Annotated in this window: 225 protein-coding genes and 1 tRNA gene (1 of these 226 running past the window's edge); 116 read left to right on the forward strand and 110 right to left on the reverse strand. The window is 58.6% G+C overall.

What is annotated here, in order from left to right; translation table 11 throughout:
• A protein-coding gene (locus tag ACZ25R_RS21230) for a Gfo/Idh/MocA family protein (protein ID WP_472462123.1) crosses the window boundary here: on the reverse strand, window positions 1-430 show its 5' portion. It extends 560 nt beyond the left edge of the window; 430 of the gene's 990 nt are visible here — the first part of the coding sequence; the start codon lies at window positions 428-430; its stop codon lies off the left edge, out of view.
• A 68-nt stretch (window positions 431-498) separates the two neighbouring features.
• Window positions 499-1,383 carry a LysR family transcriptional regulator gene (locus ACZ25R_RS21235; protein WP_472462124.1) on the reverse strand — a complete coding sequence of 295 codons (885 nt, stop codon included), beginning with the start codon at window positions 1,381-1,383 and terminating at the stop codon, window positions 499-501.
• A gap of 98 nt (window positions 1,384-1,481) precedes the next feature.
• Between ACZ25R_RS21235 and ACZ25R_RS21240 the strand changes: the two genes are divergently transcribed.
• Complete coding sequence (locus tag ACZ25R_RS21240) at window positions 1,482-2,474, forward strand: aldo/keto reductase (RefSeq protein ID WP_472462125.1); 993 nt, start codon at window positions 1,482-1,484, stop codon at window positions 2,472-2,474.
• A 24-nt stretch (window positions 2,475-2,498) separates the two neighbouring features.
• On the opposite strand, the gene ACZ25R_RS21245 is transcribed toward ACZ25R_RS21240, so the two are convergent.
• Window positions 2,499-3,284 (reverse strand): helix-turn-helix domain-containing protein, encoded by a 786-nt coding sequence (locus tag ACZ25R_RS21245; protein WP_472462126.1) that lies wholly within the window; start codon window positions 3,282-3,284, stop codon window positions 2,499-2,501.
• A 123-nt stretch (window positions 3,285-3,407) separates the two neighbouring features.
• Here ACZ25R_RS21245 and ACZ25R_RS21250 point away from each other — a divergent pair, with 123 nt between their 5' ends.
• The gene (locus tag ACZ25R_RS21250) at window positions 3,408-3,806 is read left to right on the forward strand and encodes a hypothetical protein (protein ID WP_472462127.1); all 399 of its coding nucleotides are present in this window, start codon (window positions 3,408-3,410) and stop codon (window positions 3,804-3,806) included.
• A gap of 203 nt (window positions 3,807-4,009) precedes the next feature.
• Complete coding sequence (locus ACZ25R_RS21255) at window positions 4,010-4,822, forward strand: aspartyl/asparaginyl beta-hydroxylase domain-containing protein (protein ID WP_472462128.1); 813 nt, start codon at window positions 4,010-4,012, stop codon at window positions 4,820-4,822.
• 93 nt (window positions 4,823-4,915) lie between these two features.
• Here ACZ25R_RS21255 and pheT read toward each other — a convergent pair whose 3' ends face one another.
• The 6 genes from pheT to infC form a co-directional block, all read right to left on the reverse strand.
• Window positions 4,916-7,330, reverse strand: coding sequence for a phenylalanine--tRNA ligase subunit beta (pheT, locus tag ACZ25R_RS21260; RefSeq protein WP_472462129.1), 2,415 nt, complete (start codon window positions 7,328-7,330; stop codon window positions 4,916-4,918).
• Window positions 7,331-7,425: 95 nt separating this feature from the next.
• The gene (pheS, locus tag ACZ25R_RS21265) at window positions 7,426-8,508 is read right to left on the reverse strand and encodes a phenylalanine--tRNA ligase subunit alpha (RefSeq protein WP_105734098.1); all 1,083 of its coding nucleotides are present in this window, start codon (window positions 8,506-8,508) and stop codon (window positions 7,426-7,428) included.
• A 135-nt stretch (window positions 8,509-8,643) separates the two neighbouring features.
• Window positions 8,644-9,045: a 50S ribosomal protein L20 gene (gene rplT, locus ACZ25R_RS21270; RefSeq protein WP_091879294.1), complete on the reverse strand. Its 402-nt coding sequence runs from the start codon at window positions 9,043-9,045 to the stop codon at window positions 8,644-8,646.
• A 31-nt stretch (window positions 9,046-9,076) separates the two neighbouring features.
• A complete protein-coding gene (rpmI, locus tag ACZ25R_RS21275; RefSeq protein ID WP_008127399.1) occupies window positions 9,077-9,277 on the reverse strand; it encodes a 50S ribosomal protein L35 in 201 nt (66 codons plus the stop codon).
• Between the two features lie 193 nt (window positions 9,278-9,470).
• Window positions 9,471-10,094 carry a methyltransferase family protein gene (locus tag ACZ25R_RS21280; RefSeq protein WP_464661991.1) on the reverse strand — a complete coding sequence of 208 codons (624 nt, stop codon included), beginning with the start codon at window positions 10,092-10,094 and terminating at the stop codon, window positions 9,471-9,473.
• A 75-nt stretch (window positions 10,095-10,169) separates the two neighbouring features.
• The gene (gene infC, locus ACZ25R_RS21285; RefSeq protein ID WP_105734100.1) at window positions 10,170-10,706 is read right to left on the reverse strand and encodes a translation initiation factor IF-3; all 537 of its coding nucleotides are present in this window, start codon (window positions 10,704-10,706) and stop codon (window positions 10,170-10,172) included.
• A gap of 225 nt (window positions 10,707-10,931) precedes the next feature.
• Here infC and ACZ25R_RS21290 point away from each other — a divergent pair, with 225 nt between their 5' ends.
• The 10 genes from ACZ25R_RS21290 (at window position 10,932) to ACZ25R_RS21335 (ending at window position 20,239) form a co-directional block, all read left to right on the forward strand.
• On the forward strand, window positions 10,932-11,723 hold the full coding sequence (locus ACZ25R_RS21290) for an alpha/beta hydrolase (protein ID WP_472462130.1): 792 nt from the start codon (window positions 10,932-10,934) through the stop codon (window positions 11,721-11,723).
• A 23-nt stretch (window positions 11,724-11,746) separates the two neighbouring features.
• A complete protein-coding gene (locus ACZ25R_RS21295; protein WP_472462131.1) occupies window positions 11,747-12,892 on the forward strand; it encodes a benzoate/H(+) symporter BenE family transporter in 1,146 nt (381 codons plus the stop codon).
• Between the two features lie 216 nt (window positions 12,893-13,108).
• On the forward strand, window positions 13,109-13,549 hold the full coding sequence (locus ACZ25R_RS21300) for a DUF2852 domain-containing protein (RefSeq protein WP_472462132.1): 441 nt from the start codon (window positions 13,109-13,111) through the stop codon (window positions 13,547-13,549).
• 126 nt (window positions 13,550-13,675) lie between these two features.
• Window positions 13,676-14,434, forward strand: a complete 759-nt coding sequence (locus ACZ25R_RS21305; protein WP_472462133.1) for a M48 family metallopeptidase — start codon at window positions 13,676-13,678, stop codon at window positions 14,432-14,434.
• Entirely contained in the window at window positions 14,434-15,075 is a 642-nt protein-coding gene (locus tag ACZ25R_RS21310) for a YdcF family protein (protein ID WP_472462134.1), read from the forward strand. Before ACZ25R_RS21305 ends, ACZ25R_RS21310 begins: the two co-directional genes overlap by 1 nt.
• Window positions 15,076-15,139: 64 nt before the next feature.
• The gene (locus ACZ25R_RS21315; RefSeq protein WP_472462135.1) at window positions 15,140-15,799 is read left to right on the forward strand and encodes a phosphoribosylanthranilate isomerase; all 660 of its coding nucleotides are present in this window, start codon (window positions 15,140-15,142) and stop codon (window positions 15,797-15,799) included.
• A 17-nt stretch (window positions 15,800-15,816) separates the two neighbouring features.
• Entirely contained in the window at window positions 15,817-17,067 is a 1,251-nt protein-coding gene (gene trpB / locus ACZ25R_RS21320; protein ID WP_472462136.1) for a tryptophan synthase subunit beta, read from the forward strand.
• Between the two features lie 2 nt (window positions 17,068-17,069).
• Window positions 17,070-17,909: a tryptophan synthase subunit alpha gene (gene trpA, locus ACZ25R_RS21325; protein ID WP_472462137.1), complete on the forward strand. Its 840-nt coding sequence runs from the start codon at window positions 17,070-17,072 to the stop codon at window positions 17,907-17,909.
• Window positions 17,910-17,950: 41 nt separating this feature from the next.
• The gene (gene accD / locus ACZ25R_RS21330) at window positions 17,951-18,868 is read left to right on the forward strand and encodes an acetyl-CoA carboxylase, carboxyltransferase subunit beta (protein ID WP_223613979.1); all 918 of its coding nucleotides are present in this window, start codon (window positions 17,951-17,953) and stop codon (window positions 18,866-18,868) included.
• Between the two features lie 42 nt (window positions 18,869-18,910).
• The gene (locus ACZ25R_RS21335) at window positions 18,911-20,239 is read left to right on the forward strand and encodes a bifunctional folylpolyglutamate synthase/dihydrofolate synthase (protein ID WP_472462536.1); all 1,329 of its coding nucleotides are present in this window, start codon (window positions 18,911-18,913) and stop codon (window positions 20,237-20,239) included.
• A 47-nt stretch (window positions 20,240-20,286) separates the two neighbouring features.
• Here ACZ25R_RS21335 and trxA (ACZ25R_RS21340) read toward each other — a convergent pair whose 3' ends face one another.
• The 13 genes from trxA (ACZ25R_RS21340) to ACZ25R_RS21400 all read right to left on the reverse strand — a co-directional run bounded on the left by trxA (ACZ25R_RS21340) (window position 20,287) and on the right by ACZ25R_RS21400 (window position 38,680).
• Entirely contained in the window at window positions 20,287-20,610 is a 324-nt protein-coding gene (trxA, locus tag ACZ25R_RS21340; RefSeq protein ID WP_105734109.1) for a thioredoxin, read from the reverse strand.
• Window positions 20,611-20,685: 75 nt separating this feature from the next.
• Entirely contained in the window at window positions 20,686-24,189 is a 3,504-nt protein-coding gene (gene addA, locus ACZ25R_RS21345) for a double-strand break repair helicase AddA (protein ID WP_472462138.1), read from the reverse strand.
• Entirely contained in the window at window positions 24,186-27,329 is a 3,144-nt protein-coding gene (gene addB / locus ACZ25R_RS21350) for a double-strand break repair protein AddB (protein WP_472462139.1), read from the reverse strand. The genes addA and addB overlap by 4 nt, the downstream gene beginning before the upstream one ends.
• Window positions 27,322-28,053, reverse strand: coding sequence for a nucleotidyltransferase family protein (locus ACZ25R_RS21355; RefSeq protein ID WP_472462140.1), 732 nt, complete (start codon window positions 28,051-28,053; stop codon window positions 27,322-27,324). Before ACZ25R_RS21355 ends, addB begins: the two co-directional genes overlap by 8 nt.
• Window positions 28,054-29,565: a tRNA (adenosine(37)-N6)-threonylcarbamoyltransferase complex ATPase subunit type 1 TsaE gene (gene tsaE, locus ACZ25R_RS21360; protein WP_472462141.1), complete on the reverse strand. Its 1,512-nt coding sequence runs from the start codon at window positions 29,563-29,565 to the stop codon at window positions 28,054-28,056.
• Between the two features lie 7 nt (window positions 29,566-29,572).
• On the reverse strand, window positions 29,573-32,104 hold the full coding sequence (locus ACZ25R_RS21365) for a sensor histidine kinase (protein WP_404928137.1): 2,532 nt from the start codon (window positions 32,102-32,104) through the stop codon (window positions 29,573-29,575).
• A gap of 207 nt (window positions 32,105-32,311) precedes the next feature.
• Window positions 32,312-33,712, reverse strand: a complete 1,401-nt coding sequence (gene ahcY / locus ACZ25R_RS21370; RefSeq protein ID WP_223613974.1) for an adenosylhomocysteinase — start codon at window positions 33,710-33,712, stop codon at window positions 32,312-32,314.
• 142 nt (window positions 33,713-33,854) lie between these two features.
• Window positions 33,855-34,652, reverse strand: coding sequence for a glutamate racemase (locus ACZ25R_RS21375; RefSeq protein WP_472462142.1), 798 nt, complete (start codon window positions 34,650-34,652; stop codon window positions 33,855-33,857).
• A 1-nt stretch (window position 34,653) separates the two neighbouring features.
• The gene (locus ACZ25R_RS21380) at window positions 34,654-34,968 is read right to left on the reverse strand and encodes an HPr family phosphocarrier protein (protein ID WP_105734117.1); all 315 of its coding nucleotides are present in this window, start codon (window positions 34,966-34,968) and stop codon (window positions 34,654-34,656) included.
• 13 nt (window positions 34,969-34,981) lie between these two features.
• Window positions 34,982-35,383, reverse strand: coding sequence for a PTS sugar transporter subunit IIA (locus ACZ25R_RS21385; RefSeq protein ID WP_091879322.1), 402 nt, complete (start codon window positions 35,381-35,383; stop codon window positions 34,982-34,984).
• Window positions 35,384-35,567: 184 nt separating this feature from the next.
• On the reverse strand, window positions 35,568-36,026 hold the full coding sequence (locus tag ACZ25R_RS21390; protein WP_472462143.1) for an HPr kinase/phosphorylase: 459 nt from the start codon (window positions 36,024-36,026) through the stop codon (window positions 35,568-35,570).
• Window positions 36,026-37,813: a stimulus-sensing domain-containing protein gene (locus ACZ25R_RS21395; RefSeq protein WP_472462144.1), complete on the reverse strand. Its 1,788-nt coding sequence runs from the start codon at window positions 37,811-37,813 to the stop codon at window positions 36,026-36,028. The genes ACZ25R_RS21390 and ACZ25R_RS21395 overlap by 1 nt, the downstream gene beginning before the upstream one ends.
• Window positions 37,814-37,960: 147 nt before the next feature.
• The gene (locus tag ACZ25R_RS21400) at window positions 37,961-38,680 is read right to left on the reverse strand and encodes a response regulator transcription factor (RefSeq protein WP_288191879.1); all 720 of its coding nucleotides are present in this window, start codon (window positions 38,678-38,680) and stop codon (window positions 37,961-37,963) included.
• A gap of 330 nt (window positions 38,681-39,010) precedes the next feature.
• Between ACZ25R_RS21400 and ACZ25R_RS21405 the strand changes: the two genes are divergently transcribed.
• The 5 genes from ACZ25R_RS21405 to ACZ25R_RS21425 all read left to right on the forward strand — a co-directional run bounded on the left by ACZ25R_RS21405 (window position 39,011) and on the right by ACZ25R_RS21425 (window position 43,046).
• Window positions 39,011-39,403: a GFA family protein gene (locus ACZ25R_RS21405; protein WP_223613969.1), complete on the forward strand. Its 393-nt coding sequence runs from the start codon at window positions 39,011-39,013 to the stop codon at window positions 39,401-39,403.
• Window positions 39,404-39,626: 223 nt separating this feature from the next.
• Window positions 39,627-41,240: a phosphoenolpyruvate carboxykinase gene (locus tag ACZ25R_RS21410; protein WP_472462145.1), complete on the forward strand. Its 1,614-nt coding sequence runs from the start codon at window positions 39,627-39,629 to the stop codon at window positions 41,238-41,240.
• A gap of 111 nt (window positions 41,241-41,351) precedes the next feature.
• Window positions 41,352-41,789 carry an alternative ribosome rescue aminoacyl-tRNA hydrolase ArfB gene (arfB, locus tag ACZ25R_RS21415; protein ID WP_392082891.1) on the forward strand — a complete coding sequence of 146 codons (438 nt, stop codon included), beginning with the start codon at window positions 41,352-41,354 and terminating at the stop codon, window positions 41,787-41,789.
• Window positions 41,790-41,898: 109 nt separating this feature from the next.
• The gene (gene lysM / locus ACZ25R_RS21420) at window positions 41,899-42,357 is read left to right on the forward strand and encodes a peptidoglycan-binding protein LysM (RefSeq protein WP_472462146.1); all 459 of its coding nucleotides are present in this window, start codon (window positions 41,899-41,901) and stop codon (window positions 42,355-42,357) included.
• Between the two features lie 74 nt (window positions 42,358-42,431).
• A complete protein-coding gene (locus ACZ25R_RS21425; protein WP_472462147.1) occupies window positions 42,432-43,046 on the forward strand; it encodes an alpha-ketoglutarate-dependent dioxygenase AlkB family protein in 615 nt (204 codons plus the stop codon).
• On the opposite strand, the gene coaA is transcribed toward ACZ25R_RS21425, so the two are convergent.
• From coaA to hisB, 7 genes are read right to left on the reverse strand one after another with little or no spacing between them, the layout of a single operon-like run.
• On the reverse strand, window positions 43,033-43,989 hold the full coding sequence (coaA, locus tag ACZ25R_RS21430; protein ID WP_105734125.1) for a type I pantothenate kinase: 957 nt from the start codon (window positions 43,987-43,989) through the stop codon (window positions 43,033-43,035). The two genes, ACZ25R_RS21425 and coaA, sit on opposite strands and share 14 nt — an antisense overlap.
• 53 nt (window positions 43,990-44,042) lie before the next feature.
• Window positions 44,043-44,366 (reverse strand): phosphoribosyl-ATP diphosphatase, encoded by a 324-nt coding sequence (locus ACZ25R_RS21435; RefSeq protein WP_223613964.1) that lies wholly within the window; start codon window positions 44,364-44,366, stop codon window positions 44,043-44,045.
• Window positions 44,366-45,169, reverse strand: a complete 804-nt coding sequence (hisF, locus tag ACZ25R_RS21440) for an imidazole glycerol phosphate synthase subunit HisF (RefSeq protein ID WP_346305555.1) — start codon at window positions 45,167-45,169, stop codon at window positions 44,366-44,368. The genes ACZ25R_RS21435 and hisF overlap by 1 nt, the downstream gene beginning before the upstream one ends.
• On the reverse strand, window positions 45,166-45,909 hold the full coding sequence (gene hisA, locus ACZ25R_RS21445; protein ID WP_472462148.1) for a 1-(5-phosphoribosyl)-5-[(5-phosphoribosylamino)methylideneamino]imidazole-4-carboxamide isomerase: 744 nt from the start codon (window positions 45,907-45,909) through the stop codon (window positions 45,166-45,168). Before hisA ends, hisF begins: the two co-directional genes overlap by 4 nt.
• Entirely contained in the window at window positions 45,906-46,556 is a 651-nt protein-coding gene (hisH, locus tag ACZ25R_RS21450) for an imidazole glycerol phosphate synthase subunit HisH (protein WP_223613961.1), read from the reverse strand. Before hisH ends, hisA begins: the two co-directional genes overlap by 4 nt.
• 2 nt (window positions 46,557-46,558) lie before the next feature.
• Entirely contained in the window at window positions 46,559-47,053 is a 495-nt protein-coding gene (locus ACZ25R_RS21455) for a DUF2628 domain-containing protein (RefSeq protein ID WP_472462149.1), read from the reverse strand.
• A gap of 16 nt (window positions 47,054-47,069) precedes the next feature.
• Entirely contained in the window at window positions 47,070-47,678 is a 609-nt protein-coding gene (gene hisB / locus ACZ25R_RS21460; protein WP_472462150.1) for an imidazoleglycerol-phosphate dehydratase HisB, read from the reverse strand.
• Between the two features lie 204 nt (window positions 47,679-47,882).
• Here hisB and hslV point away from each other — a divergent pair, with 204 nt between their 5' ends.
• From hslV to ACZ25R_RS21480, 4 genes are all read left to right on the forward strand, one after another.
• Entirely contained in the window at window positions 47,883-48,437 is a 555-nt protein-coding gene (gene hslV / locus ACZ25R_RS21465; RefSeq protein ID WP_105734132.1) for an ATP-dependent protease subunit HslV, read from the forward strand.
• Window positions 48,427-48,942: a GNAT family N-acetyltransferase gene (locus tag ACZ25R_RS21470; protein ID WP_472462151.1), complete on the forward strand. Its 516-nt coding sequence runs from the start codon at window positions 48,427-48,429 to the stop codon at window positions 48,940-48,942. The genes hslV and ACZ25R_RS21470 overlap by 11 nt, the downstream gene beginning before the upstream one ends.
• On the forward strand, window positions 48,942-50,249 hold the full coding sequence (gene hslU, locus ACZ25R_RS21475) for an ATP-dependent protease ATPase subunit HslU (RefSeq protein ID WP_464663146.1): 1,308 nt from the start codon (window positions 48,942-48,944) through the stop codon (window positions 50,247-50,249). Before ACZ25R_RS21470 ends, hslU begins: the two co-directional genes overlap by 1 nt.
• 175 nt (window positions 50,250-50,424) lie before the next feature.
• A complete protein-coding gene (locus tag ACZ25R_RS21480; RefSeq protein ID WP_472462152.1) occupies window positions 50,425-51,393 on the forward strand; it encodes a DUF1402 family protein in 969 nt (322 codons plus the stop codon).
• A gap of 3 nt (window positions 51,394-51,396) precedes the next feature.
• Here the strand turns inward: ACZ25R_RS21480 and ACZ25R_RS21485 are convergent, their stop codons facing one another.
• From ACZ25R_RS21485 to ACZ25R_RS21500, 4 genes are read right to left on the reverse strand one after another with little or no spacing between them, the layout of a single operon-like run.
• On the reverse strand, window positions 51,397-51,768 hold the full coding sequence (locus tag ACZ25R_RS21485) for a helix-turn-helix domain-containing protein (RefSeq protein ID WP_346305563.1): 372 nt from the start codon (window positions 51,766-51,768) through the stop codon (window positions 51,397-51,399).
• Window positions 51,765-52,322, reverse strand: coding sequence for a Smr/MutS family protein (locus ACZ25R_RS21490; RefSeq protein ID WP_472462153.1), 558 nt, complete (start codon window positions 52,320-52,322; stop codon window positions 51,765-51,767). The genes ACZ25R_RS21485 and ACZ25R_RS21490 overlap by 4 nt, the downstream gene beginning before the upstream one ends.
• Window positions 52,319-53,419: a murein transglycosylase A gene (gene mltA, locus ACZ25R_RS21495; RefSeq protein WP_472462154.1), complete on the reverse strand. Its 1,101-nt coding sequence runs from the start codon at window positions 53,417-53,419 to the stop codon at window positions 52,319-52,321. The genes ACZ25R_RS21490 and mltA overlap by 4 nt, the downstream gene beginning before the upstream one ends.
• A gap of 24 nt (window positions 53,420-53,443) precedes the next feature.
• On the reverse strand, window positions 53,444-54,145 hold the full coding sequence (locus ACZ25R_RS21500) for a Tim44/TimA family putative adaptor protein (RefSeq protein ID WP_288191894.1): 702 nt from the start codon (window positions 54,143-54,145) through the stop codon (window positions 53,444-53,446).
• Between the two features lie 188 nt (window positions 54,146-54,333).
• Between ACZ25R_RS21500 and ACZ25R_RS21505 the strand changes: the two genes are divergently transcribed.
• Window positions 54,334-54,813 carry an FxsA family protein gene (locus ACZ25R_RS21505; RefSeq protein WP_472462155.1) on the forward strand — a complete coding sequence of 160 codons (480 nt, stop codon included), beginning with the start codon at window positions 54,334-54,336 and terminating at the stop codon, window positions 54,811-54,813.
• 116 nt (window positions 54,814-54,929) lie between these two features.
• Window positions 54,930-55,436, forward strand: a complete 507-nt coding sequence (gene secB / locus ACZ25R_RS21510; protein ID WP_223613951.1) for a protein-export chaperone SecB — start codon at window positions 54,930-54,932, stop codon at window positions 55,434-55,436.
• Window positions 55,437-55,498: 62 nt separating this feature from the next.
• On the opposite strand, the gene dnaQ is transcribed toward secB, so the two are convergent.
• The 5 genes from dnaQ to ACZ25R_RS21535 form a co-directional block, all read right to left on the reverse strand.
• Window positions 55,499-56,206 carry a DNA polymerase III subunit epsilon gene (gene dnaQ, locus ACZ25R_RS21515; protein WP_472462156.1) on the reverse strand — a complete coding sequence of 236 codons (708 nt, stop codon included), beginning with the start codon at window positions 56,204-56,206 and terminating at the stop codon, window positions 55,499-55,501.
• Between the two features lie 80 nt (window positions 56,207-56,286).
• Entirely contained in the window at window positions 56,287-56,871 is a 585-nt protein-coding gene (gene coaE, locus ACZ25R_RS21520) for a dephospho-CoA kinase (RefSeq protein ID WP_472462157.1), read from the reverse strand.
• On the reverse strand, window positions 56,868-57,713 hold the full coding sequence (locus ACZ25R_RS21525) for a shikimate dehydrogenase (protein WP_472462158.1): 846 nt from the start codon (window positions 57,711-57,713) through the stop codon (window positions 56,868-56,870). Before ACZ25R_RS21525 ends, coaE begins: the two co-directional genes overlap by 4 nt.
• Window positions 57,706-58,299 (reverse strand): Maf-like protein, encoded by a 594-nt coding sequence (locus tag ACZ25R_RS21530; RefSeq protein ID WP_472462159.1) that lies wholly within the window; start codon window positions 58,297-58,299, stop codon window positions 57,706-57,708. The genes ACZ25R_RS21525 and ACZ25R_RS21530 overlap by 8 nt, the downstream gene beginning before the upstream one ends.
• A 28-nt stretch (window positions 58,300-58,327) precedes the next feature.
• Window positions 58,328-59,149, reverse strand: a complete 822-nt coding sequence (locus ACZ25R_RS21535; protein WP_223613946.1) for a pyruvate, water dikinase regulatory protein — start codon at window positions 59,147-59,149, stop codon at window positions 58,328-58,330.
• A 413-nt stretch (window positions 59,150-59,562) separates the two neighbouring features.
• On the opposite strand from ACZ25R_RS21535, the gene hemE reads away from it, so the two are divergent.
• The 3 genes from hemE (at window position 59,563) to rho (ending at window position 62,621) form a co-directional block, all read left to right on the forward strand.
• Window positions 59,563-60,594: a uroporphyrinogen decarboxylase gene (gene hemE / locus ACZ25R_RS21540; RefSeq protein WP_472462160.1), complete on the forward strand. Its 1,032-nt coding sequence runs from the start codon at window positions 59,563-59,565 to the stop codon at window positions 60,592-60,594.
• A 72-nt stretch (window positions 60,595-60,666) separates the two neighbouring features.
• Window positions 60,667-61,158 (forward strand): protoporphyrinogen oxidase HemJ, encoded by a 492-nt coding sequence (hemJ, locus tag ACZ25R_RS21545; RefSeq protein ID WP_472462161.1) that lies wholly within the window; start codon window positions 60,667-60,669, stop codon window positions 61,156-61,158.
• Between the two features lie 197 nt (window positions 61,159-61,355).
• Window positions 61,356-62,621: a transcription termination factor Rho gene (gene rho / locus ACZ25R_RS21550; RefSeq protein WP_091879370.1), complete on the forward strand. Its 1,266-nt coding sequence runs from the start codon at window positions 61,356-61,358 to the stop codon at window positions 62,619-62,621.
• 11 nt (window positions 62,622-62,632) lie between these two features.
• Here the strand turns inward: rho and ACZ25R_RS21555 are convergent, their stop codons facing one another.
• Window positions 62,633-64,636 (reverse strand): thioredoxin domain-containing protein, encoded by a 2,004-nt coding sequence (locus ACZ25R_RS21555; protein WP_472462162.1) that lies wholly within the window; start codon window positions 64,634-64,636, stop codon window positions 62,633-62,635.
• Window positions 64,637-64,710: 74 nt separating this feature from the next.
• On the opposite strand from ACZ25R_RS21555, the gene mnmE reads away from it, so the two are divergent.
• The 5 genes from mnmE to ACZ25R_RS21580 all read left to right on the forward strand — a co-directional run bounded on the left by mnmE (window position 64,711) and on the right by ACZ25R_RS21580 (window position 70,465).
• Entirely contained in the window at window positions 64,711-66,045 is a 1,335-nt protein-coding gene (gene mnmE, locus ACZ25R_RS21560) for a tRNA uridine-5-carboxymethylaminomethyl(34) synthesis GTPase MnmE (protein ID WP_472462163.1), read from the forward strand.
• Between the two features lie 142 nt (window positions 66,046-66,187).
• Complete coding sequence (gene mnmG / locus ACZ25R_RS21565) at window positions 66,188-68,056, forward strand: tRNA uridine-5-carboxymethylaminomethyl(34) synthesis enzyme MnmG (protein ID WP_472462164.1); 1,869 nt, start codon at window positions 66,188-66,190, stop codon at window positions 68,054-68,056.
• The gene (rsmG, locus tag ACZ25R_RS21570) at window positions 68,053-68,697 is read left to right on the forward strand and encodes a 16S rRNA (guanine(527)-N(7))-methyltransferase RsmG (protein WP_472462165.1); all 645 of its coding nucleotides are present in this window, start codon (window positions 68,053-68,055) and stop codon (window positions 68,695-68,697) included. The genes mnmG and rsmG overlap by 4 nt, the downstream gene beginning before the upstream one ends.
• A 50-nt stretch (window positions 68,698-68,747) precedes the next feature.
• Entirely contained in the window at window positions 68,748-69,542 is a 795-nt protein-coding gene (locus ACZ25R_RS21575; protein ID WP_472462166.1) for a ParA family protein, read from the forward strand.
• 38 nt (window positions 69,543-69,580) lie between these two features.
• Entirely contained in the window at window positions 69,581-70,465 is an 885-nt protein-coding gene (locus tag ACZ25R_RS21580; protein ID WP_472462537.1) for a ParB/RepB/Spo0J family partition protein, read from the forward strand.
• A 78-nt stretch (window positions 70,466-70,543) separates the two neighbouring features.
• Here ACZ25R_RS21580 and holA read toward each other — a convergent pair whose 3' ends face one another.
• Entirely contained in the window at window positions 70,544-71,593 is a 1,050-nt protein-coding gene (gene holA, locus ACZ25R_RS21585) for a DNA polymerase III subunit delta (protein WP_472462167.1), read from the reverse strand.
• A 198-nt stretch (window positions 71,594-71,791) separates the two neighbouring features.
• Window positions 71,792-71,866, reverse strand: a tRNA-Gly gene (locus ACZ25R_RS21590).
• A gap of 235 nt (window positions 71,867-72,101) precedes the next feature.
• On the opposite strand from ACZ25R_RS21590, the gene ACZ25R_RS21595 reads away from it, so the two are divergent.
• From ACZ25R_RS21595 to ACZ25R_RS21620, 6 genes are all read left to right on the forward strand, one after another.
• Entirely contained in the window at window positions 72,102-72,611 is a 510-nt protein-coding gene (locus tag ACZ25R_RS21595; protein WP_223613938.1) for a prolyl-tRNA synthetase associated domain-containing protein, read from the forward strand.
• A gap of 67 nt (window positions 72,612-72,678) precedes the next feature.
• Window positions 72,679-73,659 carry a thioredoxin gene (trxA, locus tag ACZ25R_RS21600; RefSeq protein WP_472462168.1) on the forward strand — a complete coding sequence of 327 codons (981 nt, stop codon included), beginning with the start codon at window positions 72,679-72,681 and terminating at the stop codon, window positions 73,657-73,659.
• Window positions 73,660-73,720: 61 nt separating this feature from the next.
• Entirely contained in the window at window positions 73,721-74,383 is a 663-nt protein-coding gene (locus ACZ25R_RS21605) for an LON peptidase substrate-binding domain-containing protein (RefSeq protein ID WP_223613936.1), read from the forward strand.
• An 18-nt stretch (window positions 74,384-74,401) separates the two neighbouring features.
• On the forward strand, window positions 74,402-74,596 hold the full coding sequence (locus ACZ25R_RS21610; protein WP_472462169.1) for a Trm112 family protein: 195 nt from the start codon (window positions 74,402-74,404) through the stop codon (window positions 74,594-74,596).
• 76 nt (window positions 74,597-74,672) lie between these two features.
• Window positions 74,673-75,245, forward strand: a complete 573-nt coding sequence (locus tag ACZ25R_RS21615; RefSeq protein ID WP_472462170.1) for a TetR/AcrR family transcriptional regulator — start codon at window positions 74,673-74,675, stop codon at window positions 75,243-75,245.
• A gap of 68 nt (window positions 75,246-75,313) precedes the next feature.
• Entirely contained in the window at window positions 75,314-75,736 is a 423-nt protein-coding gene (locus tag ACZ25R_RS21620; RefSeq protein ID WP_223614138.1) for a metallopeptidase family protein, read from the forward strand.
• Window positions 75,737-75,884: 148 nt separating this feature from the next.
• On the opposite strand, the gene ACZ25R_RS21625 is transcribed toward ACZ25R_RS21620, so the two are convergent.
• Together ACZ25R_RS21625 and ACZ25R_RS21630 are read right to left on the reverse strand one after the other, a co-directional pair.
• Complete coding sequence (locus ACZ25R_RS21625) at window positions 75,885-76,091, reverse strand: DUF1737 domain-containing protein (RefSeq protein ID WP_105734156.1); 207 nt, start codon at window positions 76,089-76,091, stop codon at window positions 75,885-75,887.
• Window positions 76,088-76,972 (reverse strand): HpcH/HpaI aldolase/citrate lyase family protein, encoded by an 885-nt coding sequence (locus ACZ25R_RS21630; RefSeq protein WP_472462171.1) that lies wholly within the window; start codon window positions 76,970-76,972, stop codon window positions 76,088-76,090. The genes ACZ25R_RS21625 and ACZ25R_RS21630 overlap by 4 nt, the downstream gene beginning before the upstream one ends.
• A 151-nt stretch (window positions 76,973-77,123) precedes the next feature.
• Between ACZ25R_RS21630 and leuD the strand changes: the two genes are divergently transcribed.
• On the forward strand, window positions 77,124-77,729 hold the full coding sequence (gene leuD / locus ACZ25R_RS21635) for a 3-isopropylmalate dehydratase small subunit (protein ID WP_105734158.1): 606 nt from the start codon (window positions 77,124-77,126) through the stop codon (window positions 77,727-77,729).
• A 77-nt stretch (window positions 77,730-77,806) separates the two neighbouring features.
• On the opposite strand, the gene ACZ25R_RS21640 is transcribed toward leuD, so the two are convergent.
• On the reverse strand, window positions 77,807-78,841 hold the full coding sequence (locus ACZ25R_RS21640) for an aspartate-semialdehyde dehydrogenase (protein WP_223613932.1): 1,035 nt from the start codon (window positions 78,839-78,841) through the stop codon (window positions 77,807-77,809).
• Between the two features lie 562 nt (window positions 78,842-79,403).
• Here ACZ25R_RS21640 and ACZ25R_RS21645 point away from each other — a divergent pair.
• Window positions 79,404-81,287: an MFS transporter gene (locus ACZ25R_RS21645; protein WP_472462172.1), complete on the forward strand. Its 1,884-nt coding sequence runs from the start codon at window positions 79,404-79,406 to the stop codon at window positions 81,285-81,287.
• Window positions 81,288-81,355: 68 nt separating this feature from the next.
• On the opposite strand, the gene leuB is transcribed toward ACZ25R_RS21645, so the two are convergent.
• Complete coding sequence (gene leuB / locus ACZ25R_RS21650) at window positions 81,356-82,468, reverse strand: 3-isopropylmalate dehydrogenase (protein ID WP_472462173.1); 1,113 nt, start codon at window positions 82,466-82,468, stop codon at window positions 81,356-81,358.
• Window positions 82,469-82,695: 227 nt separating this feature from the next.
• Between leuB and ACZ25R_RS21655 the strand changes: the two genes are divergently transcribed.
• The 3 genes from ACZ25R_RS21655 (at window position 82,696) to ACZ25R_RS21665 (ending at window position 85,214) form a co-directional block, all read left to right on the forward strand.
• The gene (locus ACZ25R_RS21655; RefSeq protein WP_472462174.1) at window positions 82,696-82,989 is read left to right on the forward strand and encodes a hypothetical protein; all 294 of its coding nucleotides are present in this window, start codon (window positions 82,696-82,698) and stop codon (window positions 82,987-82,989) included.
• A 117-nt stretch (window positions 82,990-83,106) separates the two neighbouring features.
• The gene (locus tag ACZ25R_RS21660; RefSeq protein ID WP_346306696.1) at window positions 83,107-83,781 is read left to right on the forward strand and encodes a response regulator transcription factor; all 675 of its coding nucleotides are present in this window, start codon (window positions 83,107-83,109) and stop codon (window positions 83,779-83,781) included.
• Window positions 83,778-85,214 (forward strand): sensor histidine kinase, encoded by a 1,437-nt coding sequence (locus ACZ25R_RS21665; RefSeq protein WP_472462175.1) that lies wholly within the window; start codon window positions 83,778-83,780, stop codon window positions 85,212-85,214. Before ACZ25R_RS21660 ends, ACZ25R_RS21665 begins: the two co-directional genes overlap by 4 nt.
• Window positions 85,215-85,230: 16 nt before the next feature.
• Here ACZ25R_RS21665 and ACZ25R_RS21670 read toward each other — a convergent pair whose 3' ends face one another.
• Window positions 85,231-85,701, reverse strand: coding sequence for a MarR family winged helix-turn-helix transcriptional regulator (locus ACZ25R_RS21670; RefSeq protein WP_472462176.1), 471 nt, complete (start codon window positions 85,699-85,701; stop codon window positions 85,231-85,233).
• Between the two features lie 160 nt (window positions 85,702-85,861).
• Between ACZ25R_RS21670 and ACZ25R_RS21675 the strand changes: the two genes are divergently transcribed.
• Window positions 85,862-86,284: an organic hydroperoxide resistance protein gene (locus ACZ25R_RS21675; RefSeq protein WP_346306693.1), complete on the forward strand. Its 423-nt coding sequence runs from the start codon at window positions 85,862-85,864 to the stop codon at window positions 86,282-86,284.
• Between the two features lie 24 nt (window positions 86,285-86,308).
• Window positions 86,309-87,289: an alpha/beta fold hydrolase gene (locus tag ACZ25R_RS21680; RefSeq protein WP_472462177.1), complete on the forward strand. Its 981-nt coding sequence runs from the start codon at window positions 86,309-86,311 to the stop codon at window positions 87,287-87,289.
• Between the two features lie 54 nt (window positions 87,290-87,343).
• Here ACZ25R_RS21680 and ACZ25R_RS21685 read toward each other — a convergent pair whose 3' ends face one another.
• From ACZ25R_RS21685 to tam, 5 genes are all read right to left on the reverse strand, one after another.
• On the reverse strand, window positions 87,344-89,395 hold the full coding sequence (locus tag ACZ25R_RS21685) for a M3 family metallopeptidase (protein WP_472462178.1): 2,052 nt from the start codon (window positions 89,393-89,395) through the stop codon (window positions 87,344-87,346).
• Window positions 89,396-89,558: 163 nt separating this feature from the next.
• Window positions 89,559-90,782 (reverse strand): argininosuccinate synthase, encoded by a 1,224-nt coding sequence (locus ACZ25R_RS21690; protein WP_288191916.1) that lies wholly within the window; start codon window positions 90,780-90,782, stop codon window positions 89,559-89,561.
• Window positions 90,783-90,900: 118 nt separating this feature from the next.
• Window positions 90,901-92,601, reverse strand: a complete 1,701-nt coding sequence (locus ACZ25R_RS21695; RefSeq protein WP_472462179.1) for an ArnT family glycosyltransferase — start codon at window positions 92,599-92,601, stop codon at window positions 90,901-90,903.
• A 111-nt stretch (window positions 92,602-92,712) separates the two neighbouring features.
• On the reverse strand, window positions 92,713-93,504 hold the full coding sequence (locus ACZ25R_RS21700) for a phosphatase PAP2 family protein (protein WP_472462180.1): 792 nt from the start codon (window positions 93,502-93,504) through the stop codon (window positions 92,713-92,715).
• Between the two features lie 206 nt (window positions 93,505-93,710).
• A complete protein-coding gene (tam, locus tag ACZ25R_RS21705) occupies window positions 93,711-94,544 on the reverse strand; it encodes a trans-aconitate 2-methyltransferase (RefSeq protein ID WP_472462181.1) in 834 nt (277 codons plus the stop codon).
• 97 nt (window positions 94,545-94,641) lie between these two features.
• Here tam and ACZ25R_RS21710 point away from each other — a divergent pair, with 97 nt between their 5' ends.
• Complete coding sequence (locus ACZ25R_RS21710) at window positions 94,642-95,592, forward strand: LysR family transcriptional regulator (RefSeq protein ID WP_472462182.1); 951 nt, start codon at window positions 94,642-94,644, stop codon at window positions 95,590-95,592.
• Window positions 95,593-95,663: 71 nt separating this feature from the next.
• Window positions 95,664-96,305: a LysE family translocator gene (locus ACZ25R_RS21715; RefSeq protein ID WP_346306687.1), complete on the forward strand. Its 642-nt coding sequence runs from the start codon at window positions 95,664-95,666 to the stop codon at window positions 96,303-96,305.
• 6 nt (window positions 96,306-96,311) lie between these two features.
• Here the strand turns inward: ACZ25R_RS21715 and ACZ25R_RS21720 are convergent, their stop codons facing one another.
• From ACZ25R_RS21720 to ACZ25R_RS21740, 5 genes are all read right to left on the reverse strand, one after another.
• Complete coding sequence (locus ACZ25R_RS21720) at window positions 96,312-96,752, reverse strand: hypothetical protein (RefSeq protein WP_472462183.1); 441 nt, start codon at window positions 96,750-96,752, stop codon at window positions 96,312-96,314.
• On the reverse strand, window positions 96,749-97,930 hold the full coding sequence (gene rlmN, locus ACZ25R_RS21725) for a dual-specificity RNA methyltransferase RlmN (RefSeq protein WP_223614135.1): 1,182 nt from the start codon (window positions 97,928-97,930) through the stop codon (window positions 96,749-96,751). Before rlmN ends, ACZ25R_RS21720 begins: the two co-directional genes overlap by 4 nt.
• Window positions 97,931-98,109: 179 nt before the next feature.
• Entirely contained in the window at window positions 98,110-98,613 is a 504-nt protein-coding gene (locus tag ACZ25R_RS21730; protein WP_472462184.1) for an invasion associated locus B family protein, read from the reverse strand.
• 296 nt (window positions 98,614-98,909) lie between these two features.
• Window positions 98,910-99,290, reverse strand: a complete 381-nt coding sequence (locus ACZ25R_RS21735) for a YkvA family protein (RefSeq protein ID WP_472462185.1) — start codon at window positions 99,288-99,290, stop codon at window positions 98,910-98,912.
• A 78-nt stretch (window positions 99,291-99,368) separates the two neighbouring features.
• On the reverse strand, window positions 99,369-99,665 hold the full coding sequence (locus tag ACZ25R_RS21740; protein WP_472462186.1) for a 4a-hydroxytetrahydrobiopterin dehydratase: 297 nt from the start codon (window positions 99,663-99,665) through the stop codon (window positions 99,369-99,371).
• 56 nt (window positions 99,666-99,721) lie between these two features.
• On the opposite strand from ACZ25R_RS21740, the gene ACZ25R_RS21745 reads away from it, so the two are divergent.
• Window positions 99,722-100,192: a low molecular weight protein-tyrosine-phosphatase gene (locus tag ACZ25R_RS21745; RefSeq protein ID WP_472462187.1), complete on the forward strand. Its 471-nt coding sequence runs from the start codon at window positions 99,722-99,724 to the stop codon at window positions 100,190-100,192.
• Here ACZ25R_RS21745 and thpR read toward each other — a convergent pair.
• Window positions 100,144-100,737, reverse strand: a complete 594-nt coding sequence (gene thpR / locus ACZ25R_RS21750; protein WP_105734179.1) for an RNA 2',3'-cyclic phosphodiesterase — start codon at window positions 100,735-100,737, stop codon at window positions 100,144-100,146. The two genes, ACZ25R_RS21745 and thpR, sit on opposite strands and share 49 nt — an antisense overlap.
• Before the next feature lie 220 nt (window positions 100,738-100,957).
• Window positions 100,958-101,638, reverse strand: coding sequence for an arylesterase (locus tag ACZ25R_RS21755; protein ID WP_472462188.1), 681 nt, complete (start codon window positions 101,636-101,638; stop codon window positions 100,958-100,960).
• A gap of 70 nt (window positions 101,639-101,708) precedes the next feature.
• On the opposite strand from ACZ25R_RS21755, the gene ACZ25R_RS21760 reads away from it, so the two are divergent.
• The 4 genes from ACZ25R_RS21760 to ACZ25R_RS21775 all read left to right on the forward strand — a co-directional run bounded on the left by ACZ25R_RS21760 (window position 101,709) and on the right by ACZ25R_RS21775 (window position 106,590).
• On the forward strand, window positions 101,709-102,413 hold the full coding sequence (locus tag ACZ25R_RS21760; RefSeq protein ID WP_223613912.1) for an ABC transporter ATP-binding protein: 705 nt from the start codon (window positions 101,709-101,711) through the stop codon (window positions 102,411-102,413).
• Entirely contained in the window at window positions 102,410-104,974 is a 2,565-nt protein-coding gene (locus ACZ25R_RS21765) for an ABC transporter permease (protein WP_472462189.1), read from the forward strand. The genes ACZ25R_RS21760 and ACZ25R_RS21765 overlap by 4 nt, the downstream gene beginning before the upstream one ends.
• 191 nt (window positions 104,975-105,165) lie before the next feature.
• Entirely contained in the window at window positions 105,166-105,942 is a 777-nt protein-coding gene (locus ACZ25R_RS21770; RefSeq protein ID WP_472462190.1) for a Bax inhibitor-1/YccA family protein, read from the forward strand.
• Between the two features lie 99 nt (window positions 105,943-106,041).
• Entirely contained in the window at window positions 106,042-106,590 is a 549-nt protein-coding gene (locus ACZ25R_RS21775) for a GNAT family N-acetyltransferase (RefSeq protein ID WP_472462191.1), read from the forward strand.
• A 6-nt stretch (window positions 106,591-106,596) separates the two neighbouring features.
• Here ACZ25R_RS21775 and ACZ25R_RS21780 read toward each other — a convergent pair whose 3' ends face one another.
• The 3 genes from ACZ25R_RS21780 to acnA all read right to left on the reverse strand — a co-directional run bounded on the left by ACZ25R_RS21780 (window position 106,597) and on the right by acnA (window position 111,028).
• The gene (locus ACZ25R_RS21780) at window positions 106,597-106,968 is read right to left on the reverse strand and encodes a DUF2794 domain-containing protein (RefSeq protein ID WP_346307062.1); all 372 of its coding nucleotides are present in this window, start codon (window positions 106,966-106,968) and stop codon (window positions 106,597-106,599) included.
• Window positions 106,969-107,363: 395 nt separating this feature from the next.
• Window positions 107,364-108,134 (reverse strand): DUF1223 domain-containing protein, encoded by a 771-nt coding sequence (locus ACZ25R_RS21785; protein ID WP_464661889.1) that lies wholly within the window; start codon window positions 108,132-108,134, stop codon window positions 107,364-107,366.
• A gap of 206 nt (window positions 108,135-108,340) precedes the next feature.
• Window positions 108,341-111,028: an aconitate hydratase AcnA gene (acnA, locus tag ACZ25R_RS21790; protein WP_472462192.1), complete on the reverse strand. Its 2,688-nt coding sequence runs from the start codon at window positions 111,026-111,028 to the stop codon at window positions 108,341-108,343.
• A gap of 300 nt (window positions 111,029-111,328) precedes the next feature.
• On the opposite strand from acnA, the gene ccmA reads away from it, so the two are divergent.
• The 5 genes from ccmA (at window position 111,329) to ACZ25R_RS21815 (ending at window position 114,227) form a co-directional block, all read left to right on the forward strand.
• Window positions 111,329-111,940, forward strand: coding sequence for a heme ABC exporter ATP-binding protein CcmA (ccmA, locus tag ACZ25R_RS21795; protein ID WP_472462193.1), 612 nt, complete (start codon window positions 111,329-111,331; stop codon window positions 111,938-111,940).
• Window positions 111,940-112,605 carry a heme exporter protein CcmB gene (gene ccmB, locus ACZ25R_RS21800; RefSeq protein ID WP_346307066.1) on the forward strand — a complete coding sequence of 222 codons (666 nt, stop codon included), beginning with the start codon at window positions 111,940-111,942 and terminating at the stop codon, window positions 112,603-112,605. Before ccmA ends, ccmB begins: the two co-directional genes overlap by 1 nt.
• Before the next feature lie 91 nt (window positions 112,606-112,696).
• Window positions 112,697-113,461: a heme ABC transporter permease gene (locus ACZ25R_RS21805; protein ID WP_472462194.1), complete on the forward strand. Its 765-nt coding sequence runs from the start codon at window positions 112,697-112,699 to the stop codon at window positions 113,459-113,461.
• Between the two features lie 2 nt (window positions 113,462-113,463).
• Window positions 113,464-113,634, forward strand: coding sequence for a heme exporter protein CcmD (gene ccmD, locus ACZ25R_RS21810; RefSeq protein WP_472462195.1), 171 nt, complete (start codon window positions 113,464-113,466; stop codon window positions 113,632-113,634).
• Window positions 113,631-114,227, forward strand: coding sequence for a DsbE family thiol:disulfide interchange protein (locus tag ACZ25R_RS21815; RefSeq protein ID WP_472462196.1), 597 nt, complete (start codon window positions 113,631-113,633; stop codon window positions 114,225-114,227). Before ccmD ends, ACZ25R_RS21815 begins: the two co-directional genes overlap by 4 nt.
• Before the next feature lie 5 nt (window positions 114,228-114,232).
• Here ACZ25R_RS21815 and ACZ25R_RS21820 read toward each other — a convergent pair whose 3' ends face one another.
• The 6 genes from ACZ25R_RS21820 to ACZ25R_RS21845 all read right to left on the reverse strand — a co-directional run bounded on the left by ACZ25R_RS21820 (window position 114,233) and on the right by ACZ25R_RS21845 (window position 120,568).
• The gene (locus ACZ25R_RS21820) at window positions 114,233-114,901 is read right to left on the reverse strand and encodes a septation protein A (protein WP_472462197.1); all 669 of its coding nucleotides are present in this window, start codon (window positions 114,899-114,901) and stop codon (window positions 114,233-114,235) included.
• The gene (gene ftsY, locus ACZ25R_RS21825) at window positions 114,901-116,352 is read right to left on the reverse strand and encodes a signal recognition particle-docking protein FtsY (protein WP_472462198.1); all 1,452 of its coding nucleotides are present in this window, start codon (window positions 116,350-116,352) and stop codon (window positions 114,901-114,903) included. The genes ACZ25R_RS21820 and ftsY overlap by 1 nt, the downstream gene beginning before the upstream one ends.
• Window positions 116,353-116,375: 23 nt before the next feature.
• Window positions 116,376-117,659, reverse strand: a complete 1,284-nt coding sequence (gene mtaB, locus ACZ25R_RS21830) for a tRNA (N(6)-L-threonylcarbamoyladenosine(37)-C(2))-methylthiotransferase MtaB (protein ID WP_472462199.1) — start codon at window positions 117,657-117,659, stop codon at window positions 116,376-116,378.
• Window positions 117,659-118,552: a diaminopimelate epimerase gene (gene dapF / locus ACZ25R_RS21835; protein ID WP_472462538.1), complete on the reverse strand. Its 894-nt coding sequence runs from the start codon at window positions 118,550-118,552 to the stop codon at window positions 117,659-117,661. The genes mtaB and dapF overlap by 1 nt, the downstream gene beginning before the upstream one ends.
• 122 nt (window positions 118,553-118,674) lie before the next feature.
• On the reverse strand, window positions 118,675-119,691 hold the full coding sequence (locus tag ACZ25R_RS21840) for an NADP-dependent oxidoreductase (protein WP_472462200.1): 1,017 nt from the start codon (window positions 119,689-119,691) through the stop codon (window positions 118,675-118,677).
• Window positions 119,692-119,761: 70 nt separating this feature from the next.
• Window positions 119,762-120,568: a siderophore-interacting protein gene (locus tag ACZ25R_RS21845; protein ID WP_472462201.1), complete on the reverse strand. Its 807-nt coding sequence runs from the start codon at window positions 120,566-120,568 to the stop codon at window positions 119,762-119,764.
• Between the two features lie 336 nt (window positions 120,569-120,904).
• Between ACZ25R_RS21845 and ACZ25R_RS21850 the strand changes: the two genes are divergently transcribed.
• The 12 genes from ACZ25R_RS21850 to lpdA all read left to right on the forward strand — a co-directional run bounded on the left by ACZ25R_RS21850 (window position 120,905) and on the right by lpdA (window position 134,353).
• A complete protein-coding gene (locus tag ACZ25R_RS21850) occupies window positions 120,905-121,456 on the forward strand; it encodes a protease inhibitor Inh/omp19 family protein (RefSeq protein ID WP_464663138.1) in 552 nt (183 codons plus the stop codon).
• 63 nt (window positions 121,457-121,519) lie between these two features.
• On the forward strand, window positions 121,520-122,701 hold the full coding sequence (gene zapE / locus ACZ25R_RS21855) for a cell division protein ZapE (protein ID WP_472462202.1): 1,182 nt from the start codon (window positions 121,520-121,522) through the stop codon (window positions 122,699-122,701).
• A 292-nt stretch (window positions 122,702-122,993) separates the two neighbouring features.
• Window positions 122,994-123,956 carry a malate dehydrogenase gene (mdh, locus tag ACZ25R_RS21860; protein WP_130271272.1) on the forward strand — a complete coding sequence of 321 codons (963 nt, stop codon included), beginning with the start codon at window positions 122,994-122,996 and terminating at the stop codon, window positions 123,954-123,956.
• A gap of 65 nt (window positions 123,957-124,021) precedes the next feature.
• Window positions 124,022-125,215, forward strand: coding sequence for an ADP-forming succinate--CoA ligase subunit beta (sucC, locus tag ACZ25R_RS21865; RefSeq protein WP_223613895.1), 1,194 nt, complete (start codon window positions 124,022-124,024; stop codon window positions 125,213-125,215).
• Window positions 125,216-125,226: 11 nt separating this feature from the next.
• Window positions 125,227-125,712, forward strand: coding sequence for a DUF1579 family protein (locus ACZ25R_RS21870; protein ID WP_472462203.1), 486 nt, complete (start codon window positions 125,227-125,229; stop codon window positions 125,710-125,712).
• A 12-nt stretch (window positions 125,713-125,724) separates the two neighbouring features.
• Window positions 125,725-126,639 carry a succinate--CoA ligase subunit alpha gene (gene sucD, locus ACZ25R_RS21875; RefSeq protein ID WP_472462204.1) on the forward strand — a complete coding sequence of 305 codons (915 nt, stop codon included), beginning with the start codon at window positions 125,725-125,727 and terminating at the stop codon, window positions 126,637-126,639.
• Between the two features lie 182 nt (window positions 126,640-126,821).
• Window positions 126,822-129,824 carry a 2-oxoglutarate dehydrogenase E1 component gene (locus tag ACZ25R_RS21880; RefSeq protein WP_472462205.1) on the forward strand — a complete coding sequence of 1,001 codons (3,003 nt, stop codon included), beginning with the start codon at window positions 126,822-126,824 and terminating at the stop codon, window positions 129,822-129,824.
• Between the two features lie 47 nt (window positions 129,825-129,871).
• Complete coding sequence (gene odhB, locus ACZ25R_RS21885) at window positions 129,872-131,152, forward strand: 2-oxoglutarate dehydrogenase complex dihydrolipoyllysine-residue succinyltransferase (protein WP_346306098.1); 1,281 nt, start codon at window positions 129,872-129,874, stop codon at window positions 131,150-131,152.
• Window positions 131,153-131,271: 119 nt separating this feature from the next.
• The gene (locus tag ACZ25R_RS21890; RefSeq protein ID WP_464661865.1) at window positions 131,272-131,721 is read left to right on the forward strand and encodes a VOC family protein; all 450 of its coding nucleotides are present in this window, start codon (window positions 131,272-131,274) and stop codon (window positions 131,719-131,721) included.
• A gap of 2 nt (window positions 131,722-131,723) precedes the next feature.
• The gene (locus tag ACZ25R_RS21895) at window positions 131,724-132,374 is read left to right on the forward strand and encodes a LysE family translocator (RefSeq protein ID WP_472462206.1); all 651 of its coding nucleotides are present in this window, start codon (window positions 131,724-131,726) and stop codon (window positions 132,372-132,374) included.
• Between the two features lie 8 nt (window positions 132,375-132,382).
• Entirely contained in the window at window positions 132,383-132,913 is a 531-nt protein-coding gene (locus ACZ25R_RS21900; protein WP_472462207.1) for a hypothetical protein, read from the forward strand.
• Window positions 132,914-132,946: 33 nt separating this feature from the next.
• Entirely contained in the window at window positions 132,947-134,353 is a 1,407-nt protein-coding gene (lpdA, locus tag ACZ25R_RS21905; protein WP_223613888.1) for a dihydrolipoyl dehydrogenase, read from the forward strand.
• A gap of 68 nt (window positions 134,354-134,421) precedes the next feature.
• Here lpdA and ACZ25R_RS21910 read toward each other — a convergent pair whose 3' ends face one another.
• From ACZ25R_RS21910 to ACZ25R_RS21920, 3 genes are all read right to left on the reverse strand, one after another.
• Window positions 134,422-134,667: a hypothetical protein gene (locus tag ACZ25R_RS21910; protein ID WP_472462208.1), complete on the reverse strand. Its 246-nt coding sequence runs from the start codon at window positions 134,665-134,667 to the stop codon at window positions 134,422-134,424.
• A 139-nt stretch (window positions 134,668-134,806) separates the two neighbouring features.
• Window positions 134,807-135,874: a TraB/GumN family protein gene (locus tag ACZ25R_RS21915; RefSeq protein WP_472462209.1), complete on the reverse strand. Its 1,068-nt coding sequence runs from the start codon at window positions 135,872-135,874 to the stop codon at window positions 134,807-134,809.
• A gap of 134 nt (window positions 135,875-136,008) precedes the next feature.
• The gene (locus tag ACZ25R_RS21920) at window positions 136,009-136,965 is read right to left on the reverse strand and encodes a tyrosine recombinase XerC (RefSeq protein WP_472462210.1); all 957 of its coding nucleotides are present in this window, start codon (window positions 136,963-136,965) and stop codon (window positions 136,009-136,011) included.
• Between the two features lie 154 nt (window positions 136,966-137,119).
• On the opposite strand from ACZ25R_RS21920, the gene rimM reads away from it, so the two are divergent.
• From rimM to leuC, 7 genes are all read left to right on the forward strand, one after another.
• Entirely contained in the window at window positions 137,120-137,698 is a 579-nt protein-coding gene (rimM, locus tag ACZ25R_RS21925; protein WP_472462211.1) for a ribosome maturation factor RimM, read from the forward strand.
• Window positions 137,695-138,411: a tRNA (guanosine(37)-N1)-methyltransferase TrmD gene (trmD, locus tag ACZ25R_RS21930; RefSeq protein ID WP_472462212.1), complete on the forward strand. Its 717-nt coding sequence runs from the start codon at window positions 137,695-137,697 to the stop codon at window positions 138,409-138,411. Before rimM ends, trmD begins: the two co-directional genes overlap by 4 nt.
• Window positions 138,412-138,424: 13 nt before the next feature.
• Window positions 138,425-138,952, forward strand: a complete 528-nt coding sequence (locus tag ACZ25R_RS21935) for a GNAT family N-acetyltransferase (protein ID WP_472462213.1) — start codon at window positions 138,425-138,427, stop codon at window positions 138,950-138,952.
• A gap of 193 nt (window positions 138,953-139,145) precedes the next feature.
• Window positions 139,146-139,598, forward strand: coding sequence for a 50S ribosomal protein L19 (rplS, locus tag ACZ25R_RS21940; protein WP_105734617.1), 453 nt, complete (start codon window positions 139,146-139,148; stop codon window positions 139,596-139,598).
• A 206-nt stretch (window positions 139,599-139,804) separates the two neighbouring features.
• Entirely contained in the window at window positions 139,805-140,599 is a 795-nt protein-coding gene (locus ACZ25R_RS21945; protein WP_472462214.1) for a transporter substrate-binding domain-containing protein, read from the forward strand.
• A gap of 8 nt (window positions 140,600-140,607) precedes the next feature.
• Window positions 140,608-141,426, forward strand: a complete 819-nt coding sequence (locus ACZ25R_RS21950; protein WP_288192792.1) for an amino acid ABC transporter permease — start codon at window positions 140,608-140,610, stop codon at window positions 141,424-141,426.
• 182 nt (window positions 141,427-141,608) lie between these two features.
• Window positions 141,609-143,018, forward strand: a complete 1,410-nt coding sequence (gene leuC / locus ACZ25R_RS21955) for a 3-isopropylmalate dehydratase large subunit (protein WP_464661852.1) — start codon at window positions 141,609-141,611, stop codon at window positions 143,016-143,018.
• Between the two features lie 96 nt (window positions 143,019-143,114).
• Here the strand turns inward: leuC and ACZ25R_RS21960 are convergent, their stop codons facing one another.
• The 6 genes from ACZ25R_RS21960 to ACZ25R_RS21985 form a co-directional block, all read right to left on the reverse strand.
• On the reverse strand, window positions 143,115-143,540 hold the full coding sequence (locus ACZ25R_RS21960; protein ID WP_472462215.1) for an OsmC family protein: 426 nt from the start codon (window positions 143,538-143,540) through the stop codon (window positions 143,115-143,117).
• A 25-nt stretch (window positions 143,541-143,565) separates the two neighbouring features.
• The gene (gene queF, locus ACZ25R_RS21965) at window positions 143,566-144,000 is read right to left on the reverse strand and encodes a preQ(1) synthase (protein WP_374042705.1); all 435 of its coding nucleotides are present in this window, start codon (window positions 143,998-144,000) and stop codon (window positions 143,566-143,568) included.
• Between the two features lie 23 nt (window positions 144,001-144,023).
• Window positions 144,024-144,410, reverse strand: a complete 387-nt coding sequence (locus tag ACZ25R_RS21970; protein WP_464661848.1) for a 6-pyruvoyl trahydropterin synthase family protein — start codon at window positions 144,408-144,410, stop codon at window positions 144,024-144,026.
• Window positions 144,411-144,464: 54 nt separating this feature from the next.
• Window positions 144,465-145,124: a 7-carboxy-7-deazaguanine synthase gene (gene queE / locus ACZ25R_RS21975; protein WP_472462216.1), complete on the reverse strand. Its 660-nt coding sequence runs from the start codon at window positions 145,122-145,124 to the stop codon at window positions 144,465-144,467.
• A complete protein-coding gene (gene queC, locus ACZ25R_RS21980; RefSeq protein WP_472462217.1) occupies window positions 145,121-145,831 on the reverse strand; it encodes a 7-cyano-7-deazaguanine synthase QueC in 711 nt (236 codons plus the stop codon). Before queC ends, queE begins: the two co-directional genes overlap by 4 nt.
• Before the next feature lie 67 nt (window positions 145,832-145,898).
• Window positions 145,899-146,303: a hypothetical protein gene (locus ACZ25R_RS21985; RefSeq protein ID WP_472462218.1), complete on the reverse strand. Its 405-nt coding sequence runs from the start codon at window positions 146,301-146,303 to the stop codon at window positions 145,899-145,901.
• A gap of 192 nt (window positions 146,304-146,495) precedes the next feature.
• Here ACZ25R_RS21985 and ACZ25R_RS21990 point away from each other — a divergent pair, with 192 nt between their 5' ends.
• The 5 genes from ACZ25R_RS21990 (at window position 146,496) to ACZ25R_RS22010 (ending at window position 150,790) form a co-directional block, all read left to right on the forward strand.
• Window positions 146,496-146,969, forward strand: coding sequence for a GNAT family N-acetyltransferase (locus ACZ25R_RS21990; RefSeq protein ID WP_472462219.1), 474 nt, complete (start codon window positions 146,496-146,498; stop codon window positions 146,967-146,969).
• A gap of 381 nt (window positions 146,970-147,350) precedes the next feature.
• Window positions 147,351-147,749 carry a succinate dehydrogenase, cytochrome b556 subunit gene (sdhC, locus tag ACZ25R_RS21995; protein ID WP_403180065.1) on the forward strand — a complete coding sequence of 133 codons (399 nt, stop codon included), beginning with the start codon at window positions 147,351-147,353 and terminating at the stop codon, window positions 147,747-147,749.
• A 13-nt stretch (window positions 147,750-147,762) separates the two neighbouring features.
• Window positions 147,763-148,146: a succinate dehydrogenase, hydrophobic membrane anchor protein gene (gene sdhD / locus ACZ25R_RS22000; RefSeq protein WP_223613870.1), complete on the forward strand. Its 384-nt coding sequence runs from the start codon at window positions 147,763-147,765 to the stop codon at window positions 148,144-148,146.
• A 2-nt stretch (window positions 148,147-148,148) separates the two neighbouring features.
• Entirely contained in the window at window positions 148,149-149,996 is a 1,848-nt protein-coding gene (gene sdhA, locus ACZ25R_RS22005) for a succinate dehydrogenase flavoprotein subunit (protein ID WP_403180070.1), read from the forward strand.
• A gap of 14 nt (window positions 149,997-150,010) precedes the next feature.
• Complete coding sequence (locus ACZ25R_RS22010; protein WP_105734229.1) at window positions 150,011-150,790, forward strand: succinate dehydrogenase iron-sulfur subunit; 780 nt, start codon at window positions 150,011-150,013, stop codon at window positions 150,788-150,790.
• Between the two features lie 78 nt (window positions 150,791-150,868).
• On the opposite strand, the gene ACZ25R_RS22015 is transcribed toward ACZ25R_RS22010, so the two are convergent.
• Window positions 150,869-151,306, reverse strand: coding sequence for an OsmC family protein (locus tag ACZ25R_RS22015; RefSeq protein WP_472462220.1), 438 nt, complete (start codon window positions 151,304-151,306; stop codon window positions 150,869-150,871).
• A 292-nt stretch (window positions 151,307-151,598) separates the two neighbouring features.
• On the opposite strand from ACZ25R_RS22015, the gene ACZ25R_RS22020 reads away from it, so the two are divergent.
• Entirely contained in the window at window positions 151,599-152,636 is a 1,038-nt protein-coding gene (locus ACZ25R_RS22020; protein WP_472462221.1) for an aldo/keto reductase, read from the forward strand.
• Between the two features lie 15 nt (window positions 152,637-152,651).
• Here ACZ25R_RS22020 and ACZ25R_RS22025 read toward each other — a convergent pair whose 3' ends face one another.
• Window positions 152,652-153,905, reverse strand: coding sequence for a ubiquinone biosynthesis hydroxylase (locus ACZ25R_RS22025; protein ID WP_472462222.1), 1,254 nt, complete (start codon window positions 153,903-153,905; stop codon window positions 152,652-152,654).
• Between the two features lie 121 nt (window positions 153,906-154,026).
• Here ACZ25R_RS22025 and tesB point away from each other — a divergent pair, with 121 nt between their 5' ends.
• The 6 genes from tesB to ACZ25R_RS22055 all read left to right on the forward strand — a co-directional run bounded on the left by tesB (window position 154,027) and on the right by ACZ25R_RS22055 (window position 161,551).
• Window positions 154,027-154,896 (forward strand): acyl-CoA thioesterase II, encoded by an 870-nt coding sequence (tesB, locus tag ACZ25R_RS22030; RefSeq protein WP_472462223.1) that lies wholly within the window; start codon window positions 154,027-154,029, stop codon window positions 154,894-154,896.
• 253 nt (window positions 154,897-155,149) lie between these two features.
• Complete coding sequence (locus ACZ25R_RS22035; protein WP_105734234.1) at window positions 155,150-155,488, forward strand: P-II family nitrogen regulator; 339 nt, start codon at window positions 155,150-155,152, stop codon at window positions 155,486-155,488.
• Between the two features lie 26 nt (window positions 155,489-155,514).
• Complete coding sequence (locus ACZ25R_RS22040; protein WP_472462224.1) at window positions 155,515-156,891, forward strand: ammonium transporter; 1,377 nt, start codon at window positions 155,515-155,517, stop codon at window positions 156,889-156,891.
• A gap of 218 nt (window positions 156,892-157,109) precedes the next feature.
• Window positions 157,110-159,737, forward strand: a complete 2,628-nt coding sequence (locus ACZ25R_RS22045) for a DNA translocase FtsK (protein ID WP_472462225.1) — start codon at window positions 157,110-157,112, stop codon at window positions 159,735-159,737.
• 210 nt (window positions 159,738-159,947) lie between these two features.
• Window positions 159,948-160,616, forward strand: a complete 669-nt coding sequence (locus ACZ25R_RS22050; protein WP_464661831.1) for an outer membrane lipoprotein carrier protein LolA — start codon at window positions 159,948-159,950, stop codon at window positions 160,614-160,616.
• A 128-nt stretch (window positions 160,617-160,744) separates the two neighbouring features.
• Entirely contained in the window at window positions 160,745-161,551 is an 807-nt protein-coding gene (locus tag ACZ25R_RS22055; RefSeq protein WP_403180097.1) for an exodeoxyribonuclease III, read from the forward strand.
• Window positions 161,552-161,566: 15 nt separating this feature from the next.
• Here ACZ25R_RS22055 and ACZ25R_RS22060 read toward each other — a convergent pair whose 3' ends face one another.
• Window positions 161,567-162,025: a cyclic nucleotide-binding domain-containing protein gene (locus ACZ25R_RS22060; protein ID WP_464661827.1), complete on the reverse strand. Its 459-nt coding sequence runs from the start codon at window positions 162,023-162,025 to the stop codon at window positions 161,567-161,569.
• 38 nt (window positions 162,026-162,063) lie between these two features.
• Window positions 162,064-162,747, reverse strand: coding sequence for a response regulator transcription factor (locus tag ACZ25R_RS22065; RefSeq protein ID WP_091879514.1), 684 nt, complete (start codon window positions 162,745-162,747; stop codon window positions 162,064-162,066).
• 129 nt (window positions 162,748-162,876) lie between these two features.
• Between ACZ25R_RS22065 and ACZ25R_RS22070 the strand changes: the two genes are divergently transcribed.
• Window positions 162,877-163,410: a L,D-transpeptidase family protein gene (locus tag ACZ25R_RS22070; protein WP_472462226.1), complete on the forward strand. Its 534-nt coding sequence runs from the start codon at window positions 162,877-162,879 to the stop codon at window positions 163,408-163,410.
• Between the two features lie 7 nt (window positions 163,411-163,417).
• Here ACZ25R_RS22070 and ACZ25R_RS22075 read toward each other — a convergent pair whose 3' ends face one another.
• The 5 genes from ACZ25R_RS22075 to tsaD are packed head-to-tail and all read right to left on the reverse strand — an operon-like array spanning window position 163,418 to window position 166,919.
• Window positions 163,418-164,089, reverse strand: coding sequence for a class I SAM-dependent methyltransferase (locus tag ACZ25R_RS22075; RefSeq protein WP_472462227.1), 672 nt, complete (start codon window positions 164,087-164,089; stop codon window positions 163,418-163,420).
• 9 nt (window positions 164,090-164,098) lie between these two features.
• Window positions 164,099-164,527, reverse strand: coding sequence for an EVE domain-containing protein (locus ACZ25R_RS22080; protein WP_105734242.1), 429 nt, complete (start codon window positions 164,525-164,527; stop codon window positions 164,099-164,101).
• Window positions 164,528-164,535: 8 nt separating this feature from the next.
• Window positions 164,536-164,826 carry a YciI-like protein gene (locus ACZ25R_RS22085; protein ID WP_346305192.1) on the reverse strand — a complete coding sequence of 97 codons (291 nt, stop codon included), beginning with the start codon at window positions 164,824-164,826 and terminating at the stop codon, window positions 164,536-164,538.
• A gap of 30 nt (window positions 164,827-164,856) precedes the next feature.
• On the reverse strand, window positions 164,857-165,843 hold the full coding sequence (locus ACZ25R_RS22090) for an NAD(P)H-dependent glycerol-3-phosphate dehydrogenase (protein ID WP_472462228.1): 987 nt from the start codon (window positions 165,841-165,843) through the stop codon (window positions 164,857-164,859).
• Window positions 165,840-166,919 carry a tRNA (adenosine(37)-N6)-threonylcarbamoyltransferase complex transferase subunit TsaD gene (tsaD, locus tag ACZ25R_RS22095; protein ID WP_472462229.1) on the reverse strand — a complete coding sequence of 360 codons (1,080 nt, stop codon included), beginning with the start codon at window positions 166,917-166,919 and terminating at the stop codon, window positions 165,840-165,842. Before tsaD ends, ACZ25R_RS22090 begins: the two co-directional genes overlap by 4 nt.
• Window positions 166,920-167,015: 96 nt before the next feature.
• Between tsaD and hemC the strand changes: the two genes are divergently transcribed.
• The 6 genes from hemC (at window position 167,016) to ACZ25R_RS22125 (ending at window position 173,178) form a co-directional block, all read left to right on the forward strand.
• Window positions 167,016-167,945 carry a hydroxymethylbilane synthase gene (gene hemC / locus ACZ25R_RS22100; RefSeq protein ID WP_472462230.1) on the forward strand — a complete coding sequence of 310 codons (930 nt, stop codon included), beginning with the start codon at window positions 167,016-167,018 and terminating at the stop codon, window positions 167,943-167,945.
• Entirely contained in the window at window positions 167,945-168,670 is a 726-nt protein-coding gene (locus ACZ25R_RS22105; RefSeq protein ID WP_472462231.1) for a uroporphyrinogen-III synthase, read from the forward strand. The genes hemC and ACZ25R_RS22105 overlap by 1 nt, the downstream gene beginning before the upstream one ends.
• 91 nt (window positions 168,671-168,761) lie before the next feature.
• Complete coding sequence (locus ACZ25R_RS22110; RefSeq protein WP_472462232.1) at window positions 168,762-170,096, forward strand: COG4223 family protein; 1,335 nt, start codon at window positions 168,762-168,764, stop codon at window positions 170,094-170,096.
• 6 nt (window positions 170,097-170,102) lie between these two features.
• On the forward strand, window positions 170,103-171,794 hold the full coding sequence (locus ACZ25R_RS22115) for a heme biosynthesis HemY N-terminal domain-containing protein (protein WP_472462233.1): 1,692 nt from the start codon (window positions 170,103-170,105) through the stop codon (window positions 171,792-171,794).
• A 162-nt stretch (window positions 171,795-171,956) separates the two neighbouring features.
• On the forward strand, window positions 171,957-172,433 hold the full coding sequence (locus ACZ25R_RS22120; protein ID WP_105734250.1) for a tellurite resistance TerB family protein: 477 nt from the start codon (window positions 171,957-171,959) through the stop codon (window positions 172,431-172,433).
• Window positions 172,434-172,443: 10 nt separating this feature from the next.
• A complete protein-coding gene (locus ACZ25R_RS22125; RefSeq protein WP_472462234.1) occupies window positions 172,444-173,178 on the forward strand; it encodes a glutamine amidotransferase in 735 nt (244 codons plus the stop codon).
• A 5-nt stretch (window positions 173,179-173,183) separates the two neighbouring features.
• On the opposite strand, the gene ACZ25R_RS22130 is transcribed toward ACZ25R_RS22125, so the two are convergent.
• Window positions 173,184-174,425, reverse strand: a complete 1,242-nt coding sequence (locus ACZ25R_RS22130) for an MFS transporter (RefSeq protein WP_472462235.1) — start codon at window positions 174,423-174,425, stop codon at window positions 173,184-173,186.
• 313 nt (window positions 174,426-174,738) lie between these two features.
• On the opposite strand from ACZ25R_RS22130, the gene ACZ25R_RS22135 reads away from it, so the two are divergent.
• Window positions 174,739-175,029, forward strand: a complete 291-nt coding sequence (locus ACZ25R_RS22135; RefSeq protein ID WP_223613847.1) for a YggT family protein — start codon at window positions 174,739-174,741, stop codon at window positions 175,027-175,029.
• A 15-nt stretch (window positions 175,030-175,044) separates the two neighbouring features.
• Window positions 175,045-175,368 (forward strand): DUF167 family protein, encoded by a 324-nt coding sequence (locus ACZ25R_RS22140; RefSeq protein ID WP_472462539.1) that lies wholly within the window; start codon window positions 175,045-175,047, stop codon window positions 175,366-175,368.
• Here ACZ25R_RS22140 and ppa read toward each other — a convergent pair whose 3' ends face one another.
• From ppa to ACZ25R_RS22170, 6 genes are all read right to left on the reverse strand, one after another.
• Entirely contained in the window at window positions 175,369-175,905 is a 537-nt protein-coding gene (ppa, locus tag ACZ25R_RS22145; RefSeq protein ID WP_105734254.1) for an inorganic diphosphatase, read from the reverse strand.
• Window positions 175,906-176,125: 220 nt separating this feature from the next.
• The gene (locus tag ACZ25R_RS22150) at window positions 176,126-176,632 is read right to left on the reverse strand and encodes a GNAT family N-acetyltransferase (protein ID WP_223613846.1); all 507 of its coding nucleotides are present in this window, start codon (window positions 176,630-176,632) and stop codon (window positions 176,126-176,128) included.
• 134 nt (window positions 176,633-176,766) lie between these two features.
• A complete protein-coding gene (gene typA / locus ACZ25R_RS22155) occupies window positions 176,767-178,596 on the reverse strand; it encodes a translational GTPase TypA (RefSeq protein WP_105734256.1) in 1,830 nt (609 codons plus the stop codon).
• Window positions 178,597-178,794: 198 nt separating this feature from the next.
• A complete protein-coding gene (gene mgtE, locus ACZ25R_RS22160; protein ID WP_472462236.1) occupies window positions 178,795-180,180 on the reverse strand; it encodes a magnesium transporter in 1,386 nt (461 codons plus the stop codon).
• Window positions 180,181-180,463: 283 nt separating this feature from the next.
• Complete coding sequence (locus ACZ25R_RS22165; RefSeq protein WP_472462237.1) at window positions 180,464-182,905, reverse strand: GcvT family protein; 2,442 nt, start codon at window positions 182,903-182,905, stop codon at window positions 180,464-180,466.
• Complete coding sequence (locus ACZ25R_RS22170; protein ID WP_472462238.1) at window positions 182,902-183,798, reverse strand: phosphotransferase; 897 nt, start codon at window positions 183,796-183,798, stop codon at window positions 182,902-182,904. The genes ACZ25R_RS22165 and ACZ25R_RS22170 overlap by 4 nt, the downstream gene beginning before the upstream one ends.
• Before the next feature lie 175 nt (window positions 183,799-183,973).
• On the opposite strand from ACZ25R_RS22170, the gene ACZ25R_RS22175 reads away from it, so the two are divergent.
• Together ACZ25R_RS22175 and ACZ25R_RS22180 are read left to right on the forward strand one after the other, a co-directional pair.
• Window positions 183,974-184,780, forward strand: coding sequence for a DeoR/GlpR family DNA-binding transcription regulator (locus ACZ25R_RS22175; protein WP_472462239.1), 807 nt, complete (start codon window positions 183,974-183,976; stop codon window positions 184,778-184,780).
• A gap of 28 nt (window positions 184,781-184,808) precedes the next feature.
• Window positions 184,809-185,378 carry a methylated-DNA--[protein]-cysteine S-methyltransferase gene (locus ACZ25R_RS22180; RefSeq protein ID WP_472462240.1) on the forward strand — a complete coding sequence of 190 codons (570 nt, stop codon included), beginning with the start codon at window positions 184,809-184,811 and terminating at the stop codon, window positions 185,376-185,378.
• Here the strand turns inward: ACZ25R_RS22180 and ACZ25R_RS22185 are convergent.
• A complete protein-coding gene (locus ACZ25R_RS22185) occupies window positions 185,375-186,760 on the reverse strand; it encodes an aminotransferase-like domain-containing protein (RefSeq protein WP_472462241.1) in 1,386 nt (461 codons plus the stop codon). The two genes, ACZ25R_RS22180 and ACZ25R_RS22185, sit on opposite strands and share 4 nt — an antisense overlap.
• A gap of 198 nt (window positions 186,761-186,958) precedes the next feature.
• Between ACZ25R_RS22185 and ACZ25R_RS22190 the strand changes: the two genes are divergently transcribed.
• Window positions 186,959-187,351: a DUF983 domain-containing protein gene (locus ACZ25R_RS22190; protein WP_472462242.1), complete on the forward strand. Its 393-nt coding sequence runs from the start codon at window positions 186,959-186,961 to the stop codon at window positions 187,349-187,351.
• A gap of 39 nt (window positions 187,352-187,390) precedes the next feature.
• On the opposite strand, the gene ACZ25R_RS22195 is transcribed toward ACZ25R_RS22190, so the two are convergent.
• Window positions 187,391-188,131 (reverse strand): SDR family oxidoreductase, encoded by a 741-nt coding sequence (locus tag ACZ25R_RS22195; RefSeq protein WP_464661798.1) that lies wholly within the window; start codon window positions 188,129-188,131, stop codon window positions 187,391-187,393.
• 99 nt (window positions 188,132-188,230) lie between these two features.
• Here ACZ25R_RS22195 and ACZ25R_RS22200 point away from each other — a divergent pair, with 99 nt between their 5' ends.
• Window positions 188,231-188,842 carry a TetR/AcrR family transcriptional regulator gene (locus ACZ25R_RS22200; RefSeq protein WP_472462243.1) on the forward strand — a complete coding sequence of 204 codons (612 nt, stop codon included), beginning with the start codon at window positions 188,231-188,233 and terminating at the stop codon, window positions 188,840-188,842.
• A 29-nt stretch (window positions 188,843-188,871) separates the two neighbouring features.
• On the opposite strand, the gene ACZ25R_RS22205 is transcribed toward ACZ25R_RS22200, so the two are convergent.
• The 5 genes from ACZ25R_RS22205 to ACZ25R_RS22225 form a co-directional block, all read right to left on the reverse strand.
• Entirely contained in the window at window positions 188,872-190,047 is a 1,176-nt protein-coding gene (locus ACZ25R_RS22205; protein WP_464661795.1) for an acyltransferase family protein, read from the reverse strand.
• Between the two features lie 210 nt (window positions 190,048-190,257).
• A complete protein-coding gene (gene rpsP / locus ACZ25R_RS22210) occupies window positions 190,258-190,698 on the reverse strand; it encodes a 30S ribosomal protein S16 (RefSeq protein WP_464661793.1) in 441 nt (146 codons plus the stop codon).
• An 18-nt stretch (window positions 190,699-190,716) separates the two neighbouring features.
• On the reverse strand, window positions 190,717-191,025 hold the full coding sequence (locus tag ACZ25R_RS22215) for a chorismate mutase (protein WP_223613835.1): 309 nt from the start codon (window positions 191,023-191,025) through the stop codon (window positions 190,717-190,719).
• Between the two features lie 2 nt (window positions 191,026-191,027).
• A complete protein-coding gene (gene ffh, locus ACZ25R_RS22220; RefSeq protein ID WP_346305174.1) occupies window positions 191,028-192,599 on the reverse strand; it encodes a signal recognition particle protein in 1,572 nt (523 codons plus the stop codon).
• Window positions 192,600-192,843: 244 nt separating this feature from the next.
• The gene (locus ACZ25R_RS22225) at window positions 192,844-193,119 is read right to left on the reverse strand and encodes a BrnA antitoxin family protein (protein WP_472462244.1); all 276 of its coding nucleotides are present in this window, start codon (window positions 193,117-193,119) and stop codon (window positions 192,844-192,846) included.
• 390 nt (window positions 193,120-193,509) lie between these two features.
• On the opposite strand from ACZ25R_RS22225, the gene ACZ25R_RS22230 reads away from it, so the two are divergent.
• A complete protein-coding gene (locus tag ACZ25R_RS22230; RefSeq protein WP_472462245.1) occupies window positions 193,510-194,004 on the forward strand; it encodes a hypothetical protein in 495 nt (164 codons plus the stop codon).
• A gap of 766 nt (window positions 194,005-194,770) precedes the next feature.
• Window positions 194,771-195,592 carry a lytic murein transglycosylase gene (locus tag ACZ25R_RS22235; protein WP_346305172.1) on the forward strand — a complete coding sequence of 274 codons (822 nt, stop codon included), beginning with the start codon at window positions 194,771-194,773 and terminating at the stop codon, window positions 195,590-195,592.
• A 60-nt stretch (window positions 195,593-195,652) separates the two neighbouring features.
• On the opposite strand, the gene ACZ25R_RS22240 is transcribed toward ACZ25R_RS22235, so the two are convergent.
• The 4 genes from ACZ25R_RS22240 to ACZ25R_RS22255 form a co-directional block, all read right to left on the reverse strand.
• Window positions 195,653-196,063 carry a Cif family virulence factor gene (locus ACZ25R_RS22240; protein ID WP_472462246.1) on the reverse strand — a complete coding sequence of 137 codons (411 nt, stop codon included), beginning with the start codon at window positions 196,061-196,063 and terminating at the stop codon, window positions 195,653-195,655.
• A gap of 3 nt (window positions 196,064-196,066) precedes the next feature.
• On the reverse strand, window positions 196,067-196,735 hold the full coding sequence (locus tag ACZ25R_RS22245; protein ID WP_223613829.1) for a carbonic anhydrase: 669 nt from the start codon (window positions 196,733-196,735) through the stop codon (window positions 196,067-196,069).
• A gap of 146 nt (window positions 196,736-196,881) precedes the next feature.
• Window positions 196,882-197,766, reverse strand: coding sequence for a pyridoxal kinase PdxY (gene pdxY, locus ACZ25R_RS22250; protein WP_472462247.1), 885 nt, complete (start codon window positions 197,764-197,766; stop codon window positions 196,882-196,884).
• Window positions 197,767-197,813: 47 nt separating this feature from the next.
• Window positions 197,814-198,074 carry a hypothetical protein gene (locus ACZ25R_RS22255; protein WP_472462248.1) on the reverse strand — a complete coding sequence of 87 codons (261 nt, stop codon included), beginning with the start codon at window positions 198,072-198,074 and terminating at the stop codon, window positions 197,814-197,816.
• A gap of 139 nt (window positions 198,075-198,213) precedes the next feature.
• On the opposite strand from ACZ25R_RS22255, the gene ACZ25R_RS22260 reads away from it, so the two are divergent.
• The 5 genes from ACZ25R_RS22260 to ACZ25R_RS22280 all read left to right on the forward strand — a co-directional run bounded on the left by ACZ25R_RS22260 (window position 198,214) and on the right by ACZ25R_RS22280 (window position 206,629).
• Window positions 198,214-198,834: a LemA family protein gene (locus ACZ25R_RS22260; RefSeq protein ID WP_464661781.1), complete on the forward strand. Its 621-nt coding sequence runs from the start codon at window positions 198,214-198,216 to the stop codon at window positions 198,832-198,834.
• A gap of 60 nt (window positions 198,835-198,894) precedes the next feature.
• Window positions 198,895-199,683 carry a TPM domain-containing protein gene (locus tag ACZ25R_RS22265; RefSeq protein WP_472462540.1) on the forward strand — a complete coding sequence of 263 codons (789 nt, stop codon included), beginning with the start codon at window positions 198,895-198,897 and terminating at the stop codon, window positions 199,681-199,683.
• A gap of 8 nt (window positions 199,684-199,691) precedes the next feature.
• Window positions 199,692-200,324, forward strand: coding sequence for a TPM domain-containing protein (locus tag ACZ25R_RS22270; protein ID WP_223613826.1), 633 nt, complete (start codon window positions 199,692-199,694; stop codon window positions 200,322-200,324).
• Between the two features lie 106 nt (window positions 200,325-200,430).
• Entirely contained in the window at window positions 200,431-205,224 is a 4,794-nt protein-coding gene (locus tag ACZ25R_RS22275; RefSeq protein WP_472462249.1) for an NAD-glutamate dehydrogenase, read from the forward strand.
• A 37-nt stretch (window positions 205,225-205,261) separates the two neighbouring features.
• Window positions 205,262-206,629: an MFS transporter gene (locus ACZ25R_RS22280; RefSeq protein WP_472462250.1), complete on the forward strand. Its 1,368-nt coding sequence runs from the start codon at window positions 205,262-205,264 to the stop codon at window positions 206,627-206,629.
• Here the strand turns inward: ACZ25R_RS22280 and purH are convergent.
• From purH to htpX, 4 genes are all read right to left on the reverse strand, one after another.
• Window positions 206,619-208,235, reverse strand: a complete 1,617-nt coding sequence (gene purH / locus ACZ25R_RS22285; protein WP_223613823.1) for a bifunctional phosphoribosylaminoimidazolecarboxamide formyltransferase/IMP cyclohydrolase — start codon at window positions 208,233-208,235, stop codon at window positions 206,619-206,621. The genes ACZ25R_RS22280 and purH overlap by 11 nt on opposite strands.
• 126 nt (window positions 208,236-208,361) lie before the next feature.
• A complete protein-coding gene (locus ACZ25R_RS22290) occupies window positions 208,362-210,071 on the reverse strand; it encodes a heparinase II/III family protein (RefSeq protein WP_223613822.1) in 1,710 nt (569 codons plus the stop codon).
• A gap of 185 nt (window positions 210,072-210,256) precedes the next feature.
• Complete coding sequence (locus ACZ25R_RS22295; RefSeq protein WP_472462251.1) at window positions 210,257-211,636, reverse strand: RsmB/NOP family class I SAM-dependent RNA methyltransferase; 1,380 nt, start codon at window positions 211,634-211,636, stop codon at window positions 210,257-210,259.
• A complete protein-coding gene (htpX, locus tag ACZ25R_RS22300) occupies window positions 211,633-212,604 on the reverse strand; it encodes a zinc metalloprotease HtpX (protein ID WP_472462252.1) in 972 nt (323 codons plus the stop codon). The genes ACZ25R_RS22295 and htpX overlap by 4 nt, the downstream gene beginning before the upstream one ends.
• 115 nt (window positions 212,605-212,719) lie before the next feature.
• Here htpX and ACZ25R_RS22305 point away from each other — a divergent pair, with 115 nt between their 5' ends.
• Complete coding sequence (locus ACZ25R_RS22305; RefSeq protein ID WP_464661771.1) at window positions 212,720-212,953, forward strand: DUF1674 domain-containing protein; 234 nt, start codon at window positions 212,720-212,722, stop codon at window positions 212,951-212,953.
• A 10-nt stretch (window positions 212,954-212,963) separates the two neighbouring features.
• Here the strand turns inward: ACZ25R_RS22305 and ACZ25R_RS22310 are convergent, their stop codons facing one another.
• Window positions 212,964-214,364 carry an MATE family efflux transporter gene (locus tag ACZ25R_RS22310; RefSeq protein ID WP_464661769.1) on the reverse strand — a complete coding sequence of 467 codons (1,401 nt, stop codon included), beginning with the start codon at window positions 214,362-214,364 and terminating at the stop codon, window positions 212,964-212,966.
• 192 nt (window positions 214,365-214,556) lie between these two features.
• Here ACZ25R_RS22310 and ACZ25R_RS22315 point away from each other — a divergent pair, with 192 nt between their 5' ends.
• The 3 genes from ACZ25R_RS22315 (at window position 214,557) to ACZ25R_RS22325 (ending at window position 216,759) form a co-directional block, all read left to right on the forward strand.
• Window positions 214,557-214,871: a type II toxin-antitoxin system RelE/ParE family toxin gene (locus ACZ25R_RS22315; RefSeq protein ID WP_472462253.1), complete on the forward strand. Its 315-nt coding sequence runs from the start codon at window positions 214,557-214,559 to the stop codon at window positions 214,869-214,871.
• Complete coding sequence (locus tag ACZ25R_RS22320) at window positions 214,852-215,139, forward strand: addiction module antidote protein (RefSeq protein WP_472462254.1); 288 nt, start codon at window positions 214,852-214,854, stop codon at window positions 215,137-215,139. Before ACZ25R_RS22315 ends, ACZ25R_RS22320 begins: the two co-directional genes overlap by 20 nt.
• 354 nt (window positions 215,140-215,493) lie before the next feature.
• Complete coding sequence (locus ACZ25R_RS22325; RefSeq protein ID WP_472462255.1) at window positions 215,494-216,759, forward strand: class I SAM-dependent methyltransferase; 1,266 nt, start codon at window positions 215,494-215,496, stop codon at window positions 216,757-216,759.
• A gap of 39 nt (window positions 216,760-216,798) precedes the next feature.
• Here the strand turns inward: ACZ25R_RS22325 and acs are convergent, their stop codons facing one another.
• Window positions 216,799-218,751, reverse strand: coding sequence for an acetate--CoA ligase (gene acs, locus ACZ25R_RS22330; RefSeq protein WP_223613814.1), 1,953 nt, complete (start codon window positions 218,749-218,751; stop codon window positions 216,799-216,801).
• A 296-nt stretch (window positions 218,752-219,047) separates the two neighbouring features.
• On the opposite strand from acs, the gene ACZ25R_RS22335 reads away from it, so the two are divergent.
• Window positions 219,048-219,590: a YcbK family protein gene (locus ACZ25R_RS22335; RefSeq protein WP_472462256.1), complete on the forward strand. Its 543-nt coding sequence runs from the start codon at window positions 219,048-219,050 to the stop codon at window positions 219,588-219,590.
• 10 nt (window positions 219,591-219,600) lie between these two features.
• Here the strand turns inward: ACZ25R_RS22335 and ACZ25R_RS22340 are convergent, their stop codons facing one another.
• On the reverse strand, window positions 219,601-220,266 hold the full coding sequence (locus ACZ25R_RS22340; protein WP_472462257.1) for a YggS family pyridoxal phosphate-dependent enzyme: 666 nt from the start codon (window positions 220,264-220,266) through the stop codon (window positions 219,601-219,603).
• Between the two features lie 119 nt (window positions 220,267-220,385).
• Between ACZ25R_RS22340 and leuS the strand changes: the two genes are divergently transcribed.
• Genes leuS through ACZ25R_RS22355 form a run of 3 tightly spaced genes read left to right on the forward strand, consistent with a single transcriptional unit; the run spans window position 220,386 to window position 224,766 of the window.
• A complete protein-coding gene (gene leuS / locus ACZ25R_RS22345) occupies window positions 220,386-223,016 on the forward strand; it encodes a leucine--tRNA ligase (protein ID WP_472462258.1) in 2,631 nt (876 codons plus the stop codon).
• Window positions 223,003-223,584, forward strand: coding sequence for an LPS assembly lipoprotein LptE (locus ACZ25R_RS22350; RefSeq protein ID WP_472462259.1), 582 nt, complete (start codon window positions 223,003-223,005; stop codon window positions 223,582-223,584). Before leuS ends, ACZ25R_RS22350 begins: the two co-directional genes overlap by 14 nt.
• Window positions 223,585-223,605: 21 nt before the next feature.
• Entirely contained in the window at window positions 223,606-224,766 is a 1,161-nt protein-coding gene (locus tag ACZ25R_RS22355) for an AAA family ATPase (protein ID WP_472462260.1), read from the forward strand.
• The last annotated feature ends 114 nt before the right edge of the window (window positions 224,767-224,880 follow it).

Below are 224,880 nucleotides of genomic sequence, written 5' to 3' on the forward strand. Positions count from 1 at the left end.
GTCCAATGGCGCCTTCAGCGATCAGTTCACGCACTTTCAGCCATTGCGGATGATAGGTCACCATGAACGCCTCGGCGATGAGAACGCCATGGGTGTCGCGGGCACGCTGCAGGGCTGCGATTTCGCTGGCATGCAGCGAAATCGGCTTTTCACACAGCACGTGCTTGCCCGCTTCGGCGGCTTTCAACGACCACTCCACATGCTGCGAGGTGGGAAGCGGTATGTAGATGCCGTCAATATCGGCTGATGCCAGCATGGCCTCATAGGAGCCGAAAGCATGCGGCGCGCCGAATCGCCCGGCGACGGCCCGCGCTTTCAAGAGGTCGCGGCTGGCGATACCCGACAGGACGGAGTTCTCCGCATCGCATATGGCGGGGATGACCGCCGTGACCCCGATTTTCGCTGTCGACAGAACACCCCAACGGAACATGATGACCTCTCCTCTTTGTCGTGGTGCAACCTAGACAAGACGGCGCTGAATGGGAAGAAGCCGCGGGTTCAGACTTTGAAAAAATCGATGAAGGCACGCAGGGCCGGGCGCATCTGGCGGCGGCTGGGATAATAGAGATAGACACCCGGAAATGGTGCGCACCAATCATCGAGCACGCGCAGCAAACGTCCATCGGCTATGGCTTCCGGCGCCATGTGCTCCAAGAGGAAGGCCACGCCGGCGCCGTCCAGCGCGGCCTGGATGACCAGCCGGTCGTCACCGAGAATCAGCGGGCCGTTCACGTCCATGACGATTTCCTCGCCGTCCTTCTCGAACTCCCAGCGATAGACCTGCCCGCTGGCAAAACGGCGGCGGATACAGAGATGACCGGCAAGATCATGCGGGTGCAGCGGCATCGGGTGCCTGTCAAAATAGCCCGGCGCCGCAACGATGTTCGCCCGGATCGGATCGCTCATGCGCACCGCAATCATGTCCGGTTCCAGACTCTCACCCAGCCGCATGCCCGCATCAACGCCAGCCGCAACAATGTCATTGAACGGCTCTTCGACGCGCAGCTCCAGCGTGACGCCGGGATAGGCCGCAGCGAATGCAGCAATGCGCGGGGCCAGCAGCCTGTGGGCGGCAAAGGGCGGAACACTCAGCCGCAGGGTTCCCGCGATGCGGTTGTTGGCTTCCTTGGCCGCATCGAGCGCCAGGTCGATTTCCGCCAGGGCCGGACGCAGCCGCTTGAGCAGCAGCGCACCTTCTTCCGTCACCGCGACGCTGCGCGTGGTGCGGGCGAGAAGACGGACGCCAAGATTCTGTTCCAGGGTTGAAATGGCGTGGCTGACGGCCGACGGCGCGATGCCCAGCTCCCTGGCGGCATCCCGGAAGCCGCCACAGGCCGCAACGGCGGCAAAAACGGAGAGTTGAGGCAGGTATGATCGGTCCATTGATCTATTATATAGAACAACCTGTGAAATAATAAGGGAATTATCGAACACTGATCGGCACTCTACCTTTCCGCCATCACAGCAAAAGGAGATCGGTGATGGAAAAGCGCAAACTCGGTGAACTCGATGTATCGGCCGTGGGTCTCGGCTGCATGGGCATGACCTTTGCCTATGGCGGACAGGACGAGGCCGACGCGATCCGCACGCTGCATCGCGCGGTGGATATCGGCGTGACCTTTTTCGACACGGCGGAAGTCTATGGCCCGTTCGACAATGAGATTCTCGTCGGCAAGGCCCTCAAAGACCGGCGCGACAAGGTGGTGATCGCCACGAAGTTCGGCTTCAAGATTTCCGACGAGGGCGTAGGCCCCTCGCGCATGGTCGGCGTCAACAGCCACCCGGAACATGTGAAAGCCGTTGCGGAAGCGTCTCTCGGACGACTCGGCATCGAGCAGATCGACCTGTTCTACCAGCACCGGGTTGACCCGACTGTTCCCATCGAGGACACGGTTGGCGCCATGGCCGAGCTGGTCCAGCAGGGCAAGGTAAAGGCGCTCGGCCTGTCCGAGGCCAGTGCCACCACGATCCGCCGCGCCCACAAGGTGCATCCGATTGCCGCCGTGCAGAGCGAATATTCGCTGTGGAGCCGCGAGCCGGAAGACGAGGTCTTTGCCGTCTGCCGCGAGCTTGGCATCGGCTTTGTCCCGTACAGCCCACTCGGCCGCGGTCTCCTGACCGGCACGATCAGCAAGCCGGATGAATTGGGTGCCGATGACTGGCGCAAGACCCTGCCACGGTTCCAGGCTGACAATATGGACGCCAATGCAGCGCTGATCGCCACATTGAAGGGCCTGGCCTCGGACAAGGGCATCACACCGGCACAACTGGCGCTCGCCTGGGTGCTGCACCAGGGTGATTTCATCGTGCCGATTCCGGGTGCCCGCAAGATCAGGCATCTGGAGGAAAATGCGGCTGCTGCCGACGTCTCTCTCTCGCCGGCAGACCTGAAAAAGATCGGCGATGCACTCTCACCCACGCGGGTTGCGGGCAACCGCTACTCGGATGCAGCGCTGGCTCTCGTCAACGGCTGATACCGGCAACGGGGCGCTGCGCAATCAGCGCCCCGCACTTTCCGCAATGGCCCGCGTTGCGTCATCCGCCGGAAAATACTGCTCGATGAATATGCCCTCGGTCAGCACCTCCTGCGCCGAGCCGAATGCCGTCAGCGTGGTGATCCAGCTGGTAACGGCATCGCCAAGATGCAGCTGCACGGTTATAACAGGTGGCGGGTTGCGCTCGCCCTGATCATTGCGCAACAGCGCTGATATTTCCGGATCGGTTTCATATTGTGCGATGCGCCGCGCCAGCGCGCTGCGTGGACCGTAAAGCCTGGCTTCGTTGCGGGCACGCTTCAGGAACAGCAGCGCGACATCCGGCCAGTTGGCGATGGACCGGCGCACGGGTCCCGGCTCAAGCACCAGCGCCAGAATATTGACACCCGGCGCAATCGGAATGCCCAGCGCTTCGGCCAAGCCCATGAAGCCAACATTGGCAACGAGAATGTCGTGATCCGCATTGAAGGCCACCGCCGGCCACGGCGCATGCCGCTCGAGGATCATGTGGAGCGTGTCGCGGATCAGTGGCGGCAGGCCGGCCATGCCTTCGCGTTCCGCCGAGAGGTAGCGCGGCGCAAAACCGGCCGCACCGAACAGCTCATTCTGAATCTTGAACGGCAGCTCCAGCGCTTCGCAGATGCGGATGATCATGCCCTCCGACGGCCTTGCCCGTCCGGTTTCGAGAAACGACAGATGTCGCGACGAGATACCAGCCTCCAGCGCCAGATCCATCTGGCTCATATGCCGGTGCGAACGCCATTGTTTCAGATGATCGCCGAATTCCATCACCGCTCCTGATTCCCGCCAGACTGGCGCGAATGCTTCGCAATATCCATTACTCCAGAGGTAATTGTTTCGATTACCTTATGCCGACACTCTCCGTTCATCAACACAACGAAGGAGAATGACATGACCAAAATCACCTTGAAAGACGGATTGACGATCAACGCAGTCCTCACCGGCATCACCGGGCTCGGCCTTGCACTGTTTGCCGAACTGGCGGCAGAATATCTCATCCCCGGCGCGCCGGTCTGGCTGATCGCAGCACTGGGTATCGCGCTCGTGCTGTTTGCCGCCGATGTCGCCCTGATCGCCCGATGGAAAGCCCAATCGAAACCATTGGTCGGTTTCGTTTTCATCGCCGACCTCGCATGGGTCATCGGCGTTCCGGCGATTCTTGTGGGGATGCCATCCGCCTTCACCGCCCTCGGCATCGCCGCCAGTCTGGCCATCACGGCCGTGGTTGCCTGCTTTGCCCTGATCGAATGGCGGGGGCTCAAAACGATGGGAGCGGCAAAAGCGATCTAGCGCCCGGCTTTTGTTGACACCAGAATTCAGATTATAGAGCCTCGCGCTTGACAGACGGTACGGTGTGAGGCCTATTTCACGCCGTTGCCGGGGCCGAACACCGCCGGGGCAACGCTGCAATGTGCAGGCAATTTATTTGTTCTAACACGCCAAACCACCCCTGTTCGCTCATCGATGGTCAGGCCTTCTGAAGCTGGAATACAATGGAAAAAGCAACAAAAAAGTCGATCAGACGCTGGGCTGTCGGTTTGGTTCTCCTGGCAATTCTTGCCTATTTCGTTCCCTATCTCGTGATCTTCTACCTGATCTGCGGCATCTATGACCTGTCGCGCAACAAGAATATCGACCTGCAGATGGTCGAACAGTATTTCTGGGGCAACGGCCTGTTCACCTGGATCCTGTCACCGCTAAACATCGTTCTCGACATCCTGTCGCTGCCCTATATCAACAAGGGCGTCTACAAGCTGGAAGACCTGCCATCCGACTATCAGGCGGAGGTCAAGCGCCTGATCACCGCGACGCAGAAGGAAGACCTGGTCGGCAAGCTGCAGTCCCGCGCGGAACAGCAGGCCCGCAGCATGTTCTTCTTCAAATGGTATGGCAAAGACCAGCCCAGCTTCGTCAACGTGCCGTCCTTCTACGAAAAATATAATTTCGTGAAGACCATCGGCGTGTCGGTGTTCAACAAGAAGAACTCGACGTCAAAACATTTTGGCCCGATCCGCGCCACCATCCGTGTCCTCTACAACATCAACGACATGAATGACCGCACGGCCTATATCTGGTGCGGCGACACGACGAGCTACTGGAAGGACGACAAGCTGTTCATTTTCGACGACACGCTGATGCACCAGTCCGTCAACCAGACCGACCAGACGCGTTATTGCCTGTTCGTCGACATTCTCCGCCCGTCCCATCTGCCCGGCCTCTATGCCGCCATCGTCTCGTTCATGGGCCTGATCCTCAAGGGCAGCAATTCGATCTTCTACAAGAACTGGAAAGTCATCCAGAAATAGGATTGTGATTTATATCAAATAAAAAGGGGCGCCGTGCGCCCCTTTTTTGTATCCGGATTTTTGCCGGCAAAGCCATGCTGCGTGGTTCGGTCTTTACCCCCGCAGTACCGCGCCGGTCTGCTTGCCAACACTCTCAACAATGCGTTTTGTCAACGCATCGAGATCCTCGTCATTGAGCGTGCGCTCCTGCGGCTGGATCGCAACTTCGATGGCAACGGATTTCTTGTCGGCGCCCAGCGAAGGGCCTTCGAACAGATCGAACACCTGAACGCCCGTGATCAGCTTCTTGTCGCCGGCCAGCGCCGCACGAACGATCGAAGCCGCATCCACCGCCTTGTCGACGACGAATGCAAAATCACGCCGTACGGTCTGGAAATCCGACAGTGTCAGCGGCGGCTTGGTGCGTGTTGCCTTCTGCTTCGGCTCGGGGATCGCATCGATGTAGATTTCGAACCCGCACAGCGCCCCCGATACATCGAGCGTTTCCAGCGTCTTCGGGTGGAACTCGCCGAATGTGCCCAGAATGACCTTCGGGCCGAGCTTGATCGTGCCGGAACGGCCGGGATGATACCAGGCCGGACCGCCGGTCTCGATCTGCAGCTTGTCGACGGGCGCACCGCAGGCTTCAAGCGCGGCAAGGGCATCAGCCTTGGCATCGAACACGCCGACCGGCGCGGCATTTCCGGCCCAGTGGCGGCCGGAACCGTCCAGCTTGGCCGTACCGCGGCGCACGCCGGCAGCAACGCGGCGCTGGGTTTCCGGCGTATTGCCTTCATAGGTGCCCGACACCTCGAACAGGGCAAGATCATTGAAGCCACGATCCGCATTGCGCTGTGCCGCAGCCAGCAGGCTTGGCAAGAGCGAAGGGCGCATATCCGACATATCGGCGGCAATCGGATTGGCGAGCTTCAGCGACGGCTGGCCGCCGCCGAACAGTTTTGCCTGTTCTTCCGAAATGAACGACCAGGTGACGGCTTCCATCATCCCGCGCGAGGCCAGCGCCCGCTTGGCGTTGCGGGTGCGGATCTGCAGGGTGGTCAGGATCTTGCCGTTGACCGCAGCATGGCTTTGCAGCGGCTGCGGATCGATACGGTTGACGCCATGGATGCGCATGACTTCTTCCACCAGATCGGCCTTGCCGTCGACATCCGGGCGCCAGGACGGAACCAGCACATCCACCACGTCGCCCGTGCCTTGCGGCTGGAAGCCGAGACGGCTGAGAATGTCGAGGCTTGTCTCGACCGGCACATCGATACCGGTGAGGCGCTTGACCTCCGCTGCCGGGAATGTCACCGACTTCGGCGTGTGGCCCTTATAGCCGACAAGCTGGGTTTCGGAAGGCGTGCCGCCGCACAGATCGAGGATCATATGGGTGGCAAGCTCGAGGCCCGGCACCATGAATTCCGGATCGACACCGCGCTCGAACCGGTAACGCGCATCGGTGATAATACCGAGATTGCGGCCGGTGCGCGCAATGGTCATGGCATCCCAAAGGGCGGACTCAACCACGACATTCGTCGTGTTATCATCGCAGCCGGAATGTTCACCGCCAAGGACGCCGGCAAGCGACTCGACACCGTCCGCATCGGCAATCACACCGATTTCAGGGTTCAGCGTGTATTCCTTGCCGTTGAGACCAAGGATCGTCTCGCCTTCCCGCGCCCAGCGCACGGTGAGGTTGCCCTTGACCTTGTCGGCATCGAACACATGCAGCGGACGGCCGCGATCGAACGTCATGTAGTTGGTGATATCGACCAGCGCATTGATCGGACGCAGGCCGATGGCCATCAGGCGCTGCTGCAGCCATTTCGGGCTCGGTCCGTTCTTCACGCCTTTGACCGTGCGCAGGGCGAAACCTTCACACATCGGCGCGCGGTCGCCGAAATCCAGCGACACGCTGACGGACGGGCTGCCCGCGCCTTTCACCGGCTCGACGGCATTGCTTTTCAGCGTGCCGAGCCCGGCCGCGGCCAGATCCCGGGCAACGCCGTAAATGCTGGTGCAGTCGGGACGGTTCGGTGTCAGGTTGATCTCGATGACCGGGTCATCCAGCCCGGCATAGGCCGCAAAACTGGTACCGACAGGGGCGTCAGCCGGCAGATCGATAATGCCGTTGTGCTCGTCCGACATCTGCAGCTCGCGCTCCGAGCACATCATGCCGTGGCTTTCGACGCCGCGAATCTTGCCGACCGAAAGGGTAACATCAATACCGGGGACGTAGGCACCCGGCGCTGCAAACGCGCCGATCAGACCGGCACGGGCATTGGGGGCGCCGCAGACGACCTGCAACGGCTTGCCGTCGCCGGTATCGACGGTGAGCACCTGCAGCTTGTCCGCATCCGGATGGCGGGCAGCGGTGAGCACCCTGGCGATGACAAAGGGCTTCAGTGCCGCCTTGTCATCCAGCGATTCCACTTCAAGACCGATCATGGTCAAGGTATCGACGATCTCGCCGAGCGAAGCCTCGGTCTCGAGATGATCTTTGAGCCAGGAGAGGGTGAATTTCATGATTTCACTCGTTTCTCGATTTCAGCGTTTGAGGGTTTCGACAAGGCAAAACCGCTCGCATAAAAGTTCCATGTCAGGCGAAAGGCCGTACCCGATCACGCGCTCAGGCCGCCGAACAGGGTCGGCATGTCGAGCGGGCGGAAGCCGTAATGCTGCAACCAGCGCACATCGGCATCGAAGAAGTCGCGCAGGTCCGGCATGCCATATTTGAGCATGGCGATGCGATCGATGCCCATGCCCCAGGCAAAGCCCTGATACTCGTCCGGATCAAGCCCGCCATGGCGCAGGACATTCGGATGAACCATGCCGCAGCCGAGGATTTCCATCCAGTCCGTGCCCTGGCCGAACTTGACCTCGTTGCCTGACCGGTCGCACTGGATATCGACTTCCAGCGACGGCTCGGTGAACGGGAAGAAGGACGGACGGAAGCGCATCTGCAGGGATGGTACCTCGAAGAAAGCCTTGCAGAATTCTTCCAGCACCCACTTCATATTGGCGACATTTGCCGTCTTGTCGATGACCAGCCCTTCCACCTGATGGAACATCGGCGAGTGGGTGGCATCGGAATCCATGCGGTAGGTCTTGCCGGGAATGACGATGCGGATCGGAGGCTTCTGCTTCTCCATCGTGCGGATCTGCACCGGGCTCGTATGGGTGCGCAGGAGCTTGCGCTCGCCATTCTCATCCGGATTGAAGAAAAACGTGTCGTGCATCTCCCGCGCCGGGTGGCCTTCGGGAAAATTCAGCGCCGTGAAATTGTAATAGTCGGTCTCGACATCCGGGCCTTCGGCAATTGAAAAACCCATATCGGCGAAAATCGCCGTGATTTCGTCTACCACCTGGCTGATCGGATGGATGCGCCCGCGCTCGGCCGGTGCGGTGCGCACGGGCAAAGTGACATCCAGCTTTTCCTTTTCGAGGCGCTCGGCAATCGCCGCATCCTTAAGCGTGCTCTTGCGGCTGGCCAGCGCGTCGGTGACGCGGTTCTTCAGACCGTTGATGGCCGGTCCCTGCGTCTGGCGCTCTTCCGGCGACATGGACCCCAGCGATTTCAGCTTTTCCGAAATCGAGCCCTTTTTGCCAAGCGCAGCAACACGGACAGCCTCGATGGCCGCTTCGTCATTCGCTGCCTCAATCTGCGCGACCAGCGCGCTTTCCAGTTGTACCAGATCGTCCATGCTTCTCACCTGTTTCGCGTCTTGAGCGATTATGCGATCAATTCAATGCAGAAAATTGAAAAACCCGCGCCAGCCGAGCCAGCGCGGGTTTCCCAAGTCTATAATTCCGAATGTGCTTTGGGAGCGGCGGCTGGCTTAGTGGACAGCGCCTTCAAAAGCATTCGGTGTGGTGTTCTTCAGGTATTCCAGTGCCTTCTTGGCGGAAGCCACGAGCGCACCGAATGCTGCTGGCTCGTGGATCGCGAGATCCGACAGAACCTTGCGGTCAACCTCGATACCGGACTTGCTCAGACCGTCGATGAAACGGCTGTAGGTCAGGCCATGCTCACGCACGGCAGCATTGATACGCTGGGTCCAGAGCGCGCGGAACGTGCGCTTCTTGTTCTTGCGGTCGCGGTAGGCGTACTGCTTCGAACGATCGACAGCAGCCTTTGCAGTCTTGATGGTATTCTTGCGGCGGCCGCGGAAACCCTCAGCCTGCTTCAGAACTTTTTTATGCTTGGCGTGGGACGTAACGCCCCGTTTGACACGTGCCATGATATGATCTCCTTAAAACGTCGCTGTCGGCTTAAAGGCCGTTGGGCAAGAACTTCTTCACGATTTTCGCATCGGCATCGGCGAGAACCATTGTGCCACGTGCGTCACGAATGAATTTGTTCGAACGTTTGATCATGCCATGGCGTTTGCCAGCGGCGGCGGCTTTAATCTTGCCAGTCCCAGTGATTTTGAACCGTTTCTTGGCGGCCGATTTGGTCTTCATTTTGGGCATTTTGCTACTCCTATTTCTAGGGTTCCCGTCACTCCGATGGAGCCTGAACCCTTCTGATTTCACTTCAGACCGACCAAAGTCTGAAAGCATGCAAAACCGCCACGGCATGCCCTGCCGGGCGGTTTGAACGCGGCCTTATACCCAGAAGCCGGAAAAAGCGCAACTGCTGAATCGTCTTCGATTCCGCAAAAAATCAGTAAAACCGAAAGAAGACGGGCAGAATATTGACCGATTGCAGATATTCGGCGAACTCAAGCAGGGGGTAGGAAATGAAAAAGACCAGTCCGTCTGCCAGCGTCTTGTACAGCATCGAAGACTTGACGCTCAGAACATCCGATTCCCGGTACAGCCTGAGATTGGGGAAGAACCGCGGTACTTCGCGCTTATAGGCAAGGTATGTCTCGCCGAAAACGGTCTCCAGATAACCTTCCTCGGCGATGATGACAAAATGGAAGGCGATATAGCACAGCACCGCCAGGATCAGGGCGACGGTCAGGCTGCCCGTCATCATGCCAATGCCGAAAGCCCCCACGGTGCTGAACACGTAAAGCGGGTTGCGGCTCATCGAATAAGGCCCCAGGCGGACGATTTCGGAACTCTTGCGCCCGCCGATGTAGAGCGTGCACCACATGCGGCCAAGGATTGCCAGAACAATCACACCGATGCCGAAATCCTCGATATATTCGTGGGTCCAGTTATCGGCCCAGGCAGATCGAACAGTCAACAAAGCGCCGAGAATCAGAAAAATGACGACTGCCAGCACAATTCGGCGGCGCCGCTGAAACCGGGCCATGTCCTTTGGAGATGTGAGCGCCATGTCAGCCCTTAAATCCGGATCGTTCAAGACAAAAGCCGCCCGAAGGCGGCCTTGGTCTCAAACTGTCGTTCAGCTTTAGCGTGGCGCCAGCACCATCATCATCTGGCGGCCTTCCAATCTTGGCTCGGCCTCAACTTTGGAAATATCGACCGTATCTTCCTTGACCCGGTCGAGCAGCCGCATTCCGAGTTCCTGGTGCGCCATTTCGCGACCACGGAAACGCAATGTCACCTTGACCTTGTCACCTTCGTCGAAGAATCGCTTGATAGCCTTCATCTTCACATCATAATCATGCGTGTCGATGTTCGGTCGCATCTTGATTTCTTTGATTTCGACTGTTTTCTGCTTCTTGCGCGCCTCGGCAGCCTTCTTCTGTCCCTGGTACTTCAGTTTCCCGAGGTCAACAATCTTGCACACCGGCGGCTCGGCATTCGGCACGATCTCGACGAGATCGAGTCCGGCCTCATCGGCCATGGCCAGCGCGGCCTGAATCGTGACGATACCGTGGTTTTCACCTTCGGCATCGATGAGCTGTACCTGGGGTACCCGGATATCGCGGTTGGAACGCGGTCCATCTTTCTGGACCACCTGTGCTCTAAAGGGTCGGCGAATGGCAGTAGTCTCCTTGAATTATTTCGGTCCCGCAAATAGCACCGTCGGGGCCCGCCTGCAATGCTTTGTCTGCAGCGGTTAGCTCAATAACATCTTTTCACGGATAAATCATCTGGTTCAGATATAGGAATATTCGCATTCTATACAACGTGGTTTCCAGTTGAATGGGTTTCATCATCGAATTTTGCATGGCAAAAGCAAGCGGCACATCCTGGAGACTGACACATGACGGCTCACCCGCCGGTATTCCTCACCCTCAACGACATCGAGATCGCCGTGCGCCACCGCGAGGGCGCTGAGCCCGGCATCGTCTGGCTCGGCGGTTACCGTTCGGACATGCTCGGCAGCAAGGCCGAGTGGCTGGATCAGTGGGCTGAAGCCAACGGCCATGCATTCCTGCGTCACGATTACTCCGCCCATGGCGAGTCGGGTGGTGCGTTTCGCGACGGCACAATTTCGCTCTGGCTCGAACAGAGCCTTGCGGTCTTCAAAACGTTTTCGTCGGGGCCGCAAATCCTCGTCGGTTCATCCATGGGCGGCTGGATCGCCCTGCGCATGATCGAAGAACTGCAAAAGGCCGGTGAACACAGCCGTGTTGCCGGGCTGGTCCTGATTGCGCCCGCACCGGACTTCACGTCCGAGCTGGTCGAACCCGAATTGACGCCGGACCAGCGCCGCCAGCTTGCCGAGCGGGGCTATATGGAAGAACCATCCGAATATGCCCCTGAGCCCTATATCTACACCAAGGCCCTGTTGGACGACGGCCGAGCCAATCAGGTGCTGAAAGGGGTGATCCGGACCGGCTGCCCCGTGCACATCCTGCAGGGGATGGAGGACAGGGATGTTCCCTACACCCATGCCCTGCGGCTGGTTGATCACTTGCCGGTTGACGACGTGACGATTACGCTGGTGCGCGATGGCGATCATCGTCTGTCACGCCCGCAGGATCTGGAGCTTCTCACCCGCACCGTGGCTTCGATGGTTGACCGATCGAAAACCCGCCTGCCCATTCTGTAAATCCTCCCAACAGGTTTCATCCCATGCGCTCCTCCGTGATTGCTTCTGCCGTCGTCGCCGCCATTGTTGGGTTTGGCGGCACGCTCGCACTGATCATCGCGGCGGCACAGGCGCTTGGCGCGACACAGGCGCAGACGGCAAGCTGGGTGACGGCGCTTTGCCTTGCCATGTTTATCTCCACGGGTTTTCTCAGCTGGCGTTACAAGATGCCAATCATCACGGCATGGTCGACGCCCGGACTGGCCCTGATCGGGGCCAGCACGGGCTTTACCATGCAGCAGGGTGTCGGCGCCTTCATCGTCACAGCCATCGCCATCATCATCACGGGACTGGTCAAGCCGGTTTCCGGCCTTGTTTCCAAAATTCCGGCATCGATTGCCTCCGGCATGCTGGCTGGCGTCCTGTTCGCCTTCCTCATCGGCGCTGCGCGAACAATCCCCGTCGATCCGATCTTCGTCGTGCCTTTGGTGCTTCTCTTCTTCGTCATCCGCCTGTTCAATCCGGCCATGGCAGTCCTCGCCGTGCTGTTCGGCGGCATTCTCTTCGCCTTTCTCAGCGGCCGTGTTGCCAGCGTACCGGATATCAGCCTCTCGACGCTCACCCTCGTCATGCCGGTCTTCGACACACGGGCGATCATCGGCATTGCCCTGCCGCTTTACCTCGTCACCATGGCGTCGCAGAATCTGCCCGGTTTTGCCGTGCTTCGTGCCGCCGGTTACGAGCCGCCGACGGCGGCGGCATTGCAGGTAACAGGGCTCCTTTCATTGCTGACGGCCCCCTTCGGCGCACATACGAGCAACATGGCCGCCATCTCGGCGGCGATCTGCACCGGGCCGGATGCCCATCCGGATCCGGCGCAGCGCTGGCTGACCGGCCCGTTCTACGCGCTCTCCTATCTGATACTGGCCATCTTCGGGGCTTCGCTGGTGGCGCTGTTTGCCGTCCTGCCGGCACCCCTGATCGCTCTGGTCGCCGGTCTCGCCCTGATCGGCGCCTTTGCCAATGCGCTGACGATCGCACTGAAAAACGAGACCGAGCGGCTAGCCGCCGTCGTCACCTTTGCCGTGACCGCATCGGGCATTTCCATTGCCGGAATCGGCGCTGCCTTCTGGGCGCTGGCGGCGGGCCTGCTTGTGGTTGCCTTCGATCACGCAAAGAAACATATCTGATTCCAAGCCCTTACCGCATTCAAGCCCGACATTTCTTGAAAAGCCGCAATCCGTCTCCCATGTCGTAATCAATCGACCAATACTGCGCCGTGCGCCCTGCAGGGCGCACAAAGGACGCAGTATAATTTTTGGATTGGCACATGATCCTTATCCAAAAACCATTCCGGTTTTTGGGGTCATGTGCGGGTCGGGCTTTCGTGAGAAGGAAGAGCTTTTATGAACAATGCTGCTTTGATCCGGCCGGGCTGGACCCCAGCAACCATCGCCCTGATGGTTATTGGTTTCATGCTGTTCTGGCCGCTTGGTTTCGCCATGCTCGCTTACATCCTTTGGGGTAACCGGCTGGATGGTTTCAAGCGCGACGTCGGTCGCGCTACCGATGGCTTCTGCGGCGCATTCCGTCGCGGCAAAGGTCCGTCCTTCGGACGCGGTTCGTTCGGTACAGGCAATGTCGCCTTCGACGAATGGCGCGAAAAGGAACTGGAGCGCCTGGCCGAGGACCGCCGCAAGCTCGAAGAGATGCGCGCCGCGTTCGAGGACTACGCGCATGAACTGCGCCGTGCCAAGGACCGGGAAGAGTTTGACCGCTTCATGGCTGAACGCAATGCCGCGGCGAAGAAGCCGTCTTCGGGCGTCAACAACGCCGAAGAGGAATAACACCATCCTGCGGACGGTTCCCTCCAGTCCTGTCCGCATTTCCCCCAGCGAAGCGGCGCCGGAGCGATCCGGCGCCGCCTCTGTTTTGTCTCACGGCTTTCACCCGAATCAATTAAAGTCCCGCCCATGATCCTTTCGCTGTTCCGAAGCCCGCCGAAAAAATCCGCGACGCTGAAAGCCGAGCGGAGCTACGAGGTTGCGGGCCGTGTCCTGCCGTTGCGCGTGATGGAAAACCCGCGCGCGACGCGTCTTACCCTGCGCATCGATGCGGGCGGCAAGGGATTGCGGATCACCGTGCCGCCGGGGATGCCGACGCGCGAAGTTGACAAATTCCTGGCGCGTCACGAGGGCTGGATCGAGACCCGCATTGCCAAGATGCCGGACCAGCCCAAAGTGCGGCCGGGGGTCAAGATTCCGATCCGCGGCGTCCCGCATCTCATCGTGCATGAACCGGACAAGCGTGGAACCGTGCGGCAGGAAAACGGCGCGGAGGGTCCGCGATTGATCGTCCATGGCGACCGGCCGCATCTGGCGCGGAGGGTCGGTGACTTCCTCAAGCGGGAAGCACGGCACGATCTGGACATGCTGGTGGCGCGGCACACCGCAACCGTCGGACGGCGGGCCAAGATTATCCGCCTCAAGGATACCAAAAGCCGCTGGGGCTCCTGCACCTCGGACGGCACCCTCTCCTTTTCCTGGCGCATCATGATGGCGCCGCCGCCGATCATCGACTATCTCGTGGCGCATGAAGTTGCCCATCTGAAAGAGATGAACCACGGACCAAAATTCTGGAAACTTTGCGGCGAGCTCTGCCCGGATACGGAACGCTGCAAGGCCTGGTTGAAACGCAACGGCAGCGCCCTTCAGGCGATTGATTTCAGCTGATGCCGGAACCAGTCACGCCTGCCATAGAAGCGGCCGCCCGAATCCTCTGGAATTTCCATCTCGTCTATGACCCGCTGGGCCCGGCCGACCTGATCATCGGCCTCGGCAGCTACGACCTGCGCGTGGCCGACCGCTGCGCCGATCTGTGGCATCAGGGGCTGGCCGCCAAAATCCTGTTTACCGGCAAGGCCGGCAACTGGACCAACCATCTCTACACAACGAGCGAGGCGGAAGCATTTGCCGCGCGCGCCATCGGCGCTGGCGTCCCGGCCGACGCGATTCTGATTGAACCGAACGCGACCAATATCGGCGAGAATATACGGTTTGCGCGGGAAATGGCTGGCGATACCGTTAAGCGCGTCATCATCGTCACCAAACCGCAGACGCAGCGCCGGGCCTTCGCGACGGTGCGGGCGCAATGGCCGGAGATAAACGCCGCGGTGACGGCACCATTGCACGGCTTTCAGGATCAACCGCTCACGACCTATCCGCTCGACCGGCTGATCCATGAGATGGTTGGCGACATCAAGCGCATCGTCGACTATCCGGTCAAAGGCTTTCAGATTGCGCAATCGGTCCCTTCGGCTGTCGCAGATGCGTTCGATTTCCTTGTCAAAGCGGGCTATGACCACCACCTTTAGTATCGAAGGATAAACCGCGCAAAATCCTCGACTCTTGCGCGTTTTCGTGGCACTGGCACCGGTTATGAGCCTTGATATCAAAATATGCGGATTAAAGACCGACGAAGCCGTTGCGGCAGCGCTGGATGAAGGTGCGTCGCATATCGGTTTTATCTTTTTCCCCAAAAGCCCGCGCAATGTCGATGCGCAGACCGCCGGCCGCCTGCGCCGCGCCGCAGTCGGTCGGGCGAAGGCCGTTGCTGTCACCGTAAATGCAGATGACGCAACGCTTGATGCGATTGTTGCCGAGATGCAGCCCGACATGCTGCAGCTGCATGGCGACGAAAGTCCGGCCCGTGTCAGCGCCGTGAAGCAGCGCTACGGATTGCCTGTCATCAAGGCCCTGGCGCTGCGCGAACGCCGCGATCTTGACGCGATTGCCCCCTATATCGGCATTGCCGACGGCTTTCTCTTCGATGCCAAACCACCCAAGGGATCGGACCTTCCGGGAGGAAATGGCGTGTCTTTCGACTGGCAAATCCTCGGCGGCCTTGACGCCTCGGTCAATTACATGCTTTCCGGGGGCCTCAACGCCGGTAATATTGCCGAGGCGCTGGAAGCGACGAATGCGCGCGGCATCGATATTTCGTCCGGCGTCGAGTCCGCGCCGGGTGTAAAAGATGTTAGCCTGATCAGAGAATTTTTCCGGGTTGCGCGCGCCACCAAAGGCGCTGATGTGGCCTGAACAAACGGAGCGGAACGGTGGACAAGGCGGTTGAACCCAATTCATTCAAGACAGGTCCTGACGAAGAGGGCATGTTCGGTATTTTCGGCGGGCGTTTCGTTGCTGAAACGTTGATGCCGCTGATCCTTGAATTGCAGCAGGCCTATGACGACGCCAAGAATGATCCGGCCTTCAAGGCCGAGCTGCGTGAATTGTCCACCAATTACGCCGGGCGCCCGTCAAAACTCTATTATGCCGAAGGTTTGACCAGGCATGTCCGCCAGCTTGCCAGGGACAAGGGTCTTGATGGCGGCGCGAAAATCTACTTCAAGCGCGAAGACCTCAATCATACCGGCAGCCACAAGATCAACAATTGCCTTGGCCAGATCCTGCTGGCAAAGCGCATGGGCAAGACCCGCATCATCGCGGAAACCGGTGCCGGCCAGCACGGCGTTGCCTCAGCGACGGTCTCGGCCCGGTTCGGCCTGCCCTGTGTCGTCTATATGGGCGCAACCGACGTCGAACGGCAGGCACCCAATGTTTTCCGCATGAAGCTGCTGGGCGCTGAAGTGAAGCCCGTCGCCTCCGGCCACGGCACGTTGAAGGATGCGATGAACGAGGCGCTGCGCGACTGGGTCTCGAATGTCGATGACACCTACTACCTCATCGGCACCGCTGCAGGCCCGCATCCCTATCCGGAACTGGTGCGCGATTTCCAGTCGGTGATCGGCGAGGAAGCACGCGCGCAGATCCTCGAGCGTGAAGGCCGCCTGCCCGATACGATCATTGCGGCCGTCGGCGGCGGCTCCAACGCCATCGGCCTGTTCCACCCCTTCCTTGACGACAAGAGCGTCGAAATCATCGGCGTTGAAGCCGGCGGCCGCGGCCTCGACGGCGAGGAGCATTGCGCCTCCATGAGTGCCGGCAGCCCTGGCGTGCTGCATGGCAACCGCACTTATCTGCTGCAGAACAAGGACGGCCAGATTCTCGATGGCCACTCGGTTTCCGCCGGTCTCGATTATCCGGGCGTCGGGCCGGAGCATTCCTGGCTGCGCGATACCGGCCGGGTTTCCTATGTGCCGATCCTCGATGACGAGGCTCTCGATGCGTTCCAGCTGACGACACGCGTCGAAGGCATCATTCCCGCGCTTGAATCGGCCCATGCCATTGCCCAGGCGGTGAAAATCGCACCTGAAATGGCACAGGACAAGATCATGATCGTCAACCTGTCGGGTCGCGGCGACAAGGATGTGCATACGGTCGGCAAACTCATGGGCATGGAGATTTAAGCATGGCGACCCGTATCGACAGAAAATTTGCCGCGTTGAAGGCGGAGGGTCGTCCGGCACTCGTGACCTATTTCATGGGCGGCGATCCGGATTATGAGACCTCGCTGAAGATCATGAAGGCACTGCCCGGTTCCGGTTCGGATATCATCGAGCTCGGCGTTCCCTTTTCCGATCCGATGGCCGACGGCCCGGCAATTCAGGCAGCTGGCCTGCGTGCCCTGAAAAAGGGCATGTCGCTGACAAAGACGCTCGCACTCGCTGCAAGCTTCCGCGAGAGCGACAACACCACGCCGATCGTTCTGATGGGGTATTACAATCCTATCTATATCTATGGTGTCGACCGCTTCCTCAGGGATGCGGTGGCCTCCGGTATCGATGGCCTGATCATCGTCGACCTGCCGCCGGAAATGGATGCGGAACTGTGCATTCCCGCCATCAAGGCCGGCATCAACTTCATCCGGCTGGCCACACCGACGACGGACGAGAAGCGTCTTCCCAAGGTGCTGCAGAACACATCCGGCTTTGTCTACTACGTCTCGATGAACGGCATCACCGGTTCTGCCCTGCCCGATACGAGCAGGGTGGCGGATGCGGTCAAGCGCATCAAGCAGCATACGGACCTGCCAGTTGTGGTCGGGTTCGGCGTCAAGACCGCAGAGCAGGCCAAGGTGATCAGCACCGCGGCGGATGGCGTTGTCGTCGGCACCGCAATCGTCAATGCCGTTGCCAATACAATCCGTCCGGATGGCTCGCTTGTGGCCGATCCGGCCGAAGCCGTCGCCACGATGGTGCAGGGACTTTCCAGCGGCGTGCGCGCCGTGCGCCTTGCAGCGGCGGAATAGAAGCCCTAAATCACAATACCGACGAGAGAACAGGACCGATCATGAACTGGATCACAAATTACGTCCGGCCGAAGATCAATTCGATGCTTGGTCGCCGCGAAATGCCCGAAAACCTCTGGATCAAGGATCCGGTTTCGGGCGAGATGGTCTTCCATACGGATCTGGAAAAGAACCAGTGGGTCGTGCCGTCGTCCGGCCACCACATGCGCATTCGTGCCAAGGACCGCCTGCGCTACTTTTTCGATGATGGCGCCTACGAATTGCTGGAACAGCCGAAAGTGGTCACCGATCCGCTGAAGTTCCGTGACGAAAAGCGCTATATCGACCGCCTGAAGGAACATCGCGCCAAGTCCGGCGTCGAAGATACGATCATCAACGCGCTGGGCACCATCGAAGGCCTGCCGATTGTGGCAACGGTTCAGGATTTCAGCTTCATCGGCGGATCGCTGGGCATGGCGGCAGGCGAAGCCATCATCAAGGCGTTTGAAACGGCAATCGCCCAGAAGCGGCCGCTCGTTCTGTTCGCTGCCTCCGGCGGCGCCCGCATGCAGGAAGGCATTCTTTCGCTGATGCAGCTGCCGCGCACCACCGTTGCGGTGGAAATGCTGAAGGAAGCGGGCCTGCCCTATATCGTGGTTCTCACCAACCCGACCACGGGCGGCGTCACCGCCTCCTACGCCATGCTGGGCGACATCCATATTGCCGAGCCGGGCGCGCTGATCGGCTTTGCCGGACAACGCGTCATCGAGCAGACCATTCGGGAAAAGCTGCCGGAAGGCTTCCAGACCGCCGAATACCTGAAAGCCCATGGCATGGTCGACATGGTCGTGCCGCGCACCGAACTCAAAGCCACCATTGCGCGTCTGTTGAAGATGCTCATGGGCGAAAAGGCCACCGAGGTTCCCGTTGCCAAACCGAATGGCGCGGCGCTGCCGGCAACGATTGAAGCCGAAGCTTGATTCAATTGATGGTTCTGGAGGCCTTTGCCGTTGGCTTTGTCTGTGTCGTCGAAGGCTGAGGCGATTATCGAGCGTTTGCTCGGGCTTCACCCGAAGGGTTTTGACCTGTCGCTGGGGCGCGTCACGCGTCTTCTCCATGCCTTGGGCAATCCGCACCTGAAAATGCCTCCCGTCATCCACGTGGCGGGCACCAACGGCAAGGGGTCATGCGTTGCGTTCTCCAGGGCGCTTTTGGAAGATGCCGGTTATACGGTGCACGTGCACACCTCGCCGCATCTCGTTCACTGGTATGAACGCTACAGACTGGGTGCACCGGGCGGCGGCAAGCTGGTCGACGATGAAACCTTTGCCGACGCCCTCACCCGGGTCGAGGAAGCCAATGCCGGTCAGGCCATCACCGTTTTCGAGATACTGACCGCCGTCACCTTCGTCCTGTTTTCCGAACATCCGGCCGATGCCGTGATCCTCGAGGTCGGGCTTGGCGGCCGTTTCGACGCCACGAACGTCATTCCGGAGCCTGCGGTCAGCGTCATCATGCCGATCTCGCTCGATCACCAGCCCTATCTCGGCGACAGGGTGGAGCTGATCGCAGCGGAGAAAGCCGGTATCATCAAGCCGGGCTGCCCGGTTGTCATCGGTGCGCAGGAAGAAGAAGCGGCACGCATGGTGCTGATCGAAACGGCCGAGCGGCGGGATTGCCCCTTTGCCGTCTACGGCCAAGATTTTCTTGCCTTCGAAGAACGCGGCCGGATGATCTATCAGGACAATACGGGCCTCCTCGACCTACCCTTGCCGGCCTTGCTCGGGCGGCATCAGTTGTCCAATGCCGCAGCCGCCATCCAGGCGGTGAAGACGGCGGGTTTCACGCTGCCGGATTATGCCATCGAAACGGCCATGACAACCGTCGAATGGCCCGCCCGCATGCAGCGCCTGATCAAGGGCAAGCTGGTCGAGCTGGCAGTACCCGGTTCGGAAATATGGCTCGATGGCGGCCACAACCCCGGTGCAGGCCTGGTGATTGCCGAGGCAATCGCCTCGCTGGAAGACCGCAGCCCGCGGCCGCTTTTCCTGATCACCGGGATGATCAACACGAAAGACCCCATCGGCTATTTCGAAGCCTTCACCGGCATGGCGCGGCATGTCTATACGGTGCCGATCCGCTCCAGCGATTCCGGGATTCCGCATGAACAGCTGGCGATTGCCGCCGGCGATGCCGGCCTTTCTGCCGAGCCGGTGCATTCTGTCGAGAATGCACTGAAAATATTGCGGGACAGCTGGGACAAGTCCGAGCCCGCACCCCGCATTCTCATCGGCGGCTCGCTGTATCTCGCCGGCGACGTTCTGGCCGAAAACGGCACCCCGCCGCAATAAAAAACCCGGCACGAATGCCGGGTTTGATGAATGTCTATGACTTCGGCTTATGCGGCTGAATTACGAATCCAGTCGCTGAGCTTGCTCTTGGGAGCAGCGCCAACCAGATTGGCAGCCAGTTCGCCATCCTTGAACATCAGCAATGTCGGAATGGAACGCACGCCGAACTGGGCTGCAAGTTCCGGATTCTCGTCGATGTTGACTTTGGCAATCGTGACCTTGCCAGCCATTTCCGAAGCGATTTCTTCAAGGGCAGGGGCGATCATCTTGCAGGGGCCGCACCACTCGGCCCAGAAATCAACAACAACAGGCTGACCCGCCTGAAGTACATCGGACTGGAAATTGCTGGTGTCGATCTTGACGGTAGCCATCGGCTTTTCCTTATCGGTTATTGAATGTTGCCCATCATGTGGTGAGTCTACCCACCCGCGTCAAGCTCGGTCATCTCACGATGCGGTGAGACGGGCAAGGGCGGCCTGCATCTCATTCACCGGAATATCGATGAGATGGGGGCCTTCGGTGAACAGCAGGGCAGCCTCCACGCTCTTTCCAGGATAAAGCGGCTCCAGCAATTGCCGGTAGAGTGCCAGCTGCGCCACATAGGCGTCGGGCACTTCTTTCAGGCTGCGCGGCGCCGGGCGGTTGGTCTTGTAATCGACGATCAGCACGCAGCTTTCGCTCACTGCAAGCCGGTCAATGACGCCGGATACGGCATGATCCTTGCCGCGCAGATGCAACGTGCCCATGACTGCGATTTCGGCGAGGGAGCCGGGCGCGAAGACCGGCGCGAAACGCTGATCGTCCATGACGGCGAATGCCGATTGCAGGGCGCTTTCGATTTCTTCCGGCTTCCAGTCAAAGGCAGCGCGGGAGAGATACCGCTCGGCGGCAGCGCGGCGCTGGGCGGCGGGCAGATTGGGCAATGTCTGTAGCAGCGCATGGATGACCGTACCGCGCCGGATCGCAAAGGCGGGATCAGTGCTCTCCACGCCGAGAACCGGCGAGCCGGTGACCAGCGGCTCTTCCTCTTCGGGCTCGATCAGGAGAGACACGCCGGACGGCGCCAGCGGGCGCGGCAGCCCGGCCTCCCTTGCCATCGGCGCACGATACCGGGACGGGAAAGGCATAACCGATGCCGCCGGCACCAATTCCGGCTCCTGCACCGGACCACCGGTCCGCGCAGTCTCGCGGTAACGTTTCGCTACGATGCCCTCAACCGGATGATCGAACGGTTCGCTCACATCCGTCAGCGCCGCATCGACAAGACCGTGCCAGGTATCCGGAGACTGGCGGGCACCACGATAGCCGCAAACGATCAGACGATCTTCCGCGCGGGTCATGCCGACATAGAGCAGACGGCGATACTCCTCTTCTGACCGTACCTTCAGGTTTTCGACAATCGACCCCGTAAAGGCCGTCGCATAGGATTTCGACGGCACGAAAAGGAACCCCTTGCCCTGCCATCCCTCTTCTTCCCTCATTGGAAACGACAGAAGATTGGGCGTTCGCCCGCCCGATGAAGCGGAACTGCCGGAATCAACAAGGAATACCACCGCAGCTTCCAGTCCCTTGGCTGCATGGACCGTCATGATCCGCACTTCATCCCGGCTCTGGTCGAGTTCGCGCTTGATCTCGGGCGTGGCGGCCTCGAGCGTTTCCAGAAAGGCCTGCAGTCCGGGAAGACCGGTCTTCTCCGTGGCGATGGCATAGTTCTGGAATTCGTCGATCACGTCGCCAGCCTCGTGCCCAAGCCGCGCCAGAAGCTCGCGCCGCGCACCGCCGCTGCCAAGAATATCCGCGTAGAATTCGAACACAGGCACCGTATCGGCACGGTTGCGCCACTCCTGCAGTCGCTTGGCGACGGCCGCCAGCGCCGGATCGCTCTTGGCCCGGATCGTCAGGCGCTGATGCAGGGTTTCGTTCTCTGCCCGCCCATGCGCCAGATGAAAAAGCTGGTCGTCGTCCCATTTGAAGATCGGGCTCTTGAGCAGCGCCGCCAGCGACAAATCATCGGAGGACAAGAGCATGAAACGGCCAAGCGCCATCAAATCCTTGACGGCGATATGGTCCGTCAGTTTGAGCCGGTCGGCACCGGCCACCGGCACATGGCGCTTCTTCAACTCGCGCGACAGGGCGGGCATGAACTGATCGCGCTTGCGCACCAGAACCATGATATCGCGCGCCTGCAGACGCCGGTTTTTGCCTTCGATGACCTCGCCGTTTTTCAACCAGAGATCGATGGTCCGGGCGATCTGTTCGGCAAGGCGAACCGGCGGCGCGGGAAGGCTGTCGACCGGTGTGCGCCAATCCTCCTCCTGTTCCGTGATTTCGGGCGTCAGCATATCCCAGATCTGCACCTCACCGGGATCACCGGACCGGATCGCCGTGTGGACAGTCGCCCCGTGATCGGCACCAAAGCCGCGATTGGCTTCAGGCCGTTTGAACACGGCATCCACTGCGGACAGCACGTCGGGCACGGAGCGGAAGGAGAAGTTCAGATTGACCCTGGAGAAACTCAGTTCGGCATTTTTGGCGTTTTTCTCGGTTGCCTTGCCATGCCGGGCGAAATCTTCCGGGATGGCGCCCTGAAACGAATAGATGGACTGCTTTTCGTCACCCACGGCGAACAGGGTACGCCGGACGGTGCGCGCGGTACTGCCGGAAAAAAACTCCTCGCTGAGCAGGCGGATGACCCGCCACTGGTTGGGGCTGGTATCCTGCGCCTCATCGACCAGAATGTGATCAATGCCCTTGTCGAGCTTGTACTGCACCCACGGCCCGGCATCCTGCCGCGCCAGCAGTGCCACCGTGCGCACGATCAGATCATCGAAGTCGAGCAGGCCCCGCGCCCTTTTCATCTGCTGGTAACGGCCGATCAGATCGTCGATCAGCACCAGTGCCGACAGGGTCAGCCGGATCTGCCGCAGCTGCTTCAGGCGGTCCAGGCCGCTGAAAACCCTGTCCGCTGCCCGGTCATAGCGTTCGATGAAATCGGGAATGCGGTCGGTCACGCCCTTCGACGCGACATAGCTGCCGCTCTTGGGGTCGCCTGTCGCTTTGAGAAAGGCGGCGCGCAGCACCTCTTCGCGCTGATCGATTTGATCATTCACCTTGGCAAACCGCAGCAGGAGCGCAAATTCCTGGGCCCGCGAAGCGCCCTTCGGCACCGCCATGATATCGTCCAGCACGCCCTGAGGGAATTCTGAAACCGGCCAGAGGGTGGACAGGATATCGTCTTCCGTCTCCGCGCCGGTAAAGCCAAACTGGGCAAAGAAGAGGGGACGCCGCAGCGCATCATGACCCACGTCACGAATGAACTGCGTCAGGTCATGGCGCTTGTTGACGGCTTCATCGAGCAGTTCCTGCAACCCGAATTCGCCGGCCGCGTCCAGGACATCGTTGAAGGCAGCCGCAAGCTCGACATTGCCGTCAAGCCGCGCCGTCTGCAGCAGTTGGCGGCGTGCTTCCCCCACCAGAGCCACCTGCATCATGTCATCCATCAGCTCGAAATGACCGGCGATGTTCGCTTCCAATGGAAACTGATGCAGAATGGCCTCGCAGAAGGCGTGGATCGTCTGGATCTTCAGCCCACCCGGCGTTTCCAACGCCCGGGCAAACAGGCGGCGTGCCTGCGCCAGCCGCGCGGGTCCGGGACGCTTGCCATCGATTTTCTCGATCGTTTGCGCCAGTGCCTCCTCATCCATGGTTGCCCAATCGGAAAGCCGGGCAAAGACACGGTTCTGCATGACGGCTGCTGCGGCCTTGGTATAGGTCAGACATAGTATTTTCGACGGATCGGTGCCGTCGAGCAGAAGGCGGATGACGCGCTCAGTCAGAACGTGTGTCTTGCCTGACCCGGCATTGGCGGACACCCAGACCGAATCCACCGGATTGGCGGCACTGTTCTGGTCGGCAATGGTTTCCCTGGGGATGTTGAGCGGCTTTTTCATTCCCCGCCCTCCCCGCCATCGTCAGCGCCGCCCGCCGACCATTCCAGCACCCGCGCGAGATGATCGTAATCCCCCGTCAGATCGCTTTCCTTGAACGGCAGGGCGCGCGACAGATAACCCTTTTGCGGGTCATGATAGGCAACAAGCAGTTCATTCAAGCGGAGCCACGCAAGCACACCCAGCTCAGGCGCAGTCTTTTCGCTCTTGCTGGCCGCTGTTCCCACCTTGAGGATCGATTCAGGATCCACCCGGCCGTTTGGCCGCAAGCGCACGTAGAGCAGATCCGAGGCCTGACGTGCACCAACTTCGTGAAAGGCACCGCGGGCGAGAAGCGCCGCTTCCAGTGCCAGCTGCGGCGAGAGCAGCACATGGGCCTGCTTGCGCGAGGGGGTAGAGCCCGTCTTGTAATCGATGATTTCAACGGTGCCGTCCCGCATCAGATCAACACGGTCGGCACGGCCGGAAAGCGTGACGCCCGACGCTTCGACAGGGATTTTCTTCGAGGCGATTTCCGGATGGCGCTCGGCCAGCAGCGGCGCCCGTTCGCGCTCCCATTGCAGGAACTCGGGCACGAGATTCAGGAAACGCGGCCACCACACCGCGTCGATTTCGTCCGGCAAGGCGATGTCATCGAAATAGCGCCGGCCAATCTCCGAAAGCCGGGCAGCCGCATCGGCACGAACAGGATCGATACCCTGTTCGGTGAAATGCGCCAGAATGTTGTGAAACAGCGAGCCGCGCTCCGCCGCATCGGGATCGCGGATCAGCGGTTCGATGGGACGCAGGCGCAGGATGCGACGGGCGAAGATCGCGTAGGGATCGCGCCGCAGGGTTTCGATTTCCGTGACGGAAAAATGCTTTGGCCGCGCCTCGAGCGGCGGCTTTGGCTCCGGCCGTTTGACAAAGTCCTCATCCGGCGCATCGTCGATATCCCGGGCCCAATGCAGATATTGCGCACCGCGTGCGCGCAATTCATCACCGGCCTTCTTGCCAAGTACCGTTTCCAGCCGCTGCAACCAGCGCGATGCAACGGTTGGCGCATTGGCCGAGCGCTGCGCCCGGCTGAGAATGACCCGCTCCATGCCGAGCGCCATCTGGAAATCATGCGCCGCAAGGCCGGTGCGCCGTTCCGGCGGTTCCAGGTTGATGACGGCTTTCATCGGCCGGGACATGAAGGGATCATTGCGGGTTTTGCCCGGCCAGGACCCCTCATTCAGCCCGCCGATGATGACGGTATCGACGGTCTGCAGGCGCGCTTCCAGTGCACCCCAGATGAACAGGCGCGGATGGGCACCGGCCTTGGGTTTCACCACCTCACCCGCCATCAGGGCTTCGATCATTGCCGGCCATTCTACCGGCATGAAATCGAGACCGGAATCAGCGGAGACGAGATTGCGCAGAAAGGCGGCGAACTGTTCTCCGGCAGCGCCGGTATAAAGCCCAGATATATCACCCCTGTCATCGCGGACCAGATTTTCGAGGCTGGCAATTGTCGCCCGGACGATATCCGATATTTCCACGGATTCGCCGACCTGCGTGAAGGCACTGAGCTCAAGCATGCATTGCCCGAGCGCCGCGCAGACGGTCCGCGCGGCCTCAATCCGCTGCGCGGAAATCTGGCGCAGCCAGACAGGCTCGAAGGGTGACGCACTGCCTTCGGCAAGACGCCGCTCAAAGAATTCAGCCAGTCCTGCCAGGGTCGCGCGTCCGGTGCCGCCGCGCAGGGCAATGAGTTCAATGGTTTCCGCCGCCTGCCGGACGGCGTTGCGGTCCATGCCGAGCCGCGTCAGCGGATGTTTGAGCAGGGCCAGCAGCACGACGGGGTCACCGGGATTGAACACCGTTTCCAGGGTGAGGCGCAAGAGCGTTGCCGGCTGGGTTTCGCGCAGGGCATGACCGCCGGAATCATCGGCGGCAATGTTGAAACGCGCGAGTTCACTGGCCACACGCCGGGCGAGATCCCGATCCGCCGTAATGAGCGCCGCCGTCTTATCTGGTGTTTCAATGGCATCGCGCAGGGCGATCGCCACTGCCAGTGCTTCCTCGCGTTCGTTGGCTGCCTCGATCAGGGCGACGGGCGCGACCGCGGCGGAAAACGCGTTGCTTTCCCGGTTGATAGCACTCCACGCCTCGCTTGTTTCGGCAGGGCGCATGGCTTCCGCCAGCAAGTGCTCGCGTGCCCGCTTCTGCGGGCTGACCGTGCCAAGACGGACAACGTCCTGGCGCAGGACGCCAAGCTCGGCCAGAAGCTTCCTCAGGCCGAATTGCGGATGACCAAAGATGGACGGATTGTCCTGCGTGTTGGCCAGCACCTGCCAGCTGGTCTCATCCATATCGCGATCAAGCCCCGGCAGGACCACCGCACCTTGCGGCAGGGCGGCGATTGCGCTGAGAAGATGTGCTGTGGCCGGGATCGAGCCGGTGGAACCCGCAGCGATAACAGGGCCATCGGGTGGGTTGCGCAGAAGCCGCTCTGCTTCCAGTTCGATCAGCTGATTGCGGTGGGCGGCGGGATTGGACCGGTGCCGCTCATTGAGAATATCCGGCCAGAGACTGGTGACGATGTTGAGGAAATCCAATGTCACCTGCCACCACTCCGGCAGTTCCTCCGAAACGATGTTCGACAGCGTGCTCCAGCCGCTTGCCTCTGTCTCCACCTGATCCATGAGCCCGGCCAGATCGCGCGCCAGCCAGATGGCATCCGCCGTGGTCGCCGGAATGGCAATGTCCTCATTGCCGAACAGGGCACGGACATGCTGCGGCAGGCGCTCCCGCCACGGCCGCACCAGCCGTGCAAGCAGAAGCAGCCGCTCCGTCGAACTGACCGGCGGCAGCAGATCGAAAAACGCGTCCGACCCCATATCAAACATCGCCGCATCCTCGTCTACGTCACCGAGCGGCCGGATGACGGGAAGGATCGCGGATTTCACCGGACTCTTTTCAACAAGCAGCGAGCGCAGGGTCCGCGCCGCGCGGCGGGTCGGCACATAAATCGTCGCCCCGGCAAGCGCCAGCGGATCGACGGGATTGGCCGGAAAACCGGGAATGAGATTGCCGGACAGAATCGCGTCGACCAGAGCGGGAAGAAAGGGGTCGCCGGGCGCTATCGAGAAAATGCGTGGGCTGTGGCGCTCAACCATGGGTCTCCTGCCCGAGGCCGGCAATCACGGCTTCCGCCTCTCCGATCGCCTCGGGCGTGCCGACGGTCAGCCAATGGCCCTGCATCGGCATCCCGAAGAGACGCCCGGCACTGATGGCTTCATCAAAATAGCGATTAAGCGACGCACGCGCCACCGGTTTTCCTTCAAAGAGACGCGGATGCGTGATCGCAGCCCCGGCATAAATATAGGGCGATGCGTCACCTTCGCGGAAGCGCTGCAGCCTTCCCTGGGCATCCACGGTGAAATCGCCGCGGCCTTCATAGCCGGTCGCCTGATCCAGGCGTGCCACCATCACAAGAATGTCCATCTTCGAAGCATCCCATGCTTCGGCGAGACGGACAAGATTGGGGCGGGGCCCGTCGATCCAGAATGTATCGGCGTTGAGAATGTAAAAGGCGCCCTGACCGATCAGGGGCAGGGCTTTGACGATGCCGCCAGCCGAATCGAGCAGTTCAGCCCGCTCGTCCGATATGGCGATTGCCGGCGAGCGTCGCAATCCGAGATGCTGTTCCATCTGGTCGGCGAGATAGTGAACATTGACCACCGCGCGGGCAACACCTGCCGCGTTGAGAGCATCAAGACCCCAATCGATCAATGATTTGCCGGCTATCTTTACCAGCGGTTTTGGCATCGTATCGGTAATCGGACGCAGGCGTTTTCCGAGGCCCGCAGCCAGAAGCATCGCCGTATCGGGTATCGTCATTCACTGCTGCTCCAGGGAAAGTAGGTCCATCTTTTCGCACCATTCACGGACAGGCGTCAGCGACGGATGGTCGAGAGCGCCGGCCAGATAAGCCTGGATGCGCGGAAGGTGCTTGAGATAATAGGGTTTGCCGTCCCGTTCATCCAGCCGCACGAAAATTCCCAGAATCTTGGCATTGCGCTGCGCCGCCATGATGGAAAAGGCCTCCAGGAAGGCACTTTCATTGAAAGAACTGTCGCGGGACTGCCGTTCCTCGACATAAGCGGCCAGCAGGTATTGCTGAAGTTCAGGCTCGACCGTTACGCGCGCATCGAGCACCAGAGACGCTACGTCATAGGCGGATGGACCAATCATCGCATCCTGAAAATCGAGAAGCCCGACGCGGTCGATGCCGCTGGCCTCGCTGCGCCAGAGAATGTTGGGGGAATGGAAATCGCGCTGAACCAGGCTTTTTTCCGAATAACGAAGCCGACTAAAGACACGATCCCAAGCGGCAATGTAGGCCGCCTTCTGTTCCGGCGCCAGCCGGAAACCCGCCATCCGCGGAACATACCAATCCGACAGAAGCTCCACTTCGATCATCATGGCGTCGCGGTCGAAATCATGGATATGATGGGTATAGCCCTTGGCAATCTCGACGTCGCGCGCCCAGGAGCGCTCATGCATGCGCGCCAGCAACCGCACGGACGCCTCGTACCGTTCGACGATGGGCGCGCCATCCGCATCGAGTATGCCTTCATTTCCAAGATTCTCGAGCAACAGGAAGCCGTTGTCGAGATCGTCGGACATGATCTGCGGAACATAGAAGCCATTGGACCGCAAGAGATGGTTGACCGCAACGAACGCCGTCACCGACTGGGAAAGATGGGCGATCTGCATATAGGTCTTGCCATCGCGCAGGATCGGTCCGCCGGGATTATAGGGTGAGTTCATGAGGATCAGCGGACGTTCACAGCCTGTATCGATCGTCTCGTAGCCGCGTGCAGAGGCATCGCCAAGCAGATAGCGGCGGTCTGCGTCGGCATATCCCGCGCGGCCAAGGAATGTGCGTATGGCGAGCGAGCGCTGCAGCCTTGCAAGGGCGGCGTCTTCCCCCTCAATCTCGACCGTGCGGCCATTGCCATCATGGAGCAGATTGATGCGGATTGCCGGCTTGGCCAGCACCTCGTCGGCCCGCTCCGGCCACTCCACCAGAACTGCGCCGTCCTCCAGTGCTTCGTCCAGTCCAAGCTCGTCGATTTCTTCGCTGGAAGACAGCCTGTACAAATCCACGTGACTGATCGGCAAACGCAGTTCCGGATAGGATTGCACGATCGTGAAGGTGGGGCTTGGAACCTCATAGGCACTGTCATTGGCAATGGTGCGGATCAGCCCGCGGGCCAGCGTCGATTTGCCGGCCCCCAAATTGCCGGACAGCGTGACAAGATCACCCTTGACCAGCGCCAGCCCGATGTCCTGACCAAGCCGTTCCGTGTCGTCTGCCGTTGCAAGCTGGAGTGTCAGGGACGTCATGGGCGCCTTATTCAGCAGCGATGCTGAAGGTGCGTGCTTCCAGCGGGAACCGGCAGGTCACCAGCGTGCCCCTGCCCGCGGCACTGCTGATATCGACCTTCCCGCCATGCAGCTCCACAAAGCCTTTGACGATGGAAAGGCCAAGACCGGCACCGCGCTTGCGGCCACCGTTCGGATAGGGCTGGAACCGCTTGAAAATACTGTCCAGCACATAGTCCGGCATGCCAGGTCCGTTGTCCTGAACGCTGAAAACCATCTCATTCTGTTCCCGTCCGCAGGTCAGTGTGATCGTGCTGCCTTCGGGAGCGTAATTGGCGGCATTGCTGAGAAGATTGGCAAGCACCTGCTTGACACGGCTGGCATCGGCACGGAAAGAACCCGCGCCGGATGCAATGCGGGTGTCGAGCAGGATGTTATGCTCCTTGAGGCGTTCGGCTACTTTTTCGGAGGCAGTGGCGACGGCATCGGCGACGGAGACGTCACTGATGTCCAGCTCCATGATACCGGCATCGACCGTGGCAAGATCAAGAATATCGTTGACGATGGTCAGCAGGACCGAGGACGATGTGCCGATATGGTCGAGATAATCGCGCTGGCGCTCGTTGAGCGGGCCGGTCATCGGCGTCTGCAGCAGTTCGGTAAAGCCCATGATGTTGGTCAGCGGCGAGCGCAGCTCATAGGAGACATGCTGGACGAAATCGTTTTTCAGTTCATCCGTGCGCTCCAGCGCCTCATTCTTTTCCTTCAGCGCCCGTTCGACCCGCACGGAATCCGTTACATCGACGAAGGTCAGCATGGTCTGGCCGCTCGGCAGGGGTGCAGAGGCAAAATAGAGGATTTTTCCGGTCGTCAGCTCGACATGACCTGACAGGGACTCGCGTTTGTCGTCAAAGCCTGTGACGGTCGTCACAAAGCTTTCCCATTGGGTTGCATCGGAAACCGGCTCGCACAGGCGGCGGATCGCCGAGATATGCATGCCTTCGGCGACCTGTTCGGCTTTCAGTGACCAGAGCGATGCAAAGGCGGGATTCGACAGGCGAATCTTGCCATCGGAACCGAACACCGCCACACCTTCGGCCAGATGGTCCAGCGTCTGTCCCTGTACCTTGATCAGCGTGTTGTAGCGGCTTTCCAGCTGCAGCTTTTCCGTCAGGTTCTCGAAAACCCAGGTGACGCCGCCCTTGGGCTGCGGATTGACGATGACGCGCAAGGTGCGGCCGTCGGTCAGATGCCACAAATGCTCCTGCGATTCGACGGAATGATAGGCCGAAAGCATGGAATCCTTCCAGCGGCGCCAATCCGGCTGTTCCGGCAATGTGCCGTCGCTGCGGAAGCGGTCGAGCAGCATGGCATTGTCGGGCCGGCTTTCCAGCAGCGAGGTTTCCAGCCCCCACAGCTTGGCAAATGCCTGGTTGAAGAATTGCAGCTTTCTGTTCGCGTCGAACATGGCGACTGCCGAATTCAACTGGTCCAGCGTGTCCGAATGATTGAGGACGGTGCGCTTGAATTCCTCGCGCACCAGTTCAATGTCGCTGACATCATTGGCCAGACCGGCGGAACCGGCGCTGCTTGCGACATCCGTGACCCGGAACACGTGACGATCGCCGCCGACCACCGTCGACAGTTCATCGTGGAAAGGCCGGCTTGCCGCTTTCTCGCGCTCGATACGCTCGCGTGCCTGTACCCCGAACAATTCGCGTGTCTCCGCCACGGCAACATGCACGTCACTGACATCAACCGCCTTGGCATAGGCCATGTTGACCCAATTGAGCTTGCCGCTCCTGTCGCGGCTCCAGGCCGGCATTTCCAGTTGTTCCAGCAGTCCCCGCAATGTGGTCAGGGCTTCGTTGAGCTGATAGTTTTCCGTCTTCAGCAGCGCCTGGGTGGCGCGCGCCTCGCCGAGGCTGATGAAACGAACAATGGCATAGCCGCCGGACGTACGGCCCTGGACCTCCAGTGGCGTTCCCTTCGACGTCTCGACGACGATGTCGAAGGCACGCGCCTTGCCGCGCAGGGCCTCGACAGAGCGATCGAGCAACGTTGCGGAATCAATGCGCAACCAGCGGCCAAAAGCCAGAAACAGCGAGCGGTCTTCGGGAACACCGATTTCCTGCGGCAGGCTGCCGACGAGATTGGGCGCCGTGGAGTTGCCTTCCCACACAACCACCCGTTGATCCTTCAGATTGAGCAGCGCTTCGCCGCGCTGAACCGCGACATTGAGATCGGCGACCTTGTCGCGTAACTGGCGATTCTCGCTGGCAATGCGGCTGCGCTCGCGGATCAGCCAGCCCGCCGACAACAGGGCCGCGCCCATCGCGCCGAGGAACATGGCAAACTGGATGACTTCGAACGTGCCGAATGCAACCCCGAATGGGGTGTTGATCTTGCCAAGCGGATCATCGGCATGGGCGGCGGAAGACATGGCGCCAAGGATAGAAACAGTCGAGCCGGCTCCCGCCAGCACAGTCCGCAGTTTCTTCAGCACCCGCTTTCCGCGTGTTGCTTCTTTCCCGCGAACATCCCCATCACCAATCTTCATATCAACCGTCGTCGCCCCATCCTGACAGATATCTCATGTTCCAACCCATCTGATTGATCCAACCATTTGGCCCATCTGGAAGAAAGCTATCCCGAATCACTACAATAAACCCTTGACGAATCGACGGGAAGAACTCCGCGCAAAAAAGAAAGCCGAAGAATTTGTCAATCCTTCGGCTTCCATATATTGTGTGTACTGGTTAACAGATTAATATCTGTAGTGGTCCGACTTGAAAGGGCCATTCGGTGTGACACCGATATAGGCAGCCTGTTCGTCCGAAAGGGTCGTCAATTTCGCACCAAGCTTATCGAGATGCAGGCGCGCGACCTTTTCATCGAGATGCTTCGGCAGGACGTAGACCTCATTCTTGTACTGCTCACCGCGGCTGTAGAGCTCGATCTGAGCCAGAACCTGGTTGGTGAACGACGCGGACATGACGAAGCTCGGATGTCCCGTTGCGTTGCCCAGATTGAGCAGACGGCCTTCGGAGAGAAGCAGCATGCGCTTGCCGTCCGGGAACGAGATCATGTCGACCTGCGGCTTGATGTTGTTCCACTTGAGGTTGCGCAGTGCCGAGACCTGGATCTCGTTGTCGAAGTGACCGATGTTACCGACGATCACCATGTCCTTCATCTTGCGCATGTCATCGAGCTTGATGACATCCTTGTTGCCGGTCGTGGTGATGATGATGTCGGCGGTTGGTGCGGCATCTTCAAGCGTGACCACTTCGAAACCGTCCATCGCAGCCTGCAGCGCGCAGATCGGATCAACTTCCGTGACCTTGACGCGTGCACCGGCACCGAGGAGCGATTGGGCCGAACCCTTGCCCACGTCACCGTAACCGCAAACCACGGCAACCTTGCCGGCCATCATGACGTCGGTGGCGCGGCGGATACCATCCACCAGCGATTCCTTGCAGCCATACTTGTTGTCGAACTTCGACTTGGTGACGCTGTCGTTGACGTTGATTGCCGGGAAAGGCAGGAGGCCCTTCTTCTGCAACTGGTACAGACGGTTCACACCGGTTGTCGTTTCTTCCGTGACACCCTTGATCGCATCGCGCTGCTTGGTGAAGAAGCCCGGCGTTTCCTTCATGCGCTTCTTGATCTGGGCAAAGAGGATCTCTTCTTCTTCGCTGCCCGGATTGGACAGAACGTCTTCACCGGCTTCGGCGCGCGCGCCGATCAGGATGTACATGGTGGCATCGCCGCCATCATCGAGGATCATGTTGGAAGGCTGGCCATCCGGCCACTGGAAAATCTTGTCGGTATAGGTCCAGTATTCTTCCAGCGTTTCGCCCTTGACGGCGAAAACCGGGGTTCCGGTGGCTGCGATTGCCGCTGCCGCATGATCCTGGGTCGAGAAAATATTGCACGATGCCCAGCGCACGGTTGCGCCCAGGGCCTGCAGCGTTTCGATCAGGACCGCAGTCTGGATCGTCATATGAAGCGAACCGGTGATGCGCGCGCCCTTGAGCGGCTTGGACGTGCCAAACTCTTCGCGGCTGGCCATCAGGCCCGGCATTTCGGTTTCGGCGATTTCAATTTCCTTGCGGCCCCATGCGGCCAGCTCAAGGTCCTTGACTATAAAATCCTGTTTATCGGCCATCTGTTGTCAGCTCCGTCTTTGTTTTTCGGTCCAGCCGCCATTCCGAGGCGACCGGAGGTTGCTGTTGACTATCAGATTAGGGCGGAGCGCACAATGGGATATAAAGAAATCCTTATGCGTGCATATCCGAAGGGCGGTTGTTTTATTGCAATGGCAGCGAAACAGGACTGACAGGCAGGGCGATCCGCAGTTTTGCCAGCATCGCCCGGAATGCATCCAGCGTATATTCGGCGCTTTCGGTAGCAATGGCGATGGTGGTGCCGCTGCCCTGCGTCCCCGCGCCGATGGTCTGCACGATCGCCTCGGCCGGATCCAGGAACCGGCAGGACGGACGGCTGGCCTCAAAAAAGGAACGGAGCCACGGCAGGTGCGTGCTCGACAGGGTAAGCACGTCGATATCCGGATGGCTGCGAAAAACCGTGCCGAGGAAATCATCGACCTTTTGCCGGGTCGCGGCGACATTGAACAGAAAGTCGCCATTCTCGACGAGGTCGACCATGGGCGAGGCATCGATCAGGGCGACGGCATCGGGATCACCGGTATGCCTGCCGACGAACTGCCGCAACTGCGGGCTTCCGGTCATCGACTGCACGCCCATGATGCCGACCTTGCCGGTTTGCGTCGTCGCAAGGGCTTCCGCCAGCGGCGGCACAACCCCAAAGAGCGGCACGTTCACCATGGATTTCAGGTCATCCATCACGGTTATCGACGGCACGTTCGAAGCGACGATGATGGCCGATGGGTCATGCGCCATCAAGAACCGCATCGTCCGGTCCATGACGGACAGCAACTCGCTGCGTGGTTTTCTCCCATAGGGAAAGCTGGCGCGATCGGCGAAATAGAGGATATCCTGCCTGGGAAGCCGCCGCCGGAGCAGATCGACAATGGCATAGCTGCCGATCCCCGCATCAAAGACAGCAATCGGGCTGACGAGCGTCACATCAGGCTTCTTCGCCGAACTTATCGGCGATGAGTGCCCCGAGGGCCATCATCACATCGCTGGCCTGCCGGCCTGAAGCGCTGACTTTGATGCAGCAGCCCGGCGAGGCTGCAAGCATCATCAACCCCATGATGGAGGTTCCACCCACGGTCATGCCGTCTTTCTCGACGCGCACATGGGCGTCGTAACCATCGACGAGCTGGACGAATTTGGCGGAAGCGCGCGCATGCAGCCCGCGCCGGTTGATGATCTCGAAAGATGCAACCAGCGCATTGTCCGGATCAAACGTGCCGGTCGTTTCTCCTGTCAGGCGCATGCGTGTTCAACCTCTATTTGGCTGTCAGCACCTGACTGGCCACATTGATGTATTTGCGTCCGGCATCCTGCCCCTCGCGCAGCGACGCCGCCATGTCATTGGTGACGCGTACACTCGACAGCTTGATCAGCATGGGCAGATTGACGCCGGCGATAACCTCGATCCGTCCCGATTCCATCACTGAAATGGCCAGATTGGAAGGAGTACCGCCAAACATATCTGTCAAAATGATGACGCCATTGCCGCTATCGGCACGCGCCACCGCATCGACAATGTCGCGCCTGCGTTGCTCCATATCATCATCGGCACCGATTGAGACGGTTTCCAAATATTCCTGCTGACCGACCACATGCTCAACAGCATGATGAAATTCCTCGGCCAGTCTTCCGTGCGTCACAAGCACGAGTCCGATCATTCTGAAACTGCTCCTGTTGCGCCAGCCCATTGGGTTTAGGCTTTTTTCTGCGCATTGAATGCCCCACTTGGCAGGTGTCGCATTTTGGCAGGACGAATCGCGAAGGCAAGCGGAAAAATGACTTGTGCGTGACTGTCAGTCATTTTATCGCAGGTCGTCGGTGCAACTTATTGAGTTACAACAATTATTTTTTCCATACCTGCTGAAACAGCCTGGCTTCGATGGCCCGGCAGGCAGCATCTATCTCCGATTTTGGCAGAATTAGATGCCCGATTGCGACGCCTTGCAGATGCGTTGCCGCATCTTCGCCAAACCGAACCGATTGGTTCGGTTCGACCAGATCAACCAGGAGATGGAGAATGGCACTTTCCTCGAAATCCGCCCGATGCAATCCGGAACCGCGCACTTCCAATCCACCCCGCAAAATGCCGGGAGCCGTGCAGAGCAGACGCCCCGACGTTTCCCGCACGGCGCATTGATCATCGCTGATCAAGGCGGCAAACATACCTCGATAAGACGCGCGGTCCATCAGCGCCCGCACGACGGAGGATTTTCCCGAACCGGAGGCGCCACGGATGAGCACGCCGTGCTCGCCCACAAGCACGGCACTGCCATGGATCAATTCATCTTCGTCGTCCCGCATCAGATCTCGGCCGGGAGAATCGCGGTGAAGCGGGCACCGAGATAGTTGTCGGGATCATTGGGATCGATAATGTTCTCCGCATTCAACGTGCCGCCATGCGCCTCGATGATCTGGCGGCTGATGGAGAGTCCAAGGCCGGAATTCTGACCGAAAGCTTCGCCTGACGGGCGATCCGTGTAGAAACGTTCGAAAATGCGGTCGATCTGTTCGACGCGAATGCCCGGACCGTTGTCTTCAACCAGAATACGCACCCGGTCGCCCATATGCTGCAGTGAGACGGTGATGATGCCATGCTCTTCCGGCACGAACGAACGCGCATTCTCGATCAGATTGGAAACGACCTGGCCGAGACGCAGATCATGGCCGACCACGAAGAAGCCCTTCTTGTTGGTCGGCAGCTTGCCGACGACAAATTCGATCTGCGTATCCTTCTTGTTGCGCCGCACTTCGCGCGCAGCGGTCACGAGATTGCCCAGCAGGAACTTGAGATCGACATGTTCGGAATCTTCGCGTGCCAGCTCCGCATCGAGACGTGACGCATCGGAAATATCCGTGATCAAGCGATCTAGCCGACGCACATCGTGCTGGATCACATCCATCAGGCGCTTGCGCGAATCATCATTCCTGGCCAGCGGCAGCGTCTCCACGGCGCTTCGCAGCGAGGTCAGCGGGTTTTTCAATTCGTGGCTGACATCGGCGGCAAAGCTCTCGATCGATTCGATGCGGGCATAGAGCGCATTGGTCATGTCGCGGATGGAGGTGGAGAGATGGCCGATTTCGTCCTGGCGTTCGGAAAAATCCGGAATTTCCTCACGGTTCTTCACGCCGTGACGCACCCGGTCCGCCGCCGCCGCAAGCCGGCGCAGCGGATTGGCAATGGTCGATGCCAGAAACAATGAGAGAATGGCCATAACCAGCGCGGCAACGGTAAACACCCGGATAATGGCATAACGTTCGCCCTGCACGATCTTATCGATATCGCCGCCTTCCGTGGAAAGCAGAAGCACCCCAAGAACAGCGCGGAAACGCTGGATCGGGACCGCAACCGAAACAATCTGTTCGCCCTTTTCCGTCATGCGCACGAAGGTGGCGGGCTGTCCCGTCAAGGCTTTCACAATTTCAGGAAAGGAAGCGCCATTGCCGCCGGGTTGTTCCTGATAGATCGGCAGATCACTTCGACGCAGCAGCCGGGTCATCCGGTTGGTCAACTGCTCGAGAAAACTCGGCTCATCGCCATCGATCGGCGGCAATTCGTACCGCAACACCTGCCCGCGGGAGTAGAGATGGCGTGAATCCAGCAGAAGATTCGAGTCGCGGTCATAAATGCGTGCCCGGGTGCGGGTCGGCTGGATCAGCTGGCGCAGGACAGGCGCCACGCGCTCGGGATTGATGGGAAAATCGAGATTATCCAGCACATCGGGCGACGGCGTTATGCTCTGTCCAGCCTGCAATTCCAGCAATTTTTCAGGGTCGACGGTGATGGAATTCGTATCGACCGTCGCTTCCGACGCGATGGCGGCCGCGATGATCTCGCCCTGCGTCATCAGGCTTTCAACACGGGCATCGATCAGCCCGTCACGGAACTGATTGAGATACATGATGCCGGACAAAAGCACCGCAAGACCGGCAAGGTTGAGAAAGAGAATACGGCGGGTCAGGCTGGAAAACAGGTAATTGCCGAAGAGCCGATTGAGCGGCTGCAGCAACCGCCGCAAGGCGAGCGAACGCTTCCGGCGCATGACGGCGCTCTTGCGCGTAACATTGCTGCCCTGGAGTCCGGCTACCATTTCTGCCTCAGAGTATCGTAAATTGGGCTGTCTCATCGCACTCAAAATGCGCTGAGACAATCTTATTGTACTGCGGATCACGCATGGTTGACATTCCTACGCGTGATCGCCCGCCCATTTACACGCAAACAACAGGAACAATCAGAATCAAGTTTCGCGGAAGCGATACCCGACACCATAGAGTGTTTCGATCATATCGAAGTCGTCGTCGACGACCTTGAACTTCTTGCGCAGGCGCTTGATGTGGCTATCAATGGTCCGGTCATCCACATAGACCTGTTCGTCATAGGCTGCATCCATCAGCGCATCACGGCTTTTGACGACGCCCGGACGCTGCGCCAGGGAATGCAGGATAAGGAACTCGGTGACCGTCAGGGTCACCGGCTCACCCATCCAGGTGCAGGTATGCCGTTCCTGGTCCATGACAAGCTGACCGCGCTCCAGCGACTTGGCCTGAGGGCTGCCAGGCTTTGCCACACCTTCGCGCGCAGCGACCCGGCGCAGCACCGCCTTGACGCGCTCGACCAGAAGCCGCTGTGAGAACGGCTTTGTAATGAAGTCATCGGCGCCCATCTTGAGGCCGAAGAGCTCATCGATCTCGTCATCCTTGGACGTCAGGAAGATCACCGGCAAATCGGATTTCTGGCGCAGGCGACGCAGGAGCTCCATACCGTCCATCCGCGGCATCTTGATATCGAAAATGGCCAGATTGGGCGGACGTGCCATCAACCCATCGAGTGCAGACGCGCCATCGGTGTAGGTCTCGACGCGGTAACCTTCCGATTCAAGCGCAATCGATACGGACGTCAGAATGTTGCGATCGTCATCAACGAGCGCAATGGTCTGCATTGCGGGTACTTCCCTCATGCCCTGCTTTTCCTTGTTTAAAAGGTTAAATCCGACCGTGCTTGTGCCGGACAAATTGGGTACAAAATGTGGCACAGATCAAAACTCGTGTCACCCTTTGTGATTTCCGCATGACGGCCGCAGGCAATTGCCCGCGTCTTCTGCAGTGATTTCTTCCCGGTGTATGACGACAAAAGTGCACGCCATTACCGGGTAACAAGCTGCTTGTATAAACCTATTCGGGGATACACGCCTTGGGTGTATTTGGTTTCTGACCCTTGGCGGTCAATTGCCATGACAACGCTGTTCGTCGTAAACATTCCACCCGCTCGACTTCAGAGGAGGTGCAGCATGGACCGATTCACCGGTGGTTGCCTGTGCGGCAACGTTCGGTTTGTAGCGTCGGGGCTCCCATACCGGGTGGGCCTTTGTCACTGTCTCGACTGCCGCAAGCATCATGGAGCCCTTTTTCATGCGTCGGCGATATTCCCCCGGGATGCGGTGACGATCGACGGTGAAACGCGCGACTACGCCGGGCGGTTTTTCTGTCCCCGCTGCGGCTCGTCCATTTTTGCGTGCACCGCAGACGAAATCGAAGTGAACCTCGGCTCGCTGGATGCCCCCGACCAACTGAAGCCAACCTATGAACTCTGGACCGTCCGTCGCGAGTCCTGGTTGCCGCCATTTCCGCTCGCGAAACGATACGACCGTGATCGCGACACAGCGAGCCGTTTCGAGGAATAGGTCGCACGACCGGTGCGCGGACGAAACCAGTGGCAGCGCTGCCCTGTGGATTTTGCCAGTTTAAAACGATTTAAAAGAAATTTAAATTCTTTAAATCGATTAAACATTTGATACTGCTCATTTTTTCTGCTTTTGACCAGATGTAACCGCATTCATGCTGGAAGATGCATGGGGCGGCACATCTGAATTCGACCCCTGAACCTTCTTAAACAACGGCGGACACATGACTAGAGAGACCGGTATCCATAACGCGGCGATCGCGCTCGGCACCTCAGGCTTGAAGGAGCTTTCGGCGGTCTATTATAATTTCGGGGCCGCTGAGCTCTATGAGGAGACATTGCGGCGCGGCGAAGCGCAGCTGACAGCACAGGGAGCGCTGGTCGCAAGAACAGGCCAGCACACCGGCCGCTCGCCGAAGGACAAGTTTGTCGTGCGCGATGCATCGACGGAAAATCATGTCTGGTGGGACAACAATGCCCCGATGACCCCGGAAGCTTTTGCCCTGCTTTATGCGGATTTTGCCGAGCATGCCAAAGGCAAGGAAGTGTTCGTCCAGGACCTCATCGGTGGTGCGGACACTGATTACAGCCTGAACACGCGCGTTATCACCGAATTCGCCTGGCATTCGCTGTTCATCCGCAATCTTCTGATCCGGCCGGATCGCGATGCGCTGGCAAGTTTCGTGCCCAAGATGACGATTATCGACCTGCCGTCGTTCCGCGCCGACCCCAAGCGGCATGGAACACGCACAGAAACGGTCATTGCCGTCGACCTGACACGGATGATCGTTCTCATCGGCGGTTCGGCCTATGCCGGCGAAATGAAGAAATCGGTTTTCACCGCGCTGAACTATCTGCTGCCTGCAAAGGGCGTCATGCCCATGCACTGCTCGGCCAATGAAGGTCCGGCTGGCGATACAGCCGTCTTTTTCGGCCTTTCCGGCACCGGCAAAACAACACTTTCGGCTGATCCGTCGCGGACATTGATCGGCGATGACGAACACGGCTGGGGCGAGCACGGCGTTTTCAACTTCGAGGGCGGCTGCTATGCCAAGACAATCCGCCTTTCGGCCGAAGCCGAACCGGAAATCTACGCAACGACGCAGCGTTTCGGTACGGTGCTTGAAAATGTCGTGCTTGATGAAAACCGGTTTCCGGATTTCAACGATGGCTCCCTGACTGAAAACACCCGCTGCGCTTATCCCTTGGATTTCATTCCGAATGCATCCAAGACCGGCAAGGCAAGCCATCCGAAGAACATCATCATGCTGACGGCGGATGCATTCGGCGTCATGCCGCCCATTGCCAAGCTGACCCCGGCACAGGCCATGTACCACTTCCTGTCCGGCTACACGGCAAAGGTCGCCGGCACGGAACGCGGCGTGACGGAACCGGAAGCCACCTTCTCGACCTGCTTCGGTGCGCCGTTCATGCCGCGCCACCCCTCCGAATATGGCAATCTGCTGCGTCAGCTCATCGCCGAACATGGGGTAGACTGCTGGCTGGTGAACACCGGATGGACCGGCGGCGCCTATGGAACAGGCAAGCGCATGCCCATCAAGGCAACCCGCGCGCTTCTGACCGCAGCGCTCGACGGTTCGCTCAAAGGCGCCGAGTTCCGCACTGATCCGAACTTCGGTTTTGCCGTGCCCGTGGCTGTTCCCGGCGTGGACGAAGCCATTCTCGATCCGCGCTCGACCTGGGCAGACAAGCAGGCCTATGACTTGCAGGCCAAGAAACTGGTTGACATGTTCGTCGTCAATTTCGGCAAATTTGAAAGCCACGTCGATAGCGATATCCGCGCTGCCGCACCGCACACGCCGGTTGCTGCCGAATAATCCAACGCCCGTTGCGCGATCGAGGCCCCGCTGTTTACCAGCGGGGCCTTTTGCTTTTCCATGCCTGGAAAGAACCTTTCCGCCCGGAAAAGATTAGGGTACCAATCCCCTATGGACGAGAACCGCAATCAAATCAAAATCACCAACCGGATCTTCATTCATGAGGATGATCTGGAGGAGAGTTTTATTCGTTCGGCAGGTCCCGGCGGCCAGAACGTCAACAAGGTCTCAACCGCCGTGCAGCTGCGTTTTTTTGCGGCACGGGCTGGTTTGCCCGAGGATGTACTGGCGCGGCTCCTGAAACTGGCCGGGCAGAGAGGCACCAAGGACGGCGATGTGCTTATCGAGGCCAGCCGCTTTCGCACGCAGGAGCGCAACCGGGAAGATGCGCGCGAGCGCATGGTCGCATTGATCGCCAAAGCGGCCGAACCGCCACCGCCACCACGCAAGAAAACCAGGCCGACAAAGGGATCCGTCGAGCGCCGTCTCAAAGTAAAAGCAGGACGATCCGATGTGAAAAAGATGCGTGGACGGGTCAAAGGAGATTAGGGTCAGGAACAGAACGTGAGCGACTGTCGTTATTCTTTGCTTTTCAAGATCGATGGGGAATGTAACAACGCTATTCGTCGGTTTGAACAATCAACAAGGAGAGCCAGACATGGGACTATTCGATTTTGTTAAATCAGTCGGCAAGAAAGTCGGCATCGGCAATGACGAGCCCCAGGCGGGCGATTTGAAGAAAGAGCTCGATTCGCACAATCTCGGAACGGACAAAGTTGACGTCGTCATCGAAGGTGACAAGGCTATCCTCAAGGGCAGCGTTACCAACCAGGAAATTCTGGAGAAGGCCATCATTGCCGTTGGCAATTCGCTGGGCGTTTCCAAAGTCGACACGGGTGCGTTGACCGTTGACAACACAACCACCGGTTCCGTGGCCAAGGATCCCGTCTTCTACACGGTCAAGAGCGGCGACAATTTGTGGAAGATCGCGGAAGCGGTCTATGGCAAAGGCAAGGGCGTGAAGAACACCGCAATCTTCGAAGCCAACAAACCCATGCTGACCAGCCCGGACAAGATTTATCCCGGTCAGGTTCTGCGTATTCCGTCCATCGACTGATAGCGCCGATTTCATGCAAAGACCCGGCTTGTCCATAAGTCCGGGTCTTTGCCTCCCTCCCGTCAGGTTATGTCATGCTCCAGCTTGCGCCCGGCATTCGCTACTTCCCGGATTATCTCGACCTGACCGAACAGGCGGCCCTTGTGGATGAAATCAGGTCCATCGTTGCCGAGGCCCCGCTTTATATTCCCGCCATGCCGAAAACCGGCAAGGAAATGAGCGTGCGGATGACCAATTGCGGCACGCTCGGCTGGGTAACGGACAAGGAACGGGGTTACCGCTATCAGGCCGTTCACCCTGTTACGCAAAGGCCCTGGCCCGCCATTCCATCACGCCTGCTGACCCTTTGGGAAAACGTTGGAAACTATCCGCTGGCCCCGGAAGCCTGCCTCGTGAATTTTTACATCGAAACGGCGAAGATGGGACTGCATCAGGACCGCGATGAGCAGAACTTCTCCGCCCCCGTTGTCTCCATATCCCTTGGAGACAGCTGCCTCTTCCGCTTCGGCGGCGTGCAACGCAGCGAGAAGACCCAATCCATCCGCTTGAAAAGCGGCGATGTCATCGTGCTGGGAGACGAAGGCCGGCTGGCTTTCCACGGTGTTGACCGGATCTATCCCGGCACGTCGACGCTGCTGAAAGCCCCGGGCCGGATCAACCTGACATTGAGGCGGGTCACAGCTTCCTGAGCGCCACTTCCTCGATGAGGTGATTGCCGCCCTTGCGCAAGATCAGGTCAGCGCGCGGCCGGGTCGGCAGGATGTTTTCCTTCAGGTTCTTCAGATTGATGCTGGTCCAAAGGTTTTCGGCAATGGCGAGAGCCGAATCATCCGAAATCGTGGAATAGCGATGGAAGAAGGAGCTGGGATCCTTGAACGCGGTTTCGCGCAACCGCATGAAACGGTTGATGTACCATTTGTGGATCTGGTTTTCGTCCGCGTCGATATAGATCGAGAAGTCGAAGAAATCCGAAACGAACGGCACCATCTTGCCGTCTTCCGGCAGGTCACGGACCTGCAGCACATTGATACCCTCGAAAATCAGGATGTCGGGTGCATCAACGGTCTGGTATTTGCCCTGCAGCACATCATAGGTCAGATGCGAGTAGAGCGGCGCATTGACATTGCGCTGACCGGCCTTGATCTGCGACAGGAAGCGCAAAAGCATGCCGACATCATAGCTCTCGGGAAAACCCTTGCGCTCCATCAGGCCCTTTGAGCGCAAAACCTCGTTCGGGTAGAGAAACCCGTCCGTTGTCACCAGATCGACCTTGGGGCTCGACGGCCAGCGGGCAAGCAGTTCCTTCAGAATACGGGCCGTCGTCGATTTTCCCACGGCCACGGAGCCGGCAATGCCGATGATGAACGGCGTCTTGAAAGCGTCACCGGTATTGAGGAACTGCCGCCGCTGATAGAACAGCAGCTGGCTTGCCTCCACATGGGCCGACAAAAGCCGCGACAGCGAGAGGTAAATCCGGTTCACCTCATCAAGATCGATGGGGTCGCCGAGCGACCGCAGGCGCTTGACCTCATCATAGGTCAGCGTCATCGGCGTGTCGGCACGAAACTCCGCCCAGCGCTCCGCGCTGAAAAACCGGTAGGGTGAAAATTCGCTGGGTGCCAACTGATCCATGACGTCCCCATCCCTTTGCCGTTCAATCGCCTGTGATTTAAACATGGATACGCTCAACCATGTCCACGGGCTGCTTTTTCTTCAAGTCCGGTCTGTGCCGTACGCCGTTCGAGCTCCGCCAGGACGTCATCAAGCCTGACGCCGGAAAGTCCAAGAACAACAAGAAGATGATAGAGCAAATCGGCGCTTTCCGAAACAACACCTTGCGTGTCGCCGGATACGGCGGCGATAACGGTTTCAACCGCCTCTTCGCCCAGCTTCTGGCTCGCCTTCCCGATGCCCTTGGCATAGAGGCTGGCGGTATAGGATTTGGTATCCGATGACGCAGCGCGTTGTGCGACGATCCGTTCCAGATCCGCAAGAGTGAAGCTTGTCATCACGCAACTCCGGTGAATGGGCGAATCGGGTCAAGCCGCATCGGGATACCCGCCGCGGCCATATGGGCTTTCGCCTCGCCAATCGTGTAGGTGCCAAAATGGAAGATGGATGCGGCGAGTACGGCGGTGGCATGACCTTCGAGAATGCCTTCGACCATGTGATCCAGATTGCCGACACCACCTGACGCGATCACGGGCACACGCACCGCATCGGCGACGGCCCGGGTTACCGGAATGTCATAGCCGATCTTGGATCCGTCCCGATCCATCGATGTCAGAAGGATTTCGCCGGCACCGAGATCGACCACCTTGCGGGCAAACTCAATCGCGTCGATGCCGGTTGCCTGCCGGCCGCCATGGGTGAAAATCTCCCAGCGGTCGGTCTCACCTGGCTTTGATACTTTCTTGGCATCAATTGCCACGACAATGCACTGGTTGCCGAACTTGTCCGCAGCCTCGGCGATGAATTCAGGGTTCTTCACCGCTGCGGTATTGATCGAGACCTTGTCCGCACCGGCAAGCAGCAGCTTGCGGATGTCGGCAACCGTGCGCACACCGCCGCCGACGGTCAGCGGCATGAAGCACTGTTCGGCCGTGCGCGCGACAACGTCAAAGATGGTTTCGCGGTTGTCGGACGAGGCCGTGATGTCGAGGAAGCAAAGTTCGTCGGCACCGGCGGCGTCATAGGCCCTTGCCGCTTCGACGGGATCGCCGGCGTCGATGAGATCGACAAAGTTCACACCTTTGACGACACGTCCGTCCTTCACGTCGAGACAGGGAATAACACGGGCTTTGAGGGTCATGCGGCGCGCTCCCTGGCTTCCCGCAACACCGCCAGGGCCTCGTGCGGATCGATGCGCCCATCATAAAGCGCCCGGCCGGAAATGGCCCCTTCCAGCTTGCGGGCATCCGGCATGGTCATCCGGACGATATCGGCGATGGAAGCAAGACCGCCTGACGCAATCACCGGTATCGACACCGCCTCCGCCAGTTGCAGCGTTGATTCCCAGTTTATTCCAACCAGGACACCATCGCGGTCAATATCGGTGTAGATGATTGCCGCGACCCCTGCCCCTTCGAATTTTTGGGCAAGTTCAACAACACCCAGGGTGGAGGCTTCAGCCCAGCCCTCAACTGCCACCTTGCCGCCCTTGGCATCGATACCAACGGCCACCTTTCCGGGGAACCTCTTGCACGCTTCGATCACGAGCGTCGGGTCGCGCACCGCGACCGTCCCGAGAATGACGCGGGAAAGCCCCTTGGCCAGCCAGTTTTCGATGTGGTCCAAGGTGCGGATGCCGCCGCCAAGCTGAACGGGATTTTTCGTTGCTTTGAGAATGGATTCAACGGCCGCACCATTGACGGACTGGCCGGCGAAAGCGCCATTCAGATCGACCACGTGCAGCCATTCAAATCCTTGATCTTCAAAGGATTTTGCCTGCGCAGCCGGATCTTCGTTGTAAACGGTCGCCTGCTCCATATCACCGAGCTTCAGCCGCACGCACTGGCCATCTTTCAGATCAATCGCGGGAAACAAAATCATGGCTGCCACCTCAGAAAATTGGCGATGAGAGCAAGCCCCAGAGCCTGGCTCTTTTCCGGATGAAACTGCGTGCCAGCCATATTGTCATTGGCAACGGCGGCCGTTACCGGCCCGCCGTAATCGGTCACTGCCAGTACATCATTCTCGATTTCAGCGTCGAGAAAATAGGAATGCACGAAATAAGCATGCAGCCCATCCGGGCCGGTCCTGATTCCGTCAAACAGCGGGTGCGGCCTGGTGAGCCGAAGGGTGTTCCAGCCGATCTGCGGAATTTTCAGCGTGGGATCGGACGGCACCATTTCGCGGACATCGCCCTTGATCCAGTCGAAACCGGCAGAGACGGTCTTTTCCAGCCCGCGCGATGACATGAGCTGCATGCCGACGCAAATGCCGAGAAACGGTCGTGCCTTCTCCACCGCAACCTCATGGATCGCTTCAGGCATGCCCGGCACCGCATGCAGCCCGCGGCGGCAATCCGCATAGGCACCAACCCCCGGCAAAACAATGCGATCGGCGGTACGGACCCGTTCAGCGTCGGCGGTCAAATCGATGGTGGCGGCGATGCCGCTTTCCCGAGCCGCCCGTTCAAACGCTTTCGTGGCAGAGCGGAGATTGCCCGACCCGTAATCTATGATGGCAACACGCATGGTCAACGCTCTCCCCGGTAGCCGACAAGCCCCAGCATGCCACCGGCAACCGGCTTTCCCGGCGCGGGGGCGGGTGAAGGCACAGCCAGATCGATTGCCGGCAGAACCGGCTCAGGGTCTGCCACGAACGCCTCACCATGGAAATAGACCGTCTCGGCATCGGCAGCAGAGCGCGCATCGATGATCGCTGTCTGATCAAAACCGCGCCGTTCAAGGGCCCTTATCCGCCAATTGTTGGCTTCGAATGCCACCAGCAGGGCAAGCAGCGCTGCGACGATTTCCGCCAGGCTGCCGTGCCCCGTATAGGAACCGACAATGGAGATGGCTGCAACAGCCGCAAACACCAGCGCTGCTTCGAACCACAGACGATTGAACAACAGCCAGGGAACCGGCAGGAAAAACGCGATGAGTGCAAAACCATCCCGGATGAAGACGGTCTTGTCATCTTGCCGCTGGTTGTCCTGCAACGGCGGTACCAAAACAATGTAACTGGTCATATCCCAGCCCTTCTTCTCAGCCGTTCAACGAACCCTTGGTTGAAGGGATGACGCCCTTCTGGCGCGGGTCCGTCTCGATAGCCGCGCGCAGGGTGCGCGCGACCGCCTTGAAACAGGTTTCGGCGATATGGTGGTTGTTGGCACCATAGAGATTGGACACGTGCAAGGTGATGCCCGCATTCTGCGCCAGCGCCTGGAAAAATTCGCGCACCAGCTCCGTATCGAATGTGCCGATCTTCGGGGCGGAAAACTGCACCTGCCAGACCAGGAAAGGACGGCCGGAGACGTCCAATGCTGCGCGCGTCAGTGTTTCGTCCATGGCAAGGTCGAGGGAAGCATAGCGGTTGATACCACGCCGGTCGCCAAGCGCCCTGGCAATCGCCTGGCCGATGGCAATGCCGGTATCTTCGACCGTGTGGTGATCATCGATATGCAGATCGCCCTTGGCCTTGATGTCCATATCGATCAGCGAATGGCGGGACAGCTGTTCCAGCATATGGTCGAAAAAACCCACTCCGGTGGAAATGTCAAACGAGCCCGTTCCATCCAGATCGACCGAAACGGCAATGCTGGTTTCCTTGGTGGTCCGCTCTACTTTCGCAGTCCGCATGCTGGCACTGGTCATCCCTGTTTCCCGTCGTCTGGGTTTCGCAAAAACGGCATTAATGCTGGCCTTCTAGATCAGGATTGACGAATCTCCAAATGCTTTGATGGCGCAGGTTCAACTCCAGATTTGCAATTCCAGAGCGGCATCATACATAAGTTGCACAGAAGGGGTTCGATCTGCTGCCATTTGGGGCATAGTCGGACCTGCTTGAAGGAGAATCGAATGCAAGAACACAACCCCTCCACCATGTATGGCACCACGATCGTCACGGTCCGCAAGGGCGGCAAAGTGGTCATCGCAGGCGACGGCCAGGTCAGCCTTGGCAACACGGTCATGAAAGGCAATGCGCGCAAAGTGCGCCGTATCGGCAAAGGCAATGTCATTGCCGGATTTGCCGGTGCGACCGCCGATGCCTTCACCCTGCTCGAACGGCTTGAAAGCAAGCTGGAGCAGTATCCCGACCAGTTGATGCGCGCCTGCGTCGAGCTTGCCAAGGACTGGCGCACCGACCGTTATCTGCGCCGCCTCGAAGCGATGATGCTGGTGGCCGACAAATCCATCACGCTTGCGCTGACCGGCAATGGCGACGTGCTTGAACCGGAACACGGTATCATGGCCATCGGCTCAGGCGGCAACTATGCCCTGGCAGCCGCGCGTGCGCTTGTCGACACCGACAAGACCGCCGAAGAGATTGCCCGCAAGGCCATGGAGATAGCCGCCGATATCTGCATCTTCACCAATACGAGTGTAACGCTCGAGACGATCGATGCCGAGTGAGCCATCCTACCGCTTCAGGCCGTTGGAGCCGGCTGATCTGGATCTGATTTCAGGTTGGCTGGCTGAGCCGCATGTGGCGCAATGGTGGGGCGATGATCCCAAGGAAGAGTTCAACGCCATTGCGGCGCATATGGACAGCATATCCGTCGAGCCATTCATCATCATGCTGGATGAACGGCCAATCGGCTACCTGCAAACCTATGATCCGCATTTGGAAGATGATCATCCCTATCAGGATCAGCCAACAGGCACGCTGGGCCTTGACCAGTTCATCGGCGAACCGGATCTGCTCAATGCAGGACATGGGTCGCGCCTGATCGACGAGTTTGTTTCCCTGCTCTTCGAAGAAGGTGTGCCGCGCGTGATCCTCGATCCGGACCCGGCCAATGCGCGCGCGATCAAAGCCTATACCAAGGCGGGTTTTATCCCTTTCGATACCCGCACATCCATTTACGGCCCGGCCCTGATGATGGCACGGGACAATCCAGATGAAACGAGACCATGATGACAACCTTTTCTCCCCGCGAAATCGTCTCTGAACTCGACCGGTTCATTATCGGCCAGAAGGACGCTAAACGTGCTGTCGCCATTGCCCTGCGCAACCGCTGGCGCCGCCAGCAGCTCGAAGGCCAGATGCGCGAAGAAGTCATGCCCAAGAACATCCTGATGATCGGACCCACCGGCGTCGGCAAGACGGAAATCTCCCGCCGCCTGGCCCGTCTGGCCGGCGCGCCGTTCATCAAGGTGGAAGCCACCAAATTCACCGAGGTCGGTTATGTCGGCCGCGATGTTGAACAGATCATCCGCGATCTGGTTGAGGTTGCCATTGGCCTCGTTCGCGAAAAGAAGCGCGAAGATGTCAAGGCGAAAGCCCACCTCAATGCGGAAGAACGCGTTCTCGATGCCCTCGTCGGCAAGACGGCCAGCCCAGCAACCCGGGATTCGTTCCGCAAGAAACTGCGCGACGGCCTGATCGATGACAAGGAAATCGAAGTCGAAGTGGCTGACACCGGTTCGGGCATGCCCAATTTCGAACTGCCGGGCATGCCAGGCGCCAATATCGGCGTGCTCAATTTGAGCGACATGCTGGGCAAGGCCATGGGCGGACGCACCAAGACCGTCAAGACAACGGTCAAGGAGTCCTACGGCGTTCTGATCAATGACGAGTCCGACAAACTACTCGATCAGGACCAGATCACGCAGGAAGCACTGCGTTCGGCGGAAAATGACGGCATCGTTTTCCTCGACGAGATCGACAAGATCGCCGCCCGTGACGGCGGCATGGGCGCCGGCGTGTCGCGCGAAGGCGTGCAGCGCGATCTGCTGCCGCTCGTCGAAGGCACAACTGTTGCAACAAAATACGGTCCGATCAAAACCGACCATATCCTGTTCATCGCATCCGGTGCCTTCCACGTGTCCAAGCCATCCGACCTTCTGCCGGAATTGCAGGGCCGTCTGCCGATCCGCGTGGAACTGAGCGCCCTGACGCGCGATGACATGCGCCGGATCCTCACCGAGCCGGAAGCCAGTCTGCTCAAGCAGTACATCGCCCTTCTGGCTACGGAAGAGGTGAAGCTTGAAATCACCGACGATGCGATCGATGCACTGGCCGATATCGCCGTTGATCTCAATTCAACGGTCGAGAATATCGGCGCACGCCGCCTGCAGACGGTCATGGAGCGCGTGCTGGACGACATCTCGTTCAACGCCCCTGATAAGGCTGGCGCCGAATATACCATCGACGCCAAGTATGTGCGTGAAACGGTCGGTGATCTCGCCAAGAACAGCGACCTGTCGCGGTTCATCCTCTAACCGTGTGACAGATAAGCATCGCTCCGGGCTTATTTACCGATGCCCCCTCGACTTCCGAGGGGGCATTTTTTATTTTCGCGCACCTCCGGCTGGAACCTGTTAAGGGAGGTTGTGCTTAAGCATCTCCCCGGACGGGCCACCGTTCATCTGACTTGATCGAAATTCTGGGCTGACAATGAAACGACATCTGATCCTTTTCGCGACCACCTGCCTTCTTTCACTGTCCGCCGCCCTTCACCCAGCCTCGGCCGTGACCGTTGTGCCGGAAGGCAATCGCAATGCGACCCAGCCCAATATTCCCGTCGCTTCAATCAAGCGGACGGGCGAGCTGAATACAACGCATGAAGCGAAATACCAGAAAATCTATAACCTGCTGAAATCGGACCCGAAGCTGCGTTCGAAGATATCGAGCGTTGCCAGAACCTATGGCATCGATCCGGTTCATATTGTTGGCGCGCTCGTTGGCGAACACACCTATAATGTCGATGCTTACGACCGTCTCCAGACCTACTATGTCAAGGCTATTTCCTATGTGAAGCAAGGGCTTAGCTTTGATTATCAGGGTGAGAGCATCGGCGACTTCATCAAGCGTCCCCAATTTTCCTCCTGCGCGCAGTACAAGGACAGCCTGCGTCTGTGGACCTGCCGCGAAGGTGTGTGGGAATCGGACTTCCGCGGCAAGACGGCCGGCGGCAAGCGCTTTCCTGACAACAGGTTCGCTGCGGTGTTCTTCCAGCCCTTCTATGCCGGCCAGACCTTCGGCCTTGGCCAGCTTAGCCCGTTGACGGCATTGCAGATGACGGACATGGTCAATCGCTATTCGGGTTTGCCGAAACTGGATGCGGACCATGCCACGGATGTCTACAAGACAATCATGGACCCGGACTTCACCCTTCCCTATATGGCGGCAACCATCAGGGAATCCATCGATGTCTACCGGCGGGTAGCGGATTTCGATATTTCAAAAAATCCGGGAATCACCGCGACGCTCTACAATACGGGCGGCGCCGATGCACGCGCGCGGGCTCTCGCCAAGACCAATGCAGGCCGTGCCGCGGCAGGACAGCCGCCGCAACTTCCCGAAGAAAACTACTATGGCTGGCTCGTCAACAACAAGCTCGATCAGTTGAAAGCCCTGTTTTAAGGCTCAACGCCGCCGCTTGCCGGCGGATCGCTTTATCTCGCCAATCAGGGATTGAACGACCTCCGCCTTGAGGTCGCGAATATGCGCCGCAACCAGGTTGGCCAATTCCGTCGATGCTGGCGGCAGGCCGGCTGTGTCAATCGTGATGCGCGGATGCGAGATCATGGCCAGCCGCTGCAATTCCTCGGCCTCGTCCCAGATGATGTTGAAATACTGGATGATGCGCTGCAGCTTGTCCCATGTCGGCTGTCCGCGCCTTCCGTGCTCCAGCGCCGAGAGATAGGCGGCCGAAACCCCGATGGCCTTCGCCATTTCTTTCTGGGAGATGCCGCGCTCGTCCCTGAGCTGGCGCAGCTTTTCACCGAACGGCGTCATGGCACCTCCGGCAGCCGGCGCATGCGGACATAGATGGCGCCCGTCCCGCCATGATTGCGGGCCGCATCTTCATAGCCATTGACCAGCACGCGGAACGGCGGCGTGGTGAACCAGAGCGGAACCGCCTGACGCAGAACCCCATCGCTTCCCATGGAAGATCCTTTGCCGGTGATCACAAGCACATGGCGCAGCTCGCGCTGGTGTGCGCGGCGGAGGAAGCCGAGAAGCAGGCCATAGGCCTCGCTTTGCGTCAGTCCGTGCAAATCGATCCGGCCTTCAATGACCACACGTCCGCGCGATATCTTCTTGTGGGTCGGACGGTCGATCGGATGCAGCCGATGCGCAGGTACCGCCGGTTTTGCCGGAGCCGGCACTGGCATTGTCTTCGACTTGATCTTTTCGGGTGCCGATGGCGTGACTGCCGGCTGATCCTGCACCGCGTCGAGCAGAAATTCCATCTTGTCCTTCCCCTTCAGGGGCCGGGTGGATTTTGCGACTTTCTCCCAGAGAATCCGGTCTTCAATGTTGGCGAACTCGTCTCTGGACCGCTTCATGCGCGATCCGCCAACAATGACCGGGGCACAAGCGCATAAAAAACGGCATCGTGACGAATGCCGCCCGCGATGTCACCCGCCGTATCGCCGGAGCCGGCAAAAAGGTCGCCGCGCGCCGGTCCTACGATGGCGGACCCGGTATCCTGCGCAATCATCAGCCGCGCAAACCCCTCTCCCCCGAAGGCTTGCAAGGCAGGTGCCGAGATATAGAAGGGCGTACCGAAGGTATGCAGCAGCCGGTCGACAGCAAGGGAACGTCCGCCCGTCAGCGGCACCTTGGCAGCCGCAATCGGCCCCAGCGTGACGTCGTCGACCGCGGCTTCGCGAAAGAAAATATAGGATTGGTTGTTCCACAACAGGCTTTGAACCTGATCAGGATTGTCAGCAAGCCATGCGCGGATAGCCTGCATCGACATTTTATCCAGCGGGATTTCACCGCGATCCAAGAGGATTTTTCCGACGCCGGTAAATCGGTGGCCGGTCTTCGCCGCGTAGGTGATGCGGCGCAGGCGACCATCGGTCATCTTCAACCTGGCGGCGCCCTGAACATGAATGAAGAAGGCATCGACCGGACTTTCGACAAAGGCTATTTCCAGATTTTGCCCATCGAGTGCACCGCTCTCAATGGCAGCGCGGCCAAAATACTCGGCAAGCCCTGTCGGGGTTTGCCGGGCGAAAGCGAAATAGGGATCAAAACCCGCAGGCCGATTGCTGTCGTCCACATCCACCAGATCATTCGGGCGGCTGAGAAAAGGAACCGTGTAGCGTTCCGTTCGAACCGGAGACGCAACCACCTCGGGTTCATAGAAACCCGTGACAAAACCATGTCCCGTCTCGGGATTTTCTAGGCGTGCCGGACGGAACCATTTTTCAAAAAACCGCCGTGCCTCTTCGTCACTTTCGACCAATGTTTCACGTGAATCGGCGAAAATGGGCGCGAGGGCCTCAAAAGTGATACCCAGAGACCCACTTTTATAGGGCTTTTCCTGAACCCTGCTGGCAGAACGCACAAAGGCTTGAAATGCTTCAAGCTGGTTGTCGTTCTTCCACCCGGGGCAATCGGTGAATGCCACCGGTTTGAAGAGAAGGGAAAGCATGGTCTGGCGCTCGCGACAGGAGAATCAATCTTCGGCTTCGGTCGCGACGAGTTTCCAGTTCGGATCCTTCGAACGGGTATCCCGCGCATAGGTCCAGACATCCTTGACTTCAGCCACCGCTTCCTTGTCGCCGTCGATCACGTTGCCGTCTTTGTCCAGGGTTGCCGAAATCAGCTCGCTGACGACGCGCACTGTCACGTGCGCTTCCGTGCCCTTCATTTCAGCGCCGGTAATGTCGGCCTTGTTGATGCCGACGAACGAGGATTGCACCTTTTCGCCACGCGATTCACGATCGGCGATTGCTGAAACGAAACCATCAAATACTTCGCGCGACAGGAGCGATTTGAGCGTCTTGCGATCACCATCGGCAAAGGACATGACGATCATCTCATAGGCCATCTTCGAGCCTTCAAGAAACTTCGCCGGATCGAATGCCGGATCGGCGTTCTGGATGGTGCGAAGGCCTTCATTCAGCGGCGTACCGGGTTTCGCCAGTGCATCCACCTTTTCAAACTGGTTTTCCTTCGGCTCACCGCGCCGCGGCAGCGACACGACATTATCGCCGGGTTTGGCCTTGTCTTCGACCTCGGCTGTGCGCGATGATGCGTACGGATTGAATGGCGGACGCTCGTTGCCGGTGCGGCGACCAAGGACCTTGCGCAGCTGCAAAAAGATCACCACTGCTGCCACGAAGAAGAAAATCGTTCCGAAGTCCAGATATTCCATGTCGCCTGCCATTCATCCCTAAATTCAGTCGGCCGTTCATTGTACAGCCATTGCGCTTTTGTCGAATTACCAAAACATATAGATTGCTGAAGGCAATCATACAAATGCTCATGTTCATACCTATATAGGCATGAAATTGACGCCGGGTATGGATTATAACCGGATATGTCCTTCGAAAGGTAAATTAGTTGCGATCCTCTCTTGTGCCCCTGTTCCTGCTTGCACTGCCATTTCTTGAAATTGCCGGCTTCATTGTGGTTGGCAGCAAGATCGGTGTTCTGGCAACGCTCGGCCTGATCATCCTGTCGATGTTCCTCGGTGTTTTTCTGTTGCGCCTGCAGGGATTTGGCATCCTGCAGAAAATCCGTTCGGAAACCGCCGCCGGCCGGACGCCGAGCCGCGAACTCGTGCACGGCGTCATGCTGTTCTTTGCGGCGTTCCTGCTGATCGTTCCCGGCTTCATCACGGACATTATCGGCCTGCTTTTGTTCATACCCGCCATTCGCGATATTGGCTGGCGTTTTGTCCGGAGCCGCGTGGTCGTGGTCAATCCTGCAGCAACGGGCCATTCCCGGCCGGGTCGCTCCGCTGATCGCGTCATTCAACTTGACCCGGAAGATTATTCCAGGAAATCCGACCCCAACTCGCCATGGGGCCCGAAAGAATAGCCTGCATGCATCAGGATGATTCCTCCCGGCTTGCCTCGCTGGGACTCTCATGCTAGCCAGCCATCATTCATTCGATAACCGCCGAAGCGGACGCAACGAGAGAAGGTTTCCAGACAATGGCTCAAAAGCCTGATGAAAATGCCGAAAACGGCAATGAAGCGACCAATGGCAATGGGAGCGTCCAGCAGCAGACACTGAACATTCTTGCTCAATACGTGAAGGATTTGTCCTTCGAAAGCCCAGGCGCGCCTCTGTCGCTGCGCCCGCGGGACAAGGCTCCCGGCATCAGCATCAACGTGAATGTCAACGCCAATCCGATTGCCGAGAACGATTTCGATGTCGTTCTGACCCTCACGGCCCGTGCCGGTGAAGGCAAGGAAGTCCTATTCAACGCGGAGCTCGTCTATGGCGGCGTTTTCCGTCTGGAAGGCTTCCCGCAGGAACATCTCCTGCCGCTGCTTTTCATCGAATGCCCGCGCCTGCTCTTCCCGTTCGCACGTCAGATCATTGCCGAAGCAACCCGCAATGGCGGCTTCCCGCCGCTGATGATCGACCCGATCGACTTTGCGCAGATGTTCCAGCAGCGCATGGCTGAAGAACAAGCCAAGTCGATGGTCAGCTAAGCCAACGGTTCTACTGGATAGCAAAAACCCGGGTTCGACCCGGGTTTTTGTTGCCGCGGTTTTTACCGTGCTGCTATCCGTTCGTTCCAGATCGCTTTCTCGCCAATCTTCTCGACCAGCTTTTCGTGCGCCTGCTTTTCCGAATCGGTGAGGCGGGATGGCAGCGGTACCGCGCGGCGCGCAATGACAACAACCGTTTCCGTATCGGCGGATTGCTTGCTTTCGGACTGTTCGGCAACGGTCAGGCCAAGGGCTGCCTGTTTTCCGCCGATCAGTTCGATATAGACTTCCGCCAGCAACTGCGAATCGAGCAACGCGCCGTGCATCGTGCGGTGACTGTTGTCGATGCCGTAACGACGGCACAGGGCATCCAGGGAATTTGGGCCCATCGGATGTTTGCGGCGCGCGAGTGCCAGCGTGTCGATAACCCGGTCATTGCTGATGGGAGGGTGCCCCAGGCGGTTCAGCTCGGCATTGATGAAGCCCATATCGAATGTGGCGTTGTGGGCGATCAGCTTTGCCCCGTCGATGAATTCGAGAAAACCGTCGACGATTCCGGCAAAGACCGGCTCATCCTTCAGGCGGTCATTGCTGATGCCGTGAACGGCCAGCGCATCCGGGTGGACCTGTTTGCCATCCGGATTGATGAAAACATGAAATGTGTTGCCGGTCGGGAAACGATTGACCAGTTCCACACCGCCAATTTCGATGATGCGATCGTCCAGCCGGTCGAGCCCTGTTGTTTCCGTATCGAATATGATCTCGCGCATGGAATCTTCCTTTGACCCAGATTTCATGAATTGACCGGCCAGCGCAAGACCGGAGCAGCGGTTTCCCCGCTTTCCGCCTGTCAGGAATCCGTGAGAATCCGGATTATCTCGTTGATCTCGGCCCGCGTCGCATCAAATGTCTGGTCCGTGTTGACGACAAAATCGGCACGGGCACGTTTCTCGGCGTCGGGAGTCTGCCGCGCAAGAATTGCTTCGAGTTTTTCGAGGGTCATGTCGGCCCTGGCCAATACCCGCCTTTTCTGCACATCTGCCGGTGCGCTGACAACAAGGATCTTGTCCACCCGCTCATCCCCACCAGTCTCGAACAGCAGCGGAATATCGATAACGGCAAGCTTCGCACCTCGGGATTGAGCGCCATCGCGGAACGCGTTCTCTTCGGAACGAACCATGGGGTGGATAATCGATTCAAGCTTCCGAAGTGCCTTGGGATTGCCAATGACCGCTGCCGAAAGCCTGGCGCGATCCACCACGCCGCTTTCCGTCGTTCCTGGAAAAGCTGCTTCAATCAAAGGAGCCGCCGCGCCGGAATATAGCCGGTGAACCGTTTCATCGGCGGAATAGACCGGAACGCCCGCATCCATGAACATTTGCGCGGCTGTCGATTTACCCATGCCGATCGATCCGGTGAGACCCAGCACGATCATTTTGGTTTCCCCGCCGCCATATCGGCCAGAATGAGGTTTCGCAGCTCTGCCGTTACATTCGGCCGTTTGCCGAACCAGTGCTCGAAGCCCGGTACGGCCTGGTGCAGCAACATGCCCAGTCCATCGGCGGTTTCGAGACCGCGCAAGCGCGCTGCGCGCAAAAGCGGCGTTTCCAACGGCACATAGACAATGTCGGTCACCAGCGCATCCGAATCAGCCTCGGTCAGGTCAATCACCAGCTCGTCTTTACCCGACATGCCGAGCGACGTGGTGTTTACAATCAGTGACGCGCCCTTCAGCAATTCCGGCACCGCGTCCCACCCATGGGCACCCCCGGAAATTCCAAACCGGTCTGCCAGTTCCTGGGCCCGCTCCATGGTCCGATTGACGATCCTGATGTCGGTGAAACCGCGCTGCTTCAACGCAAAGATCACCGCCCGGCTTGCCCCGCCCGCACCCAGCACCAAAGCGCTCTTGCGCTCACTCCAGCCGGGGCTCAGCGAGTCCAGATTTGCCAAGAACCCGTAAGCATCCGTATTGCCGCCATACAGAATGCCATTCTCGAACCAGAGCGTGTTCACCGCTCCGATTTCTTCGGCGGCAGAATCGCGCTTCCCGCACAGGGAAAAAGCCACTTCCTTATGCGGGATGGTAACGTTACCGCCGACAAACCCATTGTCATTCAACGTGCCGATAAAGCCGGCAAAAGCGTCCGGTGCTACCTCTACCGCCCGATAGGAGCCGTCCAATCCGAATTGCCTGAGCCAGTAACTGTGGATGAGCGGCGAGCGTGAATGACGGATTGGATAACCCGTTACGAAAGCGCTGGGATGATCAGCCATCGATCGCACCCTCCCGGCGCAGTTCATTCAGCAACGGCAATAGTGGGAGGCCGACAATGGTGAAATAATCTCCATCCACCTTCTCGAACAGCTGCACGCCTTCGCCTTCATATTGATAGGCGCCGACACTTTGCAGAGCGATGGTACCAACCCGTGCCAGGTGCCGTCCAATGAAAGCTGGATCGAGATCGCGCAATGTCATGCGCGCCACCGAAACGTGCCGCCCCACCGTCTGCCCGCCCTTGACCAGAACAATCGCGCTGTTCAGGTGATGAGTCCGACCGGAAAGCCTGAGCAGTTGCCGACGCGCGGCCTCCATATCGGCAGGCTTGTGCAAAACCTCGTCGCCCAAGGACAGGGTTTGATCCGAACCGATCACCAATGCATCCGGGTTACGCTCACTGACATCGAGCGCCTTTGCTTCGGCCAGAACAAGCGCGACGTCCTCCGGCGTTGCGCCGCTCTTATAGAGAGGCGCTTCTACCGCCCGCTCATCGATATTGGCCGACTGTGCGGTAAAAGCGATGCCGGCGTTTTTCAGGAGCAACGCGCGGAACGGACTTTTGGAAGCAAGAATAATCTGCATTTGTCTTCTTCTCTGATTAACAACGCGGTTATCGCCCCTGGGAACGCAGGGCGAGAACCGCCGCCGCCGTTTCTTCAATGGAACGGCGTGAGACGTCTATCATAGGCCAATTATAGCGATGGCAAATCTGCCGCGCATAGGAAAGCTCTTCAATAATGTTGGCCCGGTCAAGATAGTGATCCGTATCGAAGCCCGGGGTTGCCCCGAGAATGCGATGCTGGCGCACCTGTGAGATCCGCTCTGCCGAGGCAATCAGGCCAACAATCAGCGGCCGCTCCGCATTGATAATCACATCGGCAATGGGCACACCGGGAACGATGGGCACATTGGCGGTCTTGATGCCGCGATTGGCGAGATAAATGCTTGTCGGGGTTTTCGACGTCCGTGAAATGCCGATCAGAATGACATCGGCTTCTTCGATATCGAGCGGCAGCTGGCCGTCATCATGCTCCATGGTAAAATTCAGCGCATCGATGCGGCGGAAATATTCCGCATTGAGCACATGCTGCGCCCCAACCCGCCGTCCCGCCGGAGCACCGAGATAGGACTGGAATATGCTGAGGACCGGTTCAAGAACGGACACGCAGGGAACGCCAATCGTCGCGCAGCTTTCATCGATCATTGCCGCCAGCCGTTTGTCCACAATGGTATAAAGGACAATGCCAGGTTCTGCATCGATACCTTCAAGCACCTTTTTGATCTGCTTTTCCGTGCGAATGAGTGGATAGACATGTTCAATGGCGCGCGCATGCACATATTGCGCCGCGGCTGCGCGGCCCGCCGCCAGAAGAGTCTCTCCGGTCGCATCAGAAATCATGTGAAGATGGAAGTAGTTGACTGGCTTTGTCACAGAAAACTCGACTCCCTGTTGATGACTGGGGAGAATTCTCCCGGTTTTGAACAAGCAATGGCAGCCATGTGAATCATTGGCAAGTCATCCACAGCGAGCCCACTTGTGGATGACTCTTCGGGGCACCGCTGCGATCTGGGGATTGTTGCGACTCTTCGTCCGTTGTTCCCTGCATTCCCACATGGATATCCACAGATCGATGTTATTTAACAGACTGATAATGAATGGAATTTTACTTTATTACCGCTTTTCCTGAAATTTGCTTTATGGTTTTCCCTGTTTCGCATCGCTCCGGTTGCCTGTGGGAAAAAGTTGGCAATCTGATAATTCCCGATACAAACAGACTCTAAGAATCAGAAAATCAGAAAATATCCAATTTTCTTTTTTGTAAGACAAAGCTGGAGAGAGACGGAATGGTCCGCAAAGTGATGAAAGTCCTTAGAGGCGAGACAGTTTTTCCGCCTCCTATCTGGATGATGCGCCAGGCTGGACGCTACCTCCCCGAATACCGGGAAGTCAGGAAGAACGCCGGAAGTTTTCTGGATCTCTGCTATTCGCCCGATCTGGCCGTCGAAGTGACACTGCAGCCGATCCGCCGTTTCGGATTTGATGCGGCAATCCTGTTTTCCGACATTCTTGTCGTCCCGCATGCGCTTGGCCGTGATCTGCGCTTTGAAGAGGGCAGAGGCCCTTTGATGACGCCGATTGATGCGGATGGCATTTTCTGGCTTGAACCCAATGGGGCTGTGGAACGCCTGGAGCCTGTCTACGAGACGGTTCGGCTGCTCCGGCATCAACTGCCACAGGAAACCACCTTGCTTGGCTTCTGTGGCGCTCCATGGACCGTGGCGACCTATATGATAGCCGGTCATGGAACACCGGACCAGGCACCGGCCCGCCTCTTCGCCTACCGCTATCCGGATGCCTTCCAGAAATTGCTGGACGAACTCGCCGATGTTTCAGCAGAGTATCTGATCCGCCAGATCGATGCCGGTGCTGACGCGGTGCAGATTTTTGATTCCTGGTCTGGTGTTCTCGACGAAGCCTGCTTCGAGCAGTTCTGTATCGCTCCCGTGGCCAGGATCGTCAAAAAGGTGCGTGCATCCCACCCGGATGTCCCGATCATCGGTTTTCCCAAGGGCGCCGGCGCGCTTTATGTGAACTATCGCGAACGCACCGGGGTGACAGCCTTGGGCCTAGACTGGACGGTGCCGCTGTCGCTGGCGTCTTCGCTTCAAGGTGGAGGAGCAATTCAGGGCAATCTTGATCCCTTGCGTGTTGTTGCCGGCGGCCGGGCGCTGGATGAAGGCGTGGATGCCATTCTTGACGGGCTGGGTCACGGCCCGCTGGTCTTCAATCTTGGTCATGGCATCACACCCGATGCTCCCGTGTCCCATGTGGAACAGATGGTTGCGCGCGTGCGGCAGGCAACGGCCAGGAACTGACGCGCTGAAAACCGGGGATTGATTATGAGCAGCAACGAGATGCCGGTCCAAAATTCAAGCAAGACAGCATCGATGGCAAAGGCGATCGGTATTGCTCTTGCCTTGGTTGTTGTGACCCTGGTCTATCTCTATCCCGACGACGCCTATCTCTGGGTGAAGGCATTGCATGTGATTGCTGTCATCTCCTGGATGGCCGGGATGCTCTATCTGCCGCGGCTGTTCATCTATCATTGTGCCGCCGAAAAAGGGTCCGTCCAATCGGAAACGTTCAAGGTGATGGAGCGCCGGTTGCTCAAAGCCATCATCAATCCGGCCATGATGGTGACATGGGCCGCCGGACTTTGGCTCGCGTGGCGAACGGTTGCCTATATGGACGGCTGGTTTCATGTGAAATTCCTGGCCGTCCTGATCCTTTCCGGCATTCACGGCTACTTTTCCAAGGCTGTCCGCATGTTCGCCGAGGATAGAAACGCAAAGCCTGCCCGTTTCTGGCGGATGATGAATGAAGTGCCAACGGTTCTGATGATCATTATCGTGATCATGGTCATCATAAAGCCATTTTGACTCATCATTTTATTTTCTGCCTGATATCAATACCACTCATGAAACCCCTTGCCCTTGCAGTCATGATTGGCTAGATAGGGGCTCTTCTCTGGAAATACCGCCATAGCGATCTTCAGCCATTCATACATGGCACTGCATTCCGGCATCGTCATTTCCCTTCCCCATTTCAAACCTATAAGATTAAGAGTTCCGCACACATGCAGGAAATGAAACTACAAGAACTCAAGAACAAGACGCCGGTTGATCTTCTGGCGTTTGCTGAAACACTGGAAGTCGAAAACGCCAGTGTCATGCGCAAACAGGAATTGATGTTTGCGATCTTGAAGAAACTGGCCTCCCAGGATGTCGAAATTATCGGCGAAGGCGTGGTCGAGATATTGCAGGATGGCTTCGGCTTCATGCGTTCTGCCAATGCAAACTATCTCCCAGGCCCCGACGACATCTATATCTCTCCATCGCAGATCCGGCGGTTTTCGCTGAAAACCGGTGATACCGTCGAAGGTCCGATCCGTGGGCCCAAGGAAGGTGAGCGCTATTTCGCCCTTCTCAAGGTCAACACCATCAACTTCGAAGACCCGGAAAAAATCCGCCACAAGATCCACTTCGACAATCTGACACCGCTCTATCCGAATGAGCGTTTCAAGATGGAGCTGGAAAATCCGACCACCAAGGATTTGTCAGCCCGTGTCATCGATCTGGTGGCACCTCTCGGTAAAGGCCAGCGCGGTCTCATCGTCGCTCCGCCCCGTACCGGTAAAACCGTTCTCCTCCAGAACATTGCCCATTCCATCACTGCCAATCATCCCGAATGCTATCTGATCGTTCTTCTGATCGATGAACGTCCGGAAGAAGTCACGGATATGCAACGTTCCGTAAAGGGCGAAGTGGTCTCCTCGACATTCGACGAGCCGGCGTCCCGCCACGTTCAGGTGGCCGAAATGGTCATCGAGAAGGCGAAGCGTCTGGTAGAACATGGCCGCGATGTGGTCATCCTGCTCGATTCCATTACGCGCCTTGGCCGCGCCTACAACACCGTGGTGCCATCATCCGGCAAGGTTCTGACCGGCGGTGTCGACGCCAACGCGCTTCAGCGCCCCAAGCGTTTCTTCGGTGCGGCACGTAACATCGAGGAAGGCGGATCGCTGACGATCATTGCGACGGCGCTTATCGATACGGGCAGCCGCATGGACGAAGTGATCTTTGAAGAATTCAAGGGTACGGGCAATTCGGAAATCGTGCTCGACCGCAAGGTTGCCGACAAGCGCATTTTCCCGTCCATGGATATTCTGAAATCCGGCACGCGCAAGGAAGACCTGCTCGTACCGCGTCAGGATCTGCAGAAGATCTTTGTCCTGCGCCGTATTCTGGCCCCGATGGGCACCACGGATGCGATCGAGTTCCTTATCGACAAGTTGAAGCAGACCAAGACCAATGGCGAATTCTTCGATTCGATGAATACGTAACAGTCCTAGGATTACGGTTTGAGCAGCGCTGCCAGCGCCTCGGCCGTTTCCACAGGCGCCAGACACACGAACCCGCGGCAGAGATAGGCCGCGGGTTTTTTTATGGCGATTGCTCCGCTGCCGGGCACCAGCTCGATTGTGGTGTTTTCCCTAAACTCCATCCAGATGTCGGTACGGCGCGGATCCGGATAATCGTTTGCAAGCTGCAGGAGCGGATGGCTTTTGTCCGGAGTGACCAGAACAAGCTTCATCGGTTCCATCAGCAGGCTTGCGCTGTTGAGAACACCGGCCTGGCCATAGCGCTGTTCAAGCACACGACCGAGCGCGTTTTCAGCGAGTACCTCGGCCCGCTGCTGCAATGCGTAGTCCGATGTTGCTGTCGCCAGGCGGGAGATGGCTTCGATGATCTGCCCGGTAGCGCTCGGTATGGCCTCATCCTGATCACCGCGCACGCGGATGATGACATCGGTGCTGTCGGTGGCGCTGAGGGCATGATTGCCATCTTCTGTAAGATGCCAGCGATCGAGAGACTGGAGCCAAAGAGCCGCGTCGTCGAGAAACGCTTTGTCCTGCGTCGCTTCGTAGAGGGAGACGGAGGCATTGATCATGGATGCATAATCCGATGACAAGCCGGGAAAGAGGCGGGATTGTTCCAGAACGGAATGCGGTAGACGCCCATCAACCATCGATTCGGATATGGAACGATATGCGCCCAATGCCAGATCCAGCCAATCCTTGCGCTGGAATAACCGCGCCGCTTCCGCGAGCGCACGGATCATCAGCCCGTTCCAGTCGGTGAGCGACTTGTCGTCGCGATGGGGGTGGACCCGGCTTTCGCGGCGATTGAAAAGTATCTGCCTGGCCTTTGCCAAATGTGCCTCGGTGTCTGCATCTGATGAGCCGGGCGAGGTCAGGCGATTGAGAATGGTTTTGCCTTCCCAGTTTCCCTCTGGCCGGATATCGTAAACCGTGCGAAAGATATCGAAATCCGGCGTCGTCGGAATTTCATCCGCGGACCAAACGTAGAACCGGCCCTCTTCACCCTCGCTGTCGGCATCCAAGCTCGAGGCAAAGCGCTGGCCGTTCGCCAGCATTTCGCGCTCTAGCCAACCGACAGTTTCTTCGATTCGCAGGCGGAACAATCCATCTTTGGTCTCAGCATAGGCATACGTCGCGTGACGGATGAACTGGGCATTGTCGTAGAGCATCTTTTCAAAGTGCGGGACAAGCCAGCGATCATCGACGGAATACCGGGATAGCCCGCCGCCGAGATGATCGTAGATGCCGCCCTGCAGCATCATTTGCAGGCTCCTGAGAAAGGCATCCCGATGCTGGGCATTTCCGGTGCGCAGCCATGAAAGCCAGATTGTATCCATGAAAGGCGCATTCGGGAATTTGGGAGCGCCAGTCAAACCGCCTTTCTGCATGTCGATCATGCCGGATATATTGGCGGAAAACTGATCAAAGATATGTTTGTCCAGCGCTGCCGGACCCGCCTGGGCGTCAAGACGGGCGCCGACGTGGCTGGTCAAGGCATCGACGTTCTGGATGACGCGCGTGCGGTCTTCGCGCCATACCCTGTCGATCGACTGCAACACGTCGACAAAACCAGGCCGGCCATAGCGCGAATTCTTGGGAAAATAGGTTCCTCCCCAAAACGGCTTTGCCTCCGGTGTGAGAAACATCGTCAGCGGCCAGCCCCCCTGCTCTCCCATCGCGCCAAGAGCTGCCATGTAGATCTGATCGATATCCGGCCGTTCTTCCCTGTCCACCTTGATATTGATGTAGTGGGCATTCATCAGGTCGGCAACGTCGCTATCTTCAAAGCATTCGTGTGCCATGACATGGCACCAGTGACAGGCAGCGTAACCAACGGACAGCAGAATGGGCTTGCCCGTTTCTTGTGCTTCCGCCAGCGCAGGCTTTCCCCATGGTCGCCAATGCACCGGGTTGCCGGCATGCTGACGAAGATACGGGCTGGACTCGTTCCCGAGCAGATTGGCTTGCTGATACATTGGATTACTCCGCTCTTCCCGAATGCCGGCTTGAGGGTTATCAAGACATCCAGTGTAGCCGTGGATAAATGCAAATGAAACAGAACCAGAATTTCAGCGAGACTATTTTTGCCCTGTCCAGTGGGCGGCTTCCGTCTGGTGTCGCCGTGATCCGCATGTCCGGATCGAAGACTCGATTCGTTATCGAAACAATTTGCGGTAACCTTCCTCAGCCGCGGCAGGCTGAGCTGCGTACGTTCCGCGATGCGTTTGGTAGCCCCATTGATCGGGGACTCGTGTTGTTTTTCTCCAATCCCCATAGCTTTACCGGTGAGGATTGCGGCGAGTTTCACCTGCACGGCGGTCGTGCGGTTGTCGATGCAATGATTTCGCTTCTCTATACCTTTGACAATTGTCGTTTGGCCGAACCCGGTGAGTTTACGCGGCGCGCCTTTGCCAATGGAAAATTCGATCTGACAGTGGCTGAAGGTCTCGCGGATCTGATCGCCGCTGAGACCGATGGCCAACGCCGCCTGGCACTGCAGATCGCATCCGGCTCGCAAGTTCAGCTCTACTCATCCTGGCGTACCGAGATGATCCGCGCGCGCGCTTTGATTGAAGCGGAACTGGATTTTGCCGACGAATCCGACGTGCCCGGCTCCGTATCGGATCAAGTCTGGGTATCGATGCGTGATCTTGCGGAAAAGATTGAACATCACGTAGCCGATGGAAAACGTGGCGCAATCGTGCGCGATGGCTTCCGCGTCGTCATTATTGGTGCGCCGAATGCCGGCAAATCGAGCCTGCTGAATGCCCTAGCGGGTACCGATGTGGCGATTGTCTCCGACGAACCGGGAACGACACGTGACCTGATCGAAATCAAACTCGATCTGGGAGGCCTGCCCGTCCTTATCACCGACACGGCGGGTCTTCGGGAAACCGAGGGCAAGGTGGAACAGATAGGCATTGAACGGGCACTTGATCGCGCACACGCCGCGGATCTGGTACTGTTGCTGACGGATATGGCGAGCCCCCTTCCGGCACCATTCGTCGAGCTGGATGCGATCGATACGCTGCGAATTGGAACGAAGCTGGATGTTGTCGAGAGAGCGCCATCCGACAGCTATGATCTAAAAGTTTCAATCCGTTCGGGTGAGGGTTTGAATGATCTGATAGCGGCTTTGCGATCCAGGGCCGAATCTGCGGCTGGGAATCTCTCTGATCCGCTTCCCACCCGCCGCCGTCATATGGAGTTACTCGCCGAAACGAGCCGGGAAATCAATCACGCTGTGGTTGACGCAGCCGCGCCGCTGGAGGTTCGGGCTGAGTATCTACGCCGGGCCTCCCATGCATTGGGGCGAATTACCGGAGATGTGGATGTCGAGGATATTCTCGATGTGGTATTCTCACAGTTCTGTATAGGCAAATGATTCACGTGAAACATTGAAACTATAACGGCAACTTGTGCGTGCGAATTGTTTCACGTGAAACATTGTTCTTTGACTCACACTTGACTCAGGGCGTTGATTTGCTCATCAAGACACTGAATTCGAATCTCGGAAAGTTTGGCTCGTGGAAGACAATTTTGACGTCATCGTCATTGGTGGTGGACACGCCGGCTGTGAAGCCGCAGCGGCCTCAGCACGCTATGGCGCGCGCACGGCGCTGGTAACACACAAGGCCGATACAATCGGTGTTATGTCCTGCAACCCCGCCATAGGTGGTCTTGGCAAAGGTCACCTCGTCCGGGAGATTGACGCGCTCGATGGCCTGATGGGCCGCGTTGCAGATGCCGCTGGTATTCAGTTCCGACTTCTCAACCGGCGCAAAGGCCCTGCTGTGCGCGGCCCGCGCACCCAGGCGGACCGGAAGCTCTATAGGCTGGCGATGCAAGCGGCGATTGCGGAACAGCAGAACCTGACGGTCGTTGAAGGTGGCGCCAACGATCTGGTTGTTCACGATGGAAAGGTTGCCGGCGTTCAATTGATGGATGGCCGCGTTTTCTCCTGTGGTGCTGTTGTCCTGACGACGGGAACATTTCTTCGCGGCTTGATCCATATCGGTGAAAAGAAGATACCAGCAGGGCGAATGGGCGAGGCCCCTGCCCTCGGTTTGTCGGATACCCTGACGAGACATGCATTCGCTTTGGGTCGGTTGAAGACAGGCACGCCGCCGCGGCTGGATGGTCGCACGATCGATTGGTCAGGGCTTGACGTTCAATCTGCGGACGAGGACCCGCTGCCGTTCTCGTTGATGACGGATGTCATAACCAACCCGCAGATCGACTGCGGGATCACGCGCACGACACCGGAATCGCACGCCATCATCCGCGCGAATCTGCATCGCTCCGCGATGTACTCCGGGTCGATTGAAGGCATTGGCCCGCGCTACTGTCCGTCTGTGGAAGACAAGATCGTCAAATTTGGCGACCGGGATGGCCATCAGATATTCCTGGAGCCCGAGGGCTTGGATGATCACACGGTCTATCCCAATGGGATATCAACATCCCTACCCGAGGACGTGCAGCTGGAAATTCTCAAGACCATACCGGGTCTCGAGCGCGCAACCATGCTGCAGCCGGGTTACGCCATTGAGTATGACTATATTGATCCGCGCGAGTTGGATCGAAGCCTGGAGGCGCGGCGCATCGGCGGCCTGTTTCTCGCCGGGCAGATCAATGGAACAACGGGATATGAGGAAGCGGCGGCACAGGGTTTGCTGGCGGGACTGAATGCGGCGCGGCTATCCGGCGGTGGCGAGCCTATGATCATTCATCGCACTGAAGCCTATATCGGGGTGATGATCGATGATTTGACATCCCGCGGCGTGAGCGAGCCCTATCGCATGTTTACGTCGCGAGCGGAATTTCGGCTTTCCCTACGGGCTGACAACGCCGACGAACGTCTGACACCCATGGCGGACCGATTGGGGATATTGGGTTCGGATCGACGGGATCGCTTCGCGGCACGGACGGATCAATTGGATGCGGCGCGTCACCTGGCAAAGCGCTTGACCATCACACCAAATGCGGCAGCGGCCGTGAATCTGCATCTCAATCAGGATGGCGTTCGCCGTTCGGCCTATGAACTGCTTGCCTTTCCTGAGATAGACTTGGCGCGCTTACGGCTGATCTGGCCGGAACTGGCTGACATTAACGGTCGTGTGTCGGAGGCTTTGGAGATCGAAGCGCAGTACGCGGTTTATCTCGAACGCCAGAAGGCCGACGTTGCCGCGATGGAACGCGAAGAAGCGCTGCTCATACCGCAAGGCATGGATTTTTCGGTGGTTTCCGGCCTGTCCAACGAGTTGAAGCAGAAGCTCAAGCAGCGCCAGCCGCGTTCGATTGCGGAAGCCCAGCGCATCGATGGCATGACGCCGGCCGCGCTTGCCCTCATTATCACCCAGATCCGTCGCAGCACTGTCGCAAGAGACGTGGCGTGAGCGATTGGCGGGAGAAGAAGCTGCGTGGGGTTATCCCCAATGTTTCACGTGAAACAGTCAAGGACCTTATTGACTTCGAATATCTGTTTCGAAAGTGGTCAAAGGCGATCAATCTCGCGTCCCCTGCCACGCTGGATGAGTTGTGGGAACGGCATATTATCGACAGCGCACAGCTCCGCCCGCTTATGCCTGAGGCCAAGCGCTGGCTTGATCTCGGTTCAGGCGGCGGTTTTCCGGGTGTTGTTCTCGCTATTCTCCTGAAGGAAACGGAGGGTGCGGCGATTGATCTTGTCGAGAGCAATGGCAAGAAGGCTGCGTTTTTGCGCACTGCTCTGGGCCAGTTTCACACTCCTGGAACGGTGCATCCAGTTCGGATTGATGCGGTTTGGTCGAAAATCACCACACCTGATGTTGTTACGGCCCGTGCACTTGCGCCGTTGAAGGAACTTTTTGCACTGACAGAGCCCTGGCTGACAAGCGGCGCAACGGCACTTTTTCAAAAAGGCCGGGATTATCGGCGCGAGATCGAGGAAAGCCGTGACGGCTGGTCATTTGATCTGATACAACATGCCAGTATGGTCGATGTTGAGTCGGTGGTGTTGCAGATCAGCAATGTGCGGCGCAACCCAGCGGCGAAATAGGCCATTTTCATTTTACCGCCGATAGTAATGGTTTGCTCGGGAAAACAGTGATGAACAGTCAGACTCGTATCATTACCATAGCCAATCAGAAGGGCGGCGTGGGGAAGACTACAACTGCCATCAACCTGGCTACGGCGCTTGCGGCCATTGGCGAGAACGTCCTGATTGTCGATCTTGATCCTCAGGGTAATGCCAGCACCGGGCTGGGCATTGATCGCAAGAATCGCGAATTGTCGTCCTATGATGTTCTGATGCAAACCGCTTCCGTGGATGAAGCCGCCATTGCTACCGCCGTTCCCAACCTGTCGCTGATTCCGTCTACGCTCGATCTTCTGGGGGTTGAGATGGAGATTGCCGGTTCTGCCGACCGTGCCACGCGTTTGCGCAAGGCCTTTCGCGGCGATAATGCAGTATCGCCTTTTACCTATATTCTGATCGATTGCCCGCCGTCGCTCAATCTCCTGACCATGAATGCCATGGCAGCGGCTGATTCAGTGCTTGTGCCATTGCAATGTGAGTTTTTCGCATTGGAAGGATTGAGTCAGCTGCTGGAAACCGTCAACCAGGTACGGACGGCGCTTAATCCGGCCCTGAACATTCAGGGTATTGTATTGACCATGTTTGACGGCCGAAACAATCTCGCAACACAAGTTGTTGACGATGTCCGTTCGTTTATGGGCGACAAAGTCTACCGCACAGTCATTCCGCGCAACGTGCGTGTCTCGGAAGCACCCTCCTACGGTACCCCAGCCATTCTGTACGACCTGAAGTGTGCGGGCAGCCAGGCTTATCTGCAGCTGGCATCGGAAGTTATTCAAAGGGAGCGGCACTTGCGTGCTGCTTGATCGATTCGAATACGAAACATTTATGAGAGCCTATGACAATGAATGAAGATCCGTCAAAAAAGCGCCTCGGTCGAGGTCTTGCTGCGCTCATTGGAGAGATGGACCGTCTGCCGGAAGAAAATGTTCCTCCGCGCATCGCCACTTTGGATCGTCAGGTTCCCATTGAATTTGTCACGCGCAATCCGCGCAATCCCCGGCGTTTGTTCATGGAAGCCGATCTGGAGGATTTGACCCAGTCAATCCGCGAACACGGCATTGTTCAGCCTGTCGTGGTTCGACCCGTCAAGGATTCCGCGGATCGCTATGAGCTGATCGCCGGCGAGCGGCGCTGGCGTGCGGCGCAACGTGCCGGTCTGACCACTGTTCCCGTGATCATTCGCGAAGTCGATGACCGGGTCGCGCTTGAACTGGCGATCATCGAGAACGTTCAGCGCGCCGATCTCAATCCGATTGAAGAAGGCATGGGCTATCAGCAACTGATTGATGATCATGACTATACGCAGGCGGACTTGGCCCAGGTTATCGGCAAGAGCCGAAGCCACGTGGCCAATACATTGCGGTTGCTGAAACTGCCGGAAACGGTTCGCGACCACATCACGAATGGCGCTCTGTCGGCTGGACATGCACGTACGCTGATCACCGCGGAACATCCGGATGTCCTGGCCGAACGGATCATTCGCGACGGCCTGTCTGTTCGTCAAGCGGAAGCACTGGCTCAAGGCGGCGGCAAACCGGCCGCTCCGAAAGTCAAGGCGGACAATGATGAAAACAAGGACGCGGACACGCGGGCGCTGGAAAAACTGCTGTCGGATGTAACTGGCATGCGTGTAACGGTCAATCATCAGGCCAAGGGCGGAGACGTGCGTATTCATTACGCGACGCTGGAGCAGCTGGATGAGATCTGTCGCCGCCTGCAAAGCTGAGCGGTGACGCAATAAGTTATTTTGATTCAAATAGTTAGTACGATTTTGGTGCGCAAGGGAGATGCGCGCGGACGTTGCCTAACGGCCGCTCCGCCCTGCCCGGGCGGCTTCTGCAGCCAGAGCGATCAGTGACTGACGAATGATCGGTATGGAAAGTGTCGCGTTGCGGCGGCTTTCCAGCACGGTTTTCTGCAACCGTTCGATGGCGCGGGCGCAGCTTTGTGTTGTCCAGCGCTGCAATGCCGTTTCCACCAGCCGTCGCCGCGAGAAAAACACCGGCGGACGCGCGGACGCCACAGCCGATCCGGCATTCTTGCCCTCGTTTTCCATGCCGTAACGCAGGCTTTGCAACGTCTGGAACTGGCGTATGGCGGAACTCAGGATCAGAAAGCTCGAAGACCCGGAACCGATAACCCGATCGAATGCATGGGTAAAATCCGGCAGATTGCCCGTCATCATGGCATCGACAATTGTCTCGTAGGAGGTGGCGCTGACATCGCCGATGATATCGCGGACATCCTCAATGGTTACCCGCTCGCGGCCGTGGGCATAAAGACAGATTTTCTCAAGTTCGGCGCGCGTGGCCAGCCGGTCTCCCCCAAGGCTTTCTTTCAGCAGATTGCGGGCATCCAGCGTGATCTGTAGCTTGTTGCGGGCAAGCATGTCATCAATGGTTGCGTCTATGCCCTTGGCATCATCGCTGTAGCAAGGCAAAGCCATGGCGCTGGCGCTCTGCTCGACAATGCCGCGCAGACCTGCACCCTTCTTGAGGTCGCCCGCCTCGATCAGGATGAATGTGTCGACGGGGGGTGTTTTCGTCAGATGCGTTACGGCATCGGCCAATCCCTTCTGTCCGCCGGCGTTACGGACCCAGATCAGGCGCTCGCCGCCAAACATGGAAATGGTGTTGGCCTCGTCGGACAGCCGCCCGGGCTCTGCCTGAACGTCATCGGCATCGAGGCGTATGACGGCAAAGGGATCGTCCTGGGCGAGTCCCGTCAGCTTGATAAAGACGCCGGCCCGTTCGCTCACCAGGCCCTTGTCGGGGCCGTAGAGCAGTACGATCGGATAAGCCCTGTCGAGCCTCTTCAGGAAGGAATCAACCTCGTGTGCTTTCTTCTGTGCCATGTCGAAGGGTTTAGCGCATTGAACGCGGATTGCAATTGCGGGCCCTTTACCGGCTGACACAAACACCCATCAAGGAGACCGCATCGTTGCCAGCCGCAGTGAATATCGGGCAATCAAAGGGCTTGGACGACAATGGCGCAGCCAGGCCGAAAAGCAAAAAGGCCCGGTAAAAACCGGGCCTTTTGAACTTCGAACAACTGGAGCGGGAGAAGGGATTCGAACCCTCGACCCCAACCTTGGCAAGGTTGTGCTCTACCCCTGAGCTACTCCCGCATGTGCCAGTTTGTCTTGCGAAGCGGGGCCTATATGACCCAAGGACAGACCAATTGCAACAGTGAATTTTTGACTTTGTGACGATATTCGAAAAAAAATTCAACGGGTGGATCGGCCCGGCAATGAAATGTCCGATTAAACCAAGGTGCGGCTGGGTTTTCGCTTGAGAGCGTGCGGTGAAGCGATTAGGACAACAAAAGCATATTTTTCGATTGCCGGTGCCGCGAGAGCCAGAATGCCCAAGACATACGCAGAATTGATGCAGAAATTCGATGATCTCGGAATCAAAGTGTCAACGATTCGGCATGCGCCGGTGTTTACGGTTGCCGAAGCGCAGGATTTGCGCGGGCAGGTTCCCGGGGCCCACACCAAAAACCTGTTCCTGAAGGACAAGAAGGACAAGTTCTTTCTCGTCACTGTGGATGAAGAGGCGCAGGTCGATCTCAAAACAATCCATACCAAGATTGGTGCATCAAGCCGCGTTTCATTCGGCAAACCGGAAAAGCTGATGGAGTATCTTGGGCTTGTTCCGGGTTCGGTGAGTGTGCTTGGTATTATCAACGACGAGGAGCATCAGGTGAAGGTCGTGCTTGATGAGGCTCTCATGCACAATGAAATCATCAATGCGCACCCGCTGAGCAACGATGCCACGACATCCATTCGGCGAGACGATCTCTTGCGGTTTCTCGCATCTACCGATCACGAACCCCTGATCTTGAAAATTGATGAATCCAACCCAACCTGAGTGCAGGCTGTAAACCGGTCCAAGCGGACCCGGGAAACATGTAACCAGCGGATACGGGAGAATTTTGATGAGCAATACTGATAACCCGTTCGGCGGCGGCTACGGCAGTGCAGCTGCGACAACGACGGTATCCTATGGCGGCGCGGCTCCCGCGGCCGCCTCAACCACGGCTGGCGCCTTGATCAAGGATACCACCACGGCGGGATTTGCCGCGGATGTGATCGCCGAATCGAAGAGCCAACCGGTTCTGGTCGATTTCTGGGCCCCCTGGTGCGGACCCTGCAAGCAATTGACACCGATCATTGAAAAGGTGGTCAATGCCGCCGGCGGGCGGGTAAAGCTGGTTAAAATGAATATTGACGAGCACCCTGCCATTGCTGGGCAGCTCGGTATTCAATCAATTCCGGCGGTGATTGCCTTTGCTGATGGCAAGCCGGTCGATGGTTTCATGGGCGCATTGCCGGAATCAAAGGTCAAGGAATTCATTGATCGCATTGCGTCACCGGATGGCGGCAGGGATGCGGCCATTCAATCGGCGCTGGATGCGGCTACTCAGGCTGCAGCAGCGCAAGATATGGAGCAGGCGGCCCAGATCTATTCGGCCGTTCTGGCGGAAGTGCCCGATCATGTGGCGGCGCTTACCGGACTTGCCAATTGCCTGATTGATCTGGGTGATCTTGACCAGGCCAAGGCCGTTTTGGAGCAGGTTCCCGCGAACAAGAAAGACGATGCCAGTGTGCGTGCGGCGGAAGCAAAGGTTGCCTTGGCTGATCAAGCGGCCAAGCTGGGTGACCCTGTTGCGCTGGAAGCAAAACTTGCGGCGAATCCCAGGGACCATCAGGCGCGGTTCGACCTTGCCATGTTCCTGAATGCCACCGGGCAGCGGGATGAGGCGGCCGATCATCTTCTCGCCATCATGAAGGCCGATCGTACCTGGAATGATGACGGAGCCCGCAAACAGCTGCTGCAGTTTTTCGACGCATGGGGTCCGGCTGATCAGGCTTCCCTGATCGCGCGCCGGAAACTGTCTTCCCTGCTGTTTTCCTGAGTAAAATAGGGCACAATAGCGATCGATCCCTGATGCTGCGGATCAATCACTGGAGCTGGCGATGCAAGCAGGCAATGTTCGTTATCGGACGCTGGACAATATCCCGGAAAGCGTGCCGATTTTCCCCCTTTCGGGAGCCCTGTTGCTTCCGGGTGGTCAGTTGCCGTTGAATATATTCGAACTGCGTTATCTGGCCATGGTGGACGCGGCTTTGAGTGGAAAGCGCGTCATCGGCATGATTCAACCACGCTTCGACGAGGGCGATACGGACGCGGATGAACTGTGTGAAGTGGGATGCCTTGGCCGGATCACATCGTTCGCCGAGACCGGTGACGGGCGCCTTCTCATCACATTGCAGGGCATTTGCCGCTTTCGGATTGTCAAGGAACTCTCCACCCGGACACCGTTCCGTCAGTGCAAGATTGCGCCGCTTCTGGCGGATCTGGACGAGGCAGACGACTCGGAAGTCGACCGGCCGGCGCTGCTGCGCGTCTTCCGGGATTATCTCGATGCCAACAACCTCGAAGCGGATTGGGATGGTATTTCCCGCGCGGGCAATGAAACGCTGGTCAATGCCCTCGCCATGATGTCGCCTTTCGGTGCCGCGGAAAAGCAGGCTTTGCTGGAAGCCGCCGATCTGAAGACGCGGGCCGAGACTTTGATCGCAATCACCGAAATCATGCTGGCGAAAGACCAGGATGGCTATGAGTCGAACCTGCAGTAATCCCCGAGGAAGCGAGCCATGATCGAACCAAAACGCGACCCCGCCATTGATCGCAAGCTGCTTGAACTTCTGGTTTGCCCGCTGACCAAGGGGCCGCTTGTCTACGATCAGGAGAAATCCGAGCTGATCTCGAAGTCGGCTCATCTCGCCTATCCGATCCGGGACGGGATACCGATCATGCTGCCATCGGAAGCGCGAACCATCGAAGACTAGTTTATTTTTACTGCAATCATTGCCGAACCTGCCAAAATACGAGTCAGTTGAACAACTGATATTCGAAGGCGGTGCGATGGCCAGGCGGAACGACAAACGTGATATCCTTGTTGCCACGGCTGCCGGCTTGTTCTGGCGACGAGGCTTCACCGTGACAAGCCTTGCCCACATCGCGGCGGAATCGGGAATTCCGCTTGGAAACATCTATTATTATTTCAAGACAAAGGCCGACCTGGCGCGCGGCGTTGCCGATATTTTCGTTGCTGAAACCGAGGATATGCTGACGACCATTGTCGAAGCGGATCAGGATCCGCGCAAGCGTCTGTTGCTGCTCATTGAAAAGCTGTCGCATTCGCTCAAAAGCCGTGTGGAGAATGGATGTCCGATCGCCTTGGGAATACGGGATTTCCGCCATGAATCGCCGGAAGCCGCCGAACGGGCGGCCGAAGTTTTCAGTCTCCTGATCGGATTCATTGGAAGAGAGCTGGGGCGAACCGGCGTGCGCCCCTCTGCGGCACTTGGAACCGCCCGCAATGCCCTGGCCGAATGGCAGGGCGGCATCATGCTCGCGCATGGTCTCAAAGACGCGACAGTGCTTGCTGAAAGCTTCCGGCGCATGGAGCGGCTTCTGGTACCAATGCGGGGTTAGTCTGTGTGCCACTCGCATCCTTGCTGCAAAGACACTATATGAGGCCGGAAAGTGCTCCAGGAGTTTTAATGGCCAGAAGTAATCAAACCGCCGATTGGGGCAATCGCTTGTCACCAGCTTTGAGTGAGATCGAATCACTCGCGATCGAGGCTTATGCGCATCTGCCCGACGATTTTCGCAGTTTGTGCGGCGATATCACCATTCAGGTATCGGAATTCCCCGATGATCAGATTGTCGAGGACATGGGGCTGGAATCGCCGTTTGATTTGCTTGGATTGTTTGAAGGGCGGGGTATCGGAGAACGGTTCTCGCTTCAAACCGGGGAAAGACCCAATATCATCACGATTTATCGCCGCGCCGTGCTGGATTACTGGGCGGAGTATGAGGAGGCCTTGGGGGATATCGTTACCCATGTCCTCATCCATGAAATCGGCCATCACTTCGGCCTCTCGGACGAGGATATGGAGCGCATAGAGGCAAGCGTCGAATAATCGGCCGACGGGACCCTGCCATCAGCCGGTTTGACCGGCCTATTCCTTTTGAGGACAGGCCGGCCTCGCGCGAAGACGCCATGGCGCGTACATCAGAGCAGCAATATCAAGCGCTCAAACGGCATCCTCTGTGGAATGCCGCTACCGGTCAGTAGTCGCCGAGCTTGATACCCGGCTCATAATCGACGCCATCGACATCCTTTACAACAGCCTGACCGCACTGCATCACCCCGGTAACGGTGTTGAATGCATAGGTGGGGGAACCATAGATATGCCAGCCCTTGTTGATGGCCGCCGTCACCTTGTGGCAGAAGCTGGCATCATCCGGTCCGGTCAAAAAGCGATATAGTTTCATGCTTTGTCTCCTGTTATTTGCGCTTTGGCCATGATCTTCTCCGCGTTGGCAAGATGCAGGCGTTCTATCATTCTTCCGTTCAGGGCAATTGCGCCCTTGTCAGCATTTTCCGGAAGGGAAAATGCCTCGATGATCGATCGAGCGGCGGCAAGGGCTGCCTTATCCGGTGAAAAGGCGCGATTTGCAGCACCAATCTGTGCGGGATGAATGAGCGTTTTGCCGTCAAAACCCATCCTTGCGCCCTGGTCGCATTCAAGCGTGAAACCCGCCGCGTCGGCAAAGTCATTATAGACGCCGTCGATCACATCCAGCTTTCCGGCTTTGGCACAAAGCACGGTCTGCATCAGCCACGGGACGAGATAGGCGCGATTGCCATCCGTGCTCACACCGGTTTCTTTGGCGATATCGTTTGTCCCAACGACAAAGCAATCCAGACGCCCGGTGGATCGCAGACCCAGTTCGGCGATCTCGTCCGCATTGAGAATACCACGCGGTGTCTCAATCATCGCCCACAGCCGAATGTTTTCGGATGCATCGGTTTCCTCAAGTATTTCAGTCACGCCAGTCACGTCCTGCGGTGTTTCCACCTTGGGAAGGAGGATGGCGTCAGGTTTGCAGGCGCGCGCGGCGAGAAGATCCTCGGCACCCCATTCGCTTGCAAGCGCATTGATGCGGATGATCCGTTCGGCCTTGTTTGCCGGATTGGCGCGAAAATAATTGCGCAATGCTTCGCGGGCATCGTCCTTGGCCTGCGGAGCGACGGCATCCTCCAAATCAAAAATGACCGCATCCGCGTCAAGGCTCGCAATCTTGGCAAGAGCCTTGGCATTCGAGGCGGGAACATAGAGAACCGAGCGGCGAGGGCGAAATGTTTTGCGCATGGCACTTTTTTGCATTGATCGACGGGCCAAGACAAGCGCAATCATGCGGCGTGGCATGCCCCAATCTGCCACAGGGGGAAAGTCTTTGATTCGCCGTCAAGCTGGTGTAAAGCGAAGATACTCATGTTACCGAACACTACAGGCAGAGATCATGGACAAGTTTACCAAGCTCACCGGCGTTGCCGCACCGTTGCCGATCATCAATATCGACACGGATATGATCATTCCGAAGGACTACCTGAAGACGATCAAGCGCACCGGTCTTGGCACAGGGCTCTTTGCCGAAATGCGTTACAATGAAGACGGTTCGGAAAATCCGGATTTCGTCCTCAACAAGCCGGCCTATCGCAAAGCTCAGATTCTGGTGGCCGGCGACAATTTCGGCTGCGGCTCCAGCCGTGAGCATGCGCCGTGGGCATTGCTGGATTTCGGTATCCGCTGCGTCATCTCGACCAGCTTCGCCGATATTTTCTACAACAACTGCTTCAAGAACGGCATCCTGCCGATCCGCGTCAGCCATGAGGACCTGGACAAGTTGATGGATGATGCGCAGCGCGGCGCCAATGCAACGCTGACGATCGATCTGGAAGAGAAGACGATCAAGGGCCCGGATGGCGGCCAGATCAGTTTCGATCTTGATGAATTCCGCCGCTACTGCATGCTGAACGGTCTTGATGACATTGGCCTGACCATGGAAAAGGCAGCCAAGATCGACAGCTTCGAGGCAGCCAACGCCCAAAGGCATCCCTGGGCCTGAGTTTGGGCGCGGCAATTGCTTCAACGAAAAAGGGCGCAGAAACTGCGCCCTTTTCTATTTTGGCGGCATGCCGGGTTTCAGGCTGCGAGCTGCTTGGGCTGAATCAGCCCGCGCGCGACCAGAAGTTCGGCGATCTGGATGGTGTTGAGGGCCGCACCCTTGCGCAGATTGTCCGAAACAATCCAAAGCGACAGGCCATTCTCGACAGTGATGTCCTCGCGGATACGCGAAATATACGTGGCGTCTTCGCCCGCTGCTTCATAGGGGGTGATGTAGCCGCCATCCTCGTGCCGGTCGATAACCAGGCAGCCCGGTGCATCCGAGAGAATCTCACGGGCTTCTTCGGCGCTCATCGGGCTTTCGAATTCGATATTCACGGCTTCGGAATGGCCAATGAAGACGGGAACACGGACACACGTCGCCGTGAGCTTGATCTTGGGATCGAGCATCTTCTTGGTCTCGGCGACCATCTTCCACTCTTCCTTGGTGTAGCCGTCTTCCATGAAGACGTCGATATGCGGGATGACGTTGAAGGCGATGCGCTTGGTGAACTTCTTGGCTTCCACCGGATCGGCAACGAACACCGCCCGTGACTGCTGGAACAGCTCATCCATGCCATCCTTGCCGGCGCCGGAAACCGACTGATAGGTGGCGATCACAAGACGCTTGATCCTGGCCTTGTCATGCAGCGGCTTCAACGCCACCACAAGCTGTGCCGTGGAGCAGTTCGGGTTGGCAATGATGTTCTTCTTGGAGAAACCGACAATCGCGTCCGGATTTACTTCCGGCACGATCAGCGGCACGTTGGAATCGTAGCGCCAGGCGGAGGAATTGTCGATGACGACACAGCCCTGCGCCCCGATCTTCGGCGACCACTCCTTGGATATATTGCCGCCAGCCGACATCAGGCAGATATCGGTATCGGAAAAATCATAGGTATCGAGGGCTTTGACCTTCAGCGTGCGGTCGCCAAAGGAGACTTCGGTGCCCTGGGACCGGCGTGAGGCGAGCGCCACGACTTCACTGACCGGAAAGCCGCGCTCTTCCAGTATTGTCAACATTTCGCGGCCCACATTGCCTGTGGCGCCTACAACCGCAACCTTGAAACTCATCTGTGTTATCTCCTGTCCCTCACCGCTCTTTGTGAAAAACCCGCTGGCCATTGCGGGTCTTTTCCCCCGGGCCGGACCCGGGAGGGGGCGAGCAGGCCAAGGGAAATCAGACCGTTTTGGTGGTCGTTTTGGCCGGCATTTTGGTGGAAAGAACAGACGCGCCTGCGCATCCGGCACAAATGCCGGAACCGCTCGTCAAAAAGTGTGCAGTTGATTCGCTGCTCACGGGGCGTCTCCTTAACCTGACATGCTTGTATCCGCTTTCCAAAAAGAGTCAATTGTCCATTCAAAAGAGAAGAATATGTCGCGTTACGCACAATTTTGAACTTTTGCCGTAAAATGCGGTCTTTGCTTTCGCGAATATTTGTTCAACACTTGAGCGGTGCATGGGGTGCATGACCTTTGGGGGGAGAGTTCCGGAGGACATTCACCGGCGTAAGGTCAGTCGAAGTCCCGCAGGACTTTGCCGTTGATTCATACGCAGTGACAAATCCGAGGGACGTGAGCGGTTGCTGAGCCGATCGGGTCCCGGCGTAAATGCTGTTTTCTGGGAGGAATACAAATGGCGACCACTTCTGTGGCTGGTACTGCCAGCCGGGGTATGACGAGAGAGGAGAAGAAAGTTATCTTCGCTTCCTCACTCGGAACTGTTTTCGAATGGTATGATTTCTACTTGTACGGCTCATTGGCTGCCTTCATTGGTGCAGCGTTTTTCAGTGAATACCCCGAAGCGACGCGCAACATATTTGCGCTTCTGGCGTTTGCCGCGGGCTTTCTTGTCCGTCCCTTCGGCGCGCTGGTCTTCGGACGGATCGGCGATCTCGTCGGCCGCAAATATACCTTCCTGGTGACCATTCTGATCATGGGTCTGTCGACGTTTCTGGTCGGTATTCTTCCAGGATCAGGCAGCTGGGGCATCGCTGCACCGATCATCCTGATTGCGCTGCGCATGTTGCAGGGCTTGGCTCTCGGCGGCGAATATGGCGGTGCTGCAACCTATGTGGCTGAACACGCGCCGAACAATCGTCGCGGTTATTACACGTCATGGATCCAGACGACCGCAACGCTCGGTCTGTTCCTGTCCCTGGTGGTTATCCTCATCGTCCAGAATTGGCTTGGTAAGGACGCATTCGCCGCCTGGGGCTGGCGTGTGCCTTTCATTCTCTCATTCGTTCTTCTGGGAATATCGGTGTGGATTCGGCTCTCGTTGAGTGAATCACCGGCTTTCAAGAAGATGAAAGAAGAAGGCAAGGGCTCCAAGGCACCGCTGTCGGAAGCTTTCGGTCAGTGGAAAAATGCCCGGATTGCGCTGCTCGCCTTGTTCGGCCTTACCGCCGGTCAGGCTGTTGTCTGGTATTCCGGCCAGTTCTATGCCCTGTTCTTCCTGCAGAACGTGCTGAAGGTGGATGGGCAGTCCGTCAATATCATGATTGCAATCGCGCTCCTGCTTGGCACGGGCTTTTTTGTCTTCTTTGGCTGGCTCTCCGACAAGATCGGCCGCAAGCCGATCATCATGGCAGGTCTTGCCCTGGCAATCCTGACCTACTTCCCGCTGTTCAAGGCACTCACGCACGCTGCAAATCCGGCATTGGCCCAGGCGGAGGCAACAGTCCGCGCTACGGTGACCGCGGCACCGGGCGACTGTACCTTCCAGTTCAACCCGGTTGGTACAGCCAAGTTCAACAATTCATGTGACATTGCGACAGCGTTCCTGGCCCGCAGTTCGGTGCCCTATGAAGTGGTTGCCGGTCCCGCCGGTCAGCCCGCCACCGTCAAAATCGGCGATACGGTCATTCCATCCTATGATGCCGTGGCCGCTGGTCCCGATGCTGCTGCCAAAAACGCAGTGCTCACCCATGACCTGAACCTGGCGTTGCAGAAGGCCGGTTTCCCGCTTGTGCGGGCACCTGCCAAGGTTGCCGATGCCAAACTTGACGGCTTCATCAAGGCCAATCCCGAATTGAACCTTGATGCTGCCGCGGTTCGTGCTGGTGAAAAGGCGGTCACCCCGGTCGCTGATCTCGTCAAAGCAAAGCTGATCACCACGGAGCAGGCAGCCGGTGCCACGGAGATGGCGGTTTATACCATTCCCAATGGCGGTCTCTTCACCATGGTCGCTGACCCCAAGGCCGTTAACTGGCCGATGACCATCGCCATCCTGTTCGTTCTGGTGCTCTATGTGACGATGGTTTATGGCCCGATCGCCGCGATTCTGGTCGAGATGTTCCCGACCCGCATCCGGTATACCGGCATGTCATTGCCATATCACATTGGCAATGGCTGGTTCGGCGGCCTGCTTCCGGCAACGGTCTTTGCAATGAGCGCCGCCAAGGGCGATATCTATTATGGCCTTTGGTACCCGATCGTCATTGCAGCCATGACATTGGTGATCGGCCTGATCTTCGTTCGTGAAACCAAGAACGAGGATCTGCACGACATCAAGTAGTCGACGGCTCAATAAAAAGCCCGGCGCGATTCCTCGCGCCGGGCTTTTCTTTGTCCGGATGAGTGTGATCAGGCAGCGAGCGCTTTGAATTTGGCAAGGATCGCATCACCCATCTGGGTGGTGCCAACCTTGGTGCTGCCTTCCGACATGATGTCGGCGGTGCGGATGCCGTCGCCAAGCACACCGGCAATCGCCGCTTCCAGCCGGTCCGCTTCTTCCACCATGTTGAATGAGTAGCGCAGGCACATGGCAAAGGAGGCGATCATGGCAATCGGATTGGCGGCGCCGGTTCCGGCGATATCGGGAGCCGACCCATGCACGGGTTCGTAGAGCGCCTTGCGGCTGCCGGTCTTGCCATCTGGCGCGCCGAGTGAAGCTGAGGGCAGCATGCCGAGAGAACCGGTCAGCATGGCGGCAATATCGGAAAGCATATCACCGAAGAGATTGTCCGTGACAATCACGTCGAATTGCTTGGGCCAGCGTACGAGCTGCATGCCGCCGGCATCGGCCAGCATGTGCTCGAGCTGAACGTCGGAATAACGGGCCTTATGGGTCGCTGTAACGACCTCGTTCCACAGAACGCCCGATTTCATGACGTTGCGCTTTTCCATCGACGTGACCTTGTTTCGGCGCGTGCGGGCCAATTCAAAGGCGACGCCCGAAATACGCTCGATCTCATAGGTATCATAGACCTGGGTATCGATGCCGCGCTTCTGGCCGTTGCCGAGGTCAACGATTTCCTTCGGTTCACCGAAATAAACACCGCCGGTCAATTCCCGCACGATCAGGATATCGAGACCTTCAACCACATCTTTTTTGAGGGATGAGGAATCGGCCAGCGCGGGATAGCAGATGGCAGGGCGCAGATTTGCAAACAGTTCCATGTCCTTGCGCAGACGCAGAAGACCGGCTTCCGGGCGAACGTCATAGGGAACGCTGTCCCACTTCGGTCCGCCGACGGCACCGAAGAGAACCGCGTCGGCGGCCATGGCCTTGGCCATGTCGGCATCTGAGATCGCCTTGCCATGGGCATCGTAAGCAGAACCGCCGACAAGGCCTTCTTCAAGTTCAAAGCCACTTTTCAGTTCAGCATTCATATAGGCGATGATCTTGCGAACTTCGGCCATTGCCTCAGGTCCGATGCCGTCGCCAGGAAGAAGAAGGAGCTTTTTCGATGCCATTTCGGGGAAACCTCTAGGAGTGTTTGAAAGGGATGGCGGTTCCTTAGCGCAAGTTCAGCAAAGATGGAAAGCTTTCTGCGAAATTTTCCGATAGCTGATACGCCCTGCAATGAATTGTGAAGCAGCGGCCAGCCCCCGCAACCCTCCGGTAATGTCGGTGCAATCTTCGCAGCCTAGTTGCCGCACATGAATATTTTTGATGGGAATCTTCCACATGTCGACACGCAATGCTCGTAATTGCAAGCGGGCAATCGGAGCCGGTTTCGTACGGGCCGCCGACCGAAGTCCTCGATCTGGGGCCCGGCGAGCGCGCGTACCAGTGGCGCAAGATATCGACCAATGCCGTATCCGGTACATCCACTGGTGAAGTTCGCGATACAAGGCATGGCAGGCGATATATCGAAACGGAAACGCCAAGCTATGTCGAACAGAAGGAGTGTTTCTATACGTTCTATGCGCGGTCGTCGGGCGGCCGCTGGTACATCACCAACTTCCGTAAACCAAAACTGGAGTGTGAGTAAGCATCCTCACCGGCGGCCGTGCCGAGTGAGCGACACTGCATTTACTTGCGAGGCATGGTAGAGATTTGACCGCCACAATCGGCATTGCTGCCGACTTTCTACGAACGGAGAATTCAAATGCGCATCTTGCTGCTTGAGGACGAGCCGGAAATGGCTTCGGTCCTGAAGGCCGCGCTGGAGCGTCGCGATGTGGTCGTCGATCATGTATCGACATTGGCGGACGCCGAGGCCATGGCAAAATTTGGCCCTTATGATGCTGTCGTGCTGGACAGGCGATTGCCTGATGGCGAAGGCCTCAGTCTGATCCCAAGACTGCGGGCGCTGCATGTCGATGCCCCGGTCATCGTGCTGACCGCCATGAGCAGCCTGAACGATCGTGTTGCCGGGCTCGATGCGGGGGCCGACGATTACATGGTGAAGCCCTTCGCTACGGAAGAGCTGATGGCCCGGTTGCGGGCATTGCATCGGCGGCCGTTCACGCTGCGCGCGGAACAAACGGTTGTCGGACGCCTTACCTATGATTTTCGCCACCGGGAGGCATTGATAGAAGATCAGCCGCTGGAGTTGCCGCGGCGCGAACGATTGGTGCTTGAGACGCTGATCCGCCGCCCCGGCCGGACTGTCCTGCGCGCGACACTTGAGGAATCCGTCTATGCCATGGACGATGAAATCGGATCCAACGCGCTTGATGCACATGTATCGCGGCTGAGACGCAAGCTGGAGGATGTGTCGGCAGGTGTCGAGATACGGGCTATACGCAATCTCGGCTATCTGTTACGGGCAATTGTATGAAGAAAATCCGCCCGCGCTCATTGCAATGGGTTCTGGTACGCAGGCTCATTTTGCTGCAGGCGGCGACATTGCTCATCTTTATCGGCCTGTTCACATTGGTGTTGTGGGTGGCAAATCCGCGGCTGCTCATCGACAATGAGGCGGCGGTTGCTATTCTGAAGAGCGCAATCGACAGGGATGTCGATGGCAAACTGATCGTTCATGAGACGGAAGAGCTGAAGACTTTTCTGCAGGAATTTCCGAAACTTTGGTACATAGCACGCGACACGAATGGTCAGGCTGTCCAACGTGGTGACGTTCCCGTCGGTTATGGCAATGATACCGGTGATCTCGTGAAAGCCGTGGATCATGCGACGCTCGGTTTTCGAGAGGGCGATCTGCGACCCGAGGCGGTGGTTTCGAAGATTGATACCAAGGCGGGACCGATACAGGTCATTACCTCAACCCGTGCATCACGGGATGAGAACGAGGGGCTGGAAGTCAATATCGACATGCAGGTCGATATGGCACGCAATCCGGATGGAACCACAGCCTGGATCAGGGTTATTCCTGTTCTGATCATCGTCATCATCGCACTGCTTCTGCCCATCATCATTGTCATGGGTGTGACGACGCTGGTGACAACGCCAGCGGTGGTGCGCCGCTCACTGGCCGGTCTGGTTGCCATCGCCAGCCAGGCCGGGCGTATCGACATCAACAACCGTGCCATGCAACTGCCGATCGAACAGGTGCCGTCGGAAATCACACCGCTGGTCCAAGCCTTCAATCACGCGCTTGCGCGCCTTGGCCAGGGATATGATCAGCACAATCGCTTCCTGACGGATGCAGCGCATGAGTTGCGAACTCCTATCGCGATTCTGCGTACACGCGCCGAGCTTCTGACAGAGGATCCGCAAAGCGCCCGTTTACTGCAGGACATTGAGCGTCTCTCTCATCTGGCGCAGCAATTGCTCGACCGGCAATTGCTCGACCAGCCGGTGGGGCCGGGTGAAGTTGTCGATCTGGTCGAACTCACGGGGCAGATCGTGGCGGACTTCGCGCCATTGGCGATTGCCGCTGGTTACGATCTTTCATTCGAACCGGCACCTAAAAGCGTTCACGCACAGGTCAATACCCTGCAAATCGAACAAGCCGTGGCCAACCTCATCCGCAATGCCATCGAACATTGCGATGGAACGGGAACAATCACCGTACTGGTGGACAACGCGGGTGGCATTGAGGTTCGCGATGAAGGGCCGGGTATTCCCGAGGAAGAACATGAACACGTGTTCGAGCCGTTTTATCGCTTGCGGCCGCGTTCCAGCGGTGCCGGTCTTGGTCTTAACCTGACGCGGCAGATTGCGCGGCTGCACGGTGGTCGCGTTGACATACTGACCGGGCCATGGCGCGGCGCCCGAATCCGCCTGCAATTGCCCCTCTACAGGCCGGCCTGAGACAATAGCCGGACGGCTACTTCACCTCTTCAATGCTTTCAATCAGATTGTCCCGCATAGCGATCAGTTCCGATCGCAGGGACTTTGCTTCGTCCATGGTACAGCCGAAAGCCTTGCCCATTGCGACCGGTACTGCCTCAGCGCGTGCGCGCATAGCGCGCCCGTCTGCGGTCAAGCCAATCAAGACTTGCCTTTCGTCCACAGTGTCACGGCGGCGTGTGATCAGACCAGCCGTTTCCAGGCGCTTAAGCAACGGCGTGAGCGTGCCCGAGTCCAGGCTGAGCTTCTCGCCGATTGCCTTGACGGTCTGGTTTTCCTCTTCCCAGAGGACAACCATGACAAGATATTGCGGATAGGTCAGGCCCAGCGCCGCGAGGCGGGGCTGATAGGCCCGCGTTACCGCATTGGCCGTGGAATAGATGGCAAAGCACAGGAAGTTCTCCAGGCTAAGGAGGGATTCCTGTTCGTCTACGCCCGTCTTCTCCATCGTCATCACTCCATTTGTATTCCCGCATACAATACACAAAGCAATTAAATTGCGCATCATTTAATTTTTCAAAATCATATGCGATTTCGTATTGCGTACAATTTAATTGTGTGCAACTTAATATGCATCGAACAACCCAACTCAACCAAAGGAGCCAATGATGAGCATTCTCTACACAACCAAAGCGACAGCAACAGGCGGACGTGACGGCACTGCATCGAGTGAAGATGGCCGCCTGAAGGTAACGCTATCGACACCGAAGGAATTGGGCGGCAACGGCGCCGAAGGCACCAATCCCGAGCAGCTCTTTGCTGCGGGCTATTCCGCCTGCTTTATCGGCGCAATGAAGTTTGTTGCCGCGCAGAAGAAGATCAAGCTCGCCGATGACACATCGGTCACGGCAACCGTAGGTATCGGCCCGCGCGACGATGGCAAGGGTTTTGGCCTTGATGTGGCTCTCGCCGTATCGCTGCCGGGAATCGAGGCAGCCACTGCCCGTGAGATCGTTGATGGTGCCCACATCGTTTGTCCCTATTCCGAAGCCACCCGCAGCAATCTGAAGGTCCGTATCTCGATCAATTAAGACGCCGCAGGCGTTGGCAGAGGAATGAAGACCATGGGTAAGACCGGACTGACATCACGCCGTTCCTTCCTGACAGCGACGGCGGCACTCGTCGCGGCCGTCAGCCTCAAGGTCGGCGACGTAGACGCAGCAAACCAGATCAGCAAAACCAAATCCAAGGAAGCCGCGAAAGGGCACAAGACCATGAGCACGTTTATCACCAAGGATGGAACCGAGATTTATTTCAAGGACTGGGGCAAGGGGCAGCCTGTCGTATTCAGTCATGGCTGGCCGCTCAATGCCGATGCATGGGAAGACCAGATGGTCTTCCTCGCCTCCAATGGCTACCGCGCCATTGCCCATGACCGTCGCGGTCATGGTCGGTCCAGTCAGCCCTGGAATGGCAACGACATGGACACCTATGCGGACGATCTGGCTGAACTCTTCGAGAAGCTTGATCTGAAGGACGCCATCATGGTCGGTCATTCCACGGGCGGTGGTGAAGTCGCCCGCTATATCGGCCGCCACGGCACCAAGCGTGTTGCCAAGGCCGTACTGGTTGGGGCCGTTCCGCCGTTGATGCTGAAGACCGCCGCCAATCCCGGGGGCCTGCCGATGGAAGTGTTCGATGGCATTCGCGCCGGTGTGACTGCGGACCGCTCGCAGTTCTTCAAGGATCTGACAGCGCCGTTTTACGGAGCCAATCGTCCTGGCGCCAAGGTGTCGCAGGGTGTACGCGATGCCTTCTGGGCTCAGGGTATGCAGGGTGGTTTGAAGAACGAACTCGATTGCATCAAGGCATTTTCGGAGACTGATTTCACCGAAGATCTGAAGAAGTTCGACGTTCCGACCCTGTTCGTCCACGGCGACGATGATCAGATTGTGCCGATCGATGACTCGGCCAAAATCGCCACGACACTGGTCAAGGGTTCGAAGCTTACGATTTATCCGGGCGCTCCGCACGGTCTGGCAACGACCCACAAGGATCAGCTTAACAAGGACCTGTTGGCTTTCGCCAAGGCATGATCCGCTGATGTGAAAAACCCGCCGTGTTTTCAGCGCGGCGGGTTTTTACTTGGATCAGGCAAGACCGCGCTTCTCGATCATCGCATCGGGTGTTGGCATCTTGCCGCGGAAAGCCTTGTAGAGCTCTTCCGGGTCGCGGCTGCCGCCAGCCGAATAGATATATTGCTTGAGCTTCTTGGCGAGGTCGGTATTGAACACGTCGCCGGTTTCCTCGAATGCCTTGAACGCATCGGCATCCAGCACTTCCGACCACATGTAGGAATAATACCCGGCGGAATAGCCGTCGCCGGAGAAGACGTGCGTAAAATGTGGGGTGCGATGACGCATGATGATCGCGTCGGGCATGGACAGACTTTTCAGCGTGTCAGCCTCGAACTGGATCGGGTCGGTGGGTGGTGTGCCGTCGGCATGGAAAGCCATGTCGACCAATGCTGACGAGGTGAATTCCACCGTGTTGAACCCGGCATTGAAGGTGTTGGCAGCCAGCACCTTGTCGAGGAGCGCCTTGGGCATCGCCTCGCCGGTGCGGTAGTGGACCGCATATTTTTCCAGAACTGCGGGTACCGTCAGCCAATGTTCGTAGAGCTGTGAAGGCAGTTCGACAAAGTCGCGCGAAACCGATGTGCCCGACACGGCCGGCCATGTCACGTCGGACAATAGGCCGTGCAAAGCATGGCCGAACTCGTGGAAGAGGGTGCGTGCCCCGTCCAACGAAAGAAGCGCGGGCTCACCCTTCGGCGGTTTGGCGAAATTCATCACGTTGTAGATGATCGGCGTCTGGCCGCCATCGAGCTTGTGCTGCGATTGCAATGCGCTCATCCAGGCGCCGGAACGCTTGGATTGACGGTTGAAATAATCGCCCAGAAAAACACCGCGGCAGGTGCCATCCGGATTCCGGACCTCCCACACCCGTACATCGGGATGCCAGGTCGCAATGCTGGTCTTCTCTTCAAAGCGGATGCCAAAGAGCCGGGTTGCCACATCGAAACAAGCTTCGATGATCTTTTCCAGCTGCAGGTATGGTTTCAGTTCCGCCTCGTCGAATGCAAAGCGCTCATTGCGCAGTTTCTCTGCGTAGAACCGCCAATCCCATGGAGCAACCTTGTGGTTGCGCCCCTCGGCGGCGATCAGGCGTTCCAGATCAATCTCTTCTTCGGCAGCGCGGTTGCGCGCCTTGTCCCACACCGGTTCGAGCAGGTCCATGACGGCCTTCGGTGTCTTGGCCATGGTGTCGTCAAGTTTGTAGGCGGCAAAACTGTGATAACCGAGCAACTTGGCCTTTTCTGCACGCAGCGCCACCATCTCGGCAACAATTGCACGGTTGTCGCTTGCTCCGCCGTTCTCGCCGCGCGCGGCCCAGGCACGAAACGCTTTTTCCCGCAGGCCGCGGTCTTCAGAGAAGGACAGGAAAGGCTCGATGATCGAACGCGAAAGGGTGACAGCCCAGGCGTCCGGCCGATCGCGCTCCTCGGCAGCACCGCGCATGGCAGCACGCACGAAGTCCGGCAGGCCTTTCATCTGCGCTTCATCGGTGATGAAAAGCGCCCAGTCGGCTTCATCCTTCAGGACATTCTGACCAAACTGTGTGCCAAATCCCGCAAGCTTTTCATTGATGTCTGCAAGGCGTGCTTTGCCCTGCTCATCCAGCCGCGCGCCGCTGCGTACGAAGCCCTTCCATGTCTTCTCAAGAACGCGATCCGTTTCGGCGTCAAGGCCGAGGAAATCGCGTTGTTCGTAGAGCGAGTCGATACGGGCAAACAGTTGTGGGTTCATCATGATGGACGAATAGTGGCGGGACATCTTGGGCGCGATGACGCGCTCCAACGCCTGTATGGTGTCGTTGGTATTGGCCCCGGCCCGCATCCAGAAAATGGAAGAGACGCGGTTGAGACCTTCGCCGGATAGCTGCAAGGCCTTCAGCGTGTTGTCGATGGTCGGTGCCTCGTGATGGTTGATGATCGCGTCAACGTCGGCAAGATCGGCCGCAAGTGCCGCATCGAAGGCCGGGGCAAAATCGTCGTCGGTAAAGGCAGTGAAGTCGGGAAGTCCGAGCGGTCCGGTCCAGTCCGTCAGTGCGGGATTGATGGCTGGTTTCTGTGAGGACATGGGAAGGCTCCGTCATGGCTGATGAACTCTGGCTTTAACATCTAAGCTCGCAACTGAGTGATCACAAGTCGGCAGGCACAGAAAGCGCGGCACGAATGTATATCCAATGGTCAGCCAACAAAAAACGGGGCTTGCGCCCCGTTCTCAGTCGATATTTGCAGGATCAGCTGTTGCGCTTGCGGGCAGCCAGCGTGCGCAGGCGCAGGGCGTTGAGGCGGATAAAGCCCGCCGCGTCCTTCTGATCATAGGCGCCGCGATCATCCTCGAAAGTCACGAGCGCATCGGAATAAAGTGACTTCTTCGACTTGCGGCCGGATATCATGACATTGCCCTTGTACAGCTTCAGGCGCACGACGCCCTCCACATCTTCCTGGCTCTTGTCAATCATGGCCTGCAGCATTTCGCGTTCCGGCGAATACCAGAAGCCATTGTAGATCAGTTCCGCATAGCGTGGCATGAACTCATCCTTGAGGTGCGCCGCACCGCGATCCAGTGTGATCGACTCCATGGCGCGATGGGCAGCGAGAAGGATCGTGCCGCCGGGGGTTTCATAGACGCCGCGTGATTTCATGCCAACGAAACGGTTCTCGACCAGATCAAGGCGACCGATACCGTTGTCGCGGCCGAGATCGTTGAGTGTCTTCAGCAATGTTGCCGGAGAAAGCGGCTTGCCGTCGATAGCGACGGCGTCGCCCTTCTCGAAGGCAATTTCGATTTCCGTGACCTTGTCGGGCGCTTCCATCGGCGAAATCGTGCGCTGATGCACGTATTCCGGCGCTTCCTGCCACGGATCTTCCAGAACCTTGCCTTCGGATGAGGAGTGCAGCAGGTTTGCATCGACGGAGAAGGGGGCTTCGCCGAGCTTGTCTTTGGCGATCGGAATCTGGTGTTCGCGGGCAAATTCCAAAAGATCGGTGCGTGACTTGAATGTCCAGTCGCGCCACGGGGCGATAACCTTGATATCGGGATTCAGCGCGTAGGCGGAAAGCTCAAAACGAACCTGGTCATTGCCCTTGCCGGTCGCCCCATGGGCGATGGCATCGGCTCCGGTGCGTGCCGCGATCTCAACGAGGTGTTTTGAAATCAGCGGCCGCGCAATGGAGGTGCCGAGCAAATAGACGCCTTCATAGACGGCATTGGCACGGAACATCGGGAACACGAAATCGCGCACGAATTCTTCACGCACGTCTTCGATATAGATTTCCTTGATGCCGAGCATTTCGGCTTTCTTGCGCGCTGGTTCCAGCTCTTCGCCCTGGCCGAGATCGGCAGTGAAGGTAACTACTTCCGCACCCAGTTCCGTTTGCAGCCATTTGAGGATAATCGATGTATCGAGACCGCCGGAATAGGCCAGCACGACTTTCTTGACGTCTTTCCACTTGTTCATTCTGTTTCCCTGACCGCTGTGCAGTCTCGCTATCGTTTGGTGAAGATGGAGGTTCTTTTATCAGGTGAGGGGATGTTGGCAAGATCGCCATTGGCTGCAGCGGACCTGCACAGGGAAATCAGCTGCGGATAGCCACGTAACCGTGCTCGCCATATCGCTCACGGGCCTCCTGCAACGTGCCTGTTTTCAGCGCAGAAATGAAATCCTGCATGTGAATGCGCCGCCAGCCGGCTGTAACCTCTTCCACGGCAAAACCCTGTTGGGCCAATGCATCTGCAATGTGCTTGTCTGTCGAAAGAACAACTTTCACGCCGGGATCAATCTCTGCGGGCGGAAACACGGTCGTTTGTTTGAATTGTGCATCAAAATTTGCGTGAAGCCGGATTTTCGCAGCGTCCAGCACGGGTCCGACGAAGAGGACTTGGTTCTCGGGGAGGTGCAATGTGTTGATCCTGGCCGCGAGCGGCTTGCCGATGTCCGGTACAAGCAGAGCCTTTGCAACGGGGGTAACGGCTAATGTGCTGGCCATGGCAAGCACGGCGGCGGAGGCTGCCAGACCATGCATTTTCAGGCGGGCGTTAACGACCCACAGCGTCGTCATGACGCCTGCGATCCCGGCTGCCAATCCTGCCACATATAGTGGCGACAACAATTGCATTCCCACCAGGAATACGCAGGCGATAGGGATGGCTGCAAACAGGATGATGATGCGCAATACCTGCCGGACCAATTTTTCGAAGCGGGGATTTGTCACTTCCTGGAACCCGCAGGCGAGAAGCACGCAAAGCAGCGGTATAACGGGAATGACGTAACGGTGAGAGGGAAGGCTATTGAGGGAAAAAATAATCGAAACGGCAATGATCCACCCGAGGAAGAAGGGGGCTATGCCGTTGAGTGAATCCCTCTCCAATCTCAGTCCCGCTTTCCGCGCGCCATAGAAAAGCAACCCCAGCCAGACAAATGTCGGACCGATGAGGCCGGCGAAGCTGTGGATCAATCCCATGGCGATGATATCCGGATTGAAATTGATCTTGTCTGAAATCTGGTCGGCAACGAAATCGGCAGAAAGCATGCTTGGTGTGTGCAGAGACTGATAGATGAACCAGATGCCGACGATGCCGAGGCACACGGTGATTGTCAGGGGCTGCCACAGGCGATGGCTGCGCTGGCGCAGCGCTGGCACCGCCATGCAGTAGACCAGGATGTAGCCGAGCATCGCCACGGGAAGGAGACCCTTGGCAAGAATAGCCAATCCCGTACCCGCATAGGCAAGAATGCCGTAGACATGATGGTGGTCATCGCGGAAGAGAAGGCCGACAAAGCCAAGCATGCCGACAAGCATGAACATGGTCAGAGGTATGTCGGGGATGGCGTTGATACAGGCGCGCAGGAAGACGGCATTCGTTGCCAGGAGCGAAGCCGCAAGCAATGCCGTCCGGTCATTGCGCGTGATAGTGCGGGCCAGGCAGAACGTGATCAGCAGCGTGGCCGCCCCGCCGATCAACCACAGGAAGCGTGATCCGAGCACGGAGATCCCGAAGATTTTCATGCCGGCTGCGCTCATCCAGTATGTGAGTGGCGGCTTCTTCAGCCGGACGTCGCCCTCGGCCGTATGCGGTGTCAGATAATCACCGGTGTGCAGCATGATGACAGCACCATTGGAGTAATGGCGCTCGTCGGGAAAGTGCGTGATGAGGTTGCTGGCAAGCGGGAGAAGGCTGACGATCAGGGCCAAGGCCAACATGAGCACAAAGCGCCGGCTTGCAGCCGAATCCACCGCATCGTCCGAAATGCTCAGGCTTGGATTCTTCTGAAGCATCGTCTGATTGTCGCGCTTGTTGTTGTCCCCTCAGTTTTAATAACCCGAACGAACAGTAGCGCCAATAAAAATTTATGTCTTCAACAGGGACGTACTATGCAGTTTCAGCGGTTACTTGATTCTCTGTTTGGGTGTGCCACGCCAATGCGCCGTCCATGACTCGCAAATCGTGGTCAGCACGCAGAAGACAATCACGGTTGAAAGAGACCCGAGGACAACGTCGGAGAGATAGTGCCGGCCAAAAGCAACGCGAAGGAAATCGGTGGTTATGATGATAGCAGCGATGGGCCACACGAGCTTTTTCCTTGTCTGATGGGGCCACAAGGGCAAAAGGCAGACAAGCCAGGCTATCCCGGCAGCTTCCCCGGAAATAAAGGAGCAATTGTGCTGGCAGACGTGCGACCATTCAGCCGCCGCCACGAAGGGCTGCTCCCCGCCGAAAAGCCATGTGTTGGCGGGCCGTGGACGTCCGATGAACTCCTTCATGAATGCGTTGACCAACAGACCGGGGCCAATGGCCAGCGTAAGAAGCGATACGATTGATATGCGAATGCGCTCGTGATTCCAGCGGAGACCGGAGGCAACATCGCGCAGCGCGATGGTGACGACCACCGAAGCGGCCACGATGGGCAGGGCATAGAAGACACGCCGCAGCGTCTTGAAAAGCGGAACCGATGCAGCAGGAAAATCCCCGCAAATTTTTGCGGTCGCAGTGGCGATGCAGTCAGAACTCAGGAAGAAAAACGACGAAACGGCCTTGTCGATCTCAGGTGCGCGGTTAAACAGGATGGCCAGGGCCGCCCACACAAGGATAAGGCTGATCGCAAGAGCCGGCTGGCTCCAGACGCCGAAGCCATAGAGCGCTTTACCGCATGAAGCAGATGTTGTTCGGTAATAGACCATGCGGCTCTCAAAGGCTGAAAAACTTGCCTGTTCTGGCTTGCGATGATTGCAGTGTCATTACAGAGCATATTTTTCCAGTGACTGCAGAAAAGTATTTAATTAAGGCCGCGCAATGTCAGTATTTTGATGTCCTAAATGCAAATAGCGGCCATTGGGCCGCCATGAGTATGGAAAATCCGTGCCTCAGATAGGGCGTGAATGCCGCCTTAGCGGGTAGCTACCATGAAGAGCCGCGGGAAAGGCAGCAAAACCGTGCCGTCAGACAGCGCCGGATAAGCTTCCGCAACCGCGTCCGTATACCGTTCGAGATAGGACGCCCGTTCGGTTTCATTGAGCGGGTCCAGATATGGCCGCAGGCCCGTTCCTTTGAACCATTCGACCACGGCTGCAGTTCCTCCGGCAAGCGGGTGGTGGTAAGTGGTTTGCCAGATATCAACCCTGGACGCTATCGGCTGCAGGATTCGGTAATACCACTCCGCGCTCTGCCGCGGCGACCTTTGGCCCGCTGATTCCGCCAGTTTGGCTGCCCATGGGCCGTCAGCGGCTATTTCCCGCATCAGACGGTGTGTGGGTTCATCAAGATTATTCGGAATCTGGATTGCGAGGCTGCCGTCCACGGTCAGTTTGCTGACAAGGGCCGGCAACAGGGCGCCGTGGTCCGGAAGCCATTGCAGCACCGCATTGGCAAGAATGACATCATAGGGTCCCTGCGCATCCCATCGTGCGATATCAGCGACGTCGAAGCGGATTTCGGGAAGCCGTTTGCGGGCTGCTTTGACCATATCCTCGGAGCTGTCCATTCCGGTTGCGACTGCCCTGGGAAAACGGGCAATGAGGACTTCCGTGGAATTGCCGGGACCGCAACCGATATCAATCACGGATCGGGCGTATACGCCGGGTACCGCCGCCAGGAGATCACGGACCGGACGTGTCCGCTCATCTTCAAATTTCACATATTGTTCAGCTGACCAGCTCACAACGGGTTTCCTTTTTGTTGCCCGCCGGATAGGCGGGGTCGATAGGGGCAAATCATGGCGCATCGCTTGGCCCCAAAGCAGTGCATTGGCAGAATAGGCCTTCTGCTTTATGATTTCCAATGTATGCTTTTTACAATTTCAATACTTTTAAGGTATGGCGATGATTGATCTGCGGCGTCTTCGCGCTTTTGTTGTCTTGGCAGAGGAAGGCCATGTGACGCGGGCTGCCGAGCGGTTGGGTATACAGCAACCGCCCTTGACGCGGCTCCTGCAGGGGCTGGAGGCGGAACTGGGTGTACTCCTGATGCACCGTATGCCGCGCGGCGTTCGTCCTACCGAGGCTGGGAAAGTGCTGCTCGATGAAGCGAAAATCATCCTGGAGCGCGCCAATGGCGTTGCCGATATGGTTCACCGGGCGGCACGCGGCGAACAGGGCCGTCTGGCCATCGGCTTCACCAGCTCTGCTGCCCTGCATCCTTTCGTGCCGAAAGCGTTGCGGGCTTTTCATGAGAGCCTGCCGAAACTTTCCGTCGTGCTGGAAGAAGCCGGTACGGCTGAGCTGGTGGATGCGCTCATGCATGAGCGGCTCGACGCAGCCTTCATTCGCTCTCCGGTCGGACGGACGCCGGGCCTGCGGATTGATGCCGTGCTGGAGGAACCGATGCTCGTCGCGCTGCCGGTGGGGCATAGGCTGGCGCGGGATACTGCCTCGCGGCTGCTGCTGACAGAATTGGCCACCGAACCCTTCATTCTCTATCGCCGCACCGCAGGGCCAGGCCTCTATGACACCATTCTGACCGCATGCCGGGAGGCGGGGTTCAGCCCGGTTGTGGCGCAGGAGGCACCGCGCTTGACCGCAACGCTGAGCCTGGTGGCTGCAGGATTCGGTATTTCCCTCGTGCCTGCATCGATGCGGCGCCTTGGCGGCGACGATATCGCCTACCGGGCGGTTGCGGGCAGTTCCAAACTGATGGCCCCGTTGCTCCTCGCCATGCGGCAGACGCATCCGGCGCCGGCGCTCGCGCAATTTCGCGGTCTCGTGCAGCGCATGACAGCGGAAATGCGCGCAGCGAATCTGGCTGATGCCGCGGCGGATCGGGGAAATCGCTAGACCCCTCAGAATCGGGTGGCCAAAAGGACGGTTCCGCGTTAGCTTCCCCCAGTTTTTCGACGGAGCCTCCCATGACCTTCATTCCCGAATGGCCGATTATCCTGCAGTTCGCGATTGCAACCTTTGTTCTTTCGATCACCCCGGGTCCCGATATGACGCTTTTCGTGGGGCGGGCTCTTTCCGAGGGAAAAGCTGCCGGGTTTGCCTGTCTGTCCGGTGCCAATTGCGGAATTGTGGTGCATACGACAATGGTCGCACTCGGCCTTTCCGCGTTGATTATCGCATCGCCATCCGCATTCCTTGCGCTGAAAGTCGTTGGTGCGGGTTATCTCGTGTGGCTCGCCTTTCAGGCTATCCGCAAGGGGTCAGCCTTTTCTCCGGAGAAGAAGAGCGGCCAGTCGCACACATTGTTCCAGAATTGGCTGACGGGGATCGGCATCAACCTGCTCAACCCCAAGATCATCCTGTTCTTCATGACGTTTCTGCCGCAGTTCGTTTCTGCAAGCGACCCGCATGCGCCGGGCAAGCTTTTCTTCCTTGGCCTGCTGTTCATTCCACTGTCGCTGCCGGTGGTAACGCCGATGATTCTTGCGGCTGACCGGTTTGCGGGTCTCCTGAAGAAGAACCCGACGGTTACGCGGGTGACCGATTGGCTGTTTGCTGGGGTGTTTTCGGCCTTTGCCACAAAAATCCTGATGGCTCAGGCGAAGTAGGCGCCTTTATGCGGCGGGGCCGTTGGAGGAGCGCGGGGGCATCACCAGCCCGGCGCTTCGCCCGGAAACAAGCCAATAGACAAAGCCTCCGACAACGCCGGTGGCGAGGATGGCCGCGAATGTGTCGATGTCTTCAGTCTGTGGCCGCCATTTCCAGACGATGATGACAACGGCGGTCGCTGCGCCGCCAAGGGCGTAGAACAACAAGTCCCGCCACGCGGTCAGTTCAGCAAACAAGATGAGGATACAGGCGGGAATGAAGACGCTGTAGCCAATCATCGTGGCAAAGATCGGAACCGTGGAATACAGGAATGGGCCTTCGCTTCCGATGGCTTCCGAGCTGCCAAGCCAGAGAAGGTTGAGAAACAACGATGCGGCGAAGGTCGCGCAAACGAAACCGAAAACGATCAGGGCAAAGCGGAAGATATAGAAGGTGATCTGGCTCAATCTTCACCGTGCCCGGCGATCATGGCAGCCTCAAATGCCAAACGCTCTGTCTTCTTCATCCGTTCCGATTCCGACTTCAGCTGACCGCACGCCGCCAGAATATCGCGGCCGCGGGGGGTGCGGATGGGTGAAGCATAACCGGCATTGTTGACGTAGTCAGCGAATTTCTCGATCTGCTCCCATTCCGAACACTGGTAATTGACGCCAGGCCAGGGGTTGAAAGGAATGAGATTGATCTTGGCGGGAATGCCTTTCAGCATGCGTACCAGTTCCTTGGCATCAGCGAGCGAGTCGTTCACACCCCTGAGCATCACATATTCGAAAGTAATGCGCTTGGAGTTGGACAGGCTTGGATAGGCCCGGCAGGCATCCAACAGTTCCTTGAGCGGATATTTTTTGTTGATCGGCACCAGCATATCGCGCAGGTCGTCGTTCACCGCATGCAGGGAAATGGCAAGCATGACGCCGATTTCCTCACCGGTGCGGTAAATCTCCGGCACGACGCCCGACGTCGACAGCGTGATACGCCGCTTCGACAGCGAGAGGCCGTCACCGTCTGATGCAATCAGCAGTGCCTTCTTGACGTTCTCGAAATTGTAGAGCGGTTCGCCCATGCCCATCATGACGATATTGGAGACCTTGCGGCCTTCTGCCGGAACGATGGCACCGTCCGGTGTGTTCCGGTCCGGAAAATCGCCAAGCCGGTCACGGGCAATCAGCAACTGCGAGAGAATTTCTTCCGCCGTCAGGTTGCGCACCAGTTTCTGGGTGCCCGTATGGCAGAAGGAGCATGTGAGCGTGCAGCCGACCTGGCTGGAAATGCACAGCGTGCCGCGGCCTTCCTCGGGAATATAAACGGTTTCAATCTCGACAGGCCGGCCAGCACCGCGCGGCGGAAAGCGAAACAGCCATTTGCGCGTGCCGTCAGTGGAAATCTGTTCCTCGACGATTTCCGGCCGGGCAATGGTGAAATGCCGGTCGAGGAGCTCGCGCATATCGCGGGAAATGTTGAGCATATCGGCAAAATCCGACACACCGCGGACATAGAGCCAGTGCCAGAGCTGGGCGACGCGCATCTTGACCTGACGCTCGGCCACGCCGATTTCGGCCAAAGCCTCGCCCATCTCGGCACGGGACAGGCCGATCAGTGTCGGCTTGCCATTCATGGCGGCAAGCATGGCATCACGGGATTTCTCCCGGGCGAAGGACTGTGTCTCAGGCAAAACGGACATTGGGTTTTCTAACGTTCTCTAGTGAAGCGCGGCTCATATCATGTTCTGGCCGTTCCGTCACCTCCACAAGCAAAAAGGCCGGACACGTGCTGTCCGGCCTCTGCAAAAAAGAAGATTCAGGCGGTTTACTTGCAGGTGGCGATGGCTTTGAGCGCCGCCGATACGCCCTTGAGCGAATAGGTGTAGCTGGTCTTTGTCCCGCGCTTGGAAACCGCGGCGATGGACATGGTATGGCCGGTACGCAGCGCCGCCACAAGCTGCGGCTCTTCCGCTGCGTTTTCCATCCAGCCATGACTGCCATTGGTGAACATGGAGAAGCTGCGTGAATCGATTGTGACCGTCACTTTCGAATTGACCTGAAGGTCGTACCCAGCCTTGAATTGTGGTTCGAAGCTGACGTTCTGTCCGGGCTTCTGGCTGACCATGAAGAAGTTGTCGCCGTGATCAATCTTTGCGGGCTGCTTGTCGACCGGTACGGACAGAACATAGCAAACCTTGCCCTTGCCCTGCTGGTAGCTATAGGCGCCCCATGCGTTGAACTGGCTGATCTGACTTGGGGTCTGGGCAAGAGCCGTCCCTGTCAGCCCAAGTATGAGCACAGAGGTCGCTGCGATTGATTTTCCAAACATGTTACCTACCAGTTTTTATCGTTCATTTCATAACTGACGAACCGGCAAGAGCCGCCAGGCTCCACTGTCCAGTTCGCTTTCTCTTAATTTGACTTAATCTGGGTTACCAAACGGTGAAGACGGGGTCAAAAAAGCGATTTTGTCAGCGAGAAGATCACGTTGTCCGTGCAAAATCCCACGGTGGCACTCCAGCGGAATAAAAGCGGCGACACTTTGACAATTCATCCCATCACGCGGATGTGATGCAAAAACGGCTGGTAACGGTTCCGGATTCTCCAGACTTACCGCCCGATACCCTAGTTGTCCTTGTCCAGGTCCTCGATTGCTTTCTTTGCCGCCTCACGATGCGCTGGTGTCACATGGTTGCGAATGGCATTCAGTGCAGCCATCAGCACCGCAGCGTCGTCGGTAAAGCCAAGGCCAACAATAAAATCGGGAATGATGTCGAACGGCATGACAAAGTAGGCAAGCGCGGCAAGAAGCGTACCGCGAACCCATGTCGGAGTTGCAGGGTCCAAGGCACAATAGTACCCGGCAATCACCTCGTCGAGAAAGGGGATGGACTTGGCGGCCTTGCGCGCAGTTTTCCAGAACCGGGCGCGCACGGTTTCTTCGCGAGCACGCTGTTCATACGCGCTGCCCGGCCGCAGAATTTCACCAATCTTGACGTTATCCATTCCTCTTCCTTCAGGTCTGTTCAGGAGACAACATGGGAAGACACGCCTGATGCTGCAAGAGTTTTGTCGATATTATCGTCAAAGGGCGGCGAAACGGTCCATCGCCCTGGCCATTGTGACATCAAGTTCGGTTACGCCGTCGGCGTCGTGGGTGGCAAGAGTGACGTCGACGCGATCGTAGACGTTGAACCATTCGGGATGATGGTCCATCTTTTCGGCGATAAGGGCCACACGGGCCATAAAGCCGAATGCCGCGTTGAAATCCTTGAATTTGAATGATTTGTTGATTGCCTCGCGGTCACCGGTCCTGGACCAGCCGGTCAGCTCCTGCAATGCCTTGTCGAGTTCGCTGGGATTTAACCGGTTGCGCGCCATGCTGTGTTTCCTCATATACGGTCATTGCTTTGCTTCCAACCATAGTGCAACGGCCCATGAAAACCCATCCACTTCGCTCTGTCCTTTTTGTCTGTCTGGGCAATATCTGCCGGTCGCCGCTGGCAGAAGGTGTGTTCCGGTCGGTTCTTGCGGAAGAGGGAAAAGACCGGGGCATCCATATCGATTCCGCCGGAACCAATGGCTATCACACGGGCGAGGCGCCCGATGAGCGCTCCATCCTGGCGGCCAGGCAGCATGGGATCGATATCTCCGACCAGCGTTGCCGGCAGCTCAAGGCGGACGATTTCGTAAGTTTTGATCTGATCCTTGGCATGGACCGCGCCAACGTCGCAGCCATCCAGGCCCGGCGACCGGCCAATGCGACCGCCGAGATCGGGCTCTTCAGTGAAATCGCACTTGGCGAAGCCAGCCAGATACCCGATCCCTATTACGGCACACAGGCCGATTTCGAACGGGTTTATCGGATGGTTCTTAAGGCCTCCAAAGGCCTCTCGAAGCGTTTCTGATAGGTGCGTGCCGATTCCAGCGGCCATGCTTCCTCGACGATGTAGGGGCCGCCGCCGACGGAATCGCGTGATGACATCAGGACAAAGCGCCCGATGGTGAAGGGCATGGTCGAAAAGTTGCCGCGCGAGGCGAGATAGTGCGCCACTTCTTCGTTGCGGGCATTGCGCAAGCGCGCCAGCGTGACATGCGGCGTGAATTTCCGCGGATCGGCCGGCAGCATCAACCGCTGGCAAATGCGCTCGATTTCCGCGTGCAACGCCTGAATATCAGGGGAGGGCGAAACGGCGGCAAATACGCTGTGGGGTTTCTTGGACCCGAACGCGTTGACGCCCGAAAGCTGCAGGGTGAATTCCGGCCGCCTTATCCGATCAAGCGCGTTGGCGACCTCGTCGGCCACGTGGCCTTCGACATCACCGATGAAGCGCAGCGTGATGTGATAGTTTTCAACATCGATCCATCGGGCACCTGGCAAACCACCGCGCAAGAGCGACAGTGAGAGAGCGGCGTCCCTCGGGATCTCGAGGGCAGTAAAGAGACGCGGCATAAGGCATCCTCCCCGAATCGAGTTGTAACCTCAGGGAATCATTGAATGAGTCCAAGAGCAAGGCACAATTTCACATTCTTTTGCGCCGCGACAAATAAGACACGCAAGATGTGGTGTGAAGATGACAACAATGTGGATGGCTTGCCCTTGAGGTTAAGGGCATCGGGATGATCGAATAGGCCCTGGGCCTGTCTTGCCCAAGGGCTCTACAGAGAAAGCCTCACTGCTCGGTGTCGGATGTGTCCGAGGTAACCGTTGGCTGCTTGATGGTCTTCTGCATGATGGGAAGGAACCCCTTCACCATGACCGCAACGCCTTGGGTGGTCGGGTGCATTCCATCCGCCTGCAGCAGCGAGGCCTGTGTCGCAATACCCTCCATGAAGAACGGATAAAGCGGAACATCATATTTCTTGGCGAGATCAGGGAAGATCGCGTTGAATTTCTCTTCGTAGTCGCCGCCCATGTTCGGTGGGGCGAGCATTCCGGCAAGAATGACCTGAATTTTGCGCTTCTGCAGCTGTTCGATCATCTCGGCCAGGTTCTTTTCGCTGATCTCCGGCGAGATGCCGCGCAATGCGTCATTGGCGCCCAGCTCGAGGATGACGAGATCGGTGCCATCCGGGACGGACCAATCAAGGCGTGCAAGGCCCCCGGTCGTGGTATCTCCGGCGACACCGGCATTGGCGATCGAAATCTCGACGCCCTTGTCTTTCAAGGACTTTTCCAGCTGTGCGGTGAAGGAATCCTGCACGGGAAGCTCGAAACCGGACATCAGGCTGTCGCCGAACCCGACAACGGAGAGAGTGTGGCCGGACACGGGATTTTGATTGGCCAAGGTCAGAGAGGGCAGGGCAACAAGGCCGAGCGACACAACGATCTTTATCAATGGTTTGAATATCATGTTCGGGTACCCATATCTGACCGGATGCGACTTAAGTCAGTGTCGACCATAGCGTAAAGGATCTGCATTCGTGACTAAATCTGTCATCACACTCGATCACATTGAGTTGACTCTTGGGACGGGTGCTTCCTCGGTGCATGTGCTCAAGGGCATATCCCTTGCCATCGTCGGCGGGCAATCGGTGGGCATCGTCGGGCCTTCGGGCTCGGGAAAGTCGACCTTGCTGATGGTGCTGGCCGGACTTGAGCGGATCGATTCCGGCTCAGTCGAGATTGCCGGGCAAAAACTGGAAACGATGAGCGAGGATGCAACGGCAGCCTTTCGCGGTAAGAACATCGGGATCGTTTTCCAATCCTTCCACCTCATTCCCAACATGACTGCGCTGGAAAATGTCGCTGTTCCGTTGGAGTTGGCGGGGCATCCCGACGCCTTTGAGATCGCTCGGCGTGAGCTGGCCGCGGTCGGCCTGGCAGACCGGGTCACCCACTATCCGGGCGAGCTGTCCGGCGGTGAACAGCAGCGGGTGGCCATTGCCCGTGCCCTTGCTCCGTCACCGAAAATCCTTATCGCCGATGAGCCAACCGGCAATCTTGATACGACGACCGGCCGGCAGATCGCCGATCTGCTCTTCCAGAAACAGAAGGATCTCGGTCTTACCCTGGTGCTGGTGACCCATGATCCTGCGCTTTCGGCCCGCTGCGATCGCGAGATCAAAGTCCGTTCAGGACTGATCGAGGCGGATGAAGACGCCCCGCAACTGAAGAAAACCGCATGAGTGTCAACGGTTCTGCTGCATCGCCGTCGCTCAAGCTGGCCCTGCGTTTTGCATTGCGCGAAATGCGCAATGGCCTGTCGGGGTTCTATATTTTTCTTGCCTGCATTGCGCTGGGCGTAGCCGCGATTGGCGGCGTCAATTCGGTGGCCAATTCGGTCACATCGGGCATTTCCACGCAAGGGCAGGGCATACTTGGCGGAGATATCCGCTTTCAGCTCAATCAGCGCGAGGTCAATGCGGAAGAACGTGCCTTTGTTGAAAGCAAGGGCCGTGTCGCGGTCGCTGCCAACATGCGTTCGATGGCCCGGCTGACCGATGGTTCCGATCAGTCTCTGGTGGAGGTGAAAGCCGTCGACAATGCCTATCCGCTTTACGGATCGCTGGATACCGCGCCGAAGCTGGATAAGGGCGCTCTCTTTGCCGAAAAGGATGGCGCATTCGGCGCTGCCGTTGCCCAGATTTTTCTCGACCGGCTCAATCTGAAGCTCGGCGACCGGATCTTGCTTGGCTCAGCCACATTTGAATTGCGGGCGGTGATCGACAACGAGCCGGATGTATTGTCGGACGGTTTTGGGTTTGCGCCGCGTTTTCTTGTCTCACTTGAGGGATTGCGCGCCGCCGGCCTGGTTCAACCGGGCAGTCTGGTCGAACACAGCTACAAGATTGCCCTGCCAGCGGGTGCCAGCGAGGCCGATATTGCACGCATTCGCAACGAAGCGCAGGAAAAATTCCCGCAGGCCGGCTGGACCATCCGCAGCCGATCCAATGCTGCTCCGTCATTGAGTGCCAATGTCGAGCGGTTCTCGCAGTTTCTGACATTGGTCGGATTGACGGCACTGATCGTCGGCGGTGTCGGCGTGGCCAATGCGGTCCGGGCTTATCTCGACGCAAAACGCGGTGTCATTGCCACGTTCAAGTCGCTGGGTGCGCCGGGCTGGTTTGTCATCGCCGTCTATCTCATTCAGATCGTGCTGATTGCCCTGCTCGGTATCGCCGCTGGTTTGATCCTGGCTGCAATCATTCCCTATGTCGCAGGCTACGCCCTGCAGAGCGTGCTGCCCATTGCGGCCAAGGGCGGCTTTTATCCGGGCGCGCTGGCGTGGGCCGCACTGTTCGGTCTGTTGACCACATTGGCCTTTGCCATCCTGCCCCTGGGCCGGGCACGCGATATTCCGGCGACGGCCTTGTTCCGCGAACAAGGTTTCGATCAGCGCGGCTGGCCAAAACCTGTCTATATCGCGGTGGCGGCTGTTCTTGTCGCCACGCTTTGCGTCCTGGCGGTGGTGTTCGCCTATGACCGGCGTATCGCCATCACGTTCATCGGTGCGGTCGCTTTTTCGTTCCTTGTGCTACGCGCCGTCTCCAGCCTTGTGCAGTGGCTGGCGCGCCGTGCGCCGCGGGTTCGCTCCACGGCGCTTCGCCTTGCCATCGGCAATATTCACCGGCCCGGCGCGTTGACGCCGTCGGTCGTCCTGTCTCTCGGATTGGGGCTGACACTGCTGGTGACGCTGGCGCTGATCGATGGCAGCTTGCGCCAGCAGCTCGCCGGCAACTTGCCGGAACGGGCACCGAACTTTTTCTTTGTCGATATCCAGAGCACGCAGGTCGACCAGTTCACCAGCCTTCTGCAGAAAGCCGCACCACAGGGCAAGATTGTCAGTGCGCCAATGCTGCGCGGCCGCATCGTTGCGTTCAACGGCACGGATGTCGGCAAGCTGACCATACCGCCGGAAGGGGCATGGGTGTTGCGTGGGGATCGCGGTATTACCTACGCCAAGAAGATACCGGAAAACTCGGTGCTGACAGCGGGTACCTGGTGGCCCGAAGGTTACACCGGCGAGCCGCTGGTATCCTTCTCGGCCGAGGAGGCACGTAATCTTGGCCTCAAGCTTGGCGATACGGTCACCGTCAATGCGCTCGGCCGCAACATCACGGCGCGCATTGCCAACTTCCGGCAAGTGGAGTGGGAATCGCTTGCAATCAATTTCGTCATGGTGTTCTCGCCCAATGCTTTTGCCGGTGCCCCGCATGCCTGGCTTGCCACGCTCACCGATCCCTCTGCGACAACACAGGAAGAGGCCACGGTCATGCGTGATGTGACCCGGGCTTTTCCTGCCGTCACGTCCGTGCGGGTGAAGGATGCCATTAGCATTGCCAATGAACTGGTCGGACAGCTGGCGGTTGCGATCCGCGCCGCGGCGTCGGTGGCCCTGATCGCCTCCATCCTTGTGCTCGGCGGCGCGCTTGCGGCCGGTAACCGCGCCCGCGTGCATGACGCGGTGGTCCTGAAAACTCTTGGCGCCACGCGGCGCACTCTGATCAAGGCGTTCAGTTACGAATATGTCATTCTGGGGCTGGCGACAGCAACTTTCGCGCTCCTGGCTGGCGGATTGGCGGCCTGGTATGTGGTTGTACGGGTGATGAAGCTGCCTGCATCATTCCAGCCGGAAGTGGCCGTTTCCACGCTGGTCCTGGCGTTGGTTCTGACCGTCGGATTTGGCCTTGCGGGAACCTGGAGAATCCTTGGTCAAAAGGCGGCTCCGATCCTGCGAAACCTCTGAAATCGTTAAAAAAGCGTAATATGTGAGCATTTTGCCCGCATTTGCCCGCCAAACACGCGATCTTGAGTGAAACAGGTCTTGTTATCGCCCTGCTGAATCCCCATAATTCACCGTAAGGCATGCTGGGGTCCCGCCAGCGGCGCCTGGGAATAACCCCCGACACCCGACGGGACGAAGCAATGAGGAAAACCATGGCTGACTATCGCAACATCCAGGCCCGTACATCGGCCGGAGTGCGTGTGGACGCGGGGATCGATCAAGGTCTACGCAGCTACATGCTGAAGGTCTACAATCTGATGGGGATCGGTCTCGCAGTGACCGGTCTTGCCGCGCTTGCAATTGTTTATCTCGCAACCACCAATGATGCATCGCTCGCGGTCGCTCAATTGCCGAATGGCAAGATGCTGACCAGCCTTGGCGTGGCGCTTTACGGCTCGCCCCTGCGTTGGGTTGTTATGCTCGCACCGCTCGCAGCAGTGTTCTTCTTGAGCTTCCGTATTGAGAAAATGAGTGTTTCGGCGGCCCAGACAACTTTCTGGGTTTATGCGGCACTCGTCGGTGTTTCTCTGTCGTCGATCTTCCTTGTCTATACGTCGGGAAGCATCGTGCAGACATTCTTCATCACCGCTGCATCCTTTGGTGCGCTGTCGCTCTACGGCTACACGACGAAGCGCGATCTCTCCGGGATGGGTTCGTTCCTGTTCATGGGTCTGATCGGCATTCTCCTTGCCGGTGTGGTCAACATCTTCCTGCAGTCCAGTGCTTTGCAGTTTGCAATCTCTGCGATCGGCGTTCTGGTCTTTGCAGGTCTGACGGCCTATGACACCCAGAGCATCAAGGAAATGTACTATGAAGGCGACAGCTCGGACACCTATGGCCGCAAGGCGATCATGGGTGCGCTGCGCCTCTATCTCGACTTCATCAACATGTTCATGTTCCTGTTGCAGTTCCTCGGCAACCGCAACTGATCCTGGACGTTATGAACGAGTGAAAATGGGCAGCGGAAACGCTGCCCTTTTTCTTGGCGGCATTGCATTCATCCGATATTTTTGCGATCGATTGCGATCATGACCAGCATTCATATCCGCCCGGCACAGCCCACTGACCTGCCCGCTATCACCGCAATCTATCGCGATGCGGTTCTGCATGGTACGGCTACCTACGAGATCGAGCCGCCCGCGCTGGCGGAGATGACCAAGCGGTTCCATACGATCACCAGTGATGGTTTCCCCTACAGCGTGGCCGAGATTGACGGTATCGTGAGCGGCTACGCCTATGCCAGTTATTTCCGTACCCGCCCGGCCTATTGGTGGAGTGTCGAGGATTCGATCTACATTGCGCCGCAAGCCAAGGGCAAAGGCATGGGCAAAGCCCTGCTTCAACGCTTGATCATCGATTGCACAGCGCTTGGATTTCGCCAGTTCATCGCTGTTATCGGCGATGGTCACGCTGCGTCAGCGTCTGTGCGACTGCATACCAGTTGCGGTTTCAGGCATTGCGGCACCATTGAAGGATCGGGTTTCAAGCATGGCCGCTGGCTGGATACGGTTCTCATGCAGCTTGATATGAATGGCGGGACCACGACCCTTCCGGGGCCGGCACCTTTGAGAGGTTGAGCAGCTTTAGCTCCGCACGACCTGCAGCGATTTGTCGAATATCCTGAGTACCCTGTCGAGTTCCGTGCCGCGCTTGAGAATAAGACCGCTCGCGGCAATCACGCTATAGGCGCCTTGCTTGCGGGCCAGCCGCGGATTTTTCTCGATCCGGAACATTGGCACTTCACTGGTTCGGCGAAACACAGAAAACACAGCCCGGTCATTCAGATGGTCAATGGCATAATCGCGCCATTCGCCTGCTGAAACCATGAAGCCGTATATTCTGAGAATTTGATCAAGTTCCCGCCGATTGAATGTAACGGGGAGATCACGTGCGCCGGAGAGTGAAATGAGTTTCGCCTGCTGTTGCGATTCGTCGCCACCTGCATTGCTGTCCATCAATCAATCCGCCCTTAGATTTGCCGTATGACAACTGGATGACAGAAGGGTGACCTGTTCCGCCCGCATTTACAAGCCTGTAAGTGTCAGGGCGCGCGCAATTGAACGCAAAAATGTCGTTGTCATTGTGCCTTTCACAAAGGAATACGCCCTGTTTCCATTGGTGATGTCTGGCCACAGTTTCGCCACGTTGCACTCGCATTGCCGCCGGATTTCAGACCCACCTTCAGCCCGTTGTCTGAGACGGTTCGGTCTTGAGCGGTCCGATACCCCAAGCCCCCCGCCCAAACGGGCTGTTCTGGCCGAACCATTCAGTCTCTCAATGGCAACAAGCCCCAAGACTTCAGGCTGGTTTTACCAGCCTTTTTTCTTGTCTGCAGAAATGCTCTTTAAAATCAGGGCTTTGTCATGATCGAGGCGCCAATGATAGGCCCCGGTTTGCCTTCACCAAGCATTTCCTGCAACAGGACAGCGCAGCCGGAAGCCTTCTTGCTGGCGATTTCGGTCAGCGGGATTTCGATCTTCTGCGATTTGCCATCCCACATGCCAACGGTTTCCATCGCGCGGACGCTGTTGGCGTAGCTGACATTGCGCCCGCCATTCTCGCCATCGGGTATGGAAACAATGGTTTCCTTGTTGAAATAGGCGAGAAGAACGCGCACAGGATTTTTTGCGGCAGCCCCCTCACCAATATTGATGACCAGGCGATCTGGAGAGGTTTTTTCGATCGATACGGGAATTGTCAGTCCAGAATCACCATTGCGCATCTCATCGATTCGGCGCCGGATTTTAGCGCCGTCCTGACCGTTTACATGCTCGCGGCCATTGAGGATTGCCTGCGGTGTGTAAACACCTGTCAGTCCAAGTGCCTTGCGATAGGCATTCTGCCGCGCGGTGTTTTCGGGCAGCGCAAGATTATCCACCCACCCGCGATAATCCCAATAGTCAACATGGAAGGCCAGTGCGACGACTTTCCCTTCCGCGACCAACTGCTTGAGGACGGCATCGGCTGGTGGACATGAGCCGCAGCCCTGCGAGGTATAAAGCTCAACCACGCCATCTGGTTTCGTGCCGATGCTCCCGGCATAAACCGGCCACGTGAACCCCGCCGCTACAAGGAGCGGGCAGGCGATCAGAATGGCTTTGAGCAGGGTGCGCAGGGTCAAGGGTACGAGCTTTCTTCCCGAATTTTTCTTTGATCTTGTATGAGAGTGATTGCCAGACAATTGATAGGGATGCGTTTTATCAAGAGGAAGTCACTTTGAGGTGAATTCGATCACGTTTACAGGCAAAACCATATAATTATTGGCGAAATCGCGAAAAAAAACCGCCGGTTGCCCGGCGGTCTCCGATTTCAGAGCTTTTCGCTGCTTTAAGCGGCGAGATCGCGCAGCACGTACTGCAGGATGCCGCCATTCTTGAGGTATTCCAGCTCATCGATTGTATCGATACGGCAGATCAGCGGTACCTGCTTGACCGTACCGTCGGCGAACGTCACCGTGGCATGGGTTTTCTGGCGCGGCTGGATCGTGGCAAGACCTTCGATGGAAACTGTCTCATCGCCCTTCAGGCCAAGCGACTGCCAGCTCGTGCCCTCTTCCAGCACGAAGGGGACGATGCCCATTCCCACGAGATTCGAACGATGGATGCGCTCGAAGGACTGGGAAATCACAGCGCGAACGCCGAGAAGGTTCGTGCCCTTGGCCGCCCAGTCACGCGATGAACCGTTGCCGTATTCGATACCGGCAAAGATCACCAGCGGGACATTCTCGCTGCGGTACTGCATGGCGGCATCATAGATCGGCATTTCCTCTTTCGAGGGGTAATGGATCGTGTACCCGCCTTCGCGGCCATTTTCGCCAAGCATGTGATTGCGGATGCGGATATTGGCGAAGGTACCGCGCATCATCACTTCATGGTTGCCGCGACGCGTGCCGTACTGGTTGAAGTCCAGGGGTGCCACACCGTGATCGGTCAGGTACTTGCCGGCAGGCGAGGCCGCCTTGATCGACCCGGCCGGAGAGATATGGTCGGTGGTGATCTTGTCGCCGAAGAGACCAAGGATACGTGCACCCTTGATATCGTTGACGATGCCGGGTGTCTTGCCCATGCCGACAAAGTAGGGCGGGTTCTGCACATAGGTCGAATTGTCGTCCCATGCGTAGGTCTGGCCAGCCGGCACCTTGACGTCCTGCCAGTTCTGGTCGCCCTTGAACACATCTGCATATTTGGATGCGAACAGCTTGCGGGTGACGTTCTTGGTGATGAACTCCTGAATCTCGTGCGAAGACGGCCAGATATCCTTGAGGAACACCGGGTTGCCGTTCTGGTCTTCGCCAAGCGGCTCGGTTGTCAGGTCCTTGGTGACCGAACCGGCCAGGGCATAGGCAACAACCAGCGGCGGAGAAGCCAGGTAGTTTGCCTGGACGTCCGGCGAAACGCGGCCTTCGAAGTTGCGGTTGCCGGAAAGCACGGCTGCAGCGATCAGACCCTTGTCATTGATGGTCTTGGAGATCGGTGCAGGCAGCGGGCCGGAATTGCCGATGCAGGTGGTGCAGCCAAAACCGACCAGATTGAAGCCGAGCTTGTCGAGTTCAACCTGCAGACCGGCATTTTCAAGATAGGCGGCAACAACCTGCGAGCCGGGCGCCAGCGACGTCTTCACCCAGGGCTTGGACTTCAAACCCTTGGCAGCGGCGTTGCGGGCGAGAAGGCCGGCGGCAATCAGCACACTCGGGTTCGAGGTGTTGGTGCAGGAGGTGATCGCCGCAATGGCAACATCGCCATGGCCGAGATCATAGTCTTCGCCTTCAACCGGATAACGGGCATCAAGCTGCGTGGTCTTCTTGTATTCCTTCTGCAGCGATTCGTGGAAACCGGAGGCAATGCCCTCGAGGGCGATACGGCCTTCCGGACGCTTCGGGCCCGCCATGGACGGCACCACGGTGCCGAGATCGAGTTCCAGCGTGTCGGTGAAAACAGGATCGGCTGAACCGGGTTCGCGCCACATGCCCTGCGCCTTCGAATAGGCTTCGACCAGTGCCAGACGCTCTTCGTCACGGCCGGACATATGCATGTAGTTGATGGTTTCGCGGTCGATCGGGAAGAAGCCGCAGGTGGCGCCGTATTCCGGACCCATATTGCCGATGGTGGCACGGTCAGCCAGCGTCATGCTCTCGAGGCCGGGGCCGAAGAACTCGACGAACTTGCCGACGACGCCCTTCTTGCGCAGCATCTGAACCACGGTGAGCACGAGATCGGTTGCCGTGACGCCTTCCTTGACCTTGCCGGTCAGGCGGAAGCCGATGACTTCAGGCAAGAGCATGGAAACGGGCTGACCCAGCATGGACGCTTCCGCTTCGATGCCGCCAACGCCCCAGCCCAAAACGCCAAGGCCGTTGACCATGGTCGTGTGCGAATCAGTGCCAACACAGGTATCGGGATAGGCGACGGTGACGCCGTCTTCTTCCTTGGTCCAGACTGCCTGGGCCAGATATTCAAGGTTGACCTGATGGCAGATGCCCGTGCCCGGAGGGACGACGCGGAAATTCTTGAATGCCTGCTGGCCCCACTTCAGGAAGCGGTAACGTTCGCCATTGCGCTCGTATTCGAGATCGACATTGCGCTTGAAAGCCTGCGGATTGCCGAACTCGTCAACAATCACCGAGTGATCGATAACCAGATCAACCGGGACGAGCGGATTGATCTTTTCCGGGTCGCCGCCAAGGTTGACCATGGCATCGCGCATTGCTGCAAGGTCCACGACCGCAGGAACGCCGGTAAAGTCCTGCATGAGAACACGGGCCGGGCGATAGGCGATTTCAGCGCCGGCACTGCCGCGATCGACAAGCCATTTGGCGACGTTTTCGATGTCCTTCTTGAAAACCGAGCGATTGTCTTCAAAGCGAAGCAGGTTTTCGAGGAGGACTTTCATGGAGAAGGGGAGCTTGGAAATGCCTTCCAGGCCGTTTTTCTCAGCTTCGGTCAAGCTGTAATAGACATATTCCTTATCCCCTACGGATAGGGTTTTACGGCATTTGAAACTGTCGATTTGAGACATGTTGCGTCGTCCTTATGCTACTGGCCTCACCCGGGACGAACGCCTTTGCCGCGTTTCAAGGACGCGCTAAGGTGCGGGTGCAGTCATTTCCGCTGTCCGTCCCGCTACAGGTCCGAAAAGGCGCCCGTATTGAAGATCGGCCAAAAATGGTTTCCATGCCGACCGCTGGCATGGTTGACTGCTATATAGAGATTTTCATCGATCTGTGCCAGACCGACATTCGTCAAAATTTGAGACTGCGTCGAAATGCACATGGGTCATTCCGGGCGGCACGTCGGGGTTAACAAGAGCGGGAACTTCATGCGGTTAGTCGCCGAAAATCTGGCAGGGGAGCGGGGCGGGGAGATTTTGTTTTCCGGGTTGAACTTTGCCGTCGCGGGTGGAGAGGCGCTGATGATTACGGGGCCGAACGGGGCCGGGAAATCAACGCTCCTGCGAATCATCGCCGGACTTCTGGACAAAGCCGAAGGCCGTATCCGGCTTGATGCGGCACCAGCCGGTTTCGACGGGCTTGTTTCCGCCTGTCATTATCTCGGTCACCTCAATGCCATGAAACCCGTCCTGAGCGTCGAAGAGAATCTGCGCTTCTGGCAGTCGTTCAGCGGCATCGGGAACCATACGATTGATGAAGCGCTGGACCGCGTGCAGCTCGGCGATATCGGCCATCTGCCGTTCGGCTATCTCTCCACTGGGCAAAAACGGCGTGCCAGTATCGCGCGGCTCCTGATCAGCCATCGCCCGGTCTGGCTTCTGGATGAACCGACGGCGGGCCTCGACAAAGGATCGGAGGATCAGTTTGCCGGCGTCATGCGTGCGCATCTTTCCGGCGGTGGTATCGTCGTCGCCGCAACCCATCAGCCGCTGGGATTGGACGGGGCTCAGGAACTCGTGATGGGAAGGGGCGGTTTCTGATGCTTTCGCTGTTTCTCCGCGACACCCGATTGGGTCTGCGTGCCGGTGGAGGCGTGCTGATCGGGATATTGTTCTTTCTCGCCGTTATCGCCGTCGTGCCGTTCGGCGTCGGGCCGGATTTGAAGCTCCTTGCGCGAATCGGACCCGCGATGCTGTGGATCGGTGCCCTTCTGGCGACGCTGCTGGGACTCGACCGGCTGTTTCAGGCTGACCGCGACGACGGGTCTCTCGATCTGCTGATCATGGCTTCTGACCGGCACATATTGGCATTGACCGTACTGGTGAAATGTCTGGCGCATTGGAGCACATGTGTGCTGCCGCTGGTCATAGCTTCCCCTTTGCTTGGCCTGTTTATGAACATGGAGCCCGCAGCCATCGGCGCGACAACCCTGACCCTGCTCGTCGGCACACCGGCCATCACGCTGATCGGCGCCGTCGGCGCCGCGGTTGCCGTCGCATTGCCGCGCGGCGGCCTGCTCGTGTCGGTGATCATCCTGCCTTTGACCATTCCCGTGCTGATCTTCGGCGTGTCGGCAGCCTACGGGGCGGTGCAAGACCCCGCGCCTTTTGTCGCGCCCTTTCTTATTCTCGTTGCAATTACACTGTTCTTTGCGGTCATTGGACCGCTGGCAGCCGCCGCAGCGTTGAAATCGTCGGCCGATTGACATGCGCCGCGCGCCGCACGATCCTTTCGGGCTTGGGAGGATCATGTGATGGTGAATTGCGAAACAGAGCCCGGGAAGCTAAGAAATCGCCATGACTGAAGCTGTTTCAAAAGCCGGACGCTGGATCGATCTGGCCAACCCAACCCGGTTCATCAACTTTGCCGGGATCGTGCTGCCATGGCTTGTCGGGATCACATTGCTGGTTCTGGCTGCCGGATTGTGGATGTCCTTCCAGGCGCCCGACGATTACCAGCAGGGTTCGACCGTCAAGATCATGTTTATCCATGTGCCTTTCGCATGGCTGTCGATGATGTGCTACACGGTCATGAGCATTTCAGCCATCGGAACGTTGGTCTGGCGTCACCCGCTGGCGGATGTCTCCGCCAAGGCAGCCGCACCCATTGGCGCTGCTTTCACGGCTCTCGCGCTCATTACCGGCTCATTGTGGGGCAAACCCATGTGGGGCACCTGGTGGGTGTGGGACGCACGGCTGACTTCGGTTTTCGTGCTGTTCCTGATGTATCTCGGTATCATTGCGCTGACCCGGGCGATGGACGATCCGGCAAAATCCTCCAAGGCGACCGCTATCCTGACGCTGGTCGGCTTTATCAACATTCCGATCATCAAGTTCTCCGTCGACTGGTGGAACACATTGCATCAGCCCGCATCGGTTATCCGCATGGGAGGACCCACCATTCATCCTTCATTGCTCTGGCCGCTTCTGGTGATGGCCCTCGGCTTCACGCTCCTGTTCTTTACCCTGCACATCATGGCCATGCGCAATGAGATCTGGCGCAGGCGGGTTGTCGCCATGCGCCGTATCGCGGCGCGCAGTGCGGAACGGAGGGTGGTGTAATCATGACCCATACGGCTTTTGTCCTCGCGTCCTACGGCGTGTCCATAGCGGTCCTCGCGGCGCTCGTCGGCTGGATACTGATCGATCAGCGCACGCAGCGCCTCGCGCTGCAGGAGCTGGAAACCCGTGGCGTACGCCGCCGCTCCCAGGCGCGAACGGATAACGCATCGTGAGCGGACCGGATATCAAAGGACAGGCTCCACACCGACGTTTCTCGCTGTTTGCCTTCCTGCCCCTGCTGCTCTTTGTGGTTCTGGCCGGTATCTTTGCCTTCCAGCTCGTGCTCGGGCGGGACGAAAGTGTCATCCCCTCGGCATTGATCGGTAAGCCAGCCCCGAACCTGACCCTTCCGCCTCTGGCAGGATTGACCAAGGGCGGTCTACCGGTTCCGGGTATGGAACCGTCCGCCTTCAAGGGTCAGCTGACACTGGTCAATGTCTTCGGCTCGTGGTGTGTGCCGTGCCGTGCGGAACATCCGCTGCTGATGCAGCTCGCTAAGGACAAGCGGTTTCGCATCGCCGGTCTCAACTACAAGGACAAGGACGAAAACGCGCTGAAATTCCTGGGTGAACTTGGCAATCCGTTCGACATGATCGGTGTTGATGCGAGCGGCCGGGCCGGGATCGAATGGGGCGTCTATGGCGTGCCGGAAACTTTTCTTGTCGGTCGCGACGGCACCATTCTCTACAAGCACGTTGGGCCTTTCAGCGAGGCATCGATCCGCGATGATCTGATGCCTGCTGTCGAAAAGGCGCTGAAGCCTTAGAGCGGCTATTTTTCCTTGCCTTGCGTACCTTTGCCGGCCAAGGGTTCAAGCGAATGTTTCATCACCAGCGGCATTTGCGCGAAGGTGAAAAGCAAGGTGATGGGCATGGTGCCCCAGACCTTGAAAGCAACCCAGAAATCCGTCGAGAAGCTGCGCCAGACCACCTCGTTCAACACGGCCAGGAACAGGAAGAATATGCCCCAGCGCAGGGTGAGTTTGCGCCAGCCTTCGGCATTGAGCTTGAAAGCGCTGTCGAAAACATAGCCGAGAAGCGATTTGCCGAAGTAGAGGCCGCCCAGCAGGATCACCCCGAACAGGGCATTGATGATGGTCGGCTTTATCTTGATGAAATTTTCGTCGTGCAGCCAAAGTGTCAGCGAACCAAACACCAGAACCACGATGCCTGAAACCAGCGGCATGATCGGCAGGCTGCGGATCAATATCCACGACACGGCCAGCGCCAGTACGGTTGCGACCATGAACAGCGCGGTGGCGATGAAAATCGGCCCGCCAATGTTCGCCAGCGCGGGAAAGCGCTCGATCAGCCATTCGCCGCGGGAATTGGCAAAGAAGAAGACCATCAACGGTCCAAGTTCCAGCACCAGCTTCAGAAGGGGTGTAACTTCCTTGCGCTTGGGATCGGATGGATCCCGTTCAAATACGGATTGGTCCATCATGCAACTCCCGCGATGGCTTTGGCAAAATCTTTGGCGGCAAAGGGCTCGAGATCATCGACCTGTTCGCCCACGCCGATGAAATAGACCGGCAATTTGTGCCTGGCTGAAATGGCAACGAGGATGCCGCCGCGTGCCGTGCCGTCGAGCTTGGTCATGACGAGACCGTTGACGCCGGCGATATTCTTGAAAATCTCGACCTGATTGAGGGCATTCTGGCCGGTGGTGGCATCCAGTGTCTGCAGCACGGTATGCGGTGCATCGGGATCGTTCTTGCCGAGCACGCGGACAATCTTGGCAAGCTCGTCCATCAGCTCGGTCCGGTTCTGCAGGCGTCCTGCCGTATCGATGATCAGGACATCGCTTCCGGCCTCCTTTGCCTGTTTCCAGGCATCATAGGCAAGCCCGGCCGCATCGGCACCGAGCTTCGACGAAACCACCGGTGCACCGGTGCGCTTCCCCCAGATATGCAATTGCTCGATCGCCGCAGCGCGGAATGTATCGCCGGCCGCCAGCATGACGCTGAGACCACCCGCTGTGAGTTTGGCCGCGAGCTTGCCGATGGTCGTGGTCTTGCCGGTGCCGTTGACGCCGACAACCAGAATGACATGCGGCTTGTGCGAAAGGTCGAGTTCCAGCGGCTTGGCAACGGGCCCGAGCACCTTTTCGATCTCAGTCGCCATGATGGTGCGGACTTCTTCCGAACTGATATCCTTGCCGTAACGCGTGGCACTCAGGGAACCGGTAATGCGGATGGCTGTTTCCATGCCGAGATCGGCCTGAATCAGCACATCTTCGAGATCCTGCAGTGTGTCTTCGTCGAGCTTGCGACGGGTAAAGATTCCGCCGATGGAATCGCCCAGCTGCTGGGACGAGCGGGCCAGGCCCTTGCGCAGCCGTTCGAACCAGGTAAGGCGTTTCTCCGGCTCGGCGGTAACCTGCTCTTCGGCCTTCTTTTCTTCGACGGTCCTGGTGACTGTTACCTTTGACGAGGCCGGCTTGGGCGCCGCAACCGGCTCCACCGGTGCAGGCATGTCGACAATGGGTTCCGGCACATGCACGGGCGGGGTCAGCGCTTCCGCCAGCGTCTGTTCAAACGGTTCTTCCGCTGCGTTGAACGGAATGGGCAGCTCTTCCTCGACCGGTAAGATAACCGGTTCGGGCTCGGCCAACGCCGTTTCCGGGATAACTGGCGCTATGACCGGTTCGGGTCCGGGCTCGATTGCAACCGGCGCTGGTTCTTCAACGGGCACCGGCTCAACCAGCTCGGCCTCGACAGGTTCCGCCTCAGCTGGAACAGGCAGGGCTTCCTGTGCCGTTGTGTCCTCATAAACCTGTTCGGTGGTCGGTTGAACAGGCGCCTCGAGCGCGGGGACAGGTACTTCGGCCGGAACTTCGTCGACTTCCTTCTTGCCGAATGAAAATATCTTTTTGATAAAACCCAGAGCCATGAATGCTGCTTTGCTCGTTGTGATTACGCTGCGTGCCGGTCGCTGTCTGCGGCCAGCAGCCTGTCGCCGTCATGCCCGCTGATCGGCCGTTCAATGATTTCGCCGGGTGCCCCGCCGTTCAGCCCGACGAGGGTAAACCCTTCGGTGCGGCCAAGCCCCTCGCGTTCGACGAGTATGCGCTGGTTCGTGCCGACAAGACGGTCGAGATGGGAGCGGTAAGCCGCGTTACCCGCCGCCCGCAGCCGGGCAGCGCGGGTTTTGACGATCTGCCGGTTCACCTGCGGCATGCGCGCTGCCGGCGTGCCTTCGCGTGGGCTGAACGGGAAGACATGCAGATGGGTCAGCCCGCATTCCTCGACAATCCCGATGGAGTTTTCAAACATCTCATCGGTCTCGGTGGGGAAACCGGCAATGATATCGGCACCGAACACGATATCGGGGCGGATCTTGCGGACGTTTTCGCAGAACTCGATGGAGTTCTCGCGCAGATGGCGGCGTTTCATCCGCTTCAGGATCATGTTGTCGCCCGACTGCAGCGACAGATGCAGGTGCGGCATCAGCCGGCTTTCCGTCGCCAGTGCCTCCATCAGATCATCATCCGCTTCGATGGAATCAATAGAGGAGAGGCGCAGACGCTTCAGATCGGGCACTTGGCCGAGAACGGTCTTGACGAGCTTGCCGAGGCGCAAGGAGCCCGGCAGATCGGGTCCATAGCTGGTCATGTCGACGCCGGTGAGGACCACTTCGTTATAGCCGTTGCCAACGAGCCGTTTGACCTGTTCGATCACGCCGCCCATCGGTACGGAGCGGGAATTGCCGCGGCCATAGGGGATAATGCAGAACGTGCAGCGATGATCGCAGCCGTTCTGCACCTGTACAAAGGCCCGTGCCCGGCCCTCGATGGCATCGACCATGTGGGATGCGGTTTCACGCACCTCCATGATGTCGTTGACGCGCACCTTCTCGAACTGGTTCACACCGAAATCGGGCAGCATGCGGTACGAATTGGATTTCAGTTTTTCCTCGTTGCCGAGAACGAGATCAACCTCATCCATGGCGGCAAATTCGTCAGCTCCAGTCTGGGCAGCGCAGCCGGTGACAATGATGCGGGCCTGCGGATTGTCGCGGCGTGCCTTGCGGATTGCCTGCCGCGCCTGCCGCACGGCTTCGCTGGTTACGGCGCAGGTGTTGAAGATGATCGCACCATTTTCCAGCGCACCAAGCCCGGCAGCGTCGGCCTCACGCTTCATCACCTCGGATTCGTAGGTGTTGAGGCGGCAGCCAAACGTGACGACATCCACAGTCATCAGGCGGCTCCCTGCGATGGCGTTGTCTCGTCCCGCTGCCATTGACCACTCTGCGGATCAAACGAGCCGGAAAATTCCCATTCGGCGGGTCCGGTCATCATGACATGATCATTGTCCAGCCATTCAATCACCAGCGGACCACCGGGAACGGTCACCGTCACGGTTCGTTCCGTGCGGCCCGTGCGGGCACCGGACACGGCAGCTGCGCAGGCGGCCGAACCGCAGGCCCGGGTCAGCCCGGCGCCGCGCTCCCAGGTGCGCAGGGTCATGGCATTGCGGCTGGTCACGTGCGCAATCGAGATATTGGCGCGTTCTGGGAAAATCGGGTGATTTTCAAGCAGCGGGCCAAAGCGCTCGAGATCATAGGTCCAGACATCCTGCTCGACCCAGAAGATCGCGTGTGGGTTGCCCATGCTCGCGACGGAGGGGGAGTGCAGGACAGGCGCATCAATCGGTCCGATCTGCAACTCGATCTGGCGTGTGTCGTGGAAGGCTTCAGCCAGCGGGATTTCCTGCCAGCCGAAACGCGGCTTGCCCATATCGACGGTAATCATGCCGTCGGCATGTTCATGGGCGGTCAATATTCCGGCGATGGTTTCGAAGGTGAATTCCCGTTTGCCGGTTTCGGCGGCAAGAGCCTGCACAACACAGCGCATGCCATTGCCGCAGGCCTGTGCCTGGGTGCCATCGGAGTTGATGATCTCGATATAGGCTTCCGTACCTTGGGTGCGCGGCGCATGGATTGCCATGATCTGATCAAACTTGGTGGCTGGATCGCCATTGAGCGCAATGGCCGCCCCCGGCGCAACATGATCCGCACGGCCGCGCATGTCGGCAACGATTATCTCGTTGCCAAGCCCGTTCATCTTTGCAAATTGCGCGCGCACTGCCATGCTTCTGTCAGCCTGTATAGCCATTCCGATGTCGATAGAGGGCTTATATGGCGGAAAAGGTGAAGAATTGCCAGTGCCAGCCGTATCAAAGCTGTGTCACCGGCATTCAATCCTGTCCGGCGTCAGGCGACCCGGATCACCAGCTTGCCGAAATTATGCCCTTTCAGCAGCCCCATGAAAGCTTCCGGGGCGTTGGCGAGCCCATCGACAATGTCCTCGCGGTACTTGACTTCGCCGCTGCGCAACCAGCCGCTCATGGTTTCAAGGAAGACCGGACGCTGATCAATGAATTCACGCTGGATGAAGCCGCGCACGGTCAGGCTCTTCTTCAGAATGTCGCGCATGAGCGCCGGCAGGCGATCCTTGCCGGAAAGATCGAGACCGTCATATTGCGCGATCAGGCCGCAGACCGGCACGCGCGCGAAGGTGTTGAGCAGCGGGAAAACCACGTCCCAGACCGCACCGCCGACATTTTCAAAATAAACGTCGATACCAGACGGGCAGGCCTGTTGCAGCTGTTCGGCAAAATCGGGTGCGCGGTGGTCAATCGCGACATCGAACCCCAGTTCGTTGCGTACGAATGCACATTTGTCTGCGCCGCCTGCAATGCCGACCGCCCGCGCCCCCTTGATTCGGGCGATTTGGCCGACCGTCGATCCCACCGGCCCACTGGCCGCGGCGGCGACGACGGTTTCCCCTGGCTTGGGCTGGCCGATGGTCAGGAGTCCCGCATAGGCGGTAAAACCCGGCATGCCGAGAATGCCGACAGCCGTTGACAGCGGCGCGGCATCCGGATCGAGCTTGCGCAGACCGGCACCATCGGAGAGGGCATAGCTCTGCCAGCCGGAATGGGAAAGAACGATATCGCCAGGTTTGTAACCGGGATGTTTGCTCTCGATCACCTCCGCAACGGTTCCGCCTTCCATGACCCCGTCAACGGCAACCGGGGCGGCATAGGACACAGCATCGTCCATGCGGCCACGCATATAGGGATCGAGAGACAGAAACAGAATCTTGAGCAGGATCTCGCCGTCGCCAGGCGTGGGAACCGGTGCGGCTTCGATGCGGAAATTGCTCGGTTTTACCGGTCCTTGCGGCCTGGATGCGAGGACGATGCGCGTGTTTTGCGGCTGAGACATGTTGTTGATCCTTATGGGGAGGGCGTAAACCCTACCCCAGCGCCGTCAGCCCGGCAACGCAAAGATGATGTCAATGGGGCTCGTGCGCGTCCGCCACGCCGCGCAACCAGTAACCGGCCGCTTTCACCCATTCGCCGTTGAAGCCGCGCTGCTCGACCAGATGGGTTCGGATGGATTTGGAAATGCTGCTTTCGCAGGCGATGAAAGCGTAGCAATCACCCTCGGGCAAGGTCAGGCTTTCAATCGTTCGCAGCAACAGGTCATTGTTGCCGGCTTCCGCACCGTTCCGGTGAACCCAGACAATCCCGGCCTTGGCGCTGGTCTTGATTTCCTGTTCTTCGGCTTTGTCCTCAACCTCGATCACCGCGACGACGCGGGCTGTGGCCGGCAGTTCTTCGAGGCGGCGCCCTATGGCGGGGAGGGCCGTTTCATCGCCAGCCAGAAAATACCAGTCATAGGCATCGGGAATGATCATCGAGCCGCGTGGTCCGCCAATGACAATCTGCTGACCGGGCTTAGCCTGTGCTGCCCATGTGGATGCAGGGCCATCGCCATGCAGCACGAAATCGACATCAAGGGTTTTGGACGCTGCATGATAGTTGCGCGGTGTGTAGTCCCGCATGTCCGGACGCGGCGTGTCTTCCGGAAAACTGATCCCATCGGGGCCGAGAACGGGAACAATCGGCCCGCTTCCGGCAGGCGGAAAGAAAATCTTGATGTGATCGCCATAACCGGCGCTGACAAAACCTTCCAGCTGGTCGCCGGCAAGGGTGACGCGCACCATGCGCGGTGTCAGATGTTTGACGTCCTGCACATCGAGGAGGCGCAGGCGGGTTTCGTGGCGAATTCGTTGAGGTGTTTTATTTATGAGTGTCATGCTCAAGAAATATCCTTGCCGTTGACGGACTTCAATGGGGCGCCTCACACATTTCCGTCATTACCGCATATCGCCATCATAAGACTTTATTCACCTTAAAATGGTTGACTTGCGCAAGGTTATGGCTTCCAGCCAAACGGGAACGGCTCTGGATAGTGTGGCGATATTGCCAGTTCAGGGAGTTTTCGATGCTTCTGCCGCGGCGGCAGGCCGGAAACAGGCTTGTTTTGCCGCCTGGCGGGTTGAAATTTCGCCGCGATATCCTTTGTATCGTGGGTAACAATGCCAAGTCGAATCGCATTTTTTCTGTTGGATGCGTAGATGGAGAGTAAGACTATGGGGACTTTGAACGTCAATTTGCTGGCCGTTGCCGCTGTCGGCATGGTTCTGGCAGGCTGCCAGAGTACGCGCTTTGACAATGATGGTATGGACCGCGTTACGCCCCGGCCTGCGCCCTTGCAGTCTGCGCCGTCCGGATCCGTGACCCAGAGCCAATTGCCGCCACCCGGCGGAGCCAATCAGTTTCCGACCGCACCAACCACCGGTAGCGGTGCTGCGCCTACTGGCCAAGGCACGCAGGTCGCGTCGCTTCCGCCGGCAAACGCTCCTGACGTCACCGCCGGCAGTGTTGCCGGTGTCTGGAACGCCTCACTGGCCGGTCAGTCCTGCAAGATCGCTACACCGCAGACCAAGTTCGGTCAGGGTTATCGTGCCGGTCCATTGCGTTGCCCGGGGGAACTGGCAAATCTTTCGTCCTGGGCCGTGAGTGGCAAGCAGCTCACCCTGTACGATGCAGCAGGCGGCACGGTTGCCCGGCTTTACTCCTCAGGGTCTTCGCGCTTTGATGGCCAGACCTCCGGCGGGCAGAATCTGAGCCTGTCACGTTAAGCCTGAAAGGGGAGTGTGCAGCGCTAATTCAGCTGCTGCACACATCCGGAGACTGCAATCCGCATGTCGCACGATAATCTGAAAGTGTTTCCCTCCGTGCGCGAGCGTTACGATTCGCTGGTGCAGGCGGGGGATATTGCTGTCGATCCGGCACAGGAGCATCTGGCGGATCGTTTCGACCGGCTGATACGCGAGCTTGCGACAAAACGGCTTGCCACCAAGTCCAGTGCGCTGGGCTGGTTGTTCAGCCGCCGCTCGCCGCGGCATGAAGTGATCAAAGGTCTCTATATCTTTGGCGAGGTCGGGCGCGGCAAGACCATGCTGATGGACATGTTTCATCAGCTTGTCCCGGCCAAGCGCAAGCGCCGGGCACATTTTCTCGATTTCATGGCCGATGTGCACGAGCGCATCAATGCGCATCGCAAAGCGCACAAGAACGGTGAGACGAAGCAGGACGATCCGATCCCGCCCGTTGCCGATGCCCTGGCGGAGCAGGCTTGGGTTTTGTGTTTCGATGAGTTTACTGTCACAGATATCGCCGATGCGATGATCCTGTCGCGCTTGTTCAGGGCGCTGTTCGAGCGCGGTGTCGTGCTCATTGCCACATCCAACGTGGAACCGGACAATCTCTATCGGGATGGTCTCAACCGCCAGCTGTTCCTGCCGTTTATCGACCTGCTCAAGACCCATGTCGATGTGGTCAATCTGGATGCCCGTACGGATTACCGGCTGGAAAAGCTCAACCGCATGCCGGTTTACCTCTCGCCTTTGTCCGACGATACAAAGCAGAAAATGGATGAAGCCTGGCATACGGCAACCGAAGGTGCTGCCGTTTCAGAAGACCATTTCAAAGTCAAAGGCCACAATGTGGTGGTGCCGCGGGCGGCGCGGCATGTCGCGCGTTTCGGCTTTGCCGATCTCTGCTCGAAGCCTTTGGGTGCGCTGGACTATGCGGCCATCATTTCGCGCTACCAGACCATCTTCATCGATGATGTGCCGATTCTCGATTATGCCAGACGCAACGAGGCCAAGCGCTTCATTATCCTGATCGATATTTTGTACGATCACCATGTGCATGTGGTGATTTCCGCGGCAGCATCACCGGACAAGCTTTATGAAGCCAAGCGGGGTACCGAAGCTTTTGAATTTGACCGCACCGCATCCCGGCTTTTTGAAATGCAGAGCGAGGAGTACCTGGCTGAAGCAGCGCAGGCGCAGGAAATGCCGATATCCTCGGAAGCCTGAATGGCTATCAAATGACTGTGATACGGGTCGCCCTCATTTCATCATTTTGATATGTTGCCTATGTTAGATAATGCCAGAAAAACCTTTCCCAAGCTAAATTCAATTGACGTTTACGTAAATCCCATCAAATCTAAACGATTGAATTTATTGAGGGGAAAATTTTTGGTTGAGTTATTTTTGAAAGAGGAATATTCGAACGTCCCAACGCAAAGGCGCATGATCGCGGGCTCTGCCCGACGTCGTCGATGTCCTTTGGCGTCCGTCCAGACTTCAGATCAGGGAAGTAACCAGCATGGCACGTAACAAAATCGCCCTCATCGGTTCAGGCATGATCGGTGGCACATTGGCACATTTGATCGGGCTCAAGGAGCTCGGTGACATCGTGCTCTTCGACATCGCAGAAGGCATTCCTCAGGGCAAAGGGCTCGATATTGCCCAGTCGTCACCGGTTGACGATTTTGACGCCAAGCTCGTCGGCGCCAATGATTATTCGGCGATCGAGGGTTCGGATGTGGTCATCGTGACCGCCGGCGTACCGCGCAAGCCCGGCATGAGCCGTGACGATCTGCTCGGCATCAACCTCAAGGTCATGGAACAGGTTGGCGCGGGTATCAAGAAGTATGCGCCCAACGCCTTCGTCATCTGCATCACCAACCCGCTCGACGCGATGGTCTGGGCATTGCAGAAATTCTCCGGCCTGCCGAAGAACATGGTCGTCGGCATGGCCGGCGTTCTCGACAGCGCCCGCTTCCGCTATTTCCTTGCTGATGAATTCAAGGTTTCGGTGGAAGATGTCACCGCCTTCGTTCTCGGCGGCCATGGCGATTCGATGGTGCCGCTTGCCCGTTACTCGACCGTTGCCGGCATTCCGCTGCCGGACCTCGTCAAGATGGGCTGGACCAGCCAGGAAAAGCTCGACCAGATCATTCAGCGCACCCGTGACGGCGGCGCGGAGATCGTTGGCCTGCTGAAGACCGGTTCGGCCTTCTATGCCCCGGCTTCTTCGGCGATCCAGATGGCTGAAGCCTTCCTCAAGGACAAGAAGCGCGTCCTGCCTGTCGCAGCGCACCTCTCCGGCCAGTACGGCGTCAAGGACATGTATGTCGGCGTACCCGTCATCATCGGTGCCGGCGGCGTCGAACGCATCATCGAAATCGATCTCAACAAGACCGAAGAAAAGGCGTTCGAAAACTCGGTGGCCTCTGTCGCCGGTCTTTGCGAAGCCTGCATCGCCATCGCGCCGAACCTCAAGTAATTCGGCCTGAACGTTCTGAAACGATCCCGTGCACGCACCGGATTTTTCGTAGAGGAAGTTAACTGATGAATATTCACGAATATCAGGCCAAGCGCCTGCTCCACTCCTTCGGTGCGCCGATTGCCAATGGCGTTGCCGTCTATTCCGTCGAGCAGGCGGAAGAGTGGGCGAAGACGCTGCCCGGTCCGCTTTATGTGGTGAAAAGCCAGATTCATGCGGGCGGCCGCGGCAAGGGCAAGTTCAAGGAACTCGGTCCAGATGCGAAGGGCGGCGTCCGCCTTTCCAGGTCGGTCGAAGAAGTTGTTGCCAATGCCAAGGAAATGCTCGGCAACACGCTCGTTACCAAGCAGACCGGCCCGGCCGGCAAGCAGGTCAACCGCCTCTACATCGAAGACGGTGCGGACATTGATCGCGAGCTCTATCTGTCGATCCTCGTTGACCGCACGGTTGGCCGTCCGGCTTTCGTGGTATCCACGGAAGGCGGCATGGACATCGAAGCTGTCGCGCACGACACACCGGAAAAGATCATCACCGTGGCGATCGATCCCGAAAAGGGCGTGACTGCAGATGATGTAAAGAAGATCAACGATGCTTACGGCCTGACCGGCGAAGCCCGGACCGACGGTGAATCGCTGTTCCCGATCCTGTACAAGGCTTTCACCGAGAAGGACATGAGCCTGCTCGAGGTCAACCCGCTGATCGTCATGACCAATGGCCGCCTGCGCGTTCTCGACGCCAAGGTTTCCTTCGATGGCAATGCGCTGTTCCGTCATCCTGATGTGGTCGAGCTGCGTGACACCACGGAAGAGGACGCCAAGGAAATCGAGGCTTCCAAGTATGATCTTGCCTATGTTGCTCTCGACGGCAACATCGGCTGCATGGTCAATGGTGCCGGTCTTGCCATGGCAACGATGGACATCATCAAGCTGTATGGTGCAGAGCCTGCGAACTTCCTCGACGTTGGCGGCGGCGCCAGCAAGGAGAAGGTGACGGCTGCATTCAAGATCATCACGGCCGATCCGGCGGTTGAAGGCATCCTGATCAACATTTTCGGCGGCATCATGAAATGCGATGTGATTGCCGAGGGTGTGATTGCTGCGGTCAAGGAAGTGGGCTTGAAGGTTCCGCTGGTTGTCCGTCTTGAAGGCACCAATGCCGAGCTCGGCAAGAAGATCATCAATGAAAGCGGCCTCAATGTCGTTTCCGCCGATGATCTCGATGACGCCGCTCAGAAGATCGTCAAGGCAGTCAAGGGCTAAAGAGCACGCCGATGACAACCCCATCGCCCCTTCGACCGGAGCATCAGCGCCTTCAGGCCCTTCTGGGTTCGTTTGAAGGCGAAGAGCAGGTTTCGGCGACGCCCTGGACACGTGCCGGGGCGGCCAAGGGATATCTTTCCGCCGAGAGCGATCTCGGCGGATTGTTTCTGAACCAGACCTATCGTCAGGTTCGCGATGGCCAGACGACATTCGAAGCCCGGAACATTTTCGGCTTCGATGTCAATGACGGCACCTACAAGCTGTATCAGTTCGATACCGTCGGCTTTGTCCCGCCCGCTCCGGCGACAGGGATGTGGTCCGGCGACGAACTGGTTCTGGAAAAGTCGTCACCGCGCGGCAGGGCTCGCAGCCGCTATCAATTCGAAGATCAAGACCGGTTCCGGTTGCGTGTGGAATTTGCACCGGCCGGAAGCGACATCTGGCAGGACGTTGTCAGCGGTGTTTACCGCCGCACCGTGCCTGTCGATCACCAATAGAAAAGGTCTCGTATGTCCATTCTCGTCAACAAAGACACCAAGGTTCTCGTGCAGGGCCTGACCGGCAAGACCGGAACATTCCACACCGAACAGGCTCTGGCCTATTACGGTACCCAGATGGTTGGTGGTATCCACCCGAAAAAGGGCGGCGAGACCTGGGAAGGCAAGTTGCCGACCGGTGCCGGTGCCCAGCTGCCGATCTTTGCCTCGGTTGCCGAAGGCAAGGATCGCACCGGTGCCAACGCTTCGGTCATCTATGTGCCGCCGGCAGGTGCTGCCGAAGCCATCATCGAAGCGGTCGATGCGGAAATCCCGCTGATCATCTGCATCACCGAAGGCATTCCGGTCATCGACATGGTTCGCGTCAAGGCCCGCCTCGAGCGTTCCGCCTCACGCCTGATCGGCCCGAACTGCCCTGGTGTCCTTACCCCAGAAGAATGCAAGATCGGCATCATGCCGGGCAATATCTTTCAGAAGGGTTCGGTGGGTGTTGTATCCCGCTCCGGCACACTTACTTATGAGGCAGTGTTCCAGACAACGAATGAAGGCCTTGGCCAGACAACCGCAGTCGGTATCGGCGGCGATCCTGTAAAGGGCACCGAGTTCATCGACATCCTGGAAATGTTCCTGGCTGACGAAGCCACCAAGTCGATCATCATGATCGGCGAAATCGGCGGCTCGGCCGAGGAAGATGCAGCCCAGTTCATCGCGGATGAAGCCAAGCGCGGCCGCAAGAAGCCGATGGCAGGTTTCATTGCCGGACGTACGGCTCCTCCCGGACGCACCATGGGCCATGCCGGCGCGGTTATCTCTGGCGGCAAGGGCGGCGCGGAAGACAAGATCGCCGCCATGGAAGCAGCTGGCATCCGTGTGTCGCCATCACCGGCGCAGCTCGGCAAGACATTGGTTGAAGTCCTCAAGGGCTAAAACCCAAGCGGGCGGATTTCCGCCTGTGGCAAAGACCAAGACAGATCGGGGCGGCTGTTCGCCCTGATCAATTCAGGGGGATTTCCCGGCAAGGGCCGGAAACCTCAACCCAGAGTGTTCCGGGGCACGATGTCCTGGACGCTCTCATCAAGGGAGACGGAGCGGGTGCTCCGGTCACACACATGGCACGTCAAGAACAGGCCAACGACATTTTCGCGCTCACGTCATTTCTCTATGGTGGCAATGCTCACTATATCGAGGAACTGCATGCGCAGTATGAGCAGGACCCGGGTTCGGTTGGTCCCGAGTGGCAGGAATTCTTTGCCAATCTCAACGACAGCAAGGCCGATGTAATCAAGAACGCGCAGGGCGCGTCCTGGGAGAAGCCGAACTGGCCGATTGCCGGCAACGGTGAACTGGTTTCGGCGCTCGACGGCAACTGGGGTGAGGTCGAAAAGCACATCACCGACAAGCTGAAGGCAAAGTCGGCCAACGGCGCGGCTGCACCTGTTGCAAAGACTGCTTCCGATGCGGACATCATTCACGCCGCCCGCGACTCGGTGCGCGCCATCATGATGATCCGCGCCTACCGCATGCGCGGCCACCTGCATGCCAAGCTTGATCCGCTGGGCCTGGCCGAGGTCAAGGAAGATTACAACGAGCTGTCGCCCGAGAGCTACGGTTTCTCGCCCGCCGACTATGACCGCAAGATCTTCATCGACAATGTGCTGGGTCTCGAATATGCGACGATCCCGCAGATGCTCGACATCCTGCAGCGTACCTATTGCTCGACCATCGGTGTCGAGTTCATGCACATTTCCGATCCCGTGGAAAAGTCATGGATTCAGGAACGCATCGAAGGCCCGGACAAGGGTGTCGCATTCACGCCCGAAGGCAAGAAGGCCATCCTTTCCAAGCTGGTCGAGGCCGAAGGTTTCGAACAGTTCATCGACGTCAAGTACAAGGGCACGAAGCGTTTCGGCCTTGATGGCGGCGAATCGCTGATTCCGGCCCTCGAACAGATCGTCAAGCGTGGCGGATCGATGGGCCTCAAGGAAATCGTCCTCGGCATGGCGCATCGTGGCCGCCTGAACGTGCTCAGCCAGTTCATGGCCAAGCCGCACCGCGCCATTTTCCATGAATTCAAGGGCGGCTCCTATACGCCTGACGACGTCGAAGGTTCGGGCGACGTGAAGTACCATCTGGGCGCTTCGTCGGACCGCGAATTCGATGGCAACAAGGTGCATCTGTCGCTGACCGCAAATCCCTCGCACCTCGAAATCGTCAACCCGGTTGTCATGGGCAAGGCGCGTGCCAAGCAGGATCTCCTTGCCGGTCGCGAACGTGATGACATGGTGCCTTTGTCCGAGCGCGCCAAGATCATGCCGCTGCTGCTGCATGGCGATGCTGCCTTTGCCGGCCAGGGTGTGGTTGCCGAATGTCTTGGCCTTTCCGGCCTGCGCGGGCACCGCGTTGCCGGTACGGTGCATTTCATCATCAACAACCAGATCGGCTTCACCACCAATCCGCGCCTGTCGCGTTCCTCGCCCTATCCGTCCGATGTGGCGAAGATGATCGAGGCGCCGATTTTCCACGTGAATGGCGATGACCCGGAAGCCGTGGTCTACGTGGCAAAGATTGCCACGGAGTATCGCATGACGTTCCACAAGCCCGTGGTCATCGACATGTTCTGCTACCGCCGCTTCGGCCACAATGAGGGCGACGAGCCTGCGTTCACGCAGCCGCTGATGTACAAGACGATCCGCGGTCAGAAGACCACCGTACAGCTCTATTCGCAGAAGCTGATCGATGAAGGTCTGGTCAATCCGGCGGAAGTCGATGCCATGCGTTCCGCCTGGCGCGAAAAACTCGAACAGGAATTCGAAGCCGGACAACACTACAAGCCCAACAAGGCCGACTGGCTGGATGGCGCCTGGAGCGGTTTGCGTACGGCCGACAATGCCGACGAGCAGCGCCGCGGCAAGACCGGGCTCCCGTTGAAGACAGTCAAGGAAATCGGCAAGAAATTGTCCGAGGTTCCCGGCGGTTTCAATGTGCACCGGACGATCCAGCGTTTCCAGGACAACCGCGCCAAGATGATCGAGTCGGGCGAAGGGTTCGACTGGGCAATGGCCGAGGCTCTTGCCTTTGGTTCGCTGGTCATCGAAGGCCACCCGATCCGTCTTTCCGGCCAGGATGTGGAACGCGGTACGTTCAGCCAGCGTCATTCGGTTCTCTATGATCAGGAAACCGAGCAGCGCTACATCCCGCTCAACAACTTGCAGAAGGGTCAGGCCATCTACGAAGTCATCAACTCGATGCTTTCGGAAGAAGCCGTGCTTGGTTTCGAATACGGCTATTCGCTGTCCGATCCGCGCGCGCTGACCCTGTGGGAAGCCCAGTTCGGCGATTTCGCCAACGGCGCCCAGGTGGTGTTCGATCAGTTCATCTCCTCGGGTGAGCGCAAGTGGCTGCGCATGTCCGGTCTCGTCTGCTTGCTGCCGCATGGCTACGAAGGCCAAGGTCCGGAACATTCATCGGCCCGCCTCGAGCGTTATCTGCAGCTCTGTGCGGAAGACAATATGCAGGTGGCGAACTGCACCACGCCTGCCAATTACTTCCACATCCTGCGCCGCCAGATGAAGCGTGACTTCCGCAAGCCGCTGATCCTGATGACGCCGAAGTCGCTGCTGCGCCACAAGCGTGCCGTGTCTTCCATCAGCGATTTCACCGGCGATTCTTCGTTCCACCGTCTGCTGTGGGACGATGCGCAGCTGCTGAAAGATCAGCCGATCAAGCTGCAGAAGGACTCCAAGATCCGCCGTGTCGTGCTCTGCTCGGGCAAGGTCTACTACGACCTCTACGAAGAGCGCGAAAAGCGCGGCATCGATGATGTCTATCTGCTGCGCGTGGAACAGCTGTATCCGTTCCCGGCCAAGGCGCTGATCACGGAACTGTCGCGTTTCCGCAATGCGGAGATGGTCTGGTGTCAGGAAGAACCCAAGAACATGGGTGCCTGGGCCTTCATCGACCCCTATCTGGAATGGGTTCTGGCGCATATCGATGCCAAGCATCAGCGTGTCCGCTATACCGGACGTCCTGCCGCTGCATCGCCTGCAACGGGCCTCATGTCCAAACACCTTGCACAGCTCGAAGCATTCCTTGAAGATGCCCTCGGCGCCTAAACCACAACAAACAGAAGTCATCTGAAGATCAACGGAAGAGCAAGATCATGGCAACCGAAATCCGCGTCCCAACGCTGGGCGAATCCGTTTCCGAAGCAACCATTGGCAAATGGTTCAAGAAAGTCGGCGATGCGATTGCCGTCGACGAGCCTTTGGTGGAACTCGAGACCGATAAGGTAACAATCGAGGTTCCGGCCTCCGCTGCCGGTTCCCTTGAGGAAATCACCGCCAAGGAAGGCGATACGGTCGAGGTTGGTGCCTTGCTCGGCATGATTGGCGGCGCCGGTGCCGCTTCTGCGAAAAAGGAAGAGGCCAAGCCCGAAGCCATTGCCCAGGCATCGGGTGCCGCCGGTGCGTCGTCAACGGCAGAAGCCGAGGACAAGGCTGCTCAGGTGGCCGGCAATACGCCGATCACAGAACGCAAGGAGAGCGAGATGCCCGCGTCCCCCGCAGCATCAAAGCTGCTGGCGGAAAAGGGCGTTTCGGTCTCGCAGGTCGAGGGTTCGGGCAAGCGCGGCCAGGTTCTCAAGGGCGATGTCCTTGATGCTGTCGCCAAGGGCATTGCCGCACAGCCTGCCGCTGCTCCTGCCCCGCAGGCAGCGCGTCCCGCCTCTTCGGCTGATGATGCATCGCGCGAAGAACGCGTGAAAATGACCCGCCTGCGCCAGACCATCGCGCGCCGCCTCAAGGATGCCCAGAGCACGGCTGCAATGCTGACCACTTACAATGAAGTGGACATGTCGGCCGTGATGGACCTGCGCAACCGCTACAAGGAAATCTTCGAGAAGAAGCACGGCGTCAAGCTCGGCTTCATGGGTTTCTTCACCAAGGCGGTCACCCACGCACTGAAGGAAATCCCGGCGGTCAATGCCGAGATCGATGGCACTGACATCATCTACAAGAACTTTGCCCATGTCGGCGTCGCTGTCGGTACGGACAAGGGCCTCGTCGTGCCGGTCGTGCGCAATGCCGACCAGATGTCGATTGCGGAAATCGAGAAGGACATCGGCCGCCTCGGCAGAGCTGCCCGCGATGGCGCGCTGTCCATGGCCGATATGCAGGGCGGTACGTTCACCATTTCCAATGGCGGCGTCTACGGTTCGCTGATGTCTTCGCCGATCCTCAATGCGCCGCAGTCCGGTATTCTCGGAATGCACAAGATCCAGGATCGTCCGGTTGTCGTTGGCGGCCAGATCGTCATCCGTCCGATGATGTATCTTGCCCTCAGCTACGATCATCGCATCGTTGACGGCAAGGAAGCCGTGACCTTCCTCGTGCGGGTCAAGGAAAGCCTGGAAGATCCGGAACGTCTGGTTCTCGACCTGTAAGATTGCGAAGAACGGCCTTGCCGGCAAGGTGGGGCCGTTTTTGCAGTGTGGTGAATTGCACCGGATTGACTTAGTCTTGCGGCCCAATCACAAAATGACGTGATGAAAGGCGATTCAAAATGGCTTTTGCACCGAATTTCCCACCTGTCGAACCCCATATCTGCGTGAAAGGCGGCCTCGAGGCAATCGCCTTCTACGAAAAGGCCTTTGGTGCCGAAAATACCTTCAAACAGCTGACCGAGGATGGCAAGCGCGTGCTGCATGCCAATCTGTCGCTGTTTGGCGGCTCGATCATGCTGCACGACGAATTCCCCGAGTACAAAAACCCGGACGGTGAGAACGATGTCATGTCGCCGGTCACCCGCGGCGGGGCGAGCATTGCGCTGAACATCAATCTCGCCAGGCCTGCCGATGTCGATGCGGCGGTGAACCGTGCGGTGGCGGCTGGTGCGGCACTGATCATGCCCGTCGAGGATACGTTCTGGAATGCCCGCTATGGCCGTATTCGTGATCCCTTCGGTCATGTCTGGGCCTTCAACGCCGCGCTTGAAGCGCCTGCCGGAGAATAAGCATGTCACACTACATGTATGAGTTCCTCGGCCTGATGGCCGTCTTCTCGATCATGATCGTCTCGCCGGGCGCTGACTTTGCCATTGTTGTACGGCAGAGCATCGCGCATGGCCGCCGCAGTGCCATCATGACCAGCTTCGGCATCGGTGCCTCTTTGCTCTTCCATATCAGCTATACCATTCTTGGCCTTGGCCTCCTGGTGTCCAAATCGCTGTTTCTCTTCGGCATGCTGAAATGGGCCGGCGCTGCCTATCTCTTCTATCTGGGCATCAAGACCCTGCGTGCTCCCGGCATGGAAGCATCTAGGGAAGCACCTGGAGATATCGTCGATGACGCCGCGGAAAAGAATATTTCCGACTGGCGTTGCTTTCTCATGGGATTTGTCACCAATGCGCTCAACCCCAAGCCGGTTCTTTTCTTCCTGTCGCTGTTTTCAGCGCTGGTTAGCCATGAAACCCCGGCGCTGGTACAGGCAACCTATGGCCTGTTCATGGCAACCGCGCTGATTGCCTGGTTTGTTGCCGTATCGACGTTCTTCACCATGCAATCCGTACGGGATCGCTTTGTTGCGTGGGGACGCTGGTTCAACCGCGTGACCGGTCTGGTTTTCATCGGCCTTGGTATCAAGCTTGCTACCCAGCAGGCGAGCTAGGAATACCGATGACCGCGTTGCTTCGCCTCCGTCCCGCAAAAAGTGTCGCCCTGCTTGCAGCACTCGGCATCATTCTGTCGTCGCCAGCTTTCGCGGCGTGTTTGCAGGACCATGCGGTCTATACGGATCGGGACGATGATTACACGCTGACCTTCAAAAGCGTTCCCGACGATGGCGCGGCGGTCACCTCCGATGAATTCACGATCAAGATGAATGACAGCGATCTGAAGATGGATGGTGTTGTCATGTGGGACAAGGATGGCGGCAGGCCCAATGCCACCATCAGATACAAATGCCCGGCGGGCGATGCGACAGGTGCAGAGCTGCAACAATGCACGGTCTGGAAAGGCGTGGTTTATGCCTTGAAGGAAGGTGCCGATGCCGAGCTCCTGCCAAAGGCCAAGGAGCCTTCGGCCCAGGCATTGCTCTTGCCGGATTTTTCCGGCGCCATGAGCAGCTTCAATTTCAAACTTGAAAAACCCTTGGAGGCTTTCCCGTGGGAAGTCTTCCGTTTCAAAGAATGCGTGCCCGAACAATAGTTTCGCGTTGCGTCAGAACAGAAGGATTGAATCATGTCATATGACGTCGTCATCATCGGAACAGGCCCTGGCGGCTATGTCTGTGCGATCAAGGCTGCACAGCTCGGCCTGAAGACTGCGGTGATCGAAAAGCGCGATACATTTGGCGGCACCTGCCTCAATATCGGTTGTATCCCCTCCAAGGCACTGTTGCATGCTTCGGAAGTCTTTCACGAGGCTGGCCACACCCATGCAAAACTGGGCGTCGAGGTTGGCACGCCAAAGCTCAACCTGAAGGCGATGCTTGCCCATAAGGACGCAACGGTTGAGTCCAATGTCAGCGGCGTGGCCTTCCTGTTCAAGAAGAACAAGATCGACACCTTCAAGGGGACCGGCAAGGTTGTGGCGGCGGGTAAGGTGTCCGTCACCGGCGACGATGGCAAGGTGCAGGAAATCGAGGCGAAGAACATTGTCATTGCCACCGGTTCCGATGTCGCCGGCATTCCGGGTGTCGACGTCAAGTTCGATGAAAAAATCATCGTATCTTCGACCGGCGCATTGGATTTCGACAAGGTTCCGGAAAATCTGATTGTTGTTGGCGGCGGCGTCATCGGGCTTGAGTTGGGCTCGGTCTGGGCACGCCTCGGCGCCAAGGTTACCGTTGTCGAATATCTCGACAAGATTCTTGGACCGATGGATGGTGAAGTATCGCGCCAGTTCCAGCGCATGCTGGAAAAGCAGGGAATTGCATTCAAGCTTGGCGCCAAGGTAACGGGCGTCGAAAAGTCCGGCAAGGGAGCCAAGGTAACGTTCGAGCCGGTCAAGGGCGGTGAAGCCCAGACCATTGCGGCCGATGCCGTTCTCGTATCCACCGGCCGCCGCCCCTACACGGACGGTCTCGGGCTCAAGGAAGCCGGTGTTGCCGTTGATGATCGCGGACGGGTGGCAATCAATGACCATTGGCAGACCAACGTCGCGGGTATCTACGCCATCGGCGACGTCGTCCAGGGCCCGATGCTGGCGCACAAGGCCGAAGACGAAGGCATCGCCGTTGCCGAGATTCTGGCCGGACAGGCGGGACATGTGAATTTCGATGCCATTCCGAGTGTCGTCTATACGCAACCGGAAGTGGCTTCGGTCGGAAAAACTGAAGAAGAGTTGAAGGCAGCCGGCATCGAGTACAAGGCCGGAAAGTTTCCGTTCACAGCCAATGGCCGGGCCCGCGCCATGCTGCAGACCGATGGCTTTGTCAAAATCCTCGCTGATAAGGCGAGCGATCGTGTGCTTGGCGTTCACATTGTCGGCTTTGGCGCCGGCGAGATGATCCACGAAGCAACGGTCCTGATGGAATTTGGCGGTTCGTCAGAGGATCTGGCACGGACAACCCATGCCCATCCGACAATGTCCGAAGCCGTCCGCGAAGCTGCCCTGGCAACCTTCGCCAAGCCAATTCATATGTAATCTCCAAGCACGAAAATGAGAAAAGGCCCGAGGTTTCGGGCCTTTTTGGTTTCCAAAGCACTTTGGAACTAGTTGTTGCTTGGGGCCGAATTGGTGGGAGCGGGCGCTGCAGGTGCAGGCGCCTGCGTTGTTGGTGCTGCCGGTTCCGGGCCATCCATAGTCGAACTGTTGTTCAGATAATAATAACCGCCGATAATCAACGCTGCGATCAGAATACCTGCAATCAGAAAGCCGCTGCCGCCCGATGGAGTTGCGTTGGGCTCACGATCGGACTGCGTATCCACCGGACGCTGCAAATTGGGATCATAGGTCATCATGTCCTCCGTCACACTCTTTGCATTCAGAATAATAAACGGCTCAGAACAGCCTAGGTTCCGAAATCGCCCATCATCTGGCTGACCAGCCTTATATAAGGGCTTGGAATCACTCTGCCAGATGTGACAAAATTTAAGGTTATTGCGCCTCGACCGTAAAGCCCTTGCTGCGCAGCAGAGACACCAGCCCCTTTTCTCCGGGAAGATGCAAGGCTCCCACCGCTATAAAGGCATTGCCCTTGTCGATAATTGGAACCGCGTGCTCCGCCATGACGCGGTTGCGAGCATTGACCATCTTTTCCTCGAACGCGGCATAGTTCTCGCCGCTCGCCGTGCCATCGGGAGAGATGGACCGTATCACCGGGAAAATCATGGCTATGTCGCCCCGGGTGTAAAGCAGGGTCATGGTTTCAAACATGTCGGGCAGTTTCGGGGCAAGTGTCAGTGTCTCGACAAGTCCCTCGACATGGAATTTCAGCGGCACGGATGCCATGGCGCTGAGCTGATCCTTGATGGTTTCAAGTCCCGTGACCGCCTTGCCCTGTGCCTTGGCGTCCTGGGCGAGCTTGACGTCGAGGAAGGCTGTGCCGCTTTTGCTGCGCGTCAGCTCGCAGGGAGGCATGGCCAGCATGCTCGTCACGATCCAAGGCTGCATCTTGTTGAGCGCCGTCAACGACAGGCCGCGTGCGGCGAGGCCCGCTTTCACACCCTCAAGCTTGTCAGCTGGAATGAGCTTCTCCAGCGTGTTCTCGTCGGTGAACATCATCAATCCCGGATCCTGCGCCATGACTTTCAAGGGCGCTTTCGGATCAAGCACCTCGTCGGTTTCAATGACGACCGTTGCCGCCCCCTGATAGGCTGTTTGAGCCGCGTCTGAAAGCTTGAGCACGCGCGGATCCGTCAAATGCATGGTACCAAAGAGCCAGCAAGGTTTGGTTCCCGGCTTTCCGATCTTCCAAAGGATGCCTTTGCCGTTCACCGTTGCGGCTGCTTCCTTGCGCAAGGCGGCCAGCTTTGCAGGGTCCGACTTGGCCATTTCGGCGACGAGATCGCGTCCGCCACAGGAGGCATCCTGCGCACGGGCGCGGGTTGCGCCAAACGCCACGACAAGCAATGAGGCGAGCAGAATCCAGCTCAGGAAAGCCAGGAGCCTCAGTGCGCTCTCAGCAATGCGATCAAGAGAAGTGGTGGGGCCGGAATGGGTCATCATCAATGCATATATGGGGTTTGACAAAAAGGCGTTAAAGCTAGTGGAACGAATTTGACATCACGCGCAACAAGCGAATGTCAGAATCGGACCACTAGTCTGCAGATTGTTTGTAACAATCAATATGGGACCGTTCAGGCGCGGGGATGTGCCTTGTCGTAGATTTCCATCAGTCTGTCGGTATCAACGCCGGTATAGACCTGCGTCGTTGACAGGCTTGCATGGCCGAGCAATTCCTGGATCGTGCGCAAATCGCCGCCGCGCCCGAGCAAATGGGTCGCGAAGGAATGGCGCAGGGCATGCGGGGTTGCTGTCTCCGGCAGGCCGAGCGCGCCGCGCATTTTCTGCATGTCGCGCTGGATGATGGCAGGATGCAGTTCACCGCCTCGCGCGCCGCGAAACAGCGGCTTGCCCGCTTCCAGTTCGTAGGGGCAGAGCGTGCGGTATTCCTCCACCGCCCGGTGCACTATGGGCAGGAGCGGCACCATGCGTGTCTTGCCGCCCTTGCCTGTGATGGGGATGGAACGCGCCGAGGCATCACGCAAGGCGGCGCCGTCCAGATTGAGTGCCTCGGAAATGCGCAGGCCGCAACCGTAGAGCAGGGTCAGCACTGCCGCATTGCGCGCGGCAATCCAGGGTTCCTCATTGAGCTGTTCGCCTTTTTCCACCACGCGGCGTGCATCGACGGTCGTCAGCGGCTTTGGCAGGGATTTCGGCTGCTTTGGCGCGCGCATGGCAATGGAAGCTGCTGCATTGGCGATGCCCTGTTTTTCCAGATGGCGCAGAAACGAACGAATGCCCGCAAGACCACGCCCGAGCGTGCGCGCACCGGCACCGTCATTCCGCCGCCGCGCCAGGTAGGATCGCAGATCGGCAATCCGCAGGGTTGCCACGTCCTTCAGGGATGGCGGCTCAGCGAGATGACCGGTGAGAAACTGGAAGAACTGACGGGTGTCGCGCTCATAGGCTTCCAGCGTGTTGGCCGCCAGACGCCGCGTGTTTTTCAGTGATCTGAGCCATTCTTCCCGCGCCGCGATGAGGTCTGGCCGGGCCGAAACAAGAAACTCGGCATTCTGGGGCTGCGCCACCATTGCCATACTCCTTACCATGTATCGGAGTAGACCATGCCACGACAGTCCTTACGGAGTCGTTTCGCTTTCCCTTGGGGGCTGATCCTTCGCACTTGGCGTTTGGCCAAAGACAGAGTAATTCGTCGGGAAGAGAAGATAGGAATGGAACAGCCCGATGGCAAAATTGAATGATCCAGTGCAACTCGCCGTTATCGGTGCAGCACACGGAACGCGCGGCGAAGTGCGGGTCAAGACGTTTACCGGTGATCCGCTGGCGCTTGCCGATTATGGCCTGCTTTACGATGTGACCGGCAGAAGCTTCGAGATTCTGGCTATCCGCCCGGCCAATACGGTTGTCGTTGTGCGGTTCCGCGGGGTCAATGACCGTAACATGGCCGAAGCGTTGAACGGCACGACGCTGTTTATCGACCGCTCGCAGCTGCCGGAAGAGCTTGAGGAAGATGAGTTCTATCATGCTGACCTGATCGGGCTCGATGCCGTCGACGGCGCAGGCAATCCCTATGGCAAGGTTTCGGCCATGTTCAATTTCGGTGGCGGTGATCTCATCGAGCTGACGATACCGGGGCGCCGGCCGATGCTGATTCCGTTCACCCAGGCCGCCGTGCCACATATCGACATCAAGGCTGGACAGGTCGTTATCGATCCCGCGGCCGCCGGGCTTATTCCTGACGAGAACGAAGAAGAGGACCGGCGCCGGCAGCTGGGTGGTGATGGCGGGAAAGAGCGGTCATGAGCGGCAAAGCTGCCGGTTTCCGGGCGACGGTGCTGACGCTCTATCCGGAAATGTTCCCCGGGCCGCTCGGCGTCTCTCTTGCCGGAAAGGCATTGGCCGATACGGCATGGTCGCTTGAAACAGTACAGATTCGCGATTTCGCCACGGATCGGCACCGCATGGTGGACGACACGCCAGCCGGCGGCGGGGCTGGCATGGTGATGAAGGCAGATGTCCTGGCGCGTGCCGTCGATGCGGTGGCGGATGAGCGGCCACGGCTCTTCATGAGCCCCCGCGGTAAGCCGCTGAGCCAGGAACGCGTGCGCGAGCTTGCTGCGGGCCCCGGTGCAATCATTCTGTGCGGCCGGTTCGAAGGCGTCGATGAACGGTTGATCGAAGCGCGCGGCTTTGAAGAAGTTTCCATCGGCGATTACATCCTTTCCGGCGGCGAGACGGCAGCTATCGTTGTTCTCGATGCGATCGTTCGCCTTTTGCCCGGTGTGATGGGCAATGCCCAGTCGGGTGAAACGGAGAGTTTTGAGACCGGGTTGCTGGAGCATCCGCAATACACCAAGCCGCAGGAGTGGGAAGGGCGCCGCATTCCCGACGTGCTTCTCTCCGGAAACCACGGGGCCATCGAGAAATGGCGCAGGGCTGAAGCGGAAAAACTGACGCAGGAGCGGCGTCCGGACCTGTGGGATCGTTATCCGCAGGCCAGGAAGCCGCGTAAATAACAGGATCAGGACAATGCAGTTTCGCAGCGGTGATGCAGGGGATGTGCCTGCTGTCCAGGCCATTGAACGGGCCTCCGCGGTGCGATTCCGCACGGTCGGCATGGAAGACATCGCCAATGACGATCCTACATCCGCGTCCCTTCTGCTTGAACGGATAAGTCAGAATCGCCTTCTTGTTGCGGTTGACAAACGGCCGGTCGCCTTCGTGATTTTTGATGTGGTTGATGATCATCTCTACATCGAACAGATCGATGTGGATCCGCTCCATGCCGGCAAACGTATCGGATCGGCACTGATCGGGCTGGTGGAGGATCGTGCCCGAAAAGAGGCCAGGATGGGACTGCTGTTGTCCACATTCCGGGATGTTCCGTGGAATGCGCCCTATTACCGGCGGCTTGGATTCACCGATATTCCCGACGGTGCTCTCAGTGCTGCGCTGGTGCATATCCGCAGGGATCACATCGAAAGGGGCCTTGACGAGACACAACGGGTTTTCATGCGGAAACCGCTTCGTCTCGACTCGGGCGGCAATCGGCGCTAAAAAGAATCGCTGCCAGAGGTGACAAACGGACTTTTATGGTGTATCTGGCCGCGAACTCGGGAAAATCCCAAGTCCGATAATCAATGGATGGTGAATTCGCTCCTGCCTCCTCAGAGGCATAGACATGCGGCCAGGATGCTGCATTGCAAGTGTTGAGCGCTCTGGCTGTTTGAAAAAGAAAAGGATGAAGACGATGACCGTCGATATTATTCGTCAGCTCGATCTCGAACAGAGAGCAAAAATCGAAGCCAAGCGCGTGCTTCCGGATTTCAAGCCAGGCGACACAGTCCGCGTTAATGTTCGCGTGACGGAAGGTACACGTACCCGCGTTCAGGCTTATGAAGGCGTCTGCATTGCCCGCAACGGCGCTGGCATCAACGAGAACTTCACAGTTCGCAAGATTTCCTACGGCGAAGGCGTTGAACGCGTATTCCCGATCATTTCCCCGCTGGTCGAAGGCGTAGAGATCGTCCGTCGCGGCAAGGTTCGTCGCGCGAAGCTCTACTACCTGCGCGGCCTGACCGGTAAGGCTGCCCGCATTGTCGAAAAGAAAGACAACCGCAAAGGCAAAGCCGCTGTTCCGGTCACCGGTACAGCCGAAAAGGTAACGGAAGAAACCGTTGCCAAGGCACCCGCTGCTGAATAAGCGCGATTGTTTTGAGTTTGAAAAGGCGGTCTTCGGACCGCCTTTTTTGTTTCGGGCAAGGCTGTTTCCATTTCCTTGCCCGGTTGAAAAAATCGTGCTTGCGCGATAGCGAATAAAGCAGTTGCATGCCGTTCGGGGATTGACGGGGCCTTCATAAAATGAAATTTGTGCTTCGCTTGATCAAAACGCAATATTAGAGGTCTGACATGAATTTGCGATCCGTTTTTCTTGCGGGGCTTGCACTCGCCATGGTTCCATTTTCCGCGCTGGCGGCTCCCCTTCCCGATCTTGGCGGCAAGAAAGTTGCGGTTGTGACGGAAAACGCCTATCCGCCGCTGCAATTTGTCGATCCCAAAACCGGCAAGCCGATCGGCTGGGAATATGATGCCATGAACGAAATCGCCAAACGGTTGAATTTCAAAGTGGAATATCTGAATACCAGCTGGGATGCGATGATTCAGGCCGTGGCCGACAATCAGTACCAGATCGGCATGACCGGCATCACCATCAATGACGAGCGCAAGCAGAAGGTGGATTTTTCCGAACCCTACATGCGTTCCGAGCAATTCATGCTGGTTCGCGCTGATGAAAAGCGCTTTTCCGATGCAAAGACCTTTGGCGAAATTAAAGACGGTCTCGTCGGCGCCCAGCCGGGTACGACCAATTTCTACGTGGCCGTCTACAATCTGCTTGACGGTAACGAGCAAAATCCGCGTATCAAGCTGTTCGAAACGTTTGGCGCGACGATCCAAGCTCTCAAGACCGGCGACGTTGACGTGGTCTTGACTGACAGTACGGCAGGCAAGGGCTATGTGGACGCGTCGGGCGGCGCGCTGAAGCTCGTTGGCGGCCCATTGGGTGCTGAGGATTTCGGCTTCATCTTCGCCAAGGGCTCGGATCTCGTTGGTCCGGTAAATGCGGCCATCGAAGTCTTGAAGGCCGACGGCACGTTCGACGCCCTCAACAAAAAGTGGTTCCTCGACTACAAGCTCGGCCAGTAGGCGGCCGGTTGTCAGTTCCCTCACAGAACAGAAGTCCTTTCGTCAGGAAGGACTTCCCCTGGTGGCTGGCCGTTGCCGCGGCCATCGCTGTTGTGCTCGGCATAGCTATCCTGGTCAGCGATATCTACGGGCAGGTGTTCTCCACGGTCTCGCAAGGCATCTGGATCACCGTCTGGGTCTCGCTCCTGGCATTTCTGCTCGCATCGGGGCTTGGCCTTCTGCTCGCGCTGATGAGCCTCTCGGAACATATCGTCCTGCGGCAGACCGCCCGGTTCTACGTCGAAATCGTTCGCGGAATTCCTCTGCTGGTTCTCCTGTTCTACATCGCCTTTGTCGGGGCGCCGGCAGTTGTCGCCCTGTGGAATTTCCTCACCCATCCGCTGCAGAGCGCCGGCCTGTTCGAGCCCTTGCAGGTGCGGGATTTTTCACTTCTGTGGCGGGCGATCATTGCCCTGACACTTGCCTATGCGGCATTTCTGGCAGAAATTTTTCGCGCCGGGATCCAGGCCGTCGACGCGGGACAGATCGAGGCGGCAAAGTCACTCGGGCTGAAACGGTTCCAGCGCTTCCGGCTGATCGTGATGCCCCAGGCCTTGCGCACCATTCTGCCGCCCTATGGCAACGACTTCATCTCGATGGTGAAGGACTCGTCGCTTGTATCGGTGCTTGGCGTCGTCGACGTGACGCAAATGGGCAAGGTCTACGCCTCGGGTTCGTTCCGCTTTTTCGAAACCTATTCCGTCGTTGCCTATGTCTACCTGATCCTGACGATCAGCCTGTCCCTGGGCCTGCGTTGGCTCGAAGCGCGGCTGAATGATCGGACCTAAGCTGCGCGTGGCCATAACGATGCCGGGAGAATCGCCTCAAAATCATGGAGAATCGGGTGCCGGTCGCGGCGCTTTGTCGCCGAAATATTACTTTTATCGCTTGTTTCTTGACGTAAGTGGGCACCGAGTGCATATGTCCACGACATAATCTTACAGCACCTACCATTGCCGAGGATATCGCGATGACTGCGCCACGTACACTCTATGACAAGATCTGGGATGATCATCTGGTTGATCAGCAGGCCGATGGCACCTGCCTTCTCTATATTGATCGTCACCTTGTGCATGAAGTGACCAGCCCGCAGGCTTTCGAAGGCTTGCGCCTTACCAACCGCAAGGTCCGGCATCCGGAAAAGACACTGGCTGTCGTCGACCATAATGTGCCGACCTCGCCGGATCGCGTCAACGGCATCAAGAACGAGGAAAGCCGTATCCAGGTCGAAGCATTGGCCAAGAATGCTGCGGATTTCGGCGTCGAATATTATTCCGAGAAGGACATCCGCCAGGGCATCGTCCACATCATCGGACCGGAGCAGGGCTTCACGCTTCCGGGCATGACCATCGTGTGCGGCGACAGCCATACATCGACGCATGGTGCCTTCGGTGCGCTTGCCCATGGCATCGGCACGTCGGAAGTCGAGCATGTTCTGGCCACCCAGACGCTGATCCAGTCAAAAGCCAAGAACATGCTGGTGCGTGTTGATGGCGTTCTGCCGGCCGGCGTCACCGCCAAGGACATCATCCTTGCCATTATCGGCGAGATCGGCACCGCTGGCGGCACCGGCTATGTCATCGAGTATGCCGGCGAAGCTATCCGCGCGCTGTCGATGGAAGGCCGCATGACGATCTGCAACATGTCGATCGAAGGCGGCGCCCGCGCAGGCCTGATTGCGCCCGACGAAACAACCTTTGCCTATGTGAAGGACAAGCCGCGCGCGCCGAAGGGTGAAGCGTTCGATCAGGCGGTCGAGTACTGGAAGACGCTGAAGTCCGACGAGGGTGCCCATTTCGACAAGGTGGTTGTGCTCAATGCTGCCGACCTGCCGCCCATCGTTTCCTGGGGCTCGTCGCCGGAAGACGTGATCTCGATCACCGGTGCCGTGCCTAATCCTGATGAAATCACCGACGAGAACAAGCGTACGTCGAAGTGGCGCGCACTGGACTACATGGGCCTGAAGCCGGGCACACCGATGACCGAGATCAAGCTTGATCGGGTCTTTATCGGCTCATGCACCAACGGCCGTATCGAAGATCTGCGTGCTGTCGCCAAGGTTGTCGAAGGCCGCAAGGTTGCGGAAACGGTCGATGCCATGATCGTTCCGGGTTCGGGTCTGGTCAAGGAGCAGGCGGAAGCGGAAGGCCTCGACAAGATTTTCAGGGCTGCCGGTTTTGACTGGCGCGAGCCGGGCTGCTCGATGTGTCTTGCCATGAATGACGATCGGCTGAAGCCGGGCGAGCGCTGTGCGTCCACGTCGAACCGTAATTTCGAGGGCCGTCAGGGTTTCAAGGGCCGTACGCATCTCGTTTCGCCGGCCATGGCCGCCGCCGCCGCAATCGCCGGTCATTTCGTCGATATTCGCGAGTGGAAATAGGCTTCGCGCCAACTCCAGTGTAACTCCATAAAAAACGGGGCCACTGGCCCCGTTTTTTATAACCGTTTTTACCGCGCTTTCTCGCCGGAAGGCGGATTAGCTCAGCGTTGTCGTGAAGGCCGGATCGCCGCGCAGCGTATTGCTTACGGTGCAAATCTCGTTCTCGGCGGCCTCGACGATCGCATGCTTTGTCGCGTCATCAATATCGCCGGTGATGGTGAAGGCTATATGGAAATGGTCAACGCGCGAAAGACCGTCCTTGGCCTTGTCGCCCGTAACATGCGCTTGAACCGCCTCCAGCTTGTCAGCGACGCCGAGCCGCGACGCCGCCATTTTGGCGCTGAGTACCAGGCAGGCGGAAAGCGATGCGTAGAGCAGATCAAGGGGTGCAAAACCCTGCTCCGAAACCGCGTGAGCGACGTTGAGCACGCCGCCCGTATGGGATGTGACAACGGGTTGACCGCCTCGCTCCAGAACGGCCGTGGCGCCGACATCCCGTGTTCTTGCCCTGAGTTCAGCCATTGGATCGTCTCCCTTTGTATTCTGATCAGCCGCGGCCGCGATAGGTGGGCACGCCCTGGTCGGGCAGCCACAGACCCTCGGGTACCGGCCCTGTCTGCCAGAAGACATCGATGGGGATACCGCCGCGTGGATACCAGTAACCGCCGATGCGCAGCCAGAGCGGCTTGACCGCCTCCACGATGCGTTTGCCGATATTCACGGTGCAATCCTCGTGAAAGGCGCCGTGATTGCGGAAGCTGGTCAGAAAAAGCTTCAGCGACTTGGATTCGACCAGGGCCTGGTCCGGCGCGTAATCGATAACCAGATGGCCGAAGTCCGGCTGGCCGGTCACGGGACACAGCGAGGTGAATTCCGGGCAGGTGAAGCGCGCCAGAAACAGCGTCCCCGCCTGCGGGTTGGGGACTGCGTCGAGCAAGGCTTCATCGGGATGATGCGGGATGGGAACATCCTTGCCCAGCATCGTTGCCTGTTCTGCGTAATGACTCATGCCGCTTCCTCCAGTGTTTCAAACTCGCCCTGATATTCACAGCCTTCACCGCAGCTGTCGCGGTAAATACCGATCTCGGCCAGCGCCGGAAGGTCCGGAGCAATACGCCGCCACAGCCATATGGCGATGGTTTCAAGCGTCGGCAACTCCAGTCCGGCAATTTCGTTGAGATAGCGATGATCCAATGCGTCTTTTGCGCTGTCGACCGTGATCTTGACCGCGCCAAGATCGGCGATCAGCCCGGTTTTGGGGTCCGGCCGGCCCTGCAGGCTGACGCGGACGCGAAAACTGTGTCCGTGCAGGCGCTGGTTGACATGCCCGTCCGGAAAAGAGTGCGGCAGATGGTGAGCCGCTTCAAAATTGAAGTCGATAAAGATTCTCATGGTTTTTCCCGTCAGCTCTGGCGCAATACAGGCGCCCGCCAAAAAAGCCTGCCCTCAGGGCAAGCCGATCAGTTTATGTGTCTGCGTGCTCAGCCGCCAAAGCGGATGGGCGAGGCAATAGGCCGCTGCAGATGCCACATGCCGGGCGGTTTGCGCCGGATCACCGATGACGTCAAGAGGCTGCAAATAGAAATGCTGAAAGGAAAGGCGTTCGAAATGGGCCGGATCGGTCCGGGCTTCCGCCTGGGGATAGACAAGCTTGAGCTCGTGACCGCTGGTCTGGACAAGTGTGGTATCGGCCTTTGGCGACACGCAAATCCAGTCAATGCCATCAGGCGCTGCAATCGTGCCGTTGGTCTCGACGCCAACTTCGAAGCCTCTCGCGTGGAAGGCGTCGATCAACGGCTTGTCCAGCTGCAGCAGCGGTTCGCCGCCGGTGCAGATGACATAGGGCTTGCCCTTGGAGCGAGCGCTTTTTGGCCAGGCGCCGGCAACGGCATCGGCAAGCGCGTCGGCGGTTTTGAACTTGCCGCCGCCGGGGCCATCCACGCCAACGAAATCCGTATCGCAGAACCGGCACTGGGCGTCCGCCCGGTCGCGTTCAAGCCCGGACCACAGATTGCACCCGGCAAAGCGCATGAACACCGCGGCGCGGCCGGTATGGTTGCCTTCGCCCTGCAGCGTCAGATAAATTTCCTTGACGGCGTAAGTCATGCGGCTTCTGCCTTGAATTTGGACCAGCCGCCGGAACGCAGGGCGCAGGCCGGGCAGGTGCCGCAGCCATAGCCCCAGGCATGGCGGGCGGAGCGGTCGCCGAGATAGCAGGTGTGGGTGTTTTCAATGATCATATCGAGCAGCGGTTCGCCGCCTATGTCGCGAGCCAGTGCGAAGGTTTCAGCCTTGTCCAGCCACATCAGCGGGGTTTCGATGGTGATGCGGCGATCCAGTCCCAGCGAAAGGGCGACCTGTTGTGCCTTGAGCGTGTCGTCGCGGCAGTCGGGATAGCCGGAATAGTCCGTCTCGCACATGCCGCCGACGATGACGCGCAATCCGCGCCGGTAGGCGAGGGCAGCGGCAAGCGTGAAAAACAAAAGGTTACGGCCGGGCACGAATGTGTTGGGCAGGCCGTTCTCTGCCATCTCGATGGCAATGTCTTCGGTCATCCCGGTAGCGCCGAGCTGGCCGATGACGCCGGCATCGAGCCGGTGATCGTCGCCAAGGCGTTCCACCCAATCGGGAAACCGGTGGATCACTTCGGCGCGGAAATCATTGCGCACGTCCAGTTCCACCCGGTGGCGCTGGCCATAATCGAAGCCGACCGTCTCCACCCGGTCAAACCGGGAGAGCGCCCAGGCAAGACAGGTTGCAGAATCCTGCCCGCCGGAAAAAAGGACGAGTGCGCCGTCAGCATTACGAGCCATGAATGAACCTCTTCAATGAAGCGGCCCCCTTACAGGGCGCGGACCAGCGAGGCAAATCAAATGTGGGCTATTGGCAGCCTGGAAGCCCGAGAATGGGCGTTTCGCCACGGTTGATACCATACATGTAGCCGCGACCGCGCACGACAATCGGGCCATCACAGCGTGTGTTGGGTGGCGGAATAGCCCCCACGACATAGGGATCGCCGGGTGGAGAGATGATCGCCGGTCCCTTGGCCCGCTTGTAGACGGCAACCTTCTTGCGGAGTTCGCGGGCGAGCCTGTCCGATTTGGCGGCTGTCGCGCCGACAAAGATCATCTTCGGTCCATTGGGGTCCCGCACGATGATGTTGCCATATTCGTCGCCATAGGTATCACGCAGGTTGATGTCGTAGGCAGCAGCGCTGTGCGTGGCTGCGACAACAGTCAGGCCCGACAACAAAAGCGCGGCCGTGTGTTTGCGGAAGGCGAACATGGACAAGCTCCTTGGTTGAATGGGCTGCAGCAGTCCAAGCATTAACCTTTTATTAACGCTTGTCATCCGTCAAAACGCCTTTGAATCGATTTTTGCTGCCGTCCGCCGGTTGACGTGCGGTGCGCAATCAACCAATCCTCAACACAGCGAGGCAGCCGGAAGTGCTGCCGGAGTGAAAGGGATGATGCGACCATGACGACAAAGAGCCCGGATGAACACGCCGTCGACATTTCTCTGCTGCATCTGAACGATGCGCACGAGTTCGCACCTCTTCTGGCCAGCTACACCCAGGCGCTGAAGCGCGGCGCACCCCGCCGCCCGGACGATTACTACGCGGAAAACCTGCTGCGGGACCGTGCCGCGGAGATCGCGGGAGCGCGACTCGACGGCCATCTGGTGGGCTTTGTGATTTTCTATGATCTGCCCGAGCCTGTTTCCGGCATGCGTGCCGGGCAGGTGGATCATATCTACGTGCATCACGACCATCGCGGCAAGGGTATCGCCAAGGCGCTGATCGATGTTCTCGCCGACAAGGCGGAAGAACGCGGCTGGACAAAACTGTCACTCAACGCGCCGCGTCTGCCGGAAGATGGCCGCAAACTGTACGAACAGATTGCGGCGCCTGCCGACTGGACCAGTTTCATCATCCGTTTTGGCAATCAGTAGAACGGACCTGGCCCAGCGCTCTGAAGATGCGCGGGACATCCTGGGAACGACTCGGAATGTCCCGTTCGCGTTGCACAATTGAGGGACAGGATACGCTGAAACCGGTTAAACCGGACAGACTCACTCAAATAAAATTGATTGCCGATTTGACGTGAAATACGGGCCTTTGGGGCTCTCTGTGGCGCTTTAAACGATTGAATTTTCTAAAGAAACCTTATGGACTTGCGTTTGTTGCCAATTCGCCGCATGAGGGGGGTGAATGGGCCTTTGACGCAGTGCAAAAACGGGACTAAAACCCTTCTAAATTTGCCTCTATCCAGCCTTTCGGCCCTGCCCGTCAATCAAGGTTCAAATGGCGCGGCGCTTATCATTGGGGACGCTATGAGCAAGACAAACCTGCATGCAAACCGGCCGCTGTCGCCGCATTTGCAAATCTACAAACCAATTCCCACCATGGTCATGTCCATCGTTCACCGCATCACCGGCGGCGCGCTGTATTTCGGCACGCTGCTGGTTGCCTGGTGGTTGATCGCGACCGCGACCAGTGAGAGCCAGTTCAACATTGTCAGCTGGGTATTCGGTTCATGGATCGGTCTTCTCGTCCTGCTCGGCTACACCTGGGCGCTTGTTCACCACATGATCGGCGGTATTCGCCATCTCATCTGGGATACGGGCCGCGGACTCGACAAGAACACCACCACGAAGATGGCCATCGCCTCGCTCGTTGTCTCCATCGCGTTGACGATCCTGATCTGGATCGCGGCGTTCACGGTTTTGTAAAGGAGGCGGGACAATGAGTGAAATGCGCACACCGCTCAAGAAAGTCCGCGGACTGGGTTCCGCACACGAAGGGACCGAGCATTTCTGGCGCCAGCGGCTGACAGCCGTTGCCAACGTGCCGCTTATGCTGTTTTTCATCGGCCTGATCATTTACCTGCATCGCGCAAGCTATGCGGAAACCCGGGCTGCTCTTTCCCACCCGCTGACCGGGCTGGTGCTGTTGATGGTGATCATTTCGGGTCTCTATCACATGCGCCTCGGCATGCAGGTCATCATCGAAGACTACGTAACCAGCGAAGGCAAGAAGATCGCCTGTCTGATGCTCAATACGTTTTTCACCCTTGTGGTGGGCGTTGCCTGCGTCTTTGCAATCATCAAGCTGAGCTTCGGAGGCTAATCTTGGCAACTACAGACAAGAACGGGACCGCCGGCAAAGACGGCAAGGCCTATACATTCGTTGACCACAAATTCGATGTGGTTGTGGTGGGTGCCGGCGGCGCCGGTCTGCGCGCGACGCTTGGTATGGCCGAGCAAGGCCTGAAGACAGCCTGCATCACCAAGGTTTTCCCGACCCGCTCGCACACCGTTGCGGCACAGGGTGGTATCGCTGCTTCCCTGAGCAATATGGGCCCCGACTCGTGGCAGTGGCACATGTACGATACCGTCAAGGGGTCGGACTGGCTCGGCGATACGGATGCCATGGAATATCTTGCGCGTGAAGCACCGGCTGCGGTCTACGAGCTGGAGCATTACGGCGTGCCGTTCTCGCGCACCGAAGCGGGCAAGATTTACCAGCGGCCCTTCGGCGGCCACATGATGAACTATGGTGATGGTCCGCCCGTCCAGCGCACCTGCGCGGCTGCTGACCGTACCGGCCATGCCATCCTGCATACGCTGTATGGCCAGAGCCTGCGCCACAATGCGCAGTTCTTCATTGAATATTTTGCACTGGATCTCATTCAGGATGCGGACGGCACCATTACCGGTGTGGTCGCCTGGAACCTCGATGATGGCACGATCCATCGTTTTGCCGCCAAGATGGTGGTGCTGGCAACGGGCGGCTACGGCCGGTCCTACTTCTCGGCAACATCCGCCCATACCTGCACCGGTGATGGCGGCGGCATGGTGGCGCGCGCTGGTCTGCCCCTGCAGGATATGGAATTCGTTCAGTTCCATCCAACCGGCATTTACGGTGCCGGCTGCCTGATCACGGAAGGTGCACGCGGCGAAGGCGGCTATCTCGTCAACTCTGAGGGCGAGCGCTTCATGGAGCGCTATGCACCATCGGCCAAGGATCTGGCATCACGCGACGTCGTTTCGCGCTGCATGACCCTGGAAATCCGTGAAGGCCGCGGTGTTGGCAAGAACAAGGATCACATCTTCCTGCATCTCGACCATCTCGATCCGGCTGTGCTGCACGAGCGTCTGCCCGGTATTTCCGAATCGGCCAAGATTTTTGCCGGTGTGGATCTGACCAAGGAACCGATCCCGGTCCTGCCGACGGTTCACTACAACATGGGCGGCATTCCAACCAACTACTGGGGTGAAGCGCTCAATCCGACCAAGGATAATCCAGACCGCATCCAGCCGGGCCTGATGGCTGTCGGCGAAGCGGGCTGTGCTTCGGTGCATGGCGCCAACCGGCTTGGCTCGAACTCGCTGATCGATCTCGTGGTCTTCGGCCGGGCGGCGGCCATTCGTGCCGGTCAGGTTATCGATCGCAATGCCAAGATCCCGACGATAAACGAGGCATCGGTTGAGAAGATCATGGAGCGCTTCGACCGCCTGCGTCATGCCAATGGCAGCACGCCGACGGCGGTCCTGCGTGAAAAGATGCAGAAGACAATGCAGGAGGACGCTGCGGTGTTCCGCACGTCGGAATCGCTGAAGTCAGGCGTCGAGCGCATGGAGAAAATCTGGAGCGAACTGCCTGATATCAAGGTCACGGACCGCTCGATGATCTGGAATTCCGACCTGGTGGAAACGCTGGAACTGGAAAACCTGATGGCCAATGCGCTGACCACGGTGGTTGCCGCCGAAGCGCGCAAGGAAAGCCGTGGTGCCCACGCCCATGAGGATTTCCCCAACCGCGACGATATCAACTGGCGCAAGCACAGCCTTGCCTGGCTCTCGCCCGAGGGTGAGGTCAAGCTCGACTACCGTCCCGTTCACCTTGACCCGCTCGTCAAGGAAGAGGACGGCGGCATCAGCCTCGCTAAGATCGCGCCGAAAGCGCGTGTGTACTAAGGGATCAGAGCATCATGGTTGAACTTGCACTTCCCAAGAACTCGAAGATGCGTCCCGGCAAGACCTGGGACCGCCCGCAGGGTGCCAACAATCTTCGGGAATACCGCATCTATCGCTGGTCGCCCGATGATGGCGAGAATCCGCGGATCGATACATATTACGTCGATCTCGACGATTGCGGCCCGATGGTTCTCGATGGCCTTTTGTGGATCAAGAACAAGATCGATCCGACGTTGACACTGCGCCGCTCCTGCCGCGAAGGCATTTGTGGCTCCTGCGCGATGAACATCGACGGAACCAACACGCTCGCCTGCACCAAGGGCATGGACGAGATCAAGGGCGCGGTCAAAATCTATCCCTTGCCGCATCTTCCCGTGGTCAAGGACCTGGTGCCGGACTTGTCGAATTTCTATGCCCAGCATCGTTCGATCGAACCATGGCTCAAGACGGTTTCGCCGGAGCCGGCAAAGGAATGGCTGCAAAGTCACGATGATCGCGCCAAGCTTGACGGGCTCTATGAGTGCATCCTGTGCGCCTGCTGCTCGACATCCTGCCCGAGCTATTGGTGGAATGGCGATCGCTATCTCGGACCGGCGGTTCTGCTGCAGGCCTATCGCTGGCTGATCGACAGCCGCGACGAGGCAACGGGTGAACGTCTCGACAATCTGGAAGACCCCTTCCGGCTCTATCGCTGCCACACGATCATGAATTGCGCACAGACCTGCCCGAAGGGATTGAACCCCGCCAAGGCAATCGCCGAGATCAAGAAGATGATGGTCGAACGCCGGGTCTAGGCGATTGGTCACGCAAGATGATTGCATAAAAACGGGCGCTTCGAGCGCCCGTTTTGTTTGGCACGTTTGACGTATTGCTCAGGCCAGTTTTGCGTCGAGTGTGACCTGAATGGCGCCGAGTGCCTTTGACAGCGGGCAGGACGCCTTTGCCTGTTCGGCCAGTTTTGAAAAAGTCGCGGCGTCGATACCGGGCACATCGCCAATGAGCGTGAGGGCACTTTTGGTGATTTCGAAACCGCCACCAGCAGCCGGGTTGATGCTGACGGTTGCCTTGGCATCGAGTTTCGCGGCCGGTGTGCCGTTCTCAGCCAGGAAATGCGAAAGCTGCATGGCGAAGCAACCGGCGTGGGCGGCGGCGAGAAGTTCCTCCGGATTGGTGCCCGCTGTGCCGCTTGTATCCTCGAAACGGGCCTTGAAATTATAGGGAAGCCCCTTCAGTGCACCGCTTTGCGTATCAAGGGTACCAGCACCATCTTTCAAGGCGCCCTTCCAGATTGCAGTTGCCTGTCTGTCCATTGAACACTCTCCCTCGGTTGATTGATTAGGTTAAGACTGCTTGCATCCTGTCCGTAACGCCGCAGGGTTGCAGCAGTTCCGCATCATAGGCCCGGCGGCGGAATTTGCCAGAATTGATCGTTTTGTCGTGCTGTCTGCGAAACGATATGGAAAAGCGGGATTTGATTGCTATGGTGGCGAGGTCCACTGGCGCCGCTCAAACCTCCCTTGCTGCGGCCAGTGTGTCCGAAAGCTGCAGCAGAAGCTCGGCTTCGAAATCGAACATTCGTGAATTCAAAACAGGAAAATCCCCGTGAAACTGAAAAAGCTTGGCCGGACGGATATTGACGTCACGGAAATTTGCCTTGGTACCATGACCTGGGGCGTGCAGAACACCGAAGCGGATGCCCATGCGCAGATCGATCATGCGCTGGAAGCCGGAATCAACTTCATGGATACGGCCGAGATCTATGCGGTTCCGCCGACCGCTGAAACCTATGGCAAGACCGAAACCTATATCGGCAATTGGTTTGAGAAGACCGGCAAGCGCGACCGCTTCGTGCTGGCGACGAAAATTGCCGGCGGCGGACGCAACAGCTGGATCCGCGGCGGCAGCCTGATGAGCAAGACCACCATCGCGGAAGCGGTTGAAGGCAGTCTGAAACGTCTGCGGACGGACTATATCGACCTTTACCAGGTGCATTGGCCGGTTCGCGGGCATTACCATTTCGGCAATGGCTGGGAATATACGCCGCATCAGCAGAATCGGGCCGAGGTGGTTCAACAGATCGAGGAAGCGCTCGATGGCCTTGGTGACATGGTGAAGGCGGGCAAGATCCGCCATATCGGCCTTTCCAATGAAACGGCCTGGGGGATTGCGCAATGGCTGAAGCTGGCCGAGCGCAACGACCTGCCGCGCATTGTCTCGGTTCAGAATGAATACAGCCTCCTGCAGCGGGCATTCGACCTGGATCTTGCGGAAGTCAGCCACCATGAAGACGTCGGGCTCCTTGCCTATTCATCCCTGGCCTCAGGTGTCCTGACCGGCAAGTATCTGGATGGAAAGGTACCGGCGGGAACCCGCGGTGCGCTGCAGGATCTTTGGCGGAACAACGTGCATGCCGATCCGGCCGTCAGGGCCTATATTGCGCTTGCGCACAAGCACGGTCTTGATGTTGCGCAACTCGCGATTGCCTTTGCATTGAGCCGGCCGTTCGTCACGTCGGTCATCATCGGTGCAACATCGCTTGAACAGCTGAAGACCGATATCGGTGCTGCGGATGTAACGCTGACGCCGGACATCCTTGGTGAAATCCAGGCTATCCATCGCACCTATCCCCGCCCGCTCTGAGCGGGGAAAGCTGCTTCAGATCGGTTGACCCTGAAGCAGCTTCGGCGATGTGGTCGACAATCCCGCGGCTTGACGGATGAAAAATCCTTTGAGCCGCGGCATGCGCTCGACAAGGCCCAGCCCAAAGTCGCGCAGGGCCCGCACCGGCACATTATCGTTGGAGAACAAACGGTTGAGGACGTCGGTGGTCACGCCCATCTGTACCGTGTCGAACCGGCGCCAGGTCTGGTAGCGCTCGAGCACCGCGATGGAGCCGATGTCGAGACCGAGGCGGTCGGCATCGACAATGGTCTCGGCGATCGCCGCTGCGTCCTTGAAGCCAAGATTGAGGCCCTGACCGGCAATGGGATGGATGCCATGGGCCGCATCGCCGATGAGCGCAAAGCGCGGTTTGACGAAATCGCGTGCCAGTGTCAGGCCAAGCGGGAAGGCCTTGCGCGGTCCTTCGATCCGCAATTCTCCCAGTTTCAAGCCAAAACGCTGTTCGAGCTCGGCTTCGAACACGAAATCATCTTCCCTGATCAACCGCTCCGCGTCCGCAGTGCGCTCGGTCCAGACAAGCGAGGAACGGTTGCCGCTGAGTGGCAGAATGGCAAACGGGCCCGCGGGGAGAAAATGCTCTTCCGCGCGACCGTTATGCGGCCGTGCATGGGCGACCGTGCAGACGATACCCGACTGGCCGTATTCCCAGTTCACGGTTTTGATGCCCGCCATATCGCGCAGCCGCGATTTGACGCCGTCGGCCGCGAGCAGCAGGCGCGTGCGCAGCGTCTTGTCATCGCCGTAACGCACCGTGAGATGCACGTCGCCATTGTCAAAGCCATGGACGGGCGTTCCCTCGACAAAGGTGACGCCGATCTGTTCAGCTTTCGAACGCAAGGCAGCGTTGAGGTCGCGGTTTTCCACCATATGGGCGAAGGGTTCACCAGGCTCGACTTCGCCATTGAAGGTCAGGAAGACCGGGCGGACCGGATCGGAGGTGCGCGAATCCGTGACGATCATCTCGTTGATCGGTTGTGCCTTCGGCAGGATTTCCTCCCAGCAGCCGAGCCGGTCGAGCATGCGGCTCGCAGCGGCGGCGATGGCCGAGGCGCGGGTGTCTTTGCGCCAGACACCGGCCGGCGCCGCGTCGATCACCGTGACAGCCAGGTGCGGCGCAGAGGATTTGAGTGCAACGGCGGTCGCCATGCCGACATAGCCGGCGCCCGCAATCACGATATCGGTGGTGCCAGGGACTTCTGATCTGTGTGTGCGGGTTCTTTCAGCCATGATTGCCTCCGGTTTCCCTTTGCTCTTGCGCCGACGTGGCGCTTGACTTGTTCACCTGTTCCTGTTGCAAGCGGATTCAGGCACTATTATGCCGACCGTACGAACAGGAGTCGCGCCCGTCATGTCTGATGCCATGAAAGAGCTTTTGTCCATACTCGACCTTGAGACACTTGAACACAACCTGTTTCGAGGTCGCAGTCCGCAGGTCGGCTGGCAGCGGGTGTTTGGCGGGCAGGTTATCGGTCAGGCTTTGGTGGCGGCGCAGCGCACGGTCGATCCCGAGCGTCACGTCCACTCCCTGCACAGCTATTTCATGCGTGCGGGCGATCCGAAAGTGCCGATTATCTACGAGGTGGATCGCATCCGCGACGGCGCGAGTTTCACCACCCGGCGCGTGGTGGCGATCCAGCACGGGCATGCGATTTTTTCGCTGGAGGCCTCATTCCAGATCGAGGAAAAAGGACTTGAGCACCAAAAGCCGATACCCCTCGATGTTCTCGCGCCGGAAAAGCTGATGAGCGACAAGGACCTCAAGGAGCAGTATCTGCAGAATGCGCCAGCCAATGTGCGCAAATATTGGGAGCAGGACCGTCCCATCGAGATGAAGCCGCTGTCCCTGACCCATTACTTCACGCGGGAAAAGCTGCCGCCGGAGCAGAACGTCTGGATCAGGACAACGGGCCCGGTTCCGGATGACCGTGCCCTGCAGGCGGCGGTTCTGGCCTATCTCTCGGATATGACATTGCTGGATACCTCGCTCTATGCCCATGGCCGCTCGATTTTCGATAAAGATTTGCAGGTCGCGAGCCTCGATCACGCCATGTGGTTCCACCGCCCCTTCAATTTCGATGATTGGCTGCTTTATACGGCAGACAGCCCGAGCGCTGCCGGTGCCCGTGGCTTCAATCGGGGCGCCTTGTACAGCCGCGATGGCACGCTGATTGCCTCGACGGCCCAGGAAGGCCTAATTCGTGTGCATCCGGTCGAGTGAAAATCGACCACGCAGATTGAAATGCCTAATTTTTAGGCATGTTGCCGGATAATGTATTGTGCACTGCCAAATTGATAAAAATATCCATATATAATCAATGACTTAGTATTATTCTTCGAGTCTGGCACGGAACTTGAATACTCCTCACCAGTCGCCAAGGGCCATCAAGGCTTAGGGGATGGGTTCAACGCGGGTTGCTGCCGTTCAGGTAATTCCACCTGAGGGGTGCCGCGCTAGCGCAGGGGTATAGTCAATGAAAATTGTGATGGCCATCATCAAGCCGTTCAAGCTGGACGAAGTGCGCGAAGCACTTACCGCTGTCGGCATCCAGGGCCTGACCGTCACCGAGGTGAAGGGTTATGGCCGCCAGAAAGGACACACCGAGATTTATCGTGGCGCGGAATATGCCGTCAGCTTCCTTCCCAAACTGAAAGTGGAAGTGGCTGTCGCGTCAGAGCTCGTCGACACCGCCGTTGAAGCCATCACCACGGCCGCCAAAACCGGCCAGATCGGTGACGGGAAGATTTTCGTTCTCAGCATTGATCAGGCCGTCCGTATCCGTACGGGCGAAACTGACACCGATGCGCTTTGAGTCATTTGGGGTTTAAGGAGAAAATAATGAAAATTCCAACCAGTCTGACATCCGCGGTGCGCAGTACCCTTCTGGGTTCGCTGGCGCTGACCGCATTCGGTTCGCTGGCCGCACTCGCTCAGGAAGCGGCGCCTGCGGTAGCGGATGCCGCCGCAGCCGCTGCGCCGACTGTCAACAAAGGGGATACCGCCTGGATGATGATCTCCAGCGTCCTCGTCCTGTTCATGATCGTTCCGGGCCTTGCCCTGTTCTATGGCGGTCTCGTCCGTGCGAAGAACGTGCTTTCCGTCCTGATGCAGTGCACCGGCATTGCTGCCGTCGTCATGATCATCTGGGTTTTCTACGGTTACTCCTTCGCCTTCGGCGGCGGCACAAGCCCTTACTGGGGCGGTCTTGGCAAGGTCTTCCTTTCCGGCGTGACGCCGGCTTCGGTTGCCGCAACTTTCACCAAAGGCGTTGGTATTCCCGAGTATGTGTTCATCTGCTTCCAGATGACCTTTGCCGCCATTACGCCGGCACTGATCATCGGTGCTTTTGCCGAACGCATCAAATTCTCGGCAACGATCCTGTTTGTCATTCTCTGGGTCACGTTCGTCTACTTCCCGATCGCCCATATGGTCTGGGATTCCAATGGCCTGATCTATGGCTGGGGCGCGCTTGATTTTGCCGGCGGCACCGTCGTTCACATCAATGCCGGTATTGCTGGTCTCGTTGGTGCTCTCGTCATCGGCAAGCGTGCCGGTCTTGGCCGCGACATGATGGCGCCGCACTCCATGCCGCTCACCATGATCGGTGCCTCGATCCTGTGGGTCGGCTGGTTCGGCTTCAACGCCGGTTCGGCTCTCGAGGCCAACGGCATTGCGACGCTGGCGATGATCAACACCTTCACGGCAACGGCCGGTGCGATTGTTGCATGGGTTGTGATCGAAGCGCTCGCCCGCAAGACGGCTTCGATGCTGGGTGCCGCATCCGGCGTTGTTGCCGGTCTGGTTGCAGTAACGCCTGCTGCCGGAACCATCGGTCCGGTCGGCGCCATCCTCCTTGGCGCCATTGCCAGCATCATCTGCTACTACATGGTGGCCGTGGTGAAGCCGAGGCTCGGCTATGACGACAGCCTCGATGTCTTCGGCGTGCATGGGATTGGCGGTATCATCGGCGCCATCGGCACCGGCTTCTTCACCAGCACGGCGCTTGGCGGCGTCGGTTATGCGGAAGGCGTCACCATGGGCGCGCAGGTGTTCGTGCAGATCAAGGCCGTGCTTGTCACGCTGGTCTGGAGCGGCATCGGTTCGCTGATCCTCTACAAGATCGTCGATGTCGTTGTTGGCCTGCGTCCGACCGCTGAAGCCGAATCCATCGGTCTCGACCTCACCTCCCATGGTGAAGCGGCCTACCACAATTAATGGGCGGCTTTTGACAGGAACTGAAAAGGGCCCGGTTTTCCGGGCCTTTTTTGTTGCGGCAGGCAAGCTTGTCGAAGCCGGGATGGCAGCTCCGCCAATGTAATTTCGCTCGGGCTCGCCATGGTTAATGCCCCCTTAACCATCCGCGCCGTAACGTGGGAATCGAATCTGCGGTTACTCACGACCGCCGTGCGTGCGTTTACTTAGGGCGAGATTTCATGCGTCAAGGATATTCAGCCTCCTATGCGATCGAAGAAAACCGGCACGGGTTGACGACCCTTTTCCGCAGACAGATCCAGATTGTCTGGGGATTGGCGCTGTTTTGTTTCGTTGCCTTTGCCATTGGCAGCCTTGCGACATGGAACGTGATCGATCCGAGCTTCAGCCACGCCACTTCCAATCCGGTTCGCAATGCCCTTGGCTATGCCGGCGCGGTCTTTGCCGACCTCGGCATGCAGTTCTTCGGCCTTTCGACGGTTGTCGCGCTCATGCCGGCCCTATTCTGGGGTGGTCTGATGCTGACCGGCCGTGGCGTCGACCGTTTGCCGCGGCGGGCGATTGCCTGGTTCGGCGCATCGCTGATGGCGGCGGCCATTGCCGGCTGCTTCACCATTCCCGCAAGCTGGCCGATGCCCATCGGGCTGGGCGGTGTTTTTGGCGACATGGTTCTCAAAATCCCGGCGATCTTCACCGGAACATTCCCGCGTGGCGGTCTGGCCATGATCCTGGTCGCCGTTCTCGCTTTGCCGACGCTGTGGGTGTTCGGCTTTGCCAGCGGGCTCACCTATCGCGACAGCGAGCCGGTCGTCGCCAAGAAGTCCGGCCGTCACGTGGCGCAGGAAGAGGACTTTGACGACGAGGACGAGGATGACGAGGAAAGCGAAGGCGGCCGTTGGCTGGCGCTCGGCGCATTGACCCACTGGTTCCTCAGCATCAAGGCTCTCTTCCGCCGTCTGTTCGGGCGCAGCGCCGGGCTTTACAGCAGTGCGCGCAGTGCGGCGGCACGGCACAATGATGATGATCTCTTCGCCGATGCTCCAACGGCAGGGCAGAACGGGGCACGCCGCGAGCCAGGTTTTTATGACGAAGCGCCACGCATTGAAGCGCCGTCAATCGACATCGGCAATGACGGTTTCGGTCACGAACCCGATGACTACGATCCGATCGCTTTCAGCGAAGACGATGAGGTGGACGATTGGGCGCCGCAGGCAGCGCCCGCGCGCCCGACAGCAATACCCGGCGGCAAGGCGCGGATCGCCACGCCAGCCCCGGCGCCCCGGACCGGCGCGCGCGTGCAGCGCGAAGCCCAGACATCCCTGATCAAATCCGACGAATTTGAAATGCCACCGCTGCATTTCCTCAGCGAACCGAAGAACGTGGTTCGCAACCCAAGCCTTTCGAAGGAAGCGCTTGAGCAGAATGCGCGGCTGCTGGAAGGTGTGCTTGAAGATTTTGGCGTCAGGGGTGAAATCATCCATGTACGTCCCGGTCCCGTCGTAACGCTGTATGAGCTGGAACCGGCTCCGGGCATCAAGTCGTCGCGCGTCATCACGCTGGCCGATGACATTGCCCGCTCGATGAGTGCCATTGCAGCGCGTGTTGCCGTCGTGCCGGGCCGCAATGCCATCGGTATCGAACTGCCGAACCAGACCCGCGAAATGGTTTTTCTGCGGGAATTGCTGGCCAGCCGGGATTTTGAGCAGACCAAGACCAAGCTGGCGCTGGCGCTGGGCAAGACCATCAATGGCGAGGCGGTCATCGCCGATCTGGCGAAGATGCCGCATCTGCTCGTTGCAGGCACCACCGGCTCGGGTAAATCCGTTGCCATCAACACCATGATCCTGTCGCTGCTTTACCGCATGACCCCGGAACAGTGCCGCCTGATCATGATCGATCCGAAGATGCTAGAACTGTCGATCTATGACGGCATTCCGCATCTGCTCACGCCCGTCGTGACCGATCCGAAGAAGGCCGTCGTAGCGCTGAAATGGACCGTCAAGGAGATGGAAGACCGCTACCGCAAGATGTCCAAGGTCGGCGTGCGCAACATCGACGGCTTCAACCAGCGGGTTGAACAGGCGCAGAAGAAGGGCGAGCGGATTGCCCGGACCGTGCAGACCGGCTTCGACCGGGCAACGGGCGAGGCGGTCTACGAGACGGAAGAGCTCGATTTGCAGCCCATGCCCTATATCGTCGTGATCATCGATGAGATGGCCGATCTGATGATGGTGGCCGGCAAGGACATCGAAGGTGCGGTGCAGCGTCTGGCGCAAATGGCGCGTGCAGCCGGTATTCACGTGATCATGGCGACACAGCGTCCGTCGGTCGACGTCATTACCGGCACGATCAAGGCGAACTTTCCGACCCGCATTTCCTTCCAGGTCACCTCCAAGATCGATTCGCGCACCATTCTGGGTGAGCAGGGCGGCGAACAGCTGCTCGGCATGGGCGACATGCTCTACATGGCGGGCGGCGGGCGTATCCAGCGCGTGCACGGACCGTTTGTCGGTGACGACGAAGTGGAAAAGATCGTCAATCATCTGAAACTGCAGGGCGTCCCCGAATATCTCGATGCGATCACGGAAGAGGACGACGAAGACGATATGGGCGGTGGCCCGGCCGGGACATCCAATCTTGAAGATTCGGATGATCCTTACGATCAGGCTGTTGCCGTGGTGCTGCGCGACAAGAAGGCGTCCACCAGTTACATCCAGCGCCGCCTTGGCATCGGTTACAACAGGGCGGCCTCGATCATCGAGCGCATGGAGCAGGAGGGCATCGTCGGCCCTGCCAACCATGCGGGCAAGCGCGACATTCTCGTGCCGACACAGGACGATGATTTTTAAGCGCCGTTACGTAGCATTTTCGCCGGCGCGTCCTGTAACGGACGCAATGAATGACTACATAACGGCATGATGCAGCGTTACGTAACCGACGTGTATGTCGATGCGTCACGAATTTGAGGAACAAGTTGCGGTTTCCCGCCGTTTCTCGGCCATAGTCAGGTCAAACTGACCGGGTATACAGCAAGAGAATAAGACAGGAGACATAACACCATGACAACGACCAAAGCTTCGTTTCGCACGATTGGCACCTTTGCCCGGACATGTGCTGCGGCTTCCGTGGTTGGCATGGGGCTGCTTCTTGGCGCGACTGGCATTTCCGGACAGGCAAACGCTCAGGCGGCACCTGCCGCCATCAATGGCGCCCAGCAGATCGCCAACCAGTTTTCCAGCGTGAAGACGATGACCGGTGACTTTGTTCAGTTCGGTCCGCGCGGCGAACAAACCGAAGGCACGTTTTACATCGAGCGTCCGGGCAAGATTCGCTTCACCTACAACAAGCCATCGCCGATCCGTGTCATTTCCGATGGTGAATCCGTCGTGATCAACAACCGCAAGCTCGACACGTGGGATCTCTATCCCCTGTCGAAGACACCGTTGAAGCTGCTCCTCGCCGACCAGATCGACCTGACCGGCGACCGGGTGAAATCCGTGAAGGAAGAGCCCGACATGACCACGATCGTCCTCGGCGACAAATCTGTCTTCGGCAACTCGACCATCAAGATGATGTTCGATCCGAAGACCTATGAGCTGCGCCAGTGGACGATCACCGATGCGCAGGGTCTTGATACGACGGTCATGATCACCAATGTCCGCAAGGACGTGAAGTTCGCCAAGGACATGTTCACAATTGACTACACGCGCATCGCCATGAAGCGCTGACCTATTCATCGTTCCCAGGGCCGCATCGTTGCACCAATCGCGTGTGGACGAGCGGCCTTTCGATTTTCAATCGCAGCAGAGATGGTCTAGTCTCGCGTCAATCCATTCTATCGCGAGATTCCTCCCCCATGCCTTTCTCCGTTGCCACCTGGAACATCAATTCCGTGCGCCTGCGTCTTGATCTGGTCCTGCAATTCCTGCGGGATCACCAGCCGGACGTTCTGTGTCTGCAGGAGACGAAATGTCCCGATGATCTCTTTCCGCGCGAGGCCTTCCATATGGCCGGCTATGAACATATCGAGATCAGCGGCCAGAAGGGATATCACGGCGTTGCCACGCTCTCACGCCGGCCGTTGTCGGAGCCGGCGCGGGTGGGTTTCTGCAACATTGCCGATTGCCGTCATCTGAGCACGATTGTCACGGCCGGATCGAAGCGGCTGCGCATCCATAATTTCTACGTGCCTGCGGGCGGTGACGAACCGGATCCGGTCATCAATCCGAAATTCGCGCACAAGCTCGGCTTTCTCGAAGAAATGAAGGCGATGAATGCCGTTTATGGCGATGGCCATGCCTCGTTGCTCGTGGGTGATCTGAATATTGCACCGCTCGAAACCGACGTGTGGTCGCACAAGCAACTGCTGAAAGTGGTCAGCCATACGCCGATCGAGACGGAAACCTTCGAGGCCCTGCGCAAGAACGGCGGCTGGAGCGATCTGATGCGCCATTACATTCCGCCGCACGAAAAGATCTATACGTGGTGGAGCTACCGCGCCGCTGATTGGGCTGCGGCTGATCGCGGTCGCCGTCTCGATCATATCTGGGGGTCACCGGATCTGGAAAATGATCTTGCCAGCATCACCGTCCTGCGCGAAGCGCGCGGCTGGGACCGTCCGTCCGATCACGTGCCGGTCATTGCCCGGTTCAATCTGGACTAAAGATCGCTTGGGCCGTTACTGGCTGCCGAACAGATGCTCATATCGGCTGATTGCCGCGATCATCTCGCTCAAGTCTGCGGAAATCTGGGTATGGAGTGCGGCGGCAATCTCCGGGTACTCCTCAAGAATACGCCGGAACAGCGAGCGATTGAGCCGGATGACTTCGGTTTCCGTGTCCGCCATGGCGCTGGTGAGGCGCTTGGTCTGGGCAATGATCGCCATTTCGCCGAGAACCGCGCCGGGGCCCACACTCTTGAGCACGACACGCCCGGACTGGCCTTCGCGAAACAGCGAAATGGTTCCCCGGTCGATCACATAGGCGCAATCGGCGGACTGGCCTTCGCGGTAGAGTTCGCGGCCTTCCCTCAGGACGAGGCGCTCTGTCCCAAAGGCAAGCAGACGCAACTGGTCGCGGGTGAATGTCCCGAACAGTCCCACTGTTTCCAGAATGCGAATATCATCTTCAATTGCCATGTAAGAACAGACATATACCTAGATTGACCTGATCGGCATCAAGGAATGAGTTTGTATCCCCCGCTTTCGGTAACAAGTATGCTTGAATTCGACGGGTCGTGCTCGATTTTTTGTCGCAACCGGTAGACGTGGGTCTCCAGCGTGTGGGTCGTCACGCCGGAATTATAGCCCCAGACCTCTTCCAGCAGCACATCACGGGTGATGACCTTGCCGCCGGCACGGTAAAGATACTTGATAATCGCGACTTCTTTTTCCGTCAGCCTGATCTTGCCGCCCTTGGCGTCGATCAGCATTTTCTGGCCGGGTTTGAACGTGTACGGGCCGACAACAAAGGTCGCGTCCTCGCTCTGTTCATGCTGGCGCAATTGCGCGCGGATGCGTGCCAGCAGCACGGCAAAGCGGAATGGCTTGGTGACATAGTCGTTGGCGCCTGATTCGAGGCCGAGAATCGTATCCGAATCAGTGTCGTGGCCCGTGAGCATGATCACGGGTGCCTTGAAGCCGCCTTTGCGCAGAAGCTTGACCGCTTCCCGCCCGTCCATGTCGGGAAGGCCCACGTCCATGATCAGGAGATCGACGACGCCATTGCGCGCGGACTGGATACCCTTGGTCGCATTGTCTTCCTCGATGATCTGGAACTCTTCATAGAGGCTCAGCTGCTCGACCAGGATGGCGCGAAGATCAGTATCATCATCGACGATAAGAATGGTGCGTGCTGTCATATGGTTTCCCGCCCGTGCAAAGAAGTGGTTGGAATTTAAGTCGAATTGTTCCGGAAAGAAAGAGGACTGGCTTGATATTGCTTATGCGGCGCATCAGTCTGACATAAAAATGCTTTTTATGAGGCAAGCATGAGTCGCACTGCGTTGAAAATGATCGATGTTCGCCGCAAACCCGGCCACCGCAGCCGGGGGCAATTGATTGCTGGCCAGATGGTTTTGCATTGCGCCCTGGGAAAGGGCGGGATCACCGCTTTCAAACGCGAGGGCGACGGGGGAACGCCATTGGCGCGCATGCGGCTGCTCTACGGCTTCAAACGCCCAGACAAACGGGTGATCGCGCCGACTGGCCTCAACTTGCACGCATTGCGCCGCACCGACGGCTGGTGCGAGGTGGGTGATGACCGCAATTACAATCGCAAGGTACGCATTCCCTACGACGCCAGCCATGAAACCATGTGGCGCAAGGACGATCTCTATGATGTCTGCATCGTCATGGACTGGAACATCAGGCCAAGGCGGCGTTCCGGCGGGAGTGCCATCTTCTTTCATCTGGCGCGGCCCGGCTATACCCATACGGAAGGCTGCATCGCCCTGAATCGACGGGATATGGACCGGTTGCTGCCATTTCTGTCACCGGAAACGGTTATCCGGGTCTTGCGCTAGAGCCCTGCTAGCGGCGGAATCGCCAGACAGTGGTGCGTTTCACTTCTGAATCTTCGAGGATGCGCGTGACCGGCACCGCATAGACCGCCAGTTCTTCCAGCAGGTTTTTCGGGAAATATGAGCGGCCGGGATCGCCGACAATCACGGTCGCCCCGCGCGCGGCGAGCGCGGTGAACCATGGGACGAGCCGGTCCGCCAGCGGCTTTTCATAGAAGACGTCGCCGGCCAGGACGACGTCCCAATCATGGTCCGTTTCGATCAGGTCGTGAATGAGGGTTTCGACCGCGACGCCGTTGGCATCGGCGTTGAGAAGGATGGCCGGGCGGGTAAAGGGGTCGATGTCGCAGGAGGTGACACGTGCCGCTCCGGCCATTGCAGCGGCGATGCCGACAAGACCGGAACCGGAAGCGAAATCGAGAACGGTCCTGTTCTTCACCGTGTCAGGATGATCGAGGACGTAACGTGCAACGCCCTGGCCGCCAGCCCAGGCAAACGCCCAGAAGGGTGGCGGCAGGCCAATGGTCGCCAGTTCCTCCTCCGTCTTGTGCCAGAGATCATGGGCTTCATCGGCCAGATACAGGTTTATCTCCGGCACATGCGGCGGCGCCTGCAGCGTGGTGTTCGCCCGAACAAAGCGCCGGTAGCGTTCGCTGTTGGGATCAAGCGCCTGCTCATCCATGACGGGCGATCATTGGGGCGCGGGAACAAGCCCGGCCATACGGCAGACTTCCTCCCATTCGTCCGGAGTGACCGGCTGCACGGAAAGGCGCATCGAGGTGACGAGGGCCATTTTTTCCAGCTTGGGGTTTGCCTTGACGTCCTTGAGCGTCACCGGTTTCGGCACGTCCCTAACCGCACGGATGTCAACGCACTCCCAGCGGGGATCGTCCGTGGTCGAATCATGATGCACCAGCGCGCAGACCTCGACGATGCCGACGACTTCGAGACCTTCATTGGAATGGTAGAAGAAACCCTTATCGCCCAATTGCATGGCGCGCATATTGTTGCGCGCGAGATAATTGCGCACGCCGGTCCATTCGGTACCCTTGGCGCCCGCTTCCTTCTGTTTCTCCCAGGACCATGCATCGGGTTCGGATTTGAAAAGCCAGAATGCCATGTTTGAACCTATTTGCTGTCTGGATTCTTGATAGCCCAATTCCATGGGCGGATATCGACCGATGCAAACAGACCAGCCTTGGCATAGGGGTCGTTTGCGGCGATTTCCCGGGCACCGGCGACATCAGAAGCTTCGATTACAACCAGACTGCCGTTGGGCTTGGAATCGTCCCCGAGGAAGGGCCCCGCGAATTTCAGGCGGTCGCCAAGACCATTGAGATAGTCAAGATGCGCGGCGCGGGTATCGAGACGCACCTGCAGATGGCCGGGCTTGTCGTTGCAAAGTAGAGCGTAGAGCATTCGGTTTCTCCGATACGGACAATCAGATTTCTAATCTTCGTTTTTCAGTGGTCTTGCAAGCAGAGCTTCGACCGCCTCGTCAATGGTAATACTGCGGTCCAGAATGCGGGCAACCGCTCGGATGATGGGAGCTTCGATGGAGTGCCGGGCGACCAGCTCCGCGGCAATAGCCGCCGTCGCCACGCCTTCCGCCAGCGGCCTGCCCGTCAGGTCATCGCCCCGGCCGAGGGCAAGGCCGTAGGAATAGTTGCGCGACTGGGAGGTCGAGCAGGAGAGCAGCAGATCGCCGAGGCCGGACAGGCCCATGATCGTCTCCGGCCGGGCGCCCAGTGCGTGACCCACCCGCCGCAGTTCGACAAAGCCGCGTGTCACAAGCGCCGCCTGCGCGCTGGCGCCAAAACCCCGGCCAATGGCCGCACCGGCGGCAATGGCAAGCACGTTTTTCAGGGAGCCGCCGATCTCGACGCCGACAAGGTCGTCCGTTGAGTAACAGCGAAATGTCGGACCCGAAAGGGCCAGCGCAATGCGGTCTGCCACGGCCTGACTTTCGGCAGCAACGGTTACGGCGGTTGGCAGGCCTCTTGCCACGTCGCTGGCAAAGCTGGGGCCGGACAAAGCGGCGATCAGCTGTTCCGGGATGATCTCCCCGACCAGGCTGGACATCAGCAGTCCGCGTTTGCGATCAATACCCTTGGCGCAGATGATCAGCGGCACGGCCCTCGGGATCAGGGGCTTCAACTCCTCGAGAGCGCCCGCCATGGCTTGCGCCGGAATGACGCAAAGAATGAAATCGCTGCCCGAAAGTACGCTCGCTGCGTCCGTACTGGCAGTCAAGGACGCTGGCAGGTCAATGCCCGGAAGGTAGGTTTCATTGCGGTGAAGCGCGTTGATGGAATGAACGATGGCGGCGTCGCGGGCGTAAAGGCGCACATCATGTCCATTTTGCGCTGCCATGGCGCCAAGGGCCGTGCCCCAGGCACCCCCGCCGAGGACTGCAATGTGATGTCTGGAACTCATGCCTTGGCTCCCCGGCGCCCGGCACCGATCAGGGGGGCGGATTGCATGTCCAGCGGCCAGCGTGAGCGCGGCGCGATATCGAGCGAATCGGCGGCCATATGCCCGGCCCGTTCCACCCCGGCCCAGGCGATCATCGCCGCATTGTCGGTGCACAGCGCCATAGGCGGCGCAATGAAGCGGAAGCCGTTGCCGGAGCACAGGTCCTGCAGGCAGGTCCGCAGGACCTTGTTGGCGGCAACACCACCGGCGACGACCAGCGCGGGTTCCTTCACATCAGGAAATCTGGCGCGGAACCGGGCAAGCGAGCGCGATACGCGGTCATTCAGCGTATCGGCAACGGCCGCCTGAAACGCGGCGCAGATATCGTTCACATCCGTCTGCGACAGCGGTTCCAGTGTGGTTGCCAGTTGGCGCACGGCCGTCTTCAGGCCGGAGAAGGAGAAGTCGAGCCGCTCCTCGCCCTTGAGCGGCCTTGGCAGGGAAAAGCGGTCGGGATCGCCGGATTGCGCCGCCTTTTCCACTTCGGGACCGCCGGGATAGGGCAAGCCAAGCAGTTTTGCTGTTTTGTCAAAGGCTTCGCCGAGGGCATCGTCGATGGTCGTGCCAAGCCGTTCATAATCACCGAGGCCCTTGACCAGCACCATCTGGGTATGGCCGCCGGAAACAAGGAGAAGCAGATAGGGAAAATCGATCTGGTCGGTCAGGCGGGGCGTCAGGGCATGACCTTCGAGATGATTGATGGCGTAAAACGGCTTTTGCGCGGCCATGGCAATGGCCTTGCCGGTCATGAGGCCGACGATCAGTCCGCCGATCAGGCCGGGACCAGCGGTTGCTGCCACCGCATCAACCTCATCCAGGGTCATGTGGGCCTCATGCAGCGCCTGTCCGATCAGCCGGTCGAGCACTTCCACGTGGGCGCGCGCGGCAATCTCCGGCACGACGCCGCCATAGGGCGCATGGTCGTCAATCTGGCTCAGAACCACGTTGGAGAGGATCCGTCCGTGACCGTTGTGGTCGCGCTCAACGACCGCAGCTGCCGTTTCGTCACAGCTTGTTTCTATGCCCAAAACCCGCATCGATGACCCTGACATCCTTCGTCGCATTGCCCGTTGCACAAAAGCCCGTTAGTTAGGGCCGGATAATTCAAACTCGCGTAACACGGACTGCGACTAATGCAAACAAAAACGCTCAAGATCGGTACACGTGGGAGTGCGCTTGCACTCGCACAAGCCCGTGAGACGTGTGATCGGCTGGTTAAAGCCCATGGCCTGCGCGAAGACGACATCGAGATCGTGGTGATTTCAACCAGCGGCGACCGGATTCAGGATCGTCCGCTGTCGGAGGTTGGCGGCAAGGGCCTGTTCACCCTTGAAATCGAAGAGCAGCTGGCGGATGGCCGCATTGATCTGGCCGTGCATTCGTCCAAGGATATGCCGACTTTCCTGCCAGAGGGGCTGCATCTCTCGGTTTTTCTGGAGCGCGAAGATCCGCGCGATGCCTTCATCGGCCGTAGCGTGAAAACGCTGGCGGAATTGCCTTTGGGTGCGGTTGTCGGCTCTGCCTCGCTGCGGCGCCAGGCCTTGATTCTCAAATCGCGGCCGGATCTGAAGGTTGTGAACTTTCGCGGCAATGTGGAAACGCGCCTGCGCAAGCTGGCCGATGGTGATGTGGATGCCACTTTCCTGGCCTATGCGGGTTTGCGCCGCCTTGGTCTTGGCGATGTCGCGACCGCCCTGATGGACGTGGCAAGCTTTCCACCAGCACCCGGACAGGGGGCGATCACGCTGGAAACCCGAATCGGCGATACGCGAATTGATGCGCTGGTCGCGCCGCTCAATCATTTTGCAACCTCGACGGCGCTGGCCTGTGAACGCGCGTTCCTCGGCACGCTCGATGGTTCCTGCCGCACGCCCATCGCCGGTCTTGCGACGATTTCCGGCAACACCCTGAGCTTCCACGGCATGATCCTGCTCCCGGATGGTTCGGAAGCCCATGAAGTGACCGGCGAGGGCGATGTGGCGGATGCAGCCGCCATCGGGCGGGATGCGGCCGCCCGCGTCAGAGCAAAGGCTGGAGCGCATTTCTTTACGGATTGGCTCTGATGGAAAAAACTGTTCTGGTTACACGGCCCCTGCCAGCTGCGACCAGAACCGCCGACCGGCTGCGTGTGCAGGGTTACGTGCCCATGCTTTTGCCGCTCACGGAAATTGTTCCCCTGAACCCGGCAGCGCCTGAAGGCACATTCAATGCGTTTGTCGCCACAAGCGCCAATGCGCTGGTCCATGCCAGCGAAGCGTTGCTTGCGCCGTATCTCCAGTTGCCCTGTTTCACCGTGGGTGAGGCAACCGCGGATGCGGCACGCGCCCGTGGCTTTGAGACGGTGACAACGGGGGATGGCGATGGAGAATCGCTGGCGGAAACGATCATTGAAGAGCTGTGTTCAAGTGACTCCCTGCTTTATCTGACCGGTCACGTCAGATCGCCGGGCTTTGAGCGCGCCGTGGCGAAAGCAGGGTTCCGTTGCTCTTCCATATCGGTCTACGACACAATTTCAGTCAGTTATACAACTGAGTTTTTGACCAAAACGCTCGGCTCAAGAAATATTGATTGCTGTCTGCTCTATTCGCGCATGAGTGCAGGCGTCCTGTCAACTCTAGCCGAGGCCGCAGGATTGACGCATCTCTTTGATAATACGCTATTTTTATGCCTGTCGCAGCGTATTGCCGATGATCTCAAGGGCTTCAACAAACCGTCGGTCAGGATCGCCCGCAGGCCGGATGAAGACGCACTGTTTGACCTCCTGGAAGGGACGCAGGACGATAGGTGAATGGCATTCGTCGCTGCATGACGTTTCCGAAGCGGAACTTCCCTGCTAGCTTGGGGTTTCAGTCAACCCAATTGTTCTGAAGAGAGTGTCCATGGCCAAATCATCCGTTCCCCGTCATTCCAAGTCAGCCCGGAAGCCTGTGACGATAGAACTGGAGCCATCGGATATTGTGAAAAGCGCCCCGGCCGGTGCGAATGTGCCGCAGCCGGAGCCGGTCGGCTTCAGCCCGAAGACGGATGCCAAGCCACAGCCGCCGAAAGACGAGCCCGTAGAAACGGCTTCCACAGCCAGCGCTGAAAAGGTGAAGGCAGAAGAGACATTGCAACAGGGCACGTCGTTCGGCCGGTCGCCATCTGCCGAAATGTCAACACCAGCGGCCCCGGCATCTGTTGCTGCTGCGCCAAAGGCAGGCGATCCGCTTGGACGTTTGACGGCCGGACTCATCGGCGGCGTGGTGGCCTTGCTTGGTGCGGCCGCGCTGCAATGGGCTGGCGTATTGCCATCGCCCAAAGCCGACCTTTCAACTGTGGAGCAACAGATTGCCGAATTGCGCGCCGCCGCTCCGGCGAAGGCCAGTCTCGATGAAGGTGCACAGGTTGCATTGAACGGCGCCGTGGAAAATGCCAAGCAGGCCCTGGGTCAGGTGTCCGGCATTGCCGCCGACGTAAAAGCCCTGAAGCAAAATCTGGCGGATGCCCAGACCAAGGCCGCAGGCACAGGCAGTTCTGTTGACACCAGTGCCATCGATGCGCGTATCGCATCGCTCGAAACGCAACTGACCGCCAGTCAGCAGAAGGCAGAGCAAGCCGCCGGCGCACTCGCGGAGGAGGCGCAGACGTCAGCAGCCTTGCAGACGCGGCTTGATGCGCTGGAAACGAAGGTGCAGGACAATGCCGGCCAGAACACCATGGCACTGGCTATCGCCGCTACCGGCCTGAAGTCGGCGATCGACCGGGGCGGGCCTTTTGCGGCGGAGCTCGACACATATCTTGCTGTCGCGCCGGCCTCGGCTGATGCCGAGGGGCTGCGTAATGCTGCCTCGGCCGGTGTTCCGACCGTCAGCATGCTAGCAAGCCAGTTCGGCGACGTGGCGACAAAAATCATTGCGACGACGCGAACGGTTGATCCCAATGCGGGTATTGTCGACCGGCTATGGGCAAGCGCCAGCGCGCTGGTGGAATCGCGTCCTGTGGGCCTTGTCGAGGGTGAAGGCGTTGCTGCCATCACCGCGCGCATAGAGGCGCATCTCAATGGCGGTGATCTGCCTGCGGCCATTGCCGAATGGGACAAGCTGCCCGAATCGGCCAAAGCCGTCTCGACCGATTTCGCCAATGCCATGCGCGCCCGTCAGAAGGCAGGCGAGATCGTTTCCAAGGCGCTCTCCAATGCATTGACCGGCATGAAAACGCCGGCTGCGGCGCAGTAAGGGAAGATGACCATGATCAAAGTTCTGTCCTTCCTTGTCGTCGTTCTGGTGCTGGGGTTTGGTTTTGCATGGCTCGCCGACCGGCCCGGCGATCTCGTCGTCACCTTTGCCGGGATGCAGCACAAGGTCAGCCTCATGGTGGCCGCGTCCGCCATCGTGGCGCTTGTGGCCGCTGTCATGCTGGTCTGGTGGATCATCAAGAGCGTTATTGGCTCGCCTTATGCCCTGCGCCGCCATTTCCGGGCCCGCAAGCGTGATCGTGGCTATCAATCCCTGTCCACCGGTCTGATTGCAGCGGGTGCGGGGGACGGGCAAACGGCCCGGCGCATGATCAAACAGGCGGAAAAACTCCTCAATGTCGATCAGGAGCCGCTGATCAAGCTTCTGGACGCGCAGGCCGCCATGCTGGAAGGCCGTTCGGACGATGCCAGGGCGAAATTCCAGGCGATGCTGGATGACCCGGAGACCAAGCTGCTCGGCCTGCGCGGACTTTATCTCGAAGCGCAACGCCTTGGTGCACGGGATGCGTCGCTGCAATATGCCGAACAGGCAGCGCTTCTGGCACCCAACGTCGAATGGGCCGCCACGGCAGCCCTTGGCCAAAAAACCGCCCATGGCGATTGGGATGGTGCGCTTGAATTGCTGGAGACCCAGAAAGCCACCAAGCAGATCGACAAGGACACGGCAAAGCGGGAACGTGCCGTTCTTCTGACCGCCAAGGCGCTCGATACGTTCGAAAGTGATCCGGTCGGGTCGAAACCCATTGCTATCGAGGCGAACAAGCTTGCGCCCGATCTGATCCCGGCCGCCATTATCGCAGCAAAAGTGCTGTTCCAACAGGCCGATCTGCGCAAGGGTTCGAAAATTCTGGAGCATGTGTGGAAGAAGCAGCCACACCCGGAAGTGGCGGAAACCTACGTGCATGCGCGCCTGGGAGATTCAGTGTTCGATCGTCTGAAGCGCGCCCGTCATCTGGCTTCGCTTTATCCGCACCATGCGGAATCGAACCTGGCCATAGCCCATGCGGCGCTGGCTGCCGGTGAATTGAAGGAAGCGCGTGAGGCCGCCGAGACCGTGTTGCGCACGGCGCCGCGCGAAAGTGCCTATCTGCTGCTGGCCGATATCGAGGAGGCGCAGACAGGCGATCAGGGCCGCGTGCGCCAGTGGCTGTCACGGGCCGTCAAGGCGCCCCGCGATCCCGCCTGGACCGCTGACGGCTATGTTTCGGAGCGCTGGGCTCCCGCTTCGCCGGTCACCGGCAAGCTGAATGCGTTCGAGTGGAAGGTTCCCGTCGAGCAATTGGGAACGGTAATCGATGCACGCGATGATTTCGACAGCGCGCTGGCAGCCAAACCCGTCCAGTCTGCGCCGGTGCGCGAGGCCGCAGAGCCATTGATCCCGGCGAAATCCGTGGTGGTATCTGCCGAAAAACCGGCGGCACGTGTTGTTGAAGCGGATGCCGATATTGTGGATGCGGAAATTGTACCCGCTGAGCCTGCGATGAAGCCCGTGGCGGCAAAACCGGAAGAGCCGCATGCCCATGAACGCATTGCGTCCGTCCTGCCGTCTCTGGCGGAAACGGCGCCTGCTACTATGCAGCGTGAGGAAGAAAAACTGGTCATTCCGGTGCCGGATGACCCGGGTGTGCTGGCTGACGACGAGGAAGACCGGCCCAACAAGAAGTTCCGTCTTTTCTAGAGCTTTTTCCGGTCGGTGTGGCCGGAAATGCTCTGGTGTGTCGATCCTAACACATTAATTTCAATAGCGGTCTTTGCGGCAAGATGCACAATGGCAGGGCCGTGTCAGCCAAGCTATCAGTTGATTCGGCTCATTGATAACAACGCTGAGAGATCTGTATTGATGCTGGACCGCCTTGTCACGTTCTTCAAAGCTTTGCCTTCAGGTGAAAGCGGGAAAGGCCATTTTTCCAGGAATGATCCGCGCCTTGCGGCGGCTGCGCTGATGTTTCATGTCATGGATGCGGATGGCGAGCGGCGCAAGGTGGAACGCAAGCGCCTGTCACAGCTGATTTCCGAAGCCTACGGGCTCAAAGGCGAAGCCTTGAAGCGTCTGCTCGAGGACAGTGAGCAGGCGGATCAGGAAGCTGTCGATCTCTACAGCTTTACCAGCGTGCTCAAACGCAATCTTGACGAAGCGGCGCGAATTCACTTCATTGAACTGATGTGGGACGTGGTTTTCGCCGACGGATCCGCGCATGAGCTGGAAGAAAATGTTGTCTGGCGGGTTGCGGAACTGATCGGGGTCTCGTCCCGTGACCGGGTCACGATGAAGCAGAAGGCAGCCCTTCGCGCCAAGCAGGCGGTGCAAGAGGAATAGGATCAGAAGCATGTTCCAGACAGACTGGATGGAGAACAGGCAAATGAAGCGCCCGAAAATCCTCACGGTACTGCATCAGGAACGTTCAAGCCCCGGCCGCGTCGGCCAGTTGCTGCTGCAATCCGGCTTTGATCTCGATATCCGCCGTCCGCCGCTTGGTGATGAGCTGCCCGAGACGCTGGAGGACCATGCGGGCGCTGTCATTTTTGGCGGCCCCATGAGCGCCAACGACCCCGATGAATTCGTTGACCGGGAAACCGACTGGCTGTCCGTGCCGCTTGCGGAAAACAAGCCATTTCTTGGCATTTGCCTTGGTGCGCAGATGCTCGCCAAGCATCTTGGCGGCACGGTTGGTCCGCATCCGGAAGGACTGGTGGAAATCGGCTGGTATGAACTCGAAGCCACCGAGGCCGGCAAGGCTCTGATGGACTGGCCACCCATGGTGTATCATTTTCACCGCGAGGGCTTTGACCTGCCGCGCAGCGCCACGCTTCTGGCAACGGCCAAGGCCTACCACAACCAGGCTTTCCGCTACGGCGAAAATGCCTGGGGGGTGCAGTTTCACGCGGAACTGACCCGCGCCATGATGCAGCGCTGGGTGGTGCGTGGCTCGGAACGCTTCACCATGAACAATGCCCAGCACGGCCGCCAGCATCTGGAAGGCCGGCTGGTCTATGACGCGGTGCTGAAAGCCTGGCTCCAGCGTTTCCTTGGTACGATCTTCGGCGCGCCGGTTCCGGCTTAGGCCGTCTATGTCCGGCCCTGCAGGTTGCGTGCCTTGCGCAATTGCGGGAACCGGTAAGCCCACAGGCCTGCGACGGCAATCGTGCCGACACCGCCGAAGACGACGGCAGGGATGGTGCCGATCAGCGATGCCATGATACCGGCGCGGAACTCACCCAACTCGTTCGACGCGCCGACAAAGACCATGTTGACCGCATTGACGCGGCCGCGGACGTGGTCTGGTGTCCAGAGTTGCAGGAGGGTTTCCCGGATATAGACGCTGATCATGTCAGCCGCGCCCATCAGGGCCAGCAGGGCGATGGAGAGCCATGCGAGGTTGGATACCCCGAACATGACGGTGAGCAAGCCGAACAGCGCGACAAACAGGAACATGATCATGCCGGCATGGTCGCGAATGGGATGGCCGGCCAGCCAGAGCGCAGTGAGAATGGCGCCGATGCCCGGCGCTGCCCGCAACATTCCAAGCCCCCAGGGGCCAAGCTGCAGGATATCCCGGGCATAGACCGGCAGAAGCGCCACGGCGCCGCCGAGCAGGACGGCAAACAGATCGAGCGAAATCGCGCCGAGAACGACTTTCTCTTTCCAGATGTAGTGAAAGCCCGCCAGCAGCGTCTGAAGCGATTTTTTCTCGGTAAGCGTATGCTGGGCGGGTTTTGGGATGGAGAAAATGCAGATCGTGGCGGCAGCCAGCAGGACCGTCGCGATGCCGTAGGCGATGGCGGGCGACAGGCCGTAGAGCAGGCCGCCGGCCACAGGGCCCACAATCGTGGCGATCTGCCAGGCGGAAGAGTTCCATGATACGGCGTTCGAAAATACTTCGGTTGGCACCAGATTGACAACCAGCGAGGCGGAAGCCGGTCCAAGAAAAGCGCGCCCCACGCCGAAGCCGGCGAGAATGGCAAAGACTGTGAGCGGGGTGAACGTGTGGGTGAGGGTCAGCAGCAACAGCAGCGCGGCGCAGATCACCTCCGCACCCAGTGCAAGCCCCATGATGAAGCGGCGGCCAAACCGGTCTGCGGCGGCACCGGTGACGAGAACCAGCAGCAGTGATGGGGCGAACTGGACGAGCCCGACGAGGCCAAGATCAAAGGGATCGCGCGTCAGATCGTAAATCTGCCAGCCGACGGACACGCTGATGATCTGGATGGCAAAGGAGCCGAAGAAGCGTGCCAGCCAGTATCGCGTGAAGGATGAATGGCGAAAGGCGGCATAGCGATCATGCGCCGCATTCGTTTCTGAGAGAGACATTGCGATGAAAGGCTCCGGAATCTGGAAACCTCTTCTAGAACAAATCCGGCCAAAGGGGGATCAATAAATATGAATTATTATATCGTTTGAGCAGGGTGAAAAAATGGGCCGGATCAATCGACCCAAAATCACGCTTGTGGGATTGAGAATTCAGTCCTTGCCGGGAAGAACCTTCCGGGTGATTGCCTGGTAACAACGCTGCCCGCGTCAGCCATGGTTGGGACCGCAAGACCAAACGCAACTCCAAGAGAGCAGCTGCCTCTTGCTCGAAAGCACGCCAATCGCTACATGTCGTGATTATCAGGAGAAACCCATGCTCGCCCTTCTCGAAACCATCAATCTGGCGCTAACACTCTATTCCTACGTCATCATTGCCAGCGCAATTTTCTCATGGCTCCATGCGTTCAACGTGATCAATTCAAGCAATCACTTTGTCGCTTCGATTGGTGAGTTTCTGTATCGCGTGACGGAACCGGCGCTGCGCCCCATACGCAGGTTCATTCCTGATCTGGGCGGCATCGATATCTCGCCCATCATCCTCCTGCTGATCATTTTCTTCCTTCAGCGGTTTCTCGCAACGACGATTGCGCCAGCGCTGCTTTAAGTCAGCGCCTTGGCTTTGCACGCGGGCTTCTTTCGCAAAGAGCGCGATGGCGTCACGCTCTTTGTCCGGTTGACGCCTAAGTCAGCCAAAGACGCGGTGGAAGGTGTTGAAGCAACGGATGATGGCAGAGCGCATCTGAAAGCGCGCGTGCGAGCAGTGCCGGAAGATGGAAAGGCCAATGCGGCGCTGGAAAAGCTGCTGGCAAAATGGCTTGGCATTGCAGTACGGGATGTTTCCATTGGCGCAGGCGCCACATCGCGGCTGAAGCAGGTAAAGATTTCGGGCGATCCCGAGGCGCTGGCAATGAAGCTGGCCGCACTTGGATCGCCCGAGGAATAATCAGGCCTTCTTGGCGTTGTGACGCTCGATGGCTTCGGTGATCAGCTTGCGGGCCGCATCTTCATCGCCCCAGTCACCGATCTTCACCCACTTGCCGGGTTCCAGATCCTTGTAGTGTTCGAAGAAATGCTGGATCTGCTTCAGGGTGATGTCGGGCAGGTCCGTGTAGTTGTGGACCTTCTCGTAACGCAGTGTCAGGTGCGGCGACGGCACGGCGATGATCTTTTCATCCTGGCCCTTGTTGTCTTCCATAACCAGAACACCAATGGGGCGCACGTTGATCACGCTCGTGGGCATCAGGGCGCGGGTGTTGCAGATCAGAACGTCAATCGGATCGCCATCATCCGACAGGGTGTGCGGCACGAAACCGTAATTGCCGGGATAGGTCATCGGGGTGTGCAGGAACCGGTCGACAAACAGGGCGCCGGAATCCTTGTCGAGTTCGTATTTGATCGGCTGGCCGCCGACTGGAACCTCGATGATTACGTTGACATCTTCAGGAGGATTATTGCCGACCGAAATGGCATCAATGCGCATATTTTCAGAGTCCTTGTTGGTTTGGGAGTGCTGTAAAGATTTTTACGGCCTGGCGCAAGAATTGCATCGCATATCTACGTCCCGAAAACGCGGGAGCAGGCTGAATTGACCGAAATAAGCGCCGGTAAGGCCACGAAGCGGCAGACAGCACAACAAATAGTGTGCTTCGAAATGACGGGATGAGCCGCCGCCTCGCGGGTGGGGAAAGCATTTCCGGTGATCAATTCCAGACGAAGGCGATTTTCTTCAGTGTCTTGCCTTCGAAACATTCGACGCCTTCGGCCACATCCTTGCCGCCTGCGCTGGCATAGAAGCTGACCGCAAGATCATTGTCCTCAAGCGCCCAGACGACCATGCCCTTCAGCCCCTGATCGATGAGGCTGCGGCGCGAGGCGCCCAGGAGCCGTGTCCCCAGACCCAGTCCCTGATACTCGGGACGGATGTAGAGTTCGTAGACTTCGCCTTTCTGCGGCAGCTGCCGCGCCCGGTTGGGGCCCAGCGTGGCATAGCCGGCGACAACGCCGCCAATGTCGGCGACGAGAATTTGCGTGGAGCGGCGAATGGCTCTTGCCCACCAGTCCGCACCGCGGCGATGCAGCATGGTATTGAGCGAACGATGCGGAATGATACCCGTATAGGCACCTTGCCAGGCAGCCAGATGCACGGCGGAAATTGCGCCCGCATCGGCCAGTTCTGCACGTCTGATCTCGGTCACATGGGTGTTCATGGTTTCTTAACCATAGACCCGGGCACCGGGACTTCGCAACTGGCTTTGAAAACGATTTTTCGTGTCGTGCACCAAAAAGAAAAAGCGGCGAAAATCGCCGCTTTCTCTGATTGTTAAGCCGTCACATCTTCGCCTTATGCGGCGCCAGCTGTCTTGTTGCTCTTTTCAAAACGCTTGCGTTCGTTTGGATCGAGGTAGAGCTTGCGCAGGCGGATGGACTTCGGCGTGACTTCCACCAATTCGTCATCCTGAATCCACGACAGGGCGCGTTCCAGCGTCATGCGGATCGGCGGTGTCAGCTTGACGGCTTCATCCTTGCCGGCAGCGCGGATGTTGGTGAGCTTCTTGCCCTTGAGCACGTTCACTTCCAGGTCGTTGTCGCGCGAGTGGATGCCGATGATCATGCCGGCATAGACCTTGACGCCGGCTTCGATAACCATCGGGCCGCGATCTTCAAGGTTCCACATGGCGAAGGCAACGGATTCACCCTGGTCGTTGGAGATCAGAACGCCGTTGTTGCGGCCGGAGATTTCGCCCTTGAAGGGCTCATAGGCGCGGAACAGGCGGTTCATGATCGCCGTACCGCGTGTATCGGTCAGAAGTTCCGACTGATAGCCGATGAGGCCGCGGGTCGGCGCGTAGAAAACCATGCGGACGCGATTGCCGCCGGATGGACGCAGTTCGACCATTTCGGCCTTGCGCTCGGACATCTTCTGCACGACCGTGCCGGAGTATTCCTCGTCGACGTCAATCAGCACTTCCTCGATGGGCTCGAGCATATTGCCGTTCTCGTCCTTCTGCATGACGACGCGCGGACGCGATACACCAAGCTCGAAACCTTCGCGGCGCATGTTCTCGATGAGAACGGCGAGCTGCAATTCGCCGCGGCCCGATACGAAGAACGAATCCTTGTCGCCGGATTCCTCGACCTTCAGCGCAACATTGCCTTCAGCTTCCTTGAGGAGGCGGTCGCGGATGACGCGGCTGGTAACCTTGTCGCCTTCGGTGCCGGCCAGCGGAGAATCGTTGACGATGAAGGACATGGTCACTGTCGGCGGATCGATCGGCTGCGCATGCAGAGGCTCGGTGACTTCCGTCGCGCAGAATGTATCGGCAACCGTGCCCTTCTGCAGGCCGGCAATGGCCACGATGTCGCCCGCATGGGCTTCGTCGATCGGCTGGCGCTCAAGACCGCGGAATGCGAGGATCTTGGAGATGCGGCCGGTTTCAAGCTGGGTGCCGTCGCCGTGCAGGACCTTAACCTGCTGGTTCGACTTGACCGTGCCGGAATGGATGCGGCCGGTGATGATGCGGCCAAGGAAAGGATCGGCTTCGAGAATCGTACCGATCATCTTGAACGGGCCTTCGCCGACGGTTGGCGCTGGCACATGTTCGAGAACCATGTCGAAGAGGGCGGACAGTCCCTGGTCCTGCGGACCTTCCGGGTTGCGTGCCATCCAGCCATTGCGGCCTGAACCGTAGAGGATCGGGAAGTCGAGCTGTTCGTCGGTGGCATCCAGAGCGGCAAAGAGATCGAAGACCTCGTTGACGACTTCCTCGTAACGCGCATCGGGGCGGTCGATCTTGTTGATCGCAACGATCGGGCGCAGGCCAACCTTGAGAGCCTTGCCGACCACGAATTTGGTCTGGGGCATCGGGCCTTCGGCAGCGTCAACGAGAACGATCGCGCCGTCCACCATGCTGAGGATACGTTCGACTTCGCCGCCGAAGTCGGCGTGGCCGGGCGTATCGACGATGTTGATGCGTGCGTCCTTCCAGACAACCGAAGTGGCCTTGGCGAGAATGGTGATCCCGCGTTCCTTTTCGATGTCGTTCGAATCCATCATGCGTTCGGCAACGCGCTGGTTGTCACGGAAATTGCCGGACTGTTTCAGAAGTTCGTCGACAAGCGTGGTTTTGCCATGGTCAACGTGTGCGATGATCGCGATGTTGCGCAGTTTCATGAGTTTCTCTTTTGGAGGATTGAGGACGCACACATGCTGGCGCCGCTTTGCATTTGCGCGCTCCTTACATGTTTTTTCGCAAATGCGAAAGGGGGGATGCGCGTTTGGCTGGCCGCTGTCTGCATTACAGCTATGCGGATGTAACGGTTCTCGGGCGGTCCCGCGCGCGGCAAATCCGGGAATTTGCCGCGCGATTGGTCAAAGAAGGGTGCCGGAAAGAAAGACCAACGCAATCGAGAAATAGATCACCAGCCCGGTCACATCGACCAGCGTGGCCACGAAGGGTGCAGAGGCACTGGCAGGGTCGAACCCGATCTTCTGCAGGATGAAGGGCAGCATGGAGCCGACAAGCGAACCGAAGGTCACGATGCCGATCAGGGCGGCGCCGACGGTCGCTGCAATCAGCATCCAGTGCGGGCCGTAATCATAAAGACCAGCCATCTGCCATGTGGTGATGCGGATAACGCCGATCAGGCCGAGGAAAGACCCAAGCGCCAGGCCGGTCGGCAGTTCCCGCAGCGCAACGCGCCACCAATCCTTCAGACGCAGTTCCTGCAATGCCAAGGCACGGATCAGCAGGGATGTGGCCTGGGAGCCGGAATTGCCGCCCGAACTCATGATCAAAGGAATGAACAGGGTGAGAACCACGGCCTTTTCCAGTTCGCCCTCGAAATACTGCATGGCGCTGGCCGTCAGCATTTCGCTGAGAAACAGCACGCCGAGCCAGCCGGCGCGCTTGCGCAGCATCTGGACGAACCCGATCTGCATGTAGGGCTTGTTGAGCGCCTCCATACCACCGAATTTCAGGGTATCCTCGGTCATTTCCTGGGTCATGGCGTCGATCACATCATCGACGGTCACGATGCCGATGATGTGATTGTCGTCATTCACCACGGGAACGGCGAGCAGATCGTGCTTGCGGAACAGCCGGGCCACGTCTTCCTGATCGGTGAGCGGGCCAACCGTGACCGGTGCCACGTCGCGGCCGACGCTCATGATGGAGTCTTGCGGTTCGCTGGTGATCAGGCGGCGCAAGGCGACGGCGCGCCGCAGACCCTTGGTCTTCGGATCGGTCACATAGATCGCATAGATCGTTTCGCGCGAGCGCTCCACCTCACGAATGTGCTGAAGCGTTGCAGCGACGCTCCAGTTGGCGGGAACGCTGACGAATTCCGTCGTCATCAGGCTGCCCGCCGTATGGGGCGGGTAATGCAGGAGTTTGCGCAATGCTGCCTTGGTTTCCTGGCCGAGGCTGGCGGCAAGACGAATGCGGGTTTCATCGTCGAACTGCTGGAAAATATCCGTCACGCGGTCTGCCGACATGGCATCGAGCAATTCCCGCGCGATGACGGGGGGAAGCGCGGTGATAATCTCGGCGGACGAATGGAGTTCCGGCTGATCCAGAATCAGAACCGCGTGATCCCGCGGCATTTCTGCCAGAATGCCGACTGCATCCTCGACATCGAGCTCATTGAGCAATTCGACAGCATCAGCAGCCTGCATGGACGCAAGCTGTTCAGCCACATTGGATGCCGTTGCCAAATCAGCATTGGCTGCATCCTGGTTTAAGCGAAGGTCGTTCATTTTAGCTCGCCTTTCCGTCGATCCGCCGTCATGGCTGATCGGGGCGAGCTGATCTCTTGAAATCAGGCCACGATCGCCGATGACGGCGCAAACAATCGACTGTAACTGTCGTCGCTGGGCATAAGAGATAGACTCCGGTTTGGTGATACGCGGTTGAAAATATATCAGCTGCGTGCTGCCATTTGGTCCCCTCTGCGGGGAAAGTCAACCCCCCGGAAATTATGCCGCAGGGCGTTGATTTGCTGCTGTTTCAGCGGGCTTGTCTGACGGGGCTCCGGACGCTTCACGCCTTCACTTTTGCGTTGTGCGGATCATAGAGCGGTTCGAGATGGATCGCGGCGGGAAAGCGCTCATTGGCGACGACAAGTTCATAGGTTCCCCCGGTCAGAAAGCCGTCCGTGACACCCTCGGCATGACGCACATAGCCGAAGCCGATGGGCTTGCCGAGCGTATAGCCAAAGCCGCCGCTGGTCAGGTACCCGACCGCCTCGCCGTTGCGCAGGACTGTTTCGCGCCCGAGGAGAACCGCGTCCTCGCTCGTAACGGTAAACCCAGCGAAGCGCTTTTTGAGTGGTGCTGCCTGAATGGCCTCGCTGGCCTTCCGGCCGAGAAATTCCGTATCCTTGCGCAGTTTGACGGCCCAGCCCAGTCCCGCCTCGAAAGGCGAGTCATTGGGCGTGATGTCGGCACCCCAGGCACGGTAACCCTTTTCCAGCCGCAGGGATTCCAATGCCCGGTATCCGACCGGCTTGATACCGAAATCGGCACCGGCCTGCATCAGGGCATCGAAGACGGCGCCGGTCGCGGCAATCGGGATGTGCAGTTCCCAGCCGAGTTCGCCGACATAGGTGACACGCAGGGCGCGGACCGTTGCTCCTGCAATGGTGATTTCCCTGACGTGACCGAAGGGGACGGCGCTGTTGCCGACATCGGTATCCGTGACACGGGCGAGAACATCCCGCGCCTTTGGCCCCATCAGGGAAAGCGTGCCGAAATGCTCGGTGATATCGGTGAGACGCGCCTCCAGCCCTTCGCCGATATGCTCCCTGATCCAGGCAAAGTCATGGGTGCGGAAACCGGTGCCAGTGACGATATAGAACTTGTCTTCGGCAAGCCGCGCGATCGTGAGATCACACTCAATGCCGCCGCGCGTGTTGAGAAGCTGTGTATAGGTCAGGCGCCCGACAGGCTTGGCGACATCATTGGCGCAGATGTAGTCCAGTGCCTTTAACGCGTCCTTGCCCGTCAGTTCATATTTGGCAAATGACGACTGGTCGAAAATGCCGACGTTTTCACGCACCAGCGCATGTTCCTTGCCTACCTGATCAAACCAGTTCTGCCGGCCCATGGAATAGACATCAACGGGCTCTGTTCCTGCCGGGGCAAACCAGTTGGGCCGCTCCCATCCAAGCTTTGAACCAAAGACCGCGCCATGCTCCTGCAGGCGTTTGTAGAGCGGCGAGACGATGGCTGGCCGCCCGGACGTATATTCCTCGTGCGGGAAGCCGATCGTGTAATGCTTGCCATAGGCCTCCAGCGTGCGGTCCCGGACCCATTCACGGTCGCGATGCAGATTGGAAAAGCGCCTGATGTCGACGGTCCACAGATCGAGAGGCGCTTCGCCATCGATGACCCATTGCGCGAGGACCCAACCGGCACCGCCGCCCGAGGCGATGCCGAAGGCGTTGAAGCCTGCGCCGACAAACATGTTGGAGCATTCCGAAGCCCGGCCAAGGATGAAATTGCCGTCCGGCGTGAAACTCTCGGGGCCATTGATCATCTGTTTGACGCCGACGGTTTCGAGCGCCGGAATGCGTTCGATGGCCTGCAGCATATGCTGCTCGAAATGATCGAAATCGTCGTCGAACAGGCGGAACTGCCAGTCCTCCGGCACATCGCCGGTCACCCAGCCCTGCGGATTGGGCTCATAACCGCCCATGACCAGCCCACCCACCTCCTCCTTGAAATAGGTGCGCCGATCGGGATCGCGGATTGTCGGCGCGTTGGAGGACAGGCCATCGATCTTTTCCGTGATGATGTACTGGTGCTTGACGGGCTGCAGCGGCACATTGATCCCTGCCATCGTCCCGACCTGGCGTGCCCATTGCCCGGCGCAATTGACCACCTTCTCACAGGCGATGTCACCCTGGTCCGTCTTGACCTTGACGATGCGCTCGCCGTCCATCTCGAATCCGGTCACGCGGATGTTTTCGATGAGTTTCGCGCCGTTCATGCGCGCGCCCCGCGCCAGCGACTGGGTGATGTCGGACGGGCTTGCCTGCCCGTCTGTCGGCAGCCAGCTTGCGCCCACCAGATCGTCGACCCGCATCAGCGGCCACATGGCCTTGACCTCCCCAGGCGAAAGCAGGTGCATCTCCATGCCGAAGCTGCCGGCGGTCGTCGCCAGCCGGCGGAACTCGGTCCACCGGTCCGGATTGGTGGCAAGGCGCAGGCAGCCGGTCATTTTCCAGCCCGTTGCCAGACCGGTTTCTTCGTCGAGACGCTTATAGAGATCGACGGAGTATTTCAGGACGCGCGTGATCGATGCGGAGGAGCGCAACTGACCGACCAGGCCCGCCGCGTGCCAGGTGGAGCCTGATGTGAGTTGCCCCTGTTCGAGCAGAACGACATCGGCCTTGTGATCCTTGGCGAGATGATAGGCGGTGGAGCAGCCGATGATGCCGCCGCCGATGACGACGATCTGGGCGTGACTGGGCAGGGTCATGATTTGTTTCCATAGGTGGTTCGAAACCGGTCGAGCGCCTGATCCAGCCGCTCCAGATTTTCGTGGGTATAGGCGACGTAATCGACGCCGGGTGCGTTGAGATACAATTCCGATACCATCGCCCACATCGCCTCGCGCAGCAGCGAGGCGCATTGCATGGCGGCATGGGCACGTTTCAGCGCGTAATCCGGCGCAGCCCCGAAATAGGCGGTGAGAAGCACGTCCGATTCGTCGTCGCTCAGGCCCGCATTGGAAGCGATGCCGGCGAGATCGAACATGGCCGTGGAAAATCCGGCATATTCGAAGTCGATCAGCCAGAGGCGTTTGCCGTCATCGAGGATATTGGCGGGCAAAAGGTCATTGTGGCTGAAGATGATCGGCAAGGGCATCTGTGCCGCCTCCATCTCCGTGGCTATGGCGAGGTAGCCGTCCAGGTGGCCGGCCATGCGGCTCCTGCCTTCCTTCAGGGTGCGGGCATAATCGCGGATCACGTGGAACACCCAGAACATGAAACCGGGGCCGGTGACGTGCTCCGGCATTGCCGTGTGAAACCGCCGGATCAGCTCTGCAACACCCACAATGTTGGTGCGCACGTCCTGGGAATCGTAGGTTTTCGCCCCGAGAAACGCCGATACCATGATGCCGTCATCCGCATGAAACAGTTCCGGCGCGAAACCGGCGCGATGGGCCGCCTTTGCCGTCATCGCTTCGCGGTCGCGGAAGACATGGTGAAAGGGATAATCCTTGCCGAAGCGCACCACATATTTGCGGGTGTCATCCTCGACGACATAGCTCTCATTGCTGATCCCGCCCTTGAGCATCGATATGCGGATGTTGCCATGCCAAAGCGGCAAGGCAGCAATTCGAGCTTCACTGGTCTGGGTCTGCGGCATGGGGCAATCCAGAAAACAAGGGCCCGGATTGGGCGCTCACTGCAGCAAATCTCATCCGCATGTCTGGCGTTGTCAATCCAGATTTGTGAGATTTTGTGGTTTTTATGACTGTTTTATAAAGTTTATGTGGTATTACTTTCGGAAAGCGCGTGAAGTTGCGGGATTGAAGAGGTGTTTGATGAGTTCCAAACGGCGTGGCGAGATTGCCAGAGTGCTGCAGGACGAGGGCACGATCTCGATTGCGGATCTCGCACAAAGACTGGGTGTCTCGCTTGAAACGATCCGGCGCGACGTCAAACCCCTGACGGATGAAGGGGTGATCGTGCGCACCCACGGCGCCGTGGGATTGCCGCAGCATCTGGGGGAAGCACCGTTCGAGCGGCGCATGCGGGAGAACGCCAGCGCCAAACGGGCAATTGCCCGGTATGTGGCGGGCACGATCCGCAGCGGAGATTCGATCATGCTCGATACGGGGACGACCACCAGCTTTCTGGCGCGCGAACTCCTGCACCACCGCAACCTGACAGTCGTGACCAATTCATCCGACATTGCCCGGACGCTGGCGACCGTCAACGGCAACAAGGTGTTCATGGCGGGAGGCGAATTGCGCAGCGACAACGGAGCGGCGTTCGGTGCTTTTGCCATCGACTTTGTCAGCCGGTTCAACGTTGCCCATGCGGTCATCTCCATCGGCGCCATCGACGCGACCCACGGGTTGATGGACTATAATCTGGAAGAGGCCGAGTTCGCGCGCATGGTCCTGTCGCGCGGCGGACGTTCGGTTGTGGTAACCGACGCTTCCAAGTTCGGCCGGCATGGTCTCGTTCAGGTCTGCGATTTCACCGGTTTCGACGAGTTGGTGACGGATTCATCACCTCCTGCCGATATTCTGCAGGCGCTTGGCCGGGCCGGAGCCAAGGTCAGCATCGTCGGTGAAGGCGCTCGGCAAGAAACGGGTGGCGGTCAAGTCGCGGGCGGATAAAATCATCGGTGTGAGTCGGGAGAGGATCGTGACAAAGACCCTGCGCTACAGGCATATACAGACACCCATCGGCCCCATGATCGCCATGGCGAATGATGAGGGGCTGTCTCTGCTGGAATTCGCCGACCGGCCGGCGCTGCCAGCGGAGCTCAACGAGCTGGAGCAGCGCTATCGCTACACGATCATACCGGGCGAGCATCGCTATCTCGATCAGATCGACAGGGAAATGACCTCTTATTTCAACGGCGTGCTCACGCGGTTCGAGACGCCGCTGTTTTTGCCTGCCACACCGTTTCAGCGTACGATATGGTCGATGCTTCTCGCCATTCCCTACGGCGAAACGCGGACCTATGGCGGTATGGCGCAGGCGCTTGGCAGGCCGAATTCGAGCCGGGCTGTGGGAGGAGCGAACGGGCAGAACCGCATCGCCGTTGTCGTTCCCTGTCACCGGATCATTGGCGCGGACGGATCGCTGACCGGCTATGGCGGCGGCCAGCCGCGCAAACGTTTCCTTCTCGATCTCGAACATCGGATTGCTGCGCAGACATCCGGACAACCGGTGTTTCACCCGATCACGGCGCAGGGAAGCTTTCTTTAAACAAGGATTCCGGTTGCGAAACGCGGCTCATGCAGCAGTCGGTCGAGCAGGACCAGCGCCTGCTCCAGTCTCGGCCTGTTCGGCGCCGCACCCAGTGACAACCGCACCGCTTCGGGGTGGGCGGGTGCTATGCTGAAGGCCGAAGCGGGCACGATGCCAATGCCGGACCGGCGGGCCAATGCGGAGAATTCCGCTGCACTCCACTGAACCGGCACATCGAGCCACAGATGATGCCCCGCGGGATGGGCGGCAAAATGCCAGTCCTTCAGCACTTTCCGTGCGATTGCCTGCCGGGCGCTGCTTTCCTCACGAATGGCCGCGGCGATCCCGTAAAGGCTGCCGTCATTGATCCAGGCGGTGGCGATGGCCATCAGCAGTGGCGATGCGGTGGGGTTGCTGGCGCGCAGGCTGGATGCGAGTTTCAGCACATCCAGCGCGGAAGGGCAGACCACATAGGCGACACGCAACGCCGGTGTGACACATTTCGACAGCGTGGCGATGTGCCAGGTGATGTCGGGCGCTATCGAGGCGATGGCCGGCAGCGACGCGTCGAGAAGTTCCGCATATGGGTCATCCTCGATGATCATCACGTCATTGCGCTGGGCAATGCTGACGATTATCTGCCGGCGCGAAAGCGGCATTGTCACTGTCGTCGGATTGTCGATGGACGGGCAGAGGTAGATCGCCTTCGGTTTCAGGGTTCTGCAGCAACTCTCGAACACATCGGGAATGATACCGTTCCTGTCCATGGCGAGCGGGTGCAGGGGAATATCGAGCGCCGAACACACGGACTTCAGGCCGGGATAGGTGAGGGTTCCGGCGCAGATGGAGCCGCGCCCGGCCAGAAGACTGCAAATGGCAAAGAGTGCGCTTTGGGCTCCGCCTGCGACCAGCAGCCTGTCGACCGCCGGGGCTGCGCCAAAACGCGGCGCCAGCCATTTGGTCCCGGCGGCCCGCGCCGCTTCCGTCCCGGTGCTTTCCTGGTAGCTGAGAAAATGGCTTGAAGCGCCGTTGAGCACATGGCTGACACCGTGGATCAAGTGGCTGTGGATGTCGGCTTCCGGGGGCTGCGGCGGAATGATCATGGTGAGGTCGAGATCCGTCAGAAGCGACGCCATGCCCTGGACCGGCGGTGTCAGGGCACCCTTTATGATCGTGCCTGACCCGACTTTCGCTTCAATGAGGTCGAGGCGGCGCGCTTCGGTCATCGCCCGTGTGACTGTGGTCAGATCAATGCCAAGCTCTTTTGCAATCGCGCGCTGCGGCGGCAGCGCATCGCCGGGTTTGAGAATGCCGGAACCAATGTCTGCGACCAGCGCATCGACAATCCCCTGATGCTTGTAGCGGGAACTGGCGGCGATACGGGGTTTCCAGGTGGTCATGATGGACTCTTTGTATGGGCTTAAGCCATACAATTACCCATGATATGCCATCAGGACAAGGACAAATCTTCCGTGTGACAAAGCGTCATGCTTGTTTATTCGCATACAATCCGTATATTTCTTTCAGATAGTATGCTGATTGTATGTATATTTATAAAAAATAGCATACAATGAGGCTTCACTCGAAAGGCATCAGCCATGTCACAGACAGGCCACTACCACCCGACCGACAATCCGATGAAGACCGGCATTCTCGGCCGCTGTCCGCAATGTCAACAGGGGCGGCTGTTCCACGGATTTCTCAAGCTTGCTCCCTCCTGCGAGGTTTGCGGGCTCGACTATGCCTTTGCCGATCCGGCAGACGGTCCGGCGTTTTTTGCCATGACCATCGTGGCTGTTCCAGCCATGCTCTTCGCGCTCTGGCTGCAGACGACCTACGAAGTCTCAATCTGGGTGCATCTGCTCACCACACTGCCCCTGACCCTGTTCGGCAGCCTTATCCTGCTGCGGCCGCTGAAGGGCTGGCTGGTGTGTTCGCAATTCTTCCACAAGGCCGAAGAAGGCCGCCTGGTGCGCAAGGGCGAGCAGTAAGAACGGCCCAGGCAATAAGGCCGGGGCCGGTCCCGTCGATCACGTGTTGGCGCCGCCGTCGATCGTCAGCGACGTGCCGTTGATGAAACGGCCTTCCTCACCGGCAAGAAATGCCACCAGACCAGCGATGTCCCTGGCTTCGCCGAAGCGCGGAATGGCCATACGGGCGCGCTGGCCTTCGGCATGATCGCCATCGGCAGGATTCATATCGGTATCCGTCGAGCCGGGATGGACGATGTTGGCGGTAATCTCCCGCGGCCCGAGATCGCGCGCCAGTGCCTTGGTCAGGCCGATCAGAGCAGCCTTGCTGGTCGAATAGGCAATCAGGCCCGGGAAGGGAACGATTTCCGCCAGGTTGCTGCCGATGCTGATGATGCGTCCGCCAGCAGGCATGAATGCTGCAGCTGCCTTTGCCGCCACAAAACTCGCGCGGACATGAATCGACATTACCCGGTCGAACTCTTCCAGTTCCAGTTTATCGACGGTGTCCATCGTATAGACCCCGGCGCTGTTCACAAGAATGTCCAGCCGCCCAAGTCTGGCGTGGGCTTCATGCACCGCACTCCCGACAGCCTTCGCATCGAGATTGTCCGCCTTGATGGCGATTGCCCGGCGTCCAAGCGTCTCGATGGCCTTGACCGTCGCATCCGCCTTGTCCGGGGCGCTGGTGTAGGTGATGGCGATATCGGCACCGTCTTCGGCCAGTTTAAGGGCAATGGCTGCGCCGATACCGCGGCTTCCGCCGGTGATGAAAGCAACTTTAGGAGAGAGGCGAGGCATCGATTTTCCTTTATGTAATGATTGATACATAAATAACTGCCACTCTTGCACCGAAGCGTCAAGCGATTTATGTATTGATTGTTACAAAAGGAGATTGCCATGTTGCCGAAGGGCCGGCCCCGCGCCTTTGACCGTGATGCCGCACTGGAACGCGCGATGCGTGTTTTCTGGCAGAAAGGCTATGACAGCGCTTCCATGAGTGATCTGACGGAGGCCATGCAGATCAATGCACCAAGCCTTTACGCGGCTTTCGGCAGCAAGGCTGGCCTGTTCAGGGCGGCGGTGGAACTTTACACGGATCAGGTGGGGCGGCGTATCAAGAACGCTTTGCCGACAGCGACGACGGCAAAGGAAGGTATTGCCGATTTTCTCAAGCAAACCGCAATTTCCCACACGCATCCCGGCCAGCCGCATGGATGCATGGTCGTGTTGGGAGCGTTGCACGGTGAGGAGGGTGCGGACACACCGTGTTCTCTCTTGCGCGAGCGCCGCCTCGAGAATGTGATGCTTTTGCGCGAGCGGTTGGAACGCGGGGTGCGCGACGGTGAGCTTTCCGCAAAGGCCGATCTGCAGCAGATCGCCGAGTTCTACGCCACCGTACAGCATGGGATGTCGATCACCGCTCGCGACGGGGCAACGCTGGATCAGCTGGTGAAAACCGCACATGCGGCTATGGCAGCCTGGGAGGGGCTGACGTCAACCCCGGGATAGAATGATCGAAGACCGGCCTTCGTCAGGATTTAGACGGGCGCGGATGCGGGATTGTGATGCCCTTCGTGTTCTCCTCGTCCCAATTCTACGCCGGGGCGTTCGACAAACAAATGAACGGCCAGGGCCCAAAGTACCAGGCTGACAAGAACACCGAGGATGGCAATCCAAAAGTTGAGGTCAGACGCCATCGCAAAATCGCGGAAGGGCTGGACGGCAAACAGCGCATACAGAACCAGCCCCTGCATCATGTAAACCGCATAGCTGATTTCGCCGAGCCTGATGCAAGGCTTTGCAATGAGGAATCCGAATAAATCCGCGCCGCTGATCAGAAAATAAAATGCGAGGCCGAGAAGCAACGCTACCTCCGGCCGGTAAGCGCTGCCGTAAAGCAATATAATGGCAATCAGGCATACGGTGCACAGGACGGATAAGACAAACTTTGGCAATTTGAGCAGATAACCGGAGACCTCAAGCGAAGCGCTGACCATTCCACAGGCAAAGAAAACGTAAAAGACCAGGGTTGAACTGCCGCTCATGAGAACGAGAACCAGTGCCGTCAACAATGTCACGATCGCAAAAGGCAGGTGGGTGTGCGCCTGTCTGGAGAAGATGGCTAGAGCAGGCAAAGCAAAATAGAACTGCCATTCATATTGCAGCGTCCACGTAACGCCTGCCAAAATTGTTGCTGAACTTGGCTCATTGTTCATCCCGGTGAACGGAAAGATTCCGATGGCCATGTTTTGGATGATCTGAAGAAGGTATTGCGACAGCGGTATCTTCAGGACGCCGCCGGACTTCCAAAAGATAATTGCGACAGCGAGAGAAACTGCCAGGCAATAAACGGGCGCAAGTCTGAAAAATCTGCCCTTCATCAGCTCGGCAAAGTCCAGGCGTCCCTTTGAGCGGACAATTTTCGCCCAGAATAAATAGCCGGTTATCATGAAAAAACATGCAACACTGACCTGTCCGATAAGCGTGTAGAATCGTGAGGGAGGAACCTGCCATACACCCGACCGGATGAACTGATAGTAAATTACGGAATGGTGGATCGCCACTCCCAGCGCGAGAAACCCGCGGACACCGTCAATGGCATTCACACGAACCGCCGTCGATTTGAAGCCGGCCCGATCAAAGCCCGGAAGATATGTCAAAAGCATCAGTAGGGCGAGGCACACGAATGTTGGCCAAATCGAATATACGGTCATGAATGTACCCGCGTGATACTTGATCCAAGCACCCTGTGGTGGCTTGTTGTGATGCGTGAGAGATGATTGCCGTCAAACGGCAAAGAGGTGAGTAAATGATGTATCGGGCGCTCGCTGTTTTTTAAAGTCGTGTTCTTTATTTGCAAGAGCAAAAACAAAAACGGGCGGCCGTGAGCCACCCGTTTTGCAGTCTCGGCGATGCAGTAAAGCTTACTCGCTGGCAGCAACTTCTTCAGCCGGTGCTTCGGCAGCGGCCTTGGCGGCTTCTTCAGCGGCCTTTGCAGCTTCAGCTTCAGCGGCAATCTTTGCCTTCGCGTCTTCTTCGGCCTGCTTGGCCATGGCAACGCGTTCCTGAGCCTTCTTGCCCGGAAGACCCTTTTCAGGGTTGCTGCGCGTGTCGCGCTTGGCAATGCCAGCCTGATCGAGGAAGCGCAGAACGCGGTCGGTTGGCTGCGCGCCGTGGCCGATCCAATGCTGGATGCGGTCAGCGTCGAGCTTGACGCGATCGCCGTCCTTGGGAAGCATCGGGTTCCATGCGCCAACCGTTTCGATGAAGCGGCCATCGCGTGGGGCACGAACGTCAGCAATGACGATGTGGTAGTAGGGGCGCTTCTTGGAGCCGGCACGTGCCAGGCGGATTTTCAGTGACATGGGGTATTCTCCTGTTGGTTAGTTCGCGGCGTTTTCTTTGGCCGCAGTTGTTTCGTGATGTCTGATCACTTCCTTGACGATGAAGTTGAGAAACTTCTCGGCAAAATCCGGGTCGAGGTCGGCCGACTGGGCGAGGGCGCGCAGACGTTCGACCTGTTGTTTTTCGCGCGCGGGATCAGCGGCTGCGAGGCCGTTTTTGGCCTTCAGCACACCCACGGCTTTGGTGCAGCGGAAACGTTCCGCCAGCATGTGGATCAGCGCCGCATCGATATTGTCGATGGAGGCACGCAGTTCGAGCAATTCTTTTGGCAGAGAGGAAGACGTCATGATTATCCCTTCTTCTTCGGCAGGCCGGGAAGCCCGCCACCAAGGCCGGGCAAGCGCGGGAGGCCGCCGCCCAAACCACCACCGAGGCCGCCCGGAAGACCGGGAAGACCACCACCCTTGCCGAAGCCTGCGGCTTCCGCCTGCTTCTGCAAGGCCTCAAGCTGTTTCGGGTCCATCTTCGAGAGGTCAGGCATGCCGCCCATACCACCCATGCCGCCGAGACCCATCTTGGCACCAAGACCGCCCATCATCTGCTTCATGATGCCGCCTTTGCCCTTGCCGCCCATCGCCTTCATCATATCCGCCATCTGGCGGTGCATTTTGAGAAGCTTGTTGATGTCGGCGGCATTGGTGCCGGAGCCCTTGGCGATGCGCTGCTTGCGCGAATGTTTGAGCAAATCCGGATTGGTGCGCTCGGCTGCGGTCATCGAGGAAATGATCGCCAGCTGGCGCTTGAAGATGGAATCATCGAGGCCGGCAGCGGCCATCTGATCCTTCATCTTGCCCATGCCGGGCATCATGCCCATGATGCCGCCCATGCCGCCAAGCTTCTGCATCTGGCCGATCTGATCTGCCAGATCGTTAAGATCGAACTTGCCGGACTGCATCTTCTTGGCCATCGCCGCGGCTTTTTCCGCGTCGATGTTTTCGGCTGCCTTCTCGACCAGCGAAACGATGTCGCCCATGCCGAGAATGCGGTCAGCGATACGGCGGGGATAGAATTCCTCCAGCGCATCCATCTTTTCGCCGGTGGCGATCAGCTTGATCGGCTTGCCGGTGACGGCGCGCATCGAAAGCGCGGCACCGCCACGGCCGTCACCGTCCATGCGTGTCAGGACGAGACCGGTGATGCCGACACGTTCGTCGAAAGAGCGGGCGAGGTTGACGGCGTCCTGACCGGTCAGCGCATCGGCGACGAGCAGGATTTCGTGCGGATTGGCCTTTTTCCTGATGTCGGCCATTTCGACCATCAGCGGCTCGTCAATATGCGTGCGGCCGGCGGTATCGAGAATGACAACGTCATGGCCGCCGAGCTTGGCAGCCTGCACGGCGCGCGCGGCGATCTCGACCGGTGTCTGGCCGGCGATGATCGGCAGCGTGTCGACGCCGGTCTGCACGCCGAGCTGGCGTAGCTGTTCCTGGGCGGCCGGACGGCGCGTGTCGAGCGACGCCATCAGCACCTTCTTCTTCGACCGTTCGGTCAGGCGCTTGCCGATCTTGCCGGTGGTTGTGGTTTTACCGGAGCCCTGCAGGCCGACCATCATGATGACGACGGGCGCCGGGGCATTCAGATCGATGGTGACGCCTTCGGCGCCGAGCATGTCGACGAGTTCGTCATGGACGATCTTGACGACCATCTGGCCCGGCTTGATACTTTTCAGGACTTCGGCACCAACCGCCTTGGCGCGAACCTTGTCCGTGAACGAGCGGACAACATCGAGGGCAACGTCAGCTTCGATGAGGGCCCGGCGCACTTCGCGCAAAGCCGCCGCGACGTCGGCATCCGACAACGCGCCACGGCCGGTCAGACCATTCAAAATCGAACCTAGTCGTTCCTGTAAGCTCTCAAACATCCGTTTTCCTTTATCCTTCCGGGAACCGTTTCCCCGAGAGGTAAGCATCCTCCGCGCCAAAGCCCATAGTTAAAATGCGGCTCAAAGCAAAATTGCACCCGAGGGCGCATCGCGCTGTCGGGTGTTCACCTCCGGGATCGTCGAACCCTTGCGGGGTCCCGGTCGGCTGCTCGGAGTTTGGAACTCGTCGCGGATTGATGGGCGGCTTAAACAGGAAATGCGGCTCAAAGTCAAGACAAGGGCATTAGGCGCGCTTTTTCAATCCTGCCGCTTCGCGCAAGGCCTCGTCGATGCGGCTCTGCCACCCGAGACCGCCGGAACGGAAATAATCGAGCACATCGGGGCTGAGACGGATGGAAACCGGCGTCTTGGTGATATCCGCGACCGGCCTGCCGGGCTTGCGCCTGCTCAATTCGGTAATGAGCACCGTGTCCGGATCCTCCAGCGCAGCCTTGGTCAGTGCGGCATCTTCTTCGGGAGTAATAGACTCGGCACAGGCTTTTGCTGAATTAGGTAGCAAGGACCACCAATGGCCTATTAACCGCCTGATATAGCTAGGAATAGTCCGTTCGTTATTAACTCCTGAGTCTCTTCTCAAGGGTTCAAAACCAAAGCTTTTAGTTCCTTGCGGGCCGTTCCGAACGTTCTGAGTTGGTAGACCGATGCCCGCGTTCGACATCCTTGCAGTCGATCTTCCAGCTTCGAGAAAATCGGTATTAAGAAAAACTTTGGTTACTCTAGCCGAGTTCGAGTTCTTCCGTGCCTACCTGTAGCGAACAGTTCTTCCTCCGTCGAACATCTCTCCAATGAACAAGTGGACAGGCGTAAAGCTTGCCTGTCATCACCCATCTTGGGTTCCGGATGAATGATGCTATCATATGGATTGCTTGCGCAGCTAAGGAAAGGTTGAATGAGGAAACTGAGCCCTGCCGTCGTTTTGACGATGGCGCTTGTTTCAACGTTGTCGAGTGCGCTGGCTCAAAACACTGATCCGAGCGCGCTGACGGCTGCGCCTGTCTGCAGCGACCTCATCAAGAGGCTCGAGAGCGCGATCAAGGAATATAAACGGGCGAAGTTTTCCTTGGATAGGGCAACCCAACTCATGGCATCGGCACGTTATTCCAGCAGGATCGGAAAGATGAACATCGATTTGGCAAGCAGACAGGCTGATGTCACCGTTGCCACTGCTTCTTATGTTGAATCTATCGGCCCTGCCTACAGTTCGGTGGCAGCCCTCAACGCCGATTGTGGCCAAGATGCCTTCAAGGAATCCGGTGTCATATTCACGGAAAAGCTCAATCTGGATATTACCAGATTCATCTCCGAGGGAGTCGACAAATTGGCGGATGAACAAATGGCTGACATCAAGAAGGTGTTCGGCGACATGAAGAGTAGGCAAAAATAGCACGGCCGAGCGCTTTGAATTGCGACCTCGCCTCGTAGATGCGACGTACGGATTCTGTGAACCGAACGCTCAATTTATGTCTGCGATGCTGTCAATCAAATCAATAACTCGGTTACCTGGATCGAGCGTCCTTCACTGGTGTCGTGTGCTTTCTCACGAAGAAATATCTCCTGATCTTCTCGATCAAGGCTACTGCATGCAGGATTTCAAATCTGGTGGTTTTGCTACCTAATTCCGGGCTTTTGCCGCTGCGATGGCTTCTTCACGGGTCTTCGGCTTATAAGTCCGATGTGAAACGTCATTGTTACCAATCCAGTTTTCGGATCGAAAGCAATGTGAGTGCCTGATGTATCCTGTTTCTCATTGGGCATAATCATTTGCCTCCTTCCGGGACGCTCTGCGCAGCGAAATAACGCGAATGGATGTTCCTCTCAATAATTAATGTATATACAAAAATGCGAATGGCTGGGCCGGAAAATTGCAGCCATTTTACAATGAAAGCGGAGCGATGCTGCTTATCAATACGTCTAAAGCCGGCCGCCGAATCAGGTTGTATGTAGCAATTCTAGGTTGTGACGAGTCTGGCGTTTCCGGACTTGCTTACGGTCTTCAAAATGCCTTCAAGTAGCGCCAAAAGCCCGAAACCGGGTCAAAATAAACGGAATTGGCGCGGTTTCGCCAATTGTCGCCGGATTCTGCCAGATGACAGCGGATCAGAAAAATGGCAGATAGGTTCAAAGAAGATTCAACTTTTAAGGAGATTTCCATGGCATTTGTTGCCAAAGCCAGGTTTTTTGCAGGAGTCGCCGCAGCGGTTTTTCTGACTGCGGGTGCGGCGCAGGCCGCCGCTCAGTGCGGCAACAACTCCGCCGGATTTCCGGCATGGGTTCAGCAGTTCAAGCAGGAAGCCCAGTCGCAAGGGATCGGCAGCAAAGGCCTCAACGCGCTCAACAACGTGACCTATTCCACGAAGACGATCGCGCTGGATCGCAATCAGAAGAGCTTCAAGTACTCGCTCGAAAAGTTCCTGCAGGTTCGCGGCGGTCAGACGATCGTGTCGCGCGGCAAGAAGCAGAAGGCGCAGAATGCGGCGCTCTTTGCCAGCATCGAAAAGCGTTATGGCGTGCCAGCCGGCCCGATCATTGCCATCTGGGGCATGGAAACGGGCTTTGGCGCCTATATGGGTGACCAGCACACCCTGTCCGCCGTATCGACGCTTGCCTATGACTGCCGCCGCAGCGACTACTTCCGCCAGCAGCTTTATGCGGCTTTGAAGCTGATCGATCATGGTGATCTGGCACCCGATGCGCGCGGTGCTTTGCACGGCGAAATCGGCCAGACCCAGTTCATGCCCGCCAACGTGCTGAAGTACGGTGTCGATGGTGATAGCAGCGGTCACATCGACATGGTGCGCTCCAAGGCCGATGCGCTGGCATCCACTGCAAATTTCCTGGTTGGTCATGGCTGGCAGCGGGGCGCCGGCTATCAGCAGGGCGAGCCGAATTTCGCGGCGATTCAGGGTTGGAATGCCGCCACGGTTTACCAGCAGGCGATCGCGATCATGGGTGCGCAGATCGACGGCAAATAAAGCCTTTCTTCCGCTCTATCACGTTCAAGAGGCCGGTGTGTTCGCACCGGCCTTTTGCTTTTAGAAGCCTTCACAGGTCTCACCGATGGCGCCTTGGGCACTGGCGCTGATCCTGCCATCGCGGAAGCTGAATATCTCGCGCGTATAGGTGGTGTTTTCGGGGAATTCGTAGCAGACGAGAATGGTCATCCTGCCGTTCTCCATCCCCTCAAGCCGATGCTTCACCTTGGTGTCTTTTGCCGCACTCTCCCATTCGGTGAGTGAAGCGAGGAATTCGCTTTTGTTCAGTTCGACTTCCTGGTCTTCCAGCACAATTGTTGCATCATCCGTCAGCAGACCGGCGAATTCGGCCCGGTCAACCGTTGCAAGCGCCTTGTACCAGCGCTCGACAAGAATCTCTGGTGCATCCCCGGCAAGCGAAGGCACCACGAGGCTGAAAAGCAGCACGACGGCGATCACCAGTTTCCGCATGGGCTACTGTCCCGGCTGCAGGTCGACCAGTTCAGGGTCCGGGCGCAGGAAATCCCCGGTTTCAGGGTTCATCACCCAAAGCTCGCCGGTCGAGATATCGAACCAGGCACCATGCAGGGTGAGGCGTCCCTTCTTTTCCAGGATATCGACACAGGGAAAGCTGCGCAGGTTCCGCAGGGAGTAACGGATGGAAATGCGCTCCAGCGCGGTCTGGCGTTCGAACGGGGTCATCAGCTCGTTGGCGGCGACCGCTTCGGCGGCGGGGGCCACGAGGCTCATCCATTTGCCGATGAAGTCACCGGGCGAAAGCGGCTTGCTTTCCGTATCGAGCGCCGCCTTGATGCCGCCGCAACGGCCATGCCCCAGAACGACGATATTTTTCACCTTGAGGCTTTGCACGGCAAATTCCAGCGCGGCCGACGTTGCGTGGTACTCGCCGTCAGGCTCATAGGGCGGCACCAGATTGGCGACATTGCGGATGACGAAAATCTCGCCGGGGCTGGTGTCGAAAATGATTTCGGGGGCGGCGCGGGAGTCGCAGCAGGCGATTACCAGCGTTTCAGGGGTCTGGCCTTGTTCGGCCAACTGGCGGTAGCGCAGGGTTTCATTGGCATAACGCTGCGCCATGAAGGTGCGATAACCGGTGAGCAGTCTCTCAGGAAGCATGGTCATGATGGTGCATTAATCCCGATTGAAGGGAAGATCAATTGGTCTTGTGTCGGTAGACGCAATGCTGAAATGCGAGACCCCAGAATAGGGCCATTTCACGGCATGTCACCGGAATTGCGGAACCACGCCCCGTGTCGAAACGGCGCAGGTCAGGCCCGGATGCCTTTGCTCGGGTGCGTAAGGCGGCGCATCTGGATCATCGCCATCGGGCTGGACAGGCTGGAAGCATCCGCTTCCAGCATCAATTCGTCGGCGCCGCGCTTGGCCGAACGCGCCATGATCTCAAAGACCGACGCCGTGGTCCGCTGCAAAATCTGCTCGTGGTCGAGGCCAGCCAGCATGCGTGCCAGGAAGAGTGCCGACGTCAGGTCGCCGAGCCCGTTCGTCGGGCCGGTGACAAGGCGGTGCTCTGCCAGCATGGCGAAGGAATGGGTGACCAGAAGATTTCCGGTACCGCCAGCCAGCATCGGATGGGCCGAGGTTACCAGCATCGTGCCTGGACCAGCATGCAGCGCGGCCTGCATGATCGACTTGTTGTCGGGAAGGTCGGCTCCGGCGAGCCAGGCCAATTCGAAACGGTTGGGCGTGGAGATATCGGCAAGAGGCATCAGTTCATCGCGAATGCCGATGGCCGTGGCTTCGGGAACATAAAGGCCTTTCGTGTCGCCGATCACAGGATCGCAGAGGTAAAGCACATCCTTGTTCTGGCTTTTGACCTTCTTGACGAGGCGGGCGACGGATGCCGCCTGCGCGGCATTGCCGAGATACCCGCTCATGATGGCGCGTACTTCGCCCAGCCACGGCGCGCGCTCCAGATCGGCGATCAGATCGTCGAACTGCTGTGGTTCCGGCACAATGCGCTTGGCTGGCCCGTGCCCGGGATGCCATGGCAAGACGACCGTGGGTACCGCCCAGACCGGATGTCCGAGAGTCTCAAGCGCAAACACCGCCGCACGGTTGCCAACGGAACCGCGCACCACGTGGCTTGAAATGACGATGACAGCATTGGAGGAGGGAGCAACAGAACCGGTCATGGGAATACTCGTAAAGGAGTTCGGAAAAGCGGGATGAGTGCGCAGACTCAGCTTTTGCCGGTAACAGAACTGATCAACCAGATAAACATGGCGAGCAAGACAAGCAATCCCAGAAACCGGCCGATGCGTGTCCCCCAGATTTCTATCGGATCGCTGGCATCGGCATCTTGCGCGGCGAAATGCCCCTTGGTTCTGGCAACAGTGCGGTCGATCACGGTTCCGCTGCCGGCATTGGACTCGTGGTTGACGCGTTCCAGAATCCGCGCCGATTCTGTTACAGTCTGACGTTCTTTGTCATTGGCAGCCATGGCGATTCCGCTTGATCCCTGTTGCAAGGCAGCATACCGCTTTGCCAGTTCCTTTTGCAGCAAAAAATGGCTACGCTCAGCCTGCTTCGTTCCAAAACGGCCAACCGGTCGGGAAAATGAGTGTTGAGGAGAGGGTTTTATGCAGAAAATGGCGTCGTCGTCCGGCCTTTTGCCACGCAATGTTTTTTCGGTTCTGGCGCTTGCCATCCTCATGCCGCTGCTTTCCGCATGCGGCTTCAATACGATTCCGACCAATGAAGAGCAGGCCAAGGCCGCATGGAGCGAGGTGCTCAACCAGTATCAGCGCCGCGCGGACCTGATCCCGAATCTGGTCGAAACCGTCAAAGGTTATGCGGCTCAGGAAAAGGACGTGCTGACATCCGTGGTCGAGGCACGCGCCAAGGCGACGTCGGTGCAGGTGACGCCCGATACGCTGAAGGACCCCAATGCCTTCAAGGCCTTCCAGGACAATCAGGCCAATCTCACCGGTGCCCTGTCGCGGCTTCTGGCGGTTGTCGAGAACTATCCCGACCTCAAATCCAACCAGAACTTCCTGGCATTGCAATCACAGCTGGAAGGCACGGAAAACCGCATAGCCGTTGCCCGCCGCGATTATATCGAGGCGGTGCGCGTTTATAACACCTCGCTGAGGACCATGCCGACGATCATCTGGACGTGGATCTGGTACACCGGCAGCCAGCCCTATCAAACCTTCACCATCGACGATTCCGCCAAGCAGACGCCTCAAGTCAAATTCTAGGCTTTCAGAATGCGCACCATGCGCCAAAGCGCGCTCAATACGATGCGACGTCCTATCTTGATGCGGATTTCGCATGGTCTGCTGTTGATTCCGGTTCTGCTTGGGCTGTTGCTGGGCGGTGCCTTCGCGGCTGCGCTGCCAGCCCTGACGGGACGCGTGGTCGACGGCGCAAATGTCATCGATGCGGCAACGCGGGATGCCATCACCCAGAAGCTGGCGGCATTCGAGGCGAAGTCATCCGACCAGGTCGTCGTCGTGACGGTTGCAAGCCTTGATGGAGAGGCGATCGAGCCCTATTCCAACCGGCTTTACCGCGCCTGGGCGCTTGGCCAGAAGCAGGAAAACAACGGCGTCCTTCTGGTCGTCGCTCCCAGTGACCGAAAGGTGCGTATAGAGGTCGGCTATGGGCTGGAAGGAACGCTGACGGATCTGTTGTCCAGGCTGATCATCGAGAACGCCATTATTCCGGGCTTCCGTTCGGGCGACTATTCCGGAGGCGTAGCGCGCGGGGTCGACGATATATTGACCGTGCTCTCCGGCGATTCAGCCGAACTCCAGGCACGGGCAAAGCGGAATATCCAGAAGGAATCCTCCAACATCGACTGGTTCGGGGTGATTTTCATCTCGATCTGGGTGCTGATCTTCTTCGGTGGTTTCGGCATGGCGATCATGGCTTCGGTTTTCGGCCAGAAGATCGGGCCCGGCCGTTACAAATGGCTTGGCATGACCATCGATACGCGATCCTCCTCGGGCGGCGGTTCCGGTGGAGGATGGTCATCGGGTGGTGGCGGTTGGTCTTCCGGCGGCGGCGGTTCGTCGGGCGGCGGCGGCGCTTCGGGAAGTTGGTAGGAGAGAGCATGTCAATGATGAGCGACGAGGATCACGCCCGCATTGCCGAGGCGATCCGTGATGCGGAAAGCCGGACCAGCGGCGAAATCTACGCGGTGCTCGCCCGCCGCAGCGACAGCTATTTCTTCGTCGCCGGTTTCGTGGTCACCGTTGCCATCCTCATTGCAGCTGTCGTGGTTGCACTGGCGGCACACTGGTACTGGTTCACGATTTCACTGCCGCTGTTCGGTCTGGCCATTCTCGCGGCGTTTCTCACCGCTATCCTGCTGATCCGGCTGGTGCCGGGCCTTGGCATGCTGTTCGTGCCCAAGCGCATCCTCTATCAGCGCGCGCACCTCAACGCGGTTCAGCAATTCCTGGCGCGCAATGTTCACCTGACGGAAAAGCGCACCGGCATTCTCCTCTTCGTGTCCCTGGCCGAGCATTATGCGGAAGTCGTGGCGGATGCGGGCATCAATGCGCGTGTGCCGCAGGAGGAATGGAACGGCATTGTCGCAATCCTGACAAACCATGCGGCGCTGGATGATCATGCCTCCGGCTTTCTCAAGGCCATTCGGCATGCGGGGCAATTGCTTGAAACACACTTTCCGGCAGGTCCCGACAACGTCAACGAGCTCGATGACCATCTGGTGGAACTGTAGCCGTCCAAATGTCATGCGAATTTTACCTCCGACGTGCAGTTTGCAGTCGAAAATGCAATTTCAGTGGCTATGATGAGCCAAAATGCCTGTTCAGGGAGAGAATCTGATGGCTTCAACAACAAAATCGGGCGCGAAAGCCGCCCTGAAATCAAAAACAGCAAAAGCCACGAAAGAAAAGAAGCAAGCACCCGGTTTGTTTGAAGAACTGCTGTTTGCGCGGGCGCCGGCAGAAGACCTTGCTGACTACGATGCAGGGGCGCTGAGAACGTCTGCCAGGCTTGCCGAGGATGCACTGAGCCGGTTCAAATCGGGAAAGCCCCTGATCGACCTTTCTGATGGCAGTACCGTCTCCCGCGATGGCAGACCGGTTACGGTTGTCACCCTGATCAATGATAACATGCCCTTCCTGCTCGACTCGGTTCTGGGTGAGATCAGCGAACGGGTTAGCTCGGTCTATCTGGTGTTGCATCCGGTGATGGACGTGGACCGGAAAAGCGGCGCGGTTATCGGTGCTGCAGGACCCGATAAGCCGGGCAAGGATGAAGCCCGCGTCTCCGTGATGCAGATTCACGTGCCGGCGCTGGATGCACCCGTGCGTGAAATCATGGTCGAAGCGCTCAATCTCGTGCTCAAGCAGGTGCGCGAAGCGGTGAATGACCGCGCCGCCATGGTTGCGCGTCTCGGCGATGCGATCGAAGCCTACAAGACCGGCAAGACGCCGATGAAGAAAGCCGCCGCCGAAGAGGCGGTCGAATTCCTCGAATGGCTGCGCGACAACAATTTCACCTTCCTCGGTGTGCGTGAATATGATTATCAGGGCGACGGCAGCCAGGGCGAACTGGAGCGGTCGGGCAAACCCGGGCTTGGTATTCTGCGTGATCCCGATGTGCGCGTGCTCAAGCGCGGCAACCAGGGCGTGACGACCACGCCGCAGATCATTGCGTTCCTCACGGGTCCCGAGCCGCTGATCGTCACCAAGGCGAACACCAAGTCGCTGGTGCATCGCCGCGGCTACATGGACTATATCGGCGTCAAGACCTATGACGCCGATGGCAAGGTGAGCGGCGAATTGCGCTTCGTCGGCCTATTCACCTCCGGAGCCTATACGCGTTCCGTGCTGAAGATCCCCTATCTGCGCTCGAAGACGGAAAGTGTCATCAGCCGCCTCGGATTCAACCGCGAGGATCACTCGGGCAAGCAGCTCATCAAGGTACTCGAGAGCTATCCGCGCGACGATCTTTTCCAGATCGACGTCAAGACACTGACCCGCAATGCCGAGATCATTCTGGCCCTGGGCGAGCGCCCGCGTGTGCGTGTCCTGCCGCGCATCGATCCTTTCGGCCGGTTTGCCTCCATCATCGTCTACGTGCCGCGCGAACGTTACGATTCCATCGTACGCGAAAAGGTTGGTTCCTATCTCGCGGCAACCTATGAGGGACATGTTTCCGCCTATTATCCGGCATTTCCGGAAGGCAATCTGGCGCGTGTCCACTTCATCATCGGCCATGCGGAGAATGACTTCCCCAAGGTCAAGCGCGAGGCTTTGGAAGAAACCGTCCGGTCGATTGTCCGCACCTGGGAAGACGCCGTCGCCGAAGTTGGCGACCGCAGCGGCCTGGCGGAGTTCTCGTCGCTCGCCGCGGTATTCCCCGATTCCTACCGCGAAAACTTTTCGCCGGATGAAGCGCTGATCGATGCCAGCCGGATTGCCGGACTGTCGCGGACCAATCCGCTGTTTGTTGATTTCTACCGTCACCGGACCGATGGCGCCAATGCGGCGTCGCTGAAAATCTATCACTACGGCTCGGCTGTCGCCCTGTCCCAGCGCGTGCCGCTGCTCGAGAACATGGGCTTCCGCGTGATCAGCGAGCAGACGTTTGCCTTGCCTGCTGCCGATGGCAGCCCGCTTTTCGTGCATGACATGGAATTGGTCAGCACATCCGGGTCCTCCATCGATCTCAGGGACAATGGCGACCTGTTCGAAGATGTGTTCCGCAACATATGGGGCGGCGCTTCCGACAATGACGGCTATAATGCGCTCGCATTGACCGGGCAGTTGACGGCACGCCAGATCATCATCCTGCGCGCCTATGGCCGTTATCTGCAACAGGCCGGTATTCCCTATTCGCAGGATTACATCGCCATTGCGCTCAACCGCTACCCGGCGATTGCCAAGCAATTGTTCGATCTGTTCGAGCAGCGGCTCAATCCGAAAAAGGGTGCCGCAACGCAATCGCACCGCAAACAGGCAACGATTCGCGCTGCCATTGAAGAGGCATTGCAGGGTGTGCCGAGCCTTGATGATGACCGTATCCTGCGCCGTTTCCTCAATCTGATCGAATCGACATTGCGCACCAATGCCTTTGCGCCGGAAGAGGATGGCAGCGAACGTGTGACGCTGGCCTTCAAGCTTGACCCGCGCGCGCTGGACGATCTGCCGGAGCCACGGCCCTATCGCGAAATCTTTGTCTATGGTCCCGAAGTCGAGGGTGTCCACCTGCGCTTTGGTCCGGTCGCGCGCGGCGGGCTTCGCTGGTCGGACCGGGCACAGGACTACCGCACGGAAGTGCTGGGCCTCGTCAAGGCACAGCAGGTCAAGAATGCCGTCATCGTGCCGGTTGGCGCCAAGGGCGGGTTCTATCCGAAACGCCTGCCGACAGGCGGCGACCGCAACGTGATCTTTGAAGCGGGGCGTTCCGCCTACATCACCTTCATCGCGACGCTGTTGTCGGTGACCGACAACCTGCATGGCGAAACCGTTGTGCCGCCGGAAAATATCCTGCGGCTGGACGGGGACGATCCTTATTTCGTCGTGGCTGCCGACAAGGGCACGGCGACGTTCTCCGACACCGCCAACGCCATCAGCCAGGCACATGATTTCTGGCTGGACGATGCCTTTGCGTCGGGTGGTTCGGCCGGCTACGACCACAAGAAGATGGGCATCACCGCGCGCGGTGCCTGGGAAGCCGTGAAACGGCATTTCCGCGAAATCGGCACGGATATCCAGAAAGTACCGTTTGTGGCGGTTGGCGTCGGCGACATGTCCGGCGACGTCTTCGGCAATGGCATGCTGCTGTCGCCGCAGACGAAACTCGTTGCCGCGTTTGACCACCGCGATATCTTCATTGATCCGGAGCCCGACGTCAAAGCCAGCCTGAAGGAGCGGCAGCGGCTGTTCAACCTGCCGCGTTCGAGCTGGCAGGACTATGACAAGTCGAAGATTTCGGCGGGCGGCGGCGTGTTCTCCCGTTCGCAGAAGTCGATTACCCTGTCGAAGGAAGCCGCCAAGGTGATCGGCCTTGCCAAGACCACGGCAACGCCGTTCGAAATCATGACGGCCATCCTGAAAGCACCGGTCGATCTCCTGTGGTTCGGCGGCATCGGCACCTATATCCGCTCCAGCTTCGAGACGGACGCCGAAGTGGGCGACCGCGCCAATGACGCCATCCGCATCACCGGGCTTGATGTGCGGGCCAAGGTGATCGGCGAGGGTGCCAATCTCGGCGTGACGCAAAAGGCGCGCATCGAGTTCGGTCTTGCCGGTGGGCGCTGCAATTCCGACGCCATCGACAATTCGGCCGGCGTGAACACCTCCGACGTCGAGGTCAACATCAAGATTGCCCTGGCGCAGGCCATGCGTTCGGGAAAACTGCAGCGCGACAAGCGCGATACGCTGCTCGAATCGATGACGGACGAAGTAGGGCATCTCGTCCTGCGCAACAATTATCTGCAGACGCTGGCACTGTCGCTGGCGCAGCGGCGCGGGTTGACCGATCTTGCCTATCAGTCGCGGTTCATGAGCGAACTGGAAGCCCGGAAGCTGTTGAACCGCAAGGTGGAAACCCTGCCGGATGACAAGGCATTGGCCGAAAGGCAGGCTGATGGCATAGCGCTCAGCCGCGCCGAACTCGGTGTTCTGCTCGCCTACGCCAAGATCGTGCTGTCCGATCAACTGCTGGCCAGCAACCTGCCGGATGATCCCTATCTGGAACGAGGGTTGCTCGATTACTTCCCTAAGCAGATGAAGGAAGGCTACGGCGAGGAAATCCGCACGCATCGTCTGCGCCGGGAAATCATCGCGACGCAGCTTGCCAATGATGCCATCAACCGCGGCGGCCCGACCTTTGTCAGCCGTCTCGCCGATCTGACGGGGCAGTCGGCACCGGATATCGTCCGGGCCTATGTGATCGTGCGTGACGGTTTCGAGGTCGATGGGGTGCTTGCCGACATCGATGCGCTTGACAATGCTCTGCCCGGCGACGTGCAGAACGGGTTCTATGCCAAGGTGGCGCAGATGCTCAACTGGACAACGGCGTGGGTTCTGCGCAACCGGACCGGCGGCATCGGCCTGGAGGCGGCAATCAAGGAAATCAAATCGGCCCGCAGCACGCTCCAGCCCAAACTGGAGAAGCTGTTGCCGCCGTCCATGAGCAGCCAGCTGCGCGACGATACGGCCTATTACGCCGGACAAGGCGCACCGGCGGCCTTGGCGGCTCAGCTCGCCCGGCTGGAAATCGCGCCGATCATTCCGGATATCGCTGCCGTCGCCCAACAGGCCGGTACCGACATTGCCAGTGCTGCCAAGGCGTATTTCGATATTTCCGAAGCGTTCCGCATCGGCCGCATCGTTGAAGCCGCCCGGGGTGTTTCCGTCGCGGACTACTATGACGGTATCGCGCTGGCCCGTGCATCCGACCTGATTTCGCAGGCGCGGCGCGGCATTGCCGTGGCGGCGCTCAGCGAGCATGGCAAGAAGTCCGATCCGGCCAAGGAATGGCTGGCCGGACGCGGCACGCAGGTCGATGAGGTGCGTCAGCGTATGGCGAATATCGTCGAGGGCGGGGATCTCACGGTCTCGCGTCTCGCCGTTGCCGCCGGATTGCTTTCCGACCTGTCCTAGAACAGGCTGGGGGACCGGATAAGGGGAAGGAAACGACATGGCTGCGTCTAAACGGGGCATCTGGGGATGGATGTTCTTCGATTGGGCGGCGCAGCCATTTTTCACCGTTGTCACGACCTTCATCTTCGGTCCCTATTTCGTTGCGCGGATGGCGAGTGATCCCGCCATCGGCCAGGCCGCCTGGGGTTATGGCATTGCCATATCCGGCCTCGTCATCGCCGTGCTCTCGCCCGTCCTCGGGTCGATTGCCGATCAGACCGGCGCGCGCAAGCCGTGGATCGGCTTCTTTGCCGTCATCCAGATCATCGCCCTGTCGATGCTGTGGTTCGCCGCGCCGGGTTCAAGTCTCATTGTTCCGCTGATCTTCTTTTCCCTGGCGTCGATTGCCGCGGAATTCTCCATTGTTTTCAACGACTCCATGATGCCGCGGCTGGTGCCGGAAAAGGATATCGGGCGCATTTCCAACATGGCGTGGGGACTCGGTTATGTCGGCGGCATGATTGCCCTGATCTTTGTCGTCGCCTTCATGGCCGGCTCGCCGGAAACCGGAAAAACCATGCTGGGATTGCAGCCGATCCTGGGGCTTGATCCCGCTGCAGGCGAGGGCGACCGCGCAACCGGACCTCTGTCCGCGCTGTGGTATCTGGTTTTCGTGCTGCCGATGTTCCTGTTCACGCCCGACAGCGCAAGGGGGCTGCCCATCGGCAAGGCGGTGCGCGGGGGGCTTGCGGAGTTGAAATCCACCATTGGCGAGGTGCGCCGGCGTCCGGGCATCTTCCGCTTTCTGATCGCACGCATGATTTACCAGGATGGCGTCAACGCCCTGATCGCCCTTGGCGGGGCATTTGCCGCGATCATGTTCGGCTGGGCAACCGTGGAGATCGGCATCTACGGCATCATCCTGAATGTCGTTGCGATTTTCGGCTGCCTTGCCGCGAGCTGGCTCGATACGCGGATCGGCTCGAAGGCGGTGGTGGTGATCTCGCTGCTGCTATTGACCGTCGCGGCCATCGGCATCGTCTCGACTGGGCCCGGCTATACACTGTTTGGATTGTTGCCGCTGACCGGCGCCGATACGGGCGGGCTGTTCAAGACACCCGCCGAGAAGGCCTTCATCGTGTTCGGGCTTCTCATCGGGCTTGCCTTCGGCCCGGTGCAGGCATCGTCGCGGTCCTACATGGCCCGCAGCGTGTCGATCGACGAAGCGGGCCGCTATTTCGGCATTTATGCCCTGTCGGGGCGGGCAACCAGTTTTCTCGCGCCATTCATGGTTGCCACCGTGACAGCGCTGAGCGGATCGCCACGCCTCGGCATGGCGATGATCATCATCTTCCTGCTGGCCGGACTGGCTGTCCTGTTGCGAACACCCTATCCCGCCGCAATTCCGGCGAGGCTTAGTGCCTGAAATGGCGCATGCCGGTGAACACCATGGCAATGCCGTGTTCATCGGCCGCAGCGATAACGTCCTCGTCCCGCATGGAACCACCGGGCTGGATGACGGCCGTGGCTCCGGCGGCGACCGCTGACAGCAATCCGTCGGCGAAGGGGAAGAACGCGTCGGAGGCGACGACCGAGCCTTTGGTCAGAGGTGTCGCCAATCCGGCGGCTTCAGCAGCATCCTCCGCCTTGCGGGCGGCAATGCGTGCGGAATCAACGCGGCTCATCTGACCGGCGCCGATGCCGACCGCCGCGCCATCCTTCACATAGACGATGGCGTTGGATTTGACATGCTTGGCGATGCGGAAGGCGAGCTTCAGATCGGTCATTTCCTGTTCGGTCGGGGCACGCTTGGTCACGACCTTCAGATCGAGATCGTCGACCACGCCGCTGTCGCGTGACTGGACGAGAATGCCGCCGGCAACGGTCTTTGCTGTGATGCCGGATGCACGCGGATCGGGCAGACCGCCGGTGACAAGCAGGCGAAGGTTTTTCTTGGCGGCAACGATTGCCTGCGCTTCCGGCGTTGCGTCCGGCGCAATGATCACTTCGGTGAAGGTCTTGACGATTTCTTCCGCCGCATCCGCGTCGAGCGTCTTGTTGAGCGCAACAATGCCGCCGAAGGCCGAAACGGGATCGCAGGCCAATGCCTTGAGATAGGCTTCCTTCAGTGTCGCGCCCTCAGCCACGCCGCAGGGGTTGGCATGCTTGATGATGGCGACGGCCGAGGTGCGGGCCGGATCGAACTCGGCAACCAGTTCAAAGGCCGCGTCGGTATCGTTGATGTTGTTGTAGGAAAGCTGCTTGCCCTGCAGCTGGGTTGCCGTGGCAACGCCCGGACGCTTTTCCCCGGTGAGATAAAAACCGGCGGACTGATGCGGGTTTTCACCGTAGCGCATGACGGAATGCAGGTGGCCGCCGATGGCCCGGCGCGAGGGCGTCTCGGTCATCAGCGCTTCGGCAAACCATCCGGAGATGGCCGCATCATAGGTTGCCGTACGGGCATAGGCCTTGGCGGCGAGACTCTGGCGGAAAGAATAGGGTAGTGATCCCTCGTGCTTGTCGAGCATGGCAATCACCATCTCGTAGTCGCCCGTATCGGTGACCACGCCGACATAGGCATGGTTCTTTGCTGCAGCGCGGATCATGGCCGGTCCGCCGATGTCGATGTTCTCGACGATATTGGCATAGTCGGCACCGGAATGGCGGACCTCTTCAAAGGGGTAGAGGTTGATGACTGCCAGATCGATGGCGCCGATGCCGTGCGCCTGCATGGCATCGGCATGCTCCGGATCGTCGCGCACCGCCAGAAGGCCGCCATGCACCTTGGGGTGCAGGGTCTTGACGCGGCCGTCCATGATCTCGGGAAAATTGGTGACCTCGGAAACATCAATGACAGGAATGCCTTCCGCCGCGATGGTTTTCGAGGTTCCGCCCGTCGATAGGATTTCGATACCGTGCCGGTGCAGCGCATGGGCGAGGGCTGTCAGGCCCGCCTTGTCGGAAACTGAAATGAGCGCACGCTTGACGGGATGAAGGTTCGGGGCGGGAATGGATTTTGCAGTGACGGCCATGGGAGAATTCGTCCTCAGCGGGAAAGTTTGGGGGATTTGGACAGCCGGTTAGCACAGGCAGCCAAGGAATCCTACTTCCGATCGCATATTCAGACGAATTGGGGCGGTTTTCCCCACCACAAGGGGTCAGCCATAGGCGCCGAGGGATGTCCGGGTGAATTGCCATTCCACTTCCGGCAGTTGCGCCGCACTCAGCGAAAGCGTGATCTGGCGTGTTTTGACCGGCCCGCGGAACCCGGCGAAGAACAGCGAGTCTTCGATGAAGGGCTGAACGGTGGCGGAAAACATCCAGATATCGTCATTGTCCACCTGCAGGATAATCAGGCCGTTGTCATCGACACTGACATTGACCGCCGGATGGAGATGAAAGCGGATGACCACATTTTCGCGGCCGGTCCCGCGCAGCGGATTGCGACCGGCGGCGAAGAAACTGTCGATGCCCTCGATGACACTGCCATTGTGCGACAGGACGATCTGGCGTTCGTGGTAGATGCCGAATGGCCGGACATAACCATTGTGGTTGGCGACGAAACCAACAGCCCCCGGCCGTTCGATCCGCTCGACATTGACCTTTGTCGGCCCGGCGATGATCGGCGTGCCGATCATGGTGGAAAGCCCGGAGGTCGCGCTGAAGCGGCATGACGAGGTGTCATTGATCGTCGCCGTGGAATGCGCTGCGGTGGAGCGTGCCAGCGGGCGGAATTCTTCTGGGCCGTAGCGGTCGACACCGGCATTGACGATGTAGCGATTGCGCCCGGATGACATTTCGAAAGACAGGCACCCGGCATGGGCATCGCGCGACGCGGTGACCGGCGGCGCAAGGCCGGTATCGGCAATGATGGTGGTCGAATCCATCGAGAGCCGCTCATAACCCGAATGCAGCGCATGGGTCAGGGGCAGGCCGCCAATATCGTCATGGCGCAGAACGGCGATGACGCGTTCCGGCATCGTCGCGCCGACGCCGTTGAACAGGGCCAGGTTGCCGTCGTGATGGCGAAAGAAACGCAACGCGGGCAGCATGCGCTCGATGGCTTCCATCAGCGCCTTCGGCGGTGCCTCGGTGCCGCTGGCATAGGTCTGGCGCAGCGGAAGAAGGTCGGCCAGAAGTTCGAGCACCGTCAGCGGATTGCGGGAGATATGCCCGCCATCCGGCAGGATCTGGTGAATGAGCTCAAACTCGAGATTGCGACGGGCCGAGCGCGCCGTATTGGATGAAACGGGCAGCGCCAGCGCGGCAAAGGCCAGCGCGATGCGGGCGCGCAGTTTCTCTTCGCCATCGTCCATCACGGCGGCCATGGTCCTGAGATAACGCACCTGGGTGGCGAGCGAACGCATGAATTGCCGGTATGCGCGCAGGTCTGCACCCGCCAGGATGAGGCTGGAATGCTGGAGCCAGGCGATAATGCGCTGGGCTGTGACCTCGGGAGCCCAGGCTGGGCCGCCGATCGAGCGGCCGTGGGTCGCTATCCAGTCGCTGAGCAGCGCGCGGGCATTGGCTGTTGCAAGCTCGGTGCCGGAAGCACGCATATGGCGCAGCCAGCCGAAATTGTGCAGCGCCGCCTGCCAGGCGGCATTGGGTGGCTCGACGATGAAGGGTGAGCGCCCGCCGGTCTCAACCACCCGGCCGGCAAGTGCAAAGCGGCCATGGTAAAATTCTTCTGCAAGCTGCGGGTCGGCAGGGCGCAAATCCTGCGGTGCAATGAGCACACGTTCGGGGGTGAACCCGGTGAAACGCCAGCGAAACAGCGGCCCCATGCGCAAGCGCCTGCGAAAACGGCGCCACAATTGCGCAGTCGCAAGTCCCCAAAGTTGCGGTGTTTCGCTAAAAGCGACCATCTCGCGGCATTTCCTCGCTTCGCCGCATTCCGGCGCACTTCAGTCTGCTGTTACGCGTGTTCGCGAAACATCTCCCGCATGGCGGAATCCTGTCCCGGCTCCCTGAAATCATTGCTTTGGTTTCAACCCATCGACGACAAATCGGGACTATGCAACCAAAACAGTTAAAATTTTAGTATTTGATTTTAATCTTTCCGGCGAAAACGTGCAGCGAAGAAACCATCCATGCCTGAGAGGGCCGGATCATCGTTGGCAAGGTCAGCCGGTGTGGAACGCACATAGCCCTCCGGGGTGATCAGTTCGGCAAGTCCGCCCACCTCGTCCTTGCTCACAGGTAGCAATTCGACGGACGGATTCTTGGCCAGAAGATCGTTGGCAACCTTTTCGCCTTCCACCGGATCGAGCGAGCAATTGGAAAAGACCACGACTCCGCCGGGTTTCACCAGGGTGACCGCGTGATCGAGCAGCTTGGCCTGAAGCGTTGCCAGCTTCTGGATATCGGCTGGCGACTTCGTCCACGGAACGTCGGGATGGCGCCGCACGGTGCCGGTGGAGGAACAGGGCGCATCGAGCAGAACCGCGTCGAACGGTTCGGCTGGAGTATAGGCGGCGAGATTGGCTTCCACGGTTTCTGCCGTCAGTTGCAGGCGCTCAAGGTTGGATCGCAGGCGTTTCAACCGATTGGCCGACAGGTCAAGCGCTGTGACATGCGCACCAGCCTGCGCCAATTGCGCGGTCTTACCGCCGGGAGCGGCACAGAGGTCGGCAACACGCTTTCCCTTGATGTCGCCGAAGAGTTTTGCAGGAAGGCTTGCCGCCGTATCCTGCACCCACCAGTCGCCCTCCGCAAAGCCTGCAAGGCTGGTCAGCGCACCATCGACCTGGGCGATGCGCACCGATCCGGTTGGGAGGGCAATGCCGCCAAGGCGCTCCGCCCATTCCTGCGGATCGCCCTTGACGGTGAGGTCAATGGGCGGTTCCTTGCTCTGTATATCCAGGATAGCCTTGGCTTTTTCTTTGCCATAGGCGGCGATCAGGCCGTCTTCGAACCACGCCGGTACGTTGCTCGCATTCGAAACGAGAGTGTCTCGCTCGCGCGACAGGCGGCGCAGCACGGCATTGACCATCGAAGCGAAACGCCGGTTGCGCGGATCGTTGTTGGCGGCGGTCACCGCCAGATCGACAGCGGCGCGATCGGGGATATCGAGATAAAGAATCTGTGCAGCGGCCACGTGCAGCAAGTGACGCAGGGCAACGGCGTTTTCGGGCAGCGGCCGGTCGATCAGCTGACCGATGGCTGCTTCAATGGCGCCGCGATTGCGCAGGGCAGCGCCGAGAATAGCGCGGACCAGCGACCGGTCGCGGTCATCAAGCGCCATGTATTGCGGGTGACCGTTGCTGTTGTCGGTAAGTCCATCCAGCGAGGTCTGCTTTTCAATGACGGCACCTAGCAGCCGGGTCGCGCATTGGCGCGCCGCCAGCCCCGGCCGGTCTTCGGCCTCGTGGTAATTTGACGTGTTGTTCTTCTTGCCAGACGGCCGCTTTCTCTCCTGTCCCGCGCTCATGCCCATGGGCCTTTGCGCGAGGAACCGTCACGGCCCCAGGGGGAGGGCGTCTCGTCCTGAGGCTCCTCCTGTGGGGGAGCAGATGGCGTTGCCATTGGCTGTGGTGCGGCAGGGCGCTGGCGAAACTCTTCCACCATGGCCTGCAGTGCCGCGATACGGTTTTCGGTGCTCGGATGGGTGGAGAACAAATTGTCAGCTCCTTGGCCACTCAATGGATTGATGATGAAGAGCGACGCGGAGGCCGGGTTGCGCTCGGCTTCGTCGTTGACGATCTCCTTGGCGCCGCGGGCAATCTTGTTGAGTGCGGAGGCGAGCCACAGCGGGTTACCGCAAATCTCCGCGCCGCGCCGGTCCGCCGAATATTCGCGCGTCCGGCTGATGGCCATCTGCACGATCATGGCGGCGAACGGCGCAACGATCATGGCAACGAGAACGCCGATGAAACCGAGGGGATTGTTGTTGTTGCGATTGCCGCCGCCAAAGAACATGGCAAAATTGCCGAGCATGGAGATTGCCCCGGCGAGGGTGGCTGTGACGGTCATGGTCAGGGTATCGCGGTGTTCGACATGCGCCAGCTCGTGCGCCATGACAGCTGCAACCTCGTTCGGTGACAGGCGGTGCAGCAGTCCGGTGGACGCAGCCACCGCGGCGTTCTGCGGATTGCGCCCCGTGGCGAAAGCATTCGGCTGGTCATTTTCGATGAGATAGACGCGTGGCATGGGCAAGCCAGCGCGCGCGGCGAGATCGCGCACGATGCCGTAATATTCCGGTGCGTTGTTCTGGTCGACTTCCACGGCGTTGTACATCCGCAGGACCATCTTGTCGGAGTTCCAGTAGCTGAAGAGGTTCATGCCTGTCGCAACGACGAGGGCAATCAGCATGCCGCCGGTGCCGCCAATGAGAAAACCGACGCCCATGAACAAGGCGGTCATGAAGGCGAGCAGCATTCCAGTGCGCATTACATTCATGGTGTCATTCCCCGCATTGTGAACATTTCACGTATCAAGATCATTCCTTTTGTTCGACATCTTCCGGTATATGATGGTGTTTCACACAGCAAGCTTCAATAATGGACAGACCAGAATGACCAGCGACCAGACATCGGAGACGCCGCAGGCCGAGACCGGCGAGCAGCCGTCAGGCAAGCCTTTCGATCAACTGCCGCCTGCCGCACAGCGCGCATTGCTGGAAGCTGAGGCGCGCCGCAAGGCCGAGGAAAAACAAGCCGGACAGCCGCGGGAGATCGGCGGGCGCGGCGGCAAGGATCCCGCCCGCTTCGGCGATTGGGAAATCAAGGGCCGCACCATCGATTTCTGATCCCGCCGGCCTAGTGCCGGATGATTTCGATGCCCAGTTTTTCCCGCCGCAGCCAACGGCTCATCAGCAGAATGGCGGCGGCAGCCAGGCCGGACAGCAGGCCGAGCCAGATGCCTGCGCCTTCCAGCTTCAGCCAGAAACCAAAGGCGACCGAGAGCGGCAGGCCGATGCCCCAATAGGCAATGGCCGCATAGATCATCGGTATCGTCGTGTCATGCAGGCCGCGAAGCATGCCGCTGGCAACGGCCTGCCCGCCGTCAAAAATCTGAAAAAGCGCGGCAAAGGCCAGAAACGACACTGCGAGGGATACGACCGGCGCATTGGCCGGATCACTGACATCGATGAATGCACGGATAAGCTGATGGGGCGCCAGGAGCATGAGCAGTGCTGTCAGAACCATGAAGCCTGTGCCGGCGGCAAACGCCACCCAGCCCGCCCGCTTGATACCATCCCGGTCCTGTGCACCATAGGCCCTGCCAATGCGCACGGTTGCCGCCTGGCCGAAGCCCATGGGCACCATGAAGCTGATCGACGCGATCTGGATGGCAATGGCATGGGCGGCAAGGGAATCGGGCCCGATAATGCCCATCAGAAAGGCGGCCGCGTTGAAGATGGTCACTTCAAAGCTGAGGATCGCTGCAATGGGCAGGCCGAGGCGCAGGAGTTCGCGATAGCGGGCCCAGTCGGCGCGCCAGAACCGGCCAAACAGCCGATAGCGGCGAAACTGCCGGTCGCGCAAAACGACAACGACAAGACCGATGAACATCAGCGCGGAGGACAGCGTCGTGGCAATGCCCGAGCCGACGATGCCGAGTTTGGGGAAACCGAAATGGCCGAAGATCAGGCACCAGTTTGCCAGGGCATTGAACATCACGGCGAGGACGGCGATCACCAGCGCCCAGCCTGGACGCTCCAGTGCTGCCAGGAATGAACGGACGACGATGTAGCAATAGAACGGCAGGGCCGCCCATTGCAGGGCCCTGACATAGGCGCCTGCCTCGGCCGCAAGCGCCGGATCCTGCCCCATGGCCGTCAGGATCGACTGGGTGTTCCACAGGACAAGCCAGATGGGAATGGAGATCGTCACCGCAATCCACAGGCCCTGGCGCACGGTGCGGCGGATTTCCCGTACGGTGTGTTTGTTGCGGCCAAGCTCGCGCGCCATCATCGGCGATGTCGCCAGCATGAGACCAAGGCCAAAGATCATCGGAACATAATAGAGATTGGTACCAAGTGCCCCGGCGGCCAGCGTGTGCGCACTGACCCAGCCCATCATCATGACGTCGGTTGCCGTCATGGCGGTCTGAGCCAGGTTGGTGAGAATCATCGGCCAGCTCAAGGACAGCATTGCAATGATTTCGTCACGCCATGCACGCTTCGGTGCTGCGTTTGGGGTCGAGAGGGCGGACATCGTGGGTCTTTCCGAGGGAATTGCCTCGTATAGAGGCAGAGTGCACCATTTTCAGGCAGAAATCTTGGTATCATCAATTTCGGAAAGAGCAAAGTGCATCACAGATACAATCTGGCGTTGGTTTCATTTGGAATGTCATCCGATTAATACTTGGAGGAATTGACATTTTGTAATTTAAAAAATACATTTTTAATGCAGATCAAACAGACGGATACCTATCGGAGATGGGAGCGGAAGCTTAGAGACGACAGGGCAAGAGCTGCGATTGCTGCCCGGCTGTTCCGTTTGACCAGTGGTCTGGCCGGTGATGTTTTGTCAGCCGGACAGGGCGTCAGCGAGCTGCGTATTCACTACGGACCCGGCTATCGCGTTTATTTCAAACGGCACAATTCCGAGATTGTCATTCTCTTGTGCGGTGGGAACAAGAGCACGCAACAGCAAGACATACGCAATGCAAAACTGTTGGCTGCAGAATGGAAAGACGACAATGGCGACAAAGCTCTATGATTATGATCCAGCAGAGGCTTTGAAATCGGACGACGCAATCGAAGTGTTCCTGGCCGATGCATTTGAAACGGGCGACGCAGGTCATATTGCAAAAGCGCTGGGTGTCGTGGCGCGCGCCAAGGGGATGACGAGCATTGCCCGTGCAACCGGCTTGGCGCGTGAACAACTGTACAGGTCTTTGAGCGAGGACGGGAATCCGACGCTTGAAACGACGATTGCCGTCATGAAGGCGATCGGTTTCCAGATTACAGGAAAACGGGCTGCCTGAACGGAAAGGGCCACTCCGAAGAGTGGCCCCGCAATTCCGTCTGGCACAAAGCTGTCGTTTGGCCTTCTTACCCCTGGACCAGCCAGGGTGCTTATTCAACGGAGAGACGATCCCCGATGGAAAGCATCAGACGCCTTGTGGCAGTTTGCGAAATCACGAGACATCGGATCACCTCCTTTTCATTCGTTGAACATAAATTGAGAATGGGGTCTGCCGCGTCAGGTTTCAAGAGGAAATTTTCAATCGCCGTTTTCAGCGGCCCGTGAAAGTGCGTTGCCAGCCGGAAACGAAGCGCATAGGTTCTGCCGGACCTCCGGCCGCAGTGTGCCGGAGCCTATGATTTGGAGTTGTTGCATGGCGGCACAAGAAAGCGCGGCGCGGATCATCCGCACAGTCCTACACATGCTGGAGCCGCAATTTGCCGTCGAGCTATGGAATGGCGAGCGTATCGGCGACATGGACGGCCCGGTGCTTGCGATCAACGATCCGATGGCCGTGCGCCGTCTGGCGCTGAAACCCAACATAGGATCGATCGTCGAGCTGTGGATTTCGGGTCAGATCGACGTGAAGAACGGCACGCTGTTCGACCTGGTCGAGCGTGGGCCCAAAGGCAAGTTCAAGCAGAAGCTCAAGACCCTGCCCAAATGGCAATTGCTGAAGGACGTGCCGGCTTTGCTGCTCGGCGGCCGCGGGACGGATGCTTCGGGCGTCGATGGACAGAAGCCTTTCGTCAGCGGCTCGGACAAGGCGGCCATTACCCATCACTATGATGTGTCGAATGAATTCTACCAGCTCTTTCTTGATGAGCGCATGGTCTATACCTGTGCCTACTTCACCGACTGGGCCAACAGCCTCGATCAGGCGCAGGAAGCCAAGCTAGACCTGATCTGCCGCAAGTTGCGCTTGAAGCCTGGCGAAAAACTGCTGGACATCGGCTGCGGCTGGGGTGCGATGCTGATCCATGCGGCCAAGCATTACGGCATCACCGGAACCGGCGTGTCGCTTTCGGAAGCCCAGACTGCGCTTGCCCGCGAACGGATCAAGGCAGAGGGTCTGGAAGACAAGATCACGATTCACGTGAAATCCTACGAACACCTCGACGAGGAGTTCGACAAGATTTCATCGATCGGCATGTTCGAACATGTCGGCATCGCCAATTACGATACGTATTTTTCCAGCGTGCATCGTCTGCTGCGACCGGGCGGTCTTTATCTGCATCATGCCATCACCCGTCGCATGAAGCGCAACAAGAAGACGTTCCGCCGCAAGAGTGCCGAGCATCTGGCGCTGGTAAAATATATCTTCCCGGGCGGTGAACTCGACCATCTCGGCATGACCATCGAAAATCTCGAAGGCTATGGTTTCGAGGTTCACGATGTGGAAAACCTGCGCGAGCACTATGGCCGGACCTGCCGTCTCTGGGCCGATCGCCTGCATGCCCGCTTTGACGAGGCGATTGCGGAAGTCGGTGCGCCAAAAGCCCGGCTCTGGCTGCTCTATTTGACCGGCTGCGCGCTGGCGTTCGAGCGCGGGACCGTACAGATCAACCAGACGCTGGCATCCAAGCGCAAGCGCGGAATTTCTGCAGTGCCACAGACAAGAGCCGATCTCTACCGCTAGGGACCGGCTCTTGTTCGGGTTTTTGTAGCGGCTTGCCGCTCAGCCCTTCTTGTTCTGCCGGTTGGCGATCAGATCATCGACGACAGCCGGATCGGCCAGTGTCGACGTATCGCCCAGCGAGCCGAAATCGTCCTCGGCGATCTTGCGCAGGATGCGGCGCATGATCTTGCCCGAGCGCGTCTTGGGCAGGCCCGGTGCAAACTGGATCTTGTCCGGGGATGCAATCGGCCCGATTTCCTTGCGCACATGGGCAACAAGTTCCTTGCGCAGCTCGTCGGTGCCTTCCAGTCCGGCCATCAGCGTGACATAGCAATAGATGCCCTGTCCCTTCAGGTCATGGGGATAACCGACCACGGCCGCTTCCGAAACCGTGTCATGGGAGACCAGAGCCGATTCCACTTCGGCGGTGCCCATGCGGTGACCCGACACGTTGAGCACGTCGTCGACACGGCCGGTGATCCAGTAATAGCCATCCTTGTCGCGGCGACAGCCATCCCCGGTGAAATACTTGCCCTTGTAGGTGGAGAAGTAAGCCTCGATGAAGCGCTTGTGATCGCCATAGAGCGTGCGCATCTGTCCCGGCCACGAGTCGGTGATGCAGAGATTGCCGTCGGCTGCACCTTCCAGCACATCACCTTCATTGTCGACCAGCTGGGGCTGCACGCCGAAGAACGGGCGCGTGGCGGAACCCGGTTTCAAGTCGGTGGCACCCGGCAGCGGCGTGATGAGAATACCGCCGGTTTCCGTCTGCCACCAGGTATCGACGATGGGCGAGCGCTTGTCGCCGACCACCTGATAGTACCATTCCCAGGCTTCCGGGTTGATCGGTTCGCCGACCGAACCAAGGATGCGCAGCGATTTGCGCGAGGTCTTCTTGACCGGCTCATCGCCAGCGCTCATCAGCGCACGAATGGCAGTGGGGGCGGTGTAGAAGATGTTGACCTTGTGCTTGTCGATGACTTCCCAGAAGCGCGAATTGGTGGGGTAGTTGGGAACACCTTCGAACATCAGGGTTGTGGCGCCGTTAGCAAGCGGGCCGTAGACGATATAGGAGTGGCCGGTGACCCAGCCCACGTCGGCCGTGCACCAGTAGATATCACCATCATGATAGTCGAAGACATATTGGTGCGTCATCGAGGCATAGACGAGATAACCGCCTGTCGTGTGCAGCACACCCTTCGGCTTGCCGGTGGAGCCCGATGTGTAAAGGATGAACAGCGGATCCTCGGCCTTCATCTTTTCCGGCTTGCACTCGGGCTTCACGCTGAGGATTTCCTCGTGATACCAGAGGTCGCGGTTGGGCGCCCAGCTGGTCTTGCCGCCCGTGCGGCGGACAACCAGCACATTCTTCACCATCACATAATTCTTGGCAGCGATGTCGATGGCCTTGTCCGTGTTGTCCTTCAGCGGGATCGGCTTGCCGCCGCGCATGCCTTCATCCGCCGTGATGACGAAGGTGGATTCGCAATCGATGATGCGGCCGGCAAGCGCATCGGGCGAGAAACCGCCGAAAACGACGGAGTGGACAGCGCCGATACGCGCGCAGGCCAGCATGGCGTAGGTGGCTTCGACGATCATCGGCATATAGATCGTCACGCGGTCGCCCTTCTTGACGCCGTGCTTCTTCAGCACATTGGCAAGACGGCACACCTGCTCATACAACTCGTTGTAGGTGACTTTCTTGTCGAGGTAGGGATTGTCGCCCTCCCAGATTATGGCGACCTGGTCGCCGCGCTTCTTCAGGTGCCGGTCGATGCAATTGTAAGAGACATTGGTCTGGCCGTCTTCGAACCATTTGATCGCGACCTTGCCCTCGAAGGAGGTGTTCTTGACCTTGGTATAGGGCTTGAACCAGTCGATGCGCTTGCCGTGCTTGGCCCAGAATTTCTCCGGATCCTTGATGCTCTGCTTGTACCAGGCGAGATATGTTTCATTGTCGATAAGCGCGTTCTTCTTCGCGCTTGGCAGCACGGGATAGACCTTCTCGGACATCAATTTCCTCCAAACCTGAGCTGACGGGCCTCCACCCGGATACCTCCCGGGGAGAGAGGCGCATGGCGTTCATTATCACCATGCAAATCGATGCGTAAATACAGCAAATGCCCCGGAGGGAACGGCGTTCCGTCGCACACAAACCGCTACGCGTTGTAATATTACGTTACATTTTGTTATGGGGCGTGATCCATTTTGGACACATTTTGCCTTAGACCGTCTCTGCCTTGACTTGGGAGGATAATGCCGGCGCGCCGTGTGGACTGAAGAGCGTGCGCCCAATCAAGGACTGATGGATGACAATGTTACCCTTGCGCGGCGTTGTGTTTCGCGCAAAATCCGCCTCTCTGGCGATTGCCCTGTTCGGGCTTACTTTTGCCAATTCCGCCACCGCCGGCACGCTGCCGGAACCGGCCAATCCCTGGAAGCGGCTTGGTGCACACCTCTTTGACGAAGAGCATGCGCATCTGCTCGGCGATTCCCTGTTCGACAAGATCAATCCGCTCGTGCTTGCGGCCATGCCGCGCGGCAAATCCTATATTCAGTACAAGGCTCCGGCCAACTGCGTGCCGGAACGGCTCAAGCATGTCTTGAACCGCGTTTCGGCAGCCTATGGCCCGATCACCGTCAATTCGACCGTGCGGTCACGCAACGCCAACCGCAGGGCAGGCGGCCGGGAAAAGTCCTACCACCTGAGCTGCCAGGCCGTTGACTTCCGTGTGCATGGAAGCGCGTCCGGTCTCTTGCAGCACCTGTCGGGCAGCAAGGAAGTCGGCGGCTTCAAACGTTATCCCGCCGGTTACTATCACATCGATACGGGACCGCGCCGCAGCTGGTGACGGCAGCGTCTCAGGTTCGGCTGCCGAAAATGGCCGAGCCGACGCGCACCGATGTTGCGCCGAAGCCGACGGCGGTCTCGTAGTCGCCCGACATGCCCATGGAGAGCTTTTCCACGCCGGCTTCCTGCGCGATCTTTTCCAGAAGGGCAAAGTGCGGGCCAGGGTTCTCATCCGCCGGAGGGATGCACATCAGGCCTTCGATGGCCAGTCCGTGCACCGTGCGGCAGCGCTCGACAAAGGCGACGGCTTCTTTCGGCTCGATCCCGGCTTTCTGCGGTTCGGAGCCGGTATTGACCTGAACGTAGAGCTTGGGAAACCGGTTCTGCTTCTTCATTTCGCCGGCAAGGGCTGCGGCGATCTTTTCGCGGTCAACCGTTTCGATGACATCAAACAGCGCAACGGCGTCTTCACTCTTGTTTGATTGCAGCGGGCCGATGAGATGAAGTTCTATACCCGCATAGTCCTCGCGCAAACCGGGCCACTTTGATTGCGCTTCCTGAACCCGGTTTTCCCCGAAAACACGCTGTCCGGCGTCCAGAACAGGGCGAATCTCTGCTGCGTCAAAGGTTTTCGATACGGCAACGAGTGTCACCGAGCCTTCCGTACGGTTGGCTTCCGCTGCGGCTTTCGCAATGGCTTTGCGAACGGCAAGAAGGTTTTCAACGGCGGTCGACATGGTCAAGCGTGTCCTTTTTGATGCAGTTTCGGCCAAACCCTCATTGTCAATGGTTGACGCTCTGGTCAATCCATGGTGAAGGTCCGCCCATCACTATCCTTTGCAAGAGAATCCCGTTCATGGCAACCGAACGATACAATCCCCGCGTAGCCGAGAAGCATTGGCAAAAGGTTTGGGACGAAGCCAAGCTCTTCGAAACCGACAATGACGATCCGCGCGACCCCTACTACGTGCTTGAGATGTTCCCCTATCCGTCGGGACGCATCCACATGGGGCATGTGCGCAACTATGCCATGGGTGACGTCGTTGCCCGCTACAAGCGCGCCAAGGGATTCAATGTTCTCCACCCGATGGGATGGGACGCCTTCGGCATGCCGGCAGAAAACGCGGCGATGCAGAACAAGGTTCATCCGAAGGAATGGACCTACCAGAACATTGCGACAATGCGCAGCCAGCTGAAATCCATGGGTCTTTCGCTGGACTGGTCGCGCGAATTCGCCACCTGCGACGTCGAATATTACCACCGCCAGCAGATGCTGTTCCTCGACTTTGTCGAGAAGGGGCTGGTGACGCGCAAGTCTTCCAAGGTCAACTGGGACCCCGAGGACATGACGGTGCTTGCCAACGAGCAGGTCATCGATGGCCGCGGATGGCGCTCCGGCGCGCTGGTGGAGCAGCGCGAACTGACGCAGTGGTTCTTCAAGATCACCGATTTCAATGAAGAGTTGCTGAGCGCTCTGGATGGTCTCGATCAGTGGCCGGACAAGGTGCGGCTGATGCAGCGCAACTGGATCGGCAAGTCCGAAGGCATGCTGATCCGCTGGGCGCTGGACACCCAATCGCAGATCGGTGGCGAGACCGAGGTCGAGGTCTATACGACGCGGCCCGATACGCTGTTCGGTGCATCCTTCCTGGCCATTGCGGCGGATCATCCGCTGGCGAAAAAAGCGGCGGAGAACAATCCCGCCCTGGCTGAATTCAATGATGAATGCCGCCGTGCGGGTACATCTCTGGCTGCGCTGGAAACCGCGGAAAAGCGGGGTTTCGATACGGGCCTGCGCGTCAAGCATCCTCTTGACGAGAACTGGACACTGCCGGTCTTTGTCGCGAATTTCGTATTGATGGATTACGGCACGGGCGCGATTTTCGGCTGCCCGTCCGGCGATCAGCGCGATCTGGATTTTGCCAACAAGTATGGCCTGCCTGTCGTGGCTGTTGTCATGCCGGAGGGCGGCGATGCGGCCACATTCCAGATCACCGAAACGGCTTATGTTGATGACGGCGTGATGATCAATTCGCGCTTCCTCGATGGGCTGTCGCCCGCAGCGGCCTTTGATGCGGTTGCCAAGCTTCTGGAAGAACAAACACTCGGCGGCCATCCGCAGGGCGAGCGCAAGGTGAATTTCCGCCTGCGCGACTGGGGCATCTCGCGCCAGCGCTACTGGGGCTGCCCGATCCCGATGATCCATTGCGACGATTGCGGCGTTGTTCCGGTTCCCAAGGCCGACCTGCCGGTGAAACTGCCAGATGACGTGGAATTCGATCGTCCGGGTAACCCGCTCGACCGGCACCCGACGTGGCGGCATGTCAATTGCCCGCAATGCGGCAAGGCGGCCCGGCGCGAAACCGACACGATGGATACATTTGTCGATTCGTCCTGGTATTTTGCCCGCTTCACTGCGCCTTGGGAGAACGAGCCGACCGATCCGAAAGTGGCCAATCACTGGCTGCCGGTCGATCAGTATATCGGCGGCATCGAGCATGCGATCCTGCATCTGCTCTATTCACGTTTCTTTACCCGCGCGATGAAAGTTGCCGGGCATCTCGATATCAGCGAGCCGTTCAAGGGACTGTTCACGCAAGGCATGGTCGTGCACGAGACCTACCGGCTTGGCACGGGCGCCAATGGCAGCTGGGTCACGCCGGCCGAAGTGCGGCTGGAGGAAAGCAACGGCAAGCGCCGGGCGGTTCTGATCGCCACCGGCGACGAGGTCGAAATCGGCTCCATCGAGAAAATGTCGAAGTCGAAGAAGAATGTTGTCGATCCGGACGACATCATCGCTTCCTATGGCGCCGATACCGCGCGCTGGTTCATGCTGTCGGATTCGCCGCCTGAGCGCGACGTGATCTGGACCGAGGCGGGAGCCGAGGGTGCGCATCGCTTTGTCCAGCGTGTCTGGCGCCTGATCTCCGAAGCAGCGCCGGTCCTGCAGGGAGCGACGGCCGCACCTGCCTTCGACGGCGATGCGGCGGCGATTTCCAAGGCGGCCCACCGGACGGTCAAGGCCGTTGGCGAAGACATCGAAAAACTGGCTTTCAACAAGGCCGTTGCGCGTCTCTATGAACTCGTCAATGTGCTGGCTGCTCCCTTGCAGAAGATCGCCACAGGCGAAGCCGATGCGACAATCATCGCTGCCTGCCGCGAAGCAACGGATATGCTGATTGCCATGATCGCGCCGATGATGCCGCATCTGGCCGAGGAGTGCTGGAAAGCCCTCAACGGCAGCGGTTTCGTTGCTGACAAAGCCTGGCCGCACCACAACGAAGCGCTGATCGTCGAGAACACCGTCACGATGCCGGTACAGATAAACGGCAAGAAGCGGGGTGATTTGACAATTGCCCGCGATGCGGATCAATTGACGGTCGAAAAGGCCGCTCTCGAACTTGATTTTGTCAAGGTGGTGTTGAACGGTATTCCGCCGAAGAAAGTCATTATCGTACCGCAGAGGATCATCAATGTCGTTGCCTGATCGTTTCCAGCCGGTGTCCGGCTCCAAGCGCTTGCTGTCCGTATGCGTTCTCGGCATGGCTCTGATCGCAGGCGGTTGCCAGGTTCGTCCGCTCTATTCCAATCCGGGTCCGGTGGCCGGGGCAGGCGCTGGCGTGAGCGGCAGCGTGCAGTCGAAACTTGCCACCGTCGCCATTGCGGAAGTGGGCAGCCGTGAAGCACAGCAGGTGCGCAACAATCTGATCTTCATGTTCAATCATGGAGCCGGCCAGCCTGCGAATGCCGCCTATACGCTGCAACTCGGTGTCAGCTACCAGGATCTGTCGCTTGCACTCATCCAGAATGCAACAAACGACAAATCCGGTCAGCCGACCGCCGGTTCGATGCGCATGACTGGCAGCTATACGCTGACGCGCATTGCGGACGGCAAGGTCGTCGGCAAGGGCACCCGTCTTGTGACGGCCGACTACGATGCACCAAGACAGCGCTACGCCGTTCTCCGGGCGCAGCGCGATGCGGTCAACCGGGCGGCCCGGGAAGTTGCGGAGGCCTTGAACCTCAGCGTTGCGCAGGACATGTCCAAGCTCTGAGGGCATAACGGGGCGGCCCCCATGCGTCTGATTTCCCTCTCGGCGACCGGTTACCGGTCGCTGCAATCGATCCGGCTGGATATCCGCCAGCTTGCCGTGTTCGTCGGCGAGAACGGTGTCGGCAAATCCAACCTTTACCGTGCCATGCAGATGATCAAGGCGGCGGCCGATGGCACGCTTTCCTATGAGATAGCCCGCGAGGGCGGTATGCAATCGGCATTGTGGACCGGCAAACGCAAACCCGGGCCGGTGCGTATGATCTTCAGCGCTTCCTTCGACGATGACGAGGAAGCGATTCGGACCGGGCATGCGGTGCGCACGGGATTTGCGCCGAGTTACAGCATTGAGATCGGATTGCGGCCTCCGGTTGCGGCAGGCTTTGCCTTTGAACCGCAGATCAAGGAAGAAAGTCTGACAATCGATTCCGGCCGCCGCCCGGTCGAAATGATGGACCGCAAGGGCCCCGCGGTGTTTGCCCGCGACGACAGTGGCCGAAGAATTGAGCATCCGGTGCGCCTGCTTGATTCGGAAACCGCATTGGCGGCGCTCGGCAATGCGGGGCGATATCCCGAAATCGGTGATTTGCGCGCCACCATTCTGGGATGGCGATTCTATCACGGCTTCCGGACGGACCGCGATTCGCCGGTCAGGCAGCCTGCTCTCGCAATCACCGCGCCGATGCTGGATGAGGACGGCCGGAATCTGGCTGCCGTTTTCGCCACATTGGTGCACATCCGCGGGGATACCGTTGATCTCGACCATTGCATTGCATCGGCTCTCGGCGGTGCGGTGCTTGATGTGCCTGTTCCCCGTGAAACCGCGACGTTCGGTTTGCAGATGCCGGAATTCCCGCAGCGGATTTTCCGGCCCGAAGAGCTTTCGGACGGGCAGATTCGGTTTCTCGCCTTGGCCGGAGCACTGTTGTCCTATCGCCTGCCCCGGCTTATCGCACTGAACGAGCCGGAGACCAGCCTGCACCCGTCCATGCTTCCCGCCCTGGCTGAAATGATCGCCAATGCAGCGGAACGGACACAGGTTTGGATCGTCACCCATTCACGTATCCTCGCCGACGAGATTGAAGCGCGAACCGGGGCGCGGGCCCTGACGGTGGTGCGCGACCATGGTGCTACGACCATCAAGGGCGTGCGCGTGTCGGGCAGCTATGCCGACGATGACGATTGAGCATCGTTCACCCCGGATTCTCCGCGAATGCGCCGCCGGGGAAATAATTTTCTCTGTGGGATGGAAACTTGGCAGATCGTAACTCTACAATTCAGGTAGAGATGACCAGAGTTG

The organism is Phyllobacterium sp. RCAM01083, assembly GCF_055685835.1.

Bases quoted from the DNA above. Each gene is read 5' to 3' on its own strand.
- ACZ25R_RS21235 (WP_472462124.1), bottom strand. From the start codon at position 1,383: ATGGACCGATCATACCTGCCTCAACTCTCCGTTTTTGCCGCCGTTGCG.
- ACZ25R_RS21240 (WP_472462125.1), top strand. From the start codon at position 1,482: ATGGAAAAGCGCAAACTCGGTGAACTCGATGTATCGGCCGTGGGTCTC.
- ACZ25R_RS21245 (WP_472462126.1), bottom strand. From the start codon at position 3,284: ATGGAATTCGGCGATCATCTGAAACAATGGCGTTCGCACCGGCATATG.
- ACZ25R_RS21250 (WP_472462127.1), top strand. From the start codon at position 3,408: ATGACCAAAATCACCTTGAAAGACGGATTGACGATCAACGCAGTCCTC.
- ACZ25R_RS21255 (WP_472462128.1), top strand. From the start codon at position 4,010: ATGGAAAAAGCAACAAAAAAGTCGATCAGACGCTGGGCTGTCGGTTTG.
- pheT (WP_472462129.1), bottom strand. From the start codon at position 7,330: ATGAAATTCACCCTCTCCTGGCTCAAAGATCATCTCGAGACCGAGGCT.
- pheS (WP_105734098.1), bottom strand. From the start codon at position 8,508: ATGGACGATCTGGTACAACTGGAAAGCGCGCTGGTCGCGCAGATTGAG.
- rplT (WP_091879294.1), bottom strand. From the start codon at position 9,045: ATGGCACGTGTCAAACGGGGCGTTACGTCCCACGCCAAGCATAAAAAA.
- rpmI (WP_008127399.1), bottom strand. From the start codon at position 9,277: ATGCCCAAAATGAAGACCAAATCGGCCGCCAAGAAACGGTTCAAAATC.
- ACZ25R_RS21280 (WP_464661991.1), bottom strand. From the start codon at position 10,094: ATGGCGCTCACATCTCCAAAGGACATGGCCCGGTTTCAGCGGCGCCGC.
- ACZ25R_RS21290 (WP_472462130.1), top strand. From the start codon at position 10,932: ATGACGGCTCACCCGCCGGTATTCCTCACCCTCAACGACATCGAGATC.
- ACZ25R_RS21295 (WP_472462131.1), top strand. From the start codon at position 11,747: ATGCGCTCCTCCGTGATTGCTTCTGCCGTCGTCGCCGCCATTGTTGGG.
- ACZ25R_RS21300 (WP_472462132.1), top strand. From the start codon at position 13,109: ATGAACAATGCTGCTTTGATCCGGCCGGGCTGGACCCCAGCAACCATC.
- ACZ25R_RS21305 (WP_472462133.1), top strand. From the start codon at position 13,676: ATGATCCTTTCGCTGTTCCGAAGCCCGCCGAAAAAATCCGCGACGCTG.
- ACZ25R_RS21310 (WP_472462134.1), top strand. From the start codon at position 14,434: ATGCCGGAACCAGTCACGCCTGCCATAGAAGCGGCCGCCCGAATCCTC.
- ACZ25R_RS21315 (WP_472462135.1), top strand. From the start codon at position 15,140: ATGAGCCTTGATATCAAAATATGCGGATTAAAGACCGACGAAGCCGTT.
- trpA (WP_472462137.1), top strand. From the start codon at position 17,070: ATGGCGACCCGTATCGACAGAAAATTTGCCGCGTTGAAGGCGGAGGGT.
- accD (WP_223613979.1), top strand. From the start codon at position 17,951: ATGAACTGGATCACAAATTACGTCCGGCCGAAGATCAATTCGATGCTT.
- trxA (WP_105734109.1), bottom strand. From the start codon at position 20,610: ATGGCTACCGTCAAGATCGACACCAGCAATTTCCAGTCCGATGTACTT.
- addA (WP_472462138.1), bottom strand. From the start codon at position 24,189: ATGAAAAAGCCGCTCAACATCCCCAGGGAAACCATTGCCGACCAGAAC.
- addB (WP_472462139.1), bottom strand. From the start codon at position 27,329: ATGGTTGAGCGCCACAGCCCACGCATTTTCTCGATAGCGCCCGGCGAC.
- ACZ25R_RS21355 (WP_472462140.1), bottom strand. From the start codon at position 28,053: ATGACGATACCCGATACGGCGATGCTTCTGGCTGCGGGCCTCGGAAAA.
- tsaE (WP_472462141.1), bottom strand. From the start codon at position 29,565: ATGACGTCCCTGACACTCCAGCTTGCAACGGCAGACGACACGGAACGG.
- ACZ25R_RS21365 (WP_404928137.1), bottom strand. From the start codon at position 32,104: ATGAAGATTGGTGATGGGGATGTTCGCGGGAAAGAAGCAACACGCGGA.
- ahcY (WP_223613974.1), bottom strand. From the start codon at position 33,712: ATGGCCGATAAACAGGATTTTATAGTCAAGGACCTTGAGCTGGCCGCA.
- ACZ25R_RS21380 (WP_105734117.1), bottom strand. From the start codon at position 34,968: ATGCGCCTGACAGGAGAAACGACCGGCACGTTTGATCCGGACAATGCG.
- ACZ25R_RS21385 (WP_091879322.1), bottom strand. From the start codon at position 35,383: ATGATCGGACTCGTGCTTGTGACGCACGGAAGACTGGCCGAGGAATTT.
- ACZ25R_RS21390 (WP_472462143.1), bottom strand. From the start codon at position 36,026: ATGCGGGACGACGAAGATGAATTGATCCATGGCAGTGCCGTGCTTGTG.
- ACZ25R_RS21395 (WP_472462144.1), bottom strand. From the start codon at position 37,813: ATGGTAGCCGGACTCCAGGGCAGCAATGTTACGCGCAAGAGCGCCGTC.
- ACZ25R_RS21400 (WP_288191879.1), bottom strand. From the start codon at position 38,680: ATGAGGGAAGTACCCGCAATGCAGACCATTGCGCTCGTTGATGACGAT.
- ACZ25R_RS21405 (WP_223613969.1), top strand. From the start codon at position 39,011: ATGGACCGATTCACCGGTGGTTGCCTGTGCGGCAACGTTCGGTTTGTA.
- ACZ25R_RS21410 (WP_472462145.1), top strand. From the start codon at position 39,627: ATGACTAGAGAGACCGGTATCCATAACGCGGCGATCGCGCTCGGCACC.
- arfB (WP_392082891.1), top strand. From the start codon at position 41,352: ATGGACGAGAACCGCAATCAAATCAAAATCACCAACCGGATCTTCATT.
- lysM (WP_472462146.1), top strand. From the start codon at position 41,899: ATGGGACTATTCGATTTTGTTAAATCAGTCGGCAAGAAAGTCGGCATC.
- ACZ25R_RS21425 (WP_472462147.1), top strand. From the start codon at position 42,432: ATGCTCCAGCTTGCGCCCGGCATTCGCTACTTCCCGGATTATCTCGAC.
- coaA (WP_105734125.1), bottom strand. From the start codon at position 43,989: ATGGATCAGTTGGCACCCAGCGAATTTTCACCCTACCGGTTTTTCAGC.
- ACZ25R_RS21435 (WP_223613964.1), bottom strand. From the start codon at position 44,366: ATGACAAGCTTCACTCTTGCGGATCTGGAACGGATCGTCGCACAACGC.
- hisF (WP_346305555.1), bottom strand. From the start codon at position 45,169: ATGACCCTCAAAGCCCGTGTTATTCCCTGTCTCGACGTGAAGGACGGA.
- hisA (WP_472462148.1), bottom strand. From the start codon at position 45,909: ATGATTTTGTTTCCCGCGATTGATCTGAAAGATGGCCAGTGCGTGCGG.
- hisH (WP_223613961.1), bottom strand. From the start codon at position 46,556: ATGCGTGTTGCCATCATAGATTACGGGTCGGGCAATCTCCGCTCTGCC.
- ACZ25R_RS21455 (WP_472462149.1), bottom strand. From the start codon at position 47,053: ATGACCAGTTACATTGTTTTGGTACCGCCGTTGCAGGACAACCAGCGG.
- hisB (WP_472462150.1), bottom strand. From the start codon at position 47,678: ATGACCAGTGCCAGCATGCGGACTGCGAAAGTAGAGCGGACCACCAAG.
- hslV (WP_105734132.1), top strand. From the start codon at position 47,883: ATGCAAGAACACAACCCCTCCACCATGTATGGCACCACGATCGTCACG.
- ACZ25R_RS21470 (WP_472462151.1), top strand. From the start codon at position 48,427: ATGCCGAGTGAGCCATCCTACCGCTTCAGGCCGTTGGAGCCGGCTGAT.
- hslU (WP_464663146.1), top strand. From the start codon at position 48,942: ATGACAACCTTTTCTCCCCGCGAAATCGTCTCTGAACTCGACCGGTTC.
- ACZ25R_RS21480 (WP_472462152.1), top strand. From the start codon at position 50,425: ATGAAACGACATCTGATCCTTTTCGCGACCACCTGCCTTCTTTCACTG.
- ACZ25R_RS21485 (WP_346305563.1), bottom strand. From the start codon at position 51,768: ATGACGCCGTTCGGTGAAAAGCTGCGCCAGCTCAGGGACGAGCGCGGC.
- ACZ25R_RS21490 (WP_472462153.1), bottom strand. From the start codon at position 52,322: ATGAAGCGGTCCAGAGACGAGTTCGCCAACATTGAAGACCGGATTCTC.
- mltA (WP_472462154.1), bottom strand. From the start codon at position 53,419: ATGCTTTCCCTTCTCTTCAAACCGGTGGCATTCACCGATTGCCCCGGG.
- ACZ25R_RS21500 (WP_288191894.1), bottom strand. From the start codon at position 54,145: ATGGAATATCTGGACTTCGGAACGATTTTCTTCTTCGTGGCAGCAGTG.
- secB (WP_223613951.1), top strand. From the start codon at position 54,930: ATGGCTCAAAAGCCTGATGAAAATGCCGAAAACGGCAATGAAGCGACC.
- dnaQ (WP_472462156.1), bottom strand. From the start codon at position 56,206: ATGCGCGAGATCATATTCGATACGGAAACAACAGGGCTCGACCGGCTG.
- coaE (WP_472462157.1), bottom strand. From the start codon at position 56,871: ATGATCGTGCTGGGTCTCACCGGATCGATCGGCATGGGTAAATCGACA.
- ACZ25R_RS21525 (WP_472462158.1), bottom strand. From the start codon at position 57,713: ATGGCTGATCATCCCAGCGCTTTCGTAACGGGTTATCCAATCCGTCAT.
- ACZ25R_RS21530 (WP_472462159.1), bottom strand. From the start codon at position 58,299: ATGCAGATTATTCTTGCTTCCAAAAGTCCGTTCCGCGCGTTGCTCCTG.
- hemE (WP_472462160.1), top strand. From the start codon at position 59,563: ATGGTCCGCAAAGTGATGAAAGTCCTTAGAGGCGAGACAGTTTTTCCG.
- hemJ (WP_472462161.1), top strand. From the start codon at position 60,667: ATGGCAAAGGCGATCGGTATTGCTCTTGCCTTGGTTGTTGTGACCCTG.
- rho (WP_091879370.1), top strand. From the start codon at position 61,356: ATGCAGGAAATGAAACTACAAGAACTCAAGAACAAGACGCCGGTTGAT.
- ACZ25R_RS21555 (WP_472462162.1), bottom strand. From the start codon at position 64,636: ATGTATCAGCAAGCCAATCTGCTCGGGAACGAGTCCAGCCCGTATCTT.
- mnmE (WP_472462163.1), top strand. From the start codon at position 64,711: ATGAAACAGAACCAGAATTTCAGCGAGACTATTTTTGCCCTGTCCAGT.
- ACZ25R_RS21575 (WP_472462166.1), top strand. From the start codon at position 68,748: ATGAACAGTCAGACTCGTATCATTACCATAGCCAATCAGAAGGGCGGC.
- ACZ25R_RS21580 (WP_472462537.1), top strand. From the start codon at position 69,581: ATGAATGAAGATCCGTCAAAAAAGCGCCTCGGTCGAGGTCTTGCTGCG.
- holA (WP_472462167.1), bottom strand. From the start codon at position 71,593: ATGGCACAGAAGAAAGCACACGAGGTTGATTCCTTCCTGAAGAGGCTC.
- ACZ25R_RS21595 (WP_223613938.1), top strand. From the start codon at position 72,102: ATGCCCAAGACATACGCAGAATTGATGCAGAAATTCGATGATCTCGGA.
- trxA (WP_472462168.1), top strand. From the start codon at position 72,679: ATGAGCAATACTGATAACCCGTTCGGCGGCGGCTACGGCAGTGCAGCT.
- ACZ25R_RS21605 (WP_223613936.1), top strand. From the start codon at position 73,721: ATGCAAGCAGGCAATGTTCGTTATCGGACGCTGGACAATATCCCGGAA.
- ACZ25R_RS21610 (WP_472462169.1), top strand. From the start codon at position 74,402: ATGATCGAACCAAAACGCGACCCCGCCATTGATCGCAAGCTGCTTGAA.
- ACZ25R_RS21615 (WP_472462170.1), top strand. From the start codon at position 74,673: ATGGCCAGGCGGAACGACAAACGTGATATCCTTGTTGCCACGGCTGCC.
- ACZ25R_RS21620 (WP_223614138.1), top strand. From the start codon at position 75,314: ATGGCCAGAAGTAATCAAACCGCCGATTGGGGCAATCGCTTGTCACCA.
- ACZ25R_RS21625 (WP_105734156.1), bottom strand. From the start codon at position 76,091: ATGAAACTATATCGCTTTTTGACCGGACCGGATGATGCCAGCTTCTGC.
- ACZ25R_RS21630 (WP_472462171.1), bottom strand. From the start codon at position 76,972: ATGCGCAAAACATTTCGCCCTCGCCGCTCGGTTCTCTATGTTCCCGCC.
- leuD (WP_105734158.1), top strand. From the start codon at position 77,124: ATGGACAAGTTTACCAAGCTCACCGGCGTTGCCGCACCGTTGCCGATC.
- ACZ25R_RS21640 (WP_223613932.1), bottom strand. From the start codon at position 78,841: ATGAGTTTCAAGGTTGCGGTTGTAGGCGCCACAGGCAATGTGGGCCGC.
- ACZ25R_RS21645 (WP_472462172.1), top strand. From the start codon at position 79,404: ATGGCGACCACTTCTGTGGCTGGTACTGCCAGCCGGGGTATGACGAGA.
- leuB (WP_472462173.1), bottom strand. From the start codon at position 82,468: ATGGCATCGAAAAAGCTCCTTCTTCTTCCTGGCGACGGCATCGGACCT.
- ACZ25R_RS21655 (WP_472462174.1), top strand. From the start codon at position 82,696: ATGCTCGTAATTGCAAGCGGGCAATCGGAGCCGGTTTCGTACGGGCCG.
- ACZ25R_RS21660 (WP_346306696.1), top strand. From the start codon at position 83,107: ATGCGCATCTTGCTGCTTGAGGACGAGCCGGAAATGGCTTCGGTCCTG.
- ACZ25R_RS21665 (WP_472462175.1), top strand. From the start codon at position 83,778: ATGAAGAAAATCCGCCCGCGCTCATTGCAATGGGTTCTGGTACGCAGG.
- ACZ25R_RS21670 (WP_472462176.1), bottom strand. From the start codon at position 85,701: ATGGAGAAGACGGGCGTAGACGAACAGGAATCCCTCCTTAGCCTGGAG.
- ACZ25R_RS21675 (WP_346306693.1), top strand. From the start codon at position 85,862: ATGAGCATTCTCTACACAACCAAAGCGACAGCAACAGGCGGACGTGAC.
- ACZ25R_RS21680 (WP_472462177.1), top strand. From the start codon at position 86,309: ATGAAGACCATGGGTAAGACCGGACTGACATCACGCCGTTCCTTCCTG.
- ACZ25R_RS21685 (WP_472462178.1), bottom strand. From the start codon at position 89,395: ATGTCCTCACAGAAACCAGCCATCAATCCCGCACTGACGGACTGGACC.
- ACZ25R_RS21690 (WP_288191916.1), bottom strand. From the start codon at position 90,782: ATGAACAAGTGGAAAGACGTCAAGAAAGTCGTGCTGGCCTATTCCGGC.
- ACZ25R_RS21695 (WP_472462179.1), bottom strand. From the start codon at position 92,601: ATGCTTCAGAAGAATCCAAGCCTGAGCATTTCGGACGATGCGGTGGAT.
- ACZ25R_RS21700 (WP_472462180.1), bottom strand. From the start codon at position 93,504: ATGGTCTATTACCGAACAACATCTGCTTCATGCGGTAAAGCGCTCTAT.
- tam (WP_472462181.1), bottom strand. From the start codon at position 94,544: ATGCGCCATGATTTGCCCCTATCGACCCCGCCTATCCGGCGGGCAACA.
- ACZ25R_RS21710 (WP_472462182.1), top strand. From the start codon at position 94,642: ATGATTGATCTGCGGCGTCTTCGCGCTTTTGTTGTCTTGGCAGAGGAA.
- ACZ25R_RS21715 (WP_346306687.1), top strand. From the start codon at position 95,664: ATGACCTTCATTCCCGAATGGCCGATTATCCTGCAGTTCGCGATTGCA.
- rlmN (WP_223614135.1), bottom strand. From the start codon at position 97,930: ATGCTTGCCGCCATGAATGGCAAGCCGACACTGATCGGCCTGTCCCGT.
- ACZ25R_RS21730 (WP_472462184.1), bottom strand. From the start codon at position 98,613: ATGTTTGGAAAATCAATCGCAGCGACCTCTGTGCTCATACTTGGGCTG.
- ACZ25R_RS21735 (WP_472462185.1), bottom strand. From the start codon at position 99,290: ATGGATAACGTCAAGATTGGTGAAATTCTGCGGCCGGGCAGCGCGTAT.
- ACZ25R_RS21740 (WP_472462186.1), bottom strand. From the start codon at position 99,665: ATGGCGCGCAACCGGTTAAATCCCAGCGAACTCGACAAGGCATTGCAG.
- ACZ25R_RS21745 (WP_472462187.1), top strand. From the start codon at position 99,722: ATGAAAACCCATCCACTTCGCTCTGTCCTTTTTGTCTGTCTGGGCAAT.
- thpR (WP_105734179.1), bottom strand. From the start codon at position 100,737: ATGCCGCGTCTCTTTACTGCCCTCGAGATCCCGAGGGACGCCGCTCTC.
- ACZ25R_RS21755 (WP_472462188.1), bottom strand. From the start codon at position 101,638: ATGATATTCAAACCATTGATAAAGATCGTTGTGTCGCTCGGCCTTGTT.
- ACZ25R_RS21765 (WP_472462189.1), top strand. From the start codon at position 102,410: ATGAGTGTCAACGGTTCTGCTGCATCGCCGTCGCTCAAGCTGGCCCTG.
- ACZ25R_RS21770 (WP_472462190.1), top strand. From the start codon at position 105,166: ATGGCTGACTATCGCAACATCCAGGCCCGTACATCGGCCGGAGTGCGT.
- ACZ25R_RS21775 (WP_472462191.1), top strand. From the start codon at position 106,042: ATGACCAGCATTCATATCCGCCCGGCACAGCCCACTGACCTGCCCGCT.
- ACZ25R_RS21780 (WP_346307062.1), bottom strand. From the start codon at position 106,968: ATGGACAGCAATGCAGGTGGCGACGAATCGCAACAGCAGGCGAAACTC.
- acnA (WP_472462192.1), bottom strand. From the start codon at position 111,028: ATGTCTCAAATCGACAGTTTCAAATGCCGTAAAACCCTATCCGTAGGG.
- ccmA (WP_472462193.1), top strand. From the start codon at position 111,329: ATGCGGTTAGTCGCCGAAAATCTGGCAGGGGAGCGGGGCGGGGAGATT.
- ccmB (WP_346307066.1), top strand. From the start codon at position 111,940: ATGCTTTCGCTGTTTCTCCGCGACACCCGATTGGGTCTGCGTGCCGGT.
- ACZ25R_RS21805 (WP_472462194.1), top strand. From the start codon at position 112,697: ATGACTGAAGCTGTTTCAAAAGCCGGACGCTGGATCGATCTGGCCAAC.
- ccmD (WP_472462195.1), top strand. From the start codon at position 113,464: ATGACCCATACGGCTTTTGTCCTCGCGTCCTACGGCGTGTCCATAGCG.
- ACZ25R_RS21820 (WP_472462197.1), bottom strand. From the start codon at position 114,901: ATGGACCAATCCGTATTTGAACGGGATCCATCCGATCCCAAGCGCAAG.
- ftsY (WP_472462198.1), bottom strand. From the start codon at position 116,352: ATGGCTCTGGGTTTTATCAAAAAGATATTTTCATTCGGCAAGAAGGAA.
- mtaB (WP_472462199.1), bottom strand. From the start codon at position 117,659: ATGACTGTGGATGTCGTCACGTTTGGCTGCCGCCTCAACACCTACGAA.
- dapF (WP_472462538.1), bottom strand. From the start codon at position 118,552: ATGGCAGTGCGCGCGCAATTTGCAAAGATGAACGGGCTTGGCAACGAG.
- ACZ25R_RS21840 (WP_472462200.1), bottom strand. From the start codon at position 119,691: ATGTCTCAGCCGCAAAACACGCGCATCGTCCTCGCATCCAGGCCGCAA.
- ACZ25R_RS21845 (WP_472462201.1), bottom strand. From the start codon at position 120,568: ATGACACTCATAAATAAAACACCTCAACGAATTCGCCACGAAACCCGC.
- ACZ25R_RS21850 (WP_464663138.1), top strand. From the start codon at position 120,905: ATGGGGACTTTGAACGTCAATTTGCTGGCCGTTGCCGCTGTCGGCATG.
- zapE (WP_472462202.1), top strand. From the start codon at position 121,520: ATGTCGCACGATAATCTGAAAGTGTTTCCCTCCGTGCGCGAGCGTTAC.
- mdh (WP_130271272.1), top strand. From the start codon at position 122,994: ATGGCACGTAACAAAATCGCCCTCATCGGTTCAGGCATGATCGGTGGC.
- sucC (WP_223613895.1), top strand. From the start codon at position 124,022: ATGAATATTCACGAATATCAGGCCAAGCGCCTGCTCCACTCCTTCGGT.
- ACZ25R_RS21870 (WP_472462203.1), top strand. From the start codon at position 125,227: ATGACAACCCCATCGCCCCTTCGACCGGAGCATCAGCGCCTTCAGGCC.
- sucD (WP_472462204.1), top strand. From the start codon at position 125,725: ATGTCCATTCTCGTCAACAAAGACACCAAGGTTCTCGTGCAGGGCCTG.
- ACZ25R_RS21880 (WP_472462205.1), top strand. From the start codon at position 126,822: ATGGCACGTCAAGAACAGGCCAACGACATTTTCGCGCTCACGTCATTT.
- odhB (WP_346306098.1), top strand. From the start codon at position 129,872: ATGGCAACCGAAATCCGCGTCCCAACGCTGGGCGAATCCGTTTCCGAA.
- ACZ25R_RS21890 (WP_464661865.1), top strand. From the start codon at position 131,272: ATGGCTTTTGCACCGAATTTCCCACCTGTCGAACCCCATATCTGCGTG.
- ACZ25R_RS21895 (WP_472462206.1), top strand. From the start codon at position 131,724: ATGTCACACTACATGTATGAGTTCCTCGGCCTGATGGCCGTCTTCTCG.
- ACZ25R_RS21900 (WP_472462207.1), top strand. From the start codon at position 132,383: ATGACCGCGTTGCTTCGCCTCCGTCCCGCAAAAAGTGTCGCCCTGCTT.
- lpdA (WP_223613888.1), top strand. From the start codon at position 132,947: ATGTCATATGACGTCGTCATCATCGGAACAGGCCCTGGCGGCTATGTC.
- ACZ25R_RS21910 (WP_472462208.1), bottom strand. From the start codon at position 134,667: ATGACCTATGATCCCAATTTGCAGCGTCCGGTGGATACGCAGTCCGAT.
- ACZ25R_RS21915 (WP_472462209.1), bottom strand. From the start codon at position 135,874: ATGACCCATTCCGGCCCCACCACTTCTCTTGATCGCATTGCTGAGAGC.
- ACZ25R_RS21920 (WP_472462210.1), bottom strand. From the start codon at position 136,965: ATGGTGGCGCAGCCCCAGAATGCCGAGTTTCTTGTTTCGGCCCGGCCA.
- rimM (WP_472462211.1), top strand. From the start codon at position 137,120: ATGGCAAAATTGAATGATCCAGTGCAACTCGCCGTTATCGGTGCAGCA.
- trmD (WP_472462212.1), top strand. From the start codon at position 137,695: ATGAGCGGCAAAGCTGCCGGTTTCCGGGCGACGGTGCTGACGCTCTAT.
- ACZ25R_RS21935 (WP_472462213.1), top strand. From the start codon at position 138,425: ATGCAGTTTCGCAGCGGTGATGCAGGGGATGTGCCTGCTGTCCAGGCC.
- rplS (WP_105734617.1), top strand. From the start codon at position 139,146: ATGACCGTCGATATTATTCGTCAGCTCGATCTCGAACAGAGAGCAAAA.
- ACZ25R_RS21945 (WP_472462214.1), top strand. From the start codon at position 139,805: ATGAATTTGCGATCCGTTTTTCTTGCGGGGCTTGCACTCGCCATGGTT.
- leuC (WP_464661852.1), top strand. From the start codon at position 141,609: ATGACTGCGCCACGTACACTCTATGACAAGATCTGGGATGATCATCTG.
- ACZ25R_RS21960 (WP_472462215.1), bottom strand. From the start codon at position 143,540: ATGGCTGAACTCAGGGCAAGAACACGGGATGTCGGCGCCACGGCCGTT.
- queF (WP_374042705.1), bottom strand. From the start codon at position 144,000: ATGCTGGGCAAGGATGTTCCCATCCCGCATCATCCCGATGAAGCCTTG.
- ACZ25R_RS21970 (WP_464661848.1), bottom strand. From the start codon at position 144,410: ATGAGAATCTTTATCGACTTCAATTTTGAAGCGGCTCACCATCTGCCG.
- queE (WP_472462216.1), bottom strand. From the start codon at position 145,124: ATGACTTACGCCGTCAAGGAAATTTATCTGACGCTGCAGGGCGAAGGC.
- queC (WP_472462217.1), bottom strand. From the start codon at position 145,831: ATGGCTCGTAATGCTGACGGCGCACTCGTCCTTTTTTCCGGCGGGCAG.
- ACZ25R_RS21985 (WP_472462218.1), bottom strand. From the start codon at position 146,303: ATGTTCGCCTTCCGCAAACACACGGCCGCGCTTTTGTTGTCGGGCCTG.
- ACZ25R_RS21990 (WP_472462219.1), top strand. From the start codon at position 146,496: ATGACGACAAAGAGCCCGGATGAACACGCCGTCGACATTTCTCTGCTG.
- sdhC (WP_403180065.1), top strand. From the start codon at position 147,351: ATGAGCAAGACAAACCTGCATGCAAACCGGCCGCTGTCGCCGCATTTG.
- sdhD (WP_223613870.1), top strand. From the start codon at position 147,763: ATGAGTGAAATGCGCACACCGCTCAAGAAAGTCCGCGGACTGGGTTCC.
- ACZ25R_RS22010 (WP_105734229.1), top strand. From the start codon at position 150,011: ATGGTTGAACTTGCACTTCCCAAGAACTCGAAGATGCGTCCCGGCAAG.
- ACZ25R_RS22015 (WP_472462220.1), bottom strand. From the start codon at position 151,306: ATGGACAGACAGGCAACTGCAATCTGGAAGGGCGCCTTGAAAGATGGT.
- ACZ25R_RS22025 (WP_472462222.1), bottom strand. From the start codon at position 153,905: ATGGCTGAAAGAACCCGCACACACAGATCAGAAGTCCCTGGCACCACC.
- tesB (WP_472462223.1), top strand. From the start codon at position 154,027: ATGTCTGATGCCATGAAAGAGCTTTTGTCCATACTCGACCTTGAGACA.
- ACZ25R_RS22035 (WP_105734234.1), top strand. From the start codon at position 155,150: ATGAAAATTGTGATGGCCATCATCAAGCCGTTCAAGCTGGACGAAGTG.
- ACZ25R_RS22040 (WP_472462224.1), top strand. From the start codon at position 155,515: ATGAAAATTCCAACCAGTCTGACATCCGCGGTGCGCAGTACCCTTCTG.
- ACZ25R_RS22045 (WP_472462225.1), top strand. From the start codon at position 157,110: ATGCGTCAAGGATATTCAGCCTCCTATGCGATCGAAGAAAACCGGCAC.
- ACZ25R_RS22050 (WP_464661831.1), top strand. From the start codon at position 159,948: ATGACAACGACCAAAGCTTCGTTTCGCACGATTGGCACCTTTGCCCGG.
- ACZ25R_RS22055 (WP_403180097.1), top strand. From the start codon at position 160,745: ATGCCTTTCTCCGTTGCCACCTGGAACATCAATTCCGTGCGCCTGCGT.
- ACZ25R_RS22060 (WP_464661827.1), bottom strand. From the start codon at position 162,025: ATGGCAATTGAAGATGATATTCGCATTCTGGAAACAGTGGGACTGTTC.
- ACZ25R_RS22065 (WP_091879514.1), bottom strand. From the start codon at position 162,747: ATGACAGCACGCACCATTCTTATCGTCGATGATGATACTGATCTTCGC.
- ACZ25R_RS22070 (WP_472462226.1), top strand. From the start codon at position 162,877: ATGAGTCGCACTGCGTTGAAAATGATCGATGTTCGCCGCAAACCCGGC.
- ACZ25R_RS22075 (WP_472462227.1), bottom strand. From the start codon at position 164,089: ATGGATGAGCAGGCGCTTGATCCCAACAGCGAACGCTACCGGCGCTTT.
- ACZ25R_RS22080 (WP_105734242.1), bottom strand. From the start codon at position 164,527: ATGGCATTCTGGCTTTTCAAATCCGAACCCGATGCATGGTCCTGGGAG.
- ACZ25R_RS22085 (WP_346305192.1), bottom strand. From the start codon at position 164,826: ATGCTCTACGCTCTACTTTGCAACGACAAGCCCGGCCATCTGCAGGTG.
- ACZ25R_RS22090 (WP_472462228.1), bottom strand. From the start codon at position 165,843: ATGAGTTCCAGACATCACATTGCAGTCCTCGGCGGGGGTGCCTGGGGC.
- tsaD (WP_472462229.1), bottom strand. From the start codon at position 166,919: ATGCGGGTTTTGGGCATAGAAACAAGCTGTGACGAAACGGCAGCTGCG.
- hemC (WP_472462230.1), top strand. From the start codon at position 167,016: ATGCAAACAAAAACGCTCAAGATCGGTACACGTGGGAGTGCGCTTGCA.
- ACZ25R_RS22105 (WP_472462231.1), top strand. From the start codon at position 167,945: ATGGAAAAAACTGTTCTGGTTACACGGCCCCTGCCAGCTGCGACCAGA.
- ACZ25R_RS22110 (WP_472462232.1), top strand. From the start codon at position 168,762: ATGGCCAAATCATCCGTTCCCCGTCATTCCAAGTCAGCCCGGAAGCCT.
- ACZ25R_RS22115 (WP_472462233.1), top strand. From the start codon at position 170,103: ATGACCATGATCAAAGTTCTGTCCTTCCTTGTCGTCGTTCTGGTGCTG.
- ACZ25R_RS22120 (WP_105734250.1), top strand. From the start codon at position 171,957: ATGCTGGACCGCCTTGTCACGTTCTTCAAAGCTTTGCCTTCAGGTGAA.
- ACZ25R_RS22125 (WP_472462234.1), top strand. From the start codon at position 172,444: ATGTTCCAGACAGACTGGATGGAGAACAGGCAAATGAAGCGCCCGAAA.
- ACZ25R_RS22130 (WP_472462235.1), bottom strand. From the start codon at position 174,425: ATGTCTCTCTCAGAAACGAATGCGGCGCATGATCGCTATGCCGCCTTT.
- ACZ25R_RS22135 (WP_223613847.1), top strand. From the start codon at position 174,739: ATGCTCGCCCTTCTCGAAACCATCAATCTGGCGCTAACACTCTATTCC.
- ppa (WP_105734254.1), bottom strand. From the start codon at position 175,905: ATGCGCATTGATGCCATTTCGGTCGGCAATAATCCTCCTGAAGATGTC.
- ACZ25R_RS22150 (WP_223613846.1), bottom strand. From the start codon at position 176,632: ATGAACACCCATGTGACCGAGATCAGACGTGCAGAACTGGCCGATGCG.
- typA (WP_105734256.1), bottom strand. From the start codon at position 178,596: ATGAAACTGCGCAACATCGCGATCATCGCACACGTTGACCATGGCAAA.
- mgtE (WP_472462236.1), bottom strand. From the start codon at position 180,180: ATGAACGACCTTCGCTTAAACCAGGATGCAGCCAATGCTGATTTGGCA.
- ACZ25R_RS22165 (WP_472462237.1), bottom strand. From the start codon at position 182,905: ATGACCCTGCCCAGTCACGCCCAGATCGTCGTCATCGGCGGCGGCATC.
- ACZ25R_RS22170 (WP_472462238.1), bottom strand. From the start codon at position 183,798: ATGCCGCAGACCCAGACCAGTGAAGCTCGAATTGCTGCCTTGCCGCTT.
- ACZ25R_RS22185 (WP_472462241.1), bottom strand. From the start codon at position 186,760: ATGACCACCTGGAAACCCCGTATCGCCGCCAGTTCCCGCTACAAGCAT.
- ACZ25R_RS22190 (WP_472462242.1), top strand. From the start codon at position 186,959: ATGTCACAGACAGGCCACTACCACCCGACCGACAATCCGATGAAGACC.
- ACZ25R_RS22195 (WP_464661798.1), bottom strand. From the start codon at position 188,131: ATGCCTCGCCTCTCTCCTAAAGTTGCTTTCATCACCGGCGGAAGCCGC.
- ACZ25R_RS22200 (WP_472462243.1), top strand. From the start codon at position 188,231: ATGTTGCCGAAGGGCCGGCCCCGCGCCTTTGACCGTGATGCCGCACTG.
- ACZ25R_RS22205 (WP_464661795.1), bottom strand. From the start codon at position 190,047: ATGACCGTATATTCGATTTGGCCAACATTCGTGTGCCTCGCCCTACTG.
- rpsP (WP_464661793.1), bottom strand. From the start codon at position 190,698: ATGTCACTGAAAATCCGCCTGGCACGTGCCGGCTCCAAGAAGCGCCCC.
- ACZ25R_RS22215 (WP_223613835.1), bottom strand. From the start codon at position 191,025: ATGACGTCTTCCTCTCTGCCAAAAGAATTGCTCGAACTGCGTGCCTCC.
- ffh (WP_346305174.1), bottom strand. From the start codon at position 192,599: ATGTTTGAGAGCTTACAGGAACGACTAGGTTCGATTTTGAATGGTCTG.
- ACZ25R_RS22230 (WP_472462245.1), top strand. From the start codon at position 193,510: ATGAGGAAACTGAGCCCTGCCGTCGTTTTGACGATGGCGCTTGTTTCA.
- ACZ25R_RS22235 (WP_346305172.1), top strand. From the start codon at position 194,771: ATGGCATTTGTTGCCAAAGCCAGGTTTTTTGCAGGAGTCGCCGCAGCG.
- ACZ25R_RS22240 (WP_472462246.1), bottom strand. From the start codon at position 196,063: ATGCGGAAACTGGTGATCGCCGTCGTGCTGCTTTTCAGCCTCGTGGTG.
- ACZ25R_RS22245 (WP_223613829.1), bottom strand. From the start codon at position 196,735: ATGACCATGCTTCCTGAGAGACTGCTCACCGGTTATCGCACCTTCATG.
- pdxY (WP_472462247.1), bottom strand. From the start codon at position 197,766: ATGACCGGTTCTGTTGCTCCCTCCTCCAATGCTGTCATCGTCATTTCA.
- ACZ25R_RS22255 (WP_472462248.1), bottom strand. From the start codon at position 198,074: ATGGCTGCCAATGACAAAGAACGTCAGACTGTAACAGAATCGGCGCGG.
- ACZ25R_RS22260 (WP_464661781.1), top strand. From the start codon at position 198,214: ATGCAGAAAATGGCGTCGTCGTCCGGCCTTTTGCCACGCAATGTTTTT.
- ACZ25R_RS22265 (WP_472462540.1), top strand. From the start codon at position 198,895: ATGCGGATTTCGCATGGTCTGCTGTTGATTCCGGTTCTGCTTGGGCTG.
- ACZ25R_RS22270 (WP_223613826.1), top strand. From the start codon at position 199,692: ATGTCAATGATGAGCGACGAGGATCACGCCCGCATTGCCGAGGCGATC.
- ACZ25R_RS22275 (WP_472462249.1), top strand. From the start codon at position 200,431: ATGGCTTCAACAACAAAATCGGGCGCGAAAGCCGCCCTGAAATCAAAA.
- ACZ25R_RS22280 (WP_472462250.1), top strand. From the start codon at position 205,262: ATGGCTGCGTCTAAACGGGGCATCTGGGGATGGATGTTCTTCGATTGG.
- purH (WP_223613823.1), bottom strand. From the start codon at position 208,235: ATGGCCGTCACTGCAAAATCCATTCCCGCCCCGAACCTTCATCCCGTC.
- ACZ25R_RS22290 (WP_223613822.1), bottom strand. From the start codon at position 210,071: ATGGTCGCTTTTAGCGAAACACCGCAACTTTGGGGACTTGCGACTGCG.
- ACZ25R_RS22295 (WP_472462251.1), bottom strand. From the start codon at position 211,636: ATGAGCGCGGGACAGGAGAGAAAGCGGCCGTCTGGCAAGAAGAACAAC.
- htpX (WP_472462252.1), bottom strand. From the start codon at position 212,604: ATGAATGTAATGCGCACTGGAATGCTGCTCGCCTTCATGACCGCCTTG.
- ACZ25R_RS22305 (WP_464661771.1), top strand. From the start codon at position 212,720: ATGACCAGCGACCAGACATCGGAGACGCCGCAGGCCGAGACCGGCGAG.
- ACZ25R_RS22310 (WP_464661769.1), bottom strand. From the start codon at position 214,364: ATGTCCGCCCTCTCGACCCCAAACGCAGCACCGAAGCGTGCATGGCGT.
- ACZ25R_RS22315 (WP_472462253.1), top strand. From the start codon at position 214,557: ATGCAGATCAAACAGACGGATACCTATCGGAGATGGGAGCGGAAGCTT.
- ACZ25R_RS22320 (WP_472462254.1), top strand. From the start codon at position 214,852: ATGGCGACAAAGCTCTATGATTATGATCCAGCAGAGGCTTTGAAATCG.
- ACZ25R_RS22325 (WP_472462255.1), top strand. From the start codon at position 215,494: ATGGCGGCACAAGAAAGCGCGGCGCGGATCATCCGCACAGTCCTACAC.
- acs (WP_223613814.1), bottom strand. From the start codon at position 218,751: ATGTCCGAGAAGGTCTATCCCGTGCTGCCAAGCGCGAAGAAGAACGCG.
- ACZ25R_RS22335 (WP_472462256.1), top strand. From the start codon at position 219,048: ATGACAATGTTACCCTTGCGCGGCGTTGTGTTTCGCGCAAAATCCGCC.
- ACZ25R_RS22340 (WP_472462257.1), bottom strand. From the start codon at position 220,266: ATGTCGACCGCCGTTGAAAACCTTCTTGCCGTTCGCAAAGCCATTGCG.
- leuS (WP_472462258.1), top strand. From the start codon at position 220,386: ATGGCAACCGAACGATACAATCCCCGCGTAGCCGAGAAGCATTGGCAA.
- ACZ25R_RS22350 (WP_472462259.1), top strand. From the start codon at position 223,003: ATGTCGTTGCCTGATCGTTTCCAGCCGGTGTCCGGCTCCAAGCGCTTG.
- ACZ25R_RS22355 (WP_472462260.1), top strand. From the start codon at position 223,606: ATGCGTCTGATTTCCCTCTCGGCGACCGGTTACCGGTCGCTGCAATCG.